The 230,686-nt window shown below is 34.9% G+C and carries 193 protein-coding genes, 2 tRNA genes and 4 pseudogenes (1 of these 199 cut by a window edge); 107 read left to right on the forward strand and 92 right to left on the reverse strand.

All coding sequences use genetic code 11. The annotated features are described in order from the left end of the window. The 3 genes from P700755_RS09580 to pncA all read left to right on the forward strand — a co-directional run. Window positions 1–1,246 carry the 3' portion of a tetratricopeptide repeat-containing sensor histidine kinase gene (locus tag P700755_RS09580; protein WP_015024468.1) on the forward strand. 1,148 nt of this gene lie to the left of the window's left edge, so only the last 1,246 of its 2,394 coding nucleotides appear in the window; its start codon lies off the left edge, out of view; the stop codon is at window positions 1,244–1,246. Window positions 1,247–1,329: 83 nt separating this feature from the next. Beyond that, window positions 1,330–2,742 (forward strand): nicotinate phosphoribosyltransferase, encoded by a 1,413-nt coding sequence (locus P700755_RS09585; RefSeq protein ID WP_015024469.1) that lies wholly within the window; start codon window positions 1,330–1,332, stop codon window positions 2,740–2,742. After that, a complete protein-coding gene (gene pncA, locus P700755_RS09590; RefSeq protein WP_015024470.1) occupies window positions 2,739–3,329 on the forward strand; it encodes a bifunctional nicotinamidase/pyrazinamidase in 591 nt (196 codons plus the stop codon). Before P700755_RS09585 ends, pncA begins: the two co-directional genes overlap by 4 nt. Window positions 3,330–4,693: 1,364 nt before the next feature. Here pncA and P700755_RS09595 read toward each other — a convergent pair. Next, a complete protein-coding gene (locus tag P700755_RS09595) occupies window positions 4,694–7,147 on the reverse strand; it encodes a ligase-associated DNA damage response DEXH box helicase (RefSeq protein WP_041758291.1) in 2,454 nt (817 codons plus the stop codon). A gap of 311 nt (window positions 7,148–7,458) precedes the next feature. Between P700755_RS09595 and P700755_RS09600 the strand changes: the two genes are divergently transcribed. The 8 genes from P700755_RS09600 (at window position 7,459) to hemE (ending at window position 15,680) form a co-directional block, all read left to right on the forward strand. Next, the gene (locus P700755_RS09600; RefSeq protein WP_015024472.1) at window positions 7,459–7,938 is read left to right on the forward strand and encodes a peroxiredoxin family protein; all 480 of its coding nucleotides are present in this window, start codon (window positions 7,459–7,461) and stop codon (window positions 7,936–7,938) included. Between the two features lie 409 nt (window positions 7,939–8,347). Next, window positions 8,348–9,385 (forward strand): ferrochelatase, encoded by a 1,038-nt coding sequence (hemH, locus tag P700755_RS09605; protein WP_015024473.1) that lies wholly within the window; start codon window positions 8,348–8,350, stop codon window positions 9,383–9,385. Then, window positions 9,386–10,762: an MATE family efflux transporter gene (locus tag P700755_RS09610; RefSeq protein WP_015024474.1), complete on the forward strand. Its 1,377-nt coding sequence runs from the start codon at window positions 9,386–9,388 to the stop codon at window positions 10,760–10,762. It abuts the gene before it with no gap. A 71-nt stretch (window positions 10,763–10,833) separates the two neighbouring features. Further along, complete coding sequence (locus P700755_RS09615) at window positions 10,834–11,379, forward strand: CopD family protein (RefSeq protein WP_015024475.1); 546 nt, start codon at window positions 10,834–10,836, stop codon at window positions 11,377–11,379. Then, window positions 11,379–12,845, forward strand: coding sequence for a sensor histidine kinase (locus P700755_RS09620; protein WP_015024476.1), 1,467 nt, complete (start codon window positions 11,379–11,381; stop codon window positions 12,843–12,845). Before P700755_RS09615 ends, P700755_RS09620 begins: the two co-directional genes overlap by 1 nt. Beyond that, window positions 12,835–13,611: an enoyl-CoA hydratase/isomerase family protein gene (locus P700755_RS09625; protein ID WP_015024477.1), complete on the forward strand. Its 777-nt coding sequence runs from the start codon at window positions 12,835–12,837 to the stop codon at window positions 13,609–13,611. Before P700755_RS09620 ends, P700755_RS09625 begins: the two co-directional genes overlap by 11 nt. Before the next feature lie 9 nt (window positions 13,612–13,620). Beyond that, a complete protein-coding gene (hemB, locus tag P700755_RS09630; RefSeq protein WP_015024478.1) occupies window positions 13,621–14,607 on the forward strand; it encodes a porphobilinogen synthase in 987 nt (328 codons plus the stop codon). A gap of 50 nt (window positions 14,608–14,657) precedes the next feature. Next, complete coding sequence (gene hemE / locus P700755_RS09635; RefSeq protein WP_015024479.1) at window positions 14,658–15,680, forward strand: uroporphyrinogen decarboxylase; 1,023 nt, start codon at window positions 14,658–14,660, stop codon at window positions 15,678–15,680. A gap of 464 nt (window positions 15,681–16,144) precedes the next feature. Here hemE and P700755_RS09640 read toward each other — a convergent pair whose 3' ends face one another. Beyond that, window positions 16,145–17,542 carry a dipeptidase gene (locus P700755_RS09640; RefSeq protein ID WP_015024480.1) on the reverse strand — a complete coding sequence of 466 codons (1,398 nt, stop codon included), beginning with the start codon at window positions 17,540–17,542 and terminating at the stop codon, window positions 16,145–16,147. 237 nt (window positions 17,543–17,779) lie between these two features. Between P700755_RS09640 and P700755_RS09645 the strand changes: the two genes are divergently transcribed. The 3 genes and pseudogenes from P700755_RS09645 to P700755_RS09660 all read left to right on the forward strand — a co-directional run bounded on the left by P700755_RS09645 (window position 17,780) and on the right by P700755_RS09660 (window position 19,902). After that, window positions 17,780–17,861, forward strand: a tRNA-Leu gene (locus P700755_RS09645). Between the two features lie 877 nt (window positions 17,862–18,738). Then, window positions 18,739–18,941: pseudogene (locus tag P700755_RS19970) on the forward strand (integrase core domain-containing protein); the annotation flags it as partial. Between the two features lie 457 nt (window positions 18,942–19,398). Then, window positions 19,399–19,902: a protein-tyrosine phosphatase family protein gene (locus P700755_RS09660; protein WP_086000789.1), complete on the forward strand. Its 504-nt coding sequence runs from the start codon at window positions 19,399–19,401 to the stop codon at window positions 19,900–19,902. 2 nt (window positions 19,903–19,904) lie between these two features. On the opposite strand, the gene P700755_RS09665 is transcribed toward P700755_RS09660, so the two are convergent. The 4 genes from P700755_RS09665 to P700755_RS09680 all read right to left on the reverse strand — a co-directional run bounded on the left by P700755_RS09665 (window position 19,905) and on the right by P700755_RS09680 (window position 22,928). Then, window positions 19,905–20,645: a hypothetical protein gene (locus P700755_RS09665; RefSeq protein ID WP_015024484.1), complete on the reverse strand. Its 741-nt coding sequence runs from the start codon at window positions 20,643–20,645 to the stop codon at window positions 19,905–19,907. 48 nt (window positions 20,646–20,693) lie between these two features. Next, entirely contained in the window at window positions 20,694–21,965 is a 1,272-nt protein-coding gene (locus tag P700755_RS09670; protein ID WP_015024485.1) for a hypothetical protein, read from the reverse strand. Window positions 21,966–22,214: 249 nt separating this feature from the next. Then, on the reverse strand, window positions 22,215–22,589 hold the full coding sequence (locus P700755_RS09675; protein ID WP_015024486.1) for a PH domain-containing protein: 375 nt from the start codon (window positions 22,587–22,589) through the stop codon (window positions 22,215–22,217). Window positions 22,590–22,595: 6 nt separating this feature from the next. After that, window positions 22,596–22,928 carry a hypothetical protein gene (locus P700755_RS09680; RefSeq protein WP_015024487.1) on the reverse strand — a complete coding sequence of 111 codons (333 nt, stop codon included), beginning with the start codon at window positions 22,926–22,928 and terminating at the stop codon, window positions 22,596–22,598. 504 nt (window positions 22,929–23,432) lie between these two features. Between P700755_RS09680 and P700755_RS09685 the strand changes: the two genes are divergently transcribed. Next, window positions 23,433–23,816: a TraR/DksA C4-type zinc finger protein gene (locus tag P700755_RS09685; RefSeq protein WP_015024488.1), complete on the forward strand. Its 384-nt coding sequence runs from the start codon at window positions 23,433–23,435 to the stop codon at window positions 23,814–23,816. Window positions 23,817–23,895: 79 nt separating this feature from the next. Here the strand turns inward: P700755_RS09685 and P700755_RS09690 are convergent, their stop codons facing one another. From P700755_RS09690 to P700755_RS21450, 14 genes are all read right to left on the reverse strand, one after another. After that, complete coding sequence (locus P700755_RS09690) at window positions 23,896–25,866, reverse strand: response regulator (RefSeq protein WP_015024489.1); 1,971 nt, start codon at window positions 25,864–25,866, stop codon at window positions 23,896–23,898. A 2-nt stretch (window positions 25,867–25,868) separates the two neighbouring features. After that, complete coding sequence (locus P700755_RS09695; protein ID WP_015024490.1) at window positions 25,869–28,466, reverse strand: type IV secretory system conjugative DNA transfer family protein; 2,598 nt, start codon at window positions 28,464–28,466, stop codon at window positions 25,869–25,871. After that, the gene (locus P700755_RS09700; RefSeq protein ID WP_015024491.1) at window positions 28,459–29,202 is read right to left on the reverse strand and encodes a hypothetical protein; all 744 of its coding nucleotides are present in this window, start codon (window positions 29,200–29,202) and stop codon (window positions 28,459–28,461) included. Before P700755_RS09700 ends, P700755_RS09695 begins: the two co-directional genes overlap by 8 nt. Window positions 29,203–29,209: 7 nt before the next feature. Then, window positions 29,210–31,192, reverse strand: a complete 1,983-nt coding sequence (locus P700755_RS09705) for a hypothetical protein (RefSeq protein ID WP_015024492.1) — start codon at window positions 31,190–31,192, stop codon at window positions 29,210–29,212. Between the two features lie 5 nt (window positions 31,193–31,197). Then, complete coding sequence (locus P700755_RS09710; protein ID WP_015024493.1) at window positions 31,198–31,845, reverse strand: hypothetical protein; 648 nt, start codon at window positions 31,843–31,845, stop codon at window positions 31,198–31,200. A 4-nt stretch (window positions 31,846–31,849) separates the two neighbouring features. Further along, on the reverse strand, window positions 31,850–35,107 hold the full coding sequence (locus P700755_RS09715) for a hypothetical protein (protein WP_015024494.1): 3,258 nt from the start codon (window positions 35,105–35,107) through the stop codon (window positions 31,850–31,852). A gap of 12 nt (window positions 35,108–35,119) precedes the next feature. Next, window positions 35,120–35,833 carry a DUF3865 domain-containing protein gene (locus P700755_RS09720; protein WP_015024495.1) on the reverse strand — a complete coding sequence of 238 codons (714 nt, stop codon included), beginning with the start codon at window positions 35,831–35,833 and terminating at the stop codon, window positions 35,120–35,122. Beyond that, window positions 35,790–37,199, reverse strand: a complete 1,410-nt coding sequence (locus tag P700755_RS18750; protein ID WP_015024496.1) for an ABC transporter ATP-binding protein — start codon at window positions 37,197–37,199, stop codon at window positions 35,790–35,792. Before P700755_RS18750 ends, P700755_RS09720 begins: the two co-directional genes overlap by 44 nt. Continuing rightward, window positions 37,200–37,901, reverse strand: coding sequence for a tRNA (adenine(22)-N(1))-methyltransferase TrmK (locus P700755_RS09730; protein ID WP_015024497.1), 702 nt, complete (start codon window positions 37,899–37,901; stop codon window positions 37,200–37,202). A 1-nt stretch (window position 37,902) separates the two neighbouring features. Further along, entirely contained in the window at window positions 37,903–38,658 is a 756-nt protein-coding gene (locus tag P700755_RS09735; protein WP_015024498.1) for an ABC transporter permease, read from the reverse strand. An 8-nt stretch (window positions 38,659–38,666) separates the two neighbouring features. Further along, window positions 38,667–39,641, reverse strand: coding sequence for an ABC transporter substrate-binding protein (locus P700755_RS09740; RefSeq protein WP_015024499.1), 975 nt, complete (start codon window positions 39,639–39,641; stop codon window positions 38,667–38,669). A 128-nt stretch (window positions 39,642–39,769) separates the two neighbouring features. After that, the gene (locus tag P700755_RS18755; RefSeq protein ID WP_015024500.1) at window positions 39,770–40,252 is read right to left on the reverse strand and encodes a DUF6190 family protein; all 483 of its coding nucleotides are present in this window, start codon (window positions 40,250–40,252) and stop codon (window positions 39,770–39,772) included. Window positions 40,253–40,646: 394 nt separating this feature from the next. Then, window positions 40,647–41,018: a hypothetical protein gene (locus P700755_RS09750; RefSeq protein ID WP_015024502.1), complete on the reverse strand. Its 372-nt coding sequence runs from the start codon at window positions 41,016–41,018 to the stop codon at window positions 40,647–40,649. Window positions 41,019–41,115: 97 nt separating this feature from the next. Beyond that, a complete protein-coding gene (locus P700755_RS21450) occupies window positions 41,116–41,352 on the reverse strand; it encodes a hypothetical protein (protein WP_015024503.1) in 237 nt (78 codons plus the stop codon). Between the two features lie 350 nt (window positions 41,353–41,702). Here P700755_RS21450 and P700755_RS09760 point away from each other — a divergent pair, with 350 nt between their 5' ends. Beyond that, on the forward strand, window positions 41,703–42,197 hold the full coding sequence (locus P700755_RS09760) for a helix-turn-helix domain-containing protein (protein ID WP_015023771.1): 495 nt from the start codon (window positions 41,703–41,705) through the stop codon (window positions 42,195–42,197). Between the two features lie 13 nt (window positions 42,198–42,210). Beyond that, the gene (locus P700755_RS09765) at window positions 42,211–42,771 is read left to right on the forward strand and encodes an IS630 family transposase (RefSeq protein ID WP_083858478.1); all 561 of its coding nucleotides are present in this window, start codon (window positions 42,211–42,213) and stop codon (window positions 42,769–42,771) included. Between the two features lie 54 nt (window positions 42,772–42,825). On the opposite strand, the gene P700755_RS09770 is transcribed toward P700755_RS09765, so the two are convergent. From P700755_RS09770 to P700755_RS09780, 3 genes are all read right to left on the reverse strand, one after another. Next, entirely contained in the window at window positions 42,826–43,398 is a 573-nt protein-coding gene (locus P700755_RS09770) for a hypothetical protein (RefSeq protein ID WP_015024504.1), read from the reverse strand. Window positions 43,399–43,808: 410 nt separating this feature from the next. Beyond that, the gene (locus P700755_RS09775) at window positions 43,809–44,267 is read right to left on the reverse strand and encodes a hypothetical protein (protein WP_015024505.1); all 459 of its coding nucleotides are present in this window, start codon (window positions 44,265–44,267) and stop codon (window positions 43,809–43,811) included. A 204-nt stretch (window positions 44,268–44,471) separates the two neighbouring features. Next, the gene (locus P700755_RS09780) at window positions 44,472–44,891 is read right to left on the reverse strand and encodes a DUF1810 domain-containing protein (RefSeq protein WP_041758299.1); all 420 of its coding nucleotides are present in this window, start codon (window positions 44,889–44,891) and stop codon (window positions 44,472–44,474) included. Between the two features lie 433 nt (window positions 44,892–45,324). Here P700755_RS09780 and P700755_RS09785 point away from each other — a divergent pair, with 433 nt between their 5' ends. The 7 genes and pseudogenes from P700755_RS09785 (at window position 45,325) to P700755_RS09815 (ending at window position 54,427) form a co-directional block, all read left to right on the forward strand. Then, a complete protein-coding gene (locus P700755_RS09785) occupies window positions 45,325–46,791 on the forward strand; it encodes an IS66-like element ISPto7 family transposase (protein WP_015024507.1) in 1,467 nt (488 codons plus the stop codon). Between the two features lie 46 nt (window positions 46,792–46,837). Then, window positions 46,838–47,122: pseudogene (locus P700755_RS20745) on the forward strand (IS1595 family transposase); the annotation flags it as partial. A 922-nt stretch (window positions 47,123–48,044) separates the two neighbouring features. Next, window positions 48,045–48,641, forward strand: coding sequence for an N-acetylmuramoyl-L-alanine amidase family protein (locus P700755_RS09795; RefSeq protein ID WP_041758743.1), 597 nt, complete (start codon window positions 48,045–48,047; stop codon window positions 48,639–48,641). An 85-nt stretch (window positions 48,642–48,726) separates the two neighbouring features. After that, the gene (locus P700755_RS09800; RefSeq protein WP_015024509.1) at window positions 48,727–49,998 is read left to right on the forward strand and encodes a BaiN/RdsA family NAD(P)/FAD-dependent oxidoreductase; all 1,272 of its coding nucleotides are present in this window, start codon (window positions 48,727–48,729) and stop codon (window positions 49,996–49,998) included. Window positions 49,999–50,072: 74 nt separating this feature from the next. Further along, window positions 50,073–50,636, forward strand: a complete 564-nt coding sequence (locus P700755_RS09805) for a DUF3332 domain-containing protein (protein ID WP_015024510.1) — start codon at window positions 50,073–50,075, stop codon at window positions 50,634–50,636. Between the two features lie 143 nt (window positions 50,637–50,779). Beyond that, on the forward strand, window positions 50,780–53,374 hold the full coding sequence (locus P700755_RS09810) for a T9SS-dependent M36 family metallopeptidase (RefSeq protein WP_015024511.1): 2,595 nt from the start codon (window positions 50,780–50,782) through the stop codon (window positions 53,372–53,374). Window positions 53,375–53,458: 84 nt separating this feature from the next. Next, entirely contained in the window at window positions 53,459–54,427 is a 969-nt protein-coding gene (locus P700755_RS09815; protein ID WP_015024512.1) for an ABC transporter ATP-binding protein, read from the forward strand. Here P700755_RS09815 and P700755_RS09820 read toward each other — a convergent pair. Continuing rightward, the gene (locus P700755_RS09820; protein ID WP_015024513.1) at window positions 54,420–54,845 is read right to left on the reverse strand and encodes a hypothetical protein; all 426 of its coding nucleotides are present in this window, start codon (window positions 54,843–54,845) and stop codon (window positions 54,420–54,422) included. The genes P700755_RS09815 and P700755_RS09820 overlap by 8 nt on opposite strands. Window positions 54,846–54,954: 109 nt before the next feature. Between P700755_RS09820 and greA the strand changes: the two genes are divergently transcribed. Next, window positions 54,955–55,431: a transcription elongation factor GreA gene (gene greA, locus P700755_RS09825; protein ID WP_015024514.1), complete on the forward strand. Its 477-nt coding sequence runs from the start codon at window positions 54,955–54,957 to the stop codon at window positions 55,429–55,431. Between the two features lie 12 nt (window positions 55,432–55,443). Here greA and P700755_RS09830 read toward each other — a convergent pair whose 3' ends face one another. Together P700755_RS09830 and P700755_RS09835 are read right to left on the reverse strand one after the other, a co-directional pair. After that, window positions 55,444–56,193, reverse strand: coding sequence for a GIN domain-containing protein (locus P700755_RS09830; RefSeq protein ID WP_015024515.1), 750 nt, complete (start codon window positions 56,191–56,193; stop codon window positions 55,444–55,446). Window positions 56,194–56,242: 49 nt separating this feature from the next. Beyond that, complete coding sequence (locus P700755_RS09835; RefSeq protein ID WP_015024516.1) at window positions 56,243–57,343, reverse strand: acyloxyacyl hydrolase; 1,101 nt, start codon at window positions 57,341–57,343, stop codon at window positions 56,243–56,245. A 195-nt stretch (window positions 57,344–57,538) separates the two neighbouring features. Here P700755_RS09835 and P700755_RS09840 point away from each other — a divergent pair, with 195 nt between their 5' ends. Beyond that, the gene (locus P700755_RS09840; RefSeq protein WP_015024517.1) at window positions 57,539–61,093 is read left to right on the forward strand and encodes a T9SS type A sorting domain-containing protein; all 3,555 of its coding nucleotides are present in this window, start codon (window positions 57,539–57,541) and stop codon (window positions 61,091–61,093) included. A gap of 215 nt (window positions 61,094–61,308) precedes the next feature. On the opposite strand, the gene P700755_RS09845 is transcribed toward P700755_RS09840, so the two are convergent. The 12 genes from P700755_RS09845 to P700755_RS09900 all read right to left on the reverse strand — a co-directional run bounded on the left by P700755_RS09845 (window position 61,309) and on the right by P700755_RS09900 (window position 73,154). Continuing rightward, on the reverse strand, window positions 61,309–62,121 hold the full coding sequence (locus P700755_RS09845; RefSeq protein ID WP_015024518.1) for a purine-nucleoside phosphorylase: 813 nt from the start codon (window positions 62,119–62,121) through the stop codon (window positions 61,309–61,311). Between the two features lie 12 nt (window positions 62,122–62,133). Then, entirely contained in the window at window positions 62,134–62,748 is a 615-nt protein-coding gene (locus tag P700755_RS09850; protein ID WP_015024519.1) for a TIGR04282 family arsenosugar biosynthesis glycosyltransferase, read from the reverse strand. Beyond that, window positions 62,748–63,254, reverse strand: coding sequence for a rhodanese-like domain-containing protein (locus P700755_RS09855; protein ID WP_015024520.1), 507 nt, complete (start codon window positions 63,252–63,254; stop codon window positions 62,748–62,750). Before P700755_RS09855 ends, P700755_RS09850 begins: the two co-directional genes overlap by 1 nt. A 139-nt stretch (window positions 63,255–63,393) precedes the next feature. Beyond that, window positions 63,394–64,395: a phosphotransferase gene (locus P700755_RS09860; protein WP_015024521.1), complete on the reverse strand. Its 1,002-nt coding sequence runs from the start codon at window positions 64,393–64,395 to the stop codon at window positions 63,394–63,396. Window positions 64,396–64,412: 17 nt separating this feature from the next. Beyond that, window positions 64,413–65,399: a nucleoside hydrolase gene (locus P700755_RS09865; RefSeq protein ID WP_157609275.1), complete on the reverse strand. Its 987-nt coding sequence runs from the start codon at window positions 65,397–65,399 to the stop codon at window positions 64,413–64,415. Further along, complete coding sequence (locus tag P700755_RS09870) at window positions 65,347–66,093, reverse strand: ABC transporter ATP-binding protein (protein WP_015024523.1); 747 nt, start codon at window positions 66,091–66,093, stop codon at window positions 65,347–65,349. Before P700755_RS09870 ends, P700755_RS09865 begins: the two co-directional genes overlap by 53 nt. Continuing rightward, window positions 66,086–66,868: an ABC transporter permease gene (locus tag P700755_RS09875; RefSeq protein WP_015024524.1), complete on the reverse strand. Its 783-nt coding sequence runs from the start codon at window positions 66,866–66,868 to the stop codon at window positions 66,086–66,088. The genes P700755_RS09870 and P700755_RS09875 overlap by 8 nt, the downstream gene beginning before the upstream one ends. After that, complete coding sequence (locus P700755_RS09880; RefSeq protein ID WP_015024525.1) at window positions 66,861–67,721, reverse strand: ABC transporter permease subunit; 861 nt, start codon at window positions 67,719–67,721, stop codon at window positions 66,861–66,863. The genes P700755_RS09875 and P700755_RS09880 overlap by 8 nt, the downstream gene beginning before the upstream one ends. A 7-nt stretch (window positions 67,722–67,728) precedes the next feature. Further along, window positions 67,729–68,940 carry an ABC transporter substrate-binding protein gene (locus tag P700755_RS09885; protein ID WP_015024526.1) on the reverse strand — a complete coding sequence of 404 codons (1,212 nt, stop codon included), beginning with the start codon at window positions 68,938–68,940 and terminating at the stop codon, window positions 67,729–67,731. Between the two features lie 31 nt (window positions 68,941–68,971). Next, the gene (locus P700755_RS09890) at window positions 68,972–71,959 is read right to left on the reverse strand and encodes a TonB-dependent receptor domain-containing protein (RefSeq protein WP_015024527.1); all 2,988 of its coding nucleotides are present in this window, start codon (window positions 71,957–71,959) and stop codon (window positions 68,972–68,974) included. A 42-nt stretch (window positions 71,960–72,001) separates the two neighbouring features. Continuing rightward, window positions 72,002–72,676: a DUF2064 domain-containing protein gene (locus tag P700755_RS09895; protein ID WP_015024528.1), complete on the reverse strand. Its 675-nt coding sequence runs from the start codon at window positions 72,674–72,676 to the stop codon at window positions 72,002–72,004. Between the two features lie 97 nt (window positions 72,677–72,773). After that, window positions 72,774–73,154, reverse strand: a complete 381-nt coding sequence (locus P700755_RS09900) for a hypothetical protein (RefSeq protein WP_015024529.1) — start codon at window positions 73,152–73,154, stop codon at window positions 72,774–72,776. Window positions 73,155–73,354: 200 nt separating this feature from the next. Between P700755_RS09900 and P700755_RS09905 the strand changes: the two genes are divergently transcribed. From P700755_RS09905 to P700755_RS09990, 18 genes are all read left to right on the forward strand, one after another. Beyond that, entirely contained in the window at window positions 73,355–74,686 is a 1,332-nt protein-coding gene (locus P700755_RS09905; RefSeq protein ID WP_015024530.1) for a c-type cytochrome, read from the forward strand. Window positions 74,687–74,713: 27 nt separating this feature from the next. Further along, on the forward strand, window positions 74,714–77,788 hold the full coding sequence (locus P700755_RS09910) for a TAT-variant-translocated molybdopterin oxidoreductase (protein ID WP_015024531.1): 3,075 nt from the start codon (window positions 74,714–74,716) through the stop codon (window positions 77,786–77,788). Between the two features lie 32 nt (window positions 77,789–77,820). Next, window positions 77,821–79,287, forward strand: coding sequence for an NrfD/PsrC family molybdoenzyme membrane anchor subunit (nrfD, locus tag P700755_RS09915; RefSeq protein WP_015024532.1), 1,467 nt, complete (start codon window positions 77,821–77,823; stop codon window positions 79,285–79,287). Then, window positions 79,287–79,814, forward strand: a complete 528-nt coding sequence (locus P700755_RS09920) for a DUF3341 domain-containing protein (protein ID WP_015024533.1) — start codon at window positions 79,287–79,289, stop codon at window positions 79,812–79,814. Before nrfD ends, P700755_RS09920 begins: the two co-directional genes overlap by 1 nt. Window positions 79,815–79,818: 4 nt before the next feature. After that, complete coding sequence (locus P700755_RS09925) at window positions 79,819–80,415, forward strand: c-type cytochrome (RefSeq protein ID WP_015024534.1); 597 nt, start codon at window positions 79,819–79,821, stop codon at window positions 80,413–80,415. A gap of 23 nt (window positions 80,416–80,438) precedes the next feature. Next, window positions 80,439–81,743: a hypothetical protein gene (locus P700755_RS09930; RefSeq protein ID WP_015024535.1), complete on the forward strand. Its 1,305-nt coding sequence runs from the start codon at window positions 80,439–80,441 to the stop codon at window positions 81,741–81,743. Window positions 81,744–81,768: 25 nt separating this feature from the next. Further along, window positions 81,769–82,815 carry a cytochrome c oxidase subunit II gene (locus P700755_RS09935; RefSeq protein WP_015024536.1) on the forward strand — a complete coding sequence of 349 codons (1,047 nt, stop codon included), beginning with the start codon at window positions 81,769–81,771 and terminating at the stop codon, window positions 82,813–82,815. A gap of 22 nt (window positions 82,816–82,837) precedes the next feature. Then, window positions 82,838–84,658, forward strand: a complete 1,821-nt coding sequence (locus P700755_RS09940) for a cytochrome c oxidase subunit I (RefSeq protein WP_015024537.1) — start codon at window positions 82,838–82,840, stop codon at window positions 84,656–84,658. A 69-nt stretch (window positions 84,659–84,727) separates the two neighbouring features. After that, entirely contained in the window at window positions 84,728–85,750 is a 1,023-nt protein-coding gene (gene ruvB, locus P700755_RS09945) for a Holliday junction branch migration DNA helicase RuvB (RefSeq protein WP_015024538.1), read from the forward strand. 10 nt (window positions 85,751–85,760) lie between these two features. Continuing rightward, window positions 85,761–87,083: a cytochrome P450 gene (locus P700755_RS09950; RefSeq protein ID WP_015024539.1), complete on the forward strand. Its 1,323-nt coding sequence runs from the start codon at window positions 85,761–85,763 to the stop codon at window positions 87,081–87,083. 1,050 nt (window positions 87,084–88,133) lie between these two features. Next, a complete protein-coding gene (locus tag P700755_RS09955) occupies window positions 88,134–89,300 on the forward strand; it encodes a glycoside hydrolase 100 family protein (protein ID WP_015024540.1) in 1,167 nt (388 codons plus the stop codon). Window positions 89,301–89,303: 3 nt separating this feature from the next. Then, the gene (locus P700755_RS09960; protein WP_015024541.1) at window positions 89,304–90,242 is read left to right on the forward strand and encodes a carbohydrate kinase family protein; all 939 of its coding nucleotides are present in this window, start codon (window positions 89,304–89,306) and stop codon (window positions 90,240–90,242) included. Between the two features lie 64 nt (window positions 90,243–90,306). Continuing rightward, the gene (locus P700755_RS09965; protein WP_015024542.1) at window positions 90,307–92,589 is read left to right on the forward strand and encodes an NADP-dependent malic enzyme; all 2,283 of its coding nucleotides are present in this window, start codon (window positions 90,307–90,309) and stop codon (window positions 92,587–92,589) included. A 92-nt stretch (window positions 92,590–92,681) separates the two neighbouring features. Beyond that, window positions 92,682–93,263, forward strand: a complete 582-nt coding sequence (ruvA, locus tag P700755_RS09970) for a Holliday junction branch migration protein RuvA (RefSeq protein WP_015024543.1) — start codon at window positions 92,682–92,684, stop codon at window positions 93,261–93,263. A 5-nt stretch (window positions 93,264–93,268) separates the two neighbouring features. Beyond that, on the forward strand, window positions 93,269–100,504 hold the full coding sequence (gene sov / locus P700755_RS09975; protein WP_015024544.1) for a T9SS outer membrane translocon Sov/SprA: 7,236 nt from the start codon (window positions 93,269–93,271) through the stop codon (window positions 100,502–100,504). Window positions 100,505–100,515: 11 nt separating this feature from the next. After that, entirely contained in the window at window positions 100,516–100,893 is a 378-nt protein-coding gene (gene gcvH, locus P700755_RS09980; protein ID WP_015024545.1) for a glycine cleavage system protein GcvH, read from the forward strand. Window positions 100,894–100,903: 10 nt separating this feature from the next. Beyond that, window positions 100,904–101,257 carry a VanZ family protein gene (locus P700755_RS09985; RefSeq protein WP_015024546.1) on the forward strand — a complete coding sequence of 118 codons (354 nt, stop codon included), beginning with the start codon at window positions 100,904–100,906 and terminating at the stop codon, window positions 101,255–101,257. A gap of 61 nt (window positions 101,258–101,318) precedes the next feature. Further along, complete coding sequence (locus P700755_RS09990; RefSeq protein WP_015024547.1) at window positions 101,319–102,035, forward strand: energy transducer TonB; 717 nt, start codon at window positions 101,319–101,321, stop codon at window positions 102,033–102,035. A gap of 1,054 nt (window positions 102,036–103,089) precedes the next feature. Here P700755_RS09990 and P700755_RS20985 read toward each other — a convergent pair. Next, complete coding sequence (locus P700755_RS20985; protein ID WP_281013241.1) at window positions 103,090–103,215, reverse strand: hypothetical protein; 126 nt, start codon at window positions 103,213–103,215, stop codon at window positions 103,090–103,092. Window positions 103,216–103,288: 73 nt separating this feature from the next. On the opposite strand from P700755_RS20985, the gene P700755_RS09995 reads away from it, so the two are divergent. The 13 genes from P700755_RS09995 to P700755_RS10050 all read left to right on the forward strand — a co-directional run bounded on the left by P700755_RS09995 (window position 103,289) and on the right by P700755_RS10050 (window position 111,657). Further along, window positions 103,289–103,783, forward strand: coding sequence for a winged helix-turn-helix domain-containing protein (locus P700755_RS09995; protein WP_015024549.1), 495 nt, complete (start codon window positions 103,289–103,291; stop codon window positions 103,781–103,783). Window positions 103,784–103,796: 13 nt separating this feature from the next. Further along, on the forward strand, window positions 103,797–104,357 hold the full coding sequence (locus P700755_RS10000; RefSeq protein WP_083858480.1) for an IS630 family transposase: 561 nt from the start codon (window positions 103,797–103,799) through the stop codon (window positions 104,355–104,357). Window positions 104,358–104,853: 496 nt separating this feature from the next. Further along, a complete protein-coding gene (locus P700755_RS20420) occupies window positions 104,854–105,000 on the forward strand; it encodes a hypothetical protein (protein WP_015024550.1) in 147 nt (48 codons plus the stop codon). A gap of 348 nt (window positions 105,001–105,348) precedes the next feature. Then, window positions 105,349–106,251, forward strand: coding sequence for a heme o synthase (cyoE, locus tag P700755_RS10005; RefSeq protein WP_015024551.1), 903 nt, complete (start codon window positions 105,349–105,351; stop codon window positions 106,249–106,251). Then, window positions 106,242–106,808, forward strand: a complete 567-nt coding sequence (locus tag P700755_RS10010; RefSeq protein WP_015024552.1) for a cytochrome c oxidase subunit 3 — start codon at window positions 106,242–106,244, stop codon at window positions 106,806–106,808. Before cyoE ends, P700755_RS10010 begins: the two co-directional genes overlap by 10 nt. Before the next feature lie 44 nt (window positions 106,809–106,852). Continuing rightward, entirely contained in the window at window positions 106,853–107,839 is a 987-nt protein-coding gene (locus tag P700755_RS10015; RefSeq protein WP_015024553.1) for a cytochrome c oxidase subunit 3, read from the forward strand. A 27-nt stretch (window positions 107,840–107,866) separates the two neighbouring features. Then, the gene (locus tag P700755_RS10020) at window positions 107,867–108,232 is read left to right on the forward strand and encodes a cytochrome C oxidase subunit IV family protein (protein WP_015024554.1); all 366 of its coding nucleotides are present in this window, start codon (window positions 107,867–107,869) and stop codon (window positions 108,230–108,232) included. A 76-nt stretch (window positions 108,233–108,308) separates the two neighbouring features. Beyond that, entirely contained in the window at window positions 108,309–108,950 is a 642-nt protein-coding gene (locus tag P700755_RS10025) for a hypothetical protein (RefSeq protein WP_015024555.1), read from the forward strand. Continuing rightward, the gene (locus P700755_RS10030; protein ID WP_015024556.1) at window positions 108,947–109,621 is read left to right on the forward strand and encodes an SCO family protein; all 675 of its coding nucleotides are present in this window, start codon (window positions 108,947–108,949) and stop codon (window positions 109,619–109,621) included. Before P700755_RS10025 ends, P700755_RS10030 begins: the two co-directional genes overlap by 4 nt. Continuing rightward, window positions 109,618–110,157 (forward strand): DUF420 domain-containing protein, encoded by a 540-nt coding sequence (locus P700755_RS10035; RefSeq protein ID WP_015024557.1) that lies wholly within the window; start codon window positions 109,618–109,620, stop codon window positions 110,155–110,157. Before P700755_RS10030 ends, P700755_RS10035 begins: the two co-directional genes overlap by 4 nt. 13 nt (window positions 110,158–110,170) lie before the next feature. Further along, on the forward strand, window positions 110,171–110,407 hold the full coding sequence (locus tag P700755_RS10040; RefSeq protein WP_015024558.1) for a hypothetical protein: 237 nt from the start codon (window positions 110,171–110,173) through the stop codon (window positions 110,405–110,407). Window position 110,408: 1 nt separating this feature from the next. Then, the gene (locus tag P700755_RS10045) at window positions 110,409–110,762 is read left to right on the forward strand and encodes an arsenate reductase family protein (RefSeq protein ID WP_015024559.1); all 354 of its coding nucleotides are present in this window, start codon (window positions 110,409–110,411) and stop codon (window positions 110,760–110,762) included. Next, a complete protein-coding gene (locus tag P700755_RS10050) occupies window positions 110,755–111,657 on the forward strand; it encodes a DMT family transporter (RefSeq protein ID WP_015024560.1) in 903 nt (300 codons plus the stop codon). The genes P700755_RS10045 and P700755_RS10050 overlap by 8 nt, the downstream gene beginning before the upstream one ends. Before the next feature lie 340 nt (window positions 111,658–111,997). On the opposite strand, the gene P700755_RS10055 is transcribed toward P700755_RS10050, so the two are convergent. Beyond that, on the reverse strand, window positions 111,998–112,465 hold the full coding sequence (locus P700755_RS10055; protein WP_015024561.1) for a fasciclin domain-containing protein: 468 nt from the start codon (window positions 112,463–112,465) through the stop codon (window positions 111,998–112,000). A 212-nt stretch (window positions 112,466–112,677) separates the two neighbouring features. Further along, window positions 112,678–115,068, reverse strand: a complete 2,391-nt coding sequence (locus P700755_RS10060) for a DUF5916 domain-containing protein (protein WP_342626307.1) — start codon at window positions 115,066–115,068, stop codon at window positions 112,678–112,680. Between the two features lie 138 nt (window positions 115,069–115,206). Here P700755_RS10060 and P700755_RS10065 point away from each other — a divergent pair, with 138 nt between their 5' ends. The 4 genes from P700755_RS10065 to P700755_RS10080 all read left to right on the forward strand — a co-directional run bounded on the left by P700755_RS10065 (window position 115,207) and on the right by P700755_RS10080 (window position 118,071). After that, complete coding sequence (locus P700755_RS10065; RefSeq protein WP_015024563.1) at window positions 115,207–115,536, forward strand: ArsR/SmtB family transcription factor; 330 nt, start codon at window positions 115,207–115,209, stop codon at window positions 115,534–115,536. A 369-nt stretch (window positions 115,537–115,905) separates the two neighbouring features. Then, entirely contained in the window at window positions 115,906–116,358 is a 453-nt protein-coding gene (locus tag P700755_RS10070; RefSeq protein WP_015024564.1) for a DUF6428 family protein, read from the forward strand. A gap of 34 nt (window positions 116,359–116,392) precedes the next feature. Further along, window positions 116,393–117,403, forward strand: coding sequence for an ACR3 family arsenite efflux transporter (gene arsB, locus P700755_RS10075; protein ID WP_015024565.1), 1,011 nt, complete (start codon window positions 116,393–116,395; stop codon window positions 117,401–117,403). A gap of 56 nt (window positions 117,404–117,459) precedes the next feature. Then, window positions 117,460–118,071 (forward strand): low molecular weight phosphatase family protein, encoded by a 612-nt coding sequence (locus tag P700755_RS10080; RefSeq protein WP_245535930.1) that lies wholly within the window; start codon window positions 117,460–117,462, stop codon window positions 118,069–118,071. Here the strand turns inward: P700755_RS10080 and P700755_RS10085 are convergent. Further along, complete coding sequence (locus P700755_RS10085; protein WP_015024567.1) at window positions 118,051–119,004, reverse strand: DUF3667 domain-containing protein; 954 nt, start codon at window positions 119,002–119,004, stop codon at window positions 118,051–118,053. The genes P700755_RS10080 and P700755_RS10085 overlap by 21 nt on opposite strands. A gap of 101 nt (window positions 119,005–119,105) precedes the next feature. Between P700755_RS10085 and P700755_RS10090 the strand changes: the two genes are divergently transcribed. From P700755_RS10090 to P700755_RS10105, 4 genes are read left to right on the forward strand one after another with little or no spacing between them, the layout of a single operon-like run. Next, complete coding sequence (locus P700755_RS10090) at window positions 119,106–119,831, forward strand: TetR/AcrR family transcriptional regulator (RefSeq protein ID WP_015024568.1); 726 nt, start codon at window positions 119,106–119,108, stop codon at window positions 119,829–119,831. Between the two features lie 4 nt (window positions 119,832–119,835). Then, window positions 119,836–121,497, forward strand: coding sequence for a peptidase domain-containing ABC transporter (locus P700755_RS10095; protein ID WP_015024569.1), 1,662 nt, complete (start codon window positions 119,836–119,838; stop codon window positions 121,495–121,497). A gap of 2 nt (window positions 121,498–121,499) precedes the next feature. Continuing rightward, window positions 121,500–122,867, forward strand: a complete 1,368-nt coding sequence (locus P700755_RS10100; RefSeq protein WP_015024570.1) for an HlyD family secretion protein — start codon at window positions 121,500–121,502, stop codon at window positions 122,865–122,867. After that, window positions 122,864–124,276 (forward strand): TolC family protein, encoded by a 1,413-nt coding sequence (locus tag P700755_RS10105; RefSeq protein ID WP_015024571.1) that lies wholly within the window; start codon window positions 122,864–122,866, stop codon window positions 124,274–124,276. Before P700755_RS10100 ends, P700755_RS10105 begins: the two co-directional genes overlap by 4 nt. Here P700755_RS10105 and P700755_RS10110 read toward each other — a convergent pair. Next, window positions 124,273–124,866, reverse strand: coding sequence for a riboflavin synthase (locus tag P700755_RS10110; protein WP_015024572.1), 594 nt, complete (start codon window positions 124,864–124,866; stop codon window positions 124,273–124,275). The genes P700755_RS10105 and P700755_RS10110 overlap by 4 nt on opposite strands. A gap of 51 nt (window positions 124,867–124,917) precedes the next feature. Here P700755_RS10110 and pdxA point away from each other — a divergent pair, with 51 nt between their 5' ends. The 4 genes from pdxA to P700755_RS10130 all read left to right on the forward strand — a co-directional run bounded on the left by pdxA (window position 124,918) and on the right by P700755_RS10130 (window position 127,810). Then, entirely contained in the window at window positions 124,918–125,967 is a 1,050-nt protein-coding gene (gene pdxA / locus P700755_RS10115; RefSeq protein WP_015024573.1) for a 4-hydroxythreonine-4-phosphate dehydrogenase PdxA, read from the forward strand. Between the two features lie 58 nt (window positions 125,968–126,025). Next, window positions 126,026–126,553: a YceD family protein gene (locus P700755_RS10120; RefSeq protein WP_015024574.1), complete on the forward strand. Its 528-nt coding sequence runs from the start codon at window positions 126,026–126,028 to the stop codon at window positions 126,551–126,553. Window positions 126,554–126,565: 12 nt separating this feature from the next. Beyond that, on the forward strand, window positions 126,566–126,769 hold the full coding sequence (rpmF, locus tag P700755_RS10125; RefSeq protein WP_003439283.1) for a 50S ribosomal protein L32: 204 nt from the start codon (window positions 126,566–126,568) through the stop codon (window positions 126,767–126,769). A 102-nt stretch (window positions 126,770–126,871) separates the two neighbouring features. Beyond that, entirely contained in the window at window positions 126,872–127,810 is a 939-nt protein-coding gene (locus tag P700755_RS10130) for a T9SS type A sorting domain-containing protein (protein ID WP_015024575.1), read from the forward strand. A 122-nt stretch (window positions 127,811–127,932) separates the two neighbouring features. Here P700755_RS10130 and P700755_RS10135 read toward each other — a convergent pair whose 3' ends face one another. From P700755_RS10135 to aspS, 4 genes are all read right to left on the reverse strand, one after another. Then, a complete protein-coding gene (locus P700755_RS10135; RefSeq protein WP_015024576.1) occupies window positions 127,933–128,124 on the reverse strand; it encodes a cold-shock protein in 192 nt (63 codons plus the stop codon). A 116-nt stretch (window positions 128,125–128,240) separates the two neighbouring features. Continuing rightward, window positions 128,241–128,516, reverse strand: coding sequence for a hypothetical protein (locus P700755_RS10140; protein WP_015024577.1), 276 nt, complete (start codon window positions 128,514–128,516; stop codon window positions 128,241–128,243). A 9-nt stretch (window positions 128,517–128,525) separates the two neighbouring features. Further along, entirely contained in the window at window positions 128,526–130,319 is a 1,794-nt protein-coding gene (locus tag P700755_RS10145; protein ID WP_015024578.1) for a chloride channel protein, read from the reverse strand. Between the two features lie 60 nt (window positions 130,320–130,379). Further along, complete coding sequence (gene aspS, locus P700755_RS10150; RefSeq protein ID WP_015024579.1) at window positions 130,380–132,128, reverse strand: aspartate--tRNA ligase; 1,749 nt, start codon at window positions 132,126–132,128, stop codon at window positions 130,380–130,382. 223 nt (window positions 132,129–132,351) lie between these two features. Between aspS and P700755_RS10155 the strand changes: the two genes are divergently transcribed. After that, the gene (locus tag P700755_RS10155) at window positions 132,352–132,711 is read left to right on the forward strand and encodes a toxin-antitoxin system YwqK family antitoxin (protein ID WP_015024580.1); all 360 of its coding nucleotides are present in this window, start codon (window positions 132,352–132,354) and stop codon (window positions 132,709–132,711) included. Window positions 132,712–132,749: 38 nt separating this feature from the next. On the opposite strand, the gene P700755_RS10160 is transcribed toward P700755_RS10155, so the two are convergent. Beyond that, window positions 132,750–133,316 carry a DNA-3-methyladenine glycosylase I gene (locus P700755_RS10160; RefSeq protein WP_015024581.1) on the reverse strand — a complete coding sequence of 189 codons (567 nt, stop codon included), beginning with the start codon at window positions 133,314–133,316 and terminating at the stop codon, window positions 132,750–132,752. A gap of 43 nt (window positions 133,317–133,359) precedes the next feature. Between P700755_RS10160 and P700755_RS10165 the strand changes: the two genes are divergently transcribed. Further along, the gene (locus P700755_RS10165) at window positions 133,360–133,977 is read left to right on the forward strand and encodes a thioredoxin family protein (RefSeq protein WP_015024582.1); all 618 of its coding nucleotides are present in this window, start codon (window positions 133,360–133,362) and stop codon (window positions 133,975–133,977) included. On the opposite strand, the gene truB is transcribed toward P700755_RS10165, so the two are convergent. From truB to P700755_RS10185, 4 genes are read right to left on the reverse strand one after another with little or no spacing between them, the layout of a single operon-like run. Continuing rightward, a complete protein-coding gene (gene truB / locus P700755_RS10170) occupies window positions 133,974–134,672 on the reverse strand; it encodes a tRNA pseudouridine(55) synthase TruB (RefSeq protein WP_015024583.1) in 699 nt (232 codons plus the stop codon). The two genes, P700755_RS10165 and truB, sit on opposite strands and share 4 nt — an antisense overlap. Continuing rightward, on the reverse strand, window positions 134,665–135,462 hold the full coding sequence (locus P700755_RS10175) for an undecaprenyl-diphosphate phosphatase (protein ID WP_015024584.1): 798 nt from the start codon (window positions 135,460–135,462) through the stop codon (window positions 134,665–134,667). The genes truB and P700755_RS10175 overlap by 8 nt, the downstream gene beginning before the upstream one ends. After that, window positions 135,462–135,725, reverse strand: coding sequence for a DUF3098 domain-containing protein (locus tag P700755_RS10180; RefSeq protein ID WP_015024585.1), 264 nt, complete (start codon window positions 135,723–135,725; stop codon window positions 135,462–135,464). The genes P700755_RS10175 and P700755_RS10180 overlap by 1 nt, the downstream gene beginning before the upstream one ends. A 1-nt stretch (window position 135,726) precedes the next feature. Further along, complete coding sequence (locus tag P700755_RS10185) at window positions 135,727–136,605, reverse strand: cell division protein FtsX (protein ID WP_015024586.1); 879 nt, start codon at window positions 136,603–136,605, stop codon at window positions 135,727–135,729. A gap of 948 nt (window positions 136,606–137,553) precedes the next feature. Here P700755_RS10185 and P700755_RS10190 point away from each other — a divergent pair. Continuing rightward, window positions 137,554–141,216 (forward strand): leucine--tRNA ligase, encoded by a 3,663-nt coding sequence (locus P700755_RS10190; RefSeq protein WP_015024587.1) that lies wholly within the window; start codon window positions 137,554–137,556, stop codon window positions 141,214–141,216. 194 nt (window positions 141,217–141,410) lie between these two features. Here the strand turns inward: P700755_RS10190 and polA are convergent, their stop codons facing one another. Continuing rightward, on the reverse strand, window positions 141,411–144,239 hold the full coding sequence (gene polA, locus P700755_RS10195) for a DNA polymerase I (protein WP_015024588.1): 2,829 nt from the start codon (window positions 144,237–144,239) through the stop codon (window positions 141,411–141,413). Between the two features lie 727 nt (window positions 144,240–144,966). Next, window positions 144,967–145,944, reverse strand: coding sequence for an IS30 family transposase (locus tag P700755_RS10200; RefSeq protein ID WP_041758579.1), 978 nt, complete (start codon window positions 145,942–145,944; stop codon window positions 144,967–144,969). A 588-nt stretch (window positions 145,945–146,532) separates the two neighbouring features. Between P700755_RS10200 and P700755_RS10205 the strand changes: the two genes are divergently transcribed. Beyond that, window positions 146,533–147,759 (forward strand): metallophosphoesterase, encoded by a 1,227-nt coding sequence (locus tag P700755_RS10205; protein ID WP_015024590.1) that lies wholly within the window; start codon window positions 146,533–146,535, stop codon window positions 147,757–147,759. A gap of 200 nt (window positions 147,760–147,959) precedes the next feature. Here the strand turns inward: P700755_RS10205 and P700755_RS19975 are convergent, their stop codons facing one another. The 3 genes from P700755_RS19975 to P700755_RS10220 form a co-directional block, all read right to left on the reverse strand. Further along, a complete protein-coding gene (locus P700755_RS19975; RefSeq protein ID WP_211206080.1) occupies window positions 147,960–148,103 on the reverse strand; it encodes a VOC family protein in 144 nt (47 codons plus the stop codon). Between the two features lie 308 nt (window positions 148,104–148,411). Then, window positions 148,412–150,241, reverse strand: coding sequence for a DUF885 domain-containing protein (locus P700755_RS10215; RefSeq protein ID WP_015024591.1), 1,830 nt, complete (start codon window positions 150,239–150,241; stop codon window positions 148,412–148,414). A gap of 228 nt (window positions 150,242–150,469) precedes the next feature. Continuing rightward, complete coding sequence (locus tag P700755_RS10220; protein ID WP_015024592.1) at window positions 150,470–150,889, reverse strand: hypothetical protein; 420 nt, start codon at window positions 150,887–150,889, stop codon at window positions 150,470–150,472. Between the two features lie 191 nt (window positions 150,890–151,080). Between P700755_RS10220 and P700755_RS10225 the strand changes: the two genes are divergently transcribed. Continuing rightward, window positions 151,081–151,977 (forward strand): zinc-dependent metalloprotease, encoded by an 897-nt coding sequence (locus P700755_RS10225; protein WP_015024593.1) that lies wholly within the window; start codon window positions 151,081–151,083, stop codon window positions 151,975–151,977. Between the two features lie 261 nt (window positions 151,978–152,238). Here P700755_RS10225 and P700755_RS10230 read toward each other — a convergent pair whose 3' ends face one another. Both P700755_RS10230 and P700755_RS10235 read right to left on the reverse strand, forming a co-directional pair. Then, entirely contained in the window at window positions 152,239–152,529 is a 291-nt protein-coding gene (locus P700755_RS10230) for a hypothetical protein (protein ID WP_015024594.1), read from the reverse strand. 73 nt (window positions 152,530–152,602) lie between these two features. After that, window positions 152,603–153,688, reverse strand: a complete 1,086-nt coding sequence (locus P700755_RS10235; protein WP_015024595.1) for an L-dopachrome tautomerase-related protein — start codon at window positions 153,686–153,688, stop codon at window positions 152,603–152,605. 160 nt (window positions 153,689–153,848) lie between these two features. Here P700755_RS10235 and P700755_RS10240 point away from each other — a divergent pair, with 160 nt between their 5' ends. Together P700755_RS10240 and P700755_RS10245 are read left to right on the forward strand one after the other, a co-directional pair. After that, the gene (locus P700755_RS10240) at window positions 153,849–154,694 is read left to right on the forward strand and encodes a GLPGLI family protein (protein ID WP_015024596.1); all 846 of its coding nucleotides are present in this window, start codon (window positions 153,849–153,851) and stop codon (window positions 154,692–154,694) included. Between the two features lie 49 nt (window positions 154,695–154,743). Continuing rightward, window positions 154,744–157,458, forward strand: coding sequence for a carboxypeptidase regulatory-like domain-containing protein (locus P700755_RS10245; RefSeq protein ID WP_015024597.1), 2,715 nt, complete (start codon window positions 154,744–154,746; stop codon window positions 157,456–157,458). Window positions 157,459–157,582: 124 nt separating this feature from the next. Here the strand turns inward: P700755_RS10245 and P700755_RS10250 are convergent, their stop codons facing one another. From P700755_RS10250 to P700755_RS10270, 5 genes are all read right to left on the reverse strand, one after another. Beyond that, window positions 157,583–158,851, reverse strand: coding sequence for a porin family protein (locus P700755_RS10250; RefSeq protein ID WP_041758304.1), 1,269 nt, complete (start codon window positions 158,849–158,851; stop codon window positions 157,583–157,585). A gap of 563 nt (window positions 158,852–159,414) precedes the next feature. Continuing rightward, a complete protein-coding gene (gene uvrA, locus P700755_RS10255; RefSeq protein ID WP_015024599.1) occupies window positions 159,415–161,952 on the reverse strand; it encodes an excinuclease ABC subunit UvrA in 2,538 nt (845 codons plus the stop codon). A 551-nt stretch (window positions 161,953–162,503) separates the two neighbouring features. Then, window positions 162,504–162,722 carry a hypothetical protein gene (locus P700755_RS10260; RefSeq protein ID WP_015024600.1) on the reverse strand — a complete coding sequence of 73 codons (219 nt, stop codon included), beginning with the start codon at window positions 162,720–162,722 and terminating at the stop codon, window positions 162,504–162,506. A 126-nt stretch (window positions 162,723–162,848) separates the two neighbouring features. Then, a complete protein-coding gene (locus P700755_RS18760) occupies window positions 162,849–163,478 on the reverse strand; it encodes a hypothetical protein (protein ID WP_015024601.1) in 630 nt (209 codons plus the stop codon). A 308-nt stretch (window positions 163,479–163,786) separates the two neighbouring features. Next, window positions 163,787–165,730 (reverse strand): S9 family peptidase, encoded by a 1,944-nt coding sequence (locus P700755_RS10270; RefSeq protein WP_015024602.1) that lies wholly within the window; start codon window positions 165,728–165,730, stop codon window positions 163,787–163,789. A 964-nt stretch (window positions 165,731–166,694) separates the two neighbouring features. On the opposite strand from P700755_RS10270, the pseudogene P700755_RS19980 reads away from it, so the two are divergent. Then, window positions 166,695–167,078: pseudogene (locus tag P700755_RS19980) on the forward strand (IS1595 family transposase); the annotation flags it as partial. A gap of 95 nt (window positions 167,079–167,173) precedes the next feature. Here the strand turns inward: P700755_RS19980 and P700755_RS10275 are convergent. The 4 genes and pseudogenes from P700755_RS10275 to P700755_RS10285 form a co-directional block, all read right to left on the reverse strand. Beyond that, a complete protein-coding gene (locus P700755_RS10275; protein WP_015024603.1) occupies window positions 167,174–168,166 on the reverse strand; it encodes a DUF4837 family protein in 993 nt (330 codons plus the stop codon). Between the two features lie 73 nt (window positions 168,167–168,239). Continuing rightward, the gene (locus tag P700755_RS10280) at window positions 168,240–168,761 is read right to left on the reverse strand and encodes a DUF4304 domain-containing protein (protein ID WP_015024604.1); all 522 of its coding nucleotides are present in this window, start codon (window positions 168,759–168,761) and stop codon (window positions 168,240–168,242) included. A gap of 347 nt (window positions 168,762–169,108) precedes the next feature. Continuing rightward, a pseudogene (locus tag P700755_RS20750) lies at window positions 169,109–169,210 on the reverse strand (IS1595 family transposase); the annotation flags it as partial. Window positions 169,211–169,231: 21 nt separating this feature from the next. Further along, the gene (locus tag P700755_RS10285; RefSeq protein WP_041758306.1) at window positions 169,232–169,546 is read right to left on the reverse strand and encodes a hypothetical protein; all 315 of its coding nucleotides are present in this window, start codon (window positions 169,544–169,546) and stop codon (window positions 169,232–169,234) included. A gap of 278 nt (window positions 169,547–169,824) precedes the next feature. On the opposite strand from P700755_RS10285, the gene P700755_RS10290 reads away from it, so the two are divergent. The 3 genes from P700755_RS10290 to P700755_RS10300 all read left to right on the forward strand — a co-directional run bounded on the left by P700755_RS10290 (window position 169,825) and on the right by P700755_RS10300 (window position 172,529). Next, window positions 169,825–170,712, forward strand: a complete 888-nt coding sequence (locus P700755_RS10290; protein WP_015024606.1) for an Abi family protein — start codon at window positions 169,825–169,827, stop codon at window positions 170,710–170,712. Window positions 170,713–170,976: 264 nt separating this feature from the next. Continuing rightward, on the forward strand, window positions 170,977–171,825 hold the full coding sequence (locus tag P700755_RS10295) for a hypothetical protein (protein WP_015024607.1): 849 nt from the start codon (window positions 170,977–170,979) through the stop codon (window positions 171,823–171,825). Between the two features lie 215 nt (window positions 171,826–172,040). After that, a complete protein-coding gene (locus P700755_RS10300; RefSeq protein WP_015024608.1) occupies window positions 172,041–172,529 on the forward strand; it encodes a ribonuclease EndoU in 489 nt (162 codons plus the stop codon). A gap of 74 nt (window positions 172,530–172,603) precedes the next feature. Here the strand turns inward: P700755_RS10300 and P700755_RS18765 are convergent, their stop codons facing one another. Both P700755_RS18765 and P700755_RS10310 read right to left on the reverse strand, forming a co-directional pair. After that, window positions 172,604–173,089, reverse strand: coding sequence for a GIY-YIG nuclease family protein (locus P700755_RS18765; protein ID WP_083858497.1), 486 nt, complete (start codon window positions 173,087–173,089; stop codon window positions 172,604–172,606). Window positions 173,090–173,977: 888 nt separating this feature from the next. Then, window positions 173,978–174,050 (reverse strand) — tRNA-Phe (locus P700755_RS10310). Between the two features lie 95 nt (window positions 174,051–174,145). Between P700755_RS10310 and P700755_RS10315 the strand changes: the two genes are divergently transcribed. The 7 genes from P700755_RS10315 to P700755_RS10345 all read left to right on the forward strand — a co-directional run bounded on the left by P700755_RS10315 (window position 174,146) and on the right by P700755_RS10345 (window position 181,814). Next, complete coding sequence (locus P700755_RS10315) at window positions 174,146–174,877, forward strand: type III pantothenate kinase (RefSeq protein WP_015024609.1); 732 nt, start codon at window positions 174,146–174,148, stop codon at window positions 174,875–174,877. After that, window positions 174,877–176,127 carry a BamG family beta-barrel-assembly machinery protein gene (gene bamG / locus P700755_RS10320; RefSeq protein WP_015024610.1) on the forward strand — a complete coding sequence of 417 codons (1,251 nt, stop codon included), beginning with the start codon at window positions 174,877–174,879 and terminating at the stop codon, window positions 176,125–176,127. The genes P700755_RS10315 and bamG overlap by 1 nt, the downstream gene beginning before the upstream one ends. A gap of 13 nt (window positions 176,128–176,140) precedes the next feature. After that, complete coding sequence (locus tag P700755_RS10325; RefSeq protein WP_015024611.1) at window positions 176,141–177,511, forward strand: tetratricopeptide repeat protein; 1,371 nt, start codon at window positions 176,141–176,143, stop codon at window positions 177,509–177,511. 1 nt (window position 177,512) lies between these two features. Next, window positions 177,513–178,073 (forward strand): LPS export ABC transporter periplasmic protein LptC, encoded by a 561-nt coding sequence (gene lptC / locus P700755_RS10330; protein ID WP_015024612.1) that lies wholly within the window; start codon window positions 177,513–177,515, stop codon window positions 178,071–178,073. Then, the gene (locus tag P700755_RS10335; protein WP_015024613.1) at window positions 178,070–178,261 is read left to right on the forward strand and encodes a hypothetical protein; all 192 of its coding nucleotides are present in this window, start codon (window positions 178,070–178,072) and stop codon (window positions 178,259–178,261) included. Before lptC ends, P700755_RS10335 begins: the two co-directional genes overlap by 4 nt. Continuing rightward, window positions 178,261–179,550, forward strand: a complete 1,290-nt coding sequence (locus P700755_RS10340; protein WP_015024614.1) for a hemolysin family protein — start codon at window positions 178,261–178,263, stop codon at window positions 179,548–179,550. The genes P700755_RS10335 and P700755_RS10340 overlap by 1 nt, the downstream gene beginning before the upstream one ends. A 149-nt stretch (window positions 179,551–179,699) precedes the next feature. Continuing rightward, window positions 179,700–181,814, forward strand: a complete 2,115-nt coding sequence (locus P700755_RS10345) for a peptidylprolyl isomerase (RefSeq protein WP_015024615.1) — start codon at window positions 179,700–179,702, stop codon at window positions 181,812–181,814. Window positions 181,815–182,067: 253 nt separating this feature from the next. On the opposite strand, the gene P700755_RS10350 is transcribed toward P700755_RS10345, so the two are convergent. Both P700755_RS10350 and P700755_RS10355 read right to left on the reverse strand, forming a co-directional pair. Then, window positions 182,068–182,979, reverse strand: coding sequence for a GYDIA family GHMP kinase (locus P700755_RS10350; protein WP_015024616.1), 912 nt, complete (start codon window positions 182,977–182,979; stop codon window positions 182,068–182,070). Next, the gene (locus P700755_RS10355) at window positions 182,979–184,289 is read right to left on the reverse strand and encodes a hydroxymethylglutaryl-CoA reductase, degradative (protein WP_015024617.1); all 1,311 of its coding nucleotides are present in this window, start codon (window positions 184,287–184,289) and stop codon (window positions 182,979–182,981) included. Before P700755_RS10355 ends, P700755_RS10350 begins: the two co-directional genes overlap by 1 nt. 204 nt (window positions 184,290–184,493) lie before the next feature. Here P700755_RS10355 and P700755_RS10360 point away from each other — a divergent pair, with 204 nt between their 5' ends. The 4 genes from P700755_RS10360 to P700755_RS10375 all read left to right on the forward strand — a co-directional run bounded on the left by P700755_RS10360 (window position 184,494) and on the right by P700755_RS10375 (window position 190,231). Further along, window positions 184,494–186,683: a S9 family peptidase gene (locus P700755_RS10360; protein WP_015024618.1), complete on the forward strand. Its 2,190-nt coding sequence runs from the start codon at window positions 184,494–184,496 to the stop codon at window positions 186,681–186,683. Between the two features lie 5 nt (window positions 186,684–186,688). Further along, on the forward strand, window positions 186,689–188,548 hold the full coding sequence (locus P700755_RS10365; RefSeq protein WP_015024619.1) for a peptide MFS transporter: 1,860 nt from the start codon (window positions 186,689–186,691) through the stop codon (window positions 188,546–188,548). Further along, window positions 188,535–189,566 carry an IS1595-like element ISPto1 family transposase gene (locus tag P700755_RS10370; protein ID WP_015022784.1) on the forward strand — a complete coding sequence of 344 codons (1,032 nt, stop codon included), beginning with the start codon at window positions 188,535–188,537 and terminating at the stop codon, window positions 189,564–189,566. The genes P700755_RS10365 and P700755_RS10370 overlap by 14 nt, the downstream gene beginning before the upstream one ends. Before the next feature lie 125 nt (window positions 189,567–189,691). Further along, a complete protein-coding gene (locus P700755_RS10375) occupies window positions 189,692–190,231 on the forward strand; it encodes a thioredoxin family protein (protein ID WP_015024620.1) in 540 nt (179 codons plus the stop codon). Here the strand turns inward: P700755_RS10375 and P700755_RS10380 are convergent. Genes P700755_RS10380 through P700755_RS10395 form a run of 4 tightly spaced genes read right to left on the reverse strand, consistent with a single transcriptional unit; the run spans window position 190,228 to window position 195,998 of the window. Then, window positions 190,228–192,288: a ComEC/Rec2 family competence protein gene (locus P700755_RS10380; protein WP_015024621.1), complete on the reverse strand. Its 2,061-nt coding sequence runs from the start codon at window positions 192,286–192,288 to the stop codon at window positions 190,228–190,230. The two genes, P700755_RS10375 and P700755_RS10380, sit on opposite strands and share 4 nt — an antisense overlap. Window positions 192,289–192,305: 17 nt before the next feature. Then, a complete protein-coding gene (locus tag P700755_RS10385) occupies window positions 192,306–192,890 on the reverse strand; it encodes a C40 family peptidase (RefSeq protein WP_245535931.1) in 585 nt (194 codons plus the stop codon). After that, window positions 192,805–195,228, reverse strand: a complete 2,424-nt coding sequence (locus P700755_RS10390; RefSeq protein ID WP_015024623.1) for a GumC family protein — start codon at window positions 195,226–195,228, stop codon at window positions 192,805–192,807. The genes P700755_RS10385 and P700755_RS10390 overlap by 86 nt, the downstream gene beginning before the upstream one ends. A gap of 5 nt (window positions 195,229–195,233) precedes the next feature. After that, window positions 195,234–195,998, reverse strand: a complete 765-nt coding sequence (locus P700755_RS10395; protein WP_015024624.1) for a polysaccharide biosynthesis/export family protein — start codon at window positions 195,996–195,998, stop codon at window positions 195,234–195,236. 189 nt (window positions 195,999–196,187) lie between these two features. Between P700755_RS10395 and P700755_RS10400 the strand changes: the two genes are divergently transcribed. After that, window positions 196,188–198,104, forward strand: a complete 1,917-nt coding sequence (locus P700755_RS10400; protein WP_015024625.1) for a polysaccharide biosynthesis protein — start codon at window positions 196,188–196,190, stop codon at window positions 198,102–198,104. On the opposite strand, the gene P700755_RS10405 is transcribed toward P700755_RS10400, so the two are convergent. After that, the gene (locus tag P700755_RS10405) at window positions 198,105–198,566 is read right to left on the reverse strand and encodes a GAF domain-containing protein (protein ID WP_015024626.1); all 462 of its coding nucleotides are present in this window, start codon (window positions 198,564–198,566) and stop codon (window positions 198,105–198,107) included. Window positions 198,567–198,700: 134 nt separating this feature from the next. On the opposite strand from P700755_RS10405, the gene xrtF reads away from it, so the two are divergent. The 7 genes from xrtF to P700755_RS10440 all read left to right on the forward strand — a co-directional run bounded on the left by xrtF (window position 198,701) and on the right by P700755_RS10440 (window position 207,286). Then, a complete protein-coding gene (gene xrtF, locus P700755_RS10410; RefSeq protein WP_015024627.1) occupies window positions 198,701–199,252 on the forward strand; it encodes an exosortase family protein XrtF in 552 nt (183 codons plus the stop codon). After that, window positions 199,245–199,685, forward strand: a complete 441-nt coding sequence (locus P700755_RS10415; protein WP_015024628.1) for an exosortase F system-associated membrane protein — start codon at window positions 199,245–199,247, stop codon at window positions 199,683–199,685. The genes xrtF and P700755_RS10415 overlap by 8 nt, the downstream gene beginning before the upstream one ends. Window positions 199,686–199,711: 26 nt before the next feature. After that, on the forward strand, window positions 199,712–200,110 hold the full coding sequence (locus tag P700755_RS10420; RefSeq protein WP_015024629.1) for an HYC_CC_PP family protein: 399 nt from the start codon (window positions 199,712–199,714) through the stop codon (window positions 200,108–200,110). Between the two features lie 86 nt (window positions 200,111–200,196). Next, on the forward strand, window positions 200,197–204,084 hold the full coding sequence (locus tag P700755_RS10425) for an efflux RND transporter permease subunit (protein WP_015024630.1): 3,888 nt from the start codon (window positions 200,197–200,199) through the stop codon (window positions 204,082–204,084). Between the two features lie 87 nt (window positions 204,085–204,171). Then, window positions 204,172–205,368 (forward strand): TolC family protein, encoded by a 1,197-nt coding sequence (locus P700755_RS10430; RefSeq protein ID WP_015024631.1) that lies wholly within the window; start codon window positions 204,172–204,174, stop codon window positions 205,366–205,368. Between the two features lie 30 nt (window positions 205,369–205,398). Next, window positions 205,399–205,629, forward strand: coding sequence for a hypothetical protein (locus P700755_RS21310; RefSeq protein ID WP_425357610.1), 231 nt, complete (start codon window positions 205,399–205,401; stop codon window positions 205,627–205,629). Window positions 205,630–205,645: 16 nt separating this feature from the next. Further along, window positions 205,646–207,286, forward strand: coding sequence for an efflux RND transporter periplasmic adaptor subunit (locus P700755_RS10440; RefSeq protein WP_015024632.1), 1,641 nt, complete (start codon window positions 205,646–205,648; stop codon window positions 207,284–207,286). Between the two features lie 469 nt (window positions 207,287–207,755). On the opposite strand, the gene P700755_RS20990 is transcribed toward P700755_RS10440, so the two are convergent. Both P700755_RS20990 and P700755_RS19985 read right to left on the reverse strand, forming a co-directional pair. After that, window positions 207,756–207,884 carry a hypothetical protein gene (locus P700755_RS20990; RefSeq protein ID WP_015024633.1) on the reverse strand — a complete coding sequence of 43 codons (129 nt, stop codon included), beginning with the start codon at window positions 207,882–207,884 and terminating at the stop codon, window positions 207,756–207,758. A 253-nt stretch (window positions 207,885–208,137) separates the two neighbouring features. Further along, complete coding sequence (locus tag P700755_RS19985; protein WP_157609277.1) at window positions 208,138–208,329, reverse strand: hypothetical protein; 192 nt, start codon at window positions 208,327–208,329, stop codon at window positions 208,138–208,140. A 135-nt stretch (window positions 208,330–208,464) separates the two neighbouring features. Here P700755_RS19985 and P700755_RS10450 point away from each other — a divergent pair, with 135 nt between their 5' ends. Next, window positions 208,465–209,178 carry a heavy-metal-associated domain-containing protein gene (locus tag P700755_RS10450; protein WP_015024634.1) on the forward strand — a complete coding sequence of 238 codons (714 nt, stop codon included), beginning with the start codon at window positions 208,465–208,467 and terminating at the stop codon, window positions 209,176–209,178. Here P700755_RS10450 and dinB read toward each other — a convergent pair. The 3 genes from dinB to P700755_RS10465 all read right to left on the reverse strand — a co-directional run bounded on the left by dinB (window position 209,175) and on the right by P700755_RS10465 (window position 214,277). Continuing rightward, window positions 209,175–210,272, reverse strand: a complete 1,098-nt coding sequence (gene dinB, locus P700755_RS10455; protein WP_015024635.1) for a DNA polymerase IV — start codon at window positions 210,270–210,272, stop codon at window positions 209,175–209,177. The two genes, P700755_RS10450 and dinB, sit on opposite strands and share 4 nt — an antisense overlap. 1,633 nt (window positions 210,273–211,905) lie before the next feature. Next, window positions 211,906–213,564, reverse strand: a complete 1,659-nt coding sequence (locus P700755_RS10460) for an ABC transporter ATP-binding protein (protein WP_015024636.1) — start codon at window positions 213,562–213,564, stop codon at window positions 211,906–211,908. Next, window positions 213,564–214,277 (reverse strand): 3'-5' exonuclease, encoded by a 714-nt coding sequence (locus P700755_RS10465; protein ID WP_015024637.1) that lies wholly within the window; start codon window positions 214,275–214,277, stop codon window positions 213,564–213,566. Before P700755_RS10465 ends, P700755_RS10460 begins: the two co-directional genes overlap by 1 nt. Window positions 214,278–214,624: 347 nt before the next feature. On the opposite strand from P700755_RS10465, the gene P700755_RS10470 reads away from it, so the two are divergent. The 5 genes from P700755_RS10470 to rimM all read left to right on the forward strand — a co-directional run bounded on the left by P700755_RS10470 (window position 214,625) and on the right by rimM (window position 217,881). Beyond that, window positions 214,625–215,173 (forward strand): hypothetical protein, encoded by a 549-nt coding sequence (locus P700755_RS10470; RefSeq protein ID WP_015024638.1) that lies wholly within the window; start codon window positions 214,625–214,627, stop codon window positions 215,171–215,173. 52 nt (window positions 215,174–215,225) lie between these two features. Then, window positions 215,226–215,777: a M23 family metallopeptidase gene (locus P700755_RS10475; RefSeq protein WP_015024639.1), complete on the forward strand. Its 552-nt coding sequence runs from the start codon at window positions 215,226–215,228 to the stop codon at window positions 215,775–215,777. A gap of 10 nt (window positions 215,778–215,787) precedes the next feature. After that, complete coding sequence (locus tag P700755_RS10480) at window positions 215,788–216,354, forward strand: hypothetical protein (protein WP_015024640.1); 567 nt, start codon at window positions 215,788–215,790, stop codon at window positions 216,352–216,354. Window positions 216,355–216,788: 434 nt separating this feature from the next. After that, window positions 216,789–217,340, forward strand: a complete 552-nt coding sequence (locus tag P700755_RS10485; protein WP_015024642.1) for a 30S ribosomal protein S16 — start codon at window positions 216,789–216,791, stop codon at window positions 217,338–217,340. A 10-nt stretch (window positions 217,341–217,350) separates the two neighbouring features. Continuing rightward, window positions 217,351–217,881: a ribosome maturation factor RimM gene (gene rimM, locus P700755_RS10490; RefSeq protein ID WP_015024643.1), complete on the forward strand. Its 531-nt coding sequence runs from the start codon at window positions 217,351–217,353 to the stop codon at window positions 217,879–217,881. Between the two features lie 3 nt (window positions 217,882–217,884). Here the strand turns inward: rimM and rodA are convergent, their stop codons facing one another. The 10 genes from rodA to cysQ all read right to left on the reverse strand — a co-directional run bounded on the left by rodA (window position 217,885) and on the right by cysQ (window position 228,684). Next, window positions 217,885–219,135 carry a rod shape-determining protein RodA gene (gene rodA / locus P700755_RS10495; protein ID WP_015024644.1) on the reverse strand — a complete coding sequence of 417 codons (1,251 nt, stop codon included), beginning with the start codon at window positions 219,133–219,135 and terminating at the stop codon, window positions 217,885–217,887. Window positions 219,136–219,137: 2 nt separating this feature from the next. Continuing rightward, a complete protein-coding gene (gene mrdA, locus P700755_RS10500) occupies window positions 219,138–221,006 on the reverse strand; it encodes a penicillin-binding protein 2 (protein ID WP_015024645.1) in 1,869 nt (622 codons plus the stop codon). Then, complete coding sequence (locus tag P700755_RS10505) at window positions 221,003–221,506, reverse strand: hypothetical protein (protein WP_015024646.1); 504 nt, start codon at window positions 221,504–221,506, stop codon at window positions 221,003–221,005. Before P700755_RS10505 ends, mrdA begins: the two co-directional genes overlap by 4 nt. Then, complete coding sequence (gene mreC, locus P700755_RS10510) at window positions 221,507–222,331, reverse strand: rod shape-determining protein MreC (protein ID WP_015024647.1); 825 nt, start codon at window positions 222,329–222,331, stop codon at window positions 221,507–221,509. Window positions 222,332–222,340: 9 nt separating this feature from the next. Beyond that, a complete protein-coding gene (locus tag P700755_RS10515) occupies window positions 222,341–223,369 on the reverse strand; it encodes a rod shape-determining protein (protein ID WP_015024648.1) in 1,029 nt (342 codons plus the stop codon). 36 nt (window positions 223,370–223,405) lie between these two features. Beyond that, window positions 223,406–224,938 carry a bifunctional phosphoribosylaminoimidazolecarboxamide formyltransferase/IMP cyclohydrolase gene (purH, locus tag P700755_RS10520; RefSeq protein WP_015024649.1) on the reverse strand — a complete coding sequence of 511 codons (1,533 nt, stop codon included), beginning with the start codon at window positions 224,936–224,938 and terminating at the stop codon, window positions 223,406–223,408. Between the two features lie 134 nt (window positions 224,939–225,072). Further along, a complete protein-coding gene (locus tag P700755_RS10525) occupies window positions 225,073–226,329 on the reverse strand; it encodes a sulfate adenylyltransferase subunit 1 (protein ID WP_015024650.1) in 1,257 nt (418 codons plus the stop codon). A 54-nt stretch (window positions 226,330–226,383) separates the two neighbouring features. Then, entirely contained in the window at window positions 226,384–227,289 is a 906-nt protein-coding gene (gene cysD, locus P700755_RS10530; RefSeq protein WP_015024651.1) for a sulfate adenylyltransferase subunit CysD, read from the reverse strand. A 4-nt stretch (window positions 227,290–227,293) separates the two neighbouring features. After that, on the reverse strand, window positions 227,294–227,887 hold the full coding sequence (gene cysC / locus P700755_RS10535; RefSeq protein ID WP_015024652.1) for an adenylyl-sulfate kinase: 594 nt from the start codon (window positions 227,885–227,887) through the stop codon (window positions 227,294–227,296). Then, a complete protein-coding gene (gene cysQ, locus P700755_RS10540) occupies window positions 227,884–228,684 on the reverse strand; it encodes a 3'(2'),5'-bisphosphate nucleotidase CysQ (protein ID WP_015024653.1) in 801 nt (266 codons plus the stop codon). The genes cysC and cysQ overlap by 4 nt, the downstream gene beginning before the upstream one ends. A gap of 264 nt (window positions 228,685–228,948) precedes the next feature. On the opposite strand from cysQ, the gene P700755_RS10545 reads away from it, so the two are divergent. Continuing rightward, the gene (locus P700755_RS10545) at window positions 228,949–229,680 is read left to right on the forward strand and encodes a DUF547 domain-containing protein (protein ID WP_015024654.1); all 732 of its coding nucleotides are present in this window, start codon (window positions 228,949–228,951) and stop codon (window positions 229,678–229,680) included. 5 nt (window positions 229,681–229,685) lie between these two features. Further along, complete coding sequence (locus tag P700755_RS10550; protein WP_015024655.1) at window positions 229,686–230,378, forward strand: TIGR04283 family arsenosugar biosynthesis glycosyltransferase; 693 nt, start codon at window positions 229,686–229,688, stop codon at window positions 230,376–230,378. The last annotated feature ends 308 nt before the right edge of the window (window positions 230,379–230,686 follow it).

Raw genomic sequence — 230,686 nt, forward strand, 5'->3', positions numbered from 1 at the left:
AGAGTCTAGATCTATTGCCGAAGAAATAGAAGATCAATATTCTAGTTTGTTCATTTACAATGGACTTGGTGAAGTTTACTTAAAGGAAAATAAACTTGATTCTGCTTATTATTTTGCATCAAAAGCTTTTTCAATATCCAAAGAAATTGAAGCATTACCACAAGAATCCTCTGCTGCAAAACTTCTCTACAACATTTCCAAATCAGACGGCAAACCTGAAGACGCTCTTAAGTATCTTGAAGTACATGATAAGCTAAAAGACAGCTTGTTCAATGATGAAAAAAGTAAGGCTCTTGGTATACTAGAAGCAGAGTTAGGATTCAAAAGTCTCAAAGAGCAACTTGAACTAGAAAAGTTAAATCAACAATTAGAAAATGAAGTAAAAGTTAACCAAAGAGAAACTTTAATTTTAGTCTTAGCCTTTGCTTTTTTAGCGTTAATTATAGTCATAATATTACTTCTTAAAATTAGAAAAAATAAGACTAAAGCCAATGATCTTCTCAATCAAAAGAATAATGAGATCGAACTTAAAAACCTGAAAATGAATGAGTCCAACCTTCAGAAAAATAAACTCTTCTCGATTATTTCTCACGACCTCAGAAGCCCCGTTAATAGTCTGAGTCAAATATTTGATATGTATGCAGCACAACAAATTTCTGATGAGGAATTTAAAGACTGGCTTCCGGAGATCAATAAAAATATAAGTTCCACTCGATTGCTTATTGATAACCTACTCAATTGGGCAAGTGAAACCTTAAACAAGGCACAGGTTGAAAAATCTACATTTCTTTTAAAACCAGAAGTCAACAGTCTTTACGATTTATTTTATTCTCCCTTAAAAGATAAAAATATCCAATTTGAAAATAATATAACCGATGATTTTAAAATTTATATAGACATCAATACCTTAAAACTAGTGGTAAGAAACTTAATTTCTAATGCCATTAAATTTTGTAATGCTGAAGATAAGATTTCAATTTCAGCTACACATTTCGAAAAATTCGATAGAATTTGTGTTCGAGACACTGGTGTGGGGATGACAAGCGAAGTGGCTAAGCACTTGTTTAATAATAGTTCTATTACTTCTTCTTTAGGTACCAAAAAAGAAAAAGGGAAAGGAGTCGGCACCGTGTTGTGCAAAACATTTATTGAAGAAAATGGAGGAAGCATTTGGGTAGACTTTTCTAAAGAAGGAAAAGGAACACGCATTTGTTTTGAAGTTCCCACCCAACCAAAAGAGCAATAACCCCATCTGTTTTAGCAATTATTTATAACATCTCTTGAGTTTGCGACGTTTTCAATTCTTAAATTTGAAGAAACTTAAGTGCCATGCAGAATTTCACAGCGACCTATACAGATTTGTACCAAATAAGTATGGCTCAAGTTTACTTCCAAAAAGGCAAACACAAACACAAAGCTATTTTTGACTATTTTTTTAGAAAACTTCCTTTTGAAGGCGGTTATGCTATTTTCGCGGGTTTAGAGACAGTGCTAGAAATTCTAGAAGACTTTCAGTTTTCAACTTCAGACTTAGATTACCTAAAAGACCAAGGTTTAGATCCTGAATTTATTGAGTACCTCAAAGACTTTAAATTTCAAGGGACTCTCACCAGTTCTAGAGAAGGTGATATCGTGTTTCCAACACGACCAGTCCTTCAAGTGGAAGGGAATATGGTCGAGGCGCAGCTCGTAGAAACACTTCTATTAAACATACTAAACTTTCAAACGCTTATCGCTACCAAAGCAAGTCGAATAAGAAAGTCTGCTGGAGATGCTATGCTTATCGATTTTGGAATGCGAAGAGCTCAAGGTACAGGGTCTTATCACGCGTCTCGAGCGGCGTTTATAGGAGGTTTTGAGGCCACAAGTAATGTGGCAGCAGGTAAAGATTTTAATATTCCTATTTCTGGGACGATGGCCCATTCTTTTGTCCAAAGTTACGATGATGAAGTAACCGCCTTTCGAGATTTTGCCCTAAGCCACCCCAACACCACCGTATTGCTCATTGACACTTATGATACTCTTAAAAGCGGATTACACAACGCTATTAAAGTTGGTAAGGAAATGGAATCCAGAGGCGAAAGCCTTAAAGGTATTCGTCTAGACAGTGGGGATTTGTCTTATCTCGCCAAAAAATGTAGAAAAGCTTTAGATGAGGCGGGACTTGACGAGGTAAAGATTGCTGCCTCCAACCAACTAGATGAGTACGTCATCAAAAGTTTAAAAGAACAAAAAGGACCGATTGATGTTTTTGGTGTGGGGACCAATCTGGTTATAGGAGATCCCGATGCTGCTTTAGATGGAGTTTACAAACTTGCCTTCGCTAATGGCAAACCCAGGATAAAGCTTTCGGAAAACTTGGCAAAATTGACGATGCCACATAAAAAGCAAGTTTATAGAATAAGAAATGCTAAAGGAGAACTTGCAGGAGCAGATACTGTCACCTTAAGAGAAGAGACAGAGGCTCTCCACATGAATCATCCTTTTGATCAGTCCAAATCCATCACCTTTAGTAATTGCAGTTCAGAAGCTTTGTTGCATCCTGTCATGGAGAATGGAAAGCGCCTATATGCTCCTAAAACCCTTATAGAAATAAAGACGTATTCCAGAAAGAGACTTGCTGAATTTACTGAGGAATTCCAAAGATTCCAAAATCCACATATCTATAAAATTGGACTATCAGATCAACTTTTGGAAGAGCGAGATCAATTGAGAAATCACTATAAAAATATAAACTCATGAAAACCTTACTTATCGTCGATGCTCAGCTCGATTTTATGCCAGGTGGAGGCCTGGCGGTGGAAAATGGGGATCAAATTGTATCTTATATCAATTTGGTCCAGCCTCAATACAACTTGGTTGTAGCAACTCAAGATTGGCATCCACAACACCATATAAGTTTCGCCTCCAATCACGATAATTACAAGCCATTCCAAAAAAAAGACATCGATGGCTATCGGCAAACCTTATGGCCAGACCACTGCGTACAGGGGGATAAAGGTGCAGAATTTCATCCCAACATGAGAACCAACTGCATCGAAACAATTTTCCGGAAAGGGGCCGATCCCAAAATTGATAGTTACAGCGCTTTTTACGACAATCACCATACAAAATCCACTGGTCTTGCAGGATATCTCAAAGACAAAGGCTGCAAGACCATGGATATCTGTGGATTAGCTGGCGATATTTGCGTGTATTTTACGATCAAAGATGCCCTCACCGAAGGCTTTCAAGTAAGAGTTTTAGAGAAAGCAACTAAGGCCTTAGACCAAGAGAAATTTGATCAGCAGAAGGAAGAATTGGAAGCAGAAGGGGTTGTATTTCTATAATTTATATTGAATTTACCGCTGCTAGTTTAACTGTTTAGCGACATTCAGCTTATATATTGACGGTCACCTTAACCAGCGCCTCGGTTGTAAAGTTCTAATCCCAAATTAAACTTATAATGCTATCCGTGTAAGTTCGAGTGATTTTATGAAGTGTTACGCCATAAAATAGTATCGAGAATTGGTTGATATTTTTCACTTTTAAACACTTCTCGATACATCCCGATGAGTCATCGAGACACTCGAAGTGACAGGTGTTTGATTGTCTCAGCACCTTGGTTGTAAAGTTTTAGTACCAAATTAAATTTATAATGTTATACGTGTCAGTTCGATTGATTTTATGAAGTGTTACGCCATAAAATTGTATCGAGAACCGGTTGATATTTCTCACTTTTAAACACTTCTCGATACATCCCGATGGGTCATCGAGACACTCGAAGTGACAGTCATTTTACGGTCTCAGCGCCCCGGTTGTAAAGTTTTAGTACCAAATAAATTTACAATGCTATACGTGTCAGTTCGAGTGATTTTATGGAGTGTTACGCCATAAAATTATATCGAGAACCGGTTGATATTTCTCGCTTTTAAATACTTCTCGATACATCCCGATGGGTCATCGGAACACTAGAAGTGACAGGTGTTTGATTGTCTCAGCGCCTCGGTTGTAAAGTTCTAATCCCAAATTAAATTTATAATGCTATACGTGTCAGTTCGAGTGATTTTATGAAGTGTTACGCCATAAAATTGTATCGAGAACCAGTTGATATTTCTCACTTTTAAACACTTCTCGATACATCCCGATGAGTCATTGAGATACTCGAAGTGACAGTCATTTTACGGTCTCAGCGCCTTGGTTGTAAAGTTTTAGTACCAAATTAAATTTATAATGCTATACGTGTCAGTTCGAGTGATTTTATGAAGTGTTACGCCATAAAATTGTATCAAGAACCGGTTGATATCTTTCACTTTTAAACACTTCTCGATACATCTCGATGAGTCATCGAGACACTCGAAGTGACAGTCATTTTACGGTTTCACTCTATCCCGCAACTTGGTTGTAAAGTTCTAATCCCAAATTAAACTTATAATGCTATACTTGTCAGTTCGATTGATTTTATGAAGTTTTACGCTGTAAAATTGTATCGAGAACAGGTTGATATTTCTCACTTTTGAACACTTCTCGATACATCCCGATGGGTCATCGGAACACTCGAAGTGACAGTCGCTGTATAAACAATAAGCAAAAGAGCGTTGTCTTGCCTTAAAAGGAAAACAGTCAACGATAAACAGAAAACGACAATACGATTACTTATCTAACTAAAAACTCACCTCACCTCTCTCTCCTCTCTCACCTCTCCTCTCAACATCTACTTTTGAAGCTTCTTTATCATTTTTTGAATTCTATCGTTTAATTTTTCAGAAGACAATTTTTCCCTTAAACGGTCTGTGATAATAGGAAAGGAAAAGGGGGTAGGTTTCTGGCATGATTTCCAGACGATATCCTGTATAGCAATACGCTCTAGCGCTTTTTGTAAACGCCCTTGTTCCAGTGAGTGCTCAAAGGTTTCTGTAAAGGCTTGTTGGTAGAGTGGGTTATCAGCATCATAATCTTTAAAGACATCAAAAATTAACTGAGAGCTGGATTGTAAGTGCTTGTTCTTTATCAGTTTGTTAGGATAACCTGTAAATACCAAACCAGAAATAACGGCGATATCTCTAAATTTCCTCCTAGCCATTTCAGTGGCATTTAGGCTTTTGTACAAATCGTCTAGAAGATAATCTGCAGTAAACAAATTATTATCCAATACATCTTGCATGTTGACTGGCTGATCGGATAAAAGCTCAAACCCATAATCGTTAAAGGCCAACGAAAATGAAATAGGGGATAATAAGCTGATGCGATATGCCAATAAGCTCCCCATAGCTTCATGAACAAAGCGGCCTTCGAAGGGATAAAAAATATGATGAAAACCATCTCGGGTTTTAAAAGTTTCAATCAAAAATTCGTTGGGTCTAGGGACGATGGATTCTAAGCGTTGTCGTTCAAAAATAGGTTCCAAAGCTACCAGTTCAGGACTCTTATCAGTCGCATCTTGGTTATAAAGTTCTTCCCTTAACAATTCACTCATTTGGGAAGTGAGTGTAAGTCGACCTCCCATCCAACTTGGTATTTTAGAGGTTTTAGATTTGGATTTTCTTACCAAGACTTGCATTTGCTTGATGCGGACCAGCTCTAGGTTTCTGCCAGCAAAAGTAAACACATCACCAGGTTTTAATTTGGAGATAAACCACTCTTCAATAGAGCCGATAAATCCACCAGTTATATATTTAACCGTGAGAACAGCATCACTTACGATGGTTCCAATTTGCAGTCGATGTCGCATGGCAATTGCTTTGCGATTCACTTTAAACAAGCCGTCCTCTTCAATCTCTACTTTTCGATATTCGTCATAGGTTTTTAAAGCTTCACCTCCTTTAGTAATGAAGTTGAGTGCCCAAAACCACTGGTCTTCAGTGAGGGTTTGGAAACAAAATGTCGATTGTATTTCAGGCAAAATAGTTTCAGGATAGAATCCATCCGACACTGCTAGAGTGGTTAAGTACTGGACCAACACATCAAAACTGTTGAGGTAGGGCAGCCGATCTTCTACGATTTTGGATTCTACAGCTTTTTTAAGGGCAGAGGCTTCTATCAATTCGATGGCGTGAGTAGGTAAGAAATAAATTACGCTCGTCTTGCCAGGTTGATGACCACTTCTTCCTGCACGTTGCAGAAATCTGGCAACACCTTTAGGACCACCAATTTGTATAATGGTTTCTACTGGCGCAAAGTCAACGCCAAGGTCGAGGCTGGAGGTGCAGACCACCGCCTTAAGACTTTCATTTCGTATAGCTTGTTCTACCCAAAGGCGAGTGTCTTTATTGATACTTCCGTGATGCATGGCCAACTCGCCAGCAAATTCTGGATGCTTTTCCAATATTTTTTGAAACCAAATTTCACACTGTGAGCGGGTATTGGTAAAGAGAAGAGTTGTTTTGGATGCTTTGATGATGGGAATGATCTCTTCGAGAAGATGGAGTCCTAAGTGACCTCTCCAGGGGAACTTTTCCATGATTTTAGGGATAATACTCTTGACTTCTATATTTTTTTGAAGATCGGCTTTGATGAGAATTGAATTTTTTAAGACTTTTGGATCTACACCCAGCAATACTTCTCGAGCTTGCTCTAGGTTGCCTATGGTGGCGGAAATTCCCCAAACCCTCAATTTGGAACTGATAGTTTTAAGTCGGGAAAGTGCCAATTCCATTTGAACTCCGCGTTTGGTTCCTAAAAGCTCATGCCATTCATCAACAACCACCGCTTGGCAGTCTTGAAAGGTCTTGGGGTAGTTTTTGGAAGCCAGTAGGAGTTGTAAGCTTTCTGGCGTAGTCACCAGAAGGTCTGGCATTTTCCGCTTTTGCTTTGCGCGTTCACTTTGAGAGGTATCTCCAGTTCTTATTCCAATAGTAATGTCGAGGTTAAGATCTGAAATTAACTGCTCTGCAGCTTGCTTTATTTCAACAGATAAAGCTCGCAGTGGTGTGATCCATACCGCTTTTAAACTGGAAGATTTTCGAGTTTTATTCTGGTTTAGCTTTAAGATTTCAGTTAGGATGGGTACCCATAACGCATAGGTTTTACCACTCCCTGTGGGCGCATTTAATAAACCGTGTTTACCTTCAGCATAAGCTTGCCAAGTTTCTGTTTGGAAGTCAAAAGGTGTCCAGTTTTTGGAAGCAAACCAAGTGGTGAATAGCGAAATGTCTTGTGATGTTGACATGTTTACAAACATAAGTATAATTGATAATGAAGTCGTTAGTGGACACCAATCAAAATCAAATTTAAAATGAAATTTTGAGCGGAACAGTTTAGAAATACTAAACAACCTAAAGCCAGTGTGCTAAGCAGGAGATAAAAGAAGAAATAAATTTTCCCAAATCTAAAACATCCTAACTAAAAAATATATAATTTTACCATATAATGAGTATGAAGAATTTAAACTTATTTACACAAAAGCAGTTAAAAAAACTGCATTAGAAAACAAGTAAATCCACCCCTAATTTTATTAGTTAGAACTTTAATTTATATATCATGAAATACATAATTCTTTTTTTGAGTTTAATTATTACTCAAGCCAGTTTTGCACAAGATTATCCTGAATCATTACCTGATTTCAAAATATTCACTCTAGAGGGGAATACATTTAATCAAAATGATATTGAAAAAAACACCTATACCTATTTTGTTTATTTCAACCCTACCTGTGGGCACTGTAAAACAGCCTTCAAATCATTGAATTTTAAATCTGAGCAAATCAAAAAAGCGAAGGTTAAACTATACCCTGTTTCTGCTAATACGGTGGAAGAAACCAATAAATTTTTCGAACAATATGCGCCAAATATTCAAAGCCTAACCAACACGAAAATCTTAATAGACGATGATTATAAGTTTGCCGATGCTTTTTTTGTTGGCCCTTTCCCCACTTCTTTTTTATATGATAAAGACAATAAGTTGGTAAAAGTTTTTGAAGGTGGTGAAGATGTTGTTCTCTTTTTAAATGAATTAAACTAAAAGAGATTAAACCTTGCCGCTAAATTGTTCGGTTGCTCCAAGTTGAATTTTGATTACTGATTTAGTGAAACTTGAGTCAGTAATTATAAAACACAGCTGTTGTCATGTTGTCCAGAAGTCATAGGGTCTTTTCAGCATTTAATCAGCTTCAGAAAATTTGTAAATTAAATTTCAAAATGAGTTCGGAGTGAAAAATTAAAATGTAAAATAGGCATGTAAAGTTGGTGACACTGGGGAGTGGTTAGAAAACGGTAAACATATACTCCCTTCGACCCATTTTCTTCTTATTTTTATATGGGTATAATACTTTCTTTTACACCTATCACAACATTCTATCAAAATTAGCTTTTGTTAAAATCATTCCGCTTAATTTTGAACTTTACTATTATAATGAGTTCAAATTGAAATTATGAAAGGAGTATTAATGGTTAATCTCGGGTCTCCGAAGTCTAAAGAGCCCAAAGATGTAAAAACATATTTAGGCGAGTTTTTGATGGATGAGCGGGTCATCGACGTGCCAAAAGTCTTAAGAACTATTCTTGTAAAAGGGATTGTTCTCAACACAAGACCTAAAAAATCAGCAGCGGCATACGCCAAAATTTGGTGGGATGAGGGGTCTCCTCTTATTGTTTTATCCAAGCGCTTAAAAAGTGGAGTAGACGAGCAAACCAGTGTTCCAATTGCTCTATCCATGCGTTATGGTCAACCCGATATTCAATCGGGTTTACAGGAGTTGCATGATAAAGGTGTAGATGAAGTTTTGTTGATTCCACTATACCCTCAGTTTGCGATGGCTACTACAGAAACGATCATGGTGTTGGCGGAGGAATTGCGACAGAAACATTTTCCTAACATGAGTTTTACAACTCTGCCTCCATTTTATAACCATCCAGATTACACAACGGTGCTAGCAAGAAGTATCGGAGAAAAACTAGATGAGTTTGATTATGATCATTTACTTTTTAGCTACCACGGTATTCCGGAACGTCATATCCGAAAAAGCGATATTACCAAATCACATTGCAAGGTAGATGGCTCATGCTGCCAAACCCCTTCCAAAGCGCATCAGTTTTGCTATAGACATCAATGTTTTGAAACCACAAGATTGGTTGCTAAAATGTTGAATTTAAAAGAAGGCACTTTTAGTACTTCGTTTCAATCCCGATTAGGATTCGACCCTTGGTTAAAACCTTATACCGATAGAACTGTGGAAAGACTTGGAATTGAAGGTACCAAAAAATTAGCAGTAGTATCTCCAGCTTTTGTCTCGGATTGCTTAGAGACTTTAGAGGAAATCAATATGGAAGCTCGTGAGATCTTTGAAGAAGCTGGTGGAGACGACTTTAAGTTTATCCCCTGTCTGAATGATCGAGAAGATTGGGTAAAAACCCTTAGCCGATGGATAGATGAATGGGCTCATCAAAATAAAAAGGCTAAAGTATCGTAAATGTCTAAAGTTAACTCTGAAGAATTAGGAACTAAACCTATTGGTGCGCTGCTTATTAAACAAGCAGTACCAGCTTCTATTGGAATTTTGGTGATGTCTCTTAATATATTGGTAGACACCATTTTTATAGGCAACTGGGTCGGCTCTATTGGGATTGCTGCAATTAATGTGGTACTCCCAGTGTCTTTTTTCATTGCGGCTTTAGGTATGGCTATAGGAATTGGTGGCTCGTCTATTATTTCACGAGCCTTAGGCGCAAATAACGATAAGAAGGCGCTCAAAACCTTTGGAAATCAAATCACCATCACCTTGCTGGTTACCATTACTATGGTAGTGGTTGGTTTAACTTTTATCGATCAATTAATTCCTGCTTTTGGTGGGAAGGGTGATATTTTTGATCCAGCAAGAATCTATTATAGAGTTGTGCTATACGGTGTTCCTGTATTGGCTTTGGCCATGATGGGAAATACAGTCATTAGAGCAGAAGGTAAGCCCAAGTTTGCCATGGTGGCCATGATTATCCCATCGGTGGGTAATCTCATTATGGACTATGTCTTTATCAATATTTTAGATTATGGAATGCTTGGTGCCGCTTGGGCAACTACAGGATCGTATATTTTATGTTTATCTTATATAGTATGGTTTTTCCTTTCTAAAAATTCAGAATTAAAAATTCGATTTTCAGACTTTGGTTTTGACTATGAAATCTTGAAAGAAATCGGAGCCTTAGGCTTTGTAACCCTCTCCAGACAGGCAATTGTGAGTGTAACCTACCTTCTGTTAAACAATATATTATTCGATCTCGGCGGAGAATCATCAGTGGCTACCTATGCGATTATCTCAAGGATGCTTATGTTTGCTCTGTTCCCCGTTTTGGGAGTTACCCAAGGTTTTCTCCCTATTGCAAGTTATAACTACGGCGCTGAAGAATACGGTAGATTGAGAGAAACTATAAATAAAGCTATTGGTTATGCTTCGGCTGTGGCTTTTATTGTTTTTGCTCTCATTATGATTTTTCCAGAAACCATTGTATCGGTATTTACTCAAGATGCTCAAGTTCTTAGAGATACCCCAAGCGCTATGCGTTGGGTGTTTGCTGCTGTTCCTGTTATCGCCTTGCAATTGATAGGTTCCGCCTATTTTCAAGCCATAGGGAAAGCGGGTCCTGCCTTGTTACTCACGCTGTCTAGGCAAGGGTTTACTTTTATTCCTTTAATTTTGATTTTACCTCAATTTTACGGTGAGTTTGGGGTTTGGATTTCCTTCCCCTTAGCAGATATTTTATCCACAATCATCACTGGTTACTTTTTGAGAAAAGAAGTGAAAACAACTTTGATGGTCGATGAAAAATCAAATCAAGACATAAAGGCGACTTAACAAACCATGGCAATGTGATGTGTTCAAGATGCATTGTTTATCTTTGGACTCTAAATTAATCGAGTACAGCTGTGGACTATAATTACATCAAATCTCTTCATCTTATTTTCGTAATCACTTGGTTTGCGGGATTGTTTTATGTACCCCGTTTGTTCATATATCATATCGAAGCCCGGCAAAAGCCACAGCCAGATAGAGATATCTTAAGTGAACAGCTTAAGATCATGGCCAAACGCTTATGGTATATCATTACTTGGCCTTCGGCTGTATTGTCCACTATTTTTGCCGTTTGGCTTTTAATTCTTGTGCCAGGATGGTTAGAACAAGGGTGGATGCACGTGAAGCTTGTCTTTGTTGGTTTATTGTTTGCTTACCACATCAAAAATCAATTTATCTTTAAACAGTTTCAAAACGATGATATCCGCTGGACTTCTAATGGAATGCGACTTTGGAATGAAGGACCCACTCTTATCTTGTTTGCTATTGTTTTTCTAGTGATCTTGAAAAACTCCATCAGTTGGATATGGGCCTTGTTAGGTCTTCTTGGTTTAGGCGTCATACTTATGTTAGGCGTTAAACTTTATAAGCGAATTAGGAATCCAAAGCCTTCGGTTTGATGTTCAATTATAAAAAATCTTTACGTACTCGTATTTTTATTTCTATGATTGCTCTGGTTGTCGCTGCCTCTATACTTATTGCAGGGGTAACCATTTATCAGTTTACACAGGAGGCCAAAGAGTTGCATCGCGAAAAACTCAACCGCAAAGAAAACGCGATCCGTGCCAATATCAACTATGTCCTAAGAACGACGACTTATCCAGTAGATACTAAAAATCTATCCCTTATTTTCAAAGAAAAGATCTACGAGATTCAAGATATTCATAATACTGAAATCAATATCTACGATCTTGATGGGTACCTTTTGAAATCTTCGTTTGCGACGTTTTATATGGATTCTGTAGAAACGCGAATGGAGCCTGAAAAAGTAGAATCCCTCGAAAATTCTGCTGAAAAAAAATACGTTGATAATTTCAAAATCAATGATCAAAATTATCAATCGTCCTATACTTATATTTTAGATAATTATTTTAAGCCTATAGGGATTTTGAACCTACCTTATATCGAAGATGACGGCTTTTTAGAACAAGAGCTTCGTGGATTTTTGATTCTTCTTTCTCAAGTATATTTGATTATGCTTATATCTGCCATAGTTCTCGCCTATTTCTTATCTAAATACATCACCAGGTCTTTACAAAGTGTAAGTCAAAAAATTATAAAAACACGTCTAGACCAACCAAATCCTAAAATTTCTTTGGAAGAAATCAGTTATGAAATAAGACCACTCATCAAGGCCTATAACGAAATGATTGATGAACTTGAGATCAGCGCTTTAAAGTTAGCCAAAACAGAAAGGGAAGAAGCTTGGAGGCAAATGGCTAGGCAAGTGGCTCATGAGATTAAAAACCCATTGACCCCGATGCGTTTAAGCATGCAAAGTTTTGAGAGAAAATTTAATCCAAATGATCCCCAAATTAAAGAACGGGTTAATGAATTTTCTAAAACTATTGTTCAACAAATCGATAATTTGAGTGCTATTGCTAGTGCCTTTTCAGACTTTGCAAAAATGCCTGCTCAACAAAATGAAACTCTTAATGCTGTTGAAATTCTAAGATTAGCCTTGGAAATTTTTAATGAAAATCATATTCACTTTAATCCTGAAAAAGAGAATATAAAAATTAAGTTTGATAGAAACCAACTGATAAGGATCATTACTAATTTGGTCAAAAATGCCTTGCAAGCGACGGAACATCTAGAAAATCCCGTTATAGAAGTTAAGATTTCTACCCAAGAAGATGATGTAATGATAAGCGTTGAAGATAATGGAAGCGGAATTCCAATAGACATGCAAGAGCGTATTTTTGAGCCGAGGTTTACAACCAAATCTAGCGGAATGGGTTTAGGCTTAGGAATGGTTAAAAATATCATTGAAACTTATAAAGGAGATATAAAACTGACCTCAAAACTTGAGGAAGGCACTATCTTTACACTTAAACTACCAAAATCCAATACTCATGACATTTGAAAATTTACAAGTTGATATTGAAAACCGCATTGCAACAGTGCGAATTGATAGACCTAAAAAACTAAATGCACTCAATCGTGAGACTATTGAAGAGTTACACCAGGCTTTTAAAGCTTTACTAAGCGATGAAGACACAGCTGTGGTTATTCTAACTGGTAGTGGAGAAAAGGCTTTTGTCGCTGGTGCAGATATTTCAGAGTTTTCAGACTATTCTGTGAAAGAAGGGAAGGACCTAGCAGCCAAAGGCCAAGAGACAGTATTCGATTACATCTCTAATTTTCCAAAACCAGTTATTGCAGCCGTCAATGGTTTTGCTTTGGGAGGTGGCTTGGAGTTGGCCATGTCTGCCCATTTTAGAGTGGCTAGTGATAATGCAAAACTGGGACTTCCAGAAACTTCACTAGGGGTTATTCCTGGTTATGGAGGCACACAGCGCTTGCCACAATTAGTAGGTAAAGGTAGAGCTATGGAAATGATTATGACGGCAGGAATGATCGATGCCACTACCGCAAAAGACTATGGATTGGTCAATCATGTGACGACGATTGAAGAGTTGTTACCACTAGCTCATAAACTAGCTGGAAAAATCCTTAATAATTCTATGGTAGCCATTTCTTCTGCTATCGCAGCTGTGAACGATAATTATAAAGATGGTGTGAATGGATTTGATACAGAAATTGAAAATTTCGGAACATCTTTTGGTACTGATGATTTTAAAGAAGGCACCCAGGCTTTTTTAAACAAACGCAAAGCAAATTTTAAATAAATACCTTTTATGTTTCCATTGCAAAGACACCGTCGCTTAAGACAAAACGATTCTATACGATCGCTGATAAGAGAAACCCATTTAAGCCCAACTGATTTTATTGTCCCCTTATTTGTAGTTGAGGGAAAAGGCGTAAAAGATGAAATCGATTCCATGCCTAATTATTATAGGTTTAGTTTGGATTTGCTCGCCAAGGAAGTCAAAGAACTTTGGCAAATGGGATTGAAGTCAGTTTTGCTTTTTGTAAAAGTCGAAGACGCTTTAAAAGACAATCGTGGTGTAGAAGCTACAAACCCTGATGGATTGATGCAGCGAGCGATAAAGACCGTAAAGAATGCAGCTCCCGAAATGTTGGTTATGACCGATGTGGCTTTAGATCCCTACTCTATTTATGGACACGACGGTATTGTCGATCAAGGGAAAATAGTAAACGATAGAACCAATTCTTTTCTTGCTCAAATGGCTCTAAGCCATGCTCAAGCTGGAGCCAATTTTGTTGCCCCTAGCGATATGATGGATGGAAGAATCTTAGAGATTCGAAGTGTTTTGGAAGATGCTCATTTTATGGATACCGGCATTATGAGCTATTCAGCTAAGTTTGCCTCTGCTTTTTATGGTCCATTTAGAGATGCTCTAGATTCTGCTCCAGTGGATGTTAAAGGTATTCCTAAGGATAAGAAGACGTATCAAATGGATTTTGCCAATAGGAGTGAAGCTTTAAAAGAGACCTTTTCAGATATCGATGAAGGGGCAGATATCGTGATGGTAAAACCAGGACTTTGTTACCTGGATATTGTAAGAGATATAGCTAATGAAGTGGAAGTGCCTGTGGCTGTTTATCAAGTGAGTGGAGAATATGCAATGCTAAAAGCGGCTTCAGCCAGAGGCTGGTTAGATCATGATGCTGTGATGCTAGAACAACTCACAGCTATTAAGAGAGCAGGGGCTAGTATGATTGCAAGTTATTTTGCTAAAGATGCGGTCAAATTACTATAGGCTTTTATTTTTTCTGAATTAGATTCCAATAGATTACCAATACAAAATCAATGATTAAAAACGATTTATTTTTAAAAGCTTTACGAGGAGAAACTGTTGAACGGCCTCCAGTTTGGATGATGAGACAAGCGGGGCGTTATCTTCCAGATTTTATGAAGCTAAAAGCCAAATATGATTTCTTTACGCGCTGCAGAACATCAGAGCTAGCCACAGAAATTACAGTGATGCCAATTCACCAAGTCGGTACCGATGCCGCTATATTGTTTAGCGATATTTTGGTAGTGCCGCAAGCGATGAATATAGAAGTGCAAATGAAACCTAATTTTGGGCCATGGCTTCCCAATCCTATACGAGATCGTAAAAGTTTAGATCAAGTGATTGTCCCCGATGTTTATGAAGAATTGGGATACGTCTACGAGGCGATAAAAATGACCAAGAAAGAATTGAACGATGAGGTTCCTTTAATCGGTTTTGCAGGCTCTCCCTGGACTATTTTCTGCTATTGTGTACAAGGACAAGGCTCCAAAAATTTTGACAAGGCCAAAGAGTTCTGTTTTACAGAACCTCAAATGGCCCATGAACTTCTTCAAAAAATCACAGATACGACTATTGCTTACCTCAAAGGAAAAGTTGAAGCTGGTGTAGACGCTGTTCAAGTTTTTGATTCTTGGGGTGGAATGCTATCACCAGTAGATTATCAAGAATTTTCTTGGCCATATATCCAGCAGATTATAGATGCCTTGAAAGATATGATCCCTGTAATTGCTTTTGGGAAAGGCTGCTGGTTTGCTTTGGATGTCATGGCAAAATCTGGGGCTTCAGCGCTTGGTGTGGACTGGACTTGCTCAGGTCGAAACGCTAGATATTTATCCGGCGGAAATATAACATTGCAGGGAAATTTTGATCCTTCTAGATTATTTTCTCCTCCCAAAGACATCAAACGAATGGTTCATGAAATGATCGACGAGTTTGGAAAAGACCGCTACATCGTGAATTTAGGACATGGTATTTTACCCAATATTCCCGTAGAAAATGCAAAAGCTTTTGTAGAGGCAGTTAAGGAGTACAAGTAGACATTTAATTATAATTTATAACAGCCCTCTTTTAGTCTTTAGAAGAGGGTTTTCTATTTCTTTTGATTTTGATTCAATTGGCCTAAAGGTACCGACATCCAGCTTTGACCTCTTTTATAAACTTATGTGGCGTCTCAACATCTCGGTCTTACTGAAGTCGGCGTGTCAACCCAACTAAGTTTCTTTGGAAATACGAAGAGTTCTAAAGAGATTAAAATGCAAATTGATAGATTTATAAGTCTATAAACATAGCTTAGAATAAAACCTATAAACCAAGAAGAACGTAAAGCCTGCGTTAGGGATAGCAGTGGAAAGCCTATAAAGAAAAGCCTTTAAAAATAAAGCCTAGCCAAGCGACTAAGAGAAGCTCTGGGTAGGTTTATATTTTTTTAGGTTTTACTGAAATAGCTTGGAACATATAGCCCGACCTTCCCCAATCTAATGGGGAGGGCAACGCCCATAATTTAGTGATTTGTTTCTGTGTAGAGTTTTGTAAAATGCTTGTAGAAATATGGAATGGTCTCAATCCCTTTTAAGTAATTCCAAATCCCAAAATGCTCATTTGGAGAATGTATGGCATCGGAGTTAAGTCCAAACCCCATTAAGACGGTTTTACTTTGCAAATACTTTTCAAATAAGGAGACAATGGGAATGCTTCCACCGCTGCGTTGTGGGACAGCCGCTTTGCCAAAGACATCGTGGAAAGCAAGATCTGCAGCTTTATACTCGATACTGTCTATAGGAGTGACATAGCCTTGGCCACCGTGATGAGGGGTCACTTTCACCTTTACACTTTTTGGAGCGATGTTTTCGAAATGAGTTTTGAAAAGGTCCGTGATTTCTCTCCAATCTTGATTGGGAACTAATCGCATAGATATTTTGGCAAAGGCCTTACTTGGAATTACAGTTTTGGCGCCCTCTCCAGTATAGCCTCCCCAAATTCCATTGACATCTAGAGCAGGTCGAATGGAATTGCGCTCATTGGTTGAGTATCCATTTTCACCGTGAACATCATTAATGCCGATATGATTTTTATACTCTTCAAGATCGAAAGGGGCTTCCGCCATTTTTTCTCGTTCTAGCTCGCTCAACACGTCTACTTTATCATAAAATCCAGGGATGGTGATGTGATTGTCGTCATCATGAAGCGAAGCGATCATTTTTGATAAAATATTAATAGGATTGGCTACTGCTCCGCCGTACAGTCCAGAGTGTAAATCACGGTTTGAACTTTCGACTTCAACTTCAACATAGCTCAAACCCCTCAACCCAGTGGTGATAGAAGGAACTTCCTTGCTAATCATTCCTGTATCTGAAATCAAGACCACATCGTTGGTCAGTTTGTCTTGGTTGTGTTCTAAATACCACTCCAGACTCACACTTCCAACTTCTTCTTCGCCTTCGATCATAAATTTTACGTTGCAAGGCAATTCATCATTTTGAATCATGATTTCAAGCGCTTTCACGTGCATATACATTTGGCCTTTATCATCGCAAGCTCCTCTAGCAAATATAGCTCCCTCGGGATGGATCTCTGTTTTCTTGATCACAGGATCAAAAGGAGGGCTGCTCCATAAATCGAGAGGATCTGGGGGTTGCACGTCGTAATGTCCATAAACTAAAACCGTAGGCAGGGACTCGTCTATAATTTTTTCTCCATAAACAATTGGATTTCCTGGGGTTTCACAGATTTCAACTTTATCACATCCCGCAGCTTCCAAATTTATCTTTACGGCATCAGCAGTCAACAAAACTTCTTTTTTAAAATTAGGATCAGCGCTGACGGAAGGAATTTTAAGTAATTCCACTAACTCATCAATGAATCTTTGTCGGTGTTTATCTATATAAGTATTAATATTCATAGGTTTTTTTTAGAGTTTTTACAATATAAATTATTTTCTCGAAACATGATTTGAAAGTTGTATATATTATTTATATTTGCAATCGCAAAAGTAAACTCAATTATTAGATTATCAATTGCGAGTGTTGTGATCCCTAAGTGTTGGGAAGTAGACACGTTAAAAATACCAAATACAATTGCGGGCGTGGTGGCCCCGAAGTGTCGGGAGATAGACACGTTAGAAATACCAAATACAATTGCGGGCGTGGTGGAATTGGTAGACACGCTAGACTTAGGATCTAGTGCCGCGAGGTGTGAGAGTTCGAGTCTCTCCGCCCGTACTTTTAAGCTCTAATGACTTTAAAAAAGTCATTAGAGCTTTTTTAATAAATAGAGGAGTGGAGTTCGTTCCGATAGCAACCGGAACTCCGCCCGTACTTAACGAAAAGCTTCTCTTAACTGGGAAGCTTTTTTTATGCTTAAAATTTAATAGAGGAGTGGAGTTCGTTCCGATAGCTATCGGAACTCCGCCCGTACTTAACGAAAAGCTTCTCTTAACCGGGGAGCTTTTTTTATGCTTAAAATTTAATAGAGGAGTGAAGTTCGTTCAGGGAGCTATCGGAACTCCGCCCGTACAACTAAAGCTTCTCTTAATCGAGGAGCTTTTTTTATTTATAAGGTACAACAAATTAAGTCTAACCCTTACGTTTTAATATAGCCTAATTCTCGATTGATCTATAAAGGAATGTCATTTAGATCATTATATTTAATAGTATAAACACCCATTGATTTGCATTCTTTTTGAAACACCACTGGTAATAAATCTTTGTTTTCGTAGAAAATAAAAACCTTCTTACTTAATGCCATACAAAACCCTACAAATGTAAAAACAGAGTTTGGTCTTGAGTATTCCGATTGAGGCACTATAATAATAACATTCGAAGATTGCCTAATGTATTTTATAAATTCAAGATTAAATTTTTCATTATCACCAACATTTGAATCAAAACCAGCATCCTTTCTTTAGGGTAAATTAATATTCTAGATTTAGCTCTATCTTTTTGATACTTCCCATCAAAATGGACATTAAGTTTTTTAATTTCTATTGGGTTTAATTCCATGAGGCTTGCCTCGTGTTTTAGGAAAGTTTGAAAACGGATGTTTTTCATCAATCAAAAACGACCCTTTAAATGCTTCGAAGGCTTGCCCCGAAGATTCTTTACTCTTAAAGTAACCCAGAGTATGAGTAGAAAGGGGAATTGCTAGGACAACGCTGTAGTTGAAAGTTTTTTTAAAACAATCAAATACGAAAGGATATATCAATTTAAATTTATATCGTATAATCAATTATAGAAGACTATATTCATTGGTATAATAACGAAAGACGCCATTTTAGTTTAGGATATCTCTCACTTCCATAAGGGGAAATAAAATTGAGAGAATTTATTAAAAAAGTAGCTTAAAAAAATTAGTCACAAATTTACTAGCTATTTCATTTTTAAATTAATAGATGTTTTTAGGTAGCACATTACTATTATTTTGTGATTAATTATTGAACATATGTTGCAGTCTTGAAAGTTGTTGAGGGTCACAATTGCGGGGGCTGGAATCCCTCTTTCTTTGCAAAAAAACCTTGCAATCGTACAATTGTAAAGTTTTTATATTTACGGGTGTTGTATTAAGTCTTGTTTTATTGAATTTTTTTTATCAGAGTGAAATAATTTCACATCTATCTTATAAACTTATTACAAAAAATTCAATTTTATTTTTTAAATAAAACAAAGCTTTAAATTTTTTAGTACACAATCGCAAATTTCATATTTTTACAATGATGACAAACTTTAATTTTATTGATTAATATGAAGAAAGAAACTTTGAATGGCAATAATTTATATGCAATTATTTGAAGTTAGCAAAATCAATAACTGTAGAATTTATATTTCTTCTTGTCCAGAAGTAAGTGAAAATGGAAGCATAAAACTACCAAAATTTAATGATTTAGAAATTGTTTTAATCTCACTTCTAGAAAATAGAGAAGCTAAATTTTTAAAATTAGAAGATGAATCTGAAGAGGCTAAAAAAGTATATTCAGAGTTTATACATTTTCCAATACCTGATATGGGAATTCCTGTTTATAAAGATTTTGTAACTTTCATAGATTTGATGTTTTTTAAAACACAACATTCAAAAAAAATTATTATTCATTGTAAACATGGCATAGGTCGCTCAGGGCTTATAGCTCTTGGTTTAATGGTTAAGGATGGAAGTGATTTAATTGAAAGTATAAAAAAAATATCAAAAATAAGGGGCTACGATATACCTCAGTCTAGGTCGCAGAGGAAGTTACTTTCGTATTACGCCACTAATCGAAATAAAACGTAGAATTAGATAGATAACTCCCCGCTTGTATAATCTGATAATTCATACCCGTTATTAGCAAAGTATGCTGTCCAAAATTCTTTTACTGAGTTAAACTTTTTAGGTCCAAGTTTTACATTAGCACCAGTAGATACATACACACTAATTTTTCCTTTTGCAGTAATAGATGGAGCATTTTTAATTTCATCTATTAAGTTAGCACTCTTTTCAACTAGGCTTTCCATATTAAATACTTCGCTATAGTTAAGCATATCCGAAAATATCATTACGGTTGTAGTAGTAGCCTTATATCTTTCTATTTGACCAAGAGATCCAAAGATGTCTGTGTGAGTTGCATACTCTTTTCTTTCATTGATTTTAGCCATGACTTTTTGCTTAAAACCAGCCTTAAGCTCTTCTATAAACTCTTTCTTTTTGCGTTGTGCCATTTTGTCTCTTACGGTCATTGGTAGCGATGGATTGATAAAACTAATTTCAGATAAATCCATGTCAAATAATGGTGCTGCTGCTGTCTGTGATCCATTGTCAATTGCTAATACTACAATAGATGTAGACTCATCCATCTTACTAATAGCTTCCTTTACAATGTTGTCTAGAAAAAGGTTTAAATTATTTTCCTTTGTGCTACTAGAAATATCTAGCAAACATACAATCGATTTTTTGTCTTGAGACTTAGAAGACTTATTATCAGGGTCACAGGAAAAGATGTTTAACGATACAAGTAATGAAATTAAAAAGATTTTCATAATATTATGTTTAGAGTGAATAATTTATTTGAAATTAATTTATAAGTTTTATTGCATTAAGGTATCAATCTGATTATCGATAGATTGCTTTTCTTCAGTTTCATCACTGTCTAAGCCATCTAAATTTTTAGATTCATCCTTAGGAGTATCAAGATCTTTGTACAATTCTTTAAGAGAGTAGTTTACTTTAATGGATACATCGTCAAAGCGTTCCAGTAATTCAATTATGCCTTTTCGGTTTTTTATTGCATAAGCTATTAGTGTGTTATCCACCATTGCTATATCTTGGTATTTACTATAGATGTCAGCATCTACTTTAAAACCTGGAGTAGCTCTCTCGGCTTTAAATGAGGTATAAAGTTCTTTGTTTTGCTCATCAATTTTTTCACCATAGACACGCATAAGGTCAAGACCCAGCTGATGTGTATACTCAATTTCTACACCTATTCTATTTTCTATAGAAGCACGAGCATCTGCAAAAAACTTCATAATACTTTCTTGACGAGTAATATTCTTTTTCCACTTTGTATAAGCGCTTAATTTAGTTGATGCAACCTTATGCGTCTTCTTTACCATGGCAAGTAATATTGCCATTGAAAAAGTGAAAATCATAGCCATTATTGATACGGCGTGACCCCCTTTTTCAATGACCTCATTTAGGGCCGTATCTTGACCATTACTTAAGTTAAAAGCTGTATTGGTACCTTCTATTATATACATACGACCGAGGCCAGCAAATAGTAAAAAAACAGTGCTTAGAGCAATTAACACGAGCCCTAGAATAAGTTCTAGTTTAGCTTGATTGAGCTGAAAATCAGTAATTTTATTATCTTTGTGTTTTTGACGCGCCTCTATAATTTTATAGGAATAATCTAAGCCATACGAATAAGTTAATAATACAAAAACCGCAAAAACTATTGATAGTGCTGCAGCGCCAGTGGTTCCAAAAGGTCCTACCAAGCTTTCAGAAATCATTAAGTAAAGAACAATTTCAGAAAGTATAAATCCAACAATAACTGCCTTTAAGGACAGGTTTCCTCTTTTGCTTTTTGCAATCTCGTCATTTGTAAAGGCTGGCTGTGCTAGATAGCTTTTATTCCCCCAGGAGTCTGTTACTATATACGACTCTATTAAAGAGGTCTTCAATTGATCTAATTCTGTACGCATTGTTCTAGCTTCTACAACGAGTTTACCTGCAAATCGCTGCACATTTTCCACAGCAGATGATATAAGTGTCTCAGTCTCTAACCACATCTTAAAGTCTAAAGATTTAGTTTGGTTTAACTTATTGCGCTTTAGCATCGTAAATATCCAGTTCATAATTTTATGTTTTTAAGGTTTGTTTTTAGCATTGATTTTTTTGATAATCCAAATAATTGATTGTTCTAGTTTTCCCCCGTTTCCTTAGTTATATTAACAAAACAAATAGAAGCGTCATTAATGTTGTTTGACACACACTAAACCAAAGAGGTATACTATGATTTTTAATGCTTTTTCTGTTCTTGATACCTTTCATAGCTTTTGTTTCTAATTACATTACAATGATATAGGCTAACCAGTTTTCCATAATTAGTTCATCTTAATTTGCTGGATAGTTTTTTTAAATTGGTTAGGTTGTTCAATGCCATCTAAATAGTACCTAGCCCCGCCAGTACCTATTAAAGTTATTTTACCATACCCAAGCATCTTTTGAAAAATAGATTGATACATTGTTACAGACTCAATTTGATCTACACTAATCTCAATCGTCTTAACTAGAATTATTCCTTTTCGTATTATGATACGTTTGTTTGTAATAACGAATTTTTCAAGTTTGCTTTGTAGTAATGGAACTAAACCAAAACTCCAAAGGGTATGAAATTTAAAATAATTTGTCCAATGATGATGGGTCTCAAAAAGAACCGTCTCATTTTCTAATAATTGATTTTCTACAAATTGACTCATATATATTTATTTAAATAGATTTTTAATTATTTTATAAATCACAGCTAACACTAAAAATAAAGCGAATAGGGAGGTATAAACAGACCATTCCTCATTTGTGCTAGTAGTAAATAATTTTATAAAAAGAACAAAACTTATTATACTCAATACCGCATATAAAAATCGTTTACCTATTGCAAAGACACAGACTAGAACAAAAAAAAGAATAGCTATTGTAAATGGATCTAATTTTCCTAAAAATCCAAGTCGAATAATCAATAACGAGAATGAAACAAAACTTACTGTTTTGACTATTTTTGATATTGGGCTGGTCTTTTTTGTTCTGCTATTATTAAACATATCTTTCTTTTTAATTTTTCAAATATTAAATAAGTTCAGTTTCCTCGTTGATTCCTTATACTACATTAATAAAATAAACAGAGTTGTAATCTTATATTTAATGTTTTTCCTTTGTTGATGGTTTGAAAGTATTTGTTTCTAAATACATTACAAGAGTAAAGATTAATCAGTTTTCCCTATTTTATTCATTCAAACTTAGAAAGTGAGAATTACTATTGGGCAAGCATACTTATGCCTTTAGTATTTCTCTTTTGTTAGAAAACATCAAGTCCATATATACGTTTTATGTAGATTTACTAATTAATTGCAATACCTACTAGTTGCTGAAGAACAGTAAGGATATCTCTACTTTGACCCTCTACAGTTTTTTAGTGCTTCTAGTTTTGTTATATTGAAATCAGGAATAACCTGATTGAGTTAGATTTTTTTGAAATCACTTTTAATTTCAGTTATGGGTATTGCTTTATTTCTCAATTTAACCAAAGCTTATAGTGCTTCTAAAAGTTGAGTTTAATTTTAAAAAGCAAAGTAGCAAAAGATGTGGTTTTCCCAAAAATATTCTACTTTTATAGAATGGAAAGATCTGGACAACAATGGAGTAGTTTTGTAAAAAAACAAAAAACCATTATTATAAAAAGAATAGAGAAATATAAAAACGTAGATACGGCAGTTGAAAGCCTAAAAGAGACTCGAGATTTAAGTCATTATCAATACTATAAATCGAATACTGTTTCCAAATATTTATTGCGTGCTATGGACAAAATCGAAGAAGGCACTTATGGTCTTTGTGATGTGTGTAAAAAAGAAATACCAAGAGCAAGATTAGAAATTGTGCCAGGCGCTTTAAGTTGTGTGGTTTGCGATAAGTTGAAAAAAATAGGAGTTTGATCTATTATATAAATGTCTTTCTGAATTTTGTTCATAGAAAATTAAATAGGATTCATTTAAACTATCTCACTAACATTCATTAAATATCCATATCCAATTCCATAAACTGCTTATCTACTTCTGGTAAATAAGGAGCTATTTGTTGTTCAAAATAGTTCTGGGCAAATTCATCATTATACATAGCTTGTACATTTTCATAATGAAAACTATTTTTTTTATTATCTGTATAATCTTGAAATACGTGTATTAAAAAATCACCTAAATCTTTAAAATTCCAAATACTTGAATCTATTGGTATAATGAGATTACACAATTTGAAATCTTTCTCCTTGTAATCAAAATAGGTTTTAATAAAATTAAAAAGTGCAGGATGTCTTTCTGAAACTGTGATATCTTTTAGTTTATCTAAAAGAACTTTACCGTGTTGCTCGTTCCATTCGTCAATTATGACACTTTCGTGAGGCCACAATTTATCCAAATCTAATTGCCGGCATTCAACATCTCTTTCTGTTTTTATTGTTTTGAAATGTAATCCTGTAGAGTTAATTCTACTCAAATTACAGTCAATCCCGCAGTCGTTTAACACGTTTTCATATTCCCCTTGTTCCGCATTACTTAGAAAAAGTCTGTTTTTATTTTTGAGTGCAAGCCACAAATAAATTCTTCTTAATGTAAGTATGTTAATGTGAACATTATCAATTGTAGTCATATCAAAATTATCCTCTTGTCTTTGAGTAGGAATAGAAAATGTTTGTTTAAGTTCTTTATTTATAAATAATCTCAAGTTTCTGTCAGCTATTGCAACTTGTTCTGAATATCGATCCTTACCTAGCGCGTGCAAATTAGCCTTAAACATTCTCCATTTATATATTGTCTTATTTGGACCAAATAAATAATGAATAGAGCGTTCACGTCTTTTGACATCTGCAAACATTCTGGTAAGCATAGTATCCACTTCACTATCTGTATCAAATGAGTACAACTGTTTTTTTGAAAGAACAAACTTCATTTCAATATCTAATAATTCACTTATTCCTTTACGTCCCATTCCTGTGATGATGGTATAACTGGTTAAGGGATGGTTTTTTTGAAGCTCTTCGATAATATCTACACCGTGAACGGCTTGTGCAAAACCATTTTCGTCATTAAGTCGCAAATCCACAAGAACTAGTTGATACTCATTTTTTGAACTTTTTAGTTCTGCAAGTGCCTCTTCACCATTGGTAAAAGAAAACAGTGTTTTTTCTTTTTCAAAATAGCCTTTACGCGCTGTTAAAGATTTTTCAAGGACTTGAAGGTGTTCTTCATTATCTTCTATAATTAATAAATTCATATTAGACGGCACTTTAATCTCACTTGGCTTGTGTGGTCTTAACTCTTTTAAGCGATCAATTATTTTTTCCTGTAAGGCTTTTGCAAAAGTGGAAACATTAGTGTCTTCATTATATAATGCTATACATTCCATCACCTCTTTGCCTACGGTATCAGATAATGACTTAACCCGTTTTAATATTTTTTCTAGGTTAGTGCGACTGCTTTCATTTTGTGATATAATGGTTGTTAGGTCGTGGGATATTTCGTCTACAATACCAGAGCTTGTTAAGGCATACGCTTTTAAATATTTCCAACGGCTGTTACTAAAAGTACCGAAGGGAATTGTTTTTTCTTTTAAATTCATAAAGTCAAAATGGGGAAACTCTCTAACCAAGCTATTCATTTTCCCTGTAACCATTTTATCAAACATGGTTTGAGTAATTGCCGAAATAAACACAATCCCTGGAGCTTCTTTTTTTTTCCAATTTTCCAAAACCTCAAGCGCTATTTGATACCCAAAATATTCTTGAGTGTTCCACTCTAGAAATGGATCTATATAGATGCGCGTAAATGGAGCATCTCCACTTCCGTTTAAATCATTTTTCCTTAATTTGTAGTCGCTATTCTTACTGATAAAGCAACGATTTAAATCTGCGCTTTTAAATATTTTATTGTCTTTTATATGCGTTTTTAAAGCTTGTATTTGAGACGGGTTGCAAATAAAAAGTGGCTTCATAATTAGTAAGGAATTGAATTAAAAATAAATGGACTAACTCGCTTATTGTTATATTGAGTATTTAAAATGAACTTATAATTATCTAATTGCACAATATCTTGTTTCGTAAACTCAGGTTCTAAAAATGGTGCAATCATCTCAGCATCATAAGGAGAGACTGCTGCGGTGATTAAAGAGCCTACATTACCTAAAATATTTTTTGCGACTTTTTCATCCAGTTGAGCAAAGGTTTGGTTAGCCAATACCAATTGTAAATGATACTTACGCGCCTCTCCTAAGGCTGATACAATATCACTAGAAGTAAAGTTTTGAAATTCATCTACAAACAACGTGAAATCTTGCCTTTTTTCCTCTGGAATATTTTCCCGAGTGTATGCTGCCATTATCATTTTATTGAATAATAAACGCCCTATAAAATTAACACCTTCATCACCTAAGCGACCTTTGTTTAATTTAATTAAGAAAATCTTTTTACTATCAATCATCTCTCTAAAATTAAAAGAAGTCGTGGTATTACTAATTACTTTATTAATGAGCTCGTTATCTGTGAATCGGGTTAATTTACTGGTAATATAAGGTCCAAAATTCTCAAAACCTTGTTCGCCATTTGTAGCTTCAGCCATAGCAAAAAAATCTGTAACACGTTTGTTTTTACAATTTGTTAATAATTCCTTTCTTATAGATGTGCTTGTAAACACTTTTTCAATATGCTCCAGCAATGGTTTTTGGTAAACTTCCATTACTAGATAAGCTGCATTCTTAAAATAAACCTCAAACATTGGTCCACCAGCAGATTTCATATCATACAACTCTGCAAATATTTTGAGTAATTCGTTTACGATGAACGCCTTTTGCTCTGGAAAAGCTTTATCATATTCTAAAATGTTGAACCCAAATTCATTTTTTGGATTTGTTGGGTCAAAAAGTATCACATCATCCTTACGATTTTCAGGAATTGATTGAATTATTTTTTCATATATATCTCCATGCGGATCAATAAGTGCTAATCCATCGCCAGACTCCAAACGATTTTGAATCATTGCCTTTATAACACTAGTTTTCCCTGTACCTGTTTTACCAATGATATAGGTGTGTTTTTGAAATTGGTTAGGAGCTAATCCAACAGATTTATTATTCTTTTCACCTAAAGTAATATTGTTTTTGTTTAATGCGCTTGTTGGGATATTTTGATAAGACGACCTATTCGTTTTAAAAGTAGTTTGATGATCTTCATTAATTAATGGGATTTTCACCACCTTAACTAGGTCTTTTCTAGTTAATAAATATTGAATACGTTTATATTTCTCTAAATAGTCCCTCTCTTCATCCTCTTCACTAATATCTACCGGTGCGGTACCATTGTAAAAAATATTATTTATGAGTGTAAGTGTTGATTTAATATTTTTTTTGGGAACAATACACACCGTTTTAAGCGTAAACAAGTCTAGTTGGTGTTCTAAAAATCTTGTAGCATTTTCCTTATATAATAGTGTACTTTCTTCAGTAAAACTAACCTGCGCTTTTTTGATAAGATCTAGCTCTTCTATATCTAATTGTATTGCACTGAATGAATGTAATAAATATAAATCAGGTATTGCTCTTAAATGATGAAATAGAATATCCAATTTTTCATCATTATAGTCAAAGGGTAATGGGATACCACAGGAAACAATTTCATGAGATTTGTTTTTGAAACCTATTTTTTGATTATTGATTTCTATGATTTCTTGATCTCTATAAAATCCGAAAACTTCTGTTTCACTATTTGTTCTTCCTGCAACAATTAGTTCTAAGATTAATTTCAAACTAGTAACAGGGACAAATGCTGTTGGTTGATACACAAACGTAGTGTTAAAGAATGCAGATATATTAAAGAAGAAATCTCTGTATTTTAATAAGGCATCAGCTGCATTCTCTGCAGTTATTAAAAATTTAAAATAACACCCTATTTTACCTTTTTCATTGCGGTATATTTGAATGACTTGTACCCACGGAAAATATTGTAATACCTGAGAGAAATCTTTTACCCATGTTGTGTAAACACTATTATCTAAATCGGTAAGTATAGCATCCAATTTAAATGCAAACACTCCATGTACATAAGTTTTGTGTTCTACTATATGAAAATAAGGAGACTCTACTGCGCGCGACGTATAATCTTTTAAACTTTTAAGTTGTTGAGAAATATTTTCACGATGAGCCGCATCCGTAACCTGATTCATAAAAACCTGTACATCAAATACATCTTTATGAAAAACTTGTTCTGCGCCAAGAGCCAGGCATTCTTGCGCTATTGCATTTTCTTTAGAATCTGTAGAGCCTGTGAGTATAAAAACAGGTATCCAACCATATTTTTCTTTTAGTATTATTAAGCCTTCTTTTCCTTGAATTTTAGTGTCTGGGAAAGAAAGATCCAAGATAATGGCATCTATAGTACCATAATAATTATTAACTGTTTCAAGACCTTCTTCTACAGAAATTTCTGAAATGATGGAATAGTTATAATCATCTTCAAATATGGCTAATGCTGCCTCTATACTTGCTGCATTATCGTCTATATATAAAATGCATTTTTTTGAAAGGTTTAAGTCACTATTCATCTTTTAAGGCTAAGTATTGATTTTTTAATTGAGATAAAGTCTCTAAGTTAAAAGTTATTTGGTCTCGGTCAAAACTATTTAGATCAAATTCTTTTAAGATTATTAGTGTTTTATAAAGTGCCTTATGCTTTATCGAAAGCAAAGACCAATCTTTTGAGATTGAATCATAGTGTTCAAAGTAGCAAAGCAATTCAAAAACAACATAACTATCAAAAAACTCAACTTGCGTTTTATTAAATACAACTTTTACTTTTTCAAGCCTGTTTGGAAACTTAATGAGGTTACTTAATAGCGTATTTACAGGTAATATATATTTTGCTTGCAAATCGCTTGAACTACTATGATTTAGTACCGAAAGTTTATTTTTAATGAGTTTTCCCAAGAATTCAGCTTCATTTAATGGATTGACACCTAAAGCCATGTTTTTATCAAAATAGTATTCTATGAAAAATTGTAGCCAATTTAAATTTTCAATTTCGAGTGCTTCGCATATTGCAATTGGATTAAAGCAATCCAGCACTTCATTTTTTGATAATGTCGCTTTTGGAAATTCTTTTAATTTATTAGGCAAATGAATAAAGGTCACCTTGGGGCTACTTAGCAGCAAGATTAAGCCTCGCTTTTTCCATAATGAATTAGCCAAAAAACTACCAAATACAGGTTGTCTTTTTTTTAGTACAACATTATATACCGACTCAAAAGAATTTAAATTATTATCTGAGAATAAATAGTACAAGTTTTATCTAATTATTCAAAGATAGCTCTCTAATGAAAATTGAATTGCGAATAAGTTTACAGTTTTTATTCAAATCAAAGCTCTTATTGTGTCTAAAATTTTGTGTCTTAATTTTACTACCTCTTTCATTTAAAATTAATCTTCCATTTTCATCTTTGCTATAATCAGCTTTAAAATAGTCATTAGCCGATTTACCATTAGGGTAATGTAAAACGATATCTCTTTTACAAGTTATATCATTAGAAATAAATAATACCTTTTTATCGTTCTGCAAAAGATCTTTAATTAAAAACTTAAATACATTATCCGCATGAATAATAGTAGGGTTATTTCTTTGAATTAGTTCTTCATTTAATGCATTGGTTTTTCTTTTTGCAATTTCTTCACTACTAGCTGATGCTTGTTTTATTTTTAAGGAATAGTAAATATTATGCCTATCAAAATTATTTTCGATTGGTTCATATTCAGCTAAAAATTTTCTACTAATAGACGTATCAACTTCTTGATATAAATCTACAATTTTGCCAAGATTGAATAACTCTGACAGGAGTTCCGAACTATACCTGCTTACACGAGATAATTTTTTATTTTTTAATCCTTTATTTTTATGGGAATTTAAATAAACCTCTTTCATAACATCATCTATAACTACAATTTTTGCCGAACGTTCTTCCATTTTTAATATGGAATAGAAGTGTAAAATATAATCCTTTATATCTTTAGATGTATCACAAAAATAGTTTGAGTCAAATAATATGAAGTCATATTGATTAATATAATTCGGATTAATTTTCGGCAACAGATCATTTTTTACTCTGTAGTCAATCTCTTTAAAAACTAAACCTAATTCATCATTACTTAGTTTGACCAATAATTTCATCTTTTGGTACAAATCTAGTAAGGACTTTGAGGCATTAAAACCTCTATTGTCTACTCTTGGCTTAGTCCAGATGACATCTATATTGTAAGGCGATTTATTTAAAATATCATATGATTTAATTCTATCTGTTGCAGATGTTAACATGACAGGAATTGCAGGATTCCATTTTCTTATCATTTGTAATAAAACGGCACCTGATGTCTTTTCAATAGAAGTATTCTTTTCAAAATCGCCAAGTAATCTTAAATCTAAAAGTATAATATCTGGACTGTGATTTTTTATATCTTCAAAAGTAGCGCTATAATTTATTGTGTTTTCTCTATCACCAAGTGCTTCCGGTTTTACACCTGCTAATTGGTTACTGTCAATATTTAATAATTGTCTCATTAAATTAAACCAACCACGTCCATCTCCTTTGTCATCTACGTAAACAATTTTCTTGTTTGCTAATAATTTTGAGGTGGAGTTTCTTTTATTAATTAGTTTAGCTTGATACTCAAATACATTAAAATTTAAATCATACAGCATCTTTGCCTTTGAAAACTGTAAATTATTATGACCCAATTCTCCCTCACATCTTTTAAATACTTGCTGTAACAAATTTGCTAATATGTATATACCAAACTCATTAGAAAATGAATGAGAAATATCTGAAATTTTAAAATCTGGAGAAACAAAAGGTTTGTATTCTTTTATTAAAATTTCTTTATTCTTAATTACTTGGCTCTTTTTTAAAATATTTTCAAGTCGATCTAGTGTAAAAGGAATTTGAAGAAAGTAATTATCAGGTGCAAATAGGATATAATTTTCAGGGTTGTTTTGTAACAAGTATTCTCTTGTTACAAAACTTGTTGTAATAATTTTATTGCAATTATTTAAATGAACTCTTAGCCATTTTAATAAACTAACACCTTTAAAATCGCTATGATTATCCTTTTTCTGAAATTTATTCTCAGCGTTTAGAATTATTACATCTTCAGGTTCTAGTGCTAAAGTTTTAAATTCTTCAATAATTTCATAAAAACCTAAACTATTTATAATCTTTATTTGCTCCTGCAAAACCATAGACTGAACTAAATCGATAGAATTATTAACAACTATATATCTCATAAATACTAATTTAAATCAATTAACAAAGAATCTCTCAAATGCCTCAGTCTTGCCGTTTTTTCATCTTCCTTCGCATTATCCTTATCGTATTCTAACTCAAAATAGGGTTTTGCTAGTTCTTTTTCTTCTCCTTCAAACTCGTTTATTGTTAGAAGTGGCTTTCCTAGTAATTTGTAGAGTAGGGTTAGTTTTTGGTTTAAGTCGCTCGCATTTTTGTTTTCACCTTTTATTTCAGCTACCCAATTATTTAGTGCAGTTTCATTTGTAAGATAAAATGGTAGGTTTTGGTAATGCCTTGCTTGATTAGAACCTAACTCATGCATTCCATCAAACACCTTCTCGCTTCTATTTTCTTTAATCAAATCCGTTATTGCAGTAATGTCTTGCGACTGGTTAGAGTGCTGAACGATATAGAAATCACCTTTCTCGACTATTTCTTTCAGCAAAGGAATAATTACGTCAGAATTTTGTCTATTTAAAGTATTTGATTGACCATCATAAAGTATATATATATTGTGACTTCCAATCTCTTTTTTGTAACAAAAGGGTATTTCTTTATCCAGCAGTTTTAACCCTTGAATTAATCGTTTTACATCCAATTTTAATCCATGGATCCCAAGTTTACCTTTGTTTGTTATAAATACTAAATCCATATTATTATATTTTAGGTCGTGCTAAGTTACACAATTCGTTTAAGTTATATTTAAAGCGGTTATTAATCAGGTATTCTGATACAATACTAATGGTTAAAAAAGAAAAACCAGGAACCAAGTTTTCTTTTCTAGGTGCTCTGCCAGAAGTTAGAATAATATTTACATTTTTGAAATCTCCATTTAATAATCTATGCACCAACTTTTTCTTTTTTTTAGGACACTCTTTGTTTTTACCTTTGGCTGCCAACATCTTTTCGATAACACCAATGTGTATTATAAGCGTGTCTATGTTTTTGTATGTACGATTTTCTATTTCTGTTATTTTTTTTTCTTTGCTAACTTCTGTTTTAAGTTTTCCTCTTCTTAAACCTTTAATCCATTTAATAATATTTTTTTCTGTTTTTGAAAAATCAGAACTTGATAAATCTATCTGATCTCCTACTTTTAAGGGTATAAAACATCCAACGTTTTGCCAAATTTCTCTGTAACTAATGTCTGGTCTACCAACATTTTTTAATAGAGCATATCTGGTTTCAGCTTTTTCTTGAATGCGTTCGTCTAAAACAACTATATTATTTAGAAATGAGTCAAACATTTTAGCAACTGCAACAGGATTTGTAAAATTGTCTGGATACTCAATAAGATTTTTATTGTAAAATGGTTTTTCTTTATGTGTCAATATTTGATTAAAACATTTAGCACTTAACGTTTTATAATTTGTTCCATGGTCATTAAAATTGAACATCAAATTAACATAGTTATTTTCGGTGGGTTTATTTATTACTTCTTGATAATAACTTGGAGAATCTTCATAGATTAAGAGTAATTTTTTATCCTCCATTTTTGCTTCCACAATCTTCCTCAAAACCTCAGCTTTCAATAAATTGTAATTACCTTTTATTAAATTTTTAAACAGTCCTCCTTCTGTTTTATCAATCTCTAAAATATCAACTTTAAGTTTTCGTTTAGGTAAATAAATTTTAATATAATCGTTCACCCCTTTTAAATACTTTCCTGGGTGTTTAATTTCATCTAAATCACCAATTACAAGAAGTTGTTCATGTGGATAAATAATGTTAGAATCAAAATAGTCCACTTTATCATTCTTGGATTCTAACGCTTCCCTGTTACCTATCTTTTTTAAGTTTTCACTTTTTACTGCTAATATTGTAACTCCTTCTCTTTTTGCTTCTTGAAGTAGAGAATCATTTAATTCTTTGTACAACTTATTTGTTGTATCAATAATTAATAACTCTTTGGGCTTGGGAAGGTAAAAACGATAGCCCAATACATTTTCACGATATTTTAATTCTGCTTTAATCTTTTTCTTTTTCGTATCGCTTGCATTTTTCAATTTATTTAATCCTTTTTCATTAAAAGGATTTACAGCTCGCAGGATTCTTAAACTACCATCTTTGTTGCTTATTTTTTCTTTTAGCTCGTCTCTAGCTTCTCTCGAAAAAGCAAGCATATAATCCTCCGATTGAATTTCTTCGATAGGCAATTTTCTTAAATAAGCTGCACAGGCTTCCATTTCTATCATCCCTAGTGCTTCTGTTCTTAATTCATTGTCGTCATTAAGTATAGGCAGATTTATTTTTATATTCTGGTCTATTATTAGTTTTGTAAGCTTTGGGATTTCTCCGCAAACACAGATTTTGTCTGTTTTATTTTCGCATCCCTCAATAGATGAATAGGAAATAAAATCTCCGTAATATTTTTTCTTTTCTACATCATTTTTTTTATTTTCACAAATGATTTTTTCAGGAGTTAAATCGGCTATAACATCATCAAATACCGTAATTTGATAATAACTATTATCCAAAGTACTTTCTGTCACTCTTATTGTAAAAATAACTTTTTCAGGCAATTCCCCTTTTTCTTGCTCCTTACCGTTTTTCGTTTTAGTAGTTTTGGCCGCTATTTTAGAACCATGCTTAGCTGTGTTTCGGATAATATTTTCAAGAATTATATAGAATGCTTGTTGGCCAAGCACATCATTTGCTATTGCTATATTTATTTCTTCAAGTTTTGGATTTCCGAGTTGTATATCCAGTTTAAAAGTGAACTTGAAATTATCAATTCCACTAATCCTATCCAACAAAATGCGGTTATCGGTGAACCCTTGAAGTACTTCTTCGTTAAACTTTTTATTGGTTTGTATCACAGGAACTGTACTAGCAATTTCTGCTAACAATTCCTGACGTTCTTTCATGTAATTATTAAAAATAGCAATGCGCTTGTTAGAAAGTTCATGTCGAGCTAAAAGATTTCTTACATTTTTATTTTTATGAATGTTTAACCTACTTATTTTTTCCCATTTTTCAAAAAATGTTAGATTTTCCATTTTTTTAATCAAAGTAGCCTTTTCAACTTCAAACGCAGACTGCCAATTGTTAACGTCTCCTACTTTAATATTATCGTAATTTATAAATTGAGCATCTTTAAATTCTTGCAATACATTTGCCAAATCACTTTCTTGTGAAAACCTACTCAAAACGTGGGATCCTATATTATGAGATTGGTTTCTGGCCATGCATGAAGAAAGAGATGTCTTCAATGATTTTTGTCTTATATCGTTAAAAAATTGTTTATTACGTTTTGTGCTAATAGCCAAAACAAATAATTTCTTTAAGAAATGTTGAATAAATGTATAATCTGTAACTTTAGTAACTTGAATAGCATCCTTATCATATAGATTATAGAAGATAAATACCCTGTAACTTATTGATCCAATATCATTTTTATTTTTACCTTCAGATTCAGCGGAATTATAATGGTTAATGAAAGCACCAATACAATCATCTATTTTTTGATTTTTAAAGTGTTTTTCAAACTCTTCATAGTTATTGCTTGAATCTTTGAAAGCATTTGTCTGGGAATAGTTACTGAGTAGGGCTCCAACAAAAAGGTCATTCCTAAATGTTTTTATTCGCTCTTCTGAATTGCCTTTATTTTCAAAAAGAACTTCTTTAATTTCACAATTCTCTTTATTTAATACCATTCTAGCGCACATTCTAGTATTATCATCATATAGATACATTGCGGTTGGATAAATTCTTAAACTACTTTGCGGTTTTTTAGATGTATCTACTATTTGTGAGCAAATAATATCAGATAAGGCCACACGTAAAATAGAGGCTAGTGGGTTTTTTAAATCAATTGATTCTACGTGTTGATTTTGAGTTGTCTCTAAAGCAAACTCTTCGTAGAGCCTTGCTTCATTTTCATGAAGTAATTTAAGTTCGGTGGCACTATCCATGGTAATTTTAGTTTACATTAGTTCTTTATTTAAATCTGTCCACCAGCAATCCATTGTATTCATTACCGTATTAAAACCTTCTTCAAAAAGTATCCATTGTTCCTCTGTTTTAATATAGCTTGATAACATATTCATAAGTCGGTCTCTATGCTCAACTTCTATATCATTAATATGCCATTCAAAGAAATCCAAAAAAGTTTGAGAAACAGAAATGTTTTTATCTTTTGCTGCAGACAACACAAGTTCTCTAAGTAGAAACAATTCAGGTACGGCAGAAGATTCTAATGCGTAAACACCACCAGCTACAACCTCTGGTGTTTCGTGAGTCAACACTTTTTTAACACTTTCAATAAACACTTGCGTAGATTGACTTGGTTTTACACTATTTATATTTTCTTGAAAACTATCTTGTACAACTCGTCTTAAAACGGTGTAATGAGGCTGATTGTGTTTGGTTATTTTACCTATACCACCGCCCATTTCTTCATTTACATTTTGAAGAATCTCCTCCACAATTATATCCCAATTATGATAACTTAAGGAATACGCCGCACCTACTAACATTGAAATAATGTTTTTAGGAAATAATGAATACTGCTTTATAACCTCAAGCTTTTGGTTAAAAGAGATAGCGCTTATTTGAGAAAAAATTGGATTATTATTTCTACTAACAGAAATAAAATCATTCTTTAATTTTTTGTCTAATTTTTCCGAAATCAATTTCATTGTTTTCTATTTTTTGAATTAATTCTAAGGCTGTTTCTTTTGTTAAAGTGTCTTCGTCATTTACAAATTTACTTAAGAATTTTAGTGTTTCATCCGTGTTTGAATGTGCTAATGACGATATTAATAATAGCCAACCTTTATTATTAATATCTACAACACCATAATTCCCCTCGAATCTTGAATTTAAGATTTTTAATACTACTTCAGTATTTAGGGTTCCATCTAGCGTCAAATATCTTTTTTCGAAGGAAACAAATTCTTCAATATTATTGTATACTAAACTTTTAATGTCATTTTTAAGTATAGAATCAAGCTGTAAATTCGTTAATGAATGAATTAAATAATAGTTTAGGACTTCATTATTATTTTGCTTAAAGAGCAAATCAGTTAATTTGCTCTTTATTTCTTCTGACTCAATACTAGCGTGCAGTAATGAACCAACTATTATTTCTTCTTTTTCATCTGAATTTAAAAGCTTTAACGAGATATTTGTTTGAGTTTCTTTATCTAAAATCTCATATTGTTTTCGACATTCGTTCATTAAAAAAGTATTCCAAAAGTCTAATATTTTTAATTCAACATATTTATTATTAATGTTCTTGAAAATTTCCGAAATTTTCTTTTGATCGCTTAAACTATTAATTATATTTTCAATTTTTGAACGCAGACCTATAAACTCTGGGATATATCTTACTTTATTGTCTAATGCTGTGTTAATCTCTTCATCAATAACAATTTCATCAACTATAATACTTGGTGTTTTAGATAACACTACTACTTTATCTGATATAAAAATAGCCTCTTCTATATCGTGTGTTACAAAAATTATGGTCTTACCAAAATCATTTTTAATACGTTTGATAAGAAGTTGTAATTGCAATCTTGTTTGGTAATCTAATGCGCCAAAAGGCTCATCAAAAACAAGTATATCTGTATCTTGAAGAATAGCCCTACCTATCGCCACTCTTTGTTGCATTCCGCCAGATAATTGATTTGGATAATAATCTTCAAATCCATTTAAACCAATAGCCTCTATAATTTCACCAACGTTTAATGTATTGTTTGTGTTCCTTTTTTTTGCGACTAATATATTCTCTTTAACACTTAACCAAGGAAACGATGAGTAACCTTGATTTACTACTGCAATTCTATGTTCATTAAAATAAGTAGATTGGTCTTGATTATTTATTAAGATTTCACCTTTAAAGTTTTTATTTAGTCCAGCTATGCATCTTAACATTGTTGTTTTACCAGAGCCGCTTGGACCTAAAATAGAAGTTATTTCACTTTTTTTTATGACAAGGTTAATATCACTTAAAACTTTAAGCGTATCGAATTGAACATTTATATTTTTTAATTCAACCATTTATTGATAAAATTCTATTATCTGCAAAATTTCTTTATGACCATCCATCTCTACTTCTTTGTTAACAATGGCTTTATAACTTAATCCCAAGCTCAAAACTACGTTATCAAAAACCACTTTATTTCCAATAGTAGGGCTAAAACCTAATAATAATTTACCATTCTTGTTTAAAAATTTAAAACCTTCATTCAGATATTGCTGCAATAGTTTATATTCAGAATTAAATACAGCACTTTCTAATTCATCTAATTTGCCACTAATATGTGAGTCGTTTTTAGTGCTTTCTTCTATATAACAAAAAGGGATATTCCAAAAAATCACGTCAAATTTTTCATTTAAAATAGGCTCAAAAATACTTCCGAGTCTAATATCAACTTTATCTTCAAGGCTTAACTTTTCCATATTGACTAGAGCATTATTGTATGCAGATTTACTTACATCTGTTGCAACCACCTTATTGGCTTTATTCAAAGCCATTTTTATAGCAAAATAGCCAGTTCCTGTACCAATTTCTAAAACATCAAGTCCTTTAATATCTATCATATTTTCTGCAAAGAAATAAGAGTCCTCGAAATAAATGGGCGAAAAAACATTAGGATCCACTTGAATCTCTAAACCATTTAAATCAACAAAAAATTCTGAGGTATTAAGCTTCCTGCTTTTATCAAGTGTGTTTTTAATATTTAACAATTTTTGATTCATTCTAATTTATTACTTTATATTTAAAGAAAATTGGATATAGTTTCTTAAAGGCTAAATCTGTTAAATAGCCAACAAGTCCGATTGTTAAAATCCCAATATATACATCTGCGGTATTAGAAAAACGTTGGGCTTCTTTTATCATATGCCCAATTCCCTCTTGTGCTGCTACTAATTCTGCAATCACTAAATACGTCCAACAAATACCAATAGATATTCTACTATTATCATATATTTCTGGAAGTACAACCTTAAGCTTCATTTTGTACAAATCCCATTTGCTATAATTTAGAGAATAAGCTAAATCGAAATATTCTTTAGGGATGTTTTTTAAATTATCAATGACTAATAAAATAAATGGGAAAAATGTACCAATAAAAAGTAGTACTATTTTTGAAGTTTCATCTATTCCAAAGAATAAAATAGTCAAGGGTATTAAAGCCGGTACTGGCAAATACCTTATGTAATCAATATAGGGTTCGAAAATACTATTCAAAATTTTGGACTCAGACATTAAAAGTCCAAGTGGTATAGCGACTACAAATGCTAGTAAAAAAGAAAACCAAACTCTTCTAGTGGAAACATAAATATCAGTAGAAAATTCTTTTTCTCTAAATAAATAAATTAGTGAATCGTATAACTCATTAAAACTTGGAAGGAATAAATCACTAACAATATCTAATTCTGTCAATAAAAACCAAATAGTTAAAATAGCTAATAACGAAATGATGAAAAATCTTCTATGAAATATTCTTTTCAAACTCTTTTTTACTTGAACTTATTAATTATTTTGTCTGTAATTTTATCCTCAGGCCTAAAACGTCTTTTTGCAGAACCATTTTTTTCTAAGATATCACCTTCCATCTGGAAGATATCATAAACATTATTTTCAGTGTTTTTATCAAACATTTTTATGTTATCTGCCTTGTCATACCAACTTATTGAAGATTTAAAATCTTTCATTTCTGCAGCAGCAACCCCAAAGTTTTTGCCCATTATTTCGTATGCTTCATCTGGATTTTGATCAATGAAATCTAGTGCTGCAAACCATCCTTTCGCTATACGCTTTAGGACATCAGGATTTGTTTTCAACAACTCTTCTGACGAAAACAGTAAATCAGCAAGAAGTCCAGGTTCAGATTCACTAGAAATTAAAATTTTACTTCCTTTGTTAGCTTGCTTAGTTAAACTTAAAATTGGCTCATAAAGTCCTACGGCATCTACACTTCCAGAAGTAAAGGCTGCCCCAGCATCTTGCGTCGCAATATCCTTATGGTCAACATCATTTAATGTCATACCTTCTTTATAAAGCACATATTGTAAAAGAAAATAAGGTGGCAAACCAGGTTCTGCTGCTAATCTTTTCCCTTTTAAATCAGCAATTGTAGAAATTGATTCATTGACTAGAATACCATCAGCTCCGTGGGATTCATCAATTAACATAAAACCTATTCCTGGAACATCAGCTCCTTGGGTTGATTGAAAAATATCATAGGTTGATGCGTAAATATCAACTTGCCCACTCTGCATAGCTGATCTCATTTGACCTATATCCTCAATCCTTATTAATTTAACATCCAGGTTTTCAAATAAGCCTTTTTCTTGAGCTACGTATAAAGGACCATAACCAGGGAAAGTTACCATTGCTATAGTTATTTCCTTATTTCCTTTTTCTTTAGCCTCATTTTTACAACTAGTTGTAAAAACTAATAACACCAATAACATTGCACTTAAATATCTCATCGTTTTTTTTAATTGTGTCACAAATAACTATAATAGTTAGTTTTCCCTAGTTTTCCTTTAATTATTTTACTTGTTTTTACTTTTCTATCGTGACAAAAAAATAACAGGAAAGAGGATTCTACAACTTTTTAAAAATCAAATACACTTAATTTTAAAATTAGTGATTCTTCGTAATATTTTTCTAAATCCTTCGGAAACATTAATTCAACTTCTTCATCTGGTATAGTTTTTATGTTATCTATTGAAGAAGATATTAGTTTTTGATTTAATGTATAAAAGACACCTCTATGTGTTATTGATAAGGCAAGATTTAATCCAGGTTTATAATTTTGAAGATTTTTATCTATCGACATTAAGTTGACTTCTTTCAAACCGTACGGTATCCTTTTAATTTTCATTATTGTATGGAGTCTATCCATAAAAGGATAATATGAATCTTGGTGTAATCTAGAAAATCCCCAAATAATATGATCACATTCCCCAATGGTTTCAAAACTCATAATAATTTCTTTTTTCATTCTTTTTACAAAAAAGTTTTTACATTTTATTCTGATATTTTCTTCTTCGCTATGCATTCCCAAAAAAACACTAGCATCAATAAATTCATTCATATTTTATTTTTTAACTTGTATTCAAGAGGTTTAATCAAAATCCCCATCTGTTTTTCCTTGATATTTAAAAACCTCTTGTAGCTAATTCTACTTTTTTTAATAGGTTTACTAAAATTAAGCATACTCATACTATTAATCACTAAGTCATAGTAATTAAAGCTATTCTAAAGACTTTACAAACCCTAAAATAAGGTCATATATCCTGTTTTGCATTTCGTTATGAGTGATTTGCATTTCGTTGTATAAATGTACCTCTAGTTCAATTGCGTCTATTACAGTACAGCTCTTGTTAATGGCACTTTGTCTTTACAAGACTTATAATTTTTAGCAAAATAAATGATGTTTTCTGTTTTTGTTAAATCCATTGGTTTACTTATTTTTAGCTTACGGAAATTTAGTTAGTACTTCGCTTTTTCTCAAAATAACTGTCTCTCGTAACTTTAAGCTTTGCCACTAATCGATTATATAATTTACCTGAGCTAAACCTTAGTGCTAGCATTCTTTTAGTAGCAGCATCATAAAAAGCGAAGGTGTTTTCATACTGCATTAAATCAATTTTGTTGCAGCAGTTAATAGCTTCCTCTTCATTTTTTTGATCTATAGTTTCCATAAGTCTATCAAATATCAATTGCTGATTGTCCCGATTCTTTAGGTCAGACTCCTTGATTACTCTAAATAATACCACAGTTGCGTCATCGTCTAGCCGCTGATGCACATCTTTGGTAAGCTGTCTAAAAAAATTATCGTAGTACAAGGTTTTATGCATTTTTGTAAAAGAAACTCTCTTTTCAGGAACTTAACTGTAAAAGTCATTTGAGGCTAGTAAAAAAGACATGGTCTCCTTTACTTCTAAACTTTTAACCTTAAAATGTAAAGGTCTTGCTCCAATTACATTTGTAACCTTTAGCTATTACAATGATACCACCTTGTATAATAGGAGGGCCATCTTGTTTTCTACGTATCACTGCTTTTATTTGGTCTTGGGTTAGTAAGGTAGTTTCAGGGTTTGTAATACTATACAGTCTAGAATCTCCTATACTGGTATAATACATTTTTGAATTTTCCTTATCTAGCACTACTGCTACAAAAGTGGATTTCATCTCACGGTAATATCCAGTTTCAGACAGTATGTGTTCATTTACTTGTGTTATAGTTTCGGTTATTTGTTTTGGAATTTTGCCATTACACGCATTACCTAGTTTATGCTCAGCAAAGGTTTCAATAAAACATTTTACAAAAAATGCAACAGCAGTACGAGAAGCTTTATAATCGCCAACACCAACACCAACACCAACACCATCAGCTAGAATAAATAGCGTTATGTTTTCTTCTTTTAAGTCGAAGACCTCTCACTAGTCCCCGTTTCTAGTTTTACTAACCAATTTATTTGAAGAGGTAGTCTAATACCAAATATGTTTTGTATTGCCGTATATTTTTCGTATATTTATGAATGGGAAGAAAAGCAATTTTAGAGATCAAGGAATCAGATTCGGAGCTAAACAAACTCTTGTTAAAACAGAAAACCTTAAAAGCAGAAAAACGTTTAAAGAGTTTGCTAGCCATTAAGTCTGGCAAATTTGAAACCCGACAAGAATTAGCTGATTTTTTAGGGATTCATATCAGAACCCTAGAAAGGTGGATTGTGAACTACAATGCTGGTGGGGTTGAGATGATGTTAACTGATAAGCCTAAAAATAAAACGTCTAAAATTATTACACCACAAATACATAAGGGTTTATCCCAAAGAGTACATGACCCAAATAATCCTTTTTTGGGATACTGGGATGCTCAAAATTGGGTAGAACAAGAGTATGGCGTAGTTGTTAAGTACCAACGGATCCGTGAGTATTTGATTCAACATTTTAAAACAAAACCCAAGACTCCTAGGAAATCTCACTACAAAAAAGATGTAGAGGCTGAAAAAGCTTTTTTAAAAACTCCCTAATACGCTAGATAACATTAGAATTAGTCTTAATAAAGATAGTTACGACTCTGTTAATTTATACTTTCAAGATGAAGCTCGATTTGGAATGATGAATCATCTTGGAAAATACATAACTGCTAGCGGTGTAAAGCCAATAGTGACCTATCAACAGATTTATAAAACGACCTATCTATATGGTAGTTACTCTCCAATAAACGGAGACTCTTTTGTTTGGGAAATAAATGGTGTAAGTACTAACATATTTCAAGCCTATCTGCGGGAATTTTCAACACATAATCCAAAGGAATATAAAATTGTAGTGATTGATAATGCAGGGTTTCATTCTACAAAAAATATAGAGGTGCCACAAAATATAGTCTTGTTAAGAATACCCCCATACAATCCTGAACTAAACCCATGCGAACAAGTATGGCAATACATTAAAAATCGATTTAAGAATCAAAGATTCGAATCGATGAAAAGTTTAAAAGAATGGCTAAGCGAAATGGTCTGCGAAATGAAACCTGAAACCATTAAATCTATAACAGGAAACCATCATTTTCTAAAGGCTTTTAATACGGCATTTAATAACTAAATTGGTATAAGTTACTTGCATAGTTTTTATTTAATAGATTATATTTTTTATAATTTAATTATACGTGTCTTCTAACTCTTTTTTAAATGAAGCAATCTTTTTTGGGTCTTCTTTAAGCAAGAGGAGGATTTCTTCATCATTCAATTTTGGGTAAGATTTTCGGTAATAAGGCAGCATTGCTTTGCATAACAAAACATTTAAAAAGGATTGATCTGCGTTTTCAATTTTTGTAGGTGAATCAAAAACTTTATTGTACTCAAAGCCTAGATTAATTTCTTGCAACACAACCCTGCTACCTAGGAATATACCCAACAGAAGTTGTACGTGAACATGCTTTTTCAAATCAAATGATATTTTAAGCGTTACATCTTCTGTAATAATAAACAGAGCAACGATGTCTTTTAGTTTAAACAAACGAGTGGTAGCTTTTATACTGGTTTTGTTACTGATAAAAAATTGCCTAACCTTTTTATTGTCACGTTTATCTTCACTTAAAAGCTTGATTAAAGGGACTGCAATTCCGTCAGATTTAGCCCTGTAATCTATAGCATCATTTTCAATAATGCATCCTGTAGAGAAAGTAAGTTGTTTTATTGATTTTAGATGTTTCAAGAAATTTTTTATCATATTCTTTGTGGTTTTAGATTTAAAATCGGGCCAGCTTCGGGAAGTATTATTTCAACTTCCCATATTGACCATGGCCAGTGCCAACTATTCTATTTAACCAATATTTTTAAGGTTCAAATTAGTTATAAATTCGTTAATAATTATCATTGTTCTGTTATAGAACTCATTGTGTGATATTTCTTGTCTTTTTAGGATGGTATTATCGTTATTAATTTTTGAATAGATAGTTTCTGGTAATGAAACTAGGGCCTTGTAATGGTCATAGTTTTTTGCAAATTCGACTATATCTTCAGGTTTTGTTAAGTCTAGTTTTCCTCCGTTATATTTAGGTCTAGTATTCTCTAATTTTGCAATAAACTCTTTTTTAAAAATAGTGTTTTTTTTGAGTTCCTTAATTATATCAAAATCACTTAAATCTGAAAACGAGTTTTTATGTTGAAATAAAACACCTCATAAATCAGAAAGTCAAAAAAGTTCTCTTTTGCATTTTCAATAAATGTTGGAAGTTCTAAATAAACAGTAGAGTTTGTATTCTTAAAATTGAAAAACGCACCTCTATGAATAAAAATCCTTAAAAAACTGATTAAATCTTGTTCTGTAAAAGAGAAGTTAATATTAAATTTTAAAGGCGTACTAAAAATCAAAATATTTATACTGCGTTTATATTTAAACAACCTCAATTCTTCTATTGGGTAAGCTATTTTAGATTCAAAAAACGGTTTTATGTCTTTTGCATCCTCATAAGATTCAAGCTGAAGTCTTGGCAATTTATTTGGTGTTAATTGACATAGCTGATTTTCTTGATTTTGAACTATATGACAAGACATATTCAATCTAAACTCTTGATAATAAAATAAAGGTTTCTGCATTAGTTTACTTATTTTTTAGAAGTGATTTTATTTTTAAAACTGGGCTGGCTTCGGGAAGTCTTATTTCAACTTCCCATATTGACCGTGGTCAATGCCAACTATTCTATTTAACTAATCTCCCATTGTATCAAGTTTTAAGGTTAGACTTCTTTTAAGCTGGCGCTAAAGTCTAACACTTTTAGGATTCCCGAGTTTTCCCACTGTTTAAAGATTTAGTTTCATGCGTGTCAACTCATCATCGTAACCCATATAATAGGTATTAATCACCTCTTGGAATACTGATTCTTGTGGTGCAGCAAGTTTAAATAAAGTCATACACGATTTCAGTTTAAGATAATCTGGTGTTCCAAATATTTCGAACGCGGTTTTTCCTTTAACTTCTAATAAAGCTTGAGTTATTTCATATAATCGCGATCCTAATATGGGATGCTTCAAGAAATCTCGAGCTTCTTCTAAAGAGCTAATTCCATAGTAATAAGAAGTTGTCGTTTTTCCGATGCCTTTAAGTTGTGGAAAAATGTACCACATCCAATGCGACTGCTTTTTGCCATTCTTCACTTCGGCTAAAGCCATACCAAACATTCTATTGCTTGGTTCTAAAAAACGATCAACACTATTTTTCACTCCATAAAAACATAAAAAAATAATCTGAAATTATAGGATGTTCGTGAATCCTGCTAAAGTTAAGATTATTTTTTAAATTTTATTAACATTAAAACAATTACATAAGATCGTTACATAAATCCAAGTGGATTCCTTTTAATTTTTCACTTCATTTTCCAAATGAAAATAGCTGACGTTTACCTTTCAAAGGGGACAGGATAAAATAGGGGTAACTAATCAGTACTAAGTTTCGGATGGTTATTTTAGGAAGTCCTTAGGTTATTAACATTTTTAATTGTCTTATTAACAAGATTTTGTTTCTGTTTTTTTTCAAATTGGAAAAACATTGATTTTATCCATATCAGTTAACAACTTCTTTTGTTTTCTTGATAACTCGTGGTTTTTTACACCGCTATTTTAGCTGTATTGTAGGTACTTTGAATAAAACTGTTTTTTGTCAATAAAGCCAACATATCAAGAGTTGTATGCGACGTTTACTTCTCTCGCTAGACAAGTAAATGAACTTGAAGGCTTGGCAAATCAGAACCAAGCATTGATCCAAGAGAATCAAGGATTAATTAAAGAGAACCGAGGTATCATAAAGCAAAATCAGCTACTGTTAAAAGAGAATAGACAGTTAAAGGATAAATTATTTACCTACGAAAATCCAAAAAACAGTCGCAACAGCTCTATGCCTCCTTCAAAGGATGAAAACCATCCTAAACCAAATCAAAGTTTGCGCAAATCATCTGATCGAAAAGTAGGCGGTCAAAAAGGACGAAAAGGCAAAACTTTAGAGATGACAGCTCATCCCGATGAGATTATAGAATTAGTACCCGATTATTGTACTTCTTGTGGAAACGCATTACAAGACTTTTCTCCACAGAAAGAACAATCCCGTCAAATAGTTGATATTCCGCCTATCAAGGCTGTTTTTAAAGAATATCAAACTTTTAGTAAAATTTGTAATTGTGGATGTACATCTACCGCAGACTTTCCATCTGGAGTAAACACTTCTATTAGCTATGGCGAAAATATAGAAGGACTTGTCGCTTATTTTCATGCGCGTCAATTCTTGCCTTTTGCAAGAATGCAAGAAGTCTTTAACGCTGTTTTTAACATCCATATTAGTGAAGGTGGAATTCATTGTTTGTTAAATCGTTTTTCCGATAAAACAAAACCAATTTATGAAATTATAAAACAAAGGGTCTGCAATAGTACAGTTATTGGTGCAGATGAAACAGGGGTGAAAGTAAACAGAAGCAAACACTGGTTTTGGACTTGGCAAACCCCTAATCTAACCTATATTACGCATTCAAGAAACAGAAAAGGCGAAACGGTAACAACTCATTTTCCAAATGGATTTCCCAATAGTACACTAGTACATGATGGATGGAAACCACACCTAAACACGTTTGCTAAAAATCATCAAAGTTGTTTGCCTCACTTGCAGCGCAGATTAAATTACTTGAATCTAAAATATAAATCTGCTACTTGGGGTCTTGATTTTTCTAAACTTCTCTATGATGCTTTAGAACTTAAAAAAACACTGCCATTTCAAAATAAAGAGTACACCATTGAGCGCGCAAAAATAATTCAAAAACTCCAATGCTTATTAGAAAAACCGCCTGATAAAACTCATAAAGAACTCTTTAGCTTTTATAAACGGATGCGGCGTGAAAGACAGCATTTATTCACCTTTCTTTTCCTAGAAAATGTGCCAGCAGACAATAATGCCTCTGAAAGAGCTATTAGAAATGTAAAGGTAAAACAAAAAATATCTGGTCAATTTAAAATTGAACAAGCCGCACAAAATTTTGCGCAAATACGATCTGTCATAGACACCATAATTAAAAATGGGCTAAATGTCTTGGATGAATTAGCGCTTATCGCTAAATTTGAGTTTCAACGGGTAGACTGATTAGTTACAAATAGGGTTAATTTGTAATCGTTGTTAAGCAATGTGTCACTTCTGGCTTAAGAACAAATGGAGTCATCAGTTTAAAACCTGTCAATCGAAGCAGTCGGTGCGTAGAGGAATGATAATGCAAAGTCCAAAGTTATCGTTTATGACAAGGTACAAGACCATATTCCTTTTGAGCATTACTAAGAAAAGCTTTTCATCTAAAAAGATGCCACGACTACTGGGCTTAAAACGATATGAACCATCATGGGCATTGGTTCGTAAACTTCGTAAAGCTATGGGAAAACGAGATGACCGCTCAACTTTAAAGGGAATGATGGAGATAGATTGAGGATGCTCTAAGGCTGGTGCCTCAAAATTAGCACATCAACACATAAGGGTACTCCATAAGAATGCGGAAGTACTCTTTCAGGTTAGCTTGTAGCTGCCTTAAACATTAATAATAATCAGATAAAGAGAAATATCGCTTAATTATTAACACAGGATCTATCGGAACTCCGCCCGTACAACAAAAGCTTCTCTCAACTGGGAAGCCTTTTTATTTCCAATATTTAGTTGTAAAAAAGATGAGATCTGAAGCCGGTCTAGCTTTTCTAAGGCTTAATTCTCAGCTGTTATTCCGACAGAGAAGCCCTTTGCTTTGACGAGGAATCTTTCGTCTTTGGATAAAAAGTGTCCTCAGTCGCTTGTCAGCTCTTTTAGAATGACAGACGAGAAGTTAATCTGCCAAACGCACTGGAAAAGGCAAGTCTTGGAGTTGATGCTTAGAAAGATGTAAGTTCTATTTTTAGGATATTTAAATCTGGAAAAGAAACCAAAAGAATTAATAAACAGTTTAGGCTTGAGGATTTTGAAGTTTTATTTCTGAAAGACAAAACCTTTGACGAAAGATTTTTGACTGAAGAGCTTCAGATTTCAATTGAGAATCGTGAATCGCTTTACGAGTACTTGGCAAACAAACAATTGGACTCCTATTATCTTGAAACCTCCAATAGACTTCATCTAATCGACAGGCTACATAAGTTCGCTGAGCAATACAAAGAAATTATCTTCTGATCTTGAAGACTGATTGCAGCTCATAAATTTGTAAAATAATTATACTCATAAATCCGAATTATCAAATCACGTAGGGATTTAATTCATTCAGTATAAGACTCAAAGTTTAGACTTTATCAAAGTTTATTTTTTTTTCATAAAAAAAGCCTAATGTTTGTAAATAATTACTTAAATTTAATTTTTAAATGAGTCTTATGAAATTAATTTGTGTTTTGATGTGCTTGTGTTTTAGTTTTAGCTATGCTATTGCCGACCCTACGAATCCTAAAAAAATTAAAGTAGTTATCGACGCTGGACACGGTGGGAAAGATGGTGGTGCTCAACTCAATTCTATTTTAGAAAAGCAAATTGTTGCTGATGTTTCCTTACAACTCAAAGCTTTGTGTTCTGATAAAAATATTGAAATCATTTTATTGAGAACCGAAGATGAGTTCATTTCCCTTCAAGATAGAGTGTCACGGATAAAAACTCTATCTCCAGATTTAGTTATTTCTTTACACGCTAATTACTCTCAAGATAGAGACCGAAATGGTGTAGAGGTTTTTGTAGCGGATAATAATTTCACAGTCAGGTCTTCCTATTTTGGAACTAAGATTTTAGAATCTTTCAAGCAAAAAGACTTTCAGACTGCAACGCTTCAATCGGCAAATTTCTATTTATTAAAAAATGTAGACTGCCCTGCGGTGACCATTGAACTTGGCTTTCTATCCAATGCGGAGGACATGAAATATCTAAACTCAGAATTTGGCCAGAAATTCTTAGCCAAACAAATTGTTTCTTCTTTAAATTAATAGCCTTTAGGTCAAAGACAAATAGAGTCATTATTCTTTTAGTGAAGTTTAAGTTTTAGTCTATTTTTGCAAGAAAATAAATCGATTGACTATCTTAAAAACAGACGTTGCTATAATTGGTGGAGGTGCTGCAGGTTTTTTTGCCGCTATTAATAGTGCAGAATTAAATCCAGCGTTAAATATCATCATTATAGAAAAAGGTAAGAATGTTCTAAATAAGGTTAAGATTTCTGGAGGAGGCCGCTGCAATGTGACCCATGCAGAATTTGAACCTAAAGAACTCTCCAAAAATTATCCTCGCGGACAAAAAGAACTACTAGGCCCTTTTCATCAATTCATGACTGGAGATATGATGTCTTGGTTGGAAGAAAAAGGGGTGAGTTTAAAGATTGAAAGTGACAACAGAGTCTTTCCTATTTCTGATTCTTCCCAAACGGTTATAGATTGCTTTCAAAGAGAAGTGGACACTTATGGTATCGAAGTCAAAACACAAACAGGAATAGAGGAGATCAACCCAATCGATAACCAAGACTACTTCTGGGAGTTAAAGAGTTCTAAAGCAATTTTTCACACAAAACAGCTTATTATCGCTTCGGGGAGTAGTCCGAAAATGTGGAAACTCGTCCAAGCCTTAGGGCATAAAATTATAGATCCTGTTCCCTCTTTATTTACATTTAATATTACGGACTCACGAATAGAGGGTTTGTCTGGGATAAGTGTGAATGCCGAAGTAGAAGTATTTACAACAAAAGATAGGGGAGTTACTAAGCAAAGATTAAAAACTTTACACTCTTCGGGTCCGTTGCTCATTACTCATTGGGGGATGAGTGGTCCTTGCATTTTAAAGCTTTCTTCAAGAGGTGCTAGAATTTTTAATGAGTTGAGCCATCAATTTCAATTGAAAGTAAATTGGCTCCCCGATCACAACATAGAGTCTTTGAAATCTTATTTTGAAGATCTTAAAACCTCGCACCCCAAGCAACTTGTTTACTCTGCTGCTATAGAGAGTTTGCCTAAGCGACTTTGGAAGAGTTTGCTAAAGTATATCGATATAGACAAAGATTTAAATTGGTCTGATATTAACAAAGCTCAGCTTCAAAGTCTTGCTGAAGTGGTGTGTGAAAGCGAATTGCATGTCAACGGGAAAAGTACATTTAAAGATGAATTTGTCACTGCTGGAGGAGTAGACTTAAAAGAAATTGATTTTAAAACTTTTAGGAGTAAACTCCACGATCATCTCTTTTTTGCAGGAGAAGTCCTGAACATAGATGCTGTGACAGGAGGTTTTAATTTCCAAAGTGCTTGGACTAGTGCCTATATCTGTTCTCAAGAAGTGAGCAAATCATTTGAATGTTAAATTTCTGTTTATCTAAAATAACTTTTAGGTATTTCAAGTTATATTGAAACTGTAAACCATAAAAAATTAGCACAATGAAAAAGAAAATTTTTATTTGCGGAGCTTTATCAATGACTTTATTAAGCACAAGTTGTTTAGGCTCTTTTAGTGCGTTTAATTCTTTAAGAAATTGGAACGACGGAGTCACCGACAATAAATTTCTGGACAGTTTAATTTTTTGGGCTCTCGTCCCTATTTATGGATTATTTATTTCAGGGGATGTTTTATTCTTCAATGTTCTAGAATTCTGGACAGGCGATAATCCAATTGCAATGGCAAAAGGTGAAAAAGAAATACAATACGCCAAAGTTAATGGACAAGATATAAAAATGACAGCCACTCAGAATCATTTTTCCATTGAAGTGTTTTCTGGAGAAAATAAAGGTAAAACTTTAGAAATGGTGTTTACCCCAGAAAATAAATCATGGAATTCAATCAATGAGGGTGGTGAGCTGATTAAATTGGCATCTATAAAGGATGGATTCTATATGGTGCATACTCCCAATGGTGAATCTATACAAATAGATCCAAATGCTTCCAAAGAACAAAATTTAACTTTGCTTCAGGGGAAAGTAGCAGACTATAAAACCTCTATGTGAGTGGAGGCTAAATAATTAGTTTTATAGTGATTTCAAAAACTGATTCTAAAATGTCAGTTTTTTTATTTAAAAAAATTAACAAGCGTTAGTTTTATTTAAGAAAGTTTTTAATTAAGTTGCTAAGAAATTAATAAAAAAACAACATGAAATCAAAATTACTCCTATTCTTATTGGTTTTCAGTTCGGTATCCTTAGTGAGCGCTCAGACTGAAATCGATATTGTAAAGAACTATTTAGAACAAAAAAAATCTGAGAATTTGTTACTTACAGATGATTTCTCCGACTTAATTCTTGCTTCACAGCATTTTTCTAAAAGTACAAATGCTGATATTATTTATGCTCAGCAAACCTATTCTGGAATTCCTATTCATAATGCAATAGGAAATTTTGTATTAAGAAATAGTTCGGTTAAATATGCTAAATACGATTATGAAGTTGATTTGGCTTCTAGAATTTCAACTCAATCTCCTGTATTAACTCCAGAGCAAGCTCTAAATGCTGCTTCTACTCTATTAGGTATTGGTAACCCTACCAATATTTCAATTGTTGGGTCTAAATCTTCAAATAACCTAATCTTATCTAAATCTGGAGTTTCGATTGATGATATTCCTGTTCAGCTTGTTTATTACAAATCTGAAAGTGGCGTATTAAATCTAGCTTGGGATTTATCAATTCACATGATAGATGGTTCACATTGGTGGAGCGTTAGAGTTGATGCATCAAATGGTAGAATTTTAGATAAAATGGATTGGATTGTAAATTGTAATTTCGATCACTCTACTATTGTGGGCAGAACATTCAGACCACCTTTCCAAATCCAAGAGACTACAGGGGCAAATCTTTTACAAGACGGTGCCGTTTACAATGTATATCCTTATCCTGTTGAATCTCCTATTCACGGTGATAGAGCGATAGTAACAGATCCTTCAGACAATGAGTTTTCACCCTTTGGATGGCATGATACAAATGGAGAAGTAGGTCCAGACCACACCATTACTAGAGGTAACAACGTCCATGCTTATGAAGATAGAGGTGCTGTGAATGTTCCAGGATATTCGCCTGATGGTGGGGATGATTTAAATTTTGATTTTCCTTTAGATTTTAATCAACCACCACAATTAAACGAGGATGCAGCCATAACAAACCTATTTTACTGGAATAACATTATCCATGATATGTGGTCTTATTATGGATTTGATGAAGCTTCAGGAAATTTTCAACAAACGAACTACACGGCTCAAGCTTTTGGAAACGATTACGTAAGAGCTGAAGCTCAAGATGGAGGAGGGCTTAACAATGCTAATTTTGGAACCCCACCAGATGGGTCTAGACCAAGAATGCAAATGTTTTTATGGTCATCTTCAGGTCCGCCAGAGGCACCGCTTACTGTTGAAACTCCAGAAAGTCTTGCAGGGGATTACGACGGTGTACCAGCGGGTTTTGGTCCTGCATTAACCTCAGAAGCGATCATAGCTAACTTTGCATTGGCTAAAGACGAGGAAATAGACCCCGATGAAAATGATATTTGTCAACCTATAACAAACCCTAGTGAGTTAGATCAAAAAATTGTAATTATAAGAAGAGGAGATTGTACTTTCGTTAGTAAAATTTTACTAGCTCAAGAAGCAGGTGCCTTAGCTGTTATAATGGTGAATAATGTTCCTGGAGCACCTATAACAATGGGTGGAGAAGATACAGGAGATATTGTGATTCCCTCTATAATGGTAAATCAAGCTGACGGAGAGGCTATTATAGATGCGTTAATTGCAGAAGAAAATGTCTCAGGCTTTTTGGTCAACAGTGGTCCATATCAAATAGACGGTGATTTTGATAATGGTATTATAGCTCATGAGTATGGTCATGGTATTTCTAACCGTTTAACTGCTGGTGCACAAAATGCAAGTTGTTTAGGCAACGAAGAGCAAATGGGTGAAGGTTGGAGCGACTGGTTAGGTTTAATGATGACCATTTCAGCTGATGATATTGCTACCGAAGGAAGAGGAATTGGGACTTACGCTATTAATCAAGAAATAACAGGTTTAGGAATCAGACCTTTTAGATATAGTACAAACTTTTCTGTAAATCCTGCTACTTATGATTACACAAATAGACCTAGTATAAGCAGACCTCATGGAATTGGTTTCGTTTGGGCAACTATGCTTTGGGATTTGAACTGGGCTTTAATTGATCAATATGGTTTTGATTCTGACTTATATAACGGAACTGGTGGTAATAATTTTAATATGCAACTTGTTATCGATGGAATGAAATTACAGGGCTGTTCTCCTGGATTTATTGATGGTCGAGATGCTATTTTAGAAGCTGATATTTTAGCTAACGATGGCGTCAATCAATGCTTAATTTGGGAAGTTTTTGCTAAAAGAGGTTTAGGATGGAGCGCTGAACAAGGGAGTTCTGGGAGTAGATCCGATCAAACAGAGGCTTTTGATCTTCCACCAAATGAAGATTTAAATTGTGCGCTTTCCAGCGATGGTTTTGGAGCAGAAACCTTTGGAATCTATCCAAATCCAGCTAAAGATTATTTTAACTTAAGTTTGACCAATACGGATCTTTCAAACTCCAAAGTTGATATCTATGATTTAAACGGTAAATTGGTTCTTTCAAAAATGTCAGATAGCAATCAACGTGTGGATGTTCAACAACTTAATTCTGGAATGTATGTTGTTTTAGTTGAATCTGGAAGTAAAACTTTTACTCAAAAACTTCTAGTTCAATAAGAGTACTTAGTATATATCTTTAAGACCAAAGCCGGAAGGCTTTGGTCTTTTTGCTTTGTTTACATTTGCAAAAAATAGTTTCTTATGCTTAAAGTGAACAACCTAAGTTATTTTCACGGGAATGGTCAAGGTGCTTCAGAAATCAACTTTGAATTGACTAGAGGCGATCACTTAGCCTTAATCGGAGAAAGTGGTTGTGGTAAAAGCACCCTTATTAAAGCTATCTATGGACTTTTTGATTTAGATGAAGGTTCAATTTATTGGAAAAATGATCGAGTTTTAGGCCCCTCTTATAATTTGGTTCTTGGGTTTCCAAGCTTCAAACATCTGTCACAAGAGTTCGATTTAATGCCGTTTACAACTTCAGAAGAGAATATTCAAAAATACTTATCAAGAGAAACTCCACAAGAAAATAAGAAAAGGAGCGATGAACTTGTTGCTCTTTTTGATCTTCAAGATGTCAAAGACCAGAAAGTAAAAACACTGAGTGGTGGACAAAAACAAAGAGTAGCAATTGCTCAAGTTCTAGCTAAACCACCAGAAGTTGTCCTGTTGGATGAGCCTTTTAGCCATATAGATCAATTTTTGAAACATCAATTGAGACGGCGTTTATTTCAATTTTTGAAAAAAGAAAAGATCACTTGTATTTTTGCGACCCATGATGCAGATGATGTCTTGCCATTTTCAGATTATACCATGGTCCTTAAAAATGGAAAACCCATAGACTTTCGCCATACCACCGAGGTGTATTCCAAGCCTAAGAACTTTTATTGCGCTTCTCTTTTTGGAGATGTCAACCTTTTGAATTCAAAAGAGTTTGGTTTCGAGTCTACGACACCAGAAATCATCATTTACCCTCATGAGATTAACATTAGCCAAAAGGGAGATTTTCAGGCTGAAGTAAAATCGATGTTTTTTAAAGGCTCAAATTATTTGGTAGAGATGAAGTATAAAACTAAAAGCATTTTTGCTGTTTCAGAATCGAATTTAGAAAAAGGATCAAAAGTCAACTTTCAATTTAATCAAAAACGCATTTATAGTCGGCTTAATTAAAAATCCTCAAGACTCCGCCACTTTCTGTAATTCTATAGGCAAATAGGGGATATCTTAACTCTTCTTCAAGAGATTGACCTGTTACCAAGCTATAACTATTGCCAGGGTCGTTACATCTTGATGAGGCATTAAGACCTTCGATGATAAGTCTTGAACAATCTTCGGGTACTAAGTTTGGGTCTGCTGCATCCCAAGCCAAATAACTACTTCCTGAATTAACAACGATAAGCCCTAAATTACCTTGTCCTGGAATATAAACTGAATTACCACTAAAGTTGAGATTGTTAAATTGAGGAAGACTTAAATTGACCTCATAATTTACATTTATGTTGAGTAAATTGGGATTTCGTCTTTGGTTATCGTCACTTTCGCAACTTGTTAAAAGGATAAATCCTATTAAAAATAAAACAGCTTTCATATTAATTTTTTGTGCCTTATGGCTTTGATTGTACAAAAATATTATATTTGTAGTATAGGATCTCGAAATATTCGGGATTCTTTTTTTGTTATATATAAACGTAGGAATTATGAGTAAAGTATCGTACTATACAGAAGAAGGATTGAAAAAGTTGAGAGCTGAGTTTGAACAACTTAGAGATGTCGAGCGTCCAAAAGCTTCACAAGATATAGCTGATGCAAGGGATAAAGGTGATCTAAGTGAAAATGCTGAATATGACGCCGCAAAAGAAGCTCAGGGTATGCTTGAGATGAGACTAGCAAAGCTTGAACAAGTCGTGGCTAACGCAAGGGTGATTGATGAGTCTCAATTGGATACTTCAAAAGTGTTGATCCATAGTAAAGTGAGGTTGAAAAATGTGAAGATGAATCAGGAAATGACCTATAAACTGGTAGCTCAAAGCGAAGCCGATTTAAAAGCGGGAAAAATTTCTGTAGACTCTCCAATTGGTAAGGGTTTACTTGGAAAAGAGGCGGGAGATACCGCTGAAATTGAAGTGCCTAGTGGGAAGATTACTTTTGAAATTCTTGAGGTCTCAAGAGATTAATAAATAGTAGACTTATTCAAAAATAAGCTGACCTGTATAAAACGCCTCTACATCAATATGTGGAGGCGTTTTTGTGCTGATGAGATTACCAGATGAGCGAATTTCCCCTTCCAAGCGCTGGATTGGAGTGACTACTGCATTTTTAAAAGACCGATGGAAAAAGGTAACAACCTCAGCTTCTAGTTGGCGAGCTGAAACGGTACCCGAACCAGAAAACGTACCAAAGTTGAGACGTTCAGTTTTTCCGCTTAATTTAAAGTCCGATATTCCTGAGCCTGTTATGTTTACTAAAGAATTATCAACCTCAATTTTGAAGTTACCCAAGCTTAAGGCTTCAGTATCATTGAAATCTTCAGACACCAACGAGAGCTTTTCAAACTCTAACATATTTGTACTGATCACATCAAATTGAGAAGAATTTCTGACGTAATTCAGACTTGAGCTTTTGAGCTTTAGTACTATAGGTGGTTCAGAAAAACCAGTACTACAAAGCCCCTCGACTTTAAACTCAAACTCATTGCCGTTTTGAATAATTTCTAATTGATCTAAATGGTGTTTTCTCCCCATAATTTCCAAACTCTCCTCTGTAGTAAAGGTAATTTCAAGGCTTATATTTTCTCTGATGGTAATTTGTTCCAATCCAGAAATGTCTAAGATTTGCGTTTCAGTTTTACCACTTCCCCGAAGACAATCCTTTGTAGAATCTATATCACAAGAATTGAGAAAGAAAGTAAAAATTAATATGGCGATATATTTTTTCATCTATGCCTGTTGGTGCTGTACATTTCTTTTAAATGTCCATAATGGATTTTTATAAGCGTATTCCTATTCCATATTCTATAGCCTCTGCTTTAGAATAATGCGTTTTGAGTAAAAGTGAAACATAAAAATTCTCTGTGATATAGCGTCTTAAGCCAACTTTTAAATATTCCCTATCCAGATAATCAACTGGATAATAGATATAGTAACCCACCTGAGAAAGTACACTCCATTTGCCTAAATAAAGCTCATGACCTAAAAATAACCCAACTCTCCTCCAATCTTCATCTCCTTGGAAGCTATTTTCTTCTTGAAATGCGACGGCCCTATAGTTAATAAATGTTTTTACTGACGGGGTGAAGAATACATCTAACCCAAATCGTATCCCACTTCGGTGAGATAGTCTCTTATTCACGGAAGTAGTTAACGTGAGAAAAGCTTCATTGGATTCTCCCCAAATTCCACTATCATTTGCTCCTGTTGCTACCAAAAGATCCCAAGACCATCGTTTTGAAACAGGTTCTAAAACACTCGTTTTATATTCCTTTTCAGTTTGATGGAAGTCGTAACTCAATCCAGCTTGAAAGCCATAATTGTTGGTGCTGGTATTTGGCGATTTTGTTTTCCCATTGGAGTAGTGAACAAGAAACGTCCCAAACTTAAAGTCAATAGGTGAATTGAAAATATTTTGAAAGCGATACTCTAAACCAAATAAAATAGAACCTGTAAACGTCGAGCCATAAGCTGTATTTCTTGGGTTGGTTAAAGGATCGTATGAGTTGGGAATATAGCCTGCTCCAAGCCCAGCTTTTAAGCTTAGTTTTCTGTGCCAAAAAAAGAATTTATACTCTCCATGAAGGCTGTAGACCTTACCGAGCTCTGGCGAACCCATGTCTTGGATGAGTAAAGAGGCACCATAACTAGGGTAATTAAAGAGCTGTTGCCAATTTTCCTCTCCAAACGTTTCTCGTTCCCAAGAAAATAAAACACCCTGAGTTGGCCCTTGGATAAGATGCAAGATTTGTGGACTATGCCTCATAATTTTTCCATACAAATAATCTATATGGAATACATCTGAGTTCTTTTTCTCTTGGGCTAAACCAATGGTTAAGAATAATAGGAAGGAAAAAGTTAAGCCGGACTTTGAATTCATTTATAGGATAACTAATTATCACAAATTTAAACTTTTTTGATGAGGTGTATGGATATGAGGTTAGGGATCGAAATGAAAAGCGGATGAAAGAGTTGAAATTGAAACAATTTATATTTAAGTGTTAAAATTAAATTTTTTAAGTAGGATATTTTAAGATCTAATTGTTTTATTAATGTAGATCCAAGATAGACTATTATGAAAACAAAATTAACTTACCTCCTTTTATTGAGCATCATTAATATTTGTCTTGTTCGATCACAAGACTTAGAAATTGGTTCTCCTGTGAATCTTACCGAATGTTTTCAATTTCCAATAGAGGGATTTGATTTGACCTTAAATGATGGCAACGTATTAAATGGATTATCACCAAATACCTTTAGCGTGTATTATTTTGATAATCAAGCAGACTCCAATAACAATAGTATTTCTAACGCTATTTCTACCCCAGAAAATTATTCTACTGGAAGTTTTGATTTAGCTCAAATTTGGGTGAATGTAGTCGAAAATGCTAATGAGAGTAACTTCGGTAATTCTACATTTCTTTTAATCAGTATCGATGTGCCAGTGGCTAACAATCCAGGACTTACTAGCCTTTCAGGAAACTTTTATGTGAATGATTGCGATGCTGGCGATACTTTTGATTTAACCCAACTTAACGCTAATGTTATAGGAAGTCAATCAGGTAATTTTAATATTACCTATTTTGAAAGTATAACGGATGCAAATAATAATCAAAATGAGATTGTAAATCCTGAAAGCTTTCCCATAAACCCCCAAAATGGATCTGTTCAGAAATTTAGCTTAGTAGTGAGGATCGAATTTGATGATGCCACTTTGTGTTTTGATATAGCAGAATTTGAATTAAATACATATCAACAACAAGAAGATGATGTGGAAGTAATTGATTTGCAAGTGTGTTCAGGGAGCTCTGGACAAATATTTGTAGATTTAGATGATGCGTTAGTTGTCAATAATCCAGATCTTCCTTTGATACCCGGTTTTACGGAATTCACTATAATCGATAATGGAGGGAATAACATTTCATTTCCAAATTTTGAAAATCAAGTTATTCTTAATTCATATAACCCATTTACAGTAGAAGTTAGTTATGTTGTTGGCTTATCTGTTATAGGCTCCTCTTTTGATAATTGTACCCTTACAGAAATATTTACAGTGTTCCCAAGCTATACTCCACAGGTTCAAGACATCACCGATATCATTGCGTGTTCTGCTGAAAATGAAGAAGCTATATTTGATCTAACTATAAATAATGCTCTAGCCATAGGAGACCAAACAGGAAACTTTACTATTTCTTATCATTTCACTTTAGCCGATGCCAATGCAGGTACGAATTCTGTAACGGATTCTGGATTAGATCCAACAGCATTTCCTTTAAATGATTTTGAGCAATTTTTATTTTTAAGAATTGAAAATACAGATGGAACAGAATGCTTTTCTGTTGGATTTTTCTTCCTTCAGGATGCTGATAATTTAATTGCACTTCAACCAGAAAACACCAACTTCTGTTCTTTTATCGGTGAAGATAATCTAACAATTGATTTAACCGCTTTTGATGCAGATGTAAAAGGAAGTCAGGATGATATCAACTTAATAGTAACGTATTTCCAAGAGGATGTAAGAATCGATACTCCTTCGGCTTTCACGATTAATACTGGAAATACAACAATAACCGCAGTATTATCTCTCGACATCTTTACCAGTTGTTTCGATGAAGTTAGTTTTGATGTTTCCTTGAATTCAACACCTGCAATCAGTAATTTATTGGATTTAGAAGTTTGTACTGATTTTGATTTTAGTTCAACTTTCGATTTGAGTCTAAATATTTCTGAGGCCATCGGTAACCAAGTAGGAGACTTTGAAGTTTTCTTTTTTAACTCACTTGAAGAGGCAGAAAACAACGAAAATTCTTTGCAAGAGCAGGGAATTGATGTAGAAAACTATCCGGTAGATTCTTCAGTAGAAACGATTTTTGTACGCATTCAAAATGAAAATTCAGAGTCTTGTTTCAGCACCTCTTCTTTTGAACTGAATTCCTTTCCAATTGAAATTAATCCTCTGGTTAATTTAACTAACTGTAGTGATCAGGATAGTGTCAACGCTATTTTTGATTTAACTGAAAATGAATCTTCTGCTTTACCAGATGAGGCCGACCTCACTGATTATTTCTTTTCTTACTTTGATGAAAACGACGAGCTAATAACGTCTCCCGAGGCCTTTGAAACTTTTGTAAGTCAAGAGATTAAATTAGAAATTGCCAGCAGTACTAATCCAGCTTGTGTAGTCGAAGGCTTTTTTAATATTGGTATTTTTGAAACTCCAATGGTTGTTAATTTATTGGATTTAGAAGTTTGTACTGATTTTGATTTGAGTTCAACTTTTGATTTGAGTTTAAACATTCCTGAAGCCATCGGCAACCAAGTAGGAGACTTTGGAGTCTTCTTTTTTAACTCACTAGAAAATGCAGAAAACAATGAAAAATCTATACAAGAGCAAGGAATTGATATAGAAAACTATCCGGTAGATTCTTCATCAGAAACGATTTTTGTACGTATTCAAAATGAAAATTCAGAGTCTTGTTTCAGCACTTCTTCTTTTGAATTGAATTCCTTTCCAATTGAAATTAATCCTCTTGTTAATTTAACTAACTGTGGCGATCAGGAGGATGGTAACGCTATTTTTGATTTAACTGAAAATGAATCTTTTGCTTTACCAGACGAGGCCGACATCACTGATTATTTCTTTTCTTACTTTGATGAAAACGATGAGCTAATTACATCTCCCGAGGCCTTTGAAACTTCTGTAAGTCAAGAGATTAAATTAGAAATTGCTAGCAGTGCTAATCAAGCTTGTGTAGTCGAAGGCTTTTTTAATATTGGTATTTTTGAAACTCCAATGCTTGTGAATTTAGTAGATTTAGAAGTGTGCACTGATTTTAATTTTAGTTCAACTTTTGATTTGAGTCTAAACATTCCTGAAGCCATCGGTAGCCAAGTAGGAGACTTTGGAGTCTCCTTTTTTAACTCACTTGAAGAGGCAGAAAACAATGAAAATTCTTTACAAGTGCAGGGAATTGATATAGAAAACTATACAGTAGATTTTTTAGCAGAAACGATTTTTGTACGCATTCAAAATGAAAATTCAGAGTCTTGTTTCAGCACCTCTTCTTTTGAATTGAATTCCTTTCCTTCGGAAGCTAACGATATAGAAAATATAACCGAATGTTTAGACTCAGAAACAGGTATAGCACTATTTGATTTGTCCGATATTCCTAATTTGGTCACCACTAGTTCAGAGAACTTAACTCAACTCACAGTTAATGTGTTTACAGCTTCAGATGAGCTGGTTGATATCAATGAATTATATGAAGCTACAAGTTCTGAAACCCTACAAATTGAAGTCATAAATACGGCTAATCCTACTTGTGTGGAATTTACTTCCGTATTTTTAGAAGTGCCAAATCCAAACGATGAAAATTGTACTCTAGGGATAACAACAGAAGAAGGTTTAGTTCTTGAAGTGTATCCCAATCCTTTCACTAATACTCTGAATATTTCTTCTCAACAGCCTATTCAGCAAGTGAATATTTATAATATCCAGGGGAAAATAATTTCTAAGATTAGTGGGAATAGCTTAGAATTTTTAGATGTAAGCAATTTGTCATCGGGTGTTTACTTAATACAATTTAGTAGTTCAGAATTGAGTGTTACCCAAAAACTTATAAAACTATAGAGTTGTCACACCAAATTAAATTTATAATGTCGTGTAGTAAATTGAATCATACTGCGACTTAGTTCACCGCAGGTTTTTTGATTGATCGAAGTTAAAAATAATTAGAATAGCCTTAGATACGGTAATTATTTTTAATAAAAATCAAGCGAAAAAGAAACGATTTATTGCGACATTATAGGTTTAAAATGGCATAAGTAGACTGCCTACAAAATCCACTAAAGTGTTTTAATTAGCTCACCAAATAACTTGACAAGTCTTGGTTCGGCCCTAGTAGCAGTGGCGATGATCTCTTCCACGTTGAAGGGCTGTAAATGATCGGGGTCACACTCGTCTGTCAAGACAGAAATAGCCGAAACAGGAAGCTTTAAGTGGTTAGCCACAATAACTTCGGGGACCGTGCTCATGCCCACGGCATCTGCTCCAATGAGACCAAGATACCTATATTCTGCTCGGGTTTCTAGCTGAGGTCCTACCACAGAAGCATATACGCCTTCATATAAGGTGATCCCTAAAGTTTTAGCTGCTTTTAGAAAGCTTGTGTTCATATCTTTATCATAAGGAGCTGACATGTCTACGAAGCGTTCACCTAGCTTAGAAACACCTTTAAAGGCTAATGGAGATCCTCCTTGAAGGTTAATATGGTCATCGATCAGCATCAACTCTCCCTTCTTAAAGGTTTTGTTGATCGCGCCAGCAGCATTGGAAACCAATAGTTTTTCGATTCCTAATTCTTTCATGATGCGGACGGGATACGTGATATCCTGTAAAGAGTAGCCCTCATAAAAATGAAAGCGGCCTTGCATCACGACTACTTTTTTCCCGCTTAGTGTCCCGTAAATGAATTTGCCTTGGTGAAATTCTACTGTAGCAGTAGGAAAATGCGGGATATGGTTATAACTGATTTCGATTTCTATATCTATGTGTTCTACAAGTTTACCTAAGCCTGTGCCTAAGATGATTCCTACTTGTGGAGATTCGAAGCCTTTATTTTTAAGGTAATTTACTGTTTTCTCTAATCTATCTTTCATTATTGTATTTTTTTAATTCAAAAGCTTATAGGGAATGAAGTGATGAAATTTTTTATATTTTTTTAAATCATCAACGGTATCAATGTCGTTTTTTTCTTTGAGAAGTTGAAAAGATTTGCCCTTTAAATCGTGTAAGGTTTCTTTTAAAACAAGTTCTGTGCTCCAAGCTTTATCCTTAAAAGCTTCAGGGTGAAAAGCAGACATGCCCATTAAATAATACCCACCGTCTTCAGCTGGACCAAAGACTAAATCATGGGTTTCTAAAGCTTGAAAAGCATTATGAATATCGGAAACCTCAAGTTCAAATAAATCGCTTCCTACAATGCACACTTGTTTATAGCCTTTATGAAATCCCCATTCGAAGGCAGCTTGCATCTTTTTACCCAAGTGTCCTTGAGACTGAACTTGCTTTTGAAAATCCGCGTCGTTCCACAAATCATCAGTTTGAATGTTTTCTGAGTAAAAGACAACACAATCTTCCTTAAGCTTGCTTAGGACTTTAGCGGTATACTGAATTAATGCTTTGTAAACAGCTAATGTATTCTCATCGCCAATACTCACAGCTAGGCGAGTTTTACATTTGCCGAGTTCTGGATTCTTCGCAAAAACAATGACTAATTGATCCATTAATATACCTTTTGTCCACGCTCTAGAAACTCACCCCAAAACCTATCGTAGGCATGAATTTTCTGAGTGCTATTATTTTTGTGGTCATAGATTTTATAACCCTTATTGAACCATTCGAACATCCCCCCGTAAAGGTTATAGACATTTACGTAACCTTCTTTTTTTAGCTTTTCACCAATTTGTTCGGACCGGACGCCTATGGAGCAATATACCACAAGAGTGTCTTGGGTCTGAATTTTATCTTGAATAGAGGTCATTTCAAAATTGCCGTAGCCTACAAAAATCGCATCCTGTAGATGACTTATTTCATATTCTGAAGTTTCTCTGGCATCTAAGAGTTTCACTTCTTTATTTCCCTCTATCAAAGCTGCTAACTCCTCCACAGATAGATACTCAACTGTGTTAGAATTATACTTGTCTATTGCTTCCCTTATAGAGTTTTGAGAAATCCCAAAAAATGGAACCCCTCCCAATACGCTGCATAAAATAAAAACTTTATAATTCACCTCTATGTTTTTTGTCTAAATTTTTAAATCAGATCTTTTAAAATGTCCCTTTTGCTGTGTTTCACATGAGTATTACCCTATGAGTTGATTTTTATAATTTCTTTGTTACTGGTTATAAATCATTCTGTCTTTAGTGAATTTATTCGGTTGTTACCAGAATCGATTGTGCTTCATTCAATAAAGCCTTTCTCTCTTCAAGATCAAGATTCAATGGTAATTGTGCTAATCCAAGAATACGTCTTAAGATTTCTACTGCCATGAATTGCTTGCAAAGTTGATCATCGATAGCTGACAAATCCTTATAAATTTTAAGTGCTTTTTCAACCAAAGTATCAGGTTGATTCGCCATTTTTAGATGAGCGAGAGTGACTCCCATTTCAAATTCCACATCTCCAAAAAAGCAGAATTCTGGATCTATAATTTTAATACCATTCTCGGTCTTTAACCAACTCCCAGGGAAATAATCTCCATGAAGTAAAGCTTTTCCATCTTCTAAATATCGATCGCCTAATTTTTTTACAGCCTGTTTTAAAAGTATATCTTCTTTAAAAGGGAGTCCAACTTCCTGTAAACCGGAGAGAATGTCGTCTAGATCTAGTCCATTGTCACTGAGGTATGGATAAATAAATATATGTTCATGATTGAGTTTGCGCATCTCTCTGTTGGGGAGTAAAGCTCGACTGGTATCCGTATTGATGGTTTGGTGCAGCCTTGCTGCAAAAGTTATTATTTCCTCAAGTTCAGCGATGTCTAATCGCATATTCTTTTGATATAAAAACGTATAATCAACCCCATTTCCTAAATCTTCAAGATTTAAGACATGGTTTTTTTTATCGACGCCAATCAGTTTTGGCATCTTTTTTTTTATACTTTCTTCTTCAGAAATAAGTTGATAAAATTCTGCCTCTCGAAGGGCACGTTCAGCAGGAGCTTCTATTTGGGGGTATTTCTCTACAAACTCACGGCTTTGTTTTATGATAAGACTACGCTCTTGAGTTTTTACTCGAATTATGAAATTCATATTTCCTGCACCCGGTATTTCTATTGCTGTTATCTTTTCATTCAGCGGTAACCAACCCTGACCTTTAAGGTATCTCTCTAGGCAAGTTTTGTCTGCTGTTAACTGCTCTATTATTTTCAAATTCTTTCTTTTTCGGTTTATTTTAAAAGGCTTTCCATCAATTTTTGATGATAATTCTCAATGACATCATGGCAATAGGTCACTGGGAAACCTTCACTTTGATCACAAATAAGATAGTGTTTAAAATGACGTTTAGGCGTGTTTAGTAACATGTCATTAGGATGAATTTCCAGATGTGCCTTTAGCTCTTCTTTTATTAAATCGTCGGGTTCCATCAGGTAATGACTTGCCAACACATCAAATGGGTTAAAACCTTTTTCACCACTATCTAACCATTGTTGCAACCAAGGCTGGGAGGCTTTGGAAAGCCATTCACTTACTGGATCACTATTTTTTAAATGGTTTAAATCCTTTTCAGTGATCCACACTTTATTTGAGATTTCAAATGGACAGAGAACGACCTTCACTCCGCTTTCAAATAAGACTCTAAAGGCATCGTTATCCAGATCAAAATTAAGATCAGGCGCATGTTCCATTTCAGTTTTTCCAATTTTAAAATAAGAGGTTGGCTTCCGTCTCCCAGCGACAAGCACGACTTCTTTTATACGTGATTTCAATTCTGGATATAGCAAAAGTAGTGTACTGATATTTGTTGCTGGTCCTATAGCGAGGATATGAAGGGGGTTTTTTCTTAAGCGTTCAGAAAGCGCTTCCACAGCTTCATTGGTTTCTACGTTATCAAGATTTAGTTTCGTTCCTGCCCCCTTGTAAACAGAAATGGCATAAGGTGCAAATTTATCAACCATATTTTGAGAAAGCCTGTAGGCATCTTGAATTTTAGTATTGCCAAAAACGGCACTTAAGCCAGCGATCTTTATGTTTTTGGCTTTAAAAAGCTGTAAAACAGCATAGCCATCATCAACATCACTATAGCCTTCGCCTTCATAGTTTTTCATTCCTACTGAAAGATCGGTATCTATCCATACTTTTTTCTTTTCCATAGCTTCTATTTTATAATTTGGAAAACTCACCACGTTGTAGATTGCTCCAGAAATCAATTTCATCTGTTACTCCAGATTTAGCATCCTCATAAAACTCTTTTTTAGAGGTGTAAGCTTTATAATTTCCATTTTCAATTTTGCCAATGTCATCCCCCATAATAATAGCCTCTTTCAAATCGTGAGTCACAAATAAAGCAGAAATAGACAGCTGTTTTGCCAAGTCTTTAAAGAGTTGTTGCATACTGTGTCTTGTTTCCACATCCAAAGCTCCAAAAGGCTCGTCCAAAAGCAATAATTTAGGCTCCACAATTATGGCTCTTCCAAAAGCTACTCTTTGTTTTTCACCCCCAGATAGTTGGTTTGGGGATTTGTATTTCATATGTTCTAATCCAATGGTCCCTAACATTTGTATGACTCTTTTTTCAATTTCAGCTTTACCTTTTTTCTGTAGTCGTAGACCAAAGGCAATGTTTTCAAAAATATTTAAATGTGGAAATAGTAAGGCTTCTTGATATAGATATACGATATTCCTTTCTTGAGCTTTCATTGCCATTACCGGTTTTCCTTCTAGGGAAATGCCTCCTTGGTCTGCATCTTCTAGACCGGCAATTATTTTTAACAGGGTGGTTTTTCCACTTCCAGATTTACCGAGAATACTCAAGACGGTATTGGATTCTAAACTCAAATGAATGCCATTCAAAATCGGTTGACCCTCAAATGTTTTTGATAAACCGTTTATGTTTAAGAATTCACTCATAATCAGCAAGCTTTTTAGAAGTTTTGAAAATAAGTCTTTTGTTCACTAACAAAAGCAAAACAGAAGGTAAAATCAATAAAAATCCAGCTAAGGCTGCCAAGAAGGGATTTGCCTCATTCACATAAGTAAAAACGCTTACGGTAAGTGTTTTTACTTTTCCTGCTCCTATGAAATGCGTAAGGCCATATTCGAACCAAGAGATTAAAAAACATTGAAAAAAGCAGAGTAGAAGTGTCGATTTAGCTAAAGGCAAGAGGACACGTTTTAAAGTCTGAGTAGTTGATCCCCCTAAAGTGAAACTCAAATTTTCTAAAGACTGAATCTGGGAGGTCCAAAAGGTCGAACAAATAATAATTCCAAAGGGGAAACAAATTAAGAATTGGGCAATAATGACACCTAAAAGCGAGCCTGAAAGCCCAGTTTTTAAAAAGTAAAAATGAATAAGCAAAGCAAAAATAATGGGAGAGAGCAGATAAGGTACATACGCTAAAGACAGCCAAGTCGTTTTGTTATAAGAATAGGCTATTTTTTTGGAAAAATAAAAGGCAGTCACTGTCGAAACTAAACCTACCGAAATCGACAAAAGCAATGACAAGCCTAAACTTTTTGTAAGTTGAAAACTCGGGCTAAAAAGAGCTTCCCATTGCGACGTTTGCCATAGATTGGGCAGGATATGTGGATAGTACCATTGTTTACCAAACGATAAAATTAAAAGAAATACAATGGGAAATAAAATGATAAAACCTACTATGCTCTGACCGATATGTTTACGCATAAGCTTTTGTTTTTAGCTTTGCTAATCTTTGAAATCCAAAAAAGAGAAAGAGCAAGAACAAGACATAGAGAATGGCCATAGCATAAGCTTGTGGAATATCATTTAGGTTGAAGCGTTGGGCTTTATCTACAATAGCTACGGTTATCATTTTAGGGTTTTGGCGTCCCAACAACAATGGAATCTCATAACTACCGATTACGAAAATCAAAAATAAAAGCAGACTCGTCTTTGCCTTTTGAAGTAAGATAGGTAGGGTTATTTTCATTAAAACCTGCCGTTGACTCGCTCCTAAACTTTTTGCGATGTGTTGAAACTTAGTCACATGTTCATTTTCAAAAATTCCTTTTAGAATTAGGCTTAAAAAGGGGGTGATGATAAAGCTGGAAGCAAGAATAATCCCTATTCCATACGCATCATTGACTACACTTGGGAAATCTTCAATGTCTGAAATGATACCTATCTGGTAGAGGAATCTAGACCAGAATCCTGCTTTAGAAAAACTTTGAAAAATGAAAAACCCAACTACGGTCGCAGGGAAAGCTAATGGCAAATAAATGAGAGTACTTAATTTTCCTCTTCTAAGATCGCGATGCCAGTTGACGACCATCCAAAGTGCTATTAATAGGCTTATCCCAACACTTATAAGCCCAATACCAAAGCTGAATAAAAGGCTTTTCCAAAAGCTAAAATTTAAAAGAACATCGCTCCAATGCTCTGTTGTAAAACCAGTATTGAGTAAGCCAATTACCCCAAAGCTATACAGTAAACCATAACTTAAACCCAATAACATAGGAAGCAGCATCAAGATGAATAAGGCTGTTTTCCAAGGGGTTATTTGTTTAATGCTGAGCATAGTTGATCTAGTCAATAAGGTTTTTCTTGAAGTCTTCTGCTAGGCGGATCATATATTCTGGTGCTAATTCTGGTAAAGCTTTCTGCTGAATATCCTTTCTTGGTGGAGCATAATTGCGTTGAGCAATAGAATTAAATTTCTTTTGAAAAACAGAATCTAGCTTTGAGACTTGTAAAACAGTTCCATCCCCCCACACACTTGGTTTCATTTTCTCAAGCTGATTTTCTTCTGAAATTAATTCATTAACCACTAACATAGCGGTAAGCTTTTTCTCAGAAAGCTTGCTGATTCCTAAGTAATGAGAATTTTGAATGGTTCCAAATTCAGGGACATAGGCTCTTGAGCTTTTTTGAAATAAACCTTCCTCTACTTTATTATCTACTTCAGCATCATTAATGCTCATGGTAAATAACAATTCGCCATTGGCAAATAATTGATGCATCTGGGCAACATTTTCAGGAAAGACTTCTCCTTGTCGCCATAAATAAGGCTTTAGTTGGTTGAGGTATACCCATAGTTTATCACTGTATTTCGCATATAAGTTTTCATTGAATTCGCCTTTTAATACGTTGGCCCCTCCAGCAATATCCATTAATAACGCCTTCATAAACGTTAGCCCAGTAAAGTGATTATCCCATGTAAATTTTCCTGGATGCTCCTTTACAAAGCTTAAGAGTTCTGCTCTAGTTTGTGGTGGCTGTTTAATTTTATCGTGATTATAGATAAGTGTCATTTGCACATTCCCCCAAGGCATCTCGTAACCATCAATAGCTTGCTGAAAATCTTTACCAATAAAAGGATTTTCAAAGTCGATTTTATAAGCATTGGGAAGCTCACTCGTCCAAGGTCCAAACAAGGCATCGATCTGGCGCAGTTGATAAAAGGTTTCTCCATTAATCCACATCAGGTCAATTTCACTAGTACTTGCATCAGCCTGTAATTCTGCCATTAGCATTTGTACAATATAATTACCCTGTCCATCTACAATAGTCAAATTGATATTGTGCTTCTTGAGTAATTTAGGTTTTATATATTCCTGCATGTAGACATTGATTTTTGGATCGCCTTTCCACATCATCATTGTCATGTCCTGAGCTTGTCCTCCTGCTTGAATATCTTCCCAAGTGTAGTCATCCAGAATAAGCGGTTTTGTTTCCGAAGAGGTTTGGCACGAGATGAACATCAGGCTAAAAGCATATAGTACTAGAAAATACTTCATTATTTAAAAATTAGTCTTTTATAATTTTAGTTTAAAACAGATATCTAACCCCAAACTGAAATTGTCTAGGAGGTCCTGCGTTTCTTTGTATGAATCTTCCAGAGGATGCTGGTCCCGCCTGTATTTGGTTACTTTGAGTTGCATTGTTGCTGTAACCACTAAGATTTTCAATGTTGAATACATTAAAGATATCAGCTCTTACTTCTAAGCGATGCGTCTCACCAACTAAAAATTGATGTTGTATGCCAATATCAAAATTGAAAGACCAAGGTAAACGGTCGTTGTTTCTAGATTCACCGGGTGAACGGTCACTGTTACCTACATAAGCATCTCCAAAAGCAGAACCATCACCATTTAAATCTGTAGTTCCAAAAATTGTTGCATCTGGAATTCTATTTATAGGTTGGCCGCTTTGAAGAAGTCCTGCAAAAGTTACTACAGAATTTTCGAATGGATAATAATTGAAAATACCATTTATATTATGGGTTCTGTCGTTAATGGATGGTCCCCATTCACTTCCATAATTATTGGCATCTTGCGCTCTAAAGTTGATGTCCTCTGTGTTGTTTTCTAATCTGGATAACGTATAATTCAGACGGTAATCGTAATTGTCGTTCCCTCTTGTTTTTTGAAGATTAAAACTAGCTGCCCAGTATTCTGATCGGCCCTTAGATTCTGTCATGACCACATTTCTAGCGACACCAGAAACAGCTTGACCATCTATAATACCTTGGCCATTGATGATAGGAATAGGTCGAGATGCATCAGCTTCTTCTAGTGAGCGAACATCGTTTGGTAGGAAGTCTGAATCTATCGGAAACTCCTCTGCAGCATTTAAATTACGCAATCGGAAAAGATTGTGGCCTCGGTTATGAAATACATCGATAAAAAATAATTTATCATCTTCTAGTTGGGTTTGGTACCCTAAAGAAAATTGATGGCTGAATGGATTATCATATCCATTTGGATTTAAAATTCTACGCTCATTAGAAAAAACAGACTCTCGCTGGTCTTGCAGATCACTTGGACTAGGTCCTTGTAAATAGTCTACATCAGTTAGATTGGCTGTAAGATTTCCATTAAAAGTCACACGATTTACATCTGTATTTTGTGGTAATATACCTTGATTAATCAGTTCTTGTATCTGTAATTGATAATCTGCTGAAGTCGTGTTCTGCTGTAAAGCATCACTATGAATCGCATAAGAGATTTTATCGTAAGCCATACCATACCCTCCTCTAATTACCGAATTTTCTCCAATTTCATAATTGAAATTAATTCGCGGGGCAAGGTTATCTGTGTCACCAGATGTACTGCCGCCTTTAGATAAATCATCATAGTCGTAACGTAATCCGTATACCAAATTCAATTTAGGGTTAACCAGCCATTGGTCTTCGAGATAAAAGCTATAAATATTTTGTGTGGTTCCAAATGAGTTAGGGCGTAGTTCCACACCATAATTGACCACATTTACATTAGAAGGAAGGTCATTGATGTTTAAACCACTACCAAGATCGCTATTACGAATAGTATTAGTTTGATTTTGAGTAAGATCTACTAAATAATTTCCATCGGGATTACCGCCTCCAAACAATTCATGATCTCCAGAAATATATTGAAGACCAGCTTTTATAGTATGGTTGTTTAAGTAATATTTCAATTTTTGCTGCACTTGTAAGGTGTTTTCAATTTCATCAAAAACAAACCCAGAACTTCCTAGAACTCCAATGGTGAATTGTTGAGGATTGCGAAGAGTAACTTGAGGTCCAACGTTTTCAGGATTGGCGTAATTCCATCTAAAGCGACTGTACTGGATATTGGTTTCTCCGTCGATATTTCCAATTTCATAATTGTTTTTGAATGCAAGATTGATACTGTTTCTTTCTTGAGCGGCTCCTGCAGAGGGAAAGATCACGCCACCATCAAGGCCGCCTCCTTGGTTTTCAATCTCAATCCTACCCACATTTGCCCTAAGCGAACTTCTAAATTGATCGGACCAAAGGTGATCGATCTTTAGGGTGAAATAATTAAATGCATTATTGCCGCGAACAGTTTCACTCACGCCAAGGTCTGGGACATTCAATAAATTGTCTTTTATATCAGTTGTATGTTCGTAGTTAAAAAAGAAAAAGGTTTTGTCCTTAGCTATAGGCCCACTAATAGCAAGGCCTGTTTGGTAACGAGCAAAACCATTTTTTACTTGATTCCCAGATAAATCGCGTTGAGCAAATTGGCTAGAAGCATCCACACTCGGTCCAGGGCGAGTGATAAAATAAGTTTCACCTTTAAGCGTATTGGTTCCCGATTTGGTTGTGACATCAATAACGCCATTGCTCGTTAGTCCGTACTCAGCAGAATAGTTGCTGGTAAGTACTGTGATATCTTTTACAGCACCAGCGGGAATATTGAAACGCATTCCACCAAGAAATCGCTCATTATTATCCATCCCATCAATGGTGTAATTTGTGAATAAAGGGTTGGCACCATTGATGCTCACCGTAGGAGCTTCAGGGAAAAATCCAGTTGCTTGCGTTACATTGGGTAAGCGGTACAATATCCTTGTAATATCTCTACCTTCTACTGGAGTTTGCTCAATATCTTTGGCATTAATTTCAAAGGACACTTCTGCATTACGACGATTGATTTTCAGTTTGGTATTACTAGTGATGATGACTTCTTCTAGGTTCTCTGCCTTGCTAGATTTTTTATAAGCATACAGTTTAATTGCTGGACTTTCGTTAGAACGCAGATTGAAGAGTTGACTCTCAGAAGCTTCAAAAGCCTCATTCCCTTCAAATAAAATTTGATACCCGTTGACGGTTGGAACAGATCTAAAAGTTACTGCGCCATTTAAATTTGTAGTTAGTGGTTTATCGATGCCTTGCTCTAAATTTCTTAGAGTTAATGTTGCATTTTCCACTGGAAGATTGGTTTCTAAATCCAGTAAACTAACTTTTATGTTTTCTTGTGCATTTGCAAATAGACATGCCCAAAAAAATACAAATGTTGTATATTTCATAAGTGTAATTATAGAGTTTAAATAAGGGTTACTTGCTGGAAGTTAAGCAGGTAGAGGGGAGCCTTTGTTGTAGTAAAGACTTTTTAGTTGAGTCTTTGCAATATATTGAAAAAGGGTAGAGGGATTTTTCGATTTCCTTACTATTTTAAGCAAGATGCATTTCAGTTGAAAATCAATATATTTATTTCGAAGTAAGAGAAAAGCATCTTCATTACAATCTAGATCAATCAAGGTTTCGATACAGTCGAATTGGACAGAATTGCAAGTTAATTTGCTAAGTATTTCAGGAAGTAGATCTTTAGTATTCCATTTAAAATTCAAAAAAGACTTCTTTTCAAAAGAGTCTTTCTTTACTCCCCAAAGGTAAAAGCCTCCATCTCTAGAAGGACCAAAGCACATGCTGTTATATTCGAGAAGTTCTGAAGCTTCTAGGATATGCTTCACTTCCAAACCAGGAGTATCGTTTCCTATAGAAATGACTTGTTGATACCCTTTATCAAAAATGTGTTGAATAGCGTTCAAGTAGCGATTTTCAAAATCATCGCCAACCTGCCGATTTTCATCTATCCAGAAATGAGGAAGTTTACTTTCTTTTACAAGCTTTAGTAAATTTTTATGTTGAAAATCAAAAAATTCCTTACCATTTTTGATGCACTTCCGCTCTGCATCGATACGCGCGGAGTTTGCAAAAATTAATATGGCTGTTTTTGTTATCAAAATAAATCTTATAGGTTTTAAAGTCGGAATTATATGTATTCCTTACTTTTCAATTATAAATAGTCACGAAAATAATTGAGCTGAGGTTCAGCAAGATTTATTTCCCAGGTCTTATGATAAGTGTATTGGGATACTTATATTTAACTTTCTCAAAAGCTCTATCTGCTTGAATTCTATTTCTATAGTTACCAATCCAGACTTTATAATTAGGAGTCTGGTATAATATTCTAGATTCGATATTTAATTCTAAAGATTCAAATTCATCTTGAGTTTCTTTGGCTTTTTCAAGAGAACCTGAAAATATCTGAAGCTTATATGTATTTTTTAATTCATTGTTAGATTCTAAGGAATGCTTTTTGTTTAATAGGTCTGAAACGGTCATTAACTCAGAGGAGTTTAACTTATTTTGTGCCTCTAAGTGATTGAAGGTCACTAATGAAATAATTAAAAAAACACTTACAAATGAATATTTAGTCATGAAATATAATTTCAAACAAATGTACACTTTATAGGAAAGCAAGTGCTTTTATATTCTATTTAGAAAGATTATAAATTGCCATTTAACATATCTAGGTATTCCAGAAACGCTCATTTAGTGTTACTTTTGTGGACGGTTTTTTTGATGCTCAATCCTTTGTATTTATGGGCATCACATTAAAATAGATTAATAAATATCATATGAAAAAGACGATGGAACGCCCATTAAATTTGAAACACCTCTTCTTAGTGTTTCTTTTGCTTTTCACGCTCGTAACATTTGGTCAGGATGAAGTAGAGGCCGAATCTAATGCTGATGAAGCAAGCACTGAAGAAATTATTCCTAGTGCAGACCCTGTAAAAGGAAAGGAATTGTTTAATTCTCTTTGCGGAGCATGTCACAAACGTTATAAAAATGCAGTAGGACCCTCTTTGCATGGTGTTACTGAGCGCAGAGACATGGATTGGTTGTACAAATGGATTGTAAACAGCCAAGAATTAATAAAATCTGGAGATTCTCAAGCAGTACAATTGTATGAGGAGTGGAACAAAGTGGCTATGAATGCTTTCCCACAATTGAACAATCAAGATATAGACAACATTTTAGCTTATGTAGAAGAACCTAAGCCAGAGCCTGTAGTTGCAGTGGCGCAAGTTGCAGCTGGAGCAGAAGGACAAGGAGGTTCTGGGATTTCTACAGAAATTGTGTTAGGACTTCTATCAGTAGTTCTTTTGATATTATCTGTGATACTTATTTTAGTCAATAAAACTCTAAACCGTTTTGCTGTAGCTAATGGAATTCCTACAAAAGCAGACAAGCCAAAAGGTAAGCCGATTTGGGTTGCTTTTGCTGAAAATCAGTTTTTGGTTTTAGTGTCTATTGTTTTCTTGCTTCTAGCAGTAGCTTGGGGTGGTTATAGTTTCTTAATGCAGGTAGGTGTTGACCAAGGTTATGAACCCATACAGCCTATACATTATTCTCATAGAATACATGCGGGGGAAAATCAAATTGAGTGTAAGTATTGTCACTCTTCTGCTAGAGTTTCAAAGCACTCGGGAATACCTTCATTAAATGTGTGTATGAATTGTCATAAGCAAATAGCTGAAGTAGCACCGGAAACGGCTACAGAAGAATATTCAAAAGAATTTTATGATAATGAGATTCAAAAATTATATGAAGCTACTGGCTGGGATACCTCTACGCAGTCTTATACTGGAGAGACTAAACCCGTCAAATGGGTCCGTATTCACAACTTACCAGATTTCGTTTACTTCAATCATTCCCAACACGTAACTGTTGGTGGAATTGAATGTCAAACCTGTCATGGTCCTGTTGAAACATACGAGATCCAAAAACAATATGCTCCTTTAACTATGGGCTGGTGTATCAATTGCCATAGAGAAAGCAACATTAAAGTTGAAGGCAATGCGTACTACGAAAAAATACATGAAGAGCTTTCCAAAAAGTATGATGTAGAAGAATTAACTGTTGCAGAAATGGGCGGTTTGGAATGTGGAAAGTGTCATTATTAATAATAATATAGAAAATTAGAATTTGATATGTCATCAGAAAAGAAATATTGGAAAAGTGCCGAACAGCTAGAGGATAATAGTCCATTAGTAGAGTCGCTTGAACAAAATGAATTCGCAGATCATATCCCTTCAGATGAGTTTTTGGGTGATGAAGAAAATCTTGAGGGTACACAAACTTCCAGAAGAGACTTTTTGAAGTATGTAGGATTCAGTACAGCAGCGGCTTCTTTAGCTGCTTGTGAGGGTCCTGTAGTTAAATCTATCCCTTACGTTGTTCAGCCTGAGCGTATAATCCCCGGTGTAGCAGACTTTTATGCTACAACTATTGCAGATGGATTTGACTTCGCCAGTGTTCTTGTTAAGACGAGAGAAGGCCGACCAATAAAAATTGATAATAATAAAGTATCCAACGGACCTTCTGCCGGAAAAGCGAGGGTTCATGCCTCCGTTTTAGACCTGTATGATATCCAGCGTATACAGAATCCTCAAATTGAAAATAGAGATGTCACATGGACGGAATTTTTTTCATCCTTGGAAGCAGATTTAAAATTCAATGCTGAAAAGAAAACATATCTATTAACTCAAACTTTTGCCTCACCTTCAACAGACAAGCTTATAAAAGAGTTTCAAGAACAGTATCCTAACGTTGTTCACATTGTATATGATACCGTTTCTGATGAGGCTGCTTTAGATGCTTTTCAAGCTAAATACGGTTATAGAGCCTTGCCTAATTATGATTTTTCTAAATCTGAAATGATTGTTTCTGTTGGTGCCGATTTCTTAGGAGACTGGCAAGGTGGTGGTTTTGATTCTGGTTATAGTAAAAGTAGAGTGCCTAAAGACGGTAAAATGTCTCGCCACATTCAATTTGAAGCAAATATGTCTCTTACCGGAGCCAACGCTGATAAGCGTGTGCCAGTTAAACCCTCTTTACAGAAGAAAATTGTCGTAGAGATATATAATCAAATCGTTGGTAGAGTTGCTTCAACAAACTTTAGTGATGCCCTACAAATCCATGTTGATAATGCGATAACCCAACTTAAATCAAAATCTTCTAAGTCTATTTTTGTGACGGGACTACAATCTTTGGAAGCTCAAGCTATGGCTTTAGAGATTAATGAATCTTTGGGTAGTGAAGTTTTAAACCTTGAAAACCCAAGACTTATTCGTCAAGGGCAAAACTCTAAAATTAAAACCTTAATTTCAGAAGCAAATGCAGGAAATGTAGGTGTTTTAATGATTGCTGGAGTTAACCCAGTTTACTCTCTTCCAAACTCAGATGAATTTGTTGCTGCTTTAGGAAATATAAATACAACAGTCGGTTTTTCTATGAAGAAAGACGAAACGGCTTCACGTTGTAAATATATTGCTGCAACCCCTCATTTCTTAGAGTCATGGGGAGATGTGAGATTTACAAAAAAAGATTACAGTTTAATACAGCCTACAATTCAGCCGCTTTTCAATACCAAACAATTTGAAGATTGCTTATTGAAATTGACAGGTAATTCAAGTAAGTATTATGAGTATGTAAAAACTAATTTCAAGTCTACTTTTGATGGACTTTCTTGGAATCAATCTTTACATGATGGCAGTTTTTCCATAGATATGGAAATCCCAAAAGCTAAAGAAATATTTACTGTTGATTTTTCTTCAGGTGCTAGAAAGCTTATGTCTAAAAGCGATGCTGAAGGATTTGAATTGACCTTATATACTAAAACCTCTCTTGGAGACGGTCGTCAAGCCAATAACCCGTGGTTACAGGAAATGCCAGATCCCATTACCAGAACATCATGGGATAATTATGTGACCATGTCAAAAGTAGATGCTGAAGCTTTAGGTCTTACTAATACAAATGTTGCTAATGGCGCTTTAAATGGTAATTTCCTTGTTGTTTCATTAGGAGATAAGAAAATTTCTAAATTACCTGTAATTATCCAACCAGGTCAAGCACCTGGATCTATTGGTATTGCATTAGGTTACGGAAAAACAGAGTCTATCCAAGAAGAAATGCAGGTAGGTGTAAATGCTTTCCCACTTTACAATGACTTTGATGTTAACCAAAATGTTACTGTTGAAGCGGTGGATGGTATTCATGAGTTTGCTTGTGTCCAGCTTCACCATACGATGATGGGTAGGCGAGATATTGTAAAAGAAACGACCTTAGAAATTTTTAATACCAAAGACAGAGAACATTGGAATGCTGTTCCAAAGGTCTCTTTGAATCACAAAGAGGTTGAGGTTACTAGCCCTGATGTCGATCTTTGGGATGAATTTGATCGTTCTGTTGGGCATCACTTTAATCTTTCAATAGATCTGAACTCTTGTACAGGCTGTGGAGCTTGTGTTATTGCTTGCCATAGTGAAAACAATGTTCCTGTTGTTGGTAAATCCGAAATACGTAAGAGTAGAGATATGCACTGGTTGAGAATTGACCGCTACTATTCTTCGGAAGAAACAATTGTGGAGGATTACGATAAGAAAAATAATATATCTGGACTTACTAGTGCTATAAATACTTATGGAGAATTAGAAGTTGCTTCAGAAGAAGATGTGCAAGTGATATTTCAGCCTGTAATGTGTCAGCATTGTAATCATGCTCCTTGTGAAACCGTTTGTCCTGTAGCAGCTTCTGCGCACGGTCGCCAAGGTCAAAACCACATGACTTACAATAGATGTGTTGGAACTAGATACTGTGCTAATAACTGTCCTTATAAAGTGAGACGATTCAATTGGTTCTTATACAACCAAAATGATGAGTTCGATTACCACATGAATAATGACTTGGGACGTATGGTCTTAAATCCTGATGTGACTGTGAGATCACGTGGTGTGATGGAGAAATGTTCTATGTGTATTCAAAAAACTCAGAAAACTATTCTAGATGCTAAACGTGAAGGGAGAGTTATTGAGGATGGAGAATTCCATACTGCATGTTCTGCAGCCTGTGATAATGGTGCTATGTCTTTTGGAGATATTAATGATAAAGAAAGTGTAGTTTATAAGCAAACACAAGACGATAGAATGTATCATCTTTTAGAGTACTTAGGAACTAAGCCTAATGTGATGTATCATACTAAAGTCAGAAACACTACAGAAGCATAATCAACTAACTAGGAATAAATTTATAACAAATTATGTCTCATTACGAATCACCTATTAGAAAACCCTTAGTTACAGGGGATAAATCTTACCACGACGTTACACTTGATGTGGTAAGACCTGTAGAGGGAAAGGCAAATAAATCATGGTGGGTGGTTTTCTCCATAGCACTCATTGCCTTTTTATGGGGTTTAGGTTGTATTGTTTACACTGTATCTGAAGGAATTGGTACTTGGGGTCTTAACAAAACCATAGGTTGGGCTTGGGATATTACCAATTTTGTTTGGTGGGTAGGTATTGGCCATGCTGGAACATTAATTTCCGCAGTTCTCTTGCTCTTCAGACAAAAATGGAGAATGGCCATTAACAGATCTGCTGAGGCCATGACTATTTTCTCCGTTATTCAAGCGGGTCTTTTTCCAATTATTCACATGGGTCGTCCATGGTTAGCGTATTGGGTTCTTCCTATTCCTAATCAGTTTGGATCTCTGTGGGTTAACTTTAACTCTCCTCTTCTTTGGGATGTATTTGCTATTTCAACCTATCTTTCTGTATCCTTAGTTTTCTGGTGGACAGGTCTATTGCCTGATTTTGCTATGATAAGAGATCGAGCTGTAAAGCCTTTTCAGAAACGTATTTATGGTATATTATCTTTTGGATGGAGTGGTAGAGCAAAAGACTGGCAGAGATTCGAAGAAGTGTCATTGGTTCTTGCAGGTTTAGCAACACCATTGGTTCTTTCGGTTCACACTATTGTATCTTTTGACTTTGCTACGTCAGTCATACCGGGTTGGCACACCACTATATTTCCACCTTACTTTGTTGCTGGGGCTGTGTTTTCTGGTTTTGCAATGGTTAATACTCTTCTTATTATTATGAGAAAAGTTTCTAATCTCGAAAACTATATTACCATTCAACATATAGAATTGATGAATATAGTCATCATGATTACAGGTTCTATTGTAGGTGTTGCCTATATTACCGAGTTATTTATGGCCTGGTATTCAGGTGTGGAATACGAACAATATGCTTTCCTTAATAGGGCAACGGGTCCATATTGGTGGGCTTATATGTTAATGATGACTTGTAACGTAGTCTCGCCTCAATTTATGTGGTTCCCAAAATTAAGACGAAGTATCATGTTTTCTTTCTTTATATCTATCGTCGTAAATATTGGTATGTGGTTTGAGCGTTTTGTAATTATTGTAACCTCACTGCACAGAGATTATATGCCATCTGCTTGGACTATGTTCTCTCCAACTTTTGTAGAGATTGGAATTTTTGTAGGAACAATTGGTTTTTTCTTTGTGTTATTCCTATTGTATGCTAGAACATTTCCTGTGATTGCTCAAGCTGAAGTTAAATCCATCTTGAAAACCTCTGGAGAAAAGTATAAAAAAATAAGAGCTGAGAAAGGAGAAGATGCAAATCTCTATGACATGCCAGAGCAACAACCTTTACCAAATTTTACAGAACAGTTTAATTCTAAATCTAACTCATAATGGCATCGAAAGTTTTACATGCGATTTTTACAGATGATGATATTTTGATGCATGCAGTTAAAGCATTGCGCGAAAAAAAATATAGCATTGACGAAGTGTTTTGTCCGTTTCCTGTTCATGGTTTGGATAAGGCTATGGGATTACCTGGTACCCGTTTAGCTATTACCTCTTTTTTATATGGTTTGGTTGGTTTAGCTGTATCTACTTGGATGATGAATTTTATTATGATAGAAGATTGGCCGCAAGACATAGGTGGTAAACCAAGCTTTAGTTACTTACAAAATATGCCAGCTTTTGTTCCTATTATGTTTGAGATGACAGTGTTTTTCGCAGCACACTTAATGGTTATTACTTTCTACCTGAGAAGTAAGTTGTGGCCATTCAAAAAAGCCGAGAATCCTGACGTAAGAACGACAGATGATAAATTTTTAATGGAAGTATCTGTCAATGAAAATAACGTTCAAGCTATTGCTGAAGTCTTGTACGAAAATGGCGCTTCAGAAATTAAATTAATAGATAATAAATAAGTTCATGAAAAGTTTATTTACCATATTACTTATAGCTTTTTGTATGACCCTTATCTCGTGTTCAGATAAAAGGGAACGTAATTATCAGTATTTTCCTGATATGTATGAATCTATCCCTTATGATACTTATGGAGCTTACGATATTTTTCAGGATGGGCAACAGGCAAAAAAACCTGGGGAAGGGACAATATCTAGAGGGTTTACACCTTACGAATACGACGACGATTCAGAAGGATACGCATTAGCAAAAGCTGAGTTGAAAAATGAGGTCCCTTACACGGAAGAGCATTTAGCTAAAGGAAAAGAGCTTTATACTATTTATTGTGCAACATGTCATGGTGACAATGGAAAAGGAAAAGGATATCTTGTAGAACGTGAAAAAATTCTTGGTGTGCCTAGTTATGATGATCAGGGTAGAGCAATTACCGAAGGAAGTGTGTATCACGTGATGTGGCATGGGATTAATACTATGGGTTCCTACGCTTCTCAAATGGATAACAAAGAACTTTGGCTTGTCGACCATTATGTTATGAAACTAAAAGCTGAGTTGGAAGGTAAAGCACCAAGAGAACTTGAATTAGAGTCTGAATTTAAAAAATAATTATAATACCAAGCTGAGATATTATGTATACAATGTCAAGTAAATTAAAATTATTCTCTTTGGCCCTCATTATTGTTGGAGCCATAGGCTTAATTTACGGATTCATAGATGCGCCATCATCTGTTGAAGACGTCAAAGAAATGCTTCACGCAGAAGATGCTGCACACGTTGGTGATAGCGTAGCCATGGAATCCAGCGTCGCTGGCGAAGCAGATCATGCAGATGAACATGCTGAGCATTTATTTCATCAACTCCAAAACAAACCTTGGGCGGCTATTTATGTTCCAGCTTTATTTATATTTTTAATTTCCCTAGGTGTTTTTGTGTTTTATGCCCTTCAAAATGCTGCACAAGCAGGATGGTCCCCCGTCCTATTTAGAGTTATGGAAGGTATAGCCTCATACTTAGTTCCTGGTGGAATTATTGTGTATATCCTACTTGTATTATCGACTCTCCACCTCAATCATTTATTCATTTGGATGGACCCTGAAGTCGTTGCAAACGATGCCATTATTCAAAACAAAACAGCCTACTTAAACACACCCTTTTTCTTAATAAGAGCTGCTATATATATGATCGGTTGGATTATTTTCTCTAAATTGATTATCAAGAATTCTAGAAAACTCGATGAGGGGTTTAGCCTTACTTTACACAAGCGTAATTTTAAGCTTTCTGCTATGTTTCTAGTTTTCTTCATTGTAACAGAATCTATGATGTCTTGGGACTGGATTATGAGTATTGATACTCACTGGTTTAGTACTTTATTTGGATGGTTTGTTTTAGCAAGTATTTTAGTTTCTGCAGTGACTACTATAGCTTTGGTTACGATTTACCTGAAAGGTAAAGGCTATTTAGAGCATGTAAATAACAGTCATATTCACGATTTAGCTAAATTCATGATGGGATTTTCTATATTCTGGGCTTATCTGTGGTTTTCACAATTTTTATTGATTTGGTATTCCAACATACCAGAAGAGGTGACATACTACGCACAAAGGTTAGAGGATTATCCCGTTTTATTCTTTGGAACTGTAATTTTGAATTGGCTTCTCCCAATGTTGATTTTAATAAATTCTGATTTCAAGAGGGTCAATTGGATAGTCATTTTTGCTGGTATTATTATACTTGTAGGAAACTATATCAACTTTTTTGTTCTTATTATGCCAGGCACAGTTGGAGAATCTTGGTTCATTGGTATTACAGAAATATGCTCCGTTTTGTTGATTTTGGGTATATTTATATTCACAGTATTTAGTGCTTTAGCAAAAGCACCTCTAACTGTAAAACACAGTGCTTTCCTTGAAGAAAGCAAACATTTTCACTACTAGAAACCTATTAAAAGAAAGATAGAAGATGACCGCATTACTCATAATAATTGTTGCAGCCCTTTTAGGAATTACGATTTGGCAAATTTCAAAGATCTTCAAATTATCGCAACCTATTGAAAGTGACGATTCACAAATTGCCACCAATAAAGACAACGAAACCCAAGGAAAATTATTTTTAGTTTTCATTGTATTTTTTTACGGTCTTATGCTTTATTCATTTTGGAGCCTAAGCAAATTTTATGCGCCAGCGGCGTCAGACCATGCTGAAGATTATGATCAATTATTTTTCATATCTGTAGCACTTATTATGTTTGTTCAGGTAATAACTCAATTCATGCTTCACTGGTTTGCCTTTAAATATAGAGGTCAAAAAGGAAGGAAAGCCATTTTTTATGCTGATAATGATAAACTCGAATTTATATGGACTATCATTCCCGTTATCACATTATCTGCTCTTATTATTTACGGGTTATTTAGTTGGTCTGAAATCATGAACGTTGAAGAAACTGATGAGACGCTTGTCGTTGAAATCTATGCTTATCAATTTGCTTGGAGAGCTAGATATTCTGGGGAAGACCGAACCCTTGGCGAGGCCAATGTTAGATTTATAGAAGGTATCAATCAATTAGGTGTCAGTGAAACCGACCCTTATGCTAAAGATGATATTATAACTACAGTATTACATTTACCTGTGGATCGACCTGTGTTATTTAAATTTAGATCACAGGATGTTTTACATTCTGCTTATTTTCCATTTTTTAGATCGCAAATGAATGTTGTTCCTGGGATGACCACACAGTTTGGCTTTACACCTACAACAACTTCTAAAGAAATCCGAAATAGTGATTACATGGTTGATAAAGTGCGAAATATCAACGAAATTCGTGAGAATAATGATAATCTCGGGCCAGATGAAAAAAGTTACGAGTTTGAATATTACTTGCTGTGTAATAAGATTTGTGGCGTGTCTCATTATAACATGCAAATGAAAATTGTTGTTGAAACTGAAGAAGAATATCAAAAATGGATTTCGGAGCAGCAAACTTTTGGAGAACTAACAGCACAAAATTAATTATAAAAATAAATAAGAATATATGTCAGTAGCTGCACAACCACTTGCGAACGATCATGCACATGAGGAAGGACATCACGAACCTACTTTCATAGAGAAGTACATATTTAGTACAGATCATAAAATGATCGCTAAACAATATTTAATTTCTGGCCTCATCATGGGTTTTATTGGTATAGCAATGTCTATGTTAATGAGATTACAATTGGCATGGCCAAATGAAACTTTTTGGATTTACGAAGTTTTACTTGGACGCTTTGGAGAAGATGGAGTAATGGATCCAAGTATCTATTTAGCTCTCTCTACAATTCACGGAACCATTATGATTTTCTATGTCCTTACGGCAGGCTTGAGTGGTACGTTCAGTAATTTACTTATACCCCTCCAAATTGGGGCTAGAGATATGGCTTCAGGATTTATGAACATGCTATCCTTTTGGTTGTTCTTCATTTCCTGTGTTGTCATCGTTTCCTCTTTCTTTGTAGAAGCTGGTCCTGCATCTGCTGGATGGACTGTCTATCCACCGCTTAGTGCATTACCACAAGCTATAGGTGGTTCAGGATTGGGGATGACACTTTGGTTGGTTGCTATAACCATATTTGTTGCCTCATCTCTTTTAGGTTCACTTAATTATATTGTAACGGTTCTTAATTTAAGAACTCAAGGGATGACGATGACAAGATTACCCCTAACGATTTGGGCTTTTTTTGTTACTGCAATCATAGGTGTGGTTTCATTCCCTGTTCTTTTAGCTGCTGGTCTTCTTCTTTTGATGGACCGTAGTTTTGGAACATCATTTTTCCTAAGTGATATTTATATACAAGGTGAAGTCCTATCTTATCAAGGTGGTTCTCCTGTTTTGTATGAGCACTTATTTTGGTTTTTAGGTCACCCAGAGGTTTACATTGTTTTACTACCTGCTCTAGGAATCACATCAGAAATTATAGCGACCAATTCTAGAAAGCCAATTTTTGGATATAGAGCGATGATAGCTTCTATTCTAGCTATCGCTTTTCTATCTACAGTAGTTTGGGGTCACCATATGTTCGTGTCTGGTATGAATCCATTTTTAGGTTCTGTCTTCACATTTACAACTCTTTTAATTGCTATACCTTCAGCTGTTAAAGCCTTCAATTATATAACAACCCTTTGGAAAGGTAACCTCCAATTAAATCCTGGTATGTTATTTTCCATTGGATTAGTGTCTACTTTTATTACTGGTGGTCTTACAGGTATTATTTTAGGGGATAGTACATTGGATATAAATGTACACGATACTTATTTCGTTATTGCTCACTTTCACCTGGTAATGGGTATATCAGCTTTATATGGATTATTTGCTGGAATTTACCACTGGTTTCCAAAAATGTTTGGTAGAATGATGAACAAAAATCTTGGTTATGTCCATTTTTGGATCACTGCTGTTGGAGCTTATGGTATTTTCTTCCCAATGCACTTTATTGGAATGGCAGGGTTACCAAGGCGTTATTATAAATTTACAGAGTTTCCTTATTTTGATGATTTAGCAAATACTAATATTCTTATATCTGTATTCGCGTTCATCACTGCAGGTGCTCAATTATTTTTTGTCTATAATTTTATTTCTTCAATTTTCTATGGGAAGAAAGCAGAGCAAAACCCATGGAAGTCAAATACCCTAGAGTGGACTACTCCTGTGAAGCATATTCACGGTAACTGGCCCGGTGAAATTCCACATGTTCACAGATGGTCTTACGACTATAGCAAACTGAATAAAGAGGAAACAGATTACGTGATTGCTGGTCAAGATTTTGTACCTCAAAACGTACCTTTGCAGGAACATGAAGAAGAAATGGATGACTAATTATTCTTTAAGATAGAGAGAAGCCTTCAAGTCAAATTTCTTGGAGGCTTTTTTATTTATATTTGTAATATGAACGAAAATTTAGATGCTACGGGCAGCAATTTCGATAATCAAGACCATGAGGTAGATCGAGCGTTGAGACCACTTTCTTTTGATGATTTTGCTGGTCAATCTCATGTATTAGAGAATCTCCAGGTTTTCGTAAAAGCAGCTAACTTAAGAGGCGAAGCTCTAGACCATACTCTTTTTCATGGTCCTCCTGGCTTAGGTAAAACAACTTTAGCTCATATTCTTGCTAATGAACTCCAAACTGGAATCAAAATTACTTCAGGTCCAGTCATTGATAAACCAGGGGATTTAGCTGGTCTGCTAACTAATCTGGAACCTCGGGATGTTCTATTTATAGATGAAATTCATAGGTTGAGTTCAGTAGTTGAGGAGTATCTATATTCTGCTATGGAAGACTTTAAAATCGATATTATGATCGAGTCTGGGCCTAATGCTAGAAGTGTTGAGATCAATTTGAATCCGTTTACACTAGTTGGAGCTACAACGCGTTCAGGATTGCTTACAGCTCCAATGCGAGCAAGATTCGGAATTTCAAGTCGATTAGAATACTATTCAACGGAATTACTTAGCGGTATTATTTTAAGGAGTGGCTCAATCTTAGGGGTGTCGATAACCACCGATTCTGCTATCGAAATAGCTGGTAGGAGTCGGGGAACACCCAGGATTGCTAATGCTTTACTGAGACGAGTTCGAGATTTTGCTCAGATTAAAGGTAACGGCAAAATCGATATGGAAATTTCGAAGTATAGCCTCAAGGCTTTAAATGTAGATGCCTTTGGTTTGGATGATATGGATAATAAAATTTTATTAACCATAATTGATAAATTTAAAGGGGGTCCTGTCGGCTTAACTACTCTGGCGACTGCAGTTAGCGAAAATGCTGAAACTATAGAGGAAGTATATGAACCCTTCCTAATTCAACAAGGCTTTATAAATCGTACTCCTCGTGGAAGGGAAGTAACCGACTCAGCCTACAAACACCTTGGCAAACTAAGAGAAAGTAAACAAAAAGGATTATTCTAACAAAACATTTATGACATCTTCCACTCATTTCCCTGAGGTTCCTGTAATTGAGTTTTTAAAACATGCAGGTAATATTCTAAAGAACCCTTTACCTTTTCACCAAAAGAACTTTGAAGCCTTAGGAAACACTTTTAGATTAAATCTAGGCTTAGGCAATTCAGTGGTTTTTTCTAGAGACCCTGAATTTGCCATTTATGCCTTAAGGGACAACCAAAAGAATTTTAAGAAAACCGATATCCAAACTAAAGACTTGGCCAAGTATGTAGGTCACGGACTATTGACTTCTGAAGGACAAAAATGGAAATCACAGCGAAAATTAATTCAGCCAGCTTTTCACAAAAAAAACATCTACTCCCTTCTAGATGTTATGGTAGAAGCCATAGACAAAGAACTAGAAAGAATAGAGGTCGATACTCCTATAGATATCTTTCCGATATTTAATGATCTTGCTTTTAAAGTTGTGGTAAAAAGCTTGTTTAGCGATGCCATAAATGCAGAAGAAATTTCTCGCTTGCAGTATATCACAGAAGAAACTCAAAAAATGCTGGTTAAAGAATTAAGGCAGCCCTATAAAAAATGGTGGTTTGTTCTAAGCCAGGAATTAAAAAGAAACTTGAATTTAAGCCGAGAAGCTAGAGATTTGCTCATTCGAATTATAAAAAGACGGCAAAATTCTAACTCTGAAAGTAAAGATTTACTAGACATGCTTTTGGCTTTGACCTATGAAGATGGTTCTAAGATGAATCAAGAACAATTGATAGATGAAATTTTAATTTTATTTATTGCTGGCCATGAAACTACCTCCAACGCTTTGTCTTTTACGGTTCAGTTGATAGGTCAAGATGAACATGTACAAGAAAAATTAGTTTCAGAAATAGATCTTCTTGAAGACCATTCTTTCTTTGATATTTTGAAAGATAGTAAGTATACTGAGAATGTCATACAGGAATCTATGCGCCTTTTTCCTCCAGTTTACTTTATAGATCGGCAGAATATTGAGCGTGATACTTTCAAAGGATTTGAAATTCCACAAGGAACCACTCTCCTTTTTTCTGTACACCAAATCCATAGAAATGCTACAAACTGGGAAAATCCGAACAAATTTATGCCAGAACGGTTTCAGGATTCAAGAAGCGTAAGTAATTTTTATTTTCCTTTTGGCGCAGGACCTAGAAAATGTATAGGCAATAATTTTGCAATGTACGAAATCACGTTAGCCATCAACCGGCTGTTAAAAACCTATAAGATCGAACAAGTCAATAAAGAGATTGAAATTCAACCTCTTATTAGTCTTAAGCCAAAAAATGCAATAGTCAAATTCTCTAAACGGTAAAGCGATTAAACCAAATTAAATTTATAATATCGTATAAATAAATTGAATTATACTTCGACGTAGATCAGCACAGGTTTTTTGATGGATTGAAATTAAATATAATTAGCATAGCCTTAGTTGTGGCAATTATTTTTGACAAAAAGCTGGTGAAAAAAGCCTGTGCCGAATTCGTCTTGGTAAAACGATTTATTGCGACATTATAGGTTTAATTTGGCATAAGAGATCTCCAATGAAATCTTTAGAAAATTAGCTGTTAAGCGAACTAAATATAAGGGTCTTAAGTGGAATATAAATCACTTTAAAACGAACGAATTCCTTTACAGAAAATCTCTGTTAATCAGTTTTATAGAAACCTCAATTTCTTCTATAAATGAGGTGGGGTGCTTTTTTTTCTGCTGAATTTGATGGTATAAAAGCTTACAGGCTTTTTTCTCCATTTTAAAGTCAAGTTAGTGGATTGAAGAGAGACTTATGTCACTCGTTCTCTCATGAAACTTCATAAAAGCCAATGAAATTTCAGATGTATCTCCTAAAACACATTTAGAATATATAGCTTAAGTTAATTAGCTAGACACAAAAAAAGTACTCAAAATGCATTTATGAAAAACTATTATGACGTTACTTTTTTTTTGATGAAAAAATGGTCGCAATGGAAATACTAATTGATTTATAAAAAGTATCACATTCAAGAAACGAATTTTGATGAAATAGGAGAAAATAAACTTTAAGACTTTTAAGAAAGACTAAAGGTAGACCTTGGAAAATCAACTATAAAATATACAAGTCAATAATAGACTTTGACCTGAAATTTGTAGTTTAGATTAATTTAAAAATTAATAATTCTTTGTTGAATTATACCAAATTATATTTATAATGCCGTATGAATAAATTGAATTATTTTTTGATTGATTGATTGAAATCAAAAATAACTAGCATAGCCTTAGCTACGGTAATTATTTTTGATGAAAAGCAGGCGAAAAAGAAACGATTTATTGCGTCATTATAGGTCTAATTTGGTATTACAACATAAAATCCAGTAGACTAAAATCGATGAATGAGAAAGCATTAGGATTATTGAGAAAAGTCTCCACAGACAAAGGTTTCTTAGCAAGCTCATCAGATATTTCAAACTATAAGCGAATCTGGGCTAGAGATGGAGTTATCTGTACTTTAGCAGCATTATCCAGTGGAGATAAGCAGCTCATTGAGGTTGGTAAACATACTTTGCTTAACCTAGCAGAGCACCAACATGAATTTGGAAACATCCCTTCCAATATCGAATTTCAAGGCACTACTGTAAAATTAAGCTTTGGAGGATTAGCTCCACGTGTAGATACTCTAGCTTGGTTTATTATCGGTGTCTGTCAATACAGTCATTCTCAAGGTGATGCTTCGTTTTTTGATCGTCTTAAACCACATATGTTAAAAGCTTTTAGGTTGATGGAAACTTGGGAGTTCAATTTTAAGCATTTGATGTATGTTCCGCGAAGTGGAAATTGGGCAGATGAATACCCTACCCAAGGATTCACACTATACGACCAAGTATTAAGGGTTTGGGCTTTACGGTCGTTTTTGCATCATGAACATCATGTGGATTTAGCTCAGAAACAAAAAGATATTCTGAATCAAATTCAGATTAATTTCAAAAAGAGAGAGGACACATCTGAACAAGTTTACCACCCTAAGGCTTACAGCAGTTTGAAAAAAACAAAGTACTGGGTGGCATCACTAGAACCAGCAGGTTACCAAACACAATTTGATGCCTTTGGTAATGCTTTAGCGCTATTATTAGGGATAGGAAGCGAAAAAGACCAAAAAGAGCTAATCAATTATTCTGAAGATTTAAGACAAGAAGTCAAGCTGAAATTATTACCAGCATTCTGGCCTGTCATCACTTCAGAAGATAAAGACTGGGAGCTACTTCAAAACAATTGTGCTTATGAATTTAGAAATTATCCTTATCAATTTCATAATGGGGGGACGTGGCAAATGATAAATGGGTTTTATGGTTTAGCACTCTTAAAGGCTAATCACAGAGATTCGGCAGAAACAGTTTTAAGGCTTATTAAAGAGTTAAATGCTAAGGAAGAGTGGAAGTTTTATGAAAACTTTGATTCTAAGAATGGAAATCCCAACGGAGTTCCTCTTTGTGCTTGGAGTGCTGCTGCTGAAATCATTTTGGAACAAAACTTAAAACATAACACCCTAATACTTTAGAAAATGTTGAATAACCAACTAGATATTATTTGTGTAGGAGAAGCTTTAGTCGATTTTATCGGCCATGAAATAGGGAGTATTAGCAAAACCACCAATTATCAGCGCCATCTGGGAGGGTCGCCTACTAATGTATCTTTGAATTTAGCAAAATTAAAATTAAAAGTTGCTTTAGTCGCAACTTTAGGTAAGGATGGTTTGGGCGATTATATTTTAGAAGGACTTCAAGCTTCAAATATAGATGTTTCAAATGTTAGTATTTCAGTATTGAAGCCAACGAGTGTTATTTTTATTTCGAAGACAGATGCAACTCCGGAATTTATTCCCTACCGGGAAGCAGATCACGAAATTATTCTGAGTCAATTTAAAGATGTTTCCTTTTCGGGGATAAGGGTGTTTCATACCACCTGCTTTGCTTTGAGTAAAAACCCAGCGAGAGAGACTATACTAAAAATGGCCAAAAAGGCTTATTTGTTAAATTGTAAGTTGAGTATAGATCTCAATTACTCCAATATAATTTGGCCAAACAAACAGGAAGCAATTTCAACTCTTGAAACGTTCTGCGCATTTAATCCCTTAATTAAAATTAGTGAAGATGATAAGCGACGTTTACTGGGCAATATTTCCGACGACATAATGTTTGAATACTTTCATAAATTGGGAGTTGATACTATTTGTTATACGAAAGGAAGTAAAGGTGTGAAATTGTCTGTAAAAGGAGAAAAAATAATACATATGGAGGCCCTTAAAATTGAAAAAGTGGTGGATGCTACCGGAGCTGGAGATGCCTTTTGGTCTGGCTTTTTATATTCTTATATTAGGAATTATAATTATACCAATTGTTTAAAATTTGGTTTGAAGTTAGCTTCTCTAAAGCTCCAATCCCTAGGGAGCTCTAGTTTTAATCCTAATATTGGAGAGGATTTCTTTCAGAATAACGCATAAGGTTTACCTTTGTTTCTTCTAATTAATGACTAGAGCAAACATGCTCTAGTAGTAAAATATCCTTATGAGCACACCGAGAAAGAGAAGAGAGGCTTTAGTTTATCATGCTAAGCCAAGGCCAGGAAAAATTGAAGTGGTTCCAACCAAAAAGCATTCTTCCCAAAGGGATTTAGGATTAGCATACTCCCCAGGAGTCGCAGAGCCTTGCCTAGAAATAGAAAAGGATAAACAAAACGCTTATAAATATACCAATAAAGGAAATCTAGTTGCCGTGATTTCTAATGGAACAGCCGTATTAGGTCTTGGAGATATTGGTGCTGAAGCCTCAAAACCCGTCATGGAAGGTAAGGCGCTTTTGTTTAAAATTTTTGCGGACATAGATGTATTCGATATTGAAGTGGATACTAAAAACATAGATGACTTTATAAATACAGTCAAGAATATTGCTCCAACTTTTGGTGGAATTAATCTAGAGGATATAAAAGCTCCAGAAGCTTTTGAAATTGAAGAACGTCTAAAGGCAGAACTTCCTATTCCTGTAATGCACGACGATCAACATGGAACCGCAATTATATCTGCTGCGGCACTTTTGAATGCCCTAGAACTAGCGGAAAAGAAAATTGAGGAGGTAAGAGTAGTTGTTTCTGGGGCAGGTTCTGCAGCCATTGCTTGCATCAAACTTTATGCATTGCTGGGCGTTCGGAAAGAAAATATTGTCATGTTCGATAGTAAGGGGGCTATAAGTAAAGGGAGAGAAGGTCTTTCAGATAAACAAATAGAATTTGCTACCTCAAGACAGATTAAGTCGTTGGGAGAGGCTCTAGAAAATGCTGATGTCTTTTTAGGCCTCTCAATAGGAGGTGTTTTAAAGCCAGAGATGCTATCTTCAATGGCAAAGGATCCTATTGTATTTGCTATGGCAAATCCAGACCCTGAGATTGACTATGACTTAGCTATAAAAACCAGAAAAGATGTTATCATGGCAACAGGGAGAACTGATTTCCCCAACCAGGTAAACAATGTTCTTGGCTTTCCTTATATATTCAGAGGTGCTTTAGATGTGAGAGCTACCAAAATTAACGAGGAAATGAAAATGGCAGCAGTGAAAGCCTTAGCCAGACTTGCCAAAGAGCCAGTGCCTGAGCAAGTTAATATCGCTTATGCGGAAACACGCCTTAACTTTGGGAGAGACTACATTATTCCAAAGCCCTTCGATCCTAGATTAATCACAGAAATCCCACCAGCAGTTGCAAAAGCGGCGATGGAATCTGGGGTTGCTCAAAATCCAATTAAAGATTGGGAGGCCTATAAAGAAGAGCTTCTTGAGAGAATGGGAAGTGAGGATAAAATCACTAGATTACTTATCAATCGGGCAAAACAAAACCCAAAAAGGATTGTTTATGCAGAGGCCGATCATCTAGACGTCTTAAAGGCTGCACAGCAGGTTTATGATGAAAAAATTGCTATTCCTATTCTACTTGGTCGAAGAGATGTGATACTCGAATTGATGACTGAAATTGAATTTGAAGGGGAGGACATTATAATCATCGATCCAAAATCTGATGAGGAAGAGAAAAAAAGAAATGAATATGCGGAAGCTCTTTGGAAGAAGAGAAGTAGAAAAGGAGTGACTTTATACGATGCTAAGAAGATTTTAAGGGAGCGAAACTATTTTGCTGCTATGATGGTAGAAAAAGGAGATGCAGACGCTATGCTTTCTGGATACTCAAGAGCTTACCCTTCTGTATTAAAGCCAATTCTGGAACTCATCGGTAAAGAAAACGGAGTCACCAACGTAGCCGCGACAAACTTGATGAACTCTAAACGAGGTCCTATCTTTATAAGCGACACGTCCATCAATATTAATCCAGATGCCTCAGTCTTAGCAAAAATTGCTCAAATGACAGCCAAAACGGTGAAGATGTTTGGCATAGAACCTGTTATTGCGATGGTTTCGTATTCAAACTTTGGCTCGTCCAAAAATCCGAATGCTGTCAAAGTAAAAGAAGCTGTAGATTATTTGCATAAGAATTTCCCTGAAATTGCTGTAGACGGAGAGTTGCAAGTTGACTTTGCTTTAAATAAAAAGATGAGAGCAGATAAATTTCCATTTTCTAAATTGAACGGTAAAAAAGTAAATACACTTATCTACCCAAATTTGGATTCGGCAAATGGGACTTATAAACTAATGAAAGAGTTAAATAGCGCAGGCTCTATAGGGCCTATTTTAATGGGATTGAACAAGCCCGCACATGTCTTTCAATTGGGAGCTAGTGTCGATGAGATGGTAAATATGTCTGCCGTAGCTGTTGTAGATGCTCAGCAGAAAAGTAAACGGAAACTATAGAAGTTACTGGTTTTCATCGATTTATACATATAAAAAATCAATCAATATCTTAACTTAATTTTATTACATTTGGGTCCTAAAATTAAGTTAAGATGATTACTCAGCTTAGAGGTAGATTGTTAGAAAAAAACCCAACACATATCGTAGTAGATTGTAATGGTATAGGGTATGAAGTAAACATTTCACTTCATACCTTTTCTCGTTTAAAAGGGGAAGAACAGATAACTATTTACACCCATTTACAAGTCAAAGAAGATTCACATACCTTGTATGGGTTTATGGAAAAAGCAGAACGCTTGGTTTTCCGTCAATTGCTTTCAGTCTCTGGAATTGGCGCTAATACTGCTAGAATGATGTTGTCTTCATTAACGCCAGAGCAAGTGGTAGAGGCAATTTCCACTGAAGATTCGGATACTATACAGAGTATAAAAGGTATTGGTAAAAAAACAGCTCAGAGAGTCATCTTAGATCTTAAAGATAAAATTCGATCTTCTGAAGAGTATTCAGAAATTGTAAATACGCCTTCAAATTCCAATAAAGAGGAAGCTCTTTCTGCTTTGGAGACATTGGGTTATACCAGAAAACAATCTGGGAAAATTATTTCAAAAATTTGTAATAATAATCCCGATGCTAACGTTGAAGATATAATAAAGCTAGCCTTAAAAAATTTATAAAACTTTTGAACCAAAAAAGATTGTCCCTTAACATAAATTTTAAATCTTATTTCTTTCTTGTATTTCTTGTATTTCTTTCTTTAGAAATATACGCTCAAGATGAAAAAGATTCTATACCTCAAGGTCCTACATATGGTACTATTTCTATGCCAAATCCTTCTAGCATAGTTTCTAAATATGAATATGACTCTTATATAGATAAATATATTTATACCGAAAAAATTGGATCCGTCAACACCAAATTTCCTTTGGTCTTGACGCCTAAAGAATTTGAAGCTCTAGTTCTGGAGGAACAGATGAAATCTTATTTCAAACAAAAATCTGATGCCGCTTCAGGTAAAGGAGATGTAGAGGACCAAAAAAACTTAATTCCAATTTTCTATGTCAATAATTCCTTTTTTCAATCTGTATTTGGAGGAAATCAAATAGAAGTTAATCCAAGAGGGTCTGTTGCCGTGGATATGGGGATTCTTTATAGTAAGCAGGATAACCCAGCATTGTCCCCAAGAAACCAGAGTAACCTTACTTTCGATTTTGACCAGCGAATAAGTATGAGCCTTCAAGCTTCGGTAGGAACACGACTTCAGGTTAACGCTGAATATGATACTGAATCTACATTTGATTTTCAGAATCAAGTGAAAATGGATTATACTCCTACAGAAGACGATATTATACAAAAAATTGAGGTTGGTAATGTCAACATGCCCCTAAACAGTACACTTATCCAAGGTTCACAAAGTTTATTTGGGGTAAAAACACAACTGCAATTTGGAAAAACAACCATCACTGGGGTCTTTTCAGAATTGAATTCAGAACGTCAAAGCGTCAATATCCAAGGTGGTGCAACGGTAAGAGAATTTGATAAATTCGCTTTGGATTATGATGAAAACAGGCATTTCTTTTTATCTCAGTTTTTTAGAGACCAATATGATGAGGCTCTGCAAAATTATCCTTTTATAAATAGTAGAATACAAATTACAAGGGTTCAGGTTTGGATAACGAACAGAACAAATAACACGGAGACCATTTCCGATTCTAGAAATATTGTGGCTTTACAAGATTTGGGTGAAAGTGCTCCAGATAAACTAGGGCTTTTCTTTGATAATAATGGAAACCCCATTGCTCCACCAATTCCAAATTTTTTATTAAACCCCAATGGAAGACCTGATAATGCTAACAACGTTTTTAATCCAGACGGAATAAATGGTGGGGCGAACTCTATTTTGAATAATCAAATAAGAGATATAGCTACAATTCAGCAAGGTTTTGGGTCTGCCCAGCCTTTTGTTTCAGAAGGACGAGATTATGCCATTCTTGAAAATGCAAGAGAACTGGAGCCTAATGAGTTTTTTCTAAACACACAACTCGGTTATATTTCTTTAAACCAACGTTTAAATAATGACGAAATTTTAGGAGTTGCTTTTGAATATACCACAACCGATGGGAGAGTATTTAGAGTTGGAGAATTTGCAAACGGAGGACCTCCTGGGACAGAGACTCAAGAGAATCCAGAAGAACAAGGGGAGCAGATAGCGCTTAATCAAAACTTAATTGTCAAACTTCTTAAGAGTCCAGTTACGATTGTACAGGAGCCTATCTGGGACTTGATGATGAAAAATTTCTATAGTCTTGGGGCGAATGGGCTTGAGCAAGACGGTTTTAGATTTAATATTTTATATACAGATCCACAGCCTGTCAATTTTATCACCCAAGCTCCTGGAAGTACTACTCCGTTGCCCGATGATGTGGATGAAACCAATCTTTTGCAAGTCTTAGACCTCGATAGGTTAAACCTTAATAACGACCCTGTAAACGGTGGTGATGGCTTTTTCGATTTTGTTTCTGGAATCACCATAGATCCTGAGAATGGGGTTATTAAGTTTACAAAAGTGGAACCTTTTGGTGAATATCTTTTTAATAAATTGGATTTAACCCCAGAAACTGGTCCAGAGAATTATGATAATCCGGAAACCTATAATCAGAATCAAACCAAGTATGTTTTCAACTCGCTATATTCTACAACTAAGACTCAAGCTCAACAAGACGGAGCACAACAGAACAAATTTCAATTAGCAGGTCGGTATAAAGCTTCTAGCACAGGAGGCATCCCAATAGGAGCATTTAATGTCCCAAGAGGTTCGGTGTCGGTTACTGCTGGAGGGAGGACTCTGCAAGAAGGAATCGATTACACGGTCGATTATGAGCTAGGTCGAGTAAATATCTTAGATGAGGCTTTATTAGCTTCAGATACACCAATACAAGTATCTACGGAAAATAATGCGCTTTTCGGAAGACAAACCAAGCGGTTTACCGGGATAGATGTTCAACATAGATTTAGCGAAGAATTATTGATAGGTGGTACGTATTTAAATTTAAACGAAAGACCAATTACACAAAAGGCAGATTACGGGACTGAACCTATAAATAATAGTATTTATGGAGTCAATTTCAATTATAATACAACTGTTCCCTTTTTTACTAGGTTGGTTAACAAGCTGCCTAATATTGATACAGATGTAGAGTCCAATTTTTCTTTGAGAGGAGAGTTTGCTTACTTAAGGCCTGGAACTCCTGAAGCAAGTGATTTTGAAGGGGAAGCTACTAGTTATGTAGATGACTTTGAGGGTTCGCAAACGAGTATCTCTGTCATTGATCCCTTGTCTTGGAAACTAGCTAGTACTCCCATAGGATATCGGGGGCCAAATGATGCTAACGGAACATTTGATAGTAATGACGACTTAAGTATTAATGATTATAGAGCTAAATTAAACTGGCATACTATAGATCCTATTTTCTATAGCTCTCAACGGCCTGAGGATGTCACTGACCAAGACCTTTCTCAATACTATTCTAGGAGAGTTCTTGTGAATGAAATATTTCCTAATGTAGATATTGTACCAGGTCAAATTCAAACCTTATTCCCTTTAGATCTTGTGTATAGACCAAGCGAAAGGGGTATGTACAATTATAACCCTGCCGCTTCAAATGATAATATTCTTCCTAATCCAGAGCAAAACTTTGGAGGTATTATGAGAGGCTTGCAAACGACAGATTTCGAGCAATCCAATGTAGAGTTTGTTGAATTTTGGGTCATGGACCCTTTTATTTATGCTGAAAATGCTGGAAATAACGGTGGTAAAGTTGTTCTCAATTTTGGAAGTATCACAGAAGATATCTCAAAAGATGGAAGGAAACAATTTGAAAATGGTCTTCCAGAGGATGGGGGAAATTCAAATACGTTATTAACTAATTTCTCAAAAGTTCCTAGTAACCAATCTTTGGTATATGCTTTTGATACTGAAGGCCAAGAGCGAATTAATCAAGATGTAGGTTATGACGGGCTGCTCAATAGCGATGAAGCGCTAAAGTTTCCTGCGTTTGCCAATTTCGAAGATCCTTCAAATGACGATTACCAGTATTATCTTGACGGCGACGGAGATCTTTTAAACCGATATAGAAACTTTAATGGAATGGAGGGGAATAGCCCTGTAGAGGTTACCGAAAACAATAGAGGTAATTCTGCATTCCCAGATGTGGAGGACATCAACTTAGACAATACTATGAATACTATTGACAGTTACTACGAATACGAGGTTCCTGTCTATCCTAATATGAGCGTTGAGAATAATACAAGTACTGTTGCTGGGATCAATTCAGACTATATCACTGATGTTAAAGAGGTGATCACTACACTCCAAAACGGGCAGGAAATAGAGGCAAGATGGATACAATTTAGAGTTCCTCTTAGGACGGGTGAAGAATTTGCTGTTGGAGGGATAAGTGATTTACGATCTATTCGATTTATGAGAATGTTCATGACTGGTTTTAGTCAAGAAACCATCTTGAGATTTGGAACTTTAGAGTTGATTAGAGGAGATTACTTCACATATGATTTACCTATACTTCCAGATGGTCAAAACCCTATGGCGGGCAATACTCAATTTAATGTAGAAGCAGTCAGTGAGGAAATTACGTCTAATTATGTGACTCCTCCTGGTGTTTTAAGAGAAGAGTTGGTCAATAATAACGTGGCCATCCGAGAAGATGAAAAATCACTTTCCTTACGAGTGAAAAATTTAGAGGCGGAGGATTCTAGAGCTGTTTTCAAAAATTATCAAATTGACATGCGTCAATATGACAACCTAGAAATGTACCTCCATGCAGAAGCTTTACCACCACCAGAGAACCAGCTTCAAGATGGCCAATTAACAGCCTTTATAAGGATGGGGATTGACTTTACAAATAATTATTATCAGATTGAGATTCCGCTTAAAGTAACAGATCCTCAAGATTTTTCTCCTCGGGGGATATGGCCTTTAGAAAATGATCTCAACTTACCTCTAGATTTACTTCAACAAATTAAATCTACAGTACTTGGCGATGACAATCTAAGTAACTTGGAACTCAATTATTTTGACGAATCTTTAAATCCTGTCGATGGTACTTTTAATGAGGGATTAAAAGTTGGAATTATCGGTAATCCTAGCTTTGGAAATATACGAGTTATGATGTTGGGATTAAAGAATTCGAGCAATCAAAATGTGTCTGGTGAAGTCTGGTTTAATGAGATGAGACTTACAGGGCTTAAAAACGAGGGAGGCTGGGCTGCAGTCCTAAATCTGGATACAAATTTTGCAGATTTTGCAAATGTATCTGCAAGTGGTCGAAGAAGTACAGTAGGCTTTGGAGCCATAGAACAAGGACCCAACCAAAGGAGTAGGGAGGACATCCAGCAATACGATATAGTGACTGGCCTTAATTTGGGCCAACTGTTGCCTAAAGATTGGGGGGTCAAAATACCACTAACTTATAATAGAGGGGAAGAGTTGATTACACCTCAATTTGATCCTGTTTACGGAGATCTAGAACTCGAAACTTTGCTGGATAATACAGCAGATGAAGCAGATCGAGCAGAATTTGCAGAACAGGCAGAAACCTACACGAAACGTCAGGGGATAAGTGTTATCGGTTTACGAAAAGATAGAACCAATCAAGAAAAAACACCAATGCCTTATGACATCGAAAACTTCACGGTGTCCTCAAGTTATAACCAAACTGATTATAGGGATTTTGAAATCACAGAATCCTTAGACCAGAATGTGGATGCTGCCTTAACCTATGGATTCAATTTTAAACCACTGGAGATTAAGCCACTTGAGAAGATAGGCCTTTTTAAAAGCCCCTATTTTGCTATTTTCAAAGACTTTAATATTAATCTGCTTCCCAATAGTATTACTGCTGGTGCAAACATAAATAGACAATACAACGAGTTGAGATTTAGAGAGTTTAACCTTCCTCCGGGAAGTTTAGGAACTCCGAAATTATTTCAAAGAAATTATTTTTTCGATTGGCAATATGCTATTGATTATAATCTGACGAAGTCATTAAATTTCAATTTTAATGCTTCTACCAATAGGATTGTGAGGAATTACATCGATGAAAATAACGTTCAAGATAATAGCATAGGTATTTTTGATGACTTTTTTGATATCGGAATTCCAAATAGACATTACCAACAATTACAGCTTAATTATACCTTACCCTTTAATAAAATCCCTTTCCTTAAGTTTGTTCAAACTCAATATTCTTACACAGGAGATTTTTTATGGACCAAAGGATCTGAGATTTTAAGAGATCTAGAAGGTATTCCAGATCTAGGAAATTCTGTTCAAAACTCTGCAAGGCATCAGATCAATTCCAATTTAAACATGTCTAGTTTTTATAATTACCTTGGTTTAACCAAAAAAAGAGCTCAAAATCCATCGCAAATCAAGCGAAATATAAGTCGAAGAAGAGGTGCTGAAAATATAGAGCAAGATCCCCAAAATCAAAATAACCAAGAAAACGCGAAAACTGAACTTACTATAGGTGATAAAGCTCTAAATACTGTCATAGGTTTAGTGACAGTCTTGGATCGAGTGCAGGTTAATTATTCTGATACAAAAGGTATCTTCTTACCTGGCTATACCAATAATATTGGTTTTGGAGGAACCTTAAAACCTACTGCAGGATTTACTTTTGGAAGTCAAAACGACATTCGTCGAGAGGCTGCGAGAAAAGGATGGTTAACCATGTATCAAGATTTCAACGAACAATACATACGGACAGATAATCAACTACTGGATATACAAGCGGGGCTGAAATTATTGCCAGGGATGACAATAGATTTGATTGCCAATAGAATGTATTCTGATACGTATACAGAAAATTTTAGAGTAGACCCTGAGACCATGGCCTACAATTCTATTATTCCAAACACTTATGGGAATTTTAATATTTCTACAAACATGATTCGTACTTCCTTTAATTCGAGTACGAAAGAATTTTCTGAGAATTTTGAAACGTTTAGGGAAAATCGTTTTATCGTTGCCAATAGACTCGCAGAACAAGCTGGGGTAAATGTAAACGATCCTAATAATATAGATGAAAATGGATATCCAATTGGTTTTGGAAGGACGAGTCAAGCAGTTCTCTTACCATCCTTTCTTTCTGCGTATACAGGATCCGATCCCCAAGGAGAAGATCTAAGTCCTTTCAGAGATATCCCTATTCCTGGATGGAATATAAAATATACTGGGTTGATGAGGTTAACTTGGTTTCGAGAAACCTTTAACCGCTTTTCTATTCAACATGGCTATAGATCTTCTTATACTGTCAATCAATTCCAAACTGATTTAGAATTTAATAGAAGTGATCCTTTCGGTGATTTCAATACAGATCAAAATGGAAACTTCAGAACAGAACTTTTTATTTCTAATGTGAATTTAATAGAAGAATTTAGCCCTTTGATTAAATTGGATTTTGAAATGAAAAATTCGGTGAGTATTCTTGCTGAAGTTAGAAAAGATAGGGCCTTATCTTTGAGCTTCAACAACAATCTGTTAACTGAAATGCAGGGAGATGAGTATATCATAGGTTTAGGGTATAGAGTTAAAGATCTCACTGTTGTCACTAAATTTGAAGGAAATAGAAGGGTTTTAAGTAGCGATTTGAACTTAAAAGCAGATCTTTCTTTAAGAAGAAACGAAACAATTATTAGAAATTTAGACGTGCTGAGTAACCGTGTTACTTCGGGTCAAGACATTTGGTCCATAAATTTTGTGGCTGATTATGCATTTACTAAAAATTTAACCGCTTTATTTTTCTACGATCATGTATTTTCGCAGAATGCAATCTCAACGATATTCCCACAAACAACCATTAGAACAGGGTTTACATTGAGATATAATTTTGGAAACTAAAATAATTTAAAATGAATATACCAGATAGCTTAAAGTACACCAAAGATCACGAGTGGATCAAAATTGATGGAGATATCGCCACCATTGGAATTACAGATTTCGCACAAAGTGAATTAGGAGACATTGTGTACGTAGAAGTCGAAACTGTAGGAGACTCTTTAGATAAAGATGAGGTTTTCGGAACTGTAGAAGCTGTTAAAACTGTATCTGATTTGTATCTACCTTTAACTGGCAAAATCATCGAGTTTAATGAAGAGTTAGAAGATGAACCAGAAATGGTTAATGAAGAGCCTTATGAAAAAGGATGGATGATTAAAATGGAAATAACAAATCACGACGAAGTTAAAGAACTTATGGATGCAGAAGCTTATAAAGCTCATACTGACTAGTCAACTATTAGTGCCTGCTGCTATTTTATGCACAGCAAGTATCTTAGTTCTTTCTATTTCAGATATAAGTAGCCTTCCCAAACTTCAAATAAGTTATGAGGATAAATTTTATCATTTTGTAGCTTATTTTGTTTTAAATTCAATTTGGCTTATTGCTTTATTTAAAAAAAATGAATATCAGTTAAAAAAGCTTTTGTCGATTTCTTTTAGTATTATCGTTTTTGGTATTATTATTGAAGTAATTCAAGGAAGTGTAACAGATTCCAGAGCTTTTGATATATTTGATATTTTAGCGAATAGTATAGCCGTAGTGGTAAGTTTTTTCTGTTTTATGCTAGTAAAAAAAAGTTTTTTGAAAAAATAAAATCAAAATCAAAGTAAATTTTATTTTTTTTATATTTTAGTAATCTATTAAAAAATATAATATGGAACCAAAAAAAAATCCAAAAAAAGACCTGTCTAAAAGAAGCTTTCTGTTTTTTCAGATTGGTCTTGTAGTAGTTCTCGCTATTACTTTAACCATGATTGAATGGAAAACTTATGATAACGATGCTATAGATACTGGTTTTGTGAATCTTGACATGTTAGAAGAGGAAGACGTGCCAATTACAGAAATCCAAAAGACACCACCACCGCCACCACCACCGCCACCTGCACCAGAAGTTATTGAGGTGGTAGAAGATGACGAAGATGTAGAGGAGGTTATTATAGAATCTACTGAAACCGATCAAAACGAAGTTGTTGAAGTTGAAGAAGTCGAAGAAGTCGAAGAAGAAATTGGTGATGTTCCTTTTGCTGTTATTGAAAGTGTCCCAATTTTTCCTGGATGTGAAGGCCTTAACACCAATGATGAGCGTAAAAACTGTATGAGTCAAAAGATTAGCAAGTTTGTTAATAAAAACTTTGACACTGGTTTAGCTGCAGATCTTGGATTAAGTGGCATAAATAGGGTTTACGTTCAGTTTAAAATCGATAAAAAAGGTAACATTGTAAATGTAGCCGCTCGAGCTCCTCACCCAAGATTGCAATCTGAAGGTGAACGAGTCATCAAAAAACTGCCTAAAATGAAACCAGGTCAGCAACGTGGACAAAATGTAGGGGTATTATATTCCTTACCTATTATGTTTAAAGTACAAGATTAAATTCAAATAAAATACAGTTCAAAAAAATCCCGAATTCAACATTTGGGATTTTTTTATTACTTTTAAATTAAATCTATCCAATCTACCATTAATACCAAATTATATTTATAATGCCGTATGAATAAATTGAATTATTTTTTGATTGATTGAAATCAAAAATAACTAGCATAGCCTTAGCTACGGTAATTATTTTTGATGAAAAGCAGACGAAAAAAGCTTGTGCCGAATTCATTTCGGTAAAACGATTTATTGCGACATTATTGGTCTAATTTGGTATAAGGAAATACTCCCCGTTCCTTTTCCTGTTTATTAGCTTTTCTACGTTTGGGTAAAGCTTTGTTTTACAAACAGAAAGTTACCCCACAATTCCAGAATGTAATGATACCTTAGAAACAGACAAGAGTCTTGCCTAAACCCAGCTAAAATCTCTTATTCTTGAATATTTTATAGAGCCAGAAGTTGTAGCTAAGTATGAGTATAAGCTGAAAAAGAACACCTTCTAGAGAGTTACTAATACCAAATTATATTTATAATGCCGTATGAATAAATCGAATTATTTTTTGATTGATTGATTGAAATCAAAAATAACTAGCATAGCCTTAGCTACGGTAATTATTTTTTATAAAAAGCAGGCGAAAAAAGCCTGTGCCGAATTCATTTCGGTAAAACGATTTATTACGACATTATAGGTCTAATTTGGTATTATTCAATGAAAATATCTTTCAAATTCTGAGTGAGGTCTACAGGTTCATTTTCGATATCCCATTAAACCTCCGAATGGGAATAGATTTTGAAGAATTTTTTGCCATTTACAATACTAACATAACAGTTAATTTTAAGGTGTTTTAGAAAAGTGTCTCCACTTTTACACAGTGTTTTTGGAAGTCAAGTCAAGTTTGCTTGCTACCTTTATGATTTAGCTCACGAACTCGGCAGAGAAGGTTACAGCCAAGTCCTCACGCTTGAAGGAAGATAGGTTAGTTTTATAGAGATGGGTTGGCCTATCCAGTAGTGGAAGCCTATTTGAGCTATGAAGCAGTATGCTTTTAGATATTCAATTTGGAAGGGGGGTGGTTGTATTGGAAATACTCAGAGATGCTCCTGCTTTGTGGTTGCTGTAACCGTCTAAATGTAAAGTAATAATTTGTTTTAAGTCCGTTGGATCAAGTGCATTGGCCATAACGTTGTTTTGGCGATAAGGTAATTATACCAAATATGTTTTGTATTGCCGTATATTTTTCGTATATTTATGAATGGGAAGAAAAGCAATTTTAGAGATCAAGGAATCAGATTCAGAGCTAAAGAAACTCTTGTTAAAACAGAAAACCTTAAAAGCAGAAAAACGTTTAAAGAGTTTGCTAGCCATTAAGTCTGGCAAATTTGAAACCCGACAAGAATTAGCTGATTTTTTAGGGATTCATATCAGAAGCCTAGAAAGGTGGATTGTGAACTACAATGCTGGTGGGGTTGAGATGATGTTAACTGATAAGCCTAAAAATAAAACGTCTAAAATTATTACACCACAAATACATAAGGGTTTATCCCAAAGAGTACATGACCCAAATAATCCTTTTTTGGGATACTGGGATGCTCAAAATTGGGTAGAACAAGAGTATGGCGTAGTTGTTAAGTACCAACGGATCCGTGAGTATTTGATTCAGCATTTTAAAACAAAACCCAAGACTCCTAGGAAATCTCACTACAAAAAGGATGTAGAGGCTGAAAAAGCTTTTTTAAAAACTCCCTAATACGCTAGATAACATTAGAATTAGTCTTAATAAAGATAGTTACGACTCTGTTAATTTATACTTTCAAGATGAAGCTCGATTTGGAATGATGAATCATCTTGGAAAATACATAACCGCTAGCGGTGTAAAGCCAATAGTGACCTATCAACATATTTATAAAACGACCTATCTATATGGTAGTTACTCTCCAATAAACGGAGACTCTTTTGTTTGGGAAATAAATGGTGTAAGTACTAACATATTTCAAGCCTATCTGCGGGAATTTTCAACACATAATCCAAAGGAATATAAAATTGTAGTGATTGATAATGCAGGGTTTCATTCTACAAAAAATATAGAGGTGCCACAAAATATAGTCTTGTTAAGAATACCCCCATACAATCCTGAACTAAACCCATGCGAACAAGTATGGCAATACATTAAAAATCGATTTAAGAATCAAAGATTCGAATCGATGAAAAGTTTAAAACAATGGCTAAGCGAAATGGTCTGCGAAATGAAACCAGAAACCATTAAATCTATAACAGGAAACCATCATTTTCTAAAGGCTTTTAATACGGCATTTAATAACTAAATTGGTATTACTCAATTTCACAAAGAGGCTAGGAAGCTAGTCTGAACAGTGACATAAATCAAAACGTTTTAACGTCAACACAAAAGCAACTGGCATAAGTCAAACCGTAATTGCTAGCATGGTTTGGTCCGAAATGTCCAGTACAATGACTTCAAAATCAATGGTATAAAACGAACTGCAGTACCCTCCAATACTATTCTACAATGTTGTAGAATATACAATTGGCTCTAAATCTCATATCGATTTAAGTTATAAGTAGAAATGGATACATCAAATCAATACTTTCTGGCAGTGGTTAATCGATTAATTTTCTTTGTAAGAGGCCGTCACAGGTAATGCTAGTTGGAAAACTAAATTTGGATTCCAACTTCGAGTAAAGTACACAGTTCCCTTTAATTTAGATAATCTTTTATTCCAATTAGAATATAACCAAGTTAGATCTTACACCTATTCTCACAGTACTTTAAATTTTCATTATAAGAGCTATAATCAGTTTATGGCAGAACTTTGGGAAGCAAATTCTAGAGAACTTCTTCTTATCTCAAGAAAAAAGGATAAATGGTATGGGCGTGTAAAATTCATTTTTGGCGTGTGTGATTTTGAAACTAATGCGGATAGTGTCCCATTTTGCGCCTCAGATTAACTTGTAAATGAACGGTAAATAATTGATGATGAAGGCATCAAAATAGGCTAAGCTAATTAAGGTAAACTTTCATTAAGGTAAACTTTCATTAAGGCGAGATGGAAGTAAGATTTATAATAAGCCCAAGGACAAACCTAAAGGTCTATTTGAATCTAATTCACAGGAAGTTTGATACCGCTCTAGGTAAAGCTATAAACTTCGATAGAAATACAACTTGGATTAACTTGGGCTTTAGGACAGATATTTAACCCGTATTACGATTATTAACCCAATACTTAGTAAACATTAACGAACGTCTGCTTCCTAAAAAAAACTTTTTAGCCGTATCTTTGCAAAAAGTTTCGAATATTGTCAGATTCTATTGCATATACACAAGTTTCTTCCTGGATACATGATTTTAAAGAACTCACAAAGGTAAGATTAGCCCTTAGTGTTGTATTTTCTTCAATTGCTGGTTATCTATTAGGTATAGACACTTTTAATATCGGTCATTTCGTATTATTAGCGTTAGGTGGCTATGCCATGGTAGGTGCTTCTAATGCCTTTAATCAAATTATAGAAAAGAACTTAGATGCGAAGATGAAAAGGACCAAAAACCGTCCTCTCCCATCGGGTAGTATGACCACGAATACTGCCTTTTTTATTGCGACTCTTCTTACTGTAATCGGGTTGTCATTCCTTTTTATTATCAACCCTATAACGGCCATGTTTGGGGCGATATCTATTTTTCTTTATGTGAGTGTTTATACCCCATTGAAAACTATCACTCCGCTTTCGGTTTTTGTAGGAGCGTTTCCTGGGGCTATTCCTTTTATGTTGGGATGGGTAGCTGCAACGGGCTCTTTTGGGATTGAAGCAGGAGCCTTATTTATGATTCAGTTTTTCTGGCAATTCCCCCATTTTTGGGCTTTAGGTTGGTGGCTGTATGATGATTATAAAGAAGGGGGCTTTTTTATGCTACCTACTGGTAAAAGAGACAACGGCACAGCAATTCAAATTATCCTTTATACTATATGGACCCTTATTGTTTCAATAATACCTGCGCTGGGTGTCACTGGTGATTTAAAGCTATCAATAGTCGCTGCTGTCTTAGTGTTTATATCAGGCTTGATTATGCTTTTTTACGCCATTAAGCTTTTTCAAAAACGAGAGACCAAATACGCCAGACAGCTGATGTTGGCCAGCGTGTTTTACATTACTTTAATACAAATAATTTACGTATCAGATAAATATATCAGAATATGGTTTTAGATGAAAAACACAAACGTGCAAGGATGATGATGATGTGGTTTGGCATCATAAGCATGTCGATGATGTTTGCAGGATTAACGAGTGCTTACGTTGTGAGTAAAAACAGACCAGATTGGCTTACAGACTATCAATTACCAGATGTTTTTATTTGGAGTACGCTGGTTATATTTTTAAGTAGTATTACATTTCATTTAACCAAAAAATTCACTTCTGAAGGTGATTTAGTAAAGGCTAATGCTATGATAATTTCTACTTTTATCTTAGGAGTTCTTTTTGTGGTGATGCAGTTTGTTGGATTTAATGAGATTGTAGAGGCAGGGTATTATTTTACGGGAAGTGCTAGTAGTATTACAATGTCTTTCATTTACCTATTAGTTTTAGCTCACGTCGTCCATGTCATGGCAGGCCTTATCGTTTTGTTAGTCGTAATTTATAATCATTTTAAAAAGAAATACTCTAAAGGGAATATGCTAGGATTGCGCTTAGGGGTAACCTTCTGGCACTTTGTAGATGGGCTTTGGCTTTACCTCTTTTTGTTTTTATATTTCTTTAGATAATAAGAATTTTGTCTATTTTTGTAAGACATTAATATTTAATTTTTATGGAAGCTACTACCGTTGCAAAAACAGGTACAGAAGGACAGGCATGGGGAGGAGGTGAAGAACAACCTCTAAAAGCCAGTTACGGAAAATTAATGATGTGGTTCTTTATCACTTCAGATGCACTTACATTTTCAGGCTTTTTAGCAGCTTATGGTTTTTCAAGGTTTAAGTTTATTGAAGAATGGCCAATAGCTGATGAAGTTTTCAATCACTTTCCATTTTTACATGGGGTAGATGCACCTATGTATTATGTCGCATTAATGACGTTTATTTTAATATTTTCATCAGTAACAATGGTTCTTGCAGTAGATGCTGGCCATCAGATGAAAAAAGACAAAGTAGTGACATACATGGCATTAACCATTCTAGGAGGGATTATTTTTTTAGGATCTCAAGCATGGGAATGGAAAAACTTTATTCATGGTGAATATGGAGCGGTCGAAACCAGAAGTGGAAAGATTATTCAGTTTGTCGATGCAAACGGAGACCGTATTGCTTTAGATGAATTTGCTACGGCTTCCCCAAAAGATAGAACCCAGCATTTAGCCAAAAATGGTATTTGGTTTAGTTCAGAATCTTCTCTTAACCTTTTGGCTTTAGAAGATGTAAAAAGGGGATTTGAAGCTAATAAGACCCTTCGTGTTAGAACCATGCAAATAACAGAAGAAGGTGAAAAGGAAATTTTAACTAGAGAAGAATCTTTACTGAAATTAAATACTTCTGGTGTAGGTGTTATAGAAGGAGCTAATCTTAGCCAAAACGAGTATGGAGCACCCCTATTTGGTGGTTTTTTCTTTTTCATTACAGGCTTCCACGGCTTCCATGTCTTGTCTGGGGTGCTTATTCTTATTATCGTTTTCTTTAATGTTTTGGTTGGCACTTACGAGAAAAGAGGAAGTTACGAAATGGTGGAAAAGGTTGGTCTTTACTGGCACTTTGTAGATTTAGTTTGGGTATTTGTATTCACATTTTTCTACTTGGTTTAATTAATAATACATTGAATTTATAATAAAATGGCACACGATACAACACACGGAGTACATGCAGGAGCAAAAAAACGCATATGGCAAGTTTTTATCATTTTATCTATACTAACCATAGTAGAGGTAGTTTTAGGAATTATAAAACCAGATTTTCTTGTTCATAATGATTTAGTTTCCTTATCCTTTCTCAACTGGATTTTTATTGTGCTTACGATTGTAAAAGCCTATTATATAGTTTGGGCATTTATGCACATGGAGCATGAATCGGGAAGTTTGAGAAGAGTTGTCGTCTGGACTGGTGTCTTTTTAATTAGTTATTTGATAGCTATACTATTGATAGAAGGGTCATATATTCAAGAAATATACTCTGATGGATACATTACTTGGGATTTCTAAGAAAAGAAGGTTAAATATAATTCAAAAGGCGGTTCACTAAAATCGTCTTTTTTATTTTTGTATATAATTTTATCATATGAAAAAATACGCTGTTCTTATTGTTTTGTTTGTTCTTCCTTTGGTAGCGTATTTATTTTTCTCTAGCGGGATCAATAGTTTTGGAAGACTCCCAGTACTTAAAGAAAATCTTTCCTTGTTGAACGAATTTGAAACTGACGACATCGCCTTCGTCAATAAAATCACAATCCTGACTTTCTTTGGGAACGACTTCAAAGTGAAAAAGGTACATGCTTTCAATATGAAAGAGAAAATCTATGATCGTTATCACAAGTTTGATGATTTTCAAGTCGTTACATTGGTGGCACCAAATTTAGAAGATGAAATCGAAGAATTTAAAAGTGAAATCAATAAAACTTCAGATGCTGCAGATTGGTTTTTTCTTGAACTACCAGACGATCAAATTAAAAAGGTGTTTGAAAGTTTGGAATCTGATTTAAAACTCGATGGTAAGTTTTCTTCAACCTTCGCTTTTGTTATTGATAAAAAAATGAGTTTGAGAGGGAGGAGTGACGACGAAGACGAAGGCACAAAATACGCCTACGATTTAAGCAATATAAAAGAGGTAAGCGATAAAATGAATGATGACATTAAAATCATTCTTGCAGAATATCGATTTGCCTTAAAAAAGAATAATGCGCAAAGAGAAAAAAGACCATGAAAAAATACTCTTACGTAGGAATATCACTTGTCATTTTAGTGTTTGGAATTTGGGTGGTTAGTGAATATCTAGCCCGTAATTCCAAGGAAAGTTTATCCTATATAGAAATAGAAGGCGAACGTAAAAAAGTTCCTGAATTTGATTTTAGAAATCAGAATAATAAAACGATTACCAATAAGGATTATCTTGGGAAAGTCTATGTTGTCGAGTTCTTTTTTGCTACTTGTCCAACTATTTGCCCTATTATGAATGAAAATTTATTGGAGGTACAAGATCAGTTTTATGGTAACATGAATTTTGGAATAGCTTCATTCACTATTAATCCTGAGCATGACACTCCTGAAGTTTTGAAAAAACATGCAGAAGAGCTCGGTGTTAAGCATCCTCATTGGAATTTTTTGACTGGAGATAAAGATAAAATTTATGAGCTTGCCAATAAAGGCTTTAATATTTATGCCCGTGAAGATGAGAAAGCAGAGGGTGGGTTTGAGCACTCTGGGTTCTTTGCTTTGATTGACCAAGAAGGATACATCCGAAGTAGGAAAGATGAAGCAGGGAACTCTATTATTTTTTACCAAGGTTCGGTTCCTATCGATAATAATAGTGGTGAAGGGCATGAAACCCAGCAAATTGATATTTTAATGGAGGACATTCAAATTCTTTTGAAATGAAAGCTAGTTTAATCAAATCCGATAAAACGATGGTTCCAATTATTATTGTACTCTCCATCGTCATTCCAATAGTGGTCATTGTACTTATGAACCTGCCAACTCGTTATAACCTTCTTGGTCTGGATGTTGGGACATTTCCCTTTTTTCATGCAGTTATCAATGGACTTACAGCAATACTGCTATTTCTAGGATATCGATTTATAAAACAAAAGAAAAAAGTTGAGCATAAAACTGTCATGATTACAGCTTTTGGCTTGTCGGCCCTTTTTTTAGTAAGCTACGTCATTTCTAAACTTAGTATCGATCCAGTTCCTTATGGAGGAGAAGGTTTCATAAGATACCTTTATTTCTTTATTCTTATTACACATATCGCCTTATCGGGAATAATTATTCCTTTAGTTCTTTTTACAATCTATAGGGGATTGACGGGTGAATATGATAAGCATAAAAAAATTGCGAGATGGACTTTTCCTATTTGGATGTATGTAGCTGTCACAGGGGTTTTAGTCTATTTATTTATGTTACCTTATTATTAAAATAATGATCACGATGAAAGCAAAAAAAGTTTTAATCACAGTAGCACTGGTTCTGTTCTTTGTCTTTGAGGCCAGTTCCCAATGTTCTATGTGTAGAGCCGTATTGGAGTCTGAAGCAGATCAAGGCGCTGCAAAAGCTATAAACGATGGTATAGTTTATCTTATGGCTTTTCCTTATATTTTGGTAGGCGGTGTACTCTACGTCGTCTACAGAACTTTTAAAAATAAAAAATCTCAACAAAACTCATAAAATGAAAAAAGTATTCTATCTATCCACTTGTGATACCTGCAAAAATATTTTAGGTAAGTTGTCTTTGCCTGAAGATATAAAGCTACAGGACCTTAAGAAAGATCATATTTCTGAAGAGGACTTGGAATACCTTTTTAAATATACAAGATCTTACGAACTCTTACTTAATAAGAGAGCTCAAAGATATAAAGAAGAGGGGTTAAAAGATGAGAACCTGTCTGAGGAAGAAATAAAAACGTGTATTCTATCTCATTACACCTTTTTAAAGCGACCTATATTTATTTATGATGAAAAGATATTCATAGGAAATGATAAGCATACCGTAGATGCTTTGAAGTCTTTGTTTCATGAGTAAACGAGTTCAAGCGTTAATTGCTGCTTTATTTGCAACCTCTGTGTTTGGCGTCACCCATACTCTGGCTAAAGGCTTAATGCCAGATTATATTCAACCTTTAGGTTTTATTTTGATAAGAGTGTTAGGTGCGGGTATTCTATTTTGGATTGTGAGTTTTTTCATTAAAAATGAAAAAATTAAAAAAGAACATTGGCCAAGACTATTATTATGCGCTCTACTTGGGATGGCTCTCAATATGCTTTTTTTCTTTAAGGGCTTGAGTTTAACCACTCCAATTAATAGCTCTGTAATAGTGACCATAACTCCCATTTTGGTATTTGTATTATCTGCACTCTTGATCCGAGAAAAAGTAACTTGGCTCAAGTGTTTGGGAGCTATAATCGGTTTATTTGGAGGGCTTGCCTTAATTATATTTGGCGTACAACAACAAGTTGACGCTCCTAATATTCCGCTTGGTAATGCAATGATTTTTGTCAATGCAACGTCCTATGGTTTGTTTTTAATTGTTGCCAAGCCTTTAACCAAAATCTATCACCCTGTTACGCTTATGCGTTGGCTATTTTTAACCTCTATCATTATAAACCTACCCATTGGTTGGACAGAGTTTGTAAGTGTAGAATGGCAAACTTTGCCTTTTGCTATTATTTGGCGAATAGGGTTTGTAATTATAGGAACTACTTTTTTAACTTACCTGTTGAATATTTTTGCCCTCAAATATTTATCTGCTTCTACTATTGGAGTATTTGTATACTTACAACCTGTCATAGCAATAGCTTTTGCTATTATTTCTGGAGCAGATGAACTCAATGGGTTAAAGATTATTTCTGCTATACTCGTTTTCTTAGGGGTTTTTATGGTAACTAAAAATCCATCTAGGAAAAGAGCTAAAGCTTAATATATTTTTTCTGGTGTTTGTAACAGTTGCTTTTCTGAAGAAATCAATTACTAGCTATGTAATAAATACTTTTTTAAATGCTTGAAAAGGTCTTTAGGTAGTATCTATTTTTAAAATGGAACAACTTTTTTGTATAAAAACTCAGTGATTTCATCATTGAAGTCTAGGTTTAAATTGTCCAAAACTTGCCTAGTGAATGTATGTTTTTATTTTTTTTGGACATCGATTTAAAGACATAACGGTATCAGAAAAATAGTAGGATTTAAAATGCTCACTAACAACATAAAGGATAAAAAAAAGACCACCTGAGAAGGTGGTCTTTAAACTAAACTAAGTTTTTTTACTTTGGCATTACAACACTATCAATGGCATGAATCACTCCGTTAGAAGCAGCAACATCTGCAATAACGACGGTTGACTTTCCACCATTTGCATCAGTTAAAATTACTTTTCCATCTTCAAGGCTTAAGTCAATCTTTCCACCTTGAACAGTGTCTACTGTAAATTTACCATCATTCTCAGTAATTGCACTTATCAATGCAGCAGATTCAAACTTTCCAGAAACAACATGGTAGGTAAGTACACTTGCTAATTTCTCTTTGCTTTCTGGCTTCAATAAAGTGTCTACAGTGCCTTCAGGTAATTTGTTAAAGGCATCATTGGTTGGTGCTAATACTGTAAATGGTCCTTCACCACTTAAGGTATCAACCAATTCTGCTGCCTTTACTGCTGCAACTAATGTTGTAAAAGAATCATTTCCAGCTGCGACGCCCACTATATTCGGGATGTCATTTTTTGAATTTTCCATATTTTTATTTTATTAATTTGAATACAAACTTAATTTATTCAAATACTAGTTTTAGTTAACAAATATCACAATGAGCAAATTATTATCATTGGCTTTAGCTTATGGTTTGTAGGCTATAGCTGTGTTTAGCTTTAGTATTTGTAAGTGGCGTAGATGTTAGTTTTTTTGAAAAACTTGAAATTTGTCCGCTTCAGCTCTTAGGTAAATCATCTCTATTTTGATGTAAAAAAAGATTTCAAAGTGTTAACGTCTAGGAAATATTGCAATCGGATAGAGAAGATATGTTGTATATCCTGTTGAAATAAATTAGCAAACGTAGTTTCAAAATTATTTTCAGCTTCAGAAGTAGTGCTGAACAATTGATTTCTATAGAGAGCGGTTAAAAAGCTTCCAGGTGCAAATTGCCAAGAATAATTTAAATCCAAATTCCAAGTGCTGAAATTAATATCAGGATTGGAATCCAAGCTGGTCTTAGGTAAATTTTTATTTTCAGAAAGCCTTCCGTTTGGATTGAGACCATACATAAACTCGTCATATTTCACCATATCCCAATAATGCCTCAGTTGCAGGTTGAAACCATGGAAGGGGTTAAAATTATAATTTGCAGAGATACTGTTGATTAAAATTGTCCTTTCCCGTTCTCCAAAAATAGGTTCTTGATTCAAAAAGTTAGCAAAGCCTCTGTCATTTATTCGTTTATCGAATGTGAAGTTATACACCATAAAGAAGTAGTCGTTGAATCTTACACGAGGTTCTAGGTTTAGTCTGTAAGCGTAAGAATCCCTCCCTTCTTCAAAAAACGTATTTGTATTTGCTCTTATGTCAATGGCGAAAGTGCGATTGTAGTTAGTTGAAAGAAATCCACCAAAACTTGTGAAATTTTCATAGATAAAAAATCGATCGTCGACGCGAGGTTCAAAATAATCAAACTGTCGTCCTGGTTCCATACCAATATTAAAACCATAAGTATCTAGTTTAGGAGATGTGGCAAAAAAACTAGTAGACAACTCCAAGCCAGTATAGGTGTTAGGGGAAGCCAACTGTTTATAGAGAGAGGCGAAGGTGAGTCTATAAGTTTGAAAGTTGGAGGTTGGCTCAAAAATACGATAAGAAGCTTCAGCTCTAATATTATTAAAATTATTCCTGAGTAAAAGCCCAAGGTCATTAATGTCATATTTTTTATCTGCGTAATCATATCTTAGAGACAATTGGTACTGATCACTGATTTTGGCAATCTCTAAAGCAGAGCTAAAACCTGTCTTGTCATCGGTTTGTAGGTTGAGATGACTCATTTTGAATTCACCCGCAACTTTATAGGTGTTTTTGTTATTGATAAGGTCAAACAATGCTCCTGTGACGTTTGCATTTCTAAAATCTCCAGAACGGGTTACATTGGTGTTGATTAAGCTTACCGAAGAATTTTTATTGAATTGCTGGTCAACCACCAAAATACTATAGTTTGTTAATGGCTCTATAACTTGCTCTCTAGTTTGGTTTTGAAGAGTGTCTATTGCAATAGCCCTAGTTGACTCTGTAATGGCATTAAAAACCCCTATACCAAGACCATTTTTAAGGCGACCAGACATTTTAATAGCGTTAAGCAGGTCTATCTCATCTGGTTCGTTTCCTGCGACTTCATTTCTTCCTAGATTTAAAGTTCCTGTAGGTTCATTTCCTACTCGTCTAGAAAAAAACAAATCTCCTTTCGTGAATAAATCAATGCCTTCGGTAAAAAATTGACGTTGTTCTGCAAACGTTTGCTCAAATGGGCCTATATTGAGGACAACATCATCAAATCTAGCTTGACTAAAATCTGGAATAAGGGTAGCATCCAAAGTAAGATTATCGGTGATGCCATATTTTAAATCTAGGCCAAGTTTAAAATCTGTGGAAGTTTGACCTCCAATCGTATTCACAATTCCTGTTGTAAACGGATATAAATTTAAACGCAATGGGGGTTGAAGATTTTTTATTCCAACGAGTTGTCCGTGGTACAAACCCTCATAGCCTATGGTTCTGTCTATAGGATTCCAAGCATATTCTGCTCGCTCTCTTCTAAAATATCTTCGGAATTGCACCCCCCAGCTTTGGACATCCGTTTTTGGAAATCTTAGTGTTCTATAAGGGATCTCCATTTCCAATTGCCATCCAAAATCGGTAAGCTTAACGGCGCTTTCCCAAACAGCATTCCAACCAAAATCCTGTCCTATGCTTGGTGAAGATAATGCATCGGCTTGGCTACCAGAACTGAAGACGATAAATTGAGTGTCATTTTGAGCATCGTTATTCGGGTTAAGAACCAGAGTAAAATAATCAGTTTGCCCAAACTCATCCCTAATGGTATTTTGACTCATGATTTTACTAGGATCATCAAAAAGTTTTACTGAAATAAATATAGCTTGGTCGTTATAAAATAATTTGACTTCTGTTCTTCGATCTGGTGTTGCAGGAAGGTTTATGTTAGGTGTAAATTGAACGAAGTCACTAGCGACTTTTATAGACTGCCAAACCTCATCCGACAAATTACCATCTATAACAGGAGCATTGTCCTGTCTTGTGATTTGGTATTGCTTCTTTGCTTGTGAAAAAGTTAAATTAACCACGCACAAAAAAAATAAACACACCCAACGAGTAATCATAAAATTCAAACTTATAGGCTTTTGACTTCATTTGATAAAATAAGTAAAAAGACTTTTAAAGTTTATTATTAATCGTAATATTGCAATATATAGATATAAGAAATGGGAATTACACGCACAGAATTATTTACAAACAAACAAAATGAATTTGCGCAGATTGCAAAAGTATTTGGTCACCCAGCACGCTTGGCAATTCTAGAAGTCTTACTCAAAAGCAGTACTTGTATTTGTGGCGATCTGGTTGAGGAATTAGGCTTGGCTCAATCCACTATCAGCCAACATTTAAAAGAGCTTAAAAATGCTGATATTATTAAAGGAAATATTGAAGGGAATTCAGTTTGCTATTGTATTAATGAAAAAAAGTGGTTTGAATTGAAAGTGACTTTCAATGAACTTTTTGACAGGTATCCCAATCCAAAAGAGTGTTGTTAAGGATAAATTTATTCTTTCTATTGATTTATGTTGATAATATGTATTGAGAGCTACAAAATATTTCACACGAAAAATAAAAAGAAAGAGTAGTCATTAAAAATAATTACAGAGAAAGAAAATGATACACGACTATTTTATAAACCTCTTAGAAAAGAATTGAGCAAATGCTTAGTTTGAATATCAAATATAATGATGACAGAAAAGGAACTCTTTCTTAAGGTAACAGGAATCGCTTTAGGTTTATATAAAAGGCTTAGGCCCGGATTGTTTGAGTCTACATAGTAATGTGCCTTAAATTATGATTTGCGAACTAGTTGGCACCCTTTACCTGAAATAAAAGATTGAATTAAATAATAAAAGCACTATAAAATGACACTTAAACAAGTAAAAAAACATTTGGCTAAAGTCGAGGTTTTAAAGTTTCAATTACCAGACGGAAGTATAGTTCCAGCTCATTTTCATGTTACAGAAGTTGGACAAGTTACCAAAGACTTTATGGACTGTGGAGGAACATTACGACATGAAAAAGTGGTTAATTTTCAGCTGTGGAATGCAGATGACATTGACCACAGATTACAACCAAAAAAGCTGAAAAACATTATTCAGCTTTCAGAAACCAAACTTTTTATAGACGATAGATTGGAAGTTGAAGTGGAGTACCAAGGCGATACCATAGGAAAATACTATTTAGGTTTTAATGATGGAAAATTTCAATTGGTGAACACGCTTACAGATTGCCTAGCTAAGGATAAATGTGGAATTCCGGAACCTGAGTCCGCAGAGCAAAATTCAGTTTGTTCTCCAGAATCTGGGTGTTGCTGATGAATTATTTAGATAAACCACTGATTCTAATTTGATGGGAAAGTTTGAAAAATACTTAAGCCTATGGGTAGCTTTAGCTATAATCCTAGGTATTTTTGTAGGTCGTTTTTTTGGAGATTCCATAGAGTTTCTTAGTGAACTTGAAATAGCAAAAGTCAATATTCCTGTAGCTATTTTGGTCTGGATGATGATTTACCCTATTATGGTTCAAATTGACTTTTCATCTTTAAAAAACGTTACCAAAAACAGTAAAGGGATTGGATTAACTTTGGTCATTAACTGGTTGGTGAAACCCTTTACAATGGCCTTTTTTGCTTGGTTATTCCTCGATCAGATTTTTCAGGCCTATTTATCTCCAGAAGACGCACAGCAATATATCGCTGGAGCGATTATCCTTGGGGCTGCCCCATGTACAGCTATGGTATTTGTCTGGTCTTATTTAACCAAGGGAGATGCTAATTATACACTGGTGCAAGTTTCACTCAATGACATAATATTGCTTATCCTTTTTATACCTATCGTAAAGCTTCTCTTAGGAGTGACCAATATTGAAATCCCTTACGATACCTTGATTTATTCAGTACTTATTTTTGTTGTGATTCCTCTTACTGCGGGCTATCTATCCAATAGATACTTGATAAAGAAAAAGGGTTTGGAGTGGTTTAATTCGGTTTTTTTAGCAAAGCTGAAGCCAGTCTCTATGATTGCACTCATAACTACTTTAGTCCTTTTATTCGCCTTTCAAGGGGATAAAATTGTCAATAATCCTTTTGATATTTTGTTGATTGCAGTCCCTCTTACCATTCAGACTTATTTCATTTTTTTTATAACATGGTTCTTAGGGAAATATTTAAAATTGAAGCATAATGTGTGTGCACCATCGGCAATGATAGGCGCTAGTAATTTCTTTGAACTTGCTGTCGCTGTTGCCATTTCACTATTTGGCCTTAATTCTGGGGCTTCACTAGCTACGGTTGTAGGTGTACTTATAGAAGTGCCAATTATGCTGTCTTTAGTCGCTTTAGCTAATAAGTGGAAGTATTAAACTCTAGATATATCCTTAACTAAATACCATTTCTGATGTTTCCAAAAATTGAAAGCTTGTGTCGAAAACTTGAAAGTGAACGTGATTCAATTTCAGAAGAAAGAAAATTAATACTCAAAAGTATCGCAAAAGCTTTGGATATTGAACTTAAAAATAAAGGAAAAGCGGACCTCATTTATATCTGTACTCACAACTCAAGGAGAAGCCATTTTGGTCAAATTTGGGCAAGTGTTACATCAGAATTTTACGGAGTCTCGTCATGCATAAATGCCTTTTCTGGCGGAAGCGAAGTCACTGCCCTTCATCCCCATTCTATTAAAGCTGTGGAAAGCTTAGGGTTTGAAGTTTTTTCCAAGTCAAAAGGTGAAAATCTTCACTATGAAGTAAAATTCAGCGATGAATCATCAACTTTTTGCTATTCTAAACTTTACGATGATAAAAGAAATCCTCAAAAAAACTTTATAGCTATAATGACCTGCTCTCAAGCCGACGAGAATTGTCCCTTTATTCCTGGTGCTGCTTTTAGAACGTCAACTCCATATGGAGATCCAAAGATTTATGATAACACCAAACTTGAAAAAGAAAAATATCTCGAACGTGCTTTGGAAATTGGTAGAGAAGTATGTTTTATGATGTTTTGGTTAGCATCAAAAAAAGACAATGCTTAAAATGGATAAACTACTTAGCACAAAAAGAGCACTTATCCAGTAGAAGTTGATTATAATAAATTGTTTGGACATTGTCTTAATTCTACTCTGATTGTAGAATTTTCGCATAGACTTATACAGGTAGAATACATACAGAAGCAGAAACCATAGACTTGCAAAGCTGAGTATGATGGCCAAAAAAAGCAAAATCAGGAAAACAGTTTGTTGATTGTAATTGAATATGAGGTGGTGCGTGTAGGGGATTTTCCTCCGTATATAAAACAATGAGCTAAAAATAGTAAAAATAGGGACAAAGAAAAACAGAAAAAAGGGCAGCTTTGGAAGTAGAAAATTCAAGAAGCCTATTGGGTTTTCTTTCAGCCTAGTATAACCAAATAAAAAATTGAATTTTAATTGGTTCATAATAGTTTCTTCTATTCCTAAAGAGTCAATCGCTTCAGTATAGTTAGTTCTAGGATTAGCCCTAATAAAATCGGCAATTTTAAAAGCAGTTGAGTTTTTCTCAAAGTCAAATTCATAATTGAAGTTTTCATTATTTTCAATTCGTTCATCTTCTAAAGTGCTCTTTAATTCTTTTAAGTCATCTCTGTTGATCCAGCTTATGGCTAAAAAGAAAATAATAGCAGTGCTTATAAAAAATCTAAATGGATTGACATACTTTATTCGTTTTCCTTGAATATATTCTTTACTGAGTTTTCCAGGACGGAACACTAAAGCACTTATAGTTTTTCTAAAACGGGAGTCATAAGAAATTAAACCAGAGAAAAACTCCACTAAGAGCTCTTTTAAATTTAAAGGTTTTGATGAATTTTTTTGACCACAATACGAGCAGAACCCGTCGGATATATCCAGATGGTGTTCGCAGTTTAAACAAGATTCTGTCCTGTGTAAAAACCGCCTAGGTCTAGATTTAAATTTTATTCTGAGTTTCATTTATAAGTAAAAACTACCGCAAATTACATTATTTATTCTTTCGCTGTTTACAGAGGCCTAATTTTATTTAACATTTCGTTAGTATCAAAAATTCAATTCCTATGACCATGTTGATAGTTTTACTATTAGATTTGCGATCTGAATTAATAGTTATGCATAAATTACTATCCAACTTAAAAATTGACATTAACTCTAGTCTTTATTTAAAAGACCCAGAAAGTTCTCCTTTAGGTAGAAATATTGTTAAGAAAAGTATAGATTTAATTGATATTCATGGAATTGAGGAGTTTAATTTTAAAAAATTGGCTCTTGAAATTGACTCTACAGAAAGTTCAATCTATAGATATTTTGAAAATAAACACAAGCTTTTGCTTTATTTGTCGACGTTGTACTGGGGAATTTTAGAAATTGAGTTTGTATTGCAAACCACGAATATGAAACCTGGAATAGATAAACTAATGAAAGCTGTAGACGTTTTGTTTAGCATTCCAGAATCTCAACACAGCTCTTACAAGCTAGATGGAAAAAAGTTGAGGCATATTTTAAATTCAGAATTTGTAAAAGTCTATCATAATAAACAAGTCGACGAGCAGAATAAAGCGGGGTATTTCAGTATTTATGAGCGCTTAGCCTCTAGGATTTCAGCTATTATTTTAGAAGTAAACCCAGATTATCTTTATCGGAATAGTTTATCTTCTCTAGTGATGGAGGGGTCATTAAATCATTATTTTTTGTCTGAGCATTTTGAAAATTTAACCGATTGTCATTCTAAGGCAAATTTGTATTTATTCTATAAGGATTTATTGACAAATACCCTAAAAGGCTAAACCTATGACAGAAGAAACTAAATTACCTTGGATAAGGCTTTTGCGTTTATTAAAACTGGAACGCAGTCCTGTGTTAAAAATATTTTTCTACGCCATTTTTGCTGGACTTGTAGAGTTAGGACTTCCTCTAGGAATACAGGCAATCGTTAATATTATTATAGGTGGTGAATTTAATGCCTCCGTTATAGTCCTTACACTTGTAGTTTTGTTTACCGTTGCTTTTGCAGGAGTGTTGAGGTATATGCAGCTAAGGATCGGTGAAGATTTACAGCAGCGTATATTTGCACGCTCTTCTTTTGAGCTTATTTATCGTTTTCCGAAAATGAAATATTCAGAATTACAAAACCAATATCCCCCAGAACTTGCCAATCGCTTTTTTGATGTGATGAACATCCAAAAGGCTTTACCAAAGCTAGTTATCGATTTCTCTGGAGGAATAATACAGATTTTATTTGGTTTGATTCTGCTCTCCTTTTATCATCCATTTTTTATTCTTTTTGGTTTTTTGATTTTACTTCTCTTTTATATTGTTTTTAAACTGTCTTTAAATGAAGGTGTAAAAGAAGCCCTTATAGAATCCAAATACAAGTATCAGGTTGCTCATTGGATTCAAGAAGTTTCAAGAAGTTTGGAGGGCTTTAAAGTGTCGGAGAGTTTTTCTTACTCTTCTTCGCGAAATGATGAAACCAGTTATAAGTATCTTCAAGCTAGAGAGCGTCATTTTAGAGTACTCAGATTCCAGTTCTTCAAAATGATTGTGTTTAAAATTATTGTAGCAGCAGCGCTTTTAATTGTTGGAGGTTTACTTGTTATAAACCAACAGATGAATATTGGTCAATTTGTTGCTGCGGAGATTATTATTCTCTTGATGATTAATTCTGTAGAAAAGCTTATTCTTGGATTAGAAAGTGTTTACGATTTATTGGCTGGATTAGAGAAATTTGGTAGAATAACAGATATACCTTTAGAAAGGCAGGACGGTGAAAAACCACTTAGGAAAGATCAAGATATGATTTTCGAATATAAAGACGTTAACCTTTATTTACTAGGGAAGCATATCCTTAAGGATATAAATGTGGAAATACGACCAAAGGACCTTATCTTGGTTCAAGGAACGCCTGGCTCTGGTAAGACAACCCTTCTTAGAACTTTAGTAGGACTAATTGAAGAAATAGAGGGAAGTGTTTTTGTGAATGACATCAATTTAAAGAACATAGAAATAACACATTTCAGAGATTTCGCTGGGCACTTTTTCCCAAACAATAGAACATTTCAGGGTACAATTCTTGAAAACATAACCCTTAATAATCCAGAGATTTCTATGGAATTTGTCAACCTTTTAATAGAAAGACTTCAGCTTAAAGATTTTGTAAAAGCACAAGACAAAGGACTGCAAACGGTCATATATTCTGAGGGAAGACAATTGCCATACACTGTTAGTAAAAAGATTATGATAGCTAGGGCTTTGGCCTCTAAACCAAAATTATTAGTGCTAAAGGATCCAACTGAAGATTTTCTGGATGAAGAAGAAAGTAAAGTCATAGATTTTATTACAGACCCCAACATGCCATGGGCTGTAGTTATAGTGAGTCGAAGTGACAAATGGAAGAGCAAATGCAATCGCTTCTTCTTTATGGATAATGGCGTAATGTCTATAAAAGAATAGTTATGCTAGATGTATCAAAAGAAAAACTGAATGAAAAAGTAGATTTATCTCACTATAAATCTATGCTTTTCACATTCAATAAAGATAGGTTTCTAACCTTCAACAAGATTATGTCTATTTTTGGAATCGTATTTCTAGTTGTTTTGTTTTTGCCTTGGACACAAAACGTACAGGGTAATGGGTTTGTAACCACGTTAGAGCCCAATCAAAGACCACAATCTATAGAGTCTGCTATATCTGGTAGAGTTGAAGAGTGGTATGTGAGCGAGGGTCAAATTGTTAATAAGGGCGATACAATTTTGCATATTTCTGAAGTCACTGATAAGTTTTTTGACCCTAACTTATTGATGAGAACAGAGTCACAAATAACGGCAAAGAACTTTTCTTTGGAGTCCTATACTAGTAAAGTGAACGCTTTAAATTTCCAAATTGAAGCGCTTAAAGAAGAACGAAAGCTTAAGTTAGAACAATCTTTAAATACCCTCGAGCAAGCTCGGCTTCAAGTCCAAACTGATAGTATAGACTTGGAAGCTGTAAAAATACAGCTCAGCATTGCAGGACGTCAATTTGAACGTACTGAAACGCTTGAGAATGAAGGCTTAAAAGCTATTACCGATGTTGAATCCAAGAAACTTCAGCTCCAAAATAGCCAAGCCAAAGTCATTTCACAAAAGAATAAATTGCTTTCCAGTAAAAACCAAGAGATAAATTCTAAAATAGAAATATCTAGTATTAAGGCCAATTATCAAGAGAAAATCTCTAAGGCTGAAAGTGATAAATTTACAGCTTTGTCTGGTCAATATGATACAGAAGCACAAATGACTAAGTTGAAAAATGAATTCACTAACTATAAAGTCCGCTCTGGTATGCTTTTTATCACCGCTCCTCAAGATGGGTTTATCAATAGGGCTATACAGAAGGGAATTGGAGAAACCTTTAGTGCAGGAACGAAAATTATAAGTATCATGCCCATCAATATTGAAATGGCTGTCGAGACCTTCGTTAGACCTATAGACTTACCTTTATTGCATCCTGGTGAGAATGTGAGAATCATTTTTGATGGGTGGCCTGCTATTTTCTTTTCAGGTTGGCCCAATCTTTCTTACGGAACTTATGGAGGGGAGGTTGTAGCTGTAGAACGAACCATCAGCGACAATGGTAAATTTCGAGTGCTCATAAAACCAAACCCAGATGAACAGGAATGGCCGGAGGTTATAAGAGCAGGTTCTGGAGCAAGAACCATTGCCCTTCTCAACAACGTCTCTATTTGGTATGAAATGTGGAGACAAATAAATGGATTCCCACCAGATTACTATCAACCTCAAGAGTCTAATAAAAATAGCAACAAGAATCAAAATGCCGGAAAATGATGCGCTTTTATTCTATCTTATTCTTGTTTTTATTCCATAATGTTTTTGCTCAAGAAGAAAACCTAACCAACACGTTGAGCCTTAATGAATTTTTGGCCTACGTAAAAGAGTACCACCCCCTCTCCAAGCTCGCTAATTTTGAAATTTCAGCGGCACAAGCTGAGTTGCTTAAATCTCGAGGTGCTTTCGATCCTAAGGTTGAGATCGACTGGCAGAATAAAGAATTTAAAGGGAGTGAATATTATGACATTCTAAACTCAACCTTCAAGATTCCAACTTGGTATGGAGTAGAACTAAAGGCTGGTTTTGAACAAAATGAAGGACAATTTCTCAATCCTCAAAACAATGTACCACAAGACGGTCTTTACAGTGCAGGTGTTTCAGTACCCTTAGGTCAAGGCTTATTTATCAACCAGCGGATGGCAGATCTAAGACAGTCTAAAATTTTGCAGGATTTGAGTCAAGCTCAACGGGATATACTTCTCAACAGGTTGCTTTATGATGCTGTATTATCTTATTTAGACTGGTATTTAGCGAATAGAGAAGTTCGCCTTTTTATTGATTTTGTTGAACGTGCTGAGGTGAGGTTTGAAGGTATTAAGCAAAGTGCATTAGAGGGTGACATTCCAACAATAGATACTCTGGAAGCTGGAATTATTGTTCAAAATAGAAAGTTGAGCTTGGAACAAGCTAATCTAAAATTGATCAAGAGTCGATTGACGTTATCGAACTTTCTTTGGTTCGAAAACAATGTGCCTTTGGAACTTAATCCTCTTGTGGATTCAGAAGATTTGACTGCTGGAAGTATAGATCCTGTTTTAGGGACAAATTTGCTTCAGCTGGAAGATTTTGTGCTGGAAAATCACCCTAAAATAAGGGCATTGGATTTTAAAATTGATCAGCTTCGGGTGAATCAAAACCTGAAAGCAGATATGCTAAAGCCACAATTGGACCTAGAGTATAATTTCATCAACGAACGAGTTAATCAAGTTGATAATCTAAATTTTAATGCTAGCGAATACAAGGCGGGGGTATATTTTAGATTGCCTTTGTTTTTGAGGAAAGAACGAGGAGATTTGAAACTTGCCAAAATTAAAGTCAATGAAGCGGAATTAGATCTTGATTTTGAGACCTTGCAACTTCAAAACAAAATACAAGCTTCAAGGAATGAAATCCTTTCTTATATTAAACAGTTAACAATTTTCAAATCTATTGTTCAAGACAATTCAGATTTATTAAGAGCGGAAGAAAGAAAGTTTTCGTTTGGCGAAAGCTCAGTTTTCCTTATCAATTCTAGAGAAGTAGGTCTCATCAATGCAAAAGTAAAGGAGATTAAAGCCTTTGAATTACTTCTTAAGTCAAAGGCCGACCTCTTCAATGTGCTAATCAATGATGCTAATCTCAACTAATTGTTTTGAAGTTCTAGCAAGCGTTTTACATATTTTCCTATCACATCAAATTCTAAGTTAACGACATCGCCTTCGGTTAAATTTTTGAAATTGGTGTGCTCATAAGTGAAGGGGATAATAGCCACACTGAATTCGTTTAATTTTGAATTGACGACAGTCAAACTCACTCCATTAATAGTAATAGACCCTTTTTCAATGGTTACGTTCATCAATTTTGGATCGTAGGAAAACGTATATTCCCAACTTCCATTTTTAGTTTCAGCACGTTGGCAAACGGCTGTTTGGTCCACATGGCCCTGAACAATATGCCCGTCTAGATGAGCATTCATTTTCATGCCTCTTTCTAGATTGATATAATGCCCAATTTCAAGATGGTTTAAGTTACTTTTATTGAGTGTCTCCTCTATAGCAGTGACTTTGTATTTGCCGTCTTCAATATCAACCACGGTAAGACATACGCCGTTATGCGCCACGCTTTGGTCAATTTTAAGCTCTTTGGCAAAGTTTGCTTGTATGGTATAATCTATATTCCCTTTAGAAACCTCTATTTTAGAGATTTTACCTACTTCCTCTATTATTCCTGTAAACATTTTTGTAGATTATTTCGTTACCTTTGTTGGGTACAAAAATAGTTGAATTTTATGAGAACTAAGTCAAATGTCAGGGTAGGAATTAGCATAGGAGACATGAATGGCATTGGGCCAGAGATAATATTAAAATCTCTAGAAGATCCAAGAGTTTTAGAGCTTTTTACACCTATTATTTTTGCCAACTCAAAGATGATGTCCTTTTTTGGTAATCAATTTAACATCAAGCTACAATTTAATGGTATTACCGATGCTAGTGAAGCTATTGAAGGAAAGATAAATGTAGTGAATGTTTGGAAAGAAAATGTAAAAATAAGCTTTGGAGAAGAAAATAAAATAATTGGGGGCTATGCTATTCAATCTCTAAAGGCTGCAACTCAAGCTTTGATAAAAGAGGATATTGATACGCTGGTAACGGCACCAATTCATAAAAAAAGCATTCAATCTAACGAATTTAATTTTCCAGGACATACAGATTATTTAGCTCAAGAATTGAAAGGCGACAGCTTAATGTTTATGGTGTCAGATACTATTAAGGTAGGACTGCTTACCGATCATGTTCCTGTTAAAGACGTCTCTAGTAAAATAACTGAAGAACTTATTAAAAAAAAGGTGAATGCTATTCACGATTCTTTGAAAAAAGATTTCAATATTCGGGAGCCTAAAATTGCTGTGCTTGGTATCAATCCCCATTCTGGTGACGGAGGAGTGATTGGCGAAGAGGATGATGAGGTCTTAAAACCAGCCATCAAAAAATTTATAGAAGAGGGTAAGTTTGTGTTTGGCCCATATTCGGCTGATAGCTTTTTTGGAAGTAAAAATAATGCTAATTTTGATGCCGTTATTGCAGCCTACCATGACCAAGGTTTAATTCCTTTTAAAACTCTGTCTTTTGGCAATGGTGTTAACTTTACTGCAGGGCTTAACAGAATAAGAACATCTCCAGATCACGGGACAGCTTTCGATATTGCAGGGAAAGGTATAGCCGAGGGGAGTTCTTTTACACAAGCTATTTTTATGTCTATTTCTATCTTTAAAAACAGATTAGAATATTTAAAACTAAACAAAAATCCTTTACAAAAACAAACTCAGAAATCATTTTAGTTATTTCTAGAGAGTATTATTAATTTTAATATATTTGCAAACTGAAAACTGATGTTGTATGAGAAAGTTTAAGGCTTACGCCATACCTTTTGTAGGATTGAAAGTTGAACAGCATAGATTTGATTATAAAATTGATAATTCGTTCTTTGAGCTTTTTGATTTTAATGAATTTAATAATGCAGACGTTAGTGTTGATTTAGAACTCACCAAAAAAGCAAACATGCTTGAACTTGAGTTCGAATTTACAGGACACGTTAACGTAAATTGCGATCTTACTTTAGAGCCTTACAATCAACAGATAAGTAATCACTTATCACTAGTTGTGAAGTTTGGAGACGATTACAATAATGATAATGAAGAGTTGTTAATCTTACCTCATAGCGATTACGAAGTAGAAATCCAACAGTATATTTATGAAGGAATTATACTTGGTCTTCCTGCGAAAAGAGTGCATCCTGGGGTAGAAGACGGTAGTATTAAGTCGGAAATCCTTGAAAAGTTAAATGAATTACAGCCAGAACAGAATACTAAGGAAGAGGATACAGATCCTCGATGGGATAAATTAAAAGAATTACTAAACGAATAATACATTTGAGCAATGGCACATCCAAAGAGAAAAATCTCGAAAACAAGAAGAGATAAGAGAAGAACACATATCAAGGCTAAGATGCCACAAATCGCTACAGACACCACCACTGGTGAGGCGCATTTGTTTCATAGAGCACATTGGCATGAAGGTAAAATGTACTACAGAGGTCAAGTTTTGATCGACAATACTGAAGATGCAGAAGTTGTAGAGTAGCATATCTTATTTTACATTTTAAAATTTACTCCTTTATTAATCTAAAGGAGTTTTTTGGTTTGTATAGTAAATTTAACTAACTTTAAATCAAACCTTTATATTATGAAACAACTCTCCACTCTTATTATTTTATTTTTTCTAAGTACCCATCTCTCACTTGCTCAGGTTACCTCCGTACCTGATGAAAATTTTGAACAAGCCTTGATCGATCTAGGTATCGATACTGATGGAGTTATCAATGGGCAGGTTTTGACTGCTGATATTGAGAATATTATTGAACTTGACATTAGTTTTAGAGAAATTGATGATATTTCAGGTATAGAAGATTTTACAGCTCTTGAAATTTTAGATGCTTCAGATAATCAACTTGTTCCAACCTATGACAATCCGAATGCTTTCAATGATATTTTTGTTAATAACACTAATTTGAAAGAAATTTACATTAATAATGTTTCTGGTGTTGATGTTGTATTTATTTATTTTGTCAACATTGATTTGACTTTATTCCCTAATTTAGAAATCGCAGAATTTAGAACTGTTGATGCTCTAGAAATAATCAAATTAGATAGTGATCAAACTGATTACGCAAACTTAATCCTAGACATTAGACATGAAGGTTACCCAAGGCCAGGAGCAGATAAGTCAGCAAGTAATATAGTTGTACCAACTGATGTTTGCGTCAAAGTTTTAAATGTAGATGATGCCATTAATAATAATCCACCTTACGACACTTGGAACATTATAACGGACAATAGATCTTACAACTTCTCATCAACGTGTAACTTAAATATAGATGATTTTGAAAGTTTAAATTCAATTTCTGTTTATCCTAATCCAGTAAGTAACACTCTCAATTTTAATAATCCCAATCAAATTGAACTTGATCAAGCCCTAGTGTATACTATGGAAGGCAGGTTGGTTAAGTCTTTTAATGATGTAAAAGAAAACATCGATCTAGAGGATCTAGTTTCGGGTGTATATTTTGTAACTATAAAAAACAAACAACAAGAGGCTTTGACTTTTAAAGTTATAAAGCAGTAAAAGTTGCTTGGCAACAAATTAAATTTATTACGAAACATTAAATTCGGTATAAATATCTTCACAAAAAAAACGCCACTCGAAAGAGTGGCGTTTTAAGATTTTGAAAAAAAAATGTTATATGATTAGATCAAACGTACATCTGAAGCGTTCATCCCTTTTCTTCCTTCTTCTTCATTGTACTCAACTTCGTCTCCTTCGTTAAGAGATTCACCATTAAGTCCTGTGACGTGTACAAAAATATCTTCTCCTGTTTCGTCGTTTGTAATGAATCCATAACCTTTAGATTCATTGAAAAATTTCACTTTACCTTGCATAATAATAAATAATAATTAATAATGATACAAAAGTAAATAAAATTTATCTTTCATGTGTTTTAAATTGAATTATATTTTGCTTTAATTAAGTCATTTTCAACAAATTAAAGGTCTATTTACTCACTGGATTTATCCTTCCTATTATCTTCCTTAGATTTATCTGAAAGTTTATTTATTCTATCTATGTTTTCCTTAGTTAATGTGTAATCTTGTAGGCGTTTCCCCTTCCACCTGTGGGCTAGGAAGAGGGGCATCAATATAAAAGCGCTAGCTAGTACACTTATTCCTATAATTCGTTCACCTATAATATCACTTTCATAAAGTTTGAAGTAGGACCCAAGTAAGAATCCAGCTAGGATTAAAAGAAAAACCAATTTGATAAGTGCTCTCATAGTGATGTTTTAAACAGTAACTTCTATTAATTTTTGACGGTAGGCCGTTAGCAATTTAGATTTTGAGATAAATCCAACATATTTCTTATCCCTCACCACAGGGAGATTCCATGCTCCTGTATCTTGAAATTTCTGCATGATATCTTTCATTTTGCATTCATTTAAATCTATGATATCTGGAGCGTTTTGCATAAGGTCACTTACTCTCATTTCTTCGTAAAGGGTTTTATCAAACATGATTGTTCGTATATCATCCAAAAGGATGATCCCTTGAAATAAGTAATCCTTATCCACCACAGGAAAGATATTTCGCTTGGACTTTACGACACCTTCACTTACTATTTGCCCAAGATTCATCTCATTGCCTAAGACTTCAAAATTATCCTCTACAACGTGTTGAATATCCATTAAAGTTAGCACATTTTTATCCTTATCATGTGTTAGAAGTTCGCCGCGTTTAGCCAATTCCATTGTATAAACAGAGTGGGGTTGAAATGATTGTGTGATTAAATATGAAATCAAAGCAGTGATCATTAAAGGCACAAAAAGTTGATATCCACCGGTGAGTTCGGCAATAAGAAAGATGGCTGTTAAAGGCGCGTGCAGTACACCCGCCATCATACCTGCCATGCCAACCATTGTAAAACTACCCGTTGAAATGGGTTTGTTTAAAAAGTCTAAGTGATTGACTATTAAAGCGAAACAATGCCCTAAAGCGCTTCCCATAAAAAGAACAGGAGCAAAGATACCACCTACCCCACCAGCAACAAATGTTAATGATGTAGCTACTATTTTGAAGATAACTAAGCCTGCTAAAAGTAAGATCACAACCCAAATATTATCAAGAAACTCATTGAAAAAGTTCGTTTGTAAGGCTTCTTGATAGTTTTCTGAAAGCAAATGATTGATGACACCATAACCTTCACCATAGAGTGGAGGTATAAAATAAAGCAGTACTCCTAGGCTAGTTCCCGCTAGAAGAATCCGTAGAAAAGTGTTTTTAATCGAAGAAAAAATCTTGTGTATCCTAAAATAAATATTTGTAAAATATATAGATCCAAAAGCACATATACAACCTAATACTATGTAAAAAGGAACCTCAGAAATTGTAAAATTATTTTGAAGTACAAAAGGAATAATTGTGCTGGATCCAAAGAAAAAATAGGAGGTTAAAATGGCAGAAATAGAAGCCATCAAAAGAGGTAACATACTTACCAAAGTTAAATCTAGGCTAAAAACTTCAATAGCAAATATAATCGCCGCGATTGGTGCTTTAAAAATGGAGGACATAGCACCAGCGGCAGCACAACCGATAAGGAGGGTTCGCATATTTTGATTCATGCGAAATAGCCTTGAAATATTAGAGCCTAAAGAAGCTCCTGTTGCAATTGTAGGACCTTCTAATCCTACAGAACCTCCAAAACCAACAGTAATAGGGGCTGTGATTAATGAAGCGTACATCTGAAAACGCTTCATAATCCCTTTTTTCTTAGAAATAGCATACAAGGTAGAGGGTATGCCGTGCCCAATTGGCCTACGTATAATTTTTTTAATGATAAAATAGACCAAAGCAAACCCTATAACTGGAAAGACGAAATAAAAGGCATGATGATAATTTACGATGAACTCTTTTTCTAGTAAACTCTGAATAAAATGCGTGAGATTTTTAATAACAACAGCCCCAAGACCCGCAGTAAAACCTATCAAAGCACTCAAAATAAGTGTAAATTGATGATCTGTCAAATGCTTGGTTTTCCAAACCAAAAAACGTTGTAAAGAAGGGAGTTGTTTAAAAGGCCTCATTTTAAAAGCACTGTTTTAAATTAGTGTTATATTATTTAATCACCTATAAAGACATCAGCGTCAGGAGAGCTTTTTAATGTGAAGCTCTTTCAATTGATCAGCACTTAGCTCTGCTGGTGCATCAATCATAATATCCCTTCCAGAATTATTTTTCGGAAAAGCGATATAGTCTCTAATGCTTTCCTGTCCACCGAGAATCGCTACAAGTCGATCCAAGCCAAAGGCAATACCACCGTGAGGGGGTGCGCCGTAAGTAAAGGCTTTCATCAAAAACCCAAATTGAGCTTCTGCTTCTTCTTTAGTAAACCCAAGATAATCAAACATCATGGATTGTGTTTTTTGATCGTGAATTCTTATGGACCCTCCGCCAATCTCATTTCCATTTAAAACCAGATCATAAGCATTAGCCTTTACTGCTCCAGGATCTGTGGCTAGCAATTCAAGTTGTCCTTCTTTTGGTGAAGTAAATGGGTGGTGCATAGCATGGAAGCGCTGTGTAGCTTCGTCCCATTCTAATAAAGGAAAATCGACAACCCATAGTGGCGCAAATTCTTTAGGTTTTCTCAAGCCCAATCTATTACCCATTTCCATTCGTAAAGCGCTTAGTTGTCCACGGGTAGCGTTAGCTTTACCAGAAAGAATACAAATAAGGTCGCCAGGTTGAGCTCCAGTTTTTTCTACCCACGCTTTTAAATCAGATTCATCATAAAATTTATCGACAGATGATTTTAAACTTCCATCCTCATTGCATTTTACGTAAACCATTCCTTTTGCACCAACTTGTGGGCGCTTCATCCACTCGATGAGCTTGTCGATGTCTTTTCTAGAATAGCTTGCAGCTCCTGGAATAGCAATACCCACGACGAGTTCAGCTTCATTAAAAACCTTGAAGTCTTTATGCTGAGCAATAGCGTTAAGCTCGCCAAACTTCATCCCAAACCTAATGTCTGGCTTATCGTTCCCGTAAGTTTGCATAGCTTCATCATAAGTTATACGAGGAAAATCCTTGACCTCTACACCGTTTATTTCCTTAAGTAAATACTTAGTTAGGCCTTCAAAGGTATTGAGAATATCTTCCTGCTCAACAAAAGTCATTTCGCAGTCGATTTGTGTGAATTCCGGTTGTCGGTCTGCGCGTAAATCCTCATCTCTAAAACACTTAACAATTTGAAAATACTTATCTAATCCTCCAACCATAAGGAGTTGTTTAAACGTTTGTGGAGATTGTGGTAAGGCATAAAATTGACCAGCATTCATACGGCTAGGGACCACAAAATCTCTAGCGCCTTCGGGGGTCGATTTGATGAGGTATGGAGTTTCAACTTCTATAAACTCTTTTTGTGTCAAGTAATTTCTAACAGCCATGGAGACTTTACTTCTGAAGATAAGCTTATTCTTAACAGGGTTTCTTCGGATATCTAGATACCGATATCTCATCCTTAAATCCTCTCCACCATCAGTTTCATCCTCAATTGTAAAGGGAGGGGTTTCAGAAATATTGAGAATGGTAAGTTTTTCGACCAACACTTCAATATCTCCAGTAGTGATGGATTTATTTTTAGATATTCTTTCTATAACCGTTCCTTCTGCCTGTATAACGAACTCGCGGCCTAAACTTTTAGCTTTTTCCATGATATCCTTAGGCGTACGATCAGAATCAAAAACCAACTGAGTAAGGCCATATCGGTCTCGTAAATCTACCCAGATGATGAATCCTTTGTCTCTTATCTTTTGTACCCAGCCAGATAAAGTAACTTTTTTATTTAAAGACTCTATGTTTAACTCGCTGTTATTGTGATCTCTATACATGTTTTGTGGTTTATTGCAGGATTTGCAAAAATAACAAGTTAACGGTCTTAATAAAGAGGATGTCGAGGAAATTTTTAGACATACTTAAACACTGTATGCTTGTTTTATTTTAAAAGTGAATCGCCCTATGCACGGGATATTTAAGAGGCTTTGTAAAACTAATGTTAACCAAATGTGTTTTAAATGTAAATTATATGTATATTTGAATCTAAATAAAAGAGATATGAAAGCATTTAGCACCTTTGTAATGGTTTTTTTAATGAGTTTTACACTTTTTGCTCAAATTGATAAAGACCTAGTGAAGACAGAAAAAGTTGGAGATTTACAGAAAGTAACTATGTTCTATGAAAGTGGAGAATTGCATCAAATGGGATATATCAAAAATGATAAACTTCATGGTGAGTGGGAATCTTTTGATAGAGAAGGAAATAATCTTGCCAAAGCAAATTATAAAAACGGTAAAAAAGTTGGACAATGGATGTTTTGGAATAATGGTAAACTTTCAATCGTAGATTACGATGAAAATAAAATCGTCCAAGTGAAAACCTTCGTTGAAGAAGGAACTCAAGTGGTAAGTAACTAGAAGAATTAATTTTAATTATATAAAGTGTCTAATGCAAATTAGACACTTTTTTTATGCTTAAAACAATAGGTTAAGTGATCGTTAACCATTCCAGAAGCCTGCATAAAAGCATAAATCGTCGTAGGCCCTAAAAATTTAAATCCTCGTTTCCTTAAGTCTTCCGAGATGTTTTGACTCAATTCAGTTTGTGAAGGAACTTGGTTTAATTTTGAAAATGAATTTAATATAGGCTCTTTATTCACATACTTCCATATGTATTTAGAAAACGAGTCGTATTCGTCTTGAATCTTTATAAAGCCTTTCGCATTGGTAATACTAGCTTCAATTTTACCTCTATGTCTTATAATCTTTTCGTTGTTGAGTAATCTGGAAACGTCTTCATTGGTGTACTTAGAGATTTTTTGATAATCAAATTGATCAAAAGCCTCCCTGAACTGCTCTCTCTTCTTTAGAATAGTCAACCAATTTAAACCAGCTTGAAAGCTTTCCAATAAGAGCAACTCATATAGGTGTTGATCTTCGTAAACGGGCTCTCCCCACTCTTCATCATGATACTTTTCATAAATTTCTTGACCAATACACCACTCACACCTTACCTTTGCCATTGTAATAATTTTAATATATTTCGACTGTTTAAAAAAAACACACATGAACGAACAAACACAACTTGAAAGTATAAAAAAACACTTAGATAAAGCACTTACTTATTCAGAATATAAACAACTTGTAGGTGATTTGTTGAAAGAAGATAAATCGACAGGATTTACTCAAAATGAGTCGTATCTCAATTACTCTAAACTAGGCTTTAGCCGAATGAATCGTTGGGAAAAAACTTCAGAATTAACAGCAGAACAAATTGAAGCTATCCAAAAGGTAACTAAAAAGCAAACTTGGCTTGTCATTACAGAAGGCTGGTGCGGTGATGCCGCTCCTGTCATACCAATCATGAATAAAATAGCAGATATAAATCCGCTCATCACCTTCAAACTGATTTTAAGAGACGAGAATGATGAACTTATGAGCCAATTTTTAACTAATGGCGGCAAGTCTATACCTAAGCTGGTTTCTTTTAATGCTGAAGAAAATGATCTTTTATTTATTTGGGGACCAAGACCAAAGGAGGCTGCCGATTTGGTTGCTAAAGAAAAAGCCGAATATGGAAAACTGAGAGATGAATTTAAAATCACTCTTCAGAAATGGTACAACCAAGATAAGGGGAAAAATATCGCAGAGGATCTTGTGAATTGCTTAAAGGCAACTGACTAATCCTCTATAAGCTTCTCAAAATCTTCAATGCTAAGGGCTTTCTTAACATTATAATCTCCAATTTGAGTTCGACGTAATTCAGAGAGGTAAGCCCCAGAATTTAAGGCTTCACCAAAGTCATAGGCCAAACTACGAATATAAGTGCCTTTGCTACATTGGATTTTAAAGTTGAGTTTAGGGAAGTTGTTTTGGATAATATCAAAACTGTCAATATTTACTTGACGTTTAGGAATATCAACGCTTTCTCCTTTTCTGGCATATTCATATAAACGCTTTCCCTCTTTTTTTAAGGCTGAAAAAATCGGGGGGCGTTGCATGATTTCTCCTCTAAATTGAGGCAAGGTATTTTGGATAAGCTCAGTAGTAATATGAGAGGTTTCAAAAGTCTTATCCACTTCTGTCTCCATATCGTAGGAAGGAGTCGTAGCGCCAACTGTAAATTCGCCAGTGTAAATTTTGGTTTGTCCCATCAAAGATTCGATGGTTTTTGTAGCCTTGCCCGTACATAAAATAACTAAACCGGTTGCCAATGGATCTAAGGTCCCTGCATGTCCTACCTTGAGTTTCTTAAGGTCAAATTTTTGTTTGATAAGCCATCTCACCTTATTCACCACTTGGAAAGAGGTCCAATGCAAAGGTTTATCAAAAAGCAAAATCTGCCCTTCTTTTATTCCGTCTAAAGTTAAATTATCCATTCAGTTGAGTAAAAATAATTGAGCCAACACCAACTACAAAACAGTAGATAGCAAAGTATCTCAATTTACTGCGTTTCACAATCGAAATCATCCAGGTGCAAGCTAACAATCCAGAAATAAAAGCAGCTACAAATCCTACTCCATAGCTCACCATATTAGCTTCGTCTATAGAAATATCACCACTGGTAACATCCTTCAAAATTTTTCCAAAAATAAGAGGAATCACCATTAAAAAAGAAAATCTTGCGGCCTTGGACTTTTCATTACCAAGAAGCACAGAAGTAGCAATAGTCGCCCCACTTCTCGAGATTCCTGGTAAGATAGCAATAGCTTGTGCCACACCAATCACAAAGGAATTCGTATAGGAAACTGGTTTTAAAATAGCCTTGGATTTATCGGTTAACCAAAGTAGCAATGAAGTCACGATAAGCATAAATCCTACCAAAATTAGGTTTCCACCAAAGAGCATTTCCATTTGAGATTCAAAAAAAAACCCAACAAGGGCCGCGGGAATCATCGAGATGATAATCTTTAAAGAAAAGCGAGTTTCCTCATTCCATCGGAACGAAAATAAACCTTTGAAGATCTCAACAATATCTTTTCTGAATATGACGATAGTGCTCAGTGCCGTTGCAAAATGAAGAATCACGGTAAGCAATAAAGATTCTTTTGGAAGACTATTGTTCCCTAAAATCGCTTTGCCTATCTCTAAATGACCACTAGACGATACTGGTAAAAATTCTGTTAGTCCTTGGATAATTCCAAGGATACTCGCATCCCATACATCCATTATTTAGCAGACTTTGGCTTGAGTAGAATGGCATACACTTCTATAGCAAAGCCAATTAAAATCACAGTAGGGGCGAGGCGAATTCGTCTCCAGCTAAAGATGTCTGGATTAAACACATTGGGGTCATCACTACCGCCGCCAGCCATCAGAATAAATCCAACAGCAATCACCGCTAATCCAATGATCATAAATTTATAATTCTCTTTTTCGAAAATTAACTTTTCGCTTTCTTTAGCTTCTTTTTTACGTTTGCTTTCTCCCATATTAATAATACAATTCGTCAGTTTTTAAATTTAAAAATCGCTGAGTAGCAAAAAAGGTACTTAACCAAGAAATTAAGATCCCCATGATTAAAACACCAACAAAAATAGCAGCCAGTAGAATTTCATCACTAATTAGGTTTAACTCAGGAAAACTTTTATTCAGATAATACAACACAACTCCCATTCCTATTAACGAAATAGTAGAGCCTATTAAACCTAGTTTTATACTTTTCAAGATAAACGGCCGTCGAATAAAGTGCTTGGTAGCTCCCACCATTTGCATGGTTTTAATAGTAAATCGCTTAGCATAAACCGATAAACGAATAGAGCTGTTGATCAATAGAACAGCAATAAATGTGAGTAAACCACTCACTATTAAAATCCAAAAACTCAATCGCTTAATGTTATCATTCAACAGGGCAATGAGCGGCTTATCATAAACGATTTCGTCTACAAATTCCTTATCCCCTAGATCTCTAGAAATTTCTGCAATCTGCGTTTCCGAGACATAATCGGCATTAAAATAAACATCGATAGAATTTTGTAAAGGATTATACCCCAGAAATTCCATGAAATCTTCTCCAATCTCCTCACTGTAAGCCTTTGCAGCTTCTTCTTTGGAGACAAATACTATGGTTTTAGAGTATTCTGCTAAGGCCAAAGACTTCTGCATTTGGTCTATTTCAACCTCCTTGGCGGTGTCTTTTAAGTAGACCGTTAAGGCGATTTGCTCTTTGAGATTATCTGCTACTTTTTTGGTATTCAAGACCAAAAGCGCTAGCAAACCCACCAAAAATAAAACCAAAGCAATACTGATCACCACCGAAAAGTAGGAGGTAATCAATCGTCGTTTTTGGTATTTTTCAAAGGAAGAGGCCACTTGATAATTTTTGGTAAAAATATAAAACTATAAGATGATAACGGCTATCCCTCAGATTAATTTTATGGGCGCTTTATCCCGCTATTCGTTTTAACTCCGCAGGCTTTGCTTTTAGGTCTTGAGCGTATAGCGGCTTTTCCTTTGGTCAAGCGCTATACACTCGACCTATAGCGCCCAGCCTTTGCGGGGTTTCCTCTGCTATCGGGAGCGCAAATAAGCTTAATATCAAGAAGTACTGAATGCGAATTCCAACTATTTCAGCAACAACTAACTGACTTGAATACTGATGAAATCTGTCTAGCACTAGTGCTATTTCTTATATTTTCTTTTTCGCAAAACATGGAGACTCCCCAAAAGCAGAGTTTATTACCAAAAACAATTATGAAAAAATCCATAAACTTAGACTGGGGACTATCAAGCGTCTTGCTGCTGGATTTTTAGATGCGAGCTAGGAATATATCAATTTCCAGACTTTTGGTTATGGAGTTTCCCTTCTTGCAAATTTTGATAATTCTATTGATTATGAAAAATTTGGCATTCATCTATACTACTGTTTTTACTTTGGCAAAATTCAGAATTCAAAGGCCATGGCTTTTTCGTTGAAGTATTTACATATTCACACATTGGAGAGGTAGACGTCTTTTATGTCAATCAACAAGGAAATAGAGTTGAAGAACACCATACATTTTTGATGTAGCTGTTGGATTTGCTGTTGGTTCTAAATAGATAAACTCAAGTGGATTTACATTTCAACTCAAATTGGTGTAGGAAGAAATCTTAGGAAATAATCCAAATGAATTCCTAGCTCCAAGCGACTTCAATATCGGCTATAAATTTTAGCACTTTCCAAATCAACTCATGCTTTAACTTTTGAGTTTTAATTCCAATCTCGGTGAGGAGTTAAAGCCATATATATTAGTTTTGCCATTTCGAAATAAGTAACTTATTATGGCATACGATTTTAAAGCAATAGAAACCAAATGGCAGAAGCGTTGGGCGAAAGACCAAACCTTTAGAGCGAAACAACCTCAGGAGTTTGAAGGAGACCCTAAACCTCCATTTTATGTGTTGGATATGTTTCCTTATCCGTCTGGAGCAGGACTTCATGTTGGCCACCCGCTAGGGTATATTGCCAGCGACATCTATGCCCGCTACAAAAGACATAAAGGGTTTAATGTGCTGCACCCACAAGGTTATGATTCTTTTGGGCTTCCTGCAGAGCAGTATGCTATTCAAACTGGTCAACATCCATCATCAACAACTGAAATTAATATTGAAGGGTGTTTAGATAACAAAGGGAAAATATTAGACAAATATGTAAAAGATAATGGCAAGATTAAGAATTCAGCTCTTATCGATAAATCTAAGGAAACGAGTGTTGATGAAGAGAATTATCAAAGGAATATAATTAAAGGGTATCGTAAACAACTCGATAAAATCGGATTTTCTTTCGATTGGAGTCGGGAAGTCCGTACCAGTAATCCAGATTATTATAAATGGACCCAGTGGATATTTATTCAACTCTTTGAAAGCTGGTATGATGCCAAAGCTCAAAAATCCAAGTCTATACCAGAATTAGTCAATATTTTCGAAAAAGAGGGAAATACGAATGTGGACGCAGTGGCAGATGATAACACAACTTCATTTTCCGCATTAGAATGGTCAGCTTTTACCGATGACCAAAAAGAAGAACTGCTACTCAATTACCGCTTAACTTATCTTGCTGAAACTGAAGTCAATTGGTGTCCAGCCCTAGGTACGGTCTTGGCCAATGATGAAATTGTGAAGGGGGTTTCAGAACGAGGAGGACATCCTGTGTCCAGAAAAAAGATGAAGCAGTGGAGCATGCGTATTTCTGCGTTTGCAGATCGTCTACTTAGTGGACTTGAAGATTTAGACTGGAGCGAAAGCCTAAAAGAAACCCAACGCAACTGGATTGGAAAATCGGTGGGAGCGCAACTTGAATTCCCCATCCTGTCCTTCCCCAAAGGGGAAGAGAACACTAAGCCAGGCTACATGACAGGTGGAAATAATGCTCACACCCTTATTGAAAAGGCAAAAGAAAATAGAAATCAACCAACTGAGGCTGAAAAAACACTTTGGATACAACTTCGAGCTAAAAAGTTATCGGGATATAAGTTTCGACAGCAACATTTAATCGGAGATTATATTACAGACTTTGTCTGTTTATCAAAATCTTTGGTCGTTGAAGTCGATGGAGAATATCATAATGAAACCAAAGCCTATGACGAAGAACGAACACAATTTTTAAATAAAAAAGGCTTTGAAGTTATTCGATTTAAAAACGAAGAAGTCATTGGAAATATAGATGAAGTTCTCGATCAAATCAAAACCAAACTTGATCAATTACCTTCCTATGATAAGATGGCGAAGCCATCTGAAGAGAGTAAAGTTAAACCCCTTTCCTTGGGAGAGGGGCAGGGGGAGAGGATTGAGACCTTCACCACCCGACCTGATACTATTTATGGTGTTTCTTTCATCACCTTAGCTCCTGAGCATGATTTGGTATCTAAAATAACAACTCCTGAGCAAAAAGAAGAAGTAGAGGCTTATGTAAAAGCTTCCGCAAAGCGAAGCGAGAGAGAACGTATGGCAGATGTTAAAACCATTTCTGGTGTTTTTACCGGGGCTTATGCCGAGCATCCTCTTACTAAAGAACCCCTTCAAATTTGGATTGGAGATTATGTCCTAGCAGGTTATGGCACAGGAGCTGTTATGGCTGTCCCTTGTGGTGACCAACGGGATCATGATTTTGCTCAACATTTCGGAATTCCTATTCCCAACGTGTTTGAAGGCATTGATGTTTCTAAAGAAGCCTACACAGATAAATCTAATGCGACAAAAATCGCTAATTCTGACTTTCTGAATGGTCTGGGCGTTTTGGAAGCGATCCCCAAAGCGATTGAAGCTCTGGCCAACATGGGCCAAGGGGCTGAAAAGATAAATTATAGACTAAGAGACGCCGTCTTTTCTAGACAGCGGTATTGGGGAGAGCCTTTTCCTGTCTATTACATCAATGGCTTACCAAAAATGATAGAGAGCAAATACTTGCCTTTAGAATTGCCTGAGGTCGAAAAATACCTTCCTACAGAAGATGGAGCTCCACCTTTGGGAAGAGCACAAGACTGGGCTTGGGATACTGAGCAGAATCAAGTGGTCTCAAACGCCAAGATAGATCATAAAACAGTATTTCCATTGGAATTGAACACCATGCCTGGATGGGCAGGAAGTTCTTGGTACTTGTTTCACTATATGGAAACCGAAAACCGCGATCAACACATCGCTTCCAAAGAGAACTTAGACTATTGGAACAATGTTGACTTGTATATTGGAGGGAGCGAGCACGCCACTGGGCATTTGTTATATTCTAGATTCTGGACCAAATTCCTAAACGACAAAGGAGTACTTCCAGTAGACGAGCCTTTTAAAAAATTGATTAATCAAGGAATGATCTTAGGGGAGAGTGCTTTTGTTTATAGAGTCAATTATGAACCAGATTTCTCTTGGCATTCAAAAGATAATTCGACTTCAACAAAAAAATCCTTTGCAATAAAACCCGTATTCTTATCAAGTGATCTAAAAAAATCTCTTAGTGATTTAGAGATTGAAGAATTAGTAAAGAAAGAACTATTACAATATTATATAGATTTAATTGGAAGTAATGAATTTTATATTTCATCATTAAACCTTACAACTATTACACCAATCCACGTTGACGTCTCATTAGTCAACTCGTCTAATGAATTAGATATTGAAGGTTTAAAAAATTGGCGTTCAGAATTTAGTGAAGCTGAATTCATTTTAAAAAACGGAGAGCTTTACGACCCAATCTCCTCCCCTTCGGGGAGGTCGGGAGGGGATTCATTTATTGTAGCTCGAGAAGTCGAAAAAATGTCAAAATCCAAATTCAATGTGGTCAATCCAGATGATATCTGTGAAGACTTTGGAGCCGACAGTTTGAGACTCTACGAAATGTTTTTAGGACCACTTGAACAAGCAAAGCCCTGGAGTACTGCTGGACTGTCTGGGGTGCATAATTTCTTAAAAAAACTTTGGAAATTGTATTTTACCTCTAATTCACTCCAAGAGGGAAAACAGGATTTCGTCGTTTCTGATGAACCTGCTTCGAAGGAATCTTTAAAAATTCTGCATAAGACCATTAAGAAAGTCACTCAAGATATCGAAGAGTTTAGCTTCAACACGTCAGTCTCTACGTTTATGATTTGCGTGAATGAGTTGACTCAGCAAAATTGTAAGTCTCGAGAGGTCTTAGAACCTCTAGCAGTATTGATTTCACCATATGCTCCTCATATCGCTGAAGAGTTATGGGAACTTTTAGGCAACACCACTAGTATTTCTGAAGTGGATTATCCTGTTTTTGAAGAACACTACTTGAAAGAAGATTCTAAAACGTATCCTATTTCTTTTAATGGAAAGATGAGGTTTACACTAGAATTGTCTTTGGACTTAAGCAAAGATGAGATCGAAAAAATAGTAATGGCCGATGAGCGCACACAGAAACAACTGGACGGGCGCACTCCTAAAAAAGTGATTATCGTGCCCGGTAAGATCGTTAATATTGTGGGGTAGGCATTGCCCTAAAATCTATATATTTTATCATTCTGGACAAGTCCGACTTTTATAACAAGTCGGATGGTTTCAGAATCTAATTTATACCTATCTAAAATTCAATCAAGAATCTGAAACGAGTTCAGGTTGACAAAATATGATCAATTAAGATAGAATTCAGATACCCCGATGGCTAGGCCTCGTGGTATTTTATTTTAATGAGCTTCCAGCCAGTTTTGTCCTGTACCCATCTCCACATCTAGGGGGACATCCAGTTTAAAGGCATTTTCCATCTTGTCTTTAACCAGTGCTGTTAAGGCATCGATTTCGTCTTTGTGAGCATCAAAAATCAATTCATCATGGACTTGCAGGAGCATTTTGGATTTAAAATTCTGTTCTTCTAAAGCGTCATAAATGTTTATCATCGCAACCTTTATAATGTCTGCAGCGCTTCCTTGGATAGGGGCGTTCACCGCGTTGCGTTCTGCGGCACTTCGCACTATATGGTTTTTAGCATTGATGTCTTTGAGGTAACGCCGCCTACCCATGACTGTTTTGACGTAACCATGCTCCTTTGCGAATTCCACTTGCTCATCCATATAGTCTCTCAACTTAGGATAGGTTTTATAGTAAGTCTCTATCAGCTCCTTAGATTCGTTTCTAGTCAAGTCAGTTTGATTGCTCAATCCAAAAGCAGACACTCCATATATAATTCCAAAGTTGACAGTTTTAGCATTGCTTCTCTGCGCTCTGGTCACTTCCTCTATATCCACACCAAATACTCTTGCCGCAGTTGAGGCGTGAATATCTTCTCCATTTTTAAAAGCATTCATCATCGTTTTTTCCTGACTCAAGGCTGCTATAATTCTAAGTTCTATTTGGGAATAATCGGCAGCGAGCAACACATAATTCTCATCTCTAGGGACAAATGCTTTTCTTACTTCACGTCCACGTTCTGTGCGAATGGGGATATTTTGAAGATTAGGGTTATTGGAGCTCAAACGACCAGTTGCTGCTACGGTTTGCATAAACTCGGTATGGACGCGCTTGGTTCTTGGGTGAATTTGTTTTGGTAAAGCGTCTACATAGGTGCTTTTGAGTTTAGAGAGTTGCCTCCATTCTAAAACCTCGCGTACTATTTTATGATCTTTTGCATAATTAGACAAGACCTCTTCTCCAGTGGAGTATTGACCAGATTTAGTTTTTTTAGGTTTTTTTGCAATTTCCAATTTGCCAAATAGGATCTCGCCCAATTGTTTTGGGGATCCTATATTAAATTCTCCTTCCGCTTCCACATATACTGACTTCTCCAGGCGTTCAATGTCCTCATCTAGCTTTTCTGAAATGTTTTCTAAAGCTGATTTATCGAGGTTGATACCTTCAATTTCCATAGCTGCCAAGACCCGTAATAAGGGAATCTCCATATCTTTAAACAAAGGCTCGTTGGAGGCTTCTTTTAATTCTTTTTCAAAGTAAGTTTTGAGTTGAAAGGTAATGTCGGCATCTTCTACAGCATATTGGGTTTGGTCTTCCAAACTTACTGTTCGCATAGTCTTTTGTCTTTTACCTTTTTTACCGATGAGGTCTTCAATAGGTTGTGGAGAATAGTTGAGGTAAGTTTCTGCCAAGATATTCATATTGTGCCGCATATCTGGGTTGATGATGTAATGCGCAAGCATCGTATCAAACAACGGTCCTTTTACTTTAAGTTTATAATTGGCCAATACTTTAATGTCATACTTTAAGTTTTGACCTACTTTTTCGATCTCTGTAGATTCAAAAAATGGTCTCAACTTTTCTACTAATTCTTGTGCTTCGTTTTGATCCTCCGGAAAGGCCACATAAAAGCCTTTATGGCTCTCCCAAGAAAAAGCAATTCCCACTAATTCGGCATCTAGAGTTTTTAAACTGGTAGTTTCTGTATCGAAACACACCGAGTTTTGCTTCATTAGTATTTCTATAAAGAGCTTTAGGGAGAGACCTCCTTTTACATACTGATAATGGTGGTCTGTGCTTTTTAAGGTTTTGTATCCATCAAAATGACTAGGTTCAATATTGGAAACATCGGTATCGTTTCCAAAAAGAGAAAATTGTCCAGCTCCAGCAGTTTGGGGAGAGCTTGATGTGTTTTGAGAGGGCTTTTCTACGATAGCTTCTCCTTTGTTGTACATTTTTACAAACTGCTCTGTCAATCTTCTAAATTCTAACTCTTTAAAGATGTCTAAGACTTTCTCAACATTTGGTGGAGAAACTTCATACTTCACCTCGTCGAAAGTGACGTCACAGTCAGTAATGATCGTAGCTAGTCTTTTAGATAAGCGTCCTAATTCTGCATTTTTTTCTATTTTCTCTTTCATCTTTCCCTTCAGCTGATCTGTGTTTTCCAAGAGTACTTCCATGGAACCAAATTGCTGTAGAAATTTCTTAGCGGTCTTTTCACCTACTCCAGGTAAGCCTGGGATATTATCCGCAGCATCTCCCATCATACCCAAGAAATCGATGACTTGTTCTGGACGTTCTACTCCAAACTTTTTCTGGACTTCTGGTATGCCCCATTTTTCTACTCCGTTCCCCATTCTTGCAGGGCGTTGCATAAATATATTCTCAGTAACCAGTTGAGCGAAATCCTTGTCTGGAGTAACCATATGGACTTCATAGTTTTGCTTTTCCGCTTGTATAGCTAGTGTCCCAATAATATCATCGGCTTCCATACCCGAGATTTCTACGACAGGAATTTCCATAGCGTGGAGAATATCCTGTATAATAGGGATGGAGTCTTTGATAACGGTTGGGGTTGCATCTCTATTGGCTTTGTACTCTACATACATTTCTTTTCGATCTTTGCTTCCGTCTTTATCAAAGCAAACTGCCAAATGATCGGGATTTTCTCGCTTTATGACGTCAAAAAGGGAATTCATAAATCCCATAATGGCAGAAGTATCCTGTCCTTTGGAGTTGATTCTTGGGTTTTTGATGAGGGCATAATACCCGCGGAAAATCATCGCATATGCATCAACAAGGAAAAGTCGTTTTTTGGAAGCCATAAAGTCAATTTTTATTGAATGTAAATTTAGTTGAAATTATGGCTTTTCCAAAATTGAACTAGGTGATTGTTCTAACCTTATTTCTATTTAGCTTTCAAGGGCTCTGCCCCCTCTATAAATGAAGGGCTTTTGTCTTTGTTACTAAGATTTGCTGGCTCTGATCTTATATTTTTCAATTGCATTTAGAAGCATTAGTTAATGATGCTTTTTCTGAAAAGCGTTTGTATAATTTGGGGCTTTGGTTTTGATATTTTCGGGACTTAAATTAATATCACGACTGAGCATTCTTGTTTTTTGTTGAAGGCTTTTGAATTTATGTTTAAATTTGTTTCTCGATACTTTTTTCTTTCCTATTCAGTCAAGTAAAAAACTCGAACTGACAATAATTAGATACTTCTAGTTCTAATGTATCGAGAGGTTTTTGTTATTTGAAGCGTTCTCGATACAATTTCAATGATTTTTTAAGCAAAAATTCATTGAAACCACTCGAACTGACATTTTTGATATGCTATTATCGTCAAATTTTAATGCTTTGAAAAAGCTGATATTAAGTCGATTTGTCCCATCGAGTATTCCGACGTTTTCGGCAGGATTTATAGAGATGTTCTTTTTAACTGAAGCGTTCTCGATACAATTTCAATGAATTTTTTAATCAAAAATTCATTGAAACCACTCGAACTGACATTTTTAATAAGTACATATTATCAAGTTTTTAAACTTGCCGGATTCAAGTCATAAATGCAACTTCTGGGTTAAATAATAATTGATCCATTACAAATATAGGATTTTCATAATTGAACCTTTTTCTAGGTCTTAGATTTAATTTCTCTTGTATCTGTTTTACTTGGTAATCAGTGATTTTTGTAAAGTCTGTTTTTTTAGGTAAATATTGTCTTATCAGTCCGTTTAGGTTTTCGTTTGAACCCCGTTCCCAGGAGTGATAAGGTCTTGCAAAATAATAATCTATATTTAGCTCTTGCGCTACCACAAGGTGGTCTGCAAACTCTTTTCCATTATCCGCTGTAATAGTTTTCAAATAAGGTTTCCAATCCTCTAATAAATCTATGATTGCTAAGCCTACCCCTTTGGATTCTTTAGAAGGAACTTTTTTCATTTTAAGCATTCCAGAGCTTCTATCATTAATTGTTAGAATAGCTTGATTGTGATTTTTACCTATTATCAAATCCACTTCAAGATCTCCAAAGCGATCTCTGAGCTCCACTTTACTAGGTCGTTTTTCTATACTTACCCTGTCTTTTATAATACCCCTAGAATCCTTTGCTGCGCCTCTTTTACGATAACGCCTGCCTTGATGTCTTAGATGCTTATGTAGGGTTCCTTTATGTTTTTTATCATTCCAGATATGTTGATAAAGTGTTTCAACACTTACACTAGGTTCTTGGTGTTTCTTTAATATCCCTACTACCTGTTCTGGACTATAATCTAACTTTAAAAGCCTTTCTGAAGCTGTTTTTATTTCATTTGTAAAACAAATCTGTTTAGGTTTTGTTTTATGTCTCTCGCGACACTTTTTCACAGCTAATTCATAGCGATATTCACCGCTTCTTTGATCCTTATTACGCTTTAGCTCTCGACTAATTACTGACTTGTCTTTGTCTATACTTTCTGCAATAGCTCTATGGTTATAGCCTTCTTTGCGCATTACAGATATTGTATATCTTTGTTCTTTGGTAAGGTGACTCATTGCAACTTCTTTTTTGGCGATTTGATGCTGTAAAAATAACCTTTCCATCAAAACAAGAAAGAGGAATATTTTCCTCTTTCTTGTTTTGAAAAAGTAGCTATAATAATCAAATCTAAAAGTTGCATTTATTAGTTGAATTCAAGCTTATAAGAAAGCTGATATTAAGTTTTTTGTTGAAGGCTTTTGAATTCATGTTTAAATTTGTTTCTCGATATTTTTTTCTTTCCTATTCAGTCAAGAAAAAAACTCGAAATGACAATAATTACATGCTTTTTAGCACTAATGTATCGAGAGGTTTCTTTTTATCTGAAGCATTCTCGATATAATTTCAATGAATTTTTTTAAGCAAATATTCATTGAAACCAATCTAACAGACATTTTTAATACGCTATTATCATCATGTTTTTGAAGCTTCAAAAAGTCCTTCAGCGGAACACGGTACCCGACATCCGCATTAATTTAAGAGAATGTAACAGTGGTCTTTTGAATAGTTAATCTTGCTGGATTAAATTCAGAATAAACGCCTCTAAAACTTTGTTTAAATAGCGGACTAGAAGAACCGCTAAAACTATATTTGCAAAAAAAAAGATGCGCTGGATTGTCCCTATTATTATCCTTCTTGCTATTGAGGTCTATGCCTTTCAAGCCTTTAAAACCCTGTTTAAATTTTGGTGGAGCCTTGGGATTTACACTGGCATCACCGCTGTTGTGGTAGGACTGTTGATTTATTCCTTCTATGAGTCAAGTCCAAATGTCTCGCTTACTGGTTTTCGAGCTTATATGGGTGGCATTTTCTTAAGTTTACTTTTACTGAAGTTGAGTGTGGTGTTCTGGATGTTTGGTGAAGATATTATTCGTTTATTGGTTTATGCTTACCGTAAACTATTCACTACATCCACAGAAAACTTACCCTCTCGACGAAAATTTATAAGCACTATTGCTCTTGGACTTGGAGCTATCCCTTTCCTTTCACTTTTGTATGGGATGTACAAGGGTAAGTATAACTTTAAGGTATTGTCCTATGAGTTGGAATTTGATAATCTTCCTGAAGCTTTTGACGGCTATACCATTACCCAACTGAGTGATATCCATAGCGGAAGTTTTGATAATACGGAAAAAATTGAATACGCGATCAACTTAGTCAATGAACAGGAGTCTGATGTGATCTTATTTACTGGCGATCTCGTTAATAATTTAGCTGATGAAATGACACCTTGGACCCCTCTTTTTAGTCAATTGAAAGCGGAAGATGGTGTTTTTTCTATATTGGGAAATCACGATTACGGCGATTATTATAATTTTGAAAGTCAAACTGATAAGCAACAAAATTTTGAAGATCTTGTAAATGTTCATTCCGACTTGGGTTGGGATTTATTAAGAAATGAACGCAGAGAATTGGTAAGAGGGGATAGTAAATTACATTTGATTGGCGTTGAAAATTGGGGGAAAGGAGGTTTCAAAAAAGCAGGGGATTTTGAAAAAGCTGCTGATGGGGTAGAGGCTGCTGACTTTAAGATTTTGATGAGCCATGATCCTTCTCATTGGGACGAAGTCATTCAACACCATAAGAAAGATGTTCAACTTACATTGAGTGGCCATACCCATGGAATGCAATTTGGGATTGAAATCCCAGGTTGGTTCAAGTGGAGTCCTGTTCAATATCGCTATGAGCAATGGGCTGGAATATATGAAAATGCCAAGCGATTCATTAACGTCAATCGGGGGTTTGGCTTCTTGGCCTACCCAGGTAGAGTTGGTATATGGCCAGAAGTGACCGTTATTAAATTGAAGCGAAAATCAAAGACTGAGGTGTAAAAAAAGTGGTTTCAAAATTTAAGTAGTTACCTTTTCCCGAAACTTTTGGAGTTTTAAGGTCTATTAAATAATTGACTATCCATAATTTAAAATTCTGAAATTAGTCTGGCTGCATGATACATTCAGAATGATACTTTAATTAGATTTGAGATTGCTTTGTTTGCTTTTAGAAAACGTTTTTGTTATTTAGAATTTAGCATTCAATGGGTACCATATTGATCGGAAACGCTACCGTTATTAAATTCATAACTGGTTTTTTGAAAGTCGGTACGGATTTCCCCACTTGGAGAAAGCTTTTCAAATAGTGCTTTCGCCTTTTTGTCATTTTCCATATCGATACTCATCTGAATGCTGGTTCCATCTATAATACCAAATTAGACCTATAATGACGCAATAAATCGTTTCTTTTTCGCCTGCTTTTCATCAAAAATAATTACCGTAGCTAAGGCTATGCTAGTTATTTTTGATTTCAATCAATCAAAAAATAATTCAATTTATTCATACGGCATTATAAATATAATTTGGTATAATAGGAGTGTTTTGAGAGACGTCCTATTCCATAATATAAGAACCACTGTTCTTCAATTCAGCATGTTGTGATTTATTTTATATCTATCCTAAAATTTAAGTATTGAGAAAATCTCTACCTTAACTATGATTCTTGTTTAGTCACTTCGATCCAAGAGTCCACTTGTCGTTCTAAAAGTTCTAAGGGTAAAGCCCCACTTCCTAAGATGATATCATGGAATTTGCGGATATCGAATCGATCGCCAAGTTGAGTTTCTGCACGTTGTCTTAACTCTTGAATTTTTAACATGCCAATTTTATAGCCTGTAGCTTGCCCTGGCATGACCATATAACGCTGAACTTCTGCTATTATAGCATTTTCTGAGATGGAAGAATTATCTTTAAAATATTGAATGGCCTCAGCTTCTTTCCAACCTTTGGAATGCAGTCCTGTATCCACTACCAACCTTATAGCTCTCCAAATTTCATTGACTAGTCGTCCAAAATCGTAATACGGGTTTTTATATCCTCCCATCTCTTTAGCAAGTTTTTCAGAATATAAAGCCCAGCCTTCTACGTAAGCATTGTAGCCTAGTTGTGTTCTAAAGTTTGGAACGGTTTCTAGCTCTTGCGCTACAGAAATTTGCATATGGTGTCCTGGATTGCCTTCATGATAGGCTACGCCTTCCATAGTGGTTTTAGGCATAGATGTCATGTCCGAAAGGTGAACATAATAAGTGCCAGGTCTGGACCCGTCTGGAGTTCCCGCGTTGTAATGTTGTGGAGCACCATCTTGCTCTCTAAAGGCTTCTACGCGTTTTACTTGTAAACTAGCTTTTGGTAAAATACCAAAATAGTCTGGTAGTTTTTTGGTGAGTTCATCGATATATTGTTTTGCTTCATCAAGATAGGCTTGACGACCTTCGTCGGTGTTTGGAAAATAAAACTGCTCATCCTCATTTACAAACTTAAAGAACTCTTGCAAGTCACCTTCAAAACCAACTTCGTTTTTGATATTAAGCATTTCTTTTTGGATTCTATCTACTTCCTCTAGGCCGATGTTATGGATTTCATCTGCCGTAAGTGATGTCGTGGTAGATGTTTTAAGTGTATAGTCATAAAAGGCTTTTCCGTTGGGATGCCGACTCACTCCTGTAGGGGTTTCTAAAGCATTTGGGATTTCATTTTCTGTCCAAGCGATGAGATTGTTATAGGCAGGTTGAAATACTTTAAGCAGCATTTCTCTTGAAGCTGTTCTTAACTCCTTAGCTTGTTGATCATCTATTTTATTTTGAGTTAAAAGACTATCAGTTTTTCTCAGCATATCGTCATATAAAGGGGAGTTAACCTCTGTGTCTTGAAAAGGCTGCCCTGTGACAATAGCTTTGCTCTGATTTAAGACAGTTTCTAGAGCAAATCTAGGCGGAAGAATATTTTTGGAAGCTTGAGATTTTGCTCTATCGACCAGTTGATTGATTGCTCTTGCCGTTCCTTGAATTCTACTAACATAAGCTTGCATATCTTCTAAGCTATCTACTTTATGAAAGTTGATAAGCATGCTAGGAAGTTGCGTATGTATTCCTGTCATTTGGTCGAAGACATACCCTACATCTTGATACTCTAGGCCTTCTTGAAGAAGCTCATTTTGGTAAAGCCAGATATCATAGGACATTTGGTCTTGCTTATTAAGAGATTGATACTCGAAATTTTTCTTGAGTTCGTCAACACTCTCCTGCATCCAATTTGCATCTTCGATTTGAGCGTCAAGACTTAAATCATCAATTTGATCATATTTATCCTTTATTCCTAAAGACGTTAGCTTTAAGGGGCTTTTTTGGAGAGATTCTTCGTATTTTTCTTCAAACCAAGCGTTGAGGTCTTCGTTTGGAGTTTTTTCTTTTTCTGGAGCTTTATCACAAGAATATCCAATAATGAGGAGCAGGACCAATACATGTTTTACTTTTAAAAATGCCATAGGAGTAAGGGTTTATGGATGTTGTCTTAGCTTAAATTAATAGGTGTTTAAAATAGTGGGTTAATTATAATGTATTTTAATTTTAAACAAGTTTTATAAAATGTTATTAGTGGGGAAGTTAATGTAAAAATTTGGAGTTAAGCTTTCTGTTGAATTATGGAATTAAATAGAGCTATAGTTTTCTTTTTTATACGTGATGAAGTGCTCTGCATATTTTTCAAACAAAAATCAATTTAATTTATAACGTATTCCTAAAAATCCTCTCACAAATAAGTTATCGAGATCAAATTCATAAATGGGATTAAACTCGATATTAAAAGATAGATCTTTTAGATTTTCAAAAGGTTTAATGCCAATACCAATTGGAATAACAACGCCATTAATGTTATTTAAGATGGCACCAGCACCCAAGTAAACATCATAACTTGTCTTAGTCACAATATTATGATTGATGACAATCTCAGGGGTTATATTATCAATAGAAGTATCTGAATAAATTCTAAGATCTGTCCAAAACCTCTCATTGATATTATAACCAACAGCAAATTTTGAGCCTGAACTATTGGTGTAAAATGAGGCTGTAATTTGCGAATAAGTATCAGTTAAAGTGCAGAAGATTAGAAATAAAGATGGAAGGATGAGTTTCATGAGTTTTTTTTAGATGATTCAAATAAATATATTAATTCTCCCAAATAAATCGCGACTTTAATTAATAGGCGTTTGTTAAATAAAACTAAAAATTTTACAATTAATTAACTCATAACAACATTAAAAAGTATTTTAGGGCAATATAAATGAATAATTGCGCAATTATTTCTAACTAAATTAAATTAAAAATTATGAAATTACAAAGATTATTTATTGTCCCAGCGGTCTTCGGATTGCTTTTGGGATCATGTGAAGCTGACAAAGTTACAAGCGAAGAGGTTTTGGATACCAACCAAATTGATAACTCTGAAAGAATTATTTTAGGAGTCAATACATCAGAGACTCCCTCCAATTTAGATCAACCTACCTTAGACTTAATTTCTAAAAACCATTTGAGTGCGTTGGGAGCCCAACGTGAAGAAATGGTTCTTCCTGGTGGTGAGAAGCGCGAGGTGATTCGAATTGAAGGAGATATCGTGATGTCTCTAGAGGAACTTAGCGGACTAGATTTCCAGGGTTATGAGGATATCCATAATAAACAATATAGTACTAACGCCTTAGTAAGTCCTCAAACTATAACTGTAATTGGTTATACGGGTGGAAGTCAAGCCTTAACCTCTAACGAGAGAACAGCTTTGAGTTGGGCTATTGCAAATTATAACCGACTGAATTTGAATATCAATTTCAATCTTACTTTTGGAACCAACTATCAAAACAAAGATATGGTAGTCTATAATAATACTGTAAACAACCCTAGTGGTGCTGGAGGATCAGCAGGTTTTCCTAGTAATGGAAATCCCAACAAATTTGTTCAGATTTTCGGGTTGAGTAACTACAATACCAACGTCATTGAGCACGTGATCACTCATGAAATTGGACATTCTGTAGGTTTTAGACACACTGATTTTTTTAGTCGCCAGAGTTGTGGACAAAATACCAATGAAGGAACCGCTGGTGTAGGTGCAAACTACATTCCGGGAACTCCACAAGGATTTGATCCAACGTCTATCATGTTAGCCTGTTTTAGTAATAACGAAGATGGAGAGTTTAATTCTAACGACGTGACTGCTTTGAATTTCCTATACTAAGAAAAAGAGTATAGTTATTTTGAATTTAAGCCTTTAAGACCGTCTCCAGAGTGGAGACGGTTTTTTTATGGGCAATCATCACGTATAAATTTGGGTATATTCTATAGGGTAAATTTTAGTAAGCAGGTATTAGATTTTCTCATAATCTAGACTTGGACCATCACACTGGTTCCACGTACTTGATAAGACATCATTAGAGCTAAAAAACAGATTTTCTTTTAAATCAGATTGGCAAGAGCCTATGATCTGACTCTCTTCTGCTTAGGTGAGCTCTAAACTTCCTTGGTCATCATTGAAACGGTAAGTTCCTGTAAGCTCTACAACGCTCTCTTCAGTTTCTCTGGTTTTTAAAAAGTTGCCATCTTCAAAAAAACGATAGGACTCTTGCCACTCCATATCCGAGCCTGTTGTTTCTGAATCTGGAATGCTTCCCGACATCTGGACGAGCTTCCAATCTCCTTCCAATGTAGCTTGAGTGACATCATCATCATCATCGTTGATACATGAGCATAAAATTGCAACAATAATTAAGGCTGAAAATTTGATTTTCATAACTATTTGGTTTCTAAGAAGACTCTTTATATGTGGATAGGTTGCGTTGAATCATTTTTTTATTAATATTTATTTAATGAGCTTCTTGTGAAGAAGGAAGTTTTATTTTATGAAGGCTAAAGGTCATCGATGAGATATCAGCACCCACTTCATTAATTCTGGAATTTGTGAAATAAAGATAGCCTTCATAAATACTAAAGGTATCTGCCCAACGGATCTGTTCCCCTTCTGCAAGGTCATGAATATTGCCTTCGGGTGTTCTATATTGAATTTTATGGTGTTCTAAGTCTGCAAAATAGAGGTTCCCCTCTCTATCGAAAATCATCCCATCGGGGGCGGCTGTTTTAGTTTCAAAGGTGACCTGATCTTCAATTGGTTCGTCGTCTTCGACTTTTAACGCATCCGTACTTATAGAATACAGGCTATACCCAGTGAGGGCATGATAAAATAGGCGTTCACTTTCAGTACTTAAAGCAATGCCATCAGAATGTATGGTGTTCTCCCATTTCTTTTCACCAAAAGTTAAATAGGATTGTTCTGCGGTGGTAGAGCTATGTTCGTTCAGTACTCTTCTGGTTTTTCCAGAATCAATATCTACAATTATCAATCCAGGATGGCCAGAATCTGTTATGTAGATTCTATTATTCTTCTTATCTACTCTAAGATCGTTGATATAAGAATCCTTATAATAGCTTGCCTCTTCTAATATATAAGTTTTAGACAAAGTATCTGTGGCTAAATCGAAAACGAAAATACGCGGAGCATCCATTACGTCCTGAAACAATTGACTTCTGGTATCCAAGGCATATAGCTTGTCCTCAAAAGCCAACACAGATTGAACTCCAATAAATTTGTTTTCTGTAATAGGCTCGCCAATTTCCCAAGAATTCCAAAGGTCATTGGGATAGCTTTCAGGGTCAGAATTAGGAATTATTTCCACTACAGAATTTTTGACCCCTTTTCTCCATCTTGGAAAATTCACAAAAAGGCGTCCTTTATCAGTTGTAGTGACTCCAGTGACTTGTTGGCCTTTAAAACTTGCAACTTCTGTGATAGCATTAGAATTAGCTTTTTCATCCATTTTATTATCCCTTTCCTGCACATCTTTACAAGACAGAAGTAGAATAATAACTGAAAGGCTTAGTGTTTTTATTTTCATCTTTAATATTTTCAATATTTTAAAATATACAGAAGTTTAATTAAACTAAAAAGCTATCAGAACAAAAGCTGCTCCTTACTTTGTTAATATTTTTACAAAATAGGGTGACGCGTTTTGCATTATTCTACATTCGTTTGACATTTTATTTTAAAAACGCATTATGAAATCAATTTTCTTAAAATTTAGTAGTCTAGTCTTCATTGCATTATTGTTATTTTCGCCTAATTTAAATGCTCAGGAGTTTCAGGGGCAAGCGATTTATTCTTCTAAAGCCAAGATGGAGTTAGGAAGTTTTGGAGCTAGAATGAGCGAAGGTCAAAAAAAACAAATTCAAGCCCGTTTAAAGAATAGATTGGAAAAGACGTATACTTTAGATTTCAATAAAGAAGAGTCTGTGTTTAATGAAGACGAGAAAATAGATGCGATTTCTGGAGCCACAGATTCTTGGGGTGATAATTTTACAAGAGGTGAGCAATACAAAAATGTAAAACAAAAGGCCCTAGTTCAAAGTCAAGAATTTTATGGCAAGAAATTTCTAGTGAAAGATAAGTTAGCAGCTATTGAATGGAAGCTGGGGGCTGAGTCTAAATCGATAGGACAATATATGTGTTTTAAAGCAACGGCTTCAATACCAACCGATGAATTGGAGTGGTACAATTTTTCTTGGGGAGACTTAAGAGAAACGAATACTGAAGCTAAAACTGATTCAACAGCTGTTGAAACTGAAGAATTAGAGATCAAAACAACTGAGGTAGAAGCTTGGTACACACTTCAAATTCCAGTAAGCCATGGTCCTGGAGAATACTGGGGACTTCCTGGTCTTATTTTAGAGGTGAGTGCGGGAAATACTGTCATTTTGTGTTCTAAAATAGTCATAAATCCAGAAGAGGTGATAGAGATTGAAGCTCCAGATAAAGGTAAAGAGATCACGAAAAATGATTATCAAGCAACGATTCAAGAGAAAATGCTTGAGATGAGAAACAATAGAGGCCGACCAAGAAGTTGATCCAAATTAAATTGATAGATAAAACTCAACTTACACCTCACACAAATTTATGAATAAAATATTTTGTGTTGCATTACTTCTTGCAACCACCTGCACTTTTGCCCAAGTTAAATTACAAGGTGTCGTTAAAGATAGCTTACAAACTCCTTTGGAGTTAGCCAATGTAGTAGCTATAAATCAAGCAACAAGTGGTCTGGAGTCTTATGGTATTACGGATGCTAATGGTAATTTTAAATTACAGCTTGGTAAAAATGGCAGCTATAAAATACAAGTGAGTTACATTGGTATGAAGACTTTTGAAGAGGTTTTGACCACTGATGAAAATGATATTACAAAAGTGTACACCCTTCAAACAGATAAATCTCTAGATGAAGTGGAGATAAGTTACGAAATGCCCGTGACCATTAGAGGAGATACTCTTATTTACAATGCGGATTCTTTTAGCGATGGTACCGAACGAAAGCTGGAAGATATCCTTGAAAATTTACCAGGGGTAGAGATTAATGAAAACGGCCAGATCGAAGTAGAAGGGAAAGTGGTGAATAAGCTCATGGTAAACGGCAAAGATTTTTTTGATGGGGACACCAAATTAGCTATAAAAAACATTCCTTCGAAAGCTGTCGATAAGATCCAAGTCTTGAGAAATTATTCTGAAGTGGGCCAGCTAAGTGGGGTGAGAAATAACCAAGATAATGTGGCGATGAATATCAAACTGAAAGATGGAAAGGAAAGCTTTTGGTTTGGTAATATAACTGCAGCAGCAGGAACATCTCCAGAGGATGAGTTGTATTTGGTTCAGCCCAAATTATTCTATTACAGTCCCAAGTACAGCCTTAATTTTATAGGAGACATAAATAATACGGGAGAAGCTGCCCTAACGCGAAGGGATATTAGAGGTTTTGGTGGAGGTTTTAGGGCCCCAAGTAGTAATAGTGGAACTAGTATAAATCTTGGAGATAACAGTCTTAATTTCTTAACCAATCAAGACAATGCCCTTAAAATAGAAAATAAATTGGCCACCGGTAACTTTAGTTATTCTCCAAAGCAGTCTTTAGACTTGAGTGGATTTCTTATTTACAATACCAGTCGCATTCTATCCAAAGAAAACAGTTTTGTCCAATATACCAATTCAGATCTTGGTATTCCCGATGAACGAACAGAGCAATCTAGTGAAGAACGGTCTAACCAAGGCTTATTAAAACTTAGCGCCTCTTACAAACCAAACTTCAATAATCAATTAGACTATGATGTTTTGGCGCGTGTTTCTGAGGATTCTCAAGACCAAAACATACTTTCTTCAGTCATAGGAAATACAACCCAAGTGGATGAGGTTAACCCTTACAGTATTAATCAAAATTTAAATTATTACTATACGCTTAATGAAAATAATATTTTTGCTTTGGAGGCTCAGCATTTGATAAAAGATGAAGATCCATTTTACAATGCTCGTTTAGGGAATGACCCAAATAGCGAAGACCCCTTCGATACCACAGCAGAAGCCATAGGTCTGGATACCTCACTGCAAACCTACAATTTGACGCAAGACAGGCGTATCAAGTCCAATCAGTTGGATGCTAAATTGGACTACTACAATATCCTCAATACGAAAAGCAATATCAATTTTACATTGGGGACTATCTTAAGTCGTCAAGACTTCAATTCTGATATCTTTCAATTTCTTGATGATGGGTCTCAATTTGCACCCACACCAACTTTCAATAATGGGCGGGCTACTAACGATGTACAGTATAATTTTAGCGATATTTATTTAGGAGTCCATTATCGGGTGAAAGTGGGCAAATTCACATTTACTCCCGGCTTTTCTGTTCATGCTTATGGAAACAAGAACACACAATTTGGAGTGACTTACGAGGATAATTTCTTTAGGTTTTTACCAGATTTTGAAACTCGAATTCAGTTTAAGAAGAGTGAGTCTTTGACTTTGAAATATGATATGCGTAATCAATTTACGGATGTGACAAGATTGGCTGAAGGTCTAGTATTGAACAGCTTCAATAGTATTCAATTTGGGGAGCCTGAACTCCAAAATGCCTTGTCCAATAACATAAGTTTATTGTACAGCAGTTTCAACCTTTTCAACTATACCAATGTGTTTGCCAGAGCAGCATATTCCAGTAATATCGATCAAATACGGAGCTTAACAAACTTTGAGAATGTTATCCGAACCAGCACTTTCTTCAATTCTAGTTTTGCAGATGAAAACGTGAGTGTCTTTGGGCGTGTTCAGCGAACCTTTGGGAAAGTAAGAGCAACAATCAACACTAGTTTTAACTATAGTAAAATCAACCAGTTTATCCAAGGTTTGCAATCGCTTAATGAAGGCTTCACCCAAACTTATACCCCTGGGATTCGTACAAACTTTAAAGTAGCTCCAAATGTGAGTTTTAATTACCGCTACAGCATCACTAATAATGACCAAGGAAGCCGAGAGACCAAGTTTATAACAAACGCTCCTTCCATAGACTTCGACGCTTATATCTGGAAAAAGGTGACTTTCCGGACCAATTATTCTTATACCAACCAAGACCTCGGTAATGGTGAGTCACAGTCTTTCCAAAACTGGGATGCTAGCCTTTCTTACAGAAAAGATAGAGATGCTAAGTGGGAATACGAAATTAAAGCAACTAATCTTTTGGATATCGATTCTCAGGTTAGGAACAGCGCAAATAATATTTCTGTATTTAGCTCAGAAACCTTTATTCAGCCTAGATTTGTCACGTTTAGGTTTGTGTATACCTTGTAATATATAGAGTTAGCGGTTAAGACTCTGTTTTACCCAAAAAAAAGAGCAACTTATCAAGAATATCCTGAAATTGCTCTTTATTTAATTTGCTAATTAAGACCTCTATAAAACTATTTTTTCCACCTTAGAATTTATATCCAAGCAAAAATTGAAATCTGGTTGTTGTGCTGCTTAACTCTATATATTTAGAAATTCCAGTTCCTATTTCAGTTCTAACTTCGAAAGAATATCTCTTGTACGTTAGTCCGGTTCCAAATAGAACCCCTTGCTCATAGTTTCTTGTTAAAGGAAGAGCTCTTCCTTCAACTATGCTCACCCTGGAATTAAAAACAATTTCTTCTTTCAGATAATTAGTTTCACTTATTGAGAAGCCATTAGAAACACCCGCATTTACATAGATGAACATATTACCAACAGGGTATTTAAGACGTACTAAAGTGTTGAGTTTTATATAGGAATAAGCAAATTCTGTAGTCGTTGTGCTAAAATTATTCTCACCACTTAAAACCTCTTTAAACTGATTTTCAACATTATAACTAGAGTAAAATAACTCACTATTTATAGACCATTTGTGTTGATATTTAGGGAAGATCAAGTCTAAAAATATCCCTCCTGCAAAATTTACAGACTGTGGATAGTCTACACGAGTAAGCTCTGGAAATTCGGAACCACTTAATTTTAAAGAAGTTAAAGAGGCTCCAACGAGGGCACCCACTTCAATAATTAATTTCTTTCGTTCTTTCTGGAAAGTTATGTCAACGGATGTACATTCATTATAATATCTAAAGAGCCGGAATAAACTCCCCTCCGTATATGAGGTGTTCTTAAGCTTAGAGCTTATAGTGGGGCAATCTTTAAGATATAAAGTCAATTGACCTAGATATCTATTGTTTTCGACAATTACATTTTTACCAGTTGTTCCTTGTTCTTGTATATACTTTTTATGAACTAATAAATCAAACTTTCCATCTCTTTTTATGTAATAATTTTGTCGTGAGTCTTTGTTTTTATAGTAAAATAATTCTTTATCACCTCGAATTAAGACTTGCAGAAACGTCGTATCAATTTTAATATTTAGTTGTGTAGAAGTCTTAAGTTCATTGGTGCTTAGTTTTGTCACTTCTGTTTCTACAATTCCACTGGAATATATTTGATCTTCTACTCCAAATTCAATGATATCCAAAGGTTTATATGCCACTGGATTATTTATGGTATTAGATTTAAATTTTATTTCATCTGGTGTTTTATCCCAATCTCTAAAATCTATAGTTCCGTTAATGGTGTCTTTATTTTTCTTGATAATGTAGCCAGGAAGATAATTCTGTTGAGAATAGGATGGCGAAAATACAAGGGTTAATAATAATACCATTGTAAATTTTGTAAGCGTTTTCATACGTTTTTTAAATTATAGATTGTTTTTAGTTAATGTTGCAAAAGCCAAATTTTAGGTAATATGTAATAGTCATGGTTGAGAGTCCGATAATACAAAATTTGTTCTTTATTAATTTTTTTTGAATCAAATAACGTCTTTTACTCCACAGAATCATAGCTGATGATGCAGTTTTAATTCTATTTTTAAATTTAAAAGGCAAGTGTCCTGTGCCTTTTGCTCACCGAATCCTCGGAAAGTACAAGCCCAAAACTATTATCAATTTATCAACACAAGGTAGCAGATTAGCGAAGGCTTGACATAAACCTATAGTCTTGGCATAAGAACCAATTTTAAGGTGGCTTCATTTTTTATCGTTTGAAGTGTCTTGTCCTGAAATATGTTAAGATTAAAATCAATCTACGTGGTTAATTCATAGACTTTATTTAGTGTTAAGAAATTTAAAGAGACCTAGAATCTTATTTTACTGTACTATTTGACCGTTTATTTAATTACAGTAGCAAAAAAAAATTAAGATCCTTTATACAATATTTAAAAGGCAATCTGGGATGAAGTATTCTTTAGAATTATGGGTGACCGTTTAATGTTTTTGATAAATAAATTGCGGTTTTGCTGAGTTTGTTTTTGGCAACTTCGTTTGGAGTGCCTTCTGCTACCACTTTTCCACCTTTTTTTCCTGCTCCAGGACCTATGTCGATAACCCAATCACTTCCAGCAACTACCTGCATATCGTGTTCTACTACAATTACAGTATTCCCAGCATCCACCAATCTAGCCAATTGGAGTTGTAATTTTTCTACATCTGTTGGGTGTAAGCCCGTAGTGGGTTCATCTAAAATATAAAGTGTATTTCCCCGGCTTAGTCGTTGGAGTTCCGTAGCAAGTTTAATTCGCTGTGCTTCTCCGCCGGAAAGCTCAGTTGCTGGCTGGCCCAAACGTAAATAACCCAAACCTACTTCCTGCAACACCTTGAGGGGACGACTGACTCGGTCTTCTTTTTCAAAAAACACGGCTGCTTTATCTACGGTCATGTCAAGAACTTGGTTGATATTTTTTTCGTGATACGTAACTTCCAAGGTTTCGGGATTATACCGCGCACCTTCACAAACTGGACAGGGCGCATAGACACTTGGTAAAAAGAGTAGTTCAACCATCACAAAACCTTCACCATCACAATTGGGACAACGACCTTTACCCACATTAAATGAAAAGCGACCGGCATTATAGTGGCGTGCTTTTGCTAATTTTGTTGAAGCAAATAATTTCCGTACAACATCAAACAAGCCAGTATAGGTTGCCAGATTAGAGCGCGGTGTTCTCCCAATGGGTTTCTGATTGACCACCACCATGCGTTTGATACCTTCTGAACCCGCGATGATTTCTCCACCTAGCGTCTCTACGGTATCTTTTTGTAAGACCTCTTCGTCTTCTTCTTTAAAAAGGCCCTTTCCTAATTTTATGGACATTAATTCAACTAATACTTGACTCACTAAGCTGCTTTTGCCTGAGCCTGAAACTCCAGTGACACTCGTTAGAACTCCTAAAGGAAATGATACTCCAAGATCTGTTAAATTATTTCTGGTTACTCCACTTAATTTCAACCAGCTACTAGGCTTTCGGGGTGTGGTCTTTTTAAAAGGCAGATCATTAAAAAGATGTTCTCTGGTTTTGGACCGTTTACTGTCTTTTAAACCGGCCGGTGGTCCACTGTATAAAATTTCACCACCACCTTCGCCAGCATCCGGACCTACATCTACAATCCAGTCGGCATGACGAATCACATCTAACTCATGTTCAACAACAAATAGTGAATTACCAGAAGCTTTTAATCTATCCAGAGTTTTTAGTAAAGCTTCCGTGTCAGCAGGGTGCAATCCTGCAGAAGGCTCGTCTAATACATACACCACACCAAACAAATTACTCCGCACTTGGGTCGCTAGTCTTAACCGCTGATGTTCCCCTGGGGAAAGAGAAGGTGTGCTGCGCTCCAAGGATAAATAGCCTAAGCCCAATTCCAATAAAACAATGACTCTCGCCACTAGATCTTCGGCGATTCTTTGAGCTACTATTGCTTTTTCCTGATGCTGTTTGGTTAATTTAAGCAAAGCAGGCGCCTTGCCATCACCATAAGGAGCAAAAATAGAAAGTAATTTCTCTAGAGGTAATCTCGAAATGTCGGCAATATCATAACCAGCAAAAGTCACAGAAAGCGATTCGCGACGTAAACGTTTACCCTTACAGGAATCGCATTCGCTACTGATCATGTACTGCAACACACGTTTTTTCATCAACGTACTTTGCGTATTTGCAAAAGTGTGCAGAACATGTCTTTTCGCACCCGTATACGTGCCCTTATAACTAGGTTCAGTTTTACTTTTGATGGCAAGTTTTACGTCGTCTCGGCTTAAGTCACGATATACAGGTACCTGTGGGCGTTCGTTTGTAAATAAGATCCAGTCGCGATCTTTTTTGGGAAGATCTTTCCAAGGGATATCCACATTATAGCCGAGAGTGGTCAAAATGTCGCGAAGGTTTTTCCCTTGCCAAGCTGGGGGCCATGCCGCTATGGCTTTTTCTCTTATCGTTAAGGAATCATCGGGGACCATGCTTTTTTCAGTGACTTGGTGTATTTCACCCAATCCATGGCATTTAGGGCAAACTCCTTCTGGTGTGTTGGTTGAAAATGAATCAGCATATAAAAGAGGCTGTCCGTCTGGATAATCACCAGCACGGGAATATAACATGCGTAACAAGTTAGACAATGTAGTCACGGAGCCAACTGAGGATCGCGTAGTGCCTGAACCTCTTTGCTGCTGTAGAGCAACGGCTGGGGGAAGACCTTCGATTTTGTCGACTTCTGGGATAGGCATTTGATGGAAAAGTCGGCGGGCGTACGGCGAAACAGACTCAAGATACCTCCGCTCAGCTTCGGCATACAGAGTGCCAAAAGCAAGCGATGACTTACCTGATCCTGAAACCCCGGTAAATACGACTAATGCATCGCGGGGAATATCTAAAGTTACATTCTTAAGATTATGTTGGCGTGCTCCATGTATACCTACAAAGCCCTGTTTTTGTGTCTTATTTTCATTCGGTTGTCCCATGCGCGTCCTAGATCAAAAAATATACCAAGACCTTACTTATAGCATTCAAGTTTAGAGGTCATTTATTCTAATGATTAAGGGTCTTGTTCTTACGGAGACAAACACTTTATAGGCTAAGCACAGATCCGAATTTTTAAATTTTCTCAATAATCCAAATTTAAAAATTTGATGATCTTCGTAAACACACCTTAGACTTTAAATATGTTACTTTTCGTCTTATTTGTTATAGCCATTGTTGTGCTTTCGTTCCTGTTCCAGTTGCTTTTTTAGTTTATCAGGATCTTGTCTTGTTCGAAAAGAGTGATGGTTTCAATTTCTTCTTTACCAAAATTTACTCGGTAGAAAAGGTCGTTTGATTTGTGACATCGCAGTTATAGATTCCTCCAAATTCCATCGATTTTTGACAACCTTCAGGATACTTCGAAATCTGTTCGATTTTTGTAGTCAATTATTCTAAAAAATCCTTCTAACCTTATAACTCCATTCCTGCAATAAATATTCGATGAGTCTTTTGGTTTTGTGTTCGGCAAGTTCCCAAATGAAAACCTCCATCAAGAAATCTTTTTGAGAATCTCCTTATATGAAGTCCTTTTTATATAATCTAACTGCTCAATTCCCTTTTTAATTTTCGCTTGCTCATATTTAGTCAATTCTTTCCAAAAGTCTGATTTTTCATTATTAATCAAAGCCGTTATTCTTTTGATAAAGTTGTTATTGTCTATATTTAATATCAGCTTGACAAGTTCTATTTTGAATGTATTATTGTCCATTTTCATAACTTTATTTCAAACTCACATTTCTAGAGGAATTTTATGAATGAAGCATAACGGTTTTGACCTACACAGCGGTCTAGTTTAAAACTAGTATTTGTTTTTCGAAGATAATAATAGTTTTATTCAGTTTGAACGATAATTCGAAGCGCAGACCTGCACTGGGTTGTAACGCGTGTTATACTCATAATCGCTTTGTGTTCCATCTAATAATTTCAGTTCGAATATTATTGATATCATTTCTATAAATCTCTTTAACCCATTATCTTCATTACTCCTAATCGTCGAAAATGAAAACCGAGTTTTCTTCTTCGATTCTGGGTACTTTAAGACATTGAAAAAATCTTTTGGGGAAGAGTCATTGTCTTTGAAAAATTGTTGAAAAGGTGAATCTTCACCTATGTATTTAGAGAAAAGAGATATTAATTCATGCGAAATACCATCTTGCATTGAAGCAAGGTTTTTATAGATACTTTTAATATTATGATCAAGTTTTACATCTTTCGATACTTCAAGGGTTAAACCTTTCATCATTAATTCTAAGCCATGATAAAAGTTAAAGAGAATAGGTACGCCAACATTCATGTCATTCCATCTGGTATTATTTTCATATTCACTCCACGAATCATCCTTATCCTCTTTTGCGTCAGAAAGTATAAAATTTCTATTGCCTTGTTTTTCCATTTCGTTGATTGCCTCTTTTGCAAGGTTCAGAAATTGATATGACAGACCTATGTAATCTGGGTTAGAGTTCATATTTTACGAGGGTTAATTGTCTTTAAGCATAACATTCGAATAAATCCTATTTAAATCTTCAGTATAAAATATATCTATTATAGGGTATTGATTTTGAATGGTTTAAACGGTATTTATTTTAGAACCTCGTGTTACATTGAATCAAACTAAATTTTCAGATTGAATAATCATTTTTTTAGAGGCATCTATTTTAAAACTAATTCTACAGGTTTAATTATTACTTCCCTTTTTCAGAGAAGTATCTATAGCTAAAGGCGATAATTGTCTAATTCCAAGTGCTACTATATTTTGATTATAGAGCTCTTTTTTTAAACATCTTCAATTTCGGTAGTTTCGGTCTTATTCTCAGAGGGTGTATTTTCATTTTTAAGGTAGTTATCTAAAAACTTTAGAATTCTACTGTAGGACTCTATTTGATTTTCCTTTTTAACAAAACCATGACCTTCATCTTCAAATAAAACATATTCCACGGGGACACCATTTTCTCTAACACCAGCAACAATCTCATCACTTTCTACTTGTAATACTCTAGGATCCTGAGCGCCTTGTAAAACGATTAATGGTTTAGTGACTTTATCGGTATGAAATAAAGGAGAGATGCGTTTTAATCTAATAGAGTCTGCTGTAAAAGGGTCTCCTAGTTCTAGGTATAAGGATTCTCTCATAGATTCCCAATAGGGTGGTATACTCTTTAATGTTCTTATCCAATTGGTCACCCCAAAAAGATTGACGCCCACATCAAACTCTTCTGGAGTGTAAGTTAATGCTGCCATGGTCATGTATCCACCATAAGAACCTCCAATGATACCTATTTTGTCGCCATCAATTTCAGTTTGCGATGCCAACCAATTTTTACCTTCTACACAATCCTGTAAGTCTTTCTCACCGTGGTTGAGGTCATCCATTTGGTAAAATGTTTTACCGTAACCACTACTCCCACGATTATTAACCGCTAAAACGGCATACCCATGATTGACCATATATTGAATAAGAGAACTAAACCCTTGTCGTGATTGTCCGCCAGGACCACCATGAACCCAAACCATAGCGGGCACTTTGTTTTCTACAGATGCTTGATGTGGCAAGTAATAGATAGCCGGAATCTCAACACCATCAAAGGATTTGAAACGAATTACTTTTGCGGTTACTAAATCTTCAACATCTATAGCCTCGTTAAGAACATCAGTTAATTTATGTTGCTCTTTCGTTTCTATGTTATAGGTATATAAATCTGAAGGGGAATTAGACCCACCAGCATACATACGCATCCATTTTTCATCATCGCTAAAACCAACACTTGTGATACTTTGATCTTTAAAATCTGGCAAATCAATAGGTTCCATTGTTTTGGAATCTAAAACTTGAATTGCATTTTTACCATCCTCATTCACATAAACAACCATGTATTTTCCCTCGGACGTAAAACCACTACCCATGATATCCCAAGATTTTTCCAGAACTTTTTTCTTCTCTTTAGTAGCCAAATCATAAGACATTAAATAGGAGAATTCTCCACCATCGTCGGTCGTGTAATAGAATTTAGAATTATCATTCGAGAAATCTTGAGACGAGTTCTTACTTTGATTTTCATTGATTTTAATCATTTCTTCAGTCTTTACGTCATAAAGAAATAAATCGCTATCATTTGTATTTAAAGATTTGGTGAGTGCAAAATAATTTTCATCACTAGACATTCCTGAAAAATTGAGTCCACTGTCATCTTGATAAATCAGTTCTGAAGAAAAATCATCAATAGACATTTTATAAACATCAAAATAACTCGGATTTCTCTTATTAGAGCCAAAATACAGATATTGGTCATCGTCTGACCAGCCATAAAAAGCAGATTTCGCCTCTTTATCTGGGGTGATATCTTTTATATTTCCTTCCAAATCCCTTACAAATAAATGATCTATTTCGTCCCCATTACCATCGGCACTTAATAGCATTCTATTGTCATTTGGGAAATAAGATTCTGCAAAAATCGAAGTACTATCTGAGGTTGTAATCGCCCTCATTTCTCCTCCTTCAGAAGGAACAGTGTACACGTTATAAATACCAGAGCGGTTACTGGAAATGAGTAAGCTACTGTTATCCGATGAAAAACTTCCACCACCTATAGCTTCGTTATTCATAAATTGTTCAATAGTATATTGCTTGATTTCGCGATTGACCATCGCTTCGTCTGTTTTGTCTTCTTTACAAGAAAACAGGAGTACTAATAAGCCTAATCCTAGAAATGTTGTTTTCATATCAATTATCTTTAAATTACGAAATAAATATACACTATTAAAAATTACTATCTGATGTGTTGTTTTTTGTGAAGGTTTTTATCTAATTCTAATACATATTAAAGGAAACCTAAAAACCTTTCAACTGTTGGTGAATACAAGTAGGCTTGAAGCTAAAGAGGATAGTAAAACTGTCTTTAATAGCGGTCTGTCTTAAGCTGTTGAAATAGGTCTTTTGCAAGTGGGACATTAAGCTCATCCTAAGATGAGAGATACATATAGACTCTTGGGTGAAAAATAATTTAAGGATAAGCCAGCAAAAATCTGAAAATCTCAATTATAAATCTGTAAACCTAGAGGAATAGGATCAAAAATTAATAACGAAAAGTGTTGTTTTTCACCTGAGTTCTTTGTTGGCAATGTTTTTATTCTAATCCTAATGCCTGTGATAATTTTTCAATTGCTACTCGCTATCTTACCGCAACTTTTTAATCCCCTTTTTCCCGCAATCATACTTTATACCAAATTAGACCTATAATGACGCAATAAATCGTTTTACCGATACAAATTCGTCACAGGCTTTTTTCGCCTGCTTTTCATCAAAAATAATTACCGTAGCTAAGTCTATGCTACTTATTTTTTCGATTTCAATCAATCAAAAAACCTGTGCTGAGCTACGTCGTAGTATAATTCAATTTATTCATACGGCATTATAAATATAATTTGGTATTATTCAATGAGCTGTAAAATGAGTAAACATGCAGTCTATATTTACAATACCCTCAGAATCCATTTAAGTGTGGATTTAAGAAAGCATATGGAATGAGCATTTAAATCTGAATATCAAATAGAGATCATATCATTTAAAAAATTTGTAGAGGTCACAATATAAACCCCGATTTTAATGCTAGTAATTATATTAAATTATGAACATATTAAGAGGGTCAAAATTTTCTAGAATTCGCTGATTGATTTAAAACTGATGAAGATTATAAAGGATATAACCATATTGTAGCGATGCCCATCACAGTTATAAAGGGTTTGCTAAAGTTAGCGAAATGGAGTTCCACATCGTAAATGCATCAAAAAGAGAAAGAGTAGAAGGAAAATATCACATACTACACGTTAACTCTACTCATAATAGAGTTAAAAATGGATTGAAAATACCTTTCGGGGAGTATCAACAAAATATCTACAACAATACATGAATTGGTATCAAATAAAGGAAAACATAAAGTCTAGAAGCGATAGAGCCAATGCCTTTGTGGAGAAAACAATCGCTTTAGTTACATTGAAACGGTATGATCAAATCGAATCTAGATATGAAAACTTAATATCAACGCGCACCTTAACTAGAGCCATTAACTAAAAAAAAGTCTGACTTTTATTAGTCTAATATTTTTGATTCAATCATTTTTTAACGAGCTATATTTTTGTGATAGACTATAAAATGGCTCGACATTTTTAATCTTGAAATTTAGCGGATCTTAAGATGGCTTCAATTTCGAACATTTGATTTCTTTTTGAAGAGGATGGCTTAAATACGAAGCCTTCTAAAATCACATATCTGTCATTTTTATCATCTCGAATAGCATAAGTTAAAAATGGACCTGCCATAAAAAAACCTTTTACTTCCCAGGTTCCTTTGATTTCATAAGCAAATTTTCCATCGATTTCGGTTTCAAATAAATAAGGAGCATAGGCCTCTTCGGTAATCATATGTGTATCTTCAGTGGGGCCAGGTATATTTTTCCCAACAGAATCCCTCATCTTAATCACATTAGCAATAATGTCTCCATTTCTTTCAATTGTAGATTTTGAAACTTCGTAAGCTAATAACTCCATACTGCCATTCTTGATGTCCTTCCGCATCCAAAAAAAGTTATCCTCCTGTTTTGCATATCGATAAGCTGATGGGAATAACATGGAAACTCCTAAGGATTTTGTCAAGACGTCCACCTTTTTTGGTGCTTTGCTCATGCGTCTCCTTTTCTCTTTTAGCTCCGTATCATGTAATTTTCCCAGGAAAGAGTCCTTGTTTTGCTCCAATTCTTCAATTATAGTTTGTTGATTTGAGCCAGTTATAGCAATACCAAATTGAGGCTTTGCAAATGAGTCCAACAAAATCTGATGTCCCGTTTCTTTAGATTTTTCAATTTTTAAAAAGGTTCTGTTTTTTCTTGCAAAACCACTAAAAGCCATTGGAGGGATTTGGCGCAAGGCATATTTTGGTTCTTGTTGAGGGAGGCCATCAACATCTGCTGCAAAAATCTCTCTTATCTTTTCTCCAATGGAGTCTTGCCAATCTTCATTGGTAATAATAACCGAAAGTTGATTGAGGTTTCCAGAAGATTCTGCTTTGTAAGCAGAGGTTTTATTGTCATTACAAGAATAAACGAGTAGAATGGAGAGGGCGAGAAGGCTTGCGCTAATGGTCTTAGGTAATGTATATTGCATTTTGAAGTTTTTTTGAATTGAAATAAACTTATCGAATATCGTTCCAAAATTCAATTTACACTACTAAACTTTATTAACCAGCAAGATTATTCATTAGTTTGAATCTTTGTTCTTCAATAAATCTATTTAATCTTTGATTCCAGAATGGGACATCTTTATAAAAGTCAACGCAATCTTCAAGGGTCTTTTGCTTTAATAATTGAGGCATAATGAATTTTTCAAAGTCACGTTGTATCAATTCTAAAAACTCCTTAACATTATCGCCGTTTTTGATACAATACCCAATGCTGTTTTTATATTTATGAAATTGAATGCTCTCTGGCAAATAACAATCTTGAGATACACACACCGCAAGTTCTGTGATTTCAGGTCTTTTTTTAGATTTTTCATGAATTGGTGGAATCATCAAACCTAAGTTAATTCTGAAATCAATCTTATCATCGGTCGACCACCAATAATTTTGAAGGGTTAAAACCAATGAAAATTCTTCAGTAGATTTCCACCATATATCACCATCGTTACTAAAACCTGCTTCTTTTAAAAGAGGAGCCAAGATTTCAGTATTCATTTTTTTTAAAATTTCAATTGCTTTCATAACTAAAAGTATTTAACTAAGGCAAAAATACAAGAGACTTTTGAATTTGGTTTACGGTTTAACCGTAAACATGTTACGGTAAAACCGTAAATTTCGGAATGGATGTTTATCATGTGCTTTTTGAAAATTGGCTTAGATATCGCAATTCTTCATTTTTTTTCACACTTAAAAGGATATTTATGAGAATCTTTTTTGCCTTGCATAAAACATAGGCAAAGAACGTGAGGCCTAAATCCTCTTTCTTAGGGAAAGAAAATAATTCCTCTGAGCTAATATTTTAGCCATCGAAAAAATAAAAAACACAGATAAAAACACACTCATTAATATCTAATTTATTCTATGTCCAATTAATGTTTATTAGCCGTAATGCTATCAATAACTAGCCTATCGAACATTCTATATCCAAAATATTTACGATTAAACCGATAAACAAATTCGCTAAGAGATAGGCTTTAACACTTTATCTTATTTTATGATAGGTTCTTGTACACTTCGTCTCGAAACAAACCATCTATGGTATCGTTGAATATAATCGCATGATCTGGGTGGAGAAACAGGTCATTTCTGGAAAAATAGAATTCGCTTATTTCTACTTTAAAAAGCTTAACCAAACTCTTTTTTCGCTTTGGTGGTCTGGAAAAGGTCTTGGAATTTAGGTTAAGAATGATCATCCCTATAAAATGATTCCTAGACACTTGTATGTGATCTGTGCCATGCATTTTTATAAGATATTCATGCACATGATTTGAAACAGGAAAGTTCTGAGTGATGAAGTAATTTTCCATAAGCATGAAAGTCACTCAAAGATAATAAATCTAGCGATAAAAACTGTGTAAGTATATGCTATTAGTTGAAAGATGGTGAATTTAAAATATTGAAAATCTATAAAAAAGATGGTGGATTGCGTAATTTATTAGATTATAGTTATTTAACCTTATTTTTACGCATTCGTGCACACTATTTAAGAGTATAACTTGTGGACAACTAGTAAGCTTTTTTGAGCTCGATCGCGGAATTTTTAATTATTATACATTTAATATTTACAAGATAGCTAATTAAATAAATGGGGAACATAGCAACAAACACAAATATTCAAATTAGAAGCTTAAAAAAAAGAAACTTAATTCTTGACTATGAAGAACAACAGGTTAAAGACTTTTTATTAGACATTGGATATTACAGATTGGGGTTTTATTGGCATCACTTTGAAATAGATGCTGACCATAATTTGGCTCTTGGAACTAAACTATCCGATGTTATAGCTTTATATTACTTAGATGTTGATTTAAGGAATATTTTATTAAAATATTTAAACCGAATAGAAATAAATTTTAGAACTAAAGTTGTTTATTATGTTTCGAATAAGTTTAAACATTCTCCATCTTGGTTTGCAGATAAAACCATAGTAAAAGATAGTTTTATTGAAAGTACACCTTGGAAAAGAAGTATGCTAAGTAGAGTCTACACGAAAGAATTTATACATAATAACAAAACTCTTAAAAAACATCATTTAAATAATCCTTTAGATACTTACGCTCCTGCCTGGAAAACATTAGAGTTTTTCACCTTTGGAGTATTATTAAACTTATTTAAAAACATTAGGAATGAAGATATCAAAAAGAGAGTTACAGAAAGTTTAGGAGTTTTAAATTCAGATAAATTTGAAAACTTAATGAGTACTGTAGTTTTATTAAGAAATATTTGTTCACATGGAGATGTACTGTATGATTTTAAAACACCAAGAGGATTGTCTGTTGTCCCAAATATTGACTTTGATGGAAGTGATAGAAGCTCTTTGAATGCAACTATAAAAGTTATTTCTTACTTTTTAGAACATATTTCTATAAATAGAAAAAATGATTTCCTTAATGAGATTGATGATTTATTTATTAAAAACTTTAAGAATCAAGTAATTAAAAACATTATTACAAATAAGATAAGATATAAATAAATATCGTAGTTTTGCAACTCAGTGCACTGCTATTCAATTATTGCTTTAGTTTCTGCACTTAAAAAGAATAAAAAACTAAAACTCAGACTTGCTCTGAGTTTTTTTTGGTTAATTACTTCTGAGATTCCACAGTTTGCTAAAGCATGTTTTTAATGCTGAGACTTTTAAGGCAATAATAAAATTACTAAGTTTATAGTATTAATAAATTACGGATAACACAACTTATTGTTTTATCCGTATGTTAGCTGTGATTACTGATAACCAATGAAAAGAAATTTTTTAAAGAATCTAGGAGTTGAGTATACACACAAAAAAATAAGTATTCTTATCCAGATAATCTCAGTTACAAAAGAAGGCGCTAAATTTTCTAATGAGCAGATTAAAGCTCTAATAAAATCGGTCTCAACTTATATAAATTCTGTGGGTAAATTAGATAACTCAAAAGAACTCTTTGGAGAAATCAATATTAATCCAAAAAATGAAAATATTGAAAATTTAACTTTCTATAAGTACATCTCAAAAAGCACTTGCGACAACTTTATTTCAAAAGGTAAATTTCAATTTGGATCTTTAAAATATTACAGGGAAATAGAAAGAGATGAAAGCCGTGACGAAAAGGAAGGCTATAGTAATTTGGTTTTTGAAAATTTAGACAGGCAATTTTTCACCTCAGTAATTTCTGGATTTAACTATTACATATTATGTGGCACAAATACCTTAACTCATGAAGAGTACATGTCTGACCAATTTGGTGACTATGTAATGAAAATAAAGAATATTAAATCATTTGCTGAAAGTGTTAAAAAGTCAATAGGCGCAAAATCATGGGCATGTCAAAAAGTTAATTACAGTGACTTTAAATCAAACATTATAAGGACTGAGTTAGATAACTTTGAAGGTTCCAAACCCGACCTTTCTCCCGAAATATTTGAATTAATAAAAAATAATTCAATTGACTCTAGTGTATTTACCAAACCAACTTCTTTTGAACCAGAGAATGAAGTAAGGTTAATATTTGAAATGGATAAAAACTCAAAAAAGAAGCTGAATATCGTTAACCAAGGGTTATTAGATAATATTGAAATAATAAAAATTACAGCTAACAAAAAATAAAAACCATTGAAAGTGGTTTTTATTTAGCCGATAGTAACAAATATGGAACATCATTATTTTGTACTTGCAAATAGCACTTCGACGAATAAACAATCATTACCTCCGGAGTATTTATAGTAAGTGTTTCAGCTAATACTCCTTTTAATTTTGCGGATGGCGACGGTCCATACAACTCTATTAGAGCAATAAAGAAATATTCCCCAATATTTCAGAATTTGAAGAAAACGAATTCTAAAAGGGCCCAACAAGTTGTACTTGAAAAAAATATAGTTCGCATTAAAAGTTTTATTGAAATACCGAGGGGAACAAAATTCAAACCAGAAGTAGTCTATAGCTTTATTCACGCATCTATTGGAAGAATAAAAAATGGAAATGTTACGGGTGTTCACTTTTACAATCCTGAAAGGGTATGGATAATTAAGATTTTAAAAACCAACGAAACAAATAAAACATTTTTGGCAGATTTTGAATTTTATGATATAGACAACAAAAAATGGATTCATAAAAAAACACCAAGTAGTTTCTTTCCTGCGGATTGGAATATAGCAACTCTTTTAATGGAAATAAAATATGCTTACGACAATGCTAATTTTAATATTGACAATGGAAAAATCAAGTCAAAAACTTATTCAAACATTGAAGTTGAACTCTATGTCAAAAATGGTAAGTTGATAACAATATACCCATTGGTTGAATCATTATGATTGTATTAAATAATAAATTAAATACGGCTGTCAAGACCTTTTAAATTTTTATTATCTCTGTGTTACCAAAAAGACTAACCTTGTCCTCTAATCAAGCTTATCAAAATATTTCGTTCAGCTTTTAAGTTAGCTTCTTGTATCAAAGCTACTTTTATTATTTCAATTTTATTTTCATCGTTTAAATAAAGCAAACCCCAATTTTCAGGGAGTTCACTTTCTTTAATCAATCCGCTTGGGCAAAAATAATAGCGATACTCACCAACACCTTTTTCTGAGCATTTCCTAAAGGGTTTCTTACAATCTTTTATGAAATTGCCTTTGCCAACTTTTACTTCTATCATGACGTTGCAAAAGTCAGCCCAACCTATTACATCTGGCTGTTCTGACTCAACCGTTTTCATGTCAATTGCAGGGTTAATCTGCCAATCTTCAGCAGAGGTAGTAAAAGCATTTTTGAAGACATGTTGATTATGCATCAAAACTCTTTTTTCAACATTTTGAGTTTCACCGATGTAGAATCTATGGGATTGTTTGCTATAAATTATATAGAGGAAGTGCATGGGCTAAATATAAAAAAACCTCAACTAATTAAAGTTGAGGTTTAAAAGGTGGTGCCTCCAGCCCCGAAGCCTCGGGGGAACCAGGGTCTATTTTTTATTTAGAATTTCTTTTAAAACAGTAGGGTTTAGGATAATTGTTTGCTATAAATTATATAGAGGAAGTGCATGCGTTAGATATAAAAAAACCTCAACTAATTAAAGTTGAGATTTAAAAGGTGGTGCCTCCAGCCCCGAAGCCTCGGGGGAACCAGGGTCTATTTTTTATTTAGAATTTCTTTTAAAAGAGTAGGGTTTCGGATAATTGTTTGCCATAAATTATATAGAGGAAGTGCATACGTTAGATATAAAAAAAACCTCAACTAGTTAAAGTTGAGGTTTAAAAGGTGGTGCCTCCAGCCCCGAAGCCTCGGGGGAACCAGGGTCTATTTCTTATTTAGAATTTCTTTTAAAAGAGTAGGGTTTAGGATAATTGTTTGCTATAAATTATATAGAGGAAGTGCATGGGCTAAATATAAAAAAAACCTCAACTAATTAAAGTTGAGGTTTAAAAGGTGGTGCCTCCAGCCCCGAAGCCTCGGGGGAACCACGGTCTATTTCTTATTTAGAATTTCTTTTAAAAGAGTAGGGTTTCGGATAATTGTTTGCTATAAATTATATAGAGGAAGTGCATACGTTAGATATAAAAAAAACCTCAACTAGTTAAAGTTGAGGTTTAAAAGGTGGTGCCTCCAGCCCCGAAGCCTCGGGGGAACCAGGGTCTATTTCTTATTTAGAATTTCTTTTAAAAGAGTAGGGTTTCGGATAATTGTTTGCTATAAATTATATAGAGGAAGTGCATGGGCTAAATATAAAAAAAACCTCAACTAATTAAAGTTGAGGTTTAAAAGGTGGTGCCTCCAGGAATCGAACCAGGGACACAAGGATTTTCAGTCCTTTGCTCTACCAACTGAGCTAAGGCACCAGTTTTAATGCGGTTGCAAATATAAAACCATTATTTAATTCTACAAAACAAAACTTGATATATTCTTATCACTATCTTTGACTCTAAATTTTGACATGAATTTAGCTATTGACATAGGGAATACACTGGTTAAACTAGCAATATTTGATCAAGATCAACTGCTAGAAAGCTCGTCATCTTCTTCAGAAAATGTCTTAACACATGTAAATGCTCTTATTGAAGCCTATCCTAAACTCAGTAATGGTATTATATCTTCAACAGCTCAAGTTCCAAAAGACTTAAAAAATAAATTGACTTCACAGCTGAATCTTGTTGAATTTACTCATGAAAGTAAAGTCAATTTTAAGAATAATTACACGACCCCTGAAACCTTGGGTTTAGATAGAATAGCCCTTGTAGTCGCAGCTTCAGAAATTTATCCTAATGCTAATGTTTTGGTCATAGATGCAGGTACCTGTATCACTTACGATTTTTTGGACAAAACAAATACTTACCAAGGAGGTGCTATTTCTCCAGGTTTACAAATGCGTTTTAAAGCAATGCATACGTTTACAGAAAAATTACCGTTGATAACGAAGTCTTGTCAAAACACATATTTCATCGGTAAATCTACCCATGAAGCGATGCGAATTGGAGTTTTCAAGTCAGTTTGCTATGAAATCGATGGTTATATTGAAGATTATCTTGCTGATTATGAAGATTTAACAGTTGTTTTAACAGGAGGAGATTATTATTTGTTGTCAGCATCTATAAAAAATAGCATATTTGCCACTTCGAATTTTTTATTAAAAGGCTTAAATAAAATTTTACAACTCAATTCAAATTAATGCTCATTAGATTTATTCTTTTTACTTCGGCGCTACTTTTAACGACTTCTTCTGTATTAGCACAAGAAAATTCGTCCTCACCTTATTCTTTTCTTGGAATTGGGACTAAAGCCTTTAGAGGAACTGTAGAAAACAGATCTATGGGTGGATTAGGAATGTTGGGAGATAGTATTCATTTGAATTTAAAAAATCCTGCAGCCTACTCAGACCTGAAATTAACAACTTTTACCGCTGGAGCTACAACCAATTCGGTCGAATTGGAGTCTGCTTCTGGTTCTGATGACTTAGATTATTTGACTTTGGATTACATTGCTATTGGACTTCCTTTTAATAATCTTGGTGTAGGTTTTGGAATCAAACCTAGAAGTGCCGTGGGTTATGAGTTAGAAGAAAGGACCACAACAACTGTATCACGTCTAAATGGAAGAGGTGGGCTAAATACGATTCACTTTTCTGTAGGATTCGAGCCCTTTAAAAATTTTAGATTAGGAGGAACTATCAACTATAATTTTGGAGATATTGAGAATAAAAGTCTTATTTTTAGAGATCAGATTCAGTTTGCTTCGAGAGAACTTAATTTTGTCGACATCAATGGTTTGTCTTATAATTTTGGTGCGCTCTATAAATTTAATTTAAATGAAAAATTGACTATTAATACATCTTTGAGGTACGAAACAGGTTCAAGTTTAAGTGTGAATAGTAGAAGAGAACTCGCAACTATTCAAATTGGACAAAACGACACTGAAATTGTTGTAGACGAATTTAATGTGGAGCCTAGAGATTCTGAAATAAAATTACCTGAAATGTTAGCTTTTGGAGCTGGAATAGGTGAAGATAAAAAATGGTTTTTAGGCTTGGAGTACGAACATTACCAAGCTGGAGATTTTTCTTCACTTTCCTATAATTTTGGTCCTGATGTAGCTCAAATTGATGCTAATGTTTTTCGTTTAGGAGGATATTTTATTCCTAGGTATAATGATCCTGTAAGTTACTTTAAACGAGTGGTTTATAGAGCAGGTCTTAGAATGGAACAAACAGGTCTAGAATATCGAGGTGAAGATATTGATGAGTTTGGCATATCATTTGGACTAGGTTTACCTGCAGGTCGTGTGTTTACCAATACTAACTTGGGGGTAGAATATTTTGAAAGAGGAACAACTAATAATAATTTAATACAAGAAAAATTCATTAGTGTATTTTTGAGTTTCTCTTTCAACGATAAATGGTTCATTAAATCTAAATATAATTAAACACTTTAAAATTATGAAGTTTAAAATCGCTTTTACACTTTTTGGAGCTTTCTTCGCTTTAAGTATAGCAAATGCTCAAGATTGTAATGTCACGCTTAGTTTATTTAATGAGAGCGCAAAAGTCAAAAATTTTGACGATGCCTATCCTAAATATAAGGATCTCTTGGAAAATTGTGCTGATTTAAACATTCTTATCTATCAACGTGGAGGAAAAATGCTTGAAGATATGATAGATCTAGCAGAAACTGATGATGAGAAAATGCAGTTTATCCAGGAATACATTGCTAATCAAAAAATGCGATTAGATAAATTTCCTAATGGTACCAAAGAAGGAGATATGCTAGCTGATATAGCAATGATCCAGTATAAAAATAAAATTGGGACTTTAGAGGAAAGACTTGAAGCTTTTGAAGATGTTGTTGAAATCGACAAGGACAATTTTTCTTCACCAGTCGCTATCTATGCCTATTTTAGAATTGCCAATGACTTAAACGATACTGGAGAAAGAGATATTCAATTTTTATTTGATAAGTACGATGAGGTGATTGACTTAATTGAAACTCAAGAAAATGACAAAGCAACTGAAGCTAAACCATTAATAGAAAAACAAGAAGCGCAAGAAGAATTGACATCTAGAGAATCTAGGATTTTAAAAAATTCTGAAATATATTTAAGAAATTACACTAAAATTAAAGGAAGTGTAAACTCTTTGTTAGGGTCTAAAGCAGATTGCGATAACCTAATCCCGCTTTACAATAAAGATTTTGAAGAAAAGAAAAACGATGTAGATTGGTTAAAAAATGCCAATGCGAGACTTTCTGCAAAAGACTGTACAGAAGATCCTTTATTTTTCAAAGTTTCAGAAGCTCTTCATCAAAAAGAGCCATCAGCAAATTCTGCTTATTCTTTGGGGCAACTTGCAGAAGCCGATGGAAATAGATCAAAAGCATTAGAGTATTTAAATGAAGCTGCTGAATTAGCTTCAGATAAAGTTAGAAAATCTAGAATTTACTATAGAATCGCCAATAATTATAAAGCACAAGGAAGTTTTTCTCAAGCTAGAAACTATTACAGAAAAGCTTTAGACAACAAGCCTTCAATGGGGATCGCTTATTTAAAGATAGCGGATATGTATGCTAAAAGTGCAAATAATTGTGGTGAATCTGTTTTTGACAAAAGATCAGTTTACTGGTTGGCTGCAGATTATGCTACAAGAGCTGGCCGTGTAGATCCCTCTTTAAGTTCCACAGCCATCGCCACTGCTGCAAGCTATAAGGGTAGAGCTCCACAAAAATCAGATATCTTTCAAGAAGATGCAGCAGGTAAGAAAATTTCTTTTTCTAATTGTTGGATACGTGAAAGTGTGGTTGTACCAACCCTCTAAAATGACAAAAAAAAAATCACTCATTTACAAAAGCATTGCTGTATGTATTTTTACAGCAATGCTTTTTGCTTGTGAGGGAAACCTAAAAGATGTAAAGGAGATGGAAAAAGATTTTCTAGAACCTCAATCCAAGGTATATGACCTTAATCTTTTTTATACAGACAGTGGCTTTGTAAAAGCTAATTTGAGAAGTCCAGAAATGCTAGATTTTTCTAATAGGGAATTCCCTTTTAGAGAATTTCCTCAAGGTATTGAGCTTGATTTTTTTGAAAAAGACTCTAGTAAAAATACGGTGACTTCAGACTATGCTATTCAATATTTGGAAACTGGACTTATCGACTTAAGACAAAACGTAAGTATTGTGACCTCCGATAGTACAATTATGAGAAGCCCTCAACTTTATTGGGATCAAAAACGGGAATGGCTTTTCACAGATTATAATTACGAATTGCAACTTTCCAATGGGGCTAGAAATCAGGGAGAAGGTTTTGATTCCGATCAGAAATTTAATACCTTCAACTCAAGAACTAATACAGGTATCCAATATATCCAAGACCAATGAAATTTTTCAAGTATTTTGAATTTGCCTATATCGCTTTCGCCATCTTTTTCATCATAGAAGCTATAAGGACTTGGGCAGATAGCGAAGGTAGAGCTTATCTATATCTATTTTTTTCTGCCCTTGCGGTGTTTATGTTTTTTTTCAAAAGACGTTTTAGAAACAAAATTGAACAAAAAAATAAACGATAATGAGTACAGAAGTCCTCATTATTATTTTATGCTTGTTACTTTCGGCCTTTTTTTCTGGTATGGAAATCGCTTTTGTGTCCGCCAATAAGGTGCATATCGAACTTCAAAAGAACCAAAGCAACCTAATTGCCAGTGTGCTTAAAACCTTAACGAAAAAACCTTCCAAGTTTATCGCTACAATGCTGGTAGGTAATAATATCGCTTTAGTGGTATATGGTTTTTTTATGGGCGATCTCATTATGAATTGGTTTGAAACTCTCCGGCCTTTACAAAATGAATTTTTTAGTTATCTTATTGTTGAAGCCAGTTTGTTTACGCAAACCTTAATTTCTACACTCGTCATTCTCTTTACAGCAGAATTTTTACCGAAGGTCTTTTTTCAGATTTATGCCAACGTATTGCTCAAGGTATTCAGCGTTCCTGCATTTATTTTTTATTACTTATTCAGTTTTATTTCCAGTTTTGTGATCTGGGTATCTGATTTTATTCTAAAGAAAATTTTCAAAATTGAAGGGGATAAAGTACAGCTCAACTTCAGTAAAGTAGAACTTGGTGATTACATCAATGAACAAATGGAAACCGTTGAGTTCAATCAGGATGTTGACTCTGAAATACAAATTTTTCAAAATGCTTTACAATTCTCCGAAGTTAAAGCTCGCGAAGTCATGATTCCACGTAATGAGATTGTGGCTGTCGATATTTCGGATGGCATTCAAGACTTAGTCCAAATTTTTACAAAAACCGGTTTGTCTAAATTATTGGTTTATAAAGAAAGCAACGACGACATTGTAGGTTATATCCATTCTTTTGAAATGTTTAGGAATCCACAGGATATCAAAAGTATTTTGATGCCAGTTGTTTTTGTGCCTGAAACGATGTTGGTAAAAGAAATCCTTAATATCCTTATTAAAAAAAGAAAGAGTATTGCTGTGGTTGTTGATGAATATGGAGGAACAAGTGGGATGATGACTGTAGAAGATATTGTAGAAGAGCTGTTTGGTGAGATTGAAGACGAACACGATTCTGTGGTTTTGGTAGAAGAGAAAATAAGAGGTAATTTTTATAAATTCTCAGCACGATTAGATGTAGACTATATCAATGAAAAATATAAAGTAAATCTTCCAGAAAGTGAAAATTATGAAACCTTGGGTGGAATGATCGTAAATACGACTGAAGAAATCCCAGAGGTAGGTGAAGAAGTAGAGATAGACCAATTTAAAATAAAAATTCTGGAAGCTTCTAGCAAAAAAATAGAGTTGGTTTCTATTAAGCTTGACACTTCAGAATAGGGCTATAGCTGGGTTATACTCTATAGTTTTATTTCAATTTTAATTCAAATTTTCCACTTAAAAGAGTTTCAAATATTTTAAACGACAAAATTCTATATATGGGCTAATTATCTTATTTTCGCTCACTAGATTTCTTAAAATATCTTAAAATGGCAATACTCAGTAAAATTAGAGAACGAACAGTTTTTCTTATTGTAATTATAGCTTTAGCTTTATTTGCTTTTGTACTTACAGACTTATTCAAGAATGGAGGATTTTCTTCAGACAAAGCAACTAGCAGTGTTGGTGTAATTGGTGATGAAGAAATTGGTAGAGAAGAATTTGCAGCAGAAGTAGAAAATATTGTACAACAAAGCCAAGGGCGCGTAAGTACATTACAAGCAGCTAACCAAGCTTGGGAAAATAACTTACGAAGAACGTTGTTAAAACAAGAGTTTGAGAGCTTAGGTCTAGAAGTAGGTGCAGACCAGATCACAGATGCTATGTCTCAACAATTAGTTGGAGACCCAAGGTTTTCCAACGATGCTGGGTTTTTTGATGAAGCAAAATTAAAGCAGTTCATAGCTGAGTTGAAGATAACGTCTCCACAACAATATCAACAATGGGTTAACTTTGAGCAATCTATGGAAGTGAATGCAAAGTCACAACTTTATTTTAATATGGTGAAGGCAGGAGTACAAACTACCTTATTGGAAGGCAAACAAATTTATCACCAAGAAAATGATAACCTTACTTTTGAATTCGTAAAAGTTCCTTTTGATAAGGGTGAAGAAGTTGAAGTTACAAAATCTGATATTCAAAATTATATCAACGTCCACAAAGAAAGGTTTCAGCAAGATGCTAAGCGTAATTTGGAGTATGTGTATTTTGAAGAAACGCCTTCAGAAGAAGATAACTCTTTCGTTTTAGACGAGGTCACAAAACTTACGACTGACGAGAAGGTAGAACAATCGGAAGGCTTATCTAATTTTAATACCACAGATAATGTTCAAGAGTTTATTGCTGTTCATTCAGAGACGCCATACAATGATAACTATACCTTCGAGTATAACATGAAAGGTGAATTTGCCCTAGCTATTTTAGAGTTGGATGTGAACGATGTTTACGGCCCTTATTACGAAAACGAAAGCTATAAAATCTCAAAACTTGTAGAGCGTACTCAAAAAGCAGATTCTGTAAAAACGAGCCATATTTTGGTAACTTATAATGGTTCTCGAGTAGACGCTTCAGTAACTAGAACAAAAGAGGAAGCTAAAGTCCTAGCAGATAGTTTAACGGATGTTGTGAGAAGAAATTCTGACAAGTTTGCAGAGTTAGCTGGTGAATTTTCTTCAGATCGCCAAAGTGCAGAGAACGGAGGTCAACTCAACTGGATCACTTATGGAGCTCTTGTTCCAGAATTCAATGATTATGTATTCGATGAAGCTAAAGTCAATAGCTATGGACTCGTAGAAACCGATTTTGGATTTCACGTTATTTATCTTGAAGACAGGACTTCTCTTAAAGATGCTTTAAAAGTAGCTACAGTCACTAAAAGAGTCGAGCCTTCAGAAAAAACACTAAACGAACTATACCGATCATCCAGCAAATTTGAATTATCAGCAAAAGATAATGACTTTAGAAAAGAGGCTGATAGTACTGGGCTTACTGTAAAGCCTGTCAATGGAATTAATAAATTGGACGAAAGTATTCCAGGTGTAGGTCGTCAACGTTCTATCGTAAAGTGGGCTTTTGAAGGAGAAACTAAGACAGGAGACATTAAGAGTTTTGATACAGGAAGCGGATATATTGTGGCAAGAGTGACTAAAATATCTAAGAAAGGCTTACAGTCGACAGAAGAAGCCTCTGCTATTGTTACCCCGATTTTAAGAAAACAAAAACAAGCTGAACAAATTAAATCTCAAATAGAAGGGCAAGACTTAAATGCTGTTGCCTCATTATTTGGGGTGAATAAGCAAAAAGCATCTTCGGTTAATATCAGTAATCCATTTATTCCTGGAGGTGGGACAGAGCCAAAAATAGTAGGTGCTGCTTTTGCTATGAGCGTCAATGATATTTCTAAACCTTTACAGGGAAAAACGGGGGTATATGTTATAAAACTTTTGGAGAAGAACGGGGCACAAGCTCTACCATCTTATAGAGCTGTTGCTAAAGAAGAAACAGAGAAAAGAACACGCTCTTTATTAAACCCTAGAACAAGCCCTATTATCGAAGCTTTAAAGAACAGTAAAGAGATAGAGGACAATCGTCATTTGGTTTACTAATCACTAGGTATTTACTACTAATACCAAATTATATTTATAATGCCGTATGAATAAATTGAATTATACTACGACGTAGCTCAGCACAGGTTTTTTGATTGATTGATTGAAATCAAAAATAACTAGTATAGCCTTAGCTACGGTAATTATTTTTGATGAAAAGCAGGCGAAAAAGAAATGATTTATTGCGTCATTATAGGTCTAATTTGGTATAACTAACAAAACCCCTTTTAGTCCTTACTAAAAGGGGTTTTGTTTATAAAGCCATATCCGAATATTTCAAAATAGTAGGATAGCCTTTAGATTTAAAATAGGATTTCGGATTGCTTTTACTTACGGCCATGACGAAATCTCCTCCCCATGCTCCAAGACTTTTTATGTTACCCTGAAAATCATGAAATAGGTGGTTTTGAACAGGCTCTAATTGAAGAATTTCAGATAGTAAAGATTCGTGACTGTCTATTAGGCTTTGAAAATGCTCTAAAGATTTAACCTTCAACATTTCTGAGGTGATCTCATCAGTTTTTGAAATGTAATCAGCGAGTTGTAATGGTTTGTTTTTCCTATAATTAAAGATAGCACTTCGGCTATTTTGTTTTTGACCTAAATGTACAAAATACACATGAGGTTTTATCGCTTCTGGGATTTCTGCAGGGTCTACTCTTGGTAGATGGTTTTCGAGCTGGTATATTAAAGCTGAACCAGACTCAGCACAAGCAACATCATAACCGCTACCTCCAAAAGTTTTAGCTAATAATTCATAGGGATTTACATTCGCCCACTTTGCAATATTAGCTATTAAAGTAGACGATGTTCCCAAGCCCCAATCTCTAGGAAACTCAAGATTAGTTTCGAACCGATAGTTTTGAGTAAACACTTTAGGATTCAATTGAAAAGCTTCATATAGGATCTGAAAAAGTCGAGTTTCTATATCAGATTCAGATTTTATGTTTTGTTTTGTTATGGATAAAAGATCAAATTCAATATCTAGCCAAACTTCGTTTTGTTGAGTGTAGCTTATCCATCGTGAAAATTGGCTTGAAGAAGGAGAGACTTTTAAGTGTTGCCCAAATTTGCAAGGTATCGCCAAGGCTTTAGCTCCATCGAGTACTAAATATTCTCCTGTAATAAGAAGCTTGCCGTGGCTGTAAAACGTTTGTGTGTCCATTAGGAACGTAGTCTTTCTAGTAAGGAAATCACTTCAGAATGTGTCACTGTATGTGTTTTGAAATACTCCACAGCTTGCATTCGCTCACCTTTGTTAGCTTCAAATTGATTTAAAATATTCATCAAGTGCATTTTCATATGCCCTTTTTGTATACCAGTAGTCACTAAAGAATTGATGGCAGCAAAGTTTTGAGCAAGACCTGCAACTGCTGTAATTCTCATCAGTTTTTCCGCGCTTGGATTTCCCAACATGGCTAAGGAAAGCTTAACTAAGGGGTGTAAACTCGTAAGGCCTCCAATGGTGCCTAAAGCAAGAGGAATTTCTATCCAAAATTTAAAAATACCATGCTTAGCTTCTATATGGGTTAAGCTCGAGTAACTCCCTTCTTTAGCTGCATATGCATGAACGCCTGCCTCCACAGCTCTAAAGTCATTTCCCGTAGCTAAAACCAAGGCATCAACACCGTTCATAATTCCCTTATTATGAGTGACTGCCCGGTAAGGTTCTATTTTGGCGATTTTAATAGCTTGTGAGAATTTTTTAACAAAATGATTAGCTTCTTCTTGTGTTTCGCCAAGATCTGAAATCAGGCAAGAGACTTCAGCTCTTACTAAACATTCTGGAACATAATTAGACAGAATGCACATAATCACCTCTGGAAACTCGTTTTGAGTTTTAAAAGTTTCATAAGTTAAGGCTTCTGCTTCAAGAGTTTGTCCAAACTGTTCTAAACAAGAATTAATGAAGTTTGCTCCCATAGCATCTTTTGTCTCGAAGGTACAATACAGCTGAAAGTAATTGTCTAGCTGTTGGGTTTTGTCTATAAGTTGAATGTCTTTGATACCACCCCCGCGTTTCACCATGTTTTTGGTAATGCTAGCTGTTGCCGAGAAAAATAAAGGCTTTATCTGTGTAAAAAAATGCTTAAGTTCTTCCGTGTCTCCTTTGAAATCAAAATGAACATGGCCTACCTTAGTTGTGCCAAGTACTTCAGTTTTGAATCCGCCTTTGTCTTGCCAAAACTTTGCAGCTTTACTAGCAGCTGCGATTACAGAGCTCTCTTCTATAGCCATTGGGAGTGCGTAAAGCTCACCGTCAATATTAAAATTAGGAGCAATACCAAGTGGTAGATAATAATTGGAGATGGTGTTTTCGGTAAATTCGTCATGTAATCTCTGTAACATTTCATCAGAATTCCAATACTGTTGAATCACTGTTTTAGCCTTTGGGTAATTTGATAAGTAATGCTCTATAACCCATTTCACTTTTTCTTCTTTGGTCAACTTGGAAAAGCCAGATATCTTAGACATTTTTATACTTTAGAATTGATTGACAAAGATACACTTCATAAAATATAAGCTGCTTTAAGCTCGCAAAAAACTGATTCTAAAAAGAGCCAAAGTCATCATTAGTTTAGCGGTGACATATAATAACTTATAGTATTTAGAGTTTAATTGAAAAAGTAATCGATTTTAAATGTTTTTTTAGTAAAATTGATCTCCAAAATATAGTCTATGAAAAGTTCACGTGCTTTTATTTATTTTCTCTACGTCTTTCTCACCTATTCTTCAACTCTTTTATACGCTCAAAATAAAGAAATAACTTTAGAGGAGATCTGGGGTGGCGAGTTTAGCCAAGAAAGAATGCAGTCTCTTCAGTCTCTTAAGGATGGTAAATCGTATATAGTTCAAGATTACGATGCAGCTAGTCAAGATATGAAAGTCGAGATATATAGTTATAAGACTGGTGAAAAAACAGGAACTCTCGTAAGTAGTAAATCTATTCTCGGGTTGGATATGTTTCAGACTTTTCAATTAAGTACCGATGAAACTCAGCTTATCTTAGGAACTGAGGTGGAATCTATTTTTAGAAGATCGTCACAAGGTATTTATTATGTCTACGATTTGTCTTCAAAATCATTATCCAAAATTGATGAAGGCAAAATTCAGTCTCCTACTTTTTCTCCAAAAGGAGGTAAAGTCGCCTATGTGAAAAACAACAATATTTATTCTTACTTCATTTCTACAGGAGAAACCACTCAAATTACTTCCGATGGAAAGAAAAATGAAGTGATCAACGGGGTTACAGATTGGGTTTATGAAGAAGAATTCGCCTTTGTACGAGCTTTTGAGTGGAGTCCAAACGGAAATCAAATGGCATTCCTAAGATTCGATGAGAGTGAAGTTGCAGAATTTTCTATGGATCTATACGGAACTTATGGACAGAGTTTATACCCATCTCAAGATGTTTTTAAATATCCTAAAGCAGGGGAGGACAACGCGAAAGTAAGTTTACATCTTTTTGATTTTGAAGGAAACTCTACTTCTAAAATTGATCTAGGAGAGTATGAATACTTACCAAGGTTGAAATGGACAGCCGACGAAAATCTTTTTAGTGTACAAAGTCTTAATAGATACCAAAATGAGTTGAAGGTCTACTTAGTTGACACTAAAACTAATGAAGCCAAGTTAACCCTCACCGAAAAAGATACTGCTTATGTAGATGTTACAAATGATTTAACTTTTTTGAATAACAACAGTTTTATCTGGACGAGTGAAAAAGATGGATGGAAGCATATTTACCATTACGCACAGGATGGAAGTTTAATTAATCAAGTGACCAGCGGAGCTTGGGAAGTGACTAAATTTTATGGCTTCGATGATAGATCTGGTAGAATTTATTTCCAAAGTACTGAGAATGGTAGTGTAAATCGGGATGTCTACTCCGTACTGGCCAACGCTAAAAATAAATTGAGATTAACGACTAAGACAGGAACCAATAGAGCGGACTTTAGCGCTGACTTTACTTACTTCGTCAATACGTTTACAAACACTGCAACTCCCGCTGTTTATACCCTACATAAAGCTAGTAATGGAGAGATTTTAAGAGAGATAAAAGACAACAAAGCTTTATTGAATACACTTGAGGCCTACAACTTATCTGATAAAGAATTATCTACGATTGAAGTTAATGGAAATGAACTTAATATGTGGATGATTAAGCCTCCTAATTTTAACCCAGAAAATGAATATCCCATATTGATGTTTCAATATTCTGGACCTGGCTCACAATCTGTATCTAACAGCTTTTTTGGCACCAATGATTATTGGTATCAAATGCTTGCTCAGCAAGGATATATAGTTGCTTGTGTTGATGGGAGAGGTACTGGTTATAAAGGGAGAGATTTCAAAAAAGTAACACAAAAAGAACTCGGTAAATACGAACTCGAAGACCAAATTTCTGCTGCAAAATTACTTGGTGAAAAACCATTTATAAATAAAGACAGGATTGGCATTTGGGGCTGGAGTTATGGAGGATTTATGTCTTCTAATGCCATTTTCCAAGCTAACGACGTTTTTAAAGCCGCTATCGCCGTAGCACCCGTAACTAGTTGGAGGTTTTATGATACGGTTTATACAGAACGCTATATGACAACTCCTCAGGAAAACGCTGCTGGATATGATGAGAATTCGCCAATTACTCATGTGGATGAATTCAATTCTGGCAATTACTTATTAGTTCATGGTAGTGCGGATGATAATGTACATGTGCAAAATACCATGCAACTTATTGAGGCATTAGTACAAGCGAATAAACAGTTTGAATGGAGAATATACCCAGACAAGAATCATGGGATTTACGGAGGTAATACACGTCTTCACCTTTATACCTTAATGACAAATTTTATTAAAGAAAAGCTCTAACCCATATGGAAACCACAATTAAACCAGCTTATCAAAAAGAATTATTTGGACACCCAGCAGGTCTTTATATTTTATTTTTTACAGAACTATGGGAACGCTTTTCCTACTATGGAATGCGTGCCATACTTACTCTTTATATGCTAGCGAAGGTCAGTTCAGATAATCCTGGTTTAGGTTGGGAGGAAGGCAAAGCTTTGGCTACTTATGGGTGGTATACAATGCTCGTTTATGTGGTGTCTATTCCTGGAGGAATTATCGCTGATAAAATTTTAGGTCAAAAAATGTCGGTGATGATTGGAGGATGGTTTCTCGTCGCAGGCCATGGAGTCTTATCTATTGAACAAGATTGGGCATTTTTCAGTGGCTTACTCCTTATTGTCCTTGGTGTGGGTATGCTAAAACCCAATATATCTACGATGGTAGGTGGACTCTATAAAGAAGGAGATGCTAGAAGAGACAAAGGCTTTTCCATTTTCTATATCGGTATAAACGTTGGGGCTGCTATTGCTGCTATTTTAGTAGGATTGGTTGCTAAAGAATATGGATGGCATTATGGCTTTGGCCTAGCCGCTATCGGTATGGTGATAGGCCAGTTGGTTTACATTTATGGACAAAAATATTTGACCCATGTTGGAAATAAACCTGACCCAGATTCTACCGAAGAAGCCTCTGTTTCTATTAAAGAGATTTTTCAAAGAATGCTGTCTACCAAAAAATCCTTAATTGTTTTAATTTTGCTACTGGCTATTTCTTTTGTAATTCCCCTCCAATTTATGGAAAGCGAAGTGACGGCTTATATCGTTTTCTTTATTTTTCTATCTGTTGTAGTTGGGTTTATGATGACCGTTTATGAAGATCTTAATGGTAATGTAGAGAAAGATAGGTTCATTGTCTTACTTCTATCTTTTTTGATCGTCATTGTTTTCTGGGGAGCTTTTGAACAAGCAGGGGGCTTATTAAATATTTATGCTCAACAAAAAACAGATAGATTTTTACCTGTTTTTGACTACACAGTTCCTGCTGCGTTTTTTCAATCTTTAAATCCTACTTATATCATTTTATTTGGTATTCCAGTCGCTTTATTCTGGGCTTGGATGAAAAGGCGTGGAAAGGAAGCCTCTTCTATATTTAAGATGGCTATTGGTGTTATCATTATGGGACTTGGCTTTTTCTTTATGGTATTTGCTACTTTAGATTATCAAGCCAACGGTGAAGCGGCAATCTATTGGCTTATTTTTGCGTATTTACTTCACACTATTGGAGAGCTTTCTGCATCTCCAGTAGCGCTTTCTTTTATCACAAAGTTAGCTCCGTTACGCTATGGAGCACTTATGATGGGGTTATACTTTGCTGCAACTGGTTTAGGAAACAAAGTTGCTGGAATTATAGGTGAATCCTCTCGAGCTGAAAGCATAACTGTTGTACTTAAAGCAGATCAAGATCAGCTAATGCGTTTTGTTCCGAATCATGAAACAGATAGCATTTTTCAAAAAAATAAAGCTTTTACACTAGAAACTCAACTTTATAAAAATGCCTCTGATGAAGTTATTTTTGAAGAAGTAAATACAGATGAAAAAATAAATTCGCTATTTGCTTTTGAAGAAGAAGGATCAAAATCAGAGTTAATGGATAGGATAGAGCCTTATGAAGCTTCTGTAGATGATAAGTTATTGACCTACTTAAAATTTGACTATAAAGACGGTCGTTATGTAGGTAGAGTAGACGTTGATCAATTTCAAACAGATCTTGAGTTTAAAACCTTTATGGGGATTATTATCTTTACAGTAGCCTTTGGGGTTTTAGTTATTTTAGGCTCTAGTTTAATACAGCTATTATATGTATATTTAGATTATGAACATAGATAATCTAAAAGAGGAAATACTATCACTATCCACTCTAGATCGTGATAATCTGTTAAAGGATATTACAGATTCACTTGAGCATAATCAATTGGTTGAGCGGGCTTCCCGTCGCCATATTTTAGATAATAAAATGGGCGGATGCCCACATTGTTTACATGAAAAATATGTTCGTTTTGGAGTTGACAAAGGCTCGCAGCGCTATAAGTGCAAGTCTTGCAATAGAAGCTTTACTGAATATACTGGCACTTGGATGGCGGGACTTCAAAGAAAGGATATGATTTCATCTTATTTAAGTCTTATGGTTCAAGAAAAAAGTTTAGATAAAATAAGTTCAGAATTAGGCATCAATAAAAAGACAGCCTTTGATTGGCGTCATAAGATATTAGCTTCATTCGATACTAAAAATGACGATGACCAAGACAACTTTACAGGTATTACAGAGAGTGACGAAACCTTTTTCCTAAGATCAGAAAAAGGTATGGAGGTAAAAGATAGGGAATCAAGAAAAAGAGGCGGTAAGTCTAAAAAGAGAGGTATAAGTAAAGATCAAGTTGCGGTAATTGTAACACAGGATAGAAAATCAACATTAGACCTTAGCGTGGCTAAACTCGGTCGAATAGGAAAAGTAGATATAGAAAATGCTATCGGTAAACGTGTTATAAAGGATATAACCATATTGTGTAGCGATGCCCATCACAGTTATAAAGGGTTTGCCAAAGATAGCGAAACAGAGTTCCACATCGTAAATGCATCAAAAGGAGAAAGAGTAAAAGGAAAGTATCACATACAACACGTTAATTCTACTCACAATAGAGTTAAAAAATGGATTGAAAATACCTTTTGGGGAGTATCAACAAAATATCTACAACAATATATGAATTGGTATCGAATAAAGGAAAATATAAAGTCTAGAAGCGATAGAGCCAACGCCTTTGTGGAAGAAACAATTGCTCTAGGTACATTGAAACGGTATAATCAAATCGAATCTAGATATGAAAACTTAATATCAACGCAGACCTAAACTAGAGCCTTATTTTACTATTAAAACCATTAAAACGTTTAACCCATGGTGCTGAAGAAAAAGAAGTGGAAGGCCTAGAGGCGGAAGGCTTTGAAATAGCAGATGATGAAATTAAATAAAAAGTTATGAAGTACTGGTCTACAGCTATAATGCTCTTTTTTATTACCTCGCTCTCCGCTCAAGTGGAGTGGATGAGTATGAATGAGGCTTTACAAGCTCAAAAAGATGAACCTAAGAAGATTTTTGCAGATTTTTATACAGACTGGTGTGGGCCTTGTAAAGCCATGGATAAAAATACGTTTGCTCATCCAGAGGTAGCAAAGTATATCAATATGCATTACTATCCTGTAAAATTTAATGCTGAAGGCACCGAGAAAGTCTTTTATAAAGATTTTGAATATACCAATCCTAACTTTAAACCCAACCGTAAAGGAAAGCGTAACGCACAGCATTTTTTCGCTAATGCGCTAAAGGTGTCTGCTTATCCAACGGTTGTCTTTTTCGATGAGCAGGCCAATGTAATCTCACCAGTTGTCGGCTATAAAACCCCCGAGCAATTAGAGCTTTATCTGAAAATGATAGCAACTGGCGCATACAAAGAGTTAACCACTCAGGAAGCTTGGGAAAATTACCAATCAAAATTTGAAAGTACATTTAAAGATTAATCTTTAGGAAATACATAAGCTCCATCTTCCCAAGTGGAATGAAAGGGAATACCCAATAGTTGCGCAGAATTTCTCCAACGCTCAATATCAGTCTTATAATTACTTCCATCTGCAATCACTTGTTTAGGCTTTAAATCTTGCAATAATCTATCGAAATTGAGATTTGGCGAATCTTTCAAAAGGATATAGGTGGGATCAAAGTTTTCTTTGGGATATACTGGAATGCTATCTAAAACGAATAAAATTTCAGAAGGATTTATTTCATAACTAGATTTTAATTTTGAAAAATCAATGCGTTTGATTCCTTTCAAAGTTTTGTAATTCTTGAGATGATAAGTCAATTCGGGGGACTCTATGTTTTGAGGCTGATCAGAAAATAAAGTCAAATGCGATCCTTTTAAAACCCCTAGTTGAGACTCTCTATAGGTTTGAAAAATAACGATTTCTTCCTGCTGAATTTGATCTCGGTTTTCGATATAAATATAGAGAAGTAAAGCTACTAGCGATAAATTCAGAATAAAATAGCTTCTAAATTTTTGCTTTGAATCCCATAGAATTAAGCTAAAAAACAACACTAAGCTGGATATTAAGATCGTTTTTGTAAAGTAGATGTCATTAATAATTAAGCTTTCTTGGGAGGCAATCCAGTCGACCACCCAAAGGAGTGCATCTAGTGAGCTAGCGTATAGTGATACTAAAGTTTCTGGTAGTAAGTCGAGAAGGCTTAAAGCGATAATAATGACACCTCCGCCTAAGAGTATCCCTAAACCTGGAAGTATAATAAGATTACTCACCAAAAATAATCCAGGAAACTGATGGAAATAATATAAACTGAGGGGAAGTACGCCGAGTTGAGCAGTAATAGTCACACTGGTGATATCCCAAACTTTTTTGTCCAGATAATAACGAGGGCTGTAAAGTTTAGATAGTCTTGGCTGAAGAATAACAATGCTGATAACAGCCATGTAACTTAATTGAAAACCGACCTGAAAGATGAGATAAGGATTAATCATAATCAAAAAAAAAGCCGATAAAGCCAAGGTGTTTATGGCGCTTGTTTTCCGTCTATAGTTTAGGGCTATGCTTAAAAAAGAAAACATGACTGCTGCTCTCAACACCGAAGGTGTATAACCGGCAAGTGTGGCAAAACCCCAAATACCAATAAGAACCAGACTATTTCTTAATACTCTACCATAGCGAAGACTTAAAAGACCTTTGGTTATAAATTGTAAAATGATGAGGATAATACCCACATGCAATCCCGAGACAGCTAAAATATGAACCACTCCAGCTTTAGAAAACTGGTCATAGGTTTCTGGATCTATATCTTGTTTTTGGCCAAGCAAAAGGGCCTGTATGATACCCAATTGTGCTTTGCTGAAGTCATGCTTCTGGAGCGAATTTTGAATGGTGGATCTTATTTTTTCACCAAAAGCTAAAAAGCTAAATCCTGCTTCTTTTTCGATGAGTAAGTGATTGTATTCGGTAGATATAAAATGACTCATCTGCTGAGTAGCCATGTAGTCTTTATAATTAAATTGTTGAGGATTTTGAGGATTCTTAAAAAGTTGCATTTGTCCAAAACCTGAAACCATAGAGTTCGCAGGTAAATTTGAATCATGACGTTTTGAAATTTGTAATAAGACTTTCCCCTCATATGGCTTAGAATTAATGGACTGTATCTGGAGCTCAAACTTGTCCTTAAAAGCATTGGATTTTAAAGCTTTGATTATACGACCTTGGAATATAACAGGATTTTGTAAAGTAGAGTCAATAGTTATGAGTCTGCTATAATGAGAATCTTGATGCTTAGGTAGGTGTATTTTGGTATTAAGAAACCCTATTGATATTAAAAATAAAAGAGAAACAGCAGTGAATAGCAGTTTTGTTGCAGGGAATCGTCTTGCCACAAAAAAGCTCATTAAAAAGAGAAGAAATAGTACTAAGGTGAGAGTTATATAAAGAGAAAAATCTAGTCCAATTTCAAAAAAACCAATCCAACTTCCCAACAAGAAAACCGTGCATATTTGCAAAACCGGAAGATTGGGGTACTTCATCTTTTAAAATTCTTAACTTAATTTACCACTCGCATGCTTTTTACATAATTTTTTTTCCAAAACGGATTGTTGATAGAGGAAATCATAACTCCTCTGGAGCTAGAGGAATGAATAAAATCAATCGTTTCTGGTGTTTTTTTGACTACCAATCCTACATGGTTAATTCTCCTCCTGTTTTTGGAAATTTTAAAAAAGACGAGGTCTCCAACGTTTACGTGCTTTAGCTTTAATTTCTTTCCCGTCTTGGACATGTCCCTAGAGGTTCTTGGTAACTCTATTCCATATTGCATAAAAGAGAGCTGTATTAACCCAGAGCAATCCATTCCAGCAGAAGTTGTTCCTCCATATTTATAAGGTGTGCCTATGTATCTTTTAGAATAATCGACAACATTTTGGATCGTATTAGACCTTTTAAGCTCAGCTTGTTGAACTCGTTTTGAGCTACCGCAAGAACTTAAGACTGCTATAAAAATTAAAGACAATAAAAGATTGTATTTAATTTTTATAAAAACAGCACTACCAGAATTTCCAAAACTTCTTTTTTGAAGGCGTTTCGCCATAAGCGTAACCATAACCATAGGCATAACCATAAGTATAACCATATTTATAAGCACTAATTCCTGATTCAGGTAAACCATTTATTATAAGACCAATGTTTATTAATTTTTTATCTTTATGGTATTCATTAATATGAGGCATCAACCTAATATCAGTAAGACCTGCTCTTGTTACGTATAATGTAGAATTAGCAAATTTAGAAATTAAAGCTGTATCGGTTACCAAAATAGTTGGAGCAGTATCTATAACTATATAATCATACTCAGCCTTTGCGGCATTAATCATTTCTTCGAAGCGCTCGCTCATAAGTAACTCAGCTGGGTTTGGAGGAATTTGGCCAGAAAGTATAATATCCAATTTGGAATTTTTCATTCGATTTTTTAAAATCAAATCCTCAAATCCTACGGAATCATCATACAAGAAATTTGTGACACCAATATGATTTTTATTAAGGTCTAAATAATTGTGTAGTTGCGGATTTCTTAAGTCACATCCTATCAACAAAACTTTTTTACTAGTAAAGACCAAAGTATTAGCTAAATTTAAAGAAACGAAAGTTTTACCCTCGGCTTTAGTTGTTGATGTTACCATAATCACTTGACCTTCGGGAAGGTTTTTATGATCACTTTTCTTAGGGTTAAGGTAGTTTAAATTAGTCCTTAAAATTCTGAAAGATTCCGCAACAGCGCTTCTTTCGTTAGATTCGATAATAGTATTTTCTTCCTTTTTTCGCAGTGGGATTTCTGCCACAATAGGAATATTGGGTAAATAAAATTTTATCTGATCTTTAGATTTTAACTTGGTATCCAGCAAGAATGCTAAAAACAGAATACCAAAAGGAATTAAAAAACCAATAACCCCGCCCGCTAGCAAAATCACTCTTGATTTAGGGCTTATTGGTGAACCAGGTGTATAGGCAAAATCTACAACCTTAATCACTGGTGCAGTAATAGCATTAGACAAAGCAGCTTCTTCTCTTTTCTGAAGCAGAAATAAATACAGTTTTTCTTTAATAACTTGTTGGCGTCGAATAACCCTAACCTGCTTTTCTTGTTCCGGAAGTTGTCCAAAATTCCTATTAAAAATCTGCTCCCTATTTTGAATATTATCTAAAGTAATATTCAAGTTTTTGATATACCCATCTATAGTATTAAGGATGTTGTCTCGCAAACGCTTCATTATGCGATTAGCTTCAATAATTAAAGGATTATTTTCTGTTGAAGACATCATAAGTTTTTGCCGTTCAATAATTTTTTGGTTGTAGGATTCTGTAAAGGTATTGAGGTTTGAGTTGTCTATGCCAATATTCGCAGGTAACAACTCAAATTCATCCTGATTAAGAATGACTTCCTTAAAACTTTCGGTTAACTCAATTTGGGTTAGAATTTCGTAACGTTTAAGCTCGGCCTGACTGCTTTTATTAATAATTTCTCCTGCGCTAGTTTCTAGGGTTATTAAGTCGTTTACTTTCTTAAAATCTACCAAACCACTTTCTACGGTGTCCAGTTCATTTACTAAAAAAACAAGTCTTTCAATAACAAACTCTTCAGTCCTTTTAGCTACCAAACGTTTGTCTGAAACACCATCTTCGTTAAATTCACTAACCAAAGTATTAAGCACATCTTCATTCTTTTGTGGATTTTGACCTGATATCGAAATATCCAGAATCTCACTGCCTTCTCCTAGTATATTAATATTGAGACTTCCTGCCAAACTAGCTGCTACACTTTCCTTACTTCTTTTAGAGAAACTAAAAGAAGAATTTATAATTGATTTGAGATCTCCATCAAAATTGGGATTAAAATCAATAACGAACCTTTTATCTTCGACATCAATAGTATCTCCTGGGTTAAAGCTTTCTCTGAAATTAGTTTCCGGATTATTGAGCTCAAATTTTGTTAGACTTGTGAACGTCACTTCATAACTTCCAGACATATCTTTGAAGTCTTTTTCATTTGACCATTTCACCAAAAAAGGGACTTCATTTTTCCAAATTTCTGATATTTTTAGGTTTCCAGACCTAAAGTATGAAATTTCTAAGTCCAAATTATTAATGACTTTCTGGGCCATTCTTCTGGACTTAATAACTTCTATTTCGTTCTGAAGGTTTATTCTACTCCAGTCAAAAAGTGGTGCACTACCCTGTAATCCTGTTAAATCTAAGCCACCTTCATCTTTTAAAATTTTAATTTGGATAGCCGTTTTATAAATGCTAGTTGTGTATCTTAAGTACAAAAAAGAAACGCTCAAACAAATAAATACCGACACCACAAACCAAGGCCAATATTTTAAATACTGGAATATGATTTGCTTGATGTCCCCTTCACTTTTTAGTTCTTCTTGGACTGAAGTTGATTGATTTGAATTTATATTTTCAGACATAGTTATCAACGAGTAATTAAGAGGGTTAGAGTAGTAAGAATTGAAACCACAGAAAGTACAGTACCAATATTAGTTATGAAACCAGCAGAAGCGATTTGTGGCTTGTTAGGTTCCACGTAAATAATGTCGTTTGGTTTTACATAGGCATACTCAGTATTCATCCAATCAGTTTTGGTCATATCTATACGTTTTACAACTCGTTCTCCTTCAAGCTGCCTTATAATTAAAATATTTTCACGTTTTCCTCTTATACCAAGACCGCCAGCCATACCAAATGCCTGTTGTAAAGTAATGTTTTCTTCAGTTGTTTCGTAAGTTCCTGGATTATTTACTTCTCCTTCAAACGTAAATTTAAAGTTAATTATTCTTACACGAACAGTTGGATTTGTAATAAACTCTTTTAACAATTCTTCTAGATATAATTCTAATTCTTGAGTATTTTTTCCTCCTGCTTCAATTCTACCCAGTTGGGGGAAGTTTATTTTACCATCGCTATTTACCATATACCCTATCAATTTTAACATTTCAATATTTTGGATTTGCTGTTGATTATTTCCTCCAGTGTTAAATTTATAGGGCGCTACACTTTCAGGATTTAATGCGGCAACTTCAATATTTAAAATATCATTAATCTGAATTTTATTATGTGAATAGACATCAGGAACTGGTTCTAAGTCTTGATTATCAATATCTTGATAATAAACAATTTCTTTAGTCGTAGTACAGCCTATGATTAAAAAAGGGATAAAAAGGATGATTAATTTTTTCATTATTAAATGTTAGTCAAAATTTTTACAAATTAAAGTCTTTTTTTTTTAACTTAAAACTCAAGTATGGATTAAAATAGAAAATATTATGTTATTAACTTTTGTACTACAATTTGTTCTGTAATGATTTTAATGATTAAATTTGCTTATGAAAAGTTTAACTAATCTTTCTAAAATAACATTCATCAATTTATGAATATTTTAAAACTATTAAAGCAAAGAGCCTTAGTTATACTTAAAGGTCTATTGAAGAATTACGTGCCGAGAAGTATCATCTTCTCTATCGATACAATAATAGTATTTTTTGCTGCCCAATCTACTTTCTTCCTTATTTCTACTATTTCAAAACCTGAACCGCAATATTACAACCTAAGCCTTAATTTTTGGGCAATATTCGGTATACAGATCATCATCTTCTTATTATTAAAATCTTATGCTGGTATTATAAGATATACTGGATTCAGGGATGCAATAAAGCAATTGCAAACTACTATTTTGGCTGTTATATGTATTATGGTTATCAATCAAATATGTTTCCAAACTTTAGGAAAAAAAATCATCATAGAAGCTGGTGCAATCGTATATGGTTTTATTGCCTTTTCAACTTTGTTTTTTTTTAGGGTATTAGTTAAACGCCTTTACCAACTTATTCATTCAGATTCAACATCTTCTCGTGTTTTGATACTAGGTACAAGTATTACCGATGTTGCTGTTGCTGAAAGCATTATTGCAGACACTCAAAAGAAATTTAATGTAGTAGGTTTCATCAACGAATCTGGTGAACTCAAACGAACCAGAATTTTAACTTTACCAATAGTCACAATTGACCAACTACAGCATAAGAACATAAGAGGCGCAACTTGTATTATTATTTCTAGTCAAAAATTAAGGGAATTATCCACAAATCAGCCAGAATTTCTAGATAAATTACTTGAACTTAACTTCAAGATTTTTAAACTTCCAGAACTTCAAGATTGGGATGGTGAAAATATCTCGGCTGAAATCAAAAAAGTAAATTTGGAAGATTTACTTCAGAGGACACCGATTAAACTTCAGAAGGAGAAACTTAACGCTATTTATAAAGATAAAACCATCTTGGTTACGGGTGCAGCGGGATCTATAGGGAGCGATATTGTAAAGCAGCTCATTCGTTTTAAGCCCAAAAAGATCTTAATGCTAGATCAAGCTGAAACTCCGCTTCACTTGATGAGTTTATTTATGGATGAAAAATTTCCAGAAATTCATTATGAAAAATTGATTGCCAATGTTCGTAATAAAAAACGCTTAGAATTAATTTTCGAACAGCACCAACCAGATGTGGTTTTTCATGGTGCAGCCTATAAGCATGTGCCAATGATGGAAGCCAATCCTATTGAAGCACTTGATGTTAATTTCGTTGGTACTAAAAACCTAGTAGACTTAGCTTTGAAAAATAGAGTTGACAGATTTGTTTTTGTTTCTACCGATAAAGCGGTGAATCCCACAAATATTATGGGTGCTTCTAAACGCAGTGCGGAAATTTATGTACAATCCGTAGCAAGATTAGAGACCACTGAAACTAGATTTATTACTACAAGATTTGGTAATGTCCTAGGATCCAATGGATCAGTAATTCCGCATTTTAAAAAACAAATAGAAGAATTTGGTCCTATTACGGTGACACACCCAGACATTACACGTTACTTTATGACCATAGATGAAGCTTGCCAACTGGTATTAGAAGCAGGTGGTATGGGGTACGGAGGCGAAATTTATGTTTTCGATATGGGCAAACCTGTTAAAATTGTAGATCTAGCTAAACAGATGATAAGACTTTCTGGTTTTATACCAGATGAAGACATCAAAATTGTCTACACAGGCCTTAGACCAGGTGAAAAACTTTACGAAGAATTACTTGCGGATAAAGAAAATACTAAAGCTACGCACCATCAAAAAATATTGATTGCAAAGTCAAGTTTTGCATTTGATAAATCCAAATTAATTTTATTGGAGAATCTTGTAAATCAAATTGCCAATAATGATGAATTCAAGTCTATTGAAGTTCTTAAAAAATTGGTTCCAGAATTTATACCCTTAACAGAGGAACAGCGTCAAAAAAATGCTGTATAATTAAATTTCTAAAACATAACTGACTTCTGTATTTACCCAAGTCAAAAAATCTTCATCTTCTTTCGAAAATGCATTTTTGGTGTGAGAATCGATATCGATTTGACCAATATTTTGTTTATCAACAAAAAGAGGAATCACCACTTCAGACTTTACATAGATACTACAAGCGATATAATTATCTTGAGCAGCAACATCCTCTACCACAAAGTTTTGGTTGGATTCTGCAACTTGTCCACAGATTCCTTTTCCGAAAGGAATTATAAGATGGTCTGTAGGTTCTCCAGCATAAGCTTTTAAAATAAGCTCTCTTTTATCCCCATTCTTGAAATAAAATCCAACCCAATCGTAAGTTGTAATCTCTTGTTGGAGAATACTGCAAACTTGCGTCAATCTCTGATCGATGACTAGGTTGTCTTGCTTTAAGATATCTTTTATACGGGGTTTTAAGCTTTCAAGGGTCATGATCTGTATTTTAAGCAAAAGTATTTAATATTAGAGCAACACAGAAGAACGCTTTTCTATAAATTTGTTAAATATTAGCGAACGATTTCTTCTCAATTAATTTTTAATGAGGGGATTGCTATAAATACAACAATTTGGAAATTTTTAGAAAAAATAAAGCTGTTATTAAGTTCCTAGGCGTTTTCTTTGGTACTTATATCCTGCTCACCATAGCCTATCAATTGTATCTAGATCACGCTCCAGATCAACCTTATTTTCCTGAAATTATCACCCACATGGTCGCTTTACAAACCGAAAGTTTGATTAGTCTTTTTGGATATGATACCAATAGTATTCCTAGTCATTACGATCCTTCTATGCGTATTGGTATAAACGGGGGTTACTTGGTTAGAGTTGTAGAGGGCTGTAATGCTGTAAGTGTCATCATCCTTTTCTTATCCTTCATTTTAGCATTTAAAAAGGACTTCAAGTCTACAGTTCTATTCATCTTTGCTGGGAGTGTTATCATTTATTCGCTTAATGTCATTCGTATAGCCTTGCTTACAATTGGAATTTATGAGATACCAGAATATCAAGAATTTATGCACGGGACTTTATTTCCAGCCTTTATCTATGGATTGGTATTCTTGCTTTGGATCGTATGGATTAAAAATTACAAACCTAAAGTAAAACCTGTTAATGAATAAAGTCTTAAAAATTGGCTTGATTGGGTTTTTGCTTTTAGGGATTGTGCTAATTCGTTTCTATGAGCATAAGCTCTTTTTAGATCCCTTATTGGAATTTTACAGTTCAGAGTCTAGTTATGCTCAAGCGCCAGAATTTGATGTCATGCAAGTAATTGGCTCAACAAGCTGGAGGTATTGGCTCAATTCTATCATCTCTATAGCAATTATTGGTATTGCTTTTCCTAGTAGAAAAACTATACTATTTTCAATGGTATTTTATGCCTTGGCCTATTTGATCTTGACGCTCTTGTTTTGGTTATTTGTAAGTGATATGGAAAGAGAAAACTTTCTTACTATTTTTTACATCAGGCGTTTTTTAATTCAACCTATATTTGTATTAGTTTTGTTACCAGCCTTTTACTATCAAAAGTATACTGTTAAAGAAAAAGATTAATTCATAAAAATAACTACTTTTGAAATGTGAAATCATTTTTTTCTAAAATAGGATCAATTTCTCTAGCTTTTTTTGTGCTGGTCTCTACGATGTCATTTACCATCGATGCTCATTACTGTGGTAATATTTTAGTAGATAAAGCTATTTTATCGAAAGCACAAACCTGCGAAATGCACCAACATATGCCTTCTGAAAAGGAGTCTAGTTGTTGTGATAACGAGGTTGAAACTATTGAGGGGCAAGATATCCTCCAATTTTCTAAAGCTGAATTTGATTTGGATATTCCTTTAGAATTTACTGTTTTCAGTTTAATTTATTTTTGCGATTTAGATGTTTTTGAAAAACAAATTGATGAATTTCAATTTTACAATCCCCCCCAACATTCTTTAGACCTTCAGCTGCTTAACCAGGTCTTTCTTATTTGATTATTAAAACTTACCGCATTTACTTCAACTGAATCAACTTCAGAAAAAAGTGAAACATGTTGTACCTGTTTTAATATCATATCCCTATGCTGAATACCATTATAAAGTTCTTTTTGAATCAACGGCTATTGTCGTTTATTCTACTTTCCATGATCGTCCTAGGAGGATTAATAGTCTCTCCCTTTCAATGGAATCTTTCTTTTTTACCGAAAAATCCTATTCCTGTAGATGCGATTCCCAACACGGGAGCAAATCAACAGATTGTCTTTACAAAATGGCCAGGGCGATCTCCACAAGATATTGAAGATCAAATTGGCTATCCGCTTACCACATACCTACTTGGTTTGCCAGGCGTAGAGACGGTGAGAAGCTCTTCTATGTTTGGATTTTCTAGTATCTATATCATCTTCGAAGAGGATACTGAATTCTATTGGTCTAGATCTAGAATTGTAGAAAAACTGAGTGCCGTTCCAAAAGATTTATTGCCTCCAGATGTGAAACCCACCTTAGGTCCAGACGCCACTGCTTTGGGGCAAGTGTATTGGTATACTATTGAGGGACGAGATAAAAATAATGATCCGACAGGAGGGTGGAGTTTACAAGAGCTTAGGAGTATTCAAGATTATTTTGTGAAATACAGCTTGAGTAGTGCCAAAGGAATTTCTGAAGTTGCTCCCATTGGCGGGTATGTGAAAGAGTACCAAATCAATGTGAATCCGGAGGCTTTACGGTCTTACGGTATTTCACTTATGCAAGTTGCTAATGCTGTAAAGTCTAGCAATCGAGATGTAGGAGCCAAAACTTTAGAGATCAATCAGGTTGAATATATTATCCGAAGCTTGGGAGATCTCGAAAGCTTAAAAGATATTGAAAATACGATGGTGGATGAGGTGAATAATGTTCCTGTCTACATCAAAGATATTGCGAAAGTTAACCTTGGGCCAGCCCAGCGAAGGGGGATTCTGGACAAAGCAGGAGCAGAAGTTGTTGGAGGCGTGGTGGTTGCTCGAGATGGTTACAACCCCATGGAAGCCATTCAAAACATCAAAGATAAAATAGAAGAAGTCTCCCCTGGTTTGCCAACTAAAATCTTGAAAGACGGTACAGAAAGCAAACTCAAAATCATTCCCTTTTACGACCGTTCAGAATTAATCAAAGAAACCATTGGCACTTTAGAGGAAGCCATCAGTTTACAGTTGATCATCACCTTATTGGTAGTTATTATTATAATCTTCAATCTGAGGACGTCTTTAGTGATTTCATCTGTCTTACCCATATCGGTTTTGCTGGTTTTTATAGCGATGAAGATTTTTGATATACAGGCCAATATAGTCGCCCTTTCGGGAATTGCTATTGCCATAGGAACCATGATCGATCTTGCTATTATCTTAACAGAAAACGTGGTCAAAAAATTTGAAGACCATCCCAATCGTGATCTACTTAAAAATATCTTCGATGGTTCTTCGGAAGTGAGTTCTGCCATTTTAACTGCTGTGCTGACGACCATTGTAAGCTTTGTTCCTGTGTTTAGTCTAGAAGCTGCAGAAGGAAAACTCTTTATCCCTTTGGCTTACACTAAAACTTTTGCTCTTGCTTCGGCTTTTTTGGTAACTGTACTGATTTTACCGAGTTTGATGTATTTTATTTTTAAAATAAAATTGAACAGATCAAAACTGTCTTGGTCTTTAAACATCCTTCTTCTTTTATTGGGAGTCTGGGCTATTTTTTACTCATTTTGGTTAGGGATTTTTATTAGTGTCTATGCCCTGAGTTTTTGGGTGTCCAAATATGCTCATCGCGATTTGAAACCCCTCAAATACCTGCATTATTTTGTCATTATCCTAGGGTTTTTGATAGGCTTAGCTAAGCTCTGGTCTCCACTAGGTCCAGCAAACTCTGTAGTTAGTAATTTTCTTTTTGTAGGGGTTTTATTAGGAATCATTTTAGGCTTTTACCTCATTCTACAAAAATACTACCTAGAGATTTTGAATTTTTTTATGACCAGAATGAAAGGCTTTCTAGCTTTAGTAGCTCTGTTCTTGCTGGTAGCTGTTTTAATGTGGCAAGGATTTTCAAGTGTATTTGGATGGTCTCAACACCTTTCCAATTCCATAGGATTTTCTGTTGAAAAAACCCAAGTTTGGAAAGGCTTAGAAAGAACCTTTCCTGGTATTGGAAAAGAGTTTATGCCCAGTTTGGACGAAGGAAGTTTTATCCTTATGCCTACCAGCATGGCACACTCTGGAATTTCTTTTAACAAAGAAAAACTTCAACAAATGGATGTGTTGGTAAGTCAGATTCCAGAAGTGAAAACCGTTGTTGGTAAATTAGGCCGAGTCGAGTCTGCCATAGATCCTGCGCCAATTTCTATGTTCGAAAATCTCATTACCTATAAGTCAGAATTTGCCTTGGATGAGAATGGTAAACGCGTTGCATATCGTGTGAATGAAAATGGACACTATCAAATTTCTGAAACACTATATATATTGAAGTTTCCAGAATTAACTTCACTGTATTTTGATACTGAAACTTATAGATTCTCAGATCCAGATGGCGAAATTTTGCCAGACAAGGTCAACGATCAATTATTCTACGAGGTCGATAATCATTTTCAACGGTACTTAATTCAAGATGAAGAGGGGCGTTATTTCAGAAACTGGAGAAAGCACATTAAATCTAAAGACGATATTTGGGATGAAATTTCGAAAGTGACTAAAATCCCCGGAGTGACTTCTGCACCTCAACTCCAGCCTATAGAAACAAGACAAATTATGTTACAAACGGGGATGCGGGCTCCAATGGGAATAAAGGTGTCTGGACCAGACTTGAAAACGATTGAAGCTTTCGGACTTCGACTAGAAGAGATCTTAAAACAGGTTGAAACCGTCAAAACCGAAGCCGTTTTCGCCGATAGAATTGTTGGTAAACCTTATTTGAACATCGTCTTAAAGCGTCAAAACCTGGCAAAATATGGGCTGAGTGTAGATGAGGTCCAAAACTTTATTTCCGTAGCTGTTGGAGGGATGCCACTTACAGAGTTGATTGATGGCAGAGAACGCTATGGGGTGAGGGTAAGATATCCACGGGAATTGAGAAATTCACCAGAGACTCTCAAAACAATGTTGATTTCTACATCCAATGGGACTCAAATCCCGATTGGGGAGATTGTAGATATCGAGTATGCTAGAGGTCCACAAAACATCAAAAGTGAAAATACATTTTTAACGGGCTATGTGCTTTTTGATAAAGCTGAGGGAATTGCTGAAGTCACTGCAGTTGAGGATTCTAAATCTTTTATTGCTACTGAAATAGAAAACGGAAACTTAATTGTCCCTTCTGGAATCAGTTATCGCTTTGCAGGAAATTTTGAAAATCAAGTACGATCAGAAAAACGCTTATCTATCATTATGCCACTAGTCCTGATTGTTATTTTCTTAATCCTTTATTTCCAGTTCAAATCAGTGGCTATAAGTGCTATGATATTTTCTTCCATAGCGCTAGCCTTCAGTGGAGGTTTTATTTTAATCTGGTTTTATGGGCAAGGCTGGTTTTTAAATTTCAGTGTTTTTGGAGAAAACTTAAGGGATGTTTTTCAGTTGAAGATCATCAACTCGAGCGTTGCCGTATGGGTCGGATTCATTGCTCTCTTTGGTATTGCCACAGACGATGCCGTATTGATGGCCACGTATTTAAAACAATCATTAAAAGATAATCCAACGAAAACAATTTCAGAATTGAAAACCGCCGTTATGGAAGGGGGGCAAAAGCGAATTCGTCCAGCCGTGATGACTTCCATTACGACTATTATCGCTCTGTTGCCTGTGTTATCTTCTACTGGAAAAGGATCTGATATTATGGTACCTATGGCAATTCCTGCTTTTGGTGGAATGTTGATGGCAAGTTTAACCTACTTTTTGTTGCCTATTTTATTCTACCTTTTTTATAAGAAAACGATGAACACCACTCAATCTTAAACTCATGAAATCTATTTTACAACCCTTAAATCACAATTCAAGAGCACTCATAGGAGGACTGTAGTCTCTTGTTTTATAAGTATTTTGATGTTCAGCTGGTCCTCTTTTAGTCAAAGTCTCGAAGACTTACAACACCGAGCGGCTGAAAACAATTTGGAATTGAAAGCGCAATTCAAGAGTTTTGAAGCACAACTTGAAGGTATCACACACGCCATATCTTGGCAAGACCCCAACTTGAGTTTTGGGTATTTTATAAGTCCAATAGAAACCCGAGTTGGTCCTCAGATTGCAAGATTTTCGTTGACTCAAAAGTTGCCTTGGTTCGGAACCTATAAAGTTAAAGGCGACATTGCTACGTTTAGAGCTGAAGCTGAATTTGAAAAATTCCAAGATCAAAAATTGAAGTTATTTCTTAATGTTGCTCAGAAGTATTACGATCTTCTGGCCTTAAGGTACATCACAGAACTTGAAACGAAACAACTTGAGATTTTAGAAAATCTCAAGGCTATAGTAGAATCTAACTACAAAAATAATAAAGCCAGGTTGGTTGATATTTTGAGAGTAGATCTGGAAATGGATAAACAGTTGAGTACAATTCAAGTTTTAAAAGACCAAGACCAAGCTTTTGTCACGCAACTCAATCAATTGATGGACAGGAAGTTGAACACTCCTGTTCAAATTTTAAATCCAAAGCAGATTCTGGAACAAAATGAATGGATTGAAATAGATTCTATGGTTAGAAATCACCCTCGACTTGAAGTGATTCGCAAATTGAAAGCCTCCAATGAGGCAGAAAGCGAGTTAGCCAAAAAAGAAGCGATGCCACAGTTTGGTTTAGGATTGGATTATGCTATTATCCAAGACCGAAATGTTCAAAATGCAGAGGCTGGACAGGATGCGATTATGCCAATGCTATCGGTGAGCTTACCTATTTTCGGTAAGAAGAACACATCTAGAAAAAAGGCAGTTTCTCTACAAGGAGAATCTATTGAATTCCAATTGGAAAACGAAGAGTCGCGTTTGGAAACTGAAATTCAAGTTGCTCTTTATAAACAAGATGAACTTTTTAGTCTGCTTAGCTTATACGATAAGCAGCTATTGAGCTTAAAAGATATCCTTCAACTTTCTGAAACCGCATTAGCCAATGCCAGCATGGGAATAGAAGAAGTTTTGCGCTTGCAGGAAGAGCGTTTACTCTATGAGAAACAACGAGCCAAAACTCTCGCGGATCTTCAAAAAACTGATGAAACTTTAATCTACTTAACTTCAAACTCAGACTTATGAGCAGCGATAGTTTTTTAGAAAATTGGGGTAATGCCTCCAACACTGCCTTGGGGTTTTTCTGGATGGCACTTTGGGCGTTCATTTTTGCTGGCCTCCACAAACTTTTTTATACAACTCGGCATTGTCCTCTCTATGTTTCTAGGCTGGCAATTTGTTGTGGGGGGAATTTTGCTTTTAGAAAAAGCTTTAAAATGCCTCGCTTTTATAAGCTTTATGTCGCTGTTGATTGGAATTCAAGTCAAATACATATTTAATTATTAACGAACATATTTCAATAATGAACACTAAATTTAAAACGTACTTAATCGCTGGACTGGTTTTAGTTCTTGGTATTTTTATTGGGTCTAGCCTGTTTTCTTCTGAAGAGAATATGGAGGATCATAATCATACCGCAGAAACAGAATCTTCAGTGTGGACTTGCTCTATGCACCCTCAAATCCGCAACGGCGAACCAGGCGATTGCCCTATCTGTGGGATGGACTTGATTCCTGCCAATACCTTAGAGGAAACGGTAGATCCAGATGCTATCCGAATGACTAAGTCTGCAAGGACTCTGGCTAAAATAGAAACGACTCTAGTTAGCGATGGAAAAAACACCTCCTCAACCTTAGAGCTTTCTGGTCAACTAGACATCAATGAAAAAAGCAAAACGAGTTTAACCGCAAATTTCGATGGTCGAATTGAGCAGCTAAACATTAATTTTGAAGGGGAAACCGTTCAAAATAACCAAGTAGTTGCTGAATTGTATTCTTCCACTATTCAAGTTTTAAAAGATGAATACGCTTTAGCGAAACGCACGGATAACGAAAGCTTAATGCAAAGTGTAGTTCAAAAAATCGAGAATCTAGAACTGAGTTTGCAAGATATTCAAAACAAGTCTAAGTTAGCAACAATATCTTTAAGAGCTCAGCAAACAGGTAATGTTACACAACTAATGGTAGCTCAGGGCGACCAAGTGAAAGCTGGACAAGCACTTATGGAAATCACAGATTTGTCCACGCTTTGGGCGATGTTTGATGTTTATGAGCAAGACCTAAACCTCATTAAAGTTGGTGATGAAATGAGCATGAATATAGGAGGAGCAACTGTGACTGGTAAAGTGGATTTTATTTCACCTATTTTCAATACAGAAGAGCGATCTGCCAAAGTAAGGGTTGTGGTCCAAAATCCTAATTTGAGATGGAAGCCTGGCATTTTTGTCACAGGAGTAGTTAGTTCTGACGCTTCAAACACAAAAAGCGAAACCCCTCTATATGTTCCCAAATCTTCAGTGCTTTGGACAGGTAAGCGCTCTATAGTTTACAAGCAATTGGAAAACGAAAACGGTGTTTACTTCAAATTAACGACAGTTGACATAGGAAAAACCTCAGGAGACACTATTGAAATTTTATCAGGATTGCAAGTAGGAGATGAGGTGGTTACTCAAGGGGCTTTTAGTATTGATTCTGAAGCACAGCTTGCCGATAAGACTAGCATGATGGACCCAAAAACAGAAATCTCACAACCAAAGTTCTCTGTTGAAGAGGAGAAAAACCTAAATCCAAAAGCGATTACTCAGCTTCTATCCGATTATAGGCAACTTAAAGTTGCTTTAGCTTCAGATAATTTTGAAGATGCCAAAACCAATTATAAAAAATTGGTGGTTTCCTTTTCTAAACTGAGGTTGAGAAAGCTTCAAAATACAGATAAAATTAGGTCGATAGACGAACTAAGAGAGGAGTTCCTAGCCCTTTCAGAAGATATCATTGCGATAGCAAAAACTTCAAACCCAACTGATCAGTTGCTTTATGTACAACTTTGCCCTATGGCTAATAATAGTAAAGGAGCGTCTTGGTTAAGCTTTACCAAAGAGATTAAAAACCCCTATTATGGAGCCTCTATGTTGACCTGTGGAAGCACTATAGACTCGATACAATGATTAAAAACTCTTCAAGGTTTTACCTTGAAGAGTTAATATAGGTTAAAAAGCAAGAGTCAAAACCCTTAAGGTCATCAAAAACTTGAGGGCTTGTAGAGCAATACAAATTTCAAAGCCTATTAAATAAATCAAAATCGTAGCCTAGAAAAACAACTAAACGGGGCTTAAATAAATAAGTATATAATACGTTGATGAACTTGTAAAGTTTGATAACTAAATAAACAAAGCATCTATGAGCTTTAGGGTATATAAATCAACTGGTATTCCTATAATTTTACCTGTAAAAAGGTAAATTTTTTCTACTTTATTTATTACTTGAATTTGAAAAAGCTTTTAGAGCAGATTAATTTATCTTTTTTTTAAAATATATTATTGCATCAATTATGCTGCCGACTATTAGACCATATAAAAAACATAAGAATCAATATAATCCATTATTAACCTCTTTGTTTGGATAAAAAACACTCTATCAATCTGAAAAATATGCGGTAGCGCCTATCGCTGCTCCTAAAACTAGACCAAATAAAAAAATATACATTTTAGATCTTTTTATAGTGTCCTCTTTTTTAAGTTCCGATTTTAGATTCTCATTTTCCATTATGTGGTAGTTTTATTCGTTCTTTATAAATGTTGTTTTAAACATACTTTTGAAAGTATATTTATAATAAGTGTCTGATAAAAAAAACCTCAATAATTGAGGTTTTTTTCGTGTCAAGAAGAATTAATCTTTAACCAAAAATTCAACTATAGTTTAAAGTACTAATTTTCTTGATTAAGCCAACAAGTATTACACTTAATCTTTCATCTCCCGCTCTAAATAATCTTTACTCTGTTGCATTCTCCTCATTTTTTTAAAGATAACAACCAACTTCAGAAGGATGATCCTGAACATAAGTATTCATAGTTTCATTTCTAAGGCTATACACCATCAAAGCATCTCCTACCATAGCAAAAGTAAAAAAAACTTCAAAAATAAAAAGCCAGATATTATCAAATATTAAAGCATAAATGGCTATTAGCAAACCCATTAAGACACCAGACATTAATGCTCCAAATATATAGTGTTTAATTTTTTATAACTAGTGTAATCGCTTTTTGATCTAGGGTTAACGATGAAGTATTATCAAATTAGACTCGATACAATGATTAACTTTGTCTTATAATTTAAAGATAGCATAATGACACATACCTATAAAGTGACTGGCATGACCTGCCAATATTGTAAAGCAAGCGTAAAAGAAGGGCTAGAACATCTAGAACATGTTAAGTCCGTTTCTGTCAATCTAGAAGCTGAGGAAGCTGAAATTGACATGGAACAGCATATAGAAGCATCTACCCTTCAAGAAGCTATTTCAAAGAAATATCAGATCTCTAAAAAATCTGATTTCAAAGACACTTCGGGTGCAAACCTTCAAGAACAGTCTAAGTTTCAACAACTTTTCCCCTTGTTTCTGATCTTTGGATATATCACAGCGGCTTCAGTACTATTGAATTTCTCTTCTTGGGAACTGGATTCGTTTATGTTCGACTTTATGGGTCTATTTTATATTGTTTTTAGTTTTTTCAAGTTTTTGGATTATACAGGATTTCCTGCATCTTTTCAGATGTACGATCCTTTGGCCAAAGCTCTCCCGATGTATGGCTGGATCTATCCGTTTTTAGAAACGGCCTTAGGCTTGATGTTCTTGTTAAGATTCGAGATGGATATAGCTTTAGTAACAACAATTATCATTTTAGGAATAACAACCATAGGGGTAACCAAATCTCTGTTTTCTAATAAAACTATTAAATGTGCGTGTTTGGGAACAGCACTTAACTTGCCAATGACAGAAGCTACTTTTATAGAAAATACCATTATGCTCGTAATGGCAGTATGGATGTTGGCGTTTTAAAACGGTAGTTTCAATTGTTCTTCCTTCAATTTCGGGGTGTCCTTTGTTGTTTTATCTGTGTTGAGGTTAGAAAGAGAAATACCCAGTAAACGGATGGAGTCTTTAATAGGCTCTTGAAAGAGTAAAGCCTTGGTTTCTTCCATGATCAAGGCTTTGGAGGAAATGAAGAACTTTAAGGTTTTACTTCGAGTTTGAATATTGAAATCGCTGGTTTTTAGTTTTAGGGTAATGGTTTTACCAGCAACTCTACTTCCCTTTAATCGTCTTTCAACTTCTTCTGCGATATCTTCAAGCTTTTCTAACATATAAATTTCAGAAGAAATATTTTTTGAAAATGTTCTTTCAGCTCCAAGAGACTTTCTGATTCGAGAAGGCTTCACGTCACTTAAATGAACACCGCGAACTACATTAAAATAATGTAAACCGCTTTTTCCAAAGTGGTCTTGTAAGTACTCCAAGGTTTTAAGCTTTAAATCGACTCCTGTAAAAATACCTAAGCCATACATCTTTTCTTGAGTCACTTTTCCTACGCCGTGAAACTTTCTTATGTCTAGCGTCTCCAGGAAATCTATTACATCTTCTGGTGGAATAGTTTTTTGTCCATTTGGTTTATTGATGTCACTGGCAATTTTTGCGATAAATTTATTTATAGAAATACCTGCCGAAGCATTAAGTCCAGTCCTATCTTTTATTTTCTCTCGTATTTCCCTTGCTAAAATAGTGGCGCTGGGATAGTTAAATTTATTGACGGTTACATCTAAATAAGCTTCATCGAGAGACAGGGGCTCCACCAAATCGGTGTATTCAAAAAAGACTTTACGGATGATTTGTGAAATTTCTTTGTAGCGCTCAAACCGTGGTTTTACAAAAATAAGGTGGGGACATAATCTAGTCGCTAGCCTGCCACTCATAGCACTTTTCACTCCAAACTTTCTAGCTTCATAACTAGCTGCGGCTACAACACCGCGTCTGGAACTTCCCCCAACAGCAAGCGCTTTTCCAGATAAAGAGGGATCATCTAGCTGCTCCACTGAGGCGTAAAAAGCGTCCATGTCTACGTGTATAATCTTGCGAAGATGTTTCATAAAATCCATGGTCAAAAATACATAAAGCGGGGGAAAAGGATTCTTAATAAATGATCATAAAATTTTCTTGATCTTTGAGTTTTCTTGCTAATTAAAATCCATAGATATCAGGGCGCTGCCCCTCAAACCTTATCATTATTTATGCTATTGAGATTGCAGGGCTAACGCCCCTTTTTTAATTCTAATTATTTTTCAGACATTGTAAAATAGGGGAGCAACACCTCTCAACATTTTATGATCATTTGTATTATGTAGATCACAGGCTTAACGCCCTTTTTAATTCTGATTATTTTTCTATTGTTTGTAATATTAGGGGCATCACCCACACATCTCAATAACATATAACAGAAAGAGTCTGAAGAGGGGCGTTAGCTCTGAAATCTGTCAATGTAAATATTATGTAGATCACAGGTTTAGGCCTCTTTTTTTAATTCTAATCATTTTTCAGAAATTGTAAAATAGGAGAGCAACACCTTTCAACACCCTATCATCCTTTATACTTCTGAGACCTCTGGCTTAACGCTCTTTTTAATTCTGATTATTTTTTTATTGTTTATAATATTAGGGGGCATCGCCCACACATCTCAATAACACATAACAGAAAGAGTTTACAGAGGGGCGTTAGCTCTGAAATCTGTCAATGTAAATATTATGTAGATCACAGGCTTAACGCTTTTTTTAATCTTAATCATTTTTCAGACATTGTAAAATAGGAGAGCAACACCTTTCAACACCCTATCATCCTTTATACTTCTGAGATCTCTGGCTTAACGCTCTTTTTAATTCTGATTATTTTTTTATTGTTTATAATATTAGGGGGCATCGCCCACACATCTCAATAACACATAACAGAAAGAGTTTACAGAGGGGCGTTAGCTCTGAAATCTGTCAATGTAAATATTATGTAGATCACAGGCTTAACGCTTTTTTTAATCTTAATCATTTTTCAGAGATTGTAAAATAGGGAGCAACATCCCTCAACACCCCATAATTATCTATGCTTTGAGATTGCTGGCTTAAAGCCCTTTTTAATTCTGATTATTTTTCTGTTGTTTATAATATTGGGGCATCGCCTACAAATCTCCATAACACGTAACAGAAACATTTTTTAGAGGGGCGTTAGCTCTGATATCTTTCAATATAAATATTATGGAGATTACAGGTTTAGTCCTCTTTTTTTAATTCTAATCATTTTTCAGAAATTGTAAAATAGGAGAGCAACACCTTTCAACACCCTATCATCCTTTATACTTCAGATATCTCTGGCTTAACACTCTTTTTAATTCAGATTATTTTTCTGTTGTTTATAATATTGGGGGCATCGCCCACACATCTCAATAACACATAACAGAAAGAGTTTATAGAGGGGCATTAGCTCTGAAATCTTTCAATGTAAATATTATGGAGATTACAGGTTTAGTCCTCTTTTTTTAATTCTAATCATTTTTCTATGGTTTATAATATTAAGGGCATCGCTCACAAATCTTAATAACACATAGTAGAAATATTTTATAGAGGGGCGTTAGCCCTGAAATCTGTCAATGTAAATTAATACAGGCATAATAAAAACTAACTATAGTTTTGCTGATAGAATGGACAGATTTAAAATAAACCCTACACAGTAGCTAATTTTCAAACTGAATTAAATTCCTTTAGGAATGGCATTAATGAGATGTTTGGTGTAGTCCTTTTGAGGGTTAGCATAGACCATATCTGCGTCGCCTTGCTCCACAATTTTGCCTTGGTGCATGACCAAAAGTTGATCTGCCATGTACTTGACCACCGCCAAATCATGAGAAATGAAAATATAGGTAAATCCAAAATCTGTTTTTAATTCGTTGAGGAGGTTTAATACCTGCGCTTGGACAGAAATGTCTAAAGCAGAGACCGACTCATCGCAAATGATGAGTTTAGGTTGCACGGCAATGGTCCTGGCAATTCCAATCCGTTGTCGCTGCCCACCGCTAAATTCATGCGGATACCTGTTAAAGTGAGCTTCAGACAAGCCTACACGTTCCAGAAGTTCAATTGTTTTTTGTTTTCTAGATTCAGCATTACCATATAATCCGTGGACTTTCATAGGTTCCATAATGGCTTTGCCAATCGAAAGTCTTGGGTTTAAGCTAGAAAATGGATCTTGAAAAATAAGTTGAATATCTTTTCTCAGTTGCCTTAAGGCTTCGCCTTTTAGGTGTGTAATAGGTTGACCTTGGTATAAAATTTCACCTTCGGTAGGATCATCAAGCCTAAGAATAGCATTGCCTAAAGTTGATTTTCCACAACCAGATTCACCAACAAGCCCCAAGGTTTCTCCCTGATAAATTCTAAAACTTACCCTATCGACAGCCTGTATTTTTTCGGTTTTTGAAAACCAACCCGAGTTGGAAAAAAAGATCTTACTCACCTTCTTAACTTCTAGTAATGGTGGTTTTGAATAGATCTTTTCATGCCTTTGTTGTCTCTCTTCTAAAGTTTCTATTTTAGAATTTGGAATATCCTGCATATAGTCCTTAACTGTTGGTAAAGACTTGAGCCGTTCACGGGTAGATGGTTTTGAGGCCAAAAGCGCCTTGGTATATAAATGTTGGGGATTTTTGAAAATAGAAACCACATCGTTCTGCTCTACGATTTCTCCCTGATACATAACTGCAACCCGATCTGCTAGTTCTGAAACTAAAGCCAGATCATGAGAAATAAAGAGAATACCCATTTGAGTTTCTTGCTGGAGAGATTTCAACAAGGTTAAAATCTCCTTTTGGACAGTAACGTATAGAGCAGTTGTAGGCTCGTCTGCGATTAATAGTATTGGAATGCAGGCAATGGCCATAGCAATCATAACTCTTTGCTTTTGACCTCCACTTATTTGGTGAGGATAACTCTCAAAAATATCATTGATTCGGGGTAGTTTTACCTTTTCAAAAAGGCTTAAAACCTCTCGTTTTGCCTTGGATTTAGACAGCCTTTTATGCCGAATTAAAACTTCTGCAACTTGTTTCCCACACGTCATAGAAGGGTTTAACGAACTCATAGGTTCCTGGAAAATCATTGAAATATCATTTCCTCGAATACTCTGGAATTGCTGCTCTGTACATTTGGTTAAGTCTCTGTCTTGAAATAGAATCTCACCCTCAACCTGAGCTTTAGGCCCTAATAAACCTAAAATAGACAAGGTAGAAACTGATTTCCCGGAGCCGGACTCGCCTACAATACCTAAAATCTCGTTGGGTTGCAACTGAAAGTTGATGTTTTTGATCACTCTTTCATCACCAAAGTTGACTTGAAGGTTTCTTACATTTAGCATTACACAGAAATCAGTTCATGATCTTCCAAGAGTTCTTCTTGGCGAAGCTTCAAAATTAATTGTGCTACGGCAATAACGTCTTTTTCGCAATAGGTCACAATTCTATCCAAGTCTTTTTCCTTATAAAACACATCTCTAACTTGGCTGCCATCAATATCATCTTTTGGAGAAGGAATATTGAAAAGTTCTGTGAGTAATTTTAAGGAGGTATAGTGTTTATAATCTCCAAATTTCCATAATTCTAAAGTATCTAAATGAGGAATTTCCCAAGGCTTTTTACCAAAAAACTGAAGTTGACTTGGTAAAGCAATGCCTCGGATAAGCATTCTTCTAGCGATATACGGAAAATCAAATTCCTTAGCATTATGCCCACACATCAGGTGATGAGGAAGGCTGAAATAGTTTTCAACAAGTAGTTTGAAACGCTTTAATAAATCGGTCTCTTCACCATAAAAACTCGTGGTTCTAAATTTACGCTCATTACCTTTAAAATTAAAATAACCTACAGAGATACATACGATCTTACCAAACTCAGCCCAGATACCAGCTCGCTCGTAATACTCTTTGGGAGAATAGTCCTCCTTTCTTTGGTATTCCGTTTTGTCTGTAAAAAGCTTCTGCTTAGTTGGAGATAAGTCTTCGAAATCTGAGTGTTCTGGAACAGTTTCAATATCCAAAAACAAAATATGTTCTAAGTTGAGTTTGTCTAACATAGTAAGGATTTGTTTATTTTTATATTTGAACTAATTTACTGAAATTTAAAAGAATAGGTATTTAAGTTCTGATAACCACTCAAAAACCTCCATTTACCAAGCAGATTTTTGTAGAGATTATAGAGTATAATCAAAAAATTTACGGTTTTCCCGAAACAAATGTTGGGTTGAACTGTAAATTAAAGAGATTGAGTAAATCTATATTTGAATGATCGATTAAATACTATTAAAAAATTCTATTCAAACTATTTTTAGGGACTATTCTTTTTTCGTCCTGTTCCGAAGATGATTTAAATGTTATAGAAAAACAGGAAAAAAATTTAACGCAAAGTACTGTTTACCATCAAATGCCTGAAGCTGATGAATCAAATTTGGAATCGATTTATAATAAAAAGACAAATATAGACTTTGGGTTTATTAACCAGGATAAACCTGTCTTTAAAATAGATAATCAAGGTTTCTTTACACTTGCCTTTAAGACAAGTGTAAAGAAAACAACATCTTATTATGATAACTTAGTGGTTGAAAAAAGGAATACTAAAAAGACTAATTTTTATGTATTACGTTATATACCGTCCGAAGAGTGGTTATCTTCCAATATGGATTTGAGTGCCTATTCTGGGGAAATACAAGTTTTCGATTTTCAAACAGGAAGTTTATTAGGAACTACAAATGTAATTAATAGTACACCTGAAAACAAAGTAATAACATTTACATTCACTGCGACTGCCTGTTTTATATGTACTGCTGGAATTTGTGTATACGAATGGATACTTGAATGTACGGAGGATAGCGATGCAGGCTTTGGAGGTTGTGAAAATCCTTTCCCTGACCCACCAAACTTAGGAGATAGAGATCCCACAACCAGGTTCAGGAACAACACCTACATTACATGACGGAGAAGATGAACCCATCATCGTGGAATGTCTTCAAAATCAAGCGCCTAATATGTTTGGAGAGTGTGATTGTATTGACGGCTTTGCAGAAGATGGTGATGGAAATTGTGTGGGAATACCTTGTCCAAGAGATCCACTAGCAGATATGCAGATTTTAGGAACACTAAACAATGGGATACCTAGGGGGCAGTATGGTAATGCAAGGGTTTATAATCATGATGGAATTGATCTTAAGGCATTCTTTCGTACACCAATATTTGCTGCAAAGACTCGTGTTGTCGCAAATACACCTTTTCAAGATAATTGGATCTATGGTGATAATAATGCTGGGAATAGATTGTATATTAACACAGATTTAGGGCTTGAAAATAATTTCCAGCTTGGATATTGGCATTTGAATGAGGTTATAGTAGATCGAAATGAAATCGTCACTAAAGGTCAACTAATCGGATACACAGGTGTGAGTGGGAATGTCTTAAGTAAATTTAGTGCAGGGCTTCATCTTCACGTTAGGGCTAGATTAAAAGGACAAAAAGCGAATCCTGAAGATTTTTTTGGAGCCAACTTTAACGAAGATGGAGACAACACAAATAATTGTAATTAAAATAAATAATATGAAAACTAAACTTAATAATTATACTTACATATTCATTTTATTCTTTTCCACAAGTGTAACCTTAGGACAAGAAAATTGTAGTTTCGATACTTCCGATCTTACCATTGAACTTAATGGATGGGATATTGATAGAACAGATTACACACACGAAAATTTCCTGAACTGTACAGGTTTACAAAATAAGAGTCAATTCGATAACCCTAAACTCGATTATAGCGGAGAAAAGGACACAGCGGAATTTGGTTACCCTTGGTATTACTATTACTCGGGTACTAATTTCATACATTTTGCAGGAGTTGTGGAAAGTTTGGGAAACTATAACGGACTAAAACGCATTAATAATTTTGTAATAAGAGAAAGAGGTGTATTTAATCTAAATGGCGTTCAAGTAGGTGATAGTTTAGCTGATCTTGAACAGGAATTTAGTGGTGTAAATTTCTGTACAAAAACAATTGATTCGAGTAAAAAAGCTTTATTTATAAGATATGAGTACTTTACATTAGGGTTTTTAATTTCTTCGGCGGATGATACTATTCAAGAAATAGAATTGTATTCTCCTATATAAACATCCTAAATACTATTATGAAAAATTTAATTTGCTTAACAATCGTATTATTTTCAGTATTAAACTGTAACGCCCAAGAGGAAATACAAATAGTTGAGTGAGAGTCTAAATATAGATTGTAATCAGGAGATAGTATTCAAATTAAGCTCTATTAACTCTCACGCCTACCAAGGTAGCTTGCGTTCTGATTTAAATGATCGTGATACCACTAGTTGTATATTTTTTAATTCAGGTTTCGCTGAGTTTGAGACTCAAATACTAAGTCAATCTTACGGAAATTTTTATTTTCTTGATGGTGCCACTTTTTAAAGACCAGTATCTATAAATACTAGTCTAATTATCTTAAAGTCAAAGTTATGTAATTCAAAAAATAAACTTACTTTTGCACCTCATTATTAATAACGGGAGTCGAGAACTCCAAAATTTAATTTTTTATGCCAGTTAAAATAAGATTACAAAGACACGGAAAAAAAGGAAAACCTTTTTTCTGGATCGTCGCAGCAGATGCTCGTGCTAAAAGAGATGGAAAATACCTCGAGAAATTAGGGATTTATAATCCTGTCACTCAACCTGCAACTATTGAGCTTAATGTAGATTCATCTGTAAAATGGTTACGAAATGGTGCACAACCAACGGATACCGCAAAACGTATTTTATCTTACAAAGGCGCTATGATGAAAAAGCACCTGTTAGCAGGTGTGGATAAAGGAGCGTTAACAGAGGAAGAAGCAGAGAAAAAATTCCAAGCTTGGTTGTCTGAAAAAGGAGATAAAATTCTTACTGCTGAAGAAAGAGTAGCGAAAACTAAAGAAGCTGAAAGAGAAAAAGCATTGGAAGCTGAAAGAGAAGTGAATGCTAAGCGTGAAGCTGAAGCAAAAGCTATTCAAGACGAGGAAGATGCTAAAGTTAAAGCAGAAGCTGAGGCTAAGGCCGCAGCAGAATCTGAAAAAGAAACTCCTGCTTCTGAAGATTCTAAAGAAGCTTAACATTTTTGAGATGACTAAAGATGAATGTTTTTATTTAGGTCAGATCGTAAGTAAATTTAGTTTTAAAGGTGAGTTGCAAATCAAGTTAGATACCGACGAGCCCGAACTTTATAAAAATTTGGAATCAATTTTTGTGGATTACCGCAATAAATTGATTCCTTTTTTTGTGGAAAAATCCAATCTTCAAAAGAGTAGTTTATTACGCGTAAAACTAGAGGAAGTCAACGAAGAAGCAGATGCTGACGACTTGCTAAAAAGAAACGTTTACTTGCCATTAACTAAGTTACCCAAACTTGGAGGTAATAAATTTTACTATCATGAAGTCATCGGTTATAAAGCGGTAGATGCCACTCATGGTGAGATTGGGACTATAAAGTTTATTAATGATCAAACTATGCAAGCTCTTTTCTTTATTGACTTTAATGATAAAGAAATAATTATTCCTGTGAATGACAGGTTTATTCAAAAAGTGGACAAGGATGAACATATCATTTACTTTCAAACTCCAGAGGGTTTAATAGATATGTATTTAGAAGATTAGTTTTTAATCTAGACTCTTTCGTTTAGCATCTAATTTTAAGAATACCAGTACCAAGATTAAAAACCCCCATAACCCAGATCCTCCATAACTAAAAAATGGAAGCGGTATACCAACTGTAGGAAATAGACCTATCACCATCGCAATGTTCACAAAAAAGTGAACAAAAATAACAGATAATACAGAATAGCCGTACACTCTGCTAAATTGACTTTTTTGGCGTTCTGCTAAATGAAATAGCCTAAAAATGAGTACAGTAAATAATATTACCACAGCACTTGTTCCCAAAAACCCCCACTCTTCACCTACCGTGCTGAAGATGTAATCTGTATGTTGCTCCGGTACAAAACGACCTTGAGTTTGTGATCCTTTTAGCCATCCTTTTCCCAGCCATCCTCCACTGCCTATGGCGACTTCGCTTTGGTAAAGATTAAAAGCAGAGCCTCGAATATCATTGGTTTCTCCTATAATAACATCGAACCTATCTTTTTGATGAGGAAGCAGTACAGAATTCAATATGAAATTGACAGAATATGAAAACCCCAAACTAAAGAGAAGAGTTAAGAAATAAATCCAAAACCTTGGTTTTCGTTTTCTGTTGAATAAGTAAATCATGATAAGGACCGCTACAAAAACGGGAGCAAAAATTCCAAATCCAAACTTGAGAGTAATCATGAAAATGGCTACAGATAGAAATCCCACGCTCAAGTAAGCTTGTGGAAGTCCCTCTCTATATAAAGGGATGACAAATGCCAAATAAATAAGTGCGCTACCAGCATCTGGTTGAAGCATGATGAGCGCTAGTGGGATTCCAATAATGGCGAAAGCCTTAAGTTGTGAAACAAACTTTGAAAGGTCATTATTGATTTCACTTATATACTTTGCCAAAGCTAGTGCTACTGCTGTTTTTACAAACTCGGCTGGTTGTATACTAAAAGGTCCAAAGGAATACCAAGCCGTTTGGCCAGCAATAGTCTTACCAAAAACGAAGAGTCCTATAAGAGATAATATGGCTACGATATAAATAATGTTTGCAAACCTTTCGAAAAATTTGCTTTCTAGTGCTAGAACAATTACGGCTATCACTACCCCCAAAATAATCCATAGTAGCTGCTTTCCATAAATTTTAGAAATATCAAAAATGCTTTCATCTGGATTAACAAATGTAGTAGAGTATATATTTACCCACCCAAAGCTTATTAATATAATTATAATTAAAATGGTGAGCCAGTCAATCTGCAATAGAGTTTTAGGCATACTTACTGGTTAATTTTAAAAGGTTCACCAGAATAAGGTTTAGCGTACTCGTCTTCCAAAGTATGGTTGAGAATCCAGTCTTCAAGGTCTTTTCGTTCAATATTATCTTTCAGATATTTCTCTATCATCAAAGTAGATATTCTACCAGCATATCTAGATCCCCAATATCCATTTTCTACAAAAACAGCCAAGGCTATCTTGGGGTTATCTTTTGGAGCAAAGGCAATAAAAATAGAGTGGTCTGTCAATTGCATCCTTTCCCCATCGATTTTTACGTAATTCTCTGATGTTCCTGTTTTGCCACAAACTTCTATGCCGGGGACTCTAAGAAACGTAGCTGTCCCGTAATTAAAAACATCATGCATCCCTTGAATAATCGGCTCAAAATGCTCTTTATCTATGGTGGTTACTTGTTTTGTAGTATACTTCTTATTGTCAACTGGCTTGTCGTCTATTGATTTTATAATATGGGGTCTGTAGAACCAACCTTTATTAGCGATCGCTGCTGTTGCATTAGCAAGTTGAATAGGAGTAGTGAGCACTTCCCCCTGACCGATGGCGTTGGATAAAGTAGCGCTGGCGTACCAATTATAAGTAGGATATCTATAAACTTTGTTATAATAATCAGAGTCTGGTAGTAATCCTGCTCTTCCTACGGGTAAATCATAACCTAAATAATCGCCAAGACCAAAACTAGCCATATGCCCTCGCCAGACGTCGATCCCTTTTTGAGGAGTGTCATATTTTTCGATAGTCCTTCTATAGATTTGTGCAAAATAGGCATTACAAGAATGTGCAATTCCAGTAACCATTTCTACTGGACTCGGGTGATGGTGACAGCCCATTCTTACACCTCTTGCATAGGTATATCCTCCGCTGCACCTAAAACTTTCTTCTAGCCCAACAACCCCTTCCTGTAAAGCTACGAGTCCTGTTAAAGCTTTAAATGGAGAGCCTGGCGCATAAATAGCCTGTAAGGCTCTATTATATAAGGGTTTATTAATAGTGTCGTAATAAAGTTTCGTGAAATTTTTTGATCGCTTTCTTCCTACCAAAATATCGGGATCATAAGAAGGGGCTGTAATTAAACTTAAAATTTCTCCAGTACTCGGTTCTATGGCTACAATACCACCTCGTTTACCTTTCATCAGTTTTTCTCCATAGGCTTGCAATTCAGCATCTATAGTAAGGTGGAGATCGCTTCCCTTTTTAGATAAAGTGTCAAACTTACCTTCCTTAAAGGGTTTGATGTTTTTATTGTGAATATCTCTTAGATAATGCTTAACGCCTCGCTCACCTCTTAAAGCCTCTTCATACTGTTCTTCAACTCCCTGTTTTCCCTTTAGATCTCCCGATTGATAATAGGAATTTCGTGAAATCTCTCTATCTCCAACCTCAGCGATATATCCTAAAATATTAGCACTATGGTTAATAGTATAATCTCTTAACGACCTTTTCTGAATGTAAAACCCTTGGTATTTATGCATGCGTTCTTGGAGAACAGCATATTCTTTTTTGGTAAGCTGAGGAGTAATCACAGAAGACAATCTTGGGGAGTATCGCCACGCTTTTTCCAGCTGAATTTTGAGTCGCTGTGGAGTCAATTTTAATAAACTGGCAAGCTCTAAAGTGTCAAAGTTTTTTACTTCCTGGGGAACAGCAATGACATCGTAAGCAGGTTGGTTACCTACCATCAGTTTTCCATTTCGGTCATAGATATATCCTCGTTGAGGATAATCGTATACTTTACGTACAGAAATATTGGTCGACACCTCGTCATAACTCTCGTCCAAAATTTGCAAATAAAATAAACGGATTAAAAAAAGAAATGCGGCAAAACTAACTAAAACAATGGGGAGCAACTTTCTCATTTACGGTTCTTTCGGATTAAATTTAAGGTGATCATTATTAATAATATACTGAAAATAGAAGAATAAATTGTTTTCTCTACAAAAAATAATAGATGATCTACATTAAAAATTTCTAAGCTGAAAAGTACAGTATGATGGACCAAAACCATAAGGCTTACATAACTGAACCTTTCCCTAAATGGGGCGTCATAAAATTTAAGGGTTTGGTAATCGTAACTCAATCCGAAGGCATTTCTCAAAAATAAAGGTCTTAAGTAAGCAATTGTCAGTGTTGCAGCTGCATGAATTCCACCGCTATCTTCAAAAATATCCATACTAATCCCTAAAATAAATGCAAGAAAGAGCTTTTGTACAGAATTGATATTGAAAGGAAGTAAGATGATAAGTAACTGGTAGATAATCGGATTGATGTAACCAAAAACATTAAACTCATCCAAGATTAAAACTTGAATTAATATAAGAAGGACAAACCTGATACTATTTATAAAATAGGTTTTCATCTATCGTAAATCTGGATTTAGTAGTTCTAAGGCTTCTGTTTTTCGGCTGTTTTCTATGATATATATATGCTTTAAGTTAGTCATATCATTAAAAAGTTTAACATCAATAAAATAATATCCTATGTTTTCGTCCAATTGAAAATTACTTATGATACCGATAGGAACATTTTCAGGAAAAACCAAAGAACGCCCTCCTGTGGTGATCGTATCTCCAAGCTTTACAGGTGCAGACCTTGGTACATCAATAAGGCTTAAAATATTTGGATCTTTTCCATCCCAAGTAAGTGTCCCAAAATGATAGGTTTTTTTAAGCTTAGCGTTAATAGAGGTATTGGTATTCAGAATAGAAATAACCCTTGAGTATTTTGGACTTACGTCTTGGATGATTCCTACGATACCTTGACTGGAGATAACACCTAAGTCTTCAGAAATACTATCCTTGGTGCCGCCTTCAATCAATAAAAAGTTATCGATTTTATCGTAATGGTTAGAGATCACTCTAGATCTGGTTATCTTATATAAACTATCCTCTATAAATTCAAGCTTTATAGGTAAGCTATCTTTTGCTGAAGGGATGTTCAATAATTTTCGTCTCAAGTTTTCATTCTCCTTTTGAAGAATTTCGTTTTGAACTTTCAAATCAAAATATTGATGAATATTTTCTGAAGAGCCCAAGACTGTTCCTGATATAAAATTGGCCGATGAAACCAGCTTACTGTTATGGTAGGTATGGGATTTAAAGGTTAGCCCTAGAGCTATAGTCATAAGAATGATAAACACCAAACCCGTCTTATTTTTAATAAGAAAAATAATGATTTGCTGCATAACACGTTTTTATTTTAGAAGTACAGGCTTATAGCGTTCTAAATCTTTTAAAGTGATCCCCGTTCCTCTTACAATAGCTCTTAGGGGGTCTTCCGCTATGTAAACAGGTAAGTCTGTTTTTTGAGATAGGCGTTTATCCAAGCCTCTTAACATAGACCCTCCTCCAGCAAGGTATATGCCAGTGTTATAAATATCTGCAGCTAATTCTGGAGGAGTTTGAGATAAGGTTTCCATCACAGCATCTTCTATTCTTAGTATAGATTTATCTAAGGCTTTTGCAATTTCTCTAAAAGAAATTTCCACTTGTTTTGGTTTACCGGTTAGCAAGTCCCGACCTTGGACACTCATATCGTCAGGTGCAGTTTCGAGATCTTCGGTAGCAGAACCAATTTGGATCTTGATCTTTTCAGCAGTACGTTCTCCAATAAACAAGTTATGCTGTGTTCTCATGAAGTAAATGATATCATTAGTAAACACATCACCAGCAATTTTTACAGATTTATCACAAACAATACCGCCAAGCGCAATAACTGCTATTTCGGTAGTACCTCCACCTATATCAACAATCATATTTCCTTTGGGTTGCATAATGTCTACACCAATACCAATAGCTGCTGCCATAGGTTCGTGAATAAGATAAACTTCTTTGCCGTTTACTCGTTCTGCAGAATCTTTAACCGCTCTCATTTCTACCTCTGTAATTCCACTAGGAATACAAATGACCATACGTAGGGAAGGCGTGAATAAGCGCTTTTTGAGTGCAGGAATTTCTTTTATGAACATACTGATCATTTGCTCACTTGCATTAAAATCTGCAATAACCCCATCTTTAAGAGGACGAATGGTTTTGATGTTTTCGTGAGTTTTCCCCTGCATCATTGCAGCCTCTTTTCCAACCGCTATAATCTTTCCAGTAATTCGATTTATAGCTACGATAGAAGGGCTGTCGACAACGACTTTATCTTTGTGAATTATTAATGTGTTGGCAGTACCTAAGTCGATAGCGATATCTTCAGTTAGAAAGTCAAAAAATCCCATGTTATAATAAAATTAGAAGAGGATGAAGTTAGTGAATTAATGCTTAAAGTGACGCGTTCCTGTCATTACCATAGAAATATTATTTTCGTCACAATATGCAATGCTAAGTTTGTCTTTGATAGATCCTCCAGGTTGGATTACAGAAGTAATACCCACCTTGCCTGCTATCTCTACACAATCTGGAAAAGGAAAAAAAGCATCACTAGCCATAACAGAATCTTTTAAGTCAAACTTAAAATTTAAAGCCTTTTCAATAGCGTGGTTAAGCGCATCTACTCGAGAGGTTTGGCCAGTCCCACTTGCTAGCAATTGTTTGTCTTTTGCCAATACAATAGTGTTGGACTTGGTATGCTTACAAATCTTTGAAGCAAACAACAGATCGTCAACTTGAGAGTCTGTTGGGGATGTTTTTGTTACTGTTTTTATTTCTTCTTCGTTATCTGTTTTGAGATCCCTGTCTTGAACTAAAACACCATTAAGACAAGTTCTCACAATCTTATCTTCAAATTGGAATACTTTTTGGACGAGTATAATTCTGTTTTTCTTTTTGGTAAGTATTTCCAAAGCTTCATCACTATAACTTGGAGCAATGACAACTTCACAAAATAGGCTGTTAATTTCTTCTGATGTTGCTTTATCAATTTCTGTATTTGAAATTAAAACTCCTCCAAAAGCAGAGACTGGATCTCCTGCTAATGCGTCTACATAGGCTTTATAAATACTATCGCGTTGAGCAAGGCCACAAGCATTATTATGCTTTAAAATGGCGAAGGTTGGTGCATCATTAGTAAATTCTGCCATCAAATTGACCGCAGCGTCTACATCTAACAAGTTATTGTAAGATAATTCTTTGCCGTGAAGTTTATTAAATGCTTCATCAAAGTCACCAAAGAAAAACCCTTGTTGGTGAGGGTTTTCTCCATATCGTAATTCTACTCCTTTCTCAAAACTTTGTTTATGAGAAGGAAGTTGTTCTGTAGTGTTGAAGTAATTAAAAATGGTGGTATCATAATGAGAAGAAATCTGGAAAGCCTTTGCAGCAAAATTCTTTCGCTCTTTAAGGCTTACTTTTCCTTTCGAGTTTTTAAGAACTCCCAGAAGGCTTTCATAATCTGATTTTGAAGAGACACAAAGCACGTCTTTAAAATTTTTGGCAGCAGCTCTTATTAAGGAGATGCCTCCTATATCAATTTTTTCAATACTATCTTCTTCATTCGCGCCAGATGCTACGGTATCCTCAAAAGGATATAAATCAACAATAACCAAGTCGATTTGTGGAATATCATAAGATTTTAATTCCTCTTGGTCTTGCCCGTTATCACTTCGATTTAAGATCCCTCCAAAAACTTTTGGGTGAAGGGTTTTAACTCGACCTCCTAAGATAGAAGGGTAGGACGTAATATCTTCTACGGGAGTAACATCTATATCTAAGTCTTTGATGAATTTTTCAGTCCCTCCAGTAGAGTAAATTTGTACTCCTAGATCATTTAAGGTTTGTACAATAGGCCCTAAGCCTTCTTTGTGAAATACTGAGATTAAAGCGGATTTTATTTCTTTTTCTTGGGCCATTTAAGATACGTTTTGTTAACGTCCCAAATGTAGAACATTGCCAATGAATATTTAAACGATGAACACCAAATAATCAGGAAATATAAAGCCCAGCTTTTGCTGGACTTTATATTCTAATTTTGGACACTACTATTTTAAACGATCATCCCCGCAGCGACAGTTTCCTTAGTAGACTCATCTACTAGTATTATGCTTCCTGTGCTTCGGTTATCTCTATAACTATCAATCATCAATCGATGAGAAGTTTTAAGTTTTACTCTAGCAATATCATTCATTGTTAAATCCTTATCCTCTTCATTTCGTTTGAATGTATTGACATCCACTTTGTAAACCACCTCTTTAATGACAGCTTTTTGCTCGTTGGAGGTATGCATGATAGTGTATTTGGTTCTAGACTTTAAAGGAGCGTTATTTAGCCAGCATAACATCACATCAAATTCTTGTGAAAGTTTTGGTTGATTGTTCTTTTTCACAATCATATCTCCTCTGCTTATATCAACATCATCTTCCAAGGTTATTGCTACAGACATAGGAGCAAAAGCTTCTTCAACTTCAGTTTCTCCAACGTTTATGGTTTTAATTTTAGACGTAAAACCAGAAGGTAATATAGCTACTTCTTCGTTCACTCTATAAATCCCACTAGCTATTCTTCCTGCATATCCTCTGTAATCTTCGAAGCCTTTGCGTTGAGGTCTAAGAACGGTTTGCACTGGAAATCTAGCATCAATTTTGTTGATATCACTACTAATGTGTAGGGTTTCTAGCTCATGCAACATTGGCGAACCTTGAAACCAAGTCATATTTTCTGAGCGGTTGACTACATTATCACCATCTAATGCACTTATGGGTATATAACGCACGTCTTTGATAAGTAGTTTCGAAGAAAACTCTTCAAATTGCTCCACAATGGAGTTGAAGGTCTCTTCAGAATAAGATACCAAGTCCATTTTATTTACACACACTATAATGTGAGGAATATTTAATAAAGAAGCTATAAAGGTATGCCTTTTTGTTTGCTCAATAACTCCGTGTCTTGCATCAATAAGGACAACAGCAGCATTGGCAGTAGATGCGCCAGTCACCATGTTTCTAGTGTACTGGATGTGACCAGGTGTGTCTGCGATAATAAATTTACGCTTTGGTGTTGTAAAATATCTATAAGCAACATCAATAGTAATTCCCTGTTCCCGTTCATCTTTAAGTCCGTCGGTGAACATAGCAAGGTCTACACCTTCTATTCCTTTTTGTTTACTTGAATTTTTTACAGCGGCTAGTTGGTCTTCAAAAATGGATTTGGAATCGTAAAGCAGTCTTCCAATAAGTGTGCTTTTACCATCATCTACACTTCCAGCAGTGGTAAATCTTAGCAATTGGTTTTTATCTATTTTCATGATATGCATCAGTTTTTGTAATCAGAATTTTGGGTGTTTTAGAGAAATTATAGTCTAGAAATAGCCGTCTTTTTTTCGATCTTCCATCGCAGTTTCTGATCTTTTATCATCACTTCTATTTCCTCTTTCGGTTTCTCTCATCGTAGAAACCTCCTCAACGATTTTTTCCATAGTGTCTGCGTCAGACTCTATTCCTCCTGTAATGGTGATGTCTCCTAGGGTTCTAAATCTTATTTTTTTAGAGACTATTTCCTCATTAGGCTCTAGTTTTAAAAATTCAGAATTTGGAATCCAAGACCCATTTCTCTTCACTACGTCTCTCTGGTGAGCTAAATATAAAGAGGGGATTTCTATTTTTTCTTTGGTGAGGTAGTTCCAAACATCCATTTCTGTCCAGTTACTGATAGGAAAGGCTCTGAAGTGTTCTCCTTCAAAATATTTCCCATTGAGTAAATTCCACAGTTCAGGACGCTGATTTTTAGGATCCCACTGCCCAAACTCATCTCTATGCGAGAAAAAACGTTCTTTTGCTCTTGCTTTCTCTTCATCTCTACGGCCACCGCCAATAGCACAATCCACTTTATGCTCTTCTAGACTATCCAACAGCGTTGTGATTTGTAAAGCATTTCTAGTTGCATTTTTACCTTTTTCTTCGGTAACACGTCCTTTATCTATCGATTCTTGGACAGAACCTACAATAAGATTGACACCTAGTTGTTTGGCAAGATCATCTCTAAATTGAATAGCTTCTGGGAAATTATGCCCGGTGTCTACATGCATTAGAGCAAAAGGAATCTTTGCAGGATGAAAGGCTTTTTTGGCCAAATGCGTTATAAGAATGGAATCCTTCCCTCCAGAAAATAAAATAACTGGATTTTGAAATTGGCCCCAAACTTCTCTTAAAATAAAGATGGCTTCTGATTCCAACTCTTCTAAATAATTTAAATAATAGGTGCTCATAGTTTTATATTCTTCGTGTTTCTTCTAAATAATCTATAATTTGCTTCACGCTCATTTCTATACTAATATCTACTGTAGAAATCTGAAGATGTGGGTTTTTTGGAGCTTCATAGGGTGCGTCTATGCCCGTGAAGTTTTTTATTTCTCCAGCCCTTGCTTTTTTGTATAAGCCTTTTACGTCCCTATTCTCACATTCTTCTAAGGAGGTATCTACATATATCTCAATAAGATCTTCATGGCCTACAATTTCTTTAACTTGATCTCTGTCTGAAATCAATGGAGACACAAATGCAGCGATAGTTACCACTCCAGAGTCAACGAAGAGTTTTGCAACTTCAGCGATTCGCCTTAAATTCTCGTAGCGATCCTCTTTAGTAAATCCAAGCCCTTTATTAATTCCACTTCTTATGTTATCCCCATCTAAAGCATAGGTGTGGATTCCTTTATAAAATAATTCTTCTTCAACTTTATTTGCTATGGTCGATTTTCCAGAACCCGAAAGCCCGGTAAACCAAAGCACAAAAGAATCGTGACCATTGACTTTATTTCTATGCGATCTAGTTATATCGTAGTCATGTATGACAATGTTTTTACTCATAATGTTGTTTTGACATGAAAATAACCGTTCAAAAGATTTTCTCTATTGTAAAGCATTTCTTCATTTGTATCTAGGCTTATAACTCGAAGGCCAACAGCTTTACAAATAGCTTGTCCTGCAGCGGTATCCCACTCCATTGTGGGTGCATATCGAGGATATACGTCTGCCTCTCCTTCTGCGACTAGGCAAAATTTTAGAGAACTTCCTTTGGAAACAATTTCTACTGGTTTGTGATGTGTGTCTTTCAGTTTCTCTACATAGTCCAAAGTGTCTTGATTCATGTGAGATCGGCTTCCAACCACTCTAATGGGATTAGAGCTCTGGCTCGGCTTCAAAGGGTTTGCTTTTTTCAGTAAAGTATCCACATCAAACTCTCCTTGCGGAACTTCTACTTTATAGGAAGTTTGGGTCTCAACATCTCCCACATATAAAATGCGCTGCGCAGGAACATAAATAACTCCAAAAATTGACTTTTGTTCATCAATCAGAGCAATATTGACGGTAAATTCACCATTCTTTTTTACAAATTCCTTAGTCCCATCCAGTGGGTCCACAATCCAACAAGTTTTCCAGGACTTTCGGTCACTATAGTCTATAGTTTTGTTTTCTTCACTAATAATTGGGATAGAAGTCGTCTCCAAATAAGACATGATCACTTTATTGGCTTCTTGATCTGCTAAAGTTAGCGGAGAATTATCTTCTTTATATTCTACTGCAAAATCTTGCTTGTAGATGTTCATAATAGCTTCACCTGCTTTTATAGAAGCCTCAATTGCCTTTAATTTATTTTTATGCATATAAGTAATTATTTTAACTTAAGTCCTGATATTCATTTGATTATGTTTGTGCTAAAACATGAATTTCAAACACTTATCTTTATTTTTTATAATAATTGATAAAAGTATACAATTTCTACCAATTTAGTAGACTATTCAAATTTGAAAACAGAATTTTTTTATGTTAATTTTTTTTCTGAAGTAAAATTGTAATTATTTACTCTTTCTTTCGACAATTAAAATCGAAACTTTGATTCTTAGATTCAAGCATGTAAATAAAAAGTTATGAAAACCATCAACACCTTTTTTTTTGGTCTTTTTTTCTCTGTTTTAGGAGTGGGGACTACTTTGAGTCAAAATATCCATCAGCATCATCAATGGCAGGATTTACTTGAAACTTATGTGAATACTCATGGAGATGTTGATTATAAGAATTTGAAACAAAATGAAAAGAAACTCGACGCCTACTTAGATCTTCTTTCTAAAAACCCTCCTGAAGACTCTTGGACCAAAAATAAAAAGAAAGCTTACCTTATCAATGCGTATAATGCGTTTACCGTAAAGTTGATTTTAGATCACTATCCCATAGAAAGCATTAAAAATATTGGAGGTTTTTTTAGCAGTCCTTTTACTACAGAATTTGCAAAAATCGGTGGTAAATTATATTCCCTAGATGATATTGAAAAAGGGATGCTTTTGAAAATGGGAGATCCTCGCGTTCATTTTGCCGTGAACTGCGCTTCAGAATCTTGTCCCAAATTGTTGAATGAAGCTTATGTAGCTGCAAAACTCGAAAAGCAACTTGATGCTTCAGCAAAAACCTTCGTAAATTCTGATAAAAATAAATTATCAAAAACTAAAGCAGAGCTCTCTAAAATTTTCAAATGGTATGCTTCAGATTTTGAATCTGAATTTGGGTCAGTAATAAGATTCATAAATATCTATGCAGATGAAACTATAGACGAAGAAGCATTTATAAATTATTTGTCATACTCTTGGGAACTGAATGAAATGTAGCTGGCATGATTAGTATCATTATTCCTGTTTATAATGAAGCTGAAGAGGTTATAAGCAACCTTATACAAATTCAGAATAGAATAAGTTCTTTTGGGTATGTTAAGGAAATTCTCGTTGTGGACGGCGGAAGTAACGACGGAACTTTAGCTTTAATTAATCAGTTTGACGGTATCAAATGCTTGGAAAGTAAAAGAGGAAGATCAAGGCAAATGAACCATGGTGCTAAACAAGCTACTGCAGAAATCCTATATTTTCTGCATATCGATTCTTTTCCACCACAAGATTTTGATAGGCTAATTGAAGAATCTGTTCGAGATGGACACCAAGCTGGATGTTTTAAAATGAAATTTAGGAGTCGACATTCCTGGCTTCAATTTATTAGCTGGTTTACAAAATTCAATGCCAGGTTTTGTAGAGGTGGTGACCAGAGTTTGTTCGTCACAAAATCTCTTTTTGAAAAGGTAGGAGGCTACAATGAAGAGTTTCTGATTTATGAAGATCATGAAATTTTAAAACCGATTTATGACTCTTCTGGTTTTAAGGTGATTCAGCATTCGATTTCAACATCTGCAAGACGTTTTGAAGATAAAGGCATTTTGAAATTACAGATTCTCTTTTGGATAATTTATTTAAAAAAATGGAGTGGGGCTTCATCAGATGAGCTTTATAGCTTCTATATGAAGCACATTAACAACTGATTTTGTTTACCTTAAGGCTCTTGACTTATTTGATAAACTAGTTTTACATCTTAAACGTTGATAGTTTGGTGCAAAAACACATCCTACCGATTAAAGACTGGAAACTAATCTGGAAGAAATCAGTGTTGATGAAACAGTTATAGTTAAGGTTCCAAAAACACGAGAGACTTTTAGTTTTTCTTTTCAGTTGTAAACATTCTTACGTAGAAAGCGTAATTTTTTGATTGGATATTTATCATTTGTTTTTACAAAAAACAATCAAGGTTAATAACTACTCTAACAGTATTATTTGACATTTTGAGAAGAAC

The organism is Psychroflexus torquis ATCC 700755 (assembly GCF_000153485.2).
GTDB lineage: Bacteria > Bacteroidota > Bacteroidia > Flavobacteriales > Flavobacteriaceae > Psychroflexus > Psychroflexus torquis.

Excerpts from the sequence above, each read along its gene's own strand:
- P700755_RS09865 (WP_157609275.1), bottom strand. The coding sequence starts at position 65,399 with ATGAAATTGATTTCTGGAGCAATCTACAACGTGGTGAGTTTTCCAAAT.
- P700755_RS10390 (WP_015024623.1), bottom strand. The coding sequence starts at position 195,228 with ATGTCTGAAAATATAAATTCAAATCAATCAACTTCAGTCCAAGAAGAA.
- P700755_RS10395 (WP_015024624.1), bottom strand. The coding sequence starts at position 195,998 with ATGAAAAAATTAATCATCCTTTTTATCCCTTTTTTAATCATAGGCTGT.
- P700755_RS18760 (WP_015024601.1), bottom strand. The coding sequence starts at position 163,478 with ATGAACTCTAACCCAGATTACATAGGTCTGTCATATCAATTTCTGAAC.
- P700755_RS10295 (WP_015024607.1), top strand. The coding sequence starts at position 170,977 with ATGAAAAGAAATTTTTTAAAGAATCTAGGAGTTGAGTATACACACAAA.
- P700755_RS10340 (WP_015024614.1), top strand. The coding sequence starts at position 178,261 with ATGAGTACAGAAGTCCTCATTATTATTTTATGCTTGTTACTTTCGGCC.
- nrfD (WP_015024532.1), top strand. The coding sequence starts at position 77,821 with ATGTCTCATTACGAATCACCTATTAGAAAACCCTTAGTTACAGGGGAT.
- P700755_RS09750 (WP_015024502.1), bottom strand. The coding sequence starts at position 41,018 with ATGCATAAAACCTTGTACTACGATAATTTTTTTAGACAGCTTACCAAA.
- P700755_RS10450 (WP_015024634.1), top strand. The coding sequence starts at position 208,465 with ATGACACATACCTATAAAGTGACTGGCATGACCTGCCAATATTGTAAA.
- P700755_RS09900 (WP_015024529.1), bottom strand. The coding sequence starts at position 73,154 with ATGACTAAATATTCATTTGTAAGTGTTTTTTTAATTATTTCATTAGTG.
- P700755_RS09920 (WP_015024533.1), top strand. The coding sequence starts at position 79,287 with ATGGCATCGAAAGTTTTACATGCGATTTTTACAGATGATGATATTTTG.
- P700755_RS09760 (WP_015023771.1), top strand. The coding sequence starts at position 41,703 with ATGGGAAGAAAAGCAATTTTAGAGATCAAGGAATCAGATTCGGAGCTA.
- P700755_RS10290 (WP_015024606.1), top strand. The coding sequence starts at position 169,825 with ATGGGGAACATAGCAACAAACACAAATATTCAAATTAGAAGCTTAAAA.
- P700755_RS10245 (WP_015024597.1), top strand. The coding sequence starts at position 154,744 with ATGAATAAAATATTTTGTGTTGCATTACTTCTTGCAACCACCTGCACT.
- P700755_RS09680 (WP_015024487.1), bottom strand. The coding sequence starts at position 22,928 with ATGTTTAATAATAGCAGAACAAAAAAGACCAGCCCAATATCAAAAATA.
- P700755_RS21450 (WP_015024503.1), bottom strand. The coding sequence starts at position 41,352 with ATGAAATCCACTTTTGTAGCAGTAGTGCTAGATAAGGAAAATTCAAAA.
- P700755_RS10275 (WP_015024603.1), bottom strand. The coding sequence starts at position 168,166 with ATGCAATATACATTACCTAAGACCATTAGCGCAAGCCTTCTCGCCCTC.
- P700755_RS09835 (WP_015024516.1), bottom strand. The coding sequence starts at position 57,343 with ATGAATTCAAAGTCCGGCTTAACTTTTTCCTTCCTATTATTCTTAACC.
- P700755_RS10160 (WP_015024581.1), bottom strand. The coding sequence starts at position 133,316 with ATGGCAAAGGTAAGGTGTGAGTGGTGTATTGGTCAAGAAATTTATGAA.
- gcvH (WP_015024545.1), top strand. The coding sequence starts at position 100,516 with ATGAATATACCAGATAGCTTAAAGTACACCAAAGATCACGAGTGGATC.
- P700755_RS10095 (WP_015024569.1), top strand. The coding sequence starts at position 119,836 with ATGACAGAAGAAACTAAATTACCTTGGATAAGGCTTTTGCGTTTATTA.
- P700755_RS09930 (WP_015024535.1), top strand. The coding sequence starts at position 80,439 with ATGTATACAATGTCAAGTAAATTAAAATTATTCTCTTTGGCCCTCATT.
- P700755_RS10045 (WP_015024559.1), top strand. The coding sequence starts at position 110,409 with ATGAAAAAAGTATTCTATCTATCCACTTGTGATACCTGCAAAAATATT.
- P700755_RS09830 (WP_015024515.1), bottom strand. The coding sequence starts at position 56,193 with ATGAAAAAATATATCGCCATATTAATTTTTACTTTCTTTCTCAATTCT.
- P700755_RS10515 (WP_015024648.1), bottom strand. The coding sequence starts at position 223,369 with ATGGGATTTTTTGACTTTCTAACTGAAGATATCGCTATCGACTTAGGT.
- P700755_RS10370 (WP_015022784.1), top strand. The coding sequence starts at position 188,535 with ATGAACATAGATAATCTAAAAGAGGAAATACTATCACTATCCACTCTA.
- P700755_RS10550 (WP_015024655.1), top strand. The coding sequence starts at position 229,686 with ATGATTAGTATCATTATTCCTGTTTATAATGAAGCTGAAGAGGTTATA.
- P700755_RS10225 (WP_015024593.1), top strand. The coding sequence starts at position 151,081 with ATGAAATTACAAAGATTATTTATTGTCCCAGCGGTCTTCGGATTGCTT.
- P700755_RS09845 (WP_015024518.1), bottom strand. The coding sequence starts at position 62,121 with ATGAAAGATAGATTAGAGAAAACAGTAAATTACCTTAAAAATAAAGGC.
- P700755_RS10165 (WP_015024582.1), top strand. The coding sequence starts at position 133,360 with ATGAACGAACAAACACAACTTGAAAGTATAAAAAAACACTTAGATAAA.
- P700755_RS09840 (WP_015024517.1), top strand. The coding sequence starts at position 57,539 with ATGAAAACAAAATTAACTTACCTCCTTTTATTGAGCATCATTAATATT.
- P700755_RS09770 (WP_015024504.1), bottom strand. The coding sequence starts at position 43,398 with ATGATAAAAAATTTCTTGAAACATCTAAAATCAATAAAACAACTTACT.
- P700755_RS09880 (WP_015024525.1), bottom strand. The coding sequence starts at position 67,721 with ATGCTCAGCATTAAACAAATAACCCCTTGGAAAACAGCCTTATTCATC.
- P700755_RS09710 (WP_015024493.1), bottom strand. The coding sequence starts at position 31,845 with ATGGATTTAGTATTTATAACAAACAAAGGTAAACTTGGGATCCATGGA.
- P700755_RS10050 (WP_015024560.1), top strand. The coding sequence starts at position 110,755 with ATGAGTAAACGAGTTCAAGCGTTAATTGCTGCTTTATTTGCAACCTCT.
- P700755_RS10250 (WP_041758304.1), bottom strand. The coding sequence starts at position 158,851 with ATGAAAACGCTTACAAAATTTACAATGGTATTATTATTAACCCTTGTA.
- P700755_RS10190 (WP_015024587.1), top strand. The coding sequence starts at position 137,554 with ATGGCATACGATTTTAAAGCAATAGAAACCAAATGGCAGAAGCGTTGG.
- P700755_RS10025 (WP_015024555.1), top strand. The coding sequence starts at position 108,309 with ATGAAAAAATACGCTGTTCTTATTGTTTTGTTTGTTCTTCCTTTGGTA.
- P700755_RS10545 (WP_015024654.1), top strand. The coding sequence starts at position 228,949 with ATGAAAACCATCAACACCTTTTTTTTTGGTCTTTTTTTCTCTGTTTTA.
- P700755_RS09775 (WP_015024505.1), bottom strand. The coding sequence starts at position 44,267 with ATGCAGAAACCTTTATTTTATTATCAAGAGTTTAGATTGAATATGTCT.
- P700755_RS10335 (WP_015024613.1), top strand. The coding sequence starts at position 178,070 with ATGAAATTTTTCAAGTATTTTGAATTTGCCTATATCGCTTTCGCCATC.
- P700755_RS09660 (WP_086000789.1), top strand. The coding sequence starts at position 19,399 with ATGGCAATAATTTATATGCAATTATTTGAAGTTAGCAAAATCAATAAC.
- P700755_RS09585 (WP_015024469.1), top strand. The coding sequence starts at position 1,330 with ATGCAGAATTTCACAGCGACCTATACAGATTTGTACCAAATAAGTATG.
- P700755_RS09850 (WP_015024519.1), bottom strand. The coding sequence starts at position 62,748 with ATGGATCAATTAGTCATTGTTTTTGCGAAGAATCCAGAACTCGGCAAA.
- purH (WP_015024649.1), bottom strand. The coding sequence starts at position 224,938 with ATGGCCCAAGAAAAAGAAATAAAATCCGCTTTAATCTCAGTATTTCAC.
- P700755_RS10380 (WP_015024621.1), bottom strand. The coding sequence starts at position 192,288 with ATGAAGTACCCCAATCTTCCGGTTTTGCAAATATGCACGGTTTTCTTG.
- P700755_RS10360 (WP_015024618.1), top strand. The coding sequence starts at position 184,494 with ATGAAAAGTTCACGTGCTTTTATTTATTTTCTCTACGTCTTTCTCACC.
- P700755_RS10485 (WP_015024642.1), top strand. The coding sequence starts at position 216,789 with ATGCCAGTTAAAATAAGATTACAAAGACACGGAAAAAAAGGAAAACCT.
- P700755_RS18765 (WP_083858497.1), bottom strand. The coding sequence starts at position 173,089 with ATGCACTTCCTCTATATAATTTATAGCAAACAATCCCATAGATTCTAC.
- P700755_RS09640 (WP_015024480.1), bottom strand. The coding sequence starts at position 17,542 with ATGAATATTAATACTTATATAGATAAACACCGACAAAGATTCATTGAT.
- P700755_RS10110 (WP_015024572.1), bottom strand. The coding sequence starts at position 124,866 with ATGTTTACAGGAATAATAGAGGAAGTAGGTAAAATCTCTAAAATAGAG.
- P700755_RS10470 (WP_015024638.1), top strand. The coding sequence starts at position 214,625 with ATGCCTGAAGCTGATGAATCAAATTTGGAATCGATTTATAATAAAAAG.
- P700755_RS09995 (WP_015024549.1), top strand. The coding sequence starts at position 103,289 with ATGGGAAGAAAAGCAATTTTAGAGATCAAGGAATCAGATTCAGAGCTA.
- P700755_RS09875 (WP_015024524.1), bottom strand. The coding sequence starts at position 66,868 with ATGCGTAAACATATCGGTCAGAGCATAGTAGGTTTTATCATTTTATTT.
- P700755_RS09890 (WP_015024527.1), bottom strand. The coding sequence starts at position 71,959 with ATGAAATATACAACATTTGTATTTTTTTGGGCATGTCTATTTGCAAAT.
- P700755_RS10430 (WP_015024631.1), top strand. The coding sequence starts at position 204,172 with ATGTTCAGCTGGTCCTCTTTTAGTCAAAGTCTCGAAGACTTACAACAC.
- uvrA (WP_015024599.1), bottom strand. The coding sequence starts at position 161,952 with ATGGGACAACCGAATGAAAATAAGACACAAAAACAGGGCTTTGTAGGT.
- P700755_RS09940 (WP_015024537.1), top strand. The coding sequence starts at position 82,838 with ATGTCAGTAGCTGCACAACCACTTGCGAACGATCATGCACATGAGGAA.
- cysQ (WP_015024653.1), bottom strand. The coding sequence starts at position 228,684 with ATGCATAAAAATAAATTAAAGGCAATTGAGGCTTCTATAAAAGCAGGT.
- mrdA (WP_015024645.1), bottom strand. The coding sequence starts at position 221,006 with ATGAGAAAGTTGCTCCCCATTGTTTTAGTTAGTTTTGCCGCATTTCTT.
- P700755_RS19975 (WP_211206080.1), bottom strand. The coding sequence starts at position 148,103 with ATGAGTATCGATATGGAAAATGACAAAAAGGCGAAAGCACTATTTGAA.
- P700755_RS10220 (WP_015024592.1), bottom strand. The coding sequence starts at position 150,889 with ATGAAACTCATCCTTCCATCTTTATTTCTAATCTTCTGCACTTTAACT.
- aspS (WP_015024579.1), bottom strand. The coding sequence starts at position 132,128 with ATGTATAGAGATCACAATAACAGCGAGTTAAACATAGAGTCTTTAAAT.
- P700755_RS20420 (WP_015024550.1), top strand. The coding sequence starts at position 104,854 with ATGGCAGAACTTTGGGAAGCAAATTCTAGAGAACTTCTTCTTATCTCA.
- P700755_RS10460 (WP_015024636.1), bottom strand. The coding sequence starts at position 213,564 with ATGCTAAATGTAAGAAACCTTCAAGTCAACTTTGGTGATGAAAGAGTG.
- P700755_RS09965 (WP_015024542.1), top strand. The coding sequence starts at position 90,307 with ATGAGCACACCGAGAAAGAGAAGAGAGGCTTTAGTTTATCATGCTAAG.
- P700755_RS10440 (WP_015024632.1), top strand. The coding sequence starts at position 205,646 with ATGAACACTAAATTTAAAACGTACTTAATCGCTGGACTGGTTTTAGTT.
- P700755_RS10215 (WP_015024591.1), bottom strand. The coding sequence starts at position 150,241 with ATGGCATTTTTAAAAGTAAAACATGTATTGGTCCTGCTCCTCATTATT.
- P700755_RS10375 (WP_015024620.1), top strand. The coding sequence starts at position 189,692 with ATGAAGTACTGGTCTACAGCTATAATGCTCTTTTTTATTACCTCGCTC.
- P700755_RS10505 (WP_015024646.1), bottom strand. The coding sequence starts at position 221,506 with ATGAAAACCTATTTTATAAATAGTATCAGGTTTGTCCTTCTTATATTA.
- greA (WP_015024514.1), top strand. The coding sequence starts at position 54,955 with ATGAGTAAAGTATCGTACTATACAGAAGAAGGATTGAAAAAGTTGAGA.
- P700755_RS19985 (WP_157609277.1), bottom strand. The coding sequence starts at position 208,329 with ATGTCTGGTGTCTTAATGGGTTTGCTAATAGCCATTTATGCTTTAATA.
- polA (WP_015024588.1), bottom strand. The coding sequence starts at position 144,239 with ATGGCTTCCAAAAAACGACTTTTCCTTGTTGATGCATATGCGATGATT.
- P700755_RS10070 (WP_015024564.1), top strand. The coding sequence starts at position 115,906 with ATGACACTTAAACAAGTAAAAAAACATTTGGCTAAAGTCGAGGTTTTA.
- P700755_RS09795 (WP_041758743.1), top strand. The coding sequence starts at position 48,045 with ATGAAATTAATTTGTGTTTTGATGTGCTTGTGTTTTAGTTTTAGCTAT.
- P700755_RS09820 (WP_015024513.1), bottom strand. The coding sequence starts at position 54,845 with ATGAAAGCTGTTTTATTTTTAATAGGATTTATCCTTTTAACAAGTTGC.
- P700755_RS09815 (WP_015024512.1), top strand. The coding sequence starts at position 53,459 with ATGCTTAAAGTGAACAACCTAAGTTATTTTCACGGGAATGGTCAAGGT.
- P700755_RS10035 (WP_015024557.1), top strand. The coding sequence starts at position 109,618 with ATGAAAGCTAGTTTAATCAAATCCGATAAAACGATGGTTCCAATTATT.
- P700755_RS10315 (WP_015024609.1), top strand. The coding sequence starts at position 174,146 with ATGAATTTAGCTATTGACATAGGGAATACACTGGTTAAACTAGCAATA.
- P700755_RS10385 (WP_245535931.1), bottom strand. The coding sequence starts at position 192,890 with ATGGTTATACTTATGGTTATGCCTATGGTTATGGTTACGCTTATGGCG.
- P700755_RS10085 (WP_015024567.1), bottom strand. The coding sequence starts at position 119,004 with ATGAAACTCAGAATAAAATTTAAATCTAGACCTAGGCGGTTTTTACAC.
- cysC (WP_015024652.1), bottom strand. The coding sequence starts at position 227,887 with ATGAGTAAAAACATTGTCATACATGACTACGATATAACTAGATCGCAT.
- P700755_RS10425 (WP_015024630.1), top strand. The coding sequence starts at position 200,197 with ATGCTGAATACCATTATAAAGTTCTTTTTGAATCAACGGCTATTGTCG.
- P700755_RS09600 (WP_015024472.1), top strand. The coding sequence starts at position 7,459 with ATGAAATACATAATTCTTTTTTTGAGTTTAATTATTACTCAAGCCAGT.
- P700755_RS20985 (WP_281013241.1), bottom strand. The coding sequence starts at position 103,215 with ATGGCCAATGCACTTGATCCAACGGACTTAAAACAAATTATTACTTTA.
- hemE (WP_015024479.1), top strand. The coding sequence starts at position 14,658 with ATGATTAAAAACGATTTATTTTTAAAAGCTTTACGAGGAGAAACTGTT.
- P700755_RS10345 (WP_015024615.1), top strand. The coding sequence starts at position 179,700 with ATGGCAATACTCAGTAAAATTAGAGAACGAACAGTTTTTCTTATTGTA.
- P700755_RS10475 (WP_015024639.1), top strand. The coding sequence starts at position 215,226 with ATGTTTGGAGAGTGTGATTGTATTGACGGCTTTGCAGAAGATGGTGAT.
- P700755_RS09675 (WP_015024486.1), bottom strand. The coding sequence starts at position 22,589 with ATGAGTCAATTTGTAGAAAATCAATTATTAGAAAATGAGACGGTTCTT.
- mreC (WP_015024647.1), bottom strand. The coding sequence starts at position 222,331 with ATGCAGCAAATCATTATTTTTCTTATTAAAAATAAGACGGGTTTGGTG.
- P700755_RS09730 (WP_015024497.1), bottom strand. The coding sequence starts at position 37,901 with ATGAATCAAAAATTGTTAAATATTAAAAACACACTTGATAAAAGCAGG.
- P700755_RS10015 (WP_015024553.1), top strand. The coding sequence starts at position 106,853 with ATGGAAGCTACTACCGTTGCAAAAACAGGTACAGAAGGACAGGCATGG.
- P700755_RS09910 (WP_015024531.1), top strand. The coding sequence starts at position 74,714 with ATGTCATCAGAAAAGAAATATTGGAAAAGTGCCGAACAGCTAGAGGAT.
- P700755_RS10205 (WP_015024590.1), top strand. The coding sequence starts at position 146,533 with ATGCGCTGGATTGTCCCTATTATTATCCTTCTTGCTATTGAGGTCTAT.
- arsB (WP_015024565.1), top strand. The coding sequence starts at position 116,393 with ATGGGAAAGTTTGAAAAATACTTAAGCCTATGGGTAGCTTTAGCTATA.
- P700755_RS10100 (WP_015024570.1), top strand. The coding sequence starts at position 121,500 with ATGCTAGATGTATCAAAAGAAAAACTGAATGAAAAAGTAGATTTATCT.
- pdxA (WP_015024573.1), top strand. The coding sequence starts at position 124,918 with ATGAGAACTAAGTCAAATGTCAGGGTAGGAATTAGCATAGGAGACATG.
- ruvB (WP_015024538.1), top strand. The coding sequence starts at position 84,728 with ATGAACGAAAATTTAGATGCTACGGGCAGCAATTTCGATAATCAAGAC.
- P700755_RS10140 (WP_015024577.1), bottom strand. The coding sequence starts at position 128,516 with ATGAGAGCACTTATCAAATTGGTTTTTCTTTTAATCCTAGCTGGATTC.
- P700755_RS21310 (WP_425357610.1), top strand. The coding sequence starts at position 205,399 with ATGCCTCCAACACTGCCTTGGGGTTTTTCTGGATGGCACTTTGGGCGT.
- P700755_RS09950 (WP_015024539.1), top strand. The coding sequence starts at position 85,761 with ATGACATCTTCCACTCATTTCCCTGAGGTTCCTGTAATTGAGTTTTTA.
- dinB (WP_015024635.1), bottom strand. The coding sequence starts at position 210,272 with ATGGATTTTATGAAACATCTTCGCAAGATTATACACGTAGACATGGAC.
- P700755_RS10230 (WP_015024594.1), bottom strand. The coding sequence starts at position 152,529 with ATGAAAATCAAATTTTCAGCCTTAATTATTGTTGCAATTTTATGCTCA.
- truB (WP_015024583.1), bottom strand. The coding sequence starts at position 134,672 with ATGGATAATTTAACTTTAGACGGAATAAAAGAAGGGCAGATTTTGCTT.
- P700755_RS10180 (WP_015024585.1), bottom strand. The coding sequence starts at position 135,725 with ATGGGAGAAAGCAAACGTAAAAAAGAAGCTAAAGAAAGCGAAAAGTTA.
- P700755_RS09905 (WP_015024530.1), top strand. The coding sequence starts at position 73,355 with ATGAAAAAGACGATGGAACGCCCATTAAATTTGAAACACCTCTTCTTA.
- P700755_RS10200 (WP_041758579.1), bottom strand. The coding sequence starts at position 145,944 with ATGAGTCACCTTACCAAAGAACAAAGATATACAATATCTGTAATGCGC.
- P700755_RS09625 (WP_015024477.1), top strand. The coding sequence starts at position 12,835 with ATGACATTTGAAAATTTACAAGTTGATATTGAAAACCGCATTGCAACA.
- P700755_RS10155 (WP_015024580.1), top strand. The coding sequence starts at position 132,352 with ATGAAAGCATTTAGCACCTTTGTAATGGTTTTTTTAATGAGTTTTACA.
- P700755_RS09670 (WP_015024485.1), bottom strand. The coding sequence starts at position 21,965 with ATGAACTGGATATTTACGATGCTAAAGCGCAATAAGTTAAACCAAACT.
- P700755_RS09595 (WP_041758291.1), bottom strand. The coding sequence starts at position 7,147 with ATGTCAACATCACAAGACATTTCGCTATTCACCACTTGGTTTGCTTCC.
- P700755_RS09955 (WP_015024540.1), top strand. The coding sequence starts at position 88,134 with ATGAATGAGAAAGCATTAGGATTATTGAGAAAAGTCTCCACAGACAAA.
- P700755_RS09720 (WP_015024495.1), bottom strand. The coding sequence starts at position 35,833 with ATGAAATTGATTTCGGAAAAATTAGACAAAAAATTAAAGAATGATTTT.
- rpmF (WP_003439283.1), top strand. The coding sequence starts at position 126,566 with ATGGCACATCCAAAGAGAAAAATCTCGAAAACAAGAAGAGATAAGAGA.
- P700755_RS10355 (WP_015024617.1), bottom strand. The coding sequence starts at position 184,289 with ATGTCTAAGATATCTGGCTTTTCCAAGTTGACCAAAGAAGAAAAAGTG.
- P700755_RS10040 (WP_015024558.1), top strand. The coding sequence starts at position 110,171 with ATGAAAGCAAAAAAAGTTTTAATCACAGTAGCACTGGTTCTGTTCTTT.
- hemH (WP_015024473.1), top strand. The coding sequence starts at position 8,348 with ATGAAAGGAGTATTAATGGTTAATCTCGGGTCTCCGAAGTCTAAAGAG.
- rodA (WP_015024644.1), bottom strand. The coding sequence starts at position 219,135 with ATGCCTAAAACTCTATTGCAGATTGACTGGCTCACCATTTTAATTATA.
- P700755_RS10270 (WP_015024602.1), bottom strand. The coding sequence starts at position 165,730 with ATGAAAACAACATTTCTAGGATTAGGCTTATTAGTACTCCTGTTTTCT.
- P700755_RS10010 (WP_015024552.1), top strand. The coding sequence starts at position 106,242 with ATGGTTTTAGATGAAAAACACAAACGTGCAAGGATGATGATGATGTGG.
- P700755_RS10350 (WP_015024616.1), bottom strand. The coding sequence starts at position 182,979 with ATGGACACACAAACGTTTTACAGCCACGGCAAGCTTCTTATTACAGGA.
- P700755_RS09990 (WP_015024547.1), top strand. The coding sequence starts at position 101,319 with ATGGAACCAAAAAAAAATCCAAAAAAAGACCTGTCTAAAAGAAGCTTT.
- P700755_RS09810 (WP_015024511.1), top strand. The coding sequence starts at position 50,780 with ATGAAATCAAAATTACTCCTATTCTTATTGGTTTTCAGTTCGGTATCC.
- P700755_RS10105 (WP_015024571.1), top strand. The coding sequence starts at position 122,864 with ATGATGCGCTTTTATTCTATCTTATTCTTGTTTTTATTCCATAATGTT.
- P700755_RS10020 (WP_015024554.1), top strand. The coding sequence starts at position 107,867 with ATGGCACACGATACAACACACGGAGTACATGCAGGAGCAAAAAAACGC.
- P700755_RS09935 (WP_015024536.1), top strand. The coding sequence starts at position 81,769 with ATGACCGCATTACTCATAATAATTGTTGCAGCCCTTTTAGGAATTACG.
- bamG (WP_015024610.1), top strand. The coding sequence starts at position 174,877 with ATGCTCATTAGATTTATTCTTTTTACTTCGGCGCTACTTTTAACGACT.
- P700755_RS10030 (WP_015024556.1), top strand. The coding sequence starts at position 108,947 with ATGAAAAAATACTCTTACGTAGGAATATCACTTGTCATTTTAGTGTTT.
- P700755_RS09610 (WP_015024474.1), top strand. The coding sequence starts at position 9,386 with ATGTCTAAAGTTAACTCTGAAGAATTAGGAACTAAACCTATTGGTGCG.
- P700755_RS10120 (WP_015024574.1), top strand. The coding sequence starts at position 126,026 with ATGAGAAAGTTTAAGGCTTACGCCATACCTTTTGTAGGATTGAAAGTT.
- P700755_RS10525 (WP_015024650.1), bottom strand. The coding sequence starts at position 226,329 with ATGAAAATAGATAAAAACCAATTGCTAAGATTTACCACTGCTGGAAGT.
- hemB (WP_015024478.1), top strand. The coding sequence starts at position 13,621 with ATGTTTCCATTGCAAAGACACCGTCGCTTAAGACAAAACGATTCTATA.
- P700755_RS10285 (WP_041758306.1), bottom strand. The coding sequence starts at position 169,546 with ATGGAAAATTACTTCATCACTCAGAACTTTCCTGTTTCAAATCATGTG.
- cysD (WP_015024651.1), bottom strand. The coding sequence starts at position 227,289 with ATGAGCACCTATTATTTAAATTATTTAGAAGAGTTGGAATCAGAAGCC.
- P700755_RS09960 (WP_015024541.1), top strand. The coding sequence starts at position 89,304 with ATGTTGAATAACCAACTAGATATTATTTGTGTAGGAGAAGCTTTAGTC.
- P700755_RS10465 (WP_015024637.1), bottom strand. The coding sequence starts at position 214,277 with ATGTTAGACAAACTCAACTTAGAACATATTTTGTTTTTGGATATTGAA.
- P700755_RS18755 (WP_015024500.1), bottom strand. The coding sequence starts at position 40,252 with ATGAATGAATTTATTGATGCTAGTGTTTTTTTGGGAATGCATAGCGAA.
- P700755_RS09740 (WP_015024499.1), bottom strand. The coding sequence starts at position 39,641 with ATGAGATATTTAAGTGCAATGTTATTGGTGTTATTAGTTTTTACAACT.
- P700755_RS10135 (WP_015024576.1), bottom strand. The coding sequence starts at position 128,124 with ATGCAAGGTAAAGTGAAATTTTTCAATGAATCTAAAGGTTATGGATTC.
- P700755_RS10175 (WP_015024584.1), bottom strand. The coding sequence starts at position 135,462 with ATGGATGTATGGGATGCGAGTATCCTTGGAATTATCCAAGGACTAACA.
- rimM (WP_015024643.1), top strand. The coding sequence starts at position 217,351 with ATGACTAAAGATGAATGTTTTTATTTAGGTCAGATCGTAAGTAAATTT.
- P700755_RS10145 (WP_015024578.1), bottom strand. The coding sequence starts at position 130,319 with ATGAGGCCTTTTAAACAACTCCCTTCTTTACAACGTTTTTTGGTTTGG.
- P700755_RS10400 (WP_015024625.1), top strand. The coding sequence starts at position 196,188 with ATGAATATTTTAAAACTATTAAAGCAAAGAGCCTTAGTTATACTTAAA.
- P700755_RS09690 (WP_015024489.1), bottom strand. The coding sequence starts at position 25,866 with ATGAAGCCACTTTTTATTTGCAACCCGTCTCAAATACAAGCTTTAAAA.
- P700755_RS10090 (WP_015024568.1), top strand. The coding sequence starts at position 119,106 with ATGACCATGTTGATAGTTTTACTATTAGATTTGCGATCTGAATTAATA.
- P700755_RS09665 (WP_015024484.1), bottom strand. The coding sequence starts at position 20,645 with ATGAAAATCTTTTTAATTTCATTACTTGTATCGTTAAACATCTTTTCC.
- P700755_RS09885 (WP_015024526.1), bottom strand. The coding sequence starts at position 68,940 with ATGAAGTATTTTCTAGTACTATATGCTTTTAGCCTGATGTTCATCTCG.
- ruvA (WP_015024543.1), top strand. The coding sequence starts at position 92,682 with ATGATTACTCAGCTTAGAGGTAGATTGTTAGAAAAAAACCCAACACAT.
- P700755_RS09715 (WP_015024494.1), bottom strand. The coding sequence starts at position 35,107 with ATGGATAGTGCCACCGAACTTAAATTACTTCATGAAAATGAAGCAAGG.
- P700755_RS10055 (WP_015024561.1), bottom strand. The coding sequence starts at position 112,465 with ATGGAAAATTCAAAAAATGACATCCCGAATATAGTGGGCGTCGCAGCT.
- lptC (WP_015024612.1), top strand. The coding sequence starts at position 177,513 with ATGACAAAAAAAAAATCACTCATTTACAAAAGCATTGCTGTATGTATT.
- pncA (WP_015024470.1), top strand. The coding sequence starts at position 2,739 with ATGAAAACCTTACTTATCGTCGATGCTCAGCTCGATTTTATGCCAGGT.
- P700755_RS10415 (WP_015024628.1), top strand. The coding sequence starts at position 199,245 with ATGAATAAAGTCTTAAAAATTGGCTTGATTGGGTTTTTGCTTTTAGGG.
- P700755_RS09925 (WP_015024534.1), top strand. The coding sequence starts at position 79,819 with ATGAAAAGTTTATTTACCATATTACTTATAGCTTTTTGTATGACCCTT.
- P700755_RS20990 (WP_015024633.1), bottom strand. The coding sequence starts at position 207,884 with ATGGAAAATGAGAATCTAAAATCGGAACTTAAAAAAGAGGACACTATA.
- P700755_RS10235 (WP_015024595.1), bottom strand. The coding sequence starts at position 153,688 with ATGAAAATAAAAACACTAAGCCTTTCAGTTATTATTCTACTTCTGTCT.
- P700755_RS09870 (WP_015024523.1), bottom strand. The coding sequence starts at position 66,093 with ATGAGTGAATTCTTAAACATAAACGGTTTATCAAAAACATTTGAGGGT.
- P700755_RS10240 (WP_015024596.1), top strand. The coding sequence starts at position 153,849 with ATGAAATCAATTTTCTTAAAATTTAGTAGTCTAGTCTTCATTGCATTA.
- P700755_RS18750 (WP_015024496.1), bottom strand. The coding sequence starts at position 37,199 with ATGGTTGAATTAAAAAATATAAATGTTCAATTCGATACGCTTAAAGTT.
- P700755_RS09705 (WP_015024492.1), bottom strand. The coding sequence starts at position 31,192 with ATGAGATATATAGTTGTTAATAATTCTATCGATTTAGTTCAGTCTATG.
- P700755_RS10325 (WP_015024611.1), top strand. The coding sequence starts at position 176,141 with ATGAAGTTTAAAATCGCTTTTACACTTTTTGGAGCTTTCTTCGCTTTA.
- P700755_RS10480 (WP_015024640.1), top strand. The coding sequence starts at position 215,788 with ATGAAAACTAAACTTAATAATTATACTTACATATTCATTTTATTCTTT.
- P700755_RS09695 (WP_015024490.1), bottom strand. The coding sequence starts at position 28,466 with ATGAATAGTGACTTAAACCTTTCAAAAAAATGCATTTTATATATAGAC.
- P700755_RS10405 (WP_015024626.1), bottom strand. The coding sequence starts at position 198,566 with ATGACCCTTGAAAGCTTAAAACCCCGTATAAAAGATATCTTAAAGCAA.
- P700755_RS10130 (WP_015024575.1), top strand. The coding sequence starts at position 126,872 with ATGAAACAACTCTCCACTCTTATTATTTTATTTTTTCTAAGTACCCAT.
- P700755_RS10065 (WP_015024563.1), top strand. The coding sequence starts at position 115,207 with ATGGGAATTACACGCACAGAATTATTTACAAACAAACAAAATGAATTT.
- P700755_RS09620 (WP_015024476.1), top strand. The coding sequence starts at position 11,379 with ATGTTCAATTATAAAAAATCTTTACGTACTCGTATTTTTATTTCTATG.
- P700755_RS10260 (WP_015024600.1), bottom strand. The coding sequence starts at position 162,722 with ATGGACAATAATACATTCAAAATAGAACTTGTCAAGCTGATATTAAAT.
- P700755_RS10365 (WP_015024619.1), top strand. The coding sequence starts at position 186,689 with ATGGAAACCACAATTAAACCAGCTTATCAAAAAGAATTATTTGGACAC.
- P700755_RS10280 (WP_015024604.1), bottom strand. The coding sequence starts at position 168,761 with ATGAAAGCAATTGAAATTTTAAAAAAAATGAATACTGAAATCTTGGCT.
- P700755_RS09805 (WP_015024510.1), top strand. The coding sequence starts at position 50,073 with ATGAAAAAGAAAATTTTTATTTGCGGAGCTTTATCAATGACTTTATTA.